173 protein-coding genes (2 of these 173 only partly in view) are annotated in these 230,686 nt (G+C 46.0%); 82 read left to right on the top strand and 91 right to left on the bottom strand.

From position 1 onward, the window contains the following. Positions 1-289, top strand: the 3' portion of a protein-coding gene (locus HHL16_RS10840; RefSeq protein WP_206022374.1) for a RidA family protein. It extends 176 nt beyond the left edge of the window; the window shows 289 of its 465 coding nt (coding positions 177-465); its start codon lies beyond the left edge, outside the window; its stop codon occupies positions 287-289. Between the two features lie 108 nt (positions 290-397). On the opposite strand, the gene HHL16_RS10835 is transcribed toward HHL16_RS10840, so the two are convergent. Beyond that, on the bottom strand, positions 398-2,416 hold the full coding sequence (locus HHL16_RS10835; RefSeq protein WP_169425226.1) for a M13 family metallopeptidase: 2,019 nt from the start codon (positions 2,414-2,416) through the stop codon (positions 398-400). 263 nt (positions 2,417-2,679) lie between these two features. Between HHL16_RS10835 and HHL16_RS10830 the strand changes: the two genes are divergently transcribed. Beyond that, positions 2,680-4,221, top strand: a complete 1,542-nt coding sequence (locus tag HHL16_RS10830) for a right-handed parallel beta-helix repeat-containing protein (protein WP_169425225.1) — start codon at positions 2,680-2,682, stop codon at positions 4,219-4,221. Positions 4,222-4,281: 60 nt separating this feature from the next. On the opposite strand, the gene HHL16_RS10825 is transcribed toward HHL16_RS10830, so the two are convergent. From HHL16_RS10825 to HHL16_RS10680, 30 genes are all read right to left on the bottom strand, one after another. After that, a complete protein-coding gene (locus HHL16_RS10825; RefSeq protein ID WP_169425224.1) occupies positions 4,282-4,884 on the bottom strand; it encodes a Crp/Fnr family transcriptional regulator in 603 nt (200 codons plus the stop codon). Positions 4,885-4,925: 41 nt separating this feature from the next. Beyond that, positions 4,926-5,180, bottom strand: a complete 255-nt coding sequence (locus tag HHL16_RS10820) for an ester cyclase (RefSeq protein ID WP_169425223.1) — start codon at positions 5,178-5,180, stop codon at positions 4,926-4,928. 8 nt (positions 5,181-5,188) lie between these two features. Continuing rightward, positions 5,189-5,434, bottom strand: a complete 246-nt coding sequence (locus tag HHL16_RS10815) for a hypothetical protein (protein ID WP_169425222.1) — start codon at positions 5,432-5,434, stop codon at positions 5,189-5,191. Between the two features lie 138 nt (positions 5,435-5,572). Continuing rightward, on the bottom strand, positions 5,573-6,727 hold the full coding sequence (locus tag HHL16_RS10810; protein ID WP_169425221.1) for a glycosyltransferase family 1 protein: 1,155 nt from the start codon (positions 6,725-6,727) through the stop codon (positions 5,573-5,575). Positions 6,728-6,795: 68 nt separating this feature from the next. Continuing rightward, complete coding sequence (locus tag HHL16_RS10805; protein WP_169425220.1) at positions 6,796-7,449, bottom strand: intradiol ring-cleavage dioxygenase; 654 nt, start codon at positions 7,447-7,449, stop codon at positions 6,796-6,798. 86 nt (positions 7,450-7,535) lie between these two features. Continuing rightward, positions 7,536-8,342, bottom strand: a complete 807-nt coding sequence (locus HHL16_RS10800) for a LytTR family DNA-binding domain-containing protein (RefSeq protein ID WP_169425219.1) — start codon at positions 8,340-8,342, stop codon at positions 7,536-7,538. Then, positions 8,339-8,713: a VOC family protein gene (locus HHL16_RS10795; RefSeq protein ID WP_169425218.1), complete on the bottom strand. Its 375-nt coding sequence runs from the start codon at positions 8,711-8,713 to the stop codon at positions 8,339-8,341. Before HHL16_RS10795 ends, HHL16_RS10800 begins: the two co-directional genes overlap by 4 nt. Positions 8,714-8,780: 67 nt before the next feature. Beyond that, positions 8,781-9,596 carry a helix-turn-helix domain-containing protein gene (locus HHL16_RS10790; RefSeq protein ID WP_346766836.1) on the bottom strand — a complete coding sequence of 272 codons (816 nt, stop codon included), beginning with the start codon at positions 9,594-9,596 and terminating at the stop codon, positions 8,781-8,783. Positions 9,597-9,620: 24 nt separating this feature from the next. Continuing rightward, a complete protein-coding gene (locus HHL16_RS10785; protein ID WP_169425217.1) occupies positions 9,621-9,995 on the bottom strand; it encodes a rhodanese-like domain-containing protein in 375 nt (124 codons plus the stop codon). 93 nt (positions 9,996-10,088) lie between these two features. Further along, on the bottom strand, positions 10,089-10,781 hold the full coding sequence (locus tag HHL16_RS10780) for a GNAT family N-acetyltransferase (protein ID WP_169425216.1): 693 nt from the start codon (positions 10,779-10,781) through the stop codon (positions 10,089-10,091). A gap of 38 nt (positions 10,782-10,819) precedes the next feature. Beyond that, positions 10,820-11,914 (bottom strand): serine hydrolase, encoded by a 1,095-nt coding sequence (locus tag HHL16_RS10775; RefSeq protein ID WP_169425215.1) that lies wholly within the window; start codon positions 11,912-11,914, stop codon positions 10,820-10,822. A gap of 66 nt (positions 11,915-11,980) precedes the next feature. After that, positions 11,981-12,898 carry a DinB family protein gene (locus HHL16_RS10770; protein ID WP_169425214.1) on the bottom strand — a complete coding sequence of 306 codons (918 nt, stop codon included), beginning with the start codon at positions 12,896-12,898 and terminating at the stop codon, positions 11,981-11,983. Positions 12,899-13,430: 532 nt separating this feature from the next. Then, positions 13,431-14,582: an MFS transporter gene (locus HHL16_RS10765; protein ID WP_169425213.1), complete on the bottom strand. Its 1,152-nt coding sequence runs from the start codon at positions 14,580-14,582 to the stop codon at positions 13,431-13,433. Positions 14,583-14,662: 80 nt separating this feature from the next. Further along, a complete protein-coding gene (locus tag HHL16_RS10760; RefSeq protein ID WP_169425212.1) occupies positions 14,663-15,238 on the bottom strand; it encodes a DUF2911 domain-containing protein in 576 nt (191 codons plus the stop codon). Between the two features lie 24 nt (positions 15,239-15,262). Beyond that, positions 15,263-15,844: a DUF3347 domain-containing protein gene (locus HHL16_RS10755; RefSeq protein WP_169425211.1), complete on the bottom strand. Its 582-nt coding sequence runs from the start codon at positions 15,842-15,844 to the stop codon at positions 15,263-15,265. Between the two features lie 48 nt (positions 15,845-15,892). Next, positions 15,893-17,113, bottom strand: a complete 1,221-nt coding sequence (locus HHL16_RS10750) for an efflux RND transporter periplasmic adaptor subunit (protein WP_169425210.1) — start codon at positions 17,111-17,113, stop codon at positions 15,893-15,895. Positions 17,114-17,120: 7 nt separating this feature from the next. Next, a complete protein-coding gene (locus HHL16_RS10745; RefSeq protein WP_169425209.1) occupies positions 17,121-18,332 on the bottom strand; it encodes an efflux RND transporter periplasmic adaptor subunit in 1,212 nt (403 codons plus the stop codon). Continuing rightward, on the bottom strand, positions 18,310-19,563 hold the full coding sequence (locus HHL16_RS10740) for a TolC family protein (protein WP_169425208.1): 1,254 nt from the start codon (positions 19,561-19,563) through the stop codon (positions 18,310-18,312). The genes HHL16_RS10745 and HHL16_RS10740 overlap by 23 nt, the downstream gene beginning before the upstream one ends. Next, entirely contained in the window at positions 19,547-21,478 is a 1,932-nt protein-coding gene (locus HHL16_RS25235) for an efflux RND transporter permease subunit (RefSeq protein ID WP_206022373.1), read from the bottom strand. Before HHL16_RS25235 ends, HHL16_RS10740 begins: the two co-directional genes overlap by 17 nt. Then, complete coding sequence (locus HHL16_RS25230) at positions 21,475-22,773, bottom strand: efflux RND transporter permease subunit (protein WP_169425207.1); 1,299 nt, start codon at positions 22,771-22,773, stop codon at positions 21,475-21,477. Before HHL16_RS25230 ends, HHL16_RS25235 begins: the two co-directional genes overlap by 4 nt. A 188-nt stretch (positions 22,774-22,961) precedes the next feature. After that, on the bottom strand, positions 22,962-23,363 hold the full coding sequence (locus HHL16_RS10725; RefSeq protein ID WP_169425206.1) for a hypothetical protein: 402 nt from the start codon (positions 23,361-23,363) through the stop codon (positions 22,962-22,964). 104 nt (positions 23,364-23,467) lie between these two features. Continuing rightward, positions 23,468-24,025, bottom strand: a complete 558-nt coding sequence (locus HHL16_RS10720; RefSeq protein ID WP_169425205.1) for a DUF305 domain-containing protein — start codon at positions 24,023-24,025, stop codon at positions 23,468-23,470. A gap of 113 nt (positions 24,026-24,138) precedes the next feature. Continuing rightward, a complete protein-coding gene (locus HHL16_RS10715) occupies positions 24,139-25,317 on the bottom strand; it encodes a TlpA disulfide reductase family protein (protein ID WP_169425204.1) in 1,179 nt (392 codons plus the stop codon). Positions 25,318-25,342: 25 nt separating this feature from the next. Next, positions 25,343-26,677, bottom strand: a complete 1,335-nt coding sequence (locus HHL16_RS10710; protein WP_169425203.1) for a RagB/SusD family nutrient uptake outer membrane protein — start codon at positions 26,675-26,677, stop codon at positions 25,343-25,345. A 10-nt stretch (positions 26,678-26,687) separates the two neighbouring features. Beyond that, positions 26,688-30,023: a TonB-dependent receptor gene (locus HHL16_RS10705; RefSeq protein WP_169425202.1), complete on the bottom strand. Its 3,336-nt coding sequence runs from the start codon at positions 30,021-30,023 to the stop codon at positions 26,688-26,690. A gap of 198 nt (positions 30,024-30,221) precedes the next feature. After that, complete coding sequence (locus HHL16_RS10700; RefSeq protein WP_169425201.1) at positions 30,222-31,421, bottom strand: FecR family protein; 1,200 nt, start codon at positions 31,419-31,421, stop codon at positions 30,222-30,224. Between the two features lie 134 nt (positions 31,422-31,555). After that, complete coding sequence (locus HHL16_RS10695; RefSeq protein ID WP_169425200.1) at positions 31,556-32,134, bottom strand: RNA polymerase sigma-70 factor; 579 nt, start codon at positions 32,132-32,134, stop codon at positions 31,556-31,558. A gap of 104 nt (positions 32,135-32,238) precedes the next feature. Further along, positions 32,239-33,501 (bottom strand): WG repeat-containing protein, encoded by a 1,263-nt coding sequence (locus HHL16_RS10690; RefSeq protein WP_169425199.1) that lies wholly within the window; start codon positions 33,499-33,501, stop codon positions 32,239-32,241. A 115-nt stretch (positions 33,502-33,616) separates the two neighbouring features. After that, positions 33,617-35,575, bottom strand: a complete 1,959-nt coding sequence (locus HHL16_RS10685) for a glycoside hydrolase family 97 protein (RefSeq protein ID WP_240966094.1) — start codon at positions 35,573-35,575, stop codon at positions 33,617-33,619. Between the two features lie 162 nt (positions 35,576-35,737). Continuing rightward, a complete protein-coding gene (locus HHL16_RS10680) occupies positions 35,738-36,766 on the bottom strand; it encodes an LLM class flavin-dependent oxidoreductase (protein ID WP_169425198.1) in 1,029 nt (342 codons plus the stop codon). Positions 36,767-36,919: 153 nt separating this feature from the next. Here HHL16_RS10680 and HHL16_RS10675 point away from each other — a divergent pair, with 153 nt between their 5' ends. The 3 genes from HHL16_RS10675 to HHL16_RS10665 all read left to right on the top strand — a co-directional run bounded on the left by HHL16_RS10675 (position 36,920) and on the right by HHL16_RS10665 (position 38,816). Continuing rightward, a complete protein-coding gene (locus tag HHL16_RS10675; RefSeq protein ID WP_169425197.1) occupies positions 36,920-37,402 on the top strand; it encodes a hypothetical protein in 483 nt (160 codons plus the stop codon). A gap of 216 nt (positions 37,403-37,618) precedes the next feature. Next, the gene (locus HHL16_RS10670; RefSeq protein ID WP_169425196.1) at positions 37,619-37,837 is read left to right on the top strand and encodes a hypothetical protein; all 219 of its coding nucleotides are present in this window, start codon (positions 37,619-37,621) and stop codon (positions 37,835-37,837) included. Between the two features lie 154 nt (positions 37,838-37,991). Next, positions 37,992-38,816, top strand: coding sequence for a hypothetical protein (locus HHL16_RS10665; protein WP_169425195.1), 825 nt, complete (start codon positions 37,992-37,994; stop codon positions 38,814-38,816). 401 nt (positions 38,817-39,217) lie between these two features. On the opposite strand, the gene HHL16_RS10660 is transcribed toward HHL16_RS10665, so the two are convergent. Then, positions 39,218-40,240, bottom strand: coding sequence for a tetratricopeptide repeat protein (locus HHL16_RS10660; protein WP_169425194.1), 1,023 nt, complete (start codon positions 40,238-40,240; stop codon positions 39,218-39,220). A gap of 173 nt (positions 40,241-40,413) precedes the next feature. Between HHL16_RS10660 and HHL16_RS10655 the strand changes: the two genes are divergently transcribed. Next, complete coding sequence (locus HHL16_RS10655) at positions 40,414-40,974, top strand: hypothetical protein (protein WP_169425193.1); 561 nt, start codon at positions 40,414-40,416, stop codon at positions 40,972-40,974. A gap of 84 nt (positions 40,975-41,058) precedes the next feature. Here the strand turns inward: HHL16_RS10655 and HHL16_RS10650 are convergent, their stop codons facing one another. The 3 genes from HHL16_RS10650 to HHL16_RS10640 form a co-directional block, all read right to left on the bottom strand. Continuing rightward, positions 41,059-42,396: a T9SS type A sorting domain-containing protein gene (locus tag HHL16_RS10650; RefSeq protein ID WP_169425192.1), complete on the bottom strand. Its 1,338-nt coding sequence runs from the start codon at positions 42,394-42,396 to the stop codon at positions 41,059-41,061. Between the two features lie 28 nt (positions 42,397-42,424). After that, a complete protein-coding gene (locus HHL16_RS10645; RefSeq protein WP_169425191.1) occupies positions 42,425-43,132 on the bottom strand; it encodes a hypothetical protein in 708 nt (235 codons plus the stop codon). A gap of 206 nt (positions 43,133-43,338) precedes the next feature. After that, positions 43,339-44,157: a hypothetical protein gene (locus HHL16_RS10640; RefSeq protein WP_169425190.1), complete on the bottom strand. Its 819-nt coding sequence runs from the start codon at positions 44,155-44,157 to the stop codon at positions 43,339-43,341. A gap of 194 nt (positions 44,158-44,351) precedes the next feature. Between HHL16_RS10640 and HHL16_RS10635 the strand changes: the two genes are divergently transcribed. After that, complete coding sequence (locus HHL16_RS10635) at positions 44,352-45,104, top strand: SDR family NAD(P)-dependent oxidoreductase (protein ID WP_169425189.1); 753 nt, start codon at positions 44,352-44,354, stop codon at positions 45,102-45,104. Positions 45,105-45,126: 22 nt separating this feature from the next. Here HHL16_RS10635 and HHL16_RS10630 read toward each other — a convergent pair whose 3' ends face one another. Then, positions 45,127-48,126 (bottom strand): glycosyl hydrolase family 28-related protein, encoded by a 3,000-nt coding sequence (locus HHL16_RS10630; RefSeq protein ID WP_240966092.1) that lies wholly within the window; start codon positions 48,124-48,126, stop codon positions 45,127-45,129. Positions 48,127-48,328: 202 nt separating this feature from the next. On the opposite strand from HHL16_RS10630, the gene HHL16_RS10625 reads away from it, so the two are divergent. Continuing rightward, positions 48,329-49,924: an FAD-dependent oxidoreductase gene (locus tag HHL16_RS10625; protein ID WP_206022372.1), complete on the top strand. Its 1,596-nt coding sequence runs from the start codon at positions 48,329-48,331 to the stop codon at positions 49,922-49,924. A gap of 88 nt (positions 49,925-50,012) precedes the next feature. Here HHL16_RS10625 and HHL16_RS10620 read toward each other — a convergent pair whose 3' ends face one another. Both HHL16_RS10620 and HHL16_RS10615 read right to left on the bottom strand, forming a co-directional pair. Then, a complete protein-coding gene (locus tag HHL16_RS10620; RefSeq protein ID WP_169425187.1) occupies positions 50,013-52,235 on the bottom strand; it encodes a DUF5723 family protein in 2,223 nt (740 codons plus the stop codon). Positions 52,236-52,417: 182 nt separating this feature from the next. Then, positions 52,418-53,290 carry a LytTR family DNA-binding domain-containing protein gene (locus tag HHL16_RS10615; RefSeq protein ID WP_169425186.1) on the bottom strand — a complete coding sequence of 291 codons (873 nt, stop codon included), beginning with the start codon at positions 53,288-53,290 and terminating at the stop codon, positions 52,418-52,420. Positions 53,291-53,652: 362 nt separating this feature from the next. On the opposite strand from HHL16_RS10615, the gene HHL16_RS10610 reads away from it, so the two are divergent. The 8 genes from HHL16_RS10610 (at position 53,653) to HHL16_RS10575 (ending at position 64,394) form a co-directional block, all read left to right on the top strand. After that, positions 53,653-56,796, top strand: a complete 3,144-nt coding sequence (locus HHL16_RS10610; protein WP_169425185.1) for a SusC/RagA family TonB-linked outer membrane protein — start codon at positions 53,653-53,655, stop codon at positions 56,794-56,796. Between the two features lie 23 nt (positions 56,797-56,819). Next, on the top strand, positions 56,820-58,304 hold the full coding sequence (locus HHL16_RS10605) for a SusD/RagB family nutrient-binding outer membrane lipoprotein (RefSeq protein WP_169425184.1): 1,485 nt from the start codon (positions 56,820-56,822) through the stop codon (positions 58,302-58,304). Positions 58,305-58,331: 27 nt separating this feature from the next. Beyond that, positions 58,332-58,832, top strand: a complete 501-nt coding sequence (locus HHL16_RS10600) for a hypothetical protein (protein ID WP_169425183.1) — start codon at positions 58,332-58,334, stop codon at positions 58,830-58,832. 114 nt (positions 58,833-58,946) lie between these two features. After that, positions 58,947-60,335: a Gfo/Idh/MocA family oxidoreductase gene (locus HHL16_RS10595; RefSeq protein ID WP_169425182.1), complete on the top strand. Its 1,389-nt coding sequence runs from the start codon at positions 58,947-58,949 to the stop codon at positions 60,333-60,335. 140 nt (positions 60,336-60,475) lie between these two features. Beyond that, positions 60,476-61,390, top strand: coding sequence for a J domain-containing protein (locus HHL16_RS25220; RefSeq protein WP_169425181.1), 915 nt, complete (start codon positions 60,476-60,478; stop codon positions 61,388-61,390). Between the two features lie 41 nt (positions 61,391-61,431). Then, positions 61,432-61,809, top strand: a complete 378-nt coding sequence (locus tag HHL16_RS10585; protein ID WP_169425180.1) for a hypothetical protein — start codon at positions 61,432-61,434, stop codon at positions 61,807-61,809. A 1-nt stretch (position 61,810) separates the two neighbouring features. Beyond that, the gene (gene trxA, locus HHL16_RS10580; RefSeq protein ID WP_169425179.1) at positions 61,811-62,110 is read left to right on the top strand and encodes a thioredoxin; all 300 of its coding nucleotides are present in this window, start codon (positions 61,811-61,813) and stop codon (positions 62,108-62,110) included. Positions 62,111-62,186: 76 nt separating this feature from the next. After that, positions 62,187-64,394: a copper-translocating P-type ATPase gene (locus HHL16_RS10575; RefSeq protein WP_169425178.1), complete on the top strand. Its 2,208-nt coding sequence runs from the start codon at positions 62,187-62,189 to the stop codon at positions 64,392-64,394. 27 nt (positions 64,395-64,421) lie between these two features. Here the strand turns inward: HHL16_RS10575 and HHL16_RS10570 are convergent, their stop codons facing one another. The 4 genes from HHL16_RS10570 to HHL16_RS10555 all read right to left on the bottom strand — a co-directional run bounded on the left by HHL16_RS10570 (position 64,422) and on the right by HHL16_RS10555 (position 66,440). Then, positions 64,422-64,535, bottom strand: a complete 114-nt coding sequence (locus tag HHL16_RS10570; RefSeq protein WP_169426433.1) for an AraC family transcriptional regulator — start codon at positions 64,533-64,535, stop codon at positions 64,422-64,424. Then, positions 64,513-64,701, bottom strand: a complete 189-nt coding sequence (locus tag HHL16_RS10565) for a hypothetical protein (RefSeq protein ID WP_169425025.1) — start codon at positions 64,699-64,701, stop codon at positions 64,513-64,515. Before HHL16_RS10565 ends, HHL16_RS10570 begins: the two co-directional genes overlap by 23 nt. 96 nt (positions 64,702-64,797) lie before the next feature. Continuing rightward, complete coding sequence (locus HHL16_RS10560; protein ID WP_169425177.1) at positions 64,798-65,493, bottom strand: polysaccharide deacetylase family protein; 696 nt, start codon at positions 65,491-65,493, stop codon at positions 64,798-64,800. A 95-nt stretch (positions 65,494-65,588) separates the two neighbouring features. Continuing rightward, positions 65,589-66,440, bottom strand: coding sequence for a glycosyltransferase family 2 protein (locus tag HHL16_RS10555; RefSeq protein WP_169425176.1), 852 nt, complete (start codon positions 66,438-66,440; stop codon positions 65,589-65,591). Between the two features lie 166 nt (positions 66,441-66,606). Here HHL16_RS10555 and lepA point away from each other — a divergent pair, with 166 nt between their 5' ends. Beyond that, entirely contained in the window at positions 66,607-68,400 is a 1,794-nt protein-coding gene (gene lepA, locus HHL16_RS10550) for a translation elongation factor 4 (protein ID WP_169425175.1), read from the top strand. A gap of 141 nt (positions 68,401-68,541) precedes the next feature. On the opposite strand, the gene HHL16_RS10545 is transcribed toward lepA, so the two are convergent. The 6 genes from HHL16_RS10545 to HHL16_RS10520 form a co-directional block, all read right to left on the bottom strand. Beyond that, positions 68,542-68,823 carry a hypothetical protein gene (locus HHL16_RS10545; protein WP_169425174.1) on the bottom strand — a complete coding sequence of 94 codons (282 nt, stop codon included), beginning with the start codon at positions 68,821-68,823 and terminating at the stop codon, positions 68,542-68,544. A gap of 7 nt (positions 68,824-68,830) precedes the next feature. Next, the gene (locus HHL16_RS10540) at positions 68,831-73,024 is read right to left on the bottom strand and encodes a DUF6443 domain-containing protein (protein ID WP_169425173.1); all 4,194 of its coding nucleotides are present in this window, start codon (positions 73,022-73,024) and stop codon (positions 68,831-68,833) included. Between the two features lie 45 nt (positions 73,025-73,069). Then, positions 73,070-77,488: a hypothetical protein gene (locus HHL16_RS10535; RefSeq protein ID WP_169425172.1), complete on the bottom strand. Its 4,419-nt coding sequence runs from the start codon at positions 77,486-77,488 to the stop codon at positions 73,070-73,072. A gap of 489 nt (positions 77,489-77,977) precedes the next feature. Further along, positions 77,978-79,327: a hypothetical protein gene (locus HHL16_RS10530; protein ID WP_240966090.1), complete on the bottom strand. Its 1,350-nt coding sequence runs from the start codon at positions 79,325-79,327 to the stop codon at positions 77,978-77,980. 46 nt (positions 79,328-79,373) lie between these two features. Further along, positions 79,374-80,630, bottom strand: a complete 1,257-nt coding sequence (locus HHL16_RS10525) for an MFS transporter (RefSeq protein ID WP_206022370.1) — start codon at positions 80,628-80,630, stop codon at positions 79,374-79,376. A 101-nt stretch (positions 80,631-80,731) separates the two neighbouring features. Then, on the bottom strand, positions 80,732-81,625 hold the full coding sequence (locus HHL16_RS10520; protein WP_240966089.1) for an AraC family transcriptional regulator: 894 nt from the start codon (positions 81,623-81,625) through the stop codon (positions 80,732-80,734). Between the two features lie 146 nt (positions 81,626-81,771). Here HHL16_RS10520 and HHL16_RS10515 point away from each other — a divergent pair, with 146 nt between their 5' ends. The 13 genes from HHL16_RS10515 to HHL16_RS10455 all read left to right on the top strand — a co-directional run bounded on the left by HHL16_RS10515 (position 81,772) and on the right by HHL16_RS10455 (position 100,163). Further along, positions 81,772-84,975: a TonB-dependent receptor gene (locus tag HHL16_RS10515; RefSeq protein WP_169425169.1), complete on the top strand. Its 3,204-nt coding sequence runs from the start codon at positions 81,772-81,774 to the stop codon at positions 84,973-84,975. 21 nt (positions 84,976-84,996) lie between these two features. Next, a complete protein-coding gene (locus tag HHL16_RS10510) occupies positions 84,997-86,643 on the top strand; it encodes a RagB/SusD family nutrient uptake outer membrane protein (RefSeq protein ID WP_169425168.1) in 1,647 nt (548 codons plus the stop codon). A gap of 35 nt (positions 86,644-86,678) precedes the next feature. Beyond that, positions 86,679-90,011, top strand: a complete 3,333-nt coding sequence (locus tag HHL16_RS10505; RefSeq protein WP_169425167.1) for a DUF5107 domain-containing protein — start codon at positions 86,679-86,681, stop codon at positions 90,009-90,011. Between the two features lie 6 nt (positions 90,012-90,017). Further along, positions 90,018-92,378, top strand: a complete 2,361-nt coding sequence (locus tag HHL16_RS10500; RefSeq protein ID WP_169425166.1) for a discoidin domain-containing protein — start codon at positions 90,018-90,020, stop codon at positions 92,376-92,378. An 83-nt stretch (positions 92,379-92,461) separates the two neighbouring features. Continuing rightward, on the top strand, positions 92,462-95,056 hold the full coding sequence (locus tag HHL16_RS10495) for a sigma 54-interacting transcriptional regulator (RefSeq protein WP_169425165.1): 2,595 nt from the start codon (positions 92,462-92,464) through the stop codon (positions 95,054-95,056). 165 nt (positions 95,057-95,221) lie between these two features. Further along, the gene (locus HHL16_RS10490) at positions 95,222-95,977 is read left to right on the top strand and encodes an SDR family oxidoreductase (RefSeq protein WP_169425164.1); all 756 of its coding nucleotides are present in this window, start codon (positions 95,222-95,224) and stop codon (positions 95,975-95,977) included. 213 nt (positions 95,978-96,190) lie between these two features. Then, complete coding sequence (locus HHL16_RS10485) at positions 96,191-96,388, top strand: hypothetical protein (RefSeq protein ID WP_169425163.1); 198 nt, start codon at positions 96,191-96,193, stop codon at positions 96,386-96,388. A gap of 43 nt (positions 96,389-96,431) precedes the next feature. Next, a complete protein-coding gene (locus tag HHL16_RS10480; RefSeq protein ID WP_169425162.1) occupies positions 96,432-96,743 on the top strand; it encodes a phosphoribosylpyrophosphate synthetase in 312 nt (103 codons plus the stop codon). Positions 96,744-96,766: 23 nt separating this feature from the next. Further along, positions 96,767-97,753, top strand: a complete 987-nt coding sequence (locus HHL16_RS10475; RefSeq protein ID WP_169425161.1) for an alpha/beta hydrolase — start codon at positions 96,767-96,769, stop codon at positions 97,751-97,753. 114 nt (positions 97,754-97,867) lie between these two features. Beyond that, a complete protein-coding gene (locus HHL16_RS10470; RefSeq protein ID WP_169425160.1) occupies positions 97,868-98,638 on the top strand; it encodes an alpha/beta hydrolase in 771 nt (256 codons plus the stop codon). A 66-nt stretch (positions 98,639-98,704) separates the two neighbouring features. Then, positions 98,705-99,052, top strand: coding sequence for a YciI family protein (locus tag HHL16_RS10465; RefSeq protein WP_169425159.1), 348 nt, complete (start codon positions 98,705-98,707; stop codon positions 99,050-99,052). Between the two features lie 92 nt (positions 99,053-99,144). Further along, entirely contained in the window at positions 99,145-99,621 is a 477-nt protein-coding gene (locus tag HHL16_RS10460; RefSeq protein ID WP_169425158.1) for a redoxin domain-containing protein, read from the top strand. Next, positions 99,618-100,163 (top strand): thioredoxin domain-containing protein, encoded by a 546-nt coding sequence (locus tag HHL16_RS10455; RefSeq protein WP_169425157.1) that lies wholly within the window; start codon positions 99,618-99,620, stop codon positions 100,161-100,163. Before HHL16_RS10460 ends, HHL16_RS10455 begins: the two co-directional genes overlap by 4 nt. A gap of 79 nt (positions 100,164-100,242) precedes the next feature. On the opposite strand, the gene HHL16_RS10450 is transcribed toward HHL16_RS10455, so the two are convergent. From HHL16_RS10450 to HHL16_RS10410, 9 genes are all read right to left on the bottom strand, one after another. Beyond that, positions 100,243-101,253, bottom strand: coding sequence for a hypothetical protein (locus HHL16_RS10450; protein WP_169425156.1), 1,011 nt, complete (start codon positions 101,251-101,253; stop codon positions 100,243-100,245). Positions 101,254-101,328: 75 nt separating this feature from the next. Next, positions 101,329-101,883 (bottom strand): HAD family hydrolase, encoded by a 555-nt coding sequence (locus HHL16_RS10445; RefSeq protein ID WP_169425155.1) that lies wholly within the window; start codon positions 101,881-101,883, stop codon positions 101,329-101,331. Between the two features lie 2 nt (positions 101,884-101,885). Beyond that, a complete protein-coding gene (locus HHL16_RS10440; RefSeq protein ID WP_206022369.1) occupies positions 101,886-102,590 on the bottom strand; it encodes a nucleotidyltransferase family protein in 705 nt (234 codons plus the stop codon). Then, on the bottom strand, positions 102,587-103,168 hold the full coding sequence (locus tag HHL16_RS10435; protein ID WP_169425154.1) for a D-sedoheptulose 7-phosphate isomerase: 582 nt from the start codon (positions 103,166-103,168) through the stop codon (positions 102,587-102,589). The genes HHL16_RS10440 and HHL16_RS10435 overlap by 4 nt, the downstream gene beginning before the upstream one ends. 21 nt (positions 103,169-103,189) lie before the next feature. Continuing rightward, on the bottom strand, positions 103,190-104,212 hold the full coding sequence (locus HHL16_RS10430; RefSeq protein ID WP_169425153.1) for a dehydrogenase: 1,023 nt from the start codon (positions 104,210-104,212) through the stop codon (positions 103,190-103,192). Continuing rightward, positions 104,209-105,357: a glycosyltransferase gene (locus HHL16_RS10425; protein ID WP_169425152.1), complete on the bottom strand. Its 1,149-nt coding sequence runs from the start codon at positions 105,355-105,357 to the stop codon at positions 104,209-104,211. The genes HHL16_RS10430 and HHL16_RS10425 overlap by 4 nt, the downstream gene beginning before the upstream one ends. Beyond that, positions 105,357-106,301, bottom strand: a complete 945-nt coding sequence (locus tag HHL16_RS10420) for a glycosyltransferase family 2 protein (RefSeq protein WP_169425151.1) — start codon at positions 106,299-106,301, stop codon at positions 105,357-105,359. The genes HHL16_RS10425 and HHL16_RS10420 overlap by 1 nt, the downstream gene beginning before the upstream one ends. Positions 106,302-106,333: 32 nt before the next feature. Beyond that, positions 106,334-106,921 (bottom strand): DUF4199 domain-containing protein, encoded by a 588-nt coding sequence (locus HHL16_RS10415; RefSeq protein WP_169425150.1) that lies wholly within the window; start codon positions 106,919-106,921, stop codon positions 106,334-106,336. Between the two features lie 11 nt (positions 106,922-106,932). Continuing rightward, entirely contained in the window at positions 106,933-108,204 is a 1,272-nt protein-coding gene (locus tag HHL16_RS10410; RefSeq protein WP_169425149.1) for a dihydroorotase, read from the bottom strand. A 967-nt stretch (positions 108,205-109,171) separates the two neighbouring features. Between HHL16_RS10410 and HHL16_RS10405 the strand changes: the two genes are divergently transcribed. Further along, positions 109,172-110,299: an acyltransferase gene (locus tag HHL16_RS10405; protein WP_277349370.1), complete on the top strand. Its 1,128-nt coding sequence runs from the start codon at positions 109,172-109,174 to the stop codon at positions 110,297-110,299. A gap of 120 nt (positions 110,300-110,419) precedes the next feature. Here the strand turns inward: HHL16_RS10405 and HHL16_RS10400 are convergent, their stop codons facing one another. Further along, positions 110,420-112,366 carry an ATP-binding protein gene (locus HHL16_RS10400; protein ID WP_169425147.1) on the bottom strand — a complete coding sequence of 649 codons (1,947 nt, stop codon included), beginning with the start codon at positions 112,364-112,366 and terminating at the stop codon, positions 110,420-110,422. A 163-nt stretch (positions 112,367-112,529) separates the two neighbouring features. Here HHL16_RS10400 and HHL16_RS10395 point away from each other — a divergent pair, with 163 nt between their 5' ends. The 5 genes from HHL16_RS10395 to HHL16_RS10375 all read left to right on the top strand — a co-directional run bounded on the left by HHL16_RS10395 (position 112,530) and on the right by HHL16_RS10375 (position 120,438). Continuing rightward, on the top strand, positions 112,530-114,374 hold the full coding sequence (locus HHL16_RS10395; RefSeq protein WP_169425146.1) for a von Willebrand factor type A domain-containing protein: 1,845 nt from the start codon (positions 112,530-112,532) through the stop codon (positions 114,372-114,374). 202 nt (positions 114,375-114,576) lie between these two features. Beyond that, positions 114,577-116,961, top strand: a complete 2,385-nt coding sequence (locus HHL16_RS10390) for an ABC transporter permease (protein ID WP_169425145.1) — start codon at positions 114,577-114,579, stop codon at positions 116,959-116,961. A gap of 170 nt (positions 116,962-117,131) precedes the next feature. Beyond that, complete coding sequence (locus HHL16_RS10385; RefSeq protein ID WP_169425144.1) at positions 117,132-117,491, top strand: hypothetical protein; 360 nt, start codon at positions 117,132-117,134, stop codon at positions 117,489-117,491. Between the two features lie 427 nt (positions 117,492-117,918). Beyond that, the gene (locus tag HHL16_RS10380) at positions 117,919-119,835 is read left to right on the top strand and encodes a 7TM diverse intracellular signaling domain-containing protein (RefSeq protein WP_169425143.1); all 1,917 of its coding nucleotides are present in this window, start codon (positions 117,919-117,921) and stop codon (positions 119,833-119,835) included. Positions 119,836-119,838: 3 nt separating this feature from the next. After that, positions 119,839-120,438, top strand: a complete 600-nt coding sequence (locus HHL16_RS10375; RefSeq protein WP_169425142.1) for a DNA-binding response regulator — start codon at positions 119,839-119,841, stop codon at positions 120,436-120,438. Positions 120,439-120,677: 239 nt separating this feature from the next. Here HHL16_RS10375 and HHL16_RS10370 read toward each other — a convergent pair whose 3' ends face one another. Continuing rightward, positions 120,678-121,787: an ionic transporter y4hA gene (locus tag HHL16_RS10370; RefSeq protein WP_169425141.1), complete on the bottom strand. Its 1,110-nt coding sequence runs from the start codon at positions 121,785-121,787 to the stop codon at positions 120,678-120,680. A 154-nt stretch (positions 121,788-121,941) separates the two neighbouring features. On the opposite strand from HHL16_RS10370, the gene HHL16_RS10365 reads away from it, so the two are divergent. Next, positions 121,942-122,328, top strand: coding sequence for a protease inhibitor I42 family protein (locus HHL16_RS10365; protein ID WP_169425140.1), 387 nt, complete (start codon positions 121,942-121,944; stop codon positions 122,326-122,328). 18 nt (positions 122,329-122,346) lie between these two features. On the opposite strand, the gene HHL16_RS10360 is transcribed toward HHL16_RS10365, so the two are convergent. Continuing rightward, a complete protein-coding gene (locus HHL16_RS10360; protein ID WP_169425139.1) occupies positions 122,347-123,201 on the bottom strand; it encodes an NmrA family NAD(P)-binding protein in 855 nt (284 codons plus the stop codon). Between the two features lie 151 nt (positions 123,202-123,352). Between HHL16_RS10360 and HHL16_RS10355 the strand changes: the two genes are divergently transcribed. The 9 genes from HHL16_RS10355 to HHL16_RS10315 all read left to right on the top strand — a co-directional run bounded on the left by HHL16_RS10355 (position 123,353) and on the right by HHL16_RS10315 (position 146,237). Then, the gene (locus HHL16_RS10355; RefSeq protein ID WP_169425138.1) at positions 123,353-124,459 is read left to right on the top strand and encodes a histidinol-phosphate transaminase; all 1,107 of its coding nucleotides are present in this window, start codon (positions 123,353-123,355) and stop codon (positions 124,457-124,459) included. Between the two features lie 342 nt (positions 124,460-124,801). Continuing rightward, the gene (locus tag HHL16_RS10350; protein ID WP_169425137.1) at positions 124,802-127,186 is read left to right on the top strand and encodes a hypothetical protein; all 2,385 of its coding nucleotides are present in this window, start codon (positions 124,802-124,804) and stop codon (positions 127,184-127,186) included. Positions 127,187-127,200: 14 nt separating this feature from the next. Beyond that, on the top strand, positions 127,201-128,292 hold the full coding sequence (locus HHL16_RS10345; RefSeq protein ID WP_169425136.1) for a hypothetical protein: 1,092 nt from the start codon (positions 127,201-127,203) through the stop codon (positions 128,290-128,292). Further along, complete coding sequence (locus HHL16_RS10340) at positions 128,267-128,776, top strand: hypothetical protein (protein ID WP_169425135.1); 510 nt, start codon at positions 128,267-128,269, stop codon at positions 128,774-128,776. The genes HHL16_RS10345 and HHL16_RS10340 overlap by 26 nt, the downstream gene beginning before the upstream one ends. Positions 128,777-129,790: 1,014 nt before the next feature. Further along, the gene (locus tag HHL16_RS10335; RefSeq protein WP_169425134.1) at positions 129,791-135,505 is read left to right on the top strand and encodes a hypothetical protein; all 5,715 of its coding nucleotides are present in this window, start codon (positions 129,791-129,793) and stop codon (positions 135,503-135,505) included. Positions 135,506-135,537: 32 nt separating this feature from the next. Next, positions 135,538-136,317 carry a hypothetical protein gene (locus HHL16_RS10330; RefSeq protein WP_169425133.1) on the top strand — a complete coding sequence of 260 codons (780 nt, stop codon included), beginning with the start codon at positions 135,538-135,540 and terminating at the stop codon, positions 136,315-136,317. 55 nt (positions 136,318-136,372) lie between these two features. Then, positions 136,373-144,844 carry an RHS repeat-associated core domain-containing protein gene (locus HHL16_RS10325; RefSeq protein ID WP_169425132.1) on the top strand — a complete coding sequence of 2,824 codons (8,472 nt, stop codon included), beginning with the start codon at positions 136,373-136,375 and terminating at the stop codon, positions 144,842-144,844. A 4-nt stretch (positions 144,845-144,848) separates the two neighbouring features. Continuing rightward, entirely contained in the window at positions 144,849-145,109 is a 261-nt protein-coding gene (locus HHL16_RS10320) for a hypothetical protein (RefSeq protein ID WP_169425131.1), read from the top strand. 276 nt (positions 145,110-145,385) lie between these two features. Continuing rightward, positions 145,386-146,237 (top strand): prolyl oligopeptidase family serine peptidase, encoded by an 852-nt coding sequence (locus tag HHL16_RS10315; protein ID WP_169425130.1) that lies wholly within the window; start codon positions 145,386-145,388, stop codon positions 146,235-146,237. A 77-nt stretch (positions 146,238-146,314) separates the two neighbouring features. On the opposite strand, the gene HHL16_RS10310 is transcribed toward HHL16_RS10315, so the two are convergent. The 3 genes from HHL16_RS10310 to HHL16_RS10300 form a co-directional block, all read right to left on the bottom strand. Continuing rightward, positions 146,315-146,806: a hypothetical protein gene (locus tag HHL16_RS10310; protein WP_169425129.1), complete on the bottom strand. Its 492-nt coding sequence runs from the start codon at positions 146,804-146,806 to the stop codon at positions 146,315-146,317. A gap of 63 nt (positions 146,807-146,869) precedes the next feature. Beyond that, complete coding sequence (locus HHL16_RS10305) at positions 146,870-150,397, bottom strand: M1 family aminopeptidase (RefSeq protein WP_169425128.1); 3,528 nt, start codon at positions 150,395-150,397, stop codon at positions 146,870-146,872. Continuing rightward, positions 150,391-151,293, bottom strand: a complete 903-nt coding sequence (locus HHL16_RS10300) for an ABC transporter ATP-binding protein (protein ID WP_169425127.1) — start codon at positions 151,291-151,293, stop codon at positions 150,391-150,393. Before HHL16_RS10300 ends, HHL16_RS10305 begins: the two co-directional genes overlap by 7 nt. Positions 151,294-151,498: 205 nt before the next feature. On the opposite strand from HHL16_RS10300, the gene HHL16_RS10295 reads away from it, so the two are divergent. The 5 genes from HHL16_RS10295 to HHL16_RS10275 all read left to right on the top strand — a co-directional run bounded on the left by HHL16_RS10295 (position 151,499) and on the right by HHL16_RS10275 (position 156,991). Then, positions 151,499-152,995: a sensor histidine kinase gene (locus HHL16_RS10295; RefSeq protein WP_169425126.1), complete on the top strand. Its 1,497-nt coding sequence runs from the start codon at positions 151,499-151,501 to the stop codon at positions 152,993-152,995. Between the two features lie 2 nt (positions 152,996-152,997). Continuing rightward, positions 152,998-153,711, top strand: a complete 714-nt coding sequence (locus HHL16_RS10290; protein ID WP_240966086.1) for a LytTR family DNA-binding domain-containing protein — start codon at positions 152,998-153,000, stop codon at positions 153,709-153,711. Between the two features lie 21 nt (positions 153,712-153,732). Continuing rightward, positions 153,733-154,584 carry a hypothetical protein gene (locus HHL16_RS10285; RefSeq protein WP_169425124.1) on the top strand — a complete coding sequence of 284 codons (852 nt, stop codon included), beginning with the start codon at positions 153,733-153,735 and terminating at the stop codon, positions 154,582-154,584. 143 nt (positions 154,585-154,727) lie between these two features. After that, positions 154,728-155,090 carry a cupin domain-containing protein gene (locus HHL16_RS10280; protein WP_169425123.1) on the top strand — a complete coding sequence of 121 codons (363 nt, stop codon included), beginning with the start codon at positions 154,728-154,730 and terminating at the stop codon, positions 155,088-155,090. Positions 155,091-155,410: 320 nt separating this feature from the next. After that, positions 155,411-156,991 carry an ABC-F family ATP-binding cassette domain-containing protein gene (locus tag HHL16_RS10275; protein WP_169425122.1) on the top strand — a complete coding sequence of 527 codons (1,581 nt, stop codon included), beginning with the start codon at positions 155,411-155,413 and terminating at the stop codon, positions 156,989-156,991. A 123-nt stretch (positions 156,992-157,114) separates the two neighbouring features. Here the strand turns inward: HHL16_RS10275 and HHL16_RS10270 are convergent, their stop codons facing one another. Next, the gene (locus HHL16_RS10270; protein ID WP_169425121.1) at positions 157,115-157,810 is read right to left on the bottom strand and encodes an HAD family hydrolase; all 696 of its coding nucleotides are present in this window, start codon (positions 157,808-157,810) and stop codon (positions 157,115-157,117) included. 77 nt (positions 157,811-157,887) lie between these two features. Between HHL16_RS10270 and HHL16_RS10265 the strand changes: the two genes are divergently transcribed. Next, positions 157,888-158,463: a Crp/Fnr family transcriptional regulator gene (locus tag HHL16_RS10265; RefSeq protein ID WP_169425120.1), complete on the top strand. Its 576-nt coding sequence runs from the start codon at positions 157,888-157,890 to the stop codon at positions 158,461-158,463. On the opposite strand, the gene HHL16_RS10260 is transcribed toward HHL16_RS10265, so the two are convergent. Continuing rightward, positions 158,464-160,833, bottom strand: a complete 2,370-nt coding sequence (locus HHL16_RS10260; RefSeq protein ID WP_169425119.1) for an ABC transporter permease — start codon at positions 160,831-160,833, stop codon at positions 158,464-158,466. Positions 160,834-161,047: 214 nt separating this feature from the next. Here HHL16_RS10260 and HHL16_RS10255 point away from each other — a divergent pair, with 214 nt between their 5' ends. From HHL16_RS10255 to HHL16_RS10230, 6 genes are all read left to right on the top strand, one after another. Then, positions 161,048-161,512, top strand: a complete 465-nt coding sequence (locus HHL16_RS10255; protein WP_169425118.1) for a carboxymuconolactone decarboxylase family protein — start codon at positions 161,048-161,050, stop codon at positions 161,510-161,512. A 50-nt stretch (positions 161,513-161,562) separates the two neighbouring features. Then, a complete protein-coding gene (locus HHL16_RS10250; RefSeq protein WP_169425117.1) occupies positions 161,563-161,904 on the top strand; it encodes a YciI family protein in 342 nt (113 codons plus the stop codon). Between the two features lie 3 nt (positions 161,905-161,907). Continuing rightward, positions 161,908-163,146 (top strand): DUF6596 domain-containing protein, encoded by a 1,239-nt coding sequence (locus HHL16_RS10245; protein WP_169425116.1) that lies wholly within the window; start codon positions 161,908-161,910, stop codon positions 163,144-163,146. Positions 163,147-163,399: 253 nt separating this feature from the next. Then, positions 163,400-164,560: an AraC family transcriptional regulator gene (locus tag HHL16_RS10240; RefSeq protein ID WP_169425115.1), complete on the top strand. Its 1,161-nt coding sequence runs from the start codon at positions 163,400-163,402 to the stop codon at positions 164,558-164,560. Between the two features lie 121 nt (positions 164,561-164,681). After that, positions 164,682-165,263, top strand: a complete 582-nt coding sequence (locus tag HHL16_RS10235; RefSeq protein WP_169425114.1) for an autotransporter outer membrane beta-barrel domain-containing protein — start codon at positions 164,682-164,684, stop codon at positions 165,261-165,263. Between the two features lie 65 nt (positions 165,264-165,328). After that, positions 165,329-166,021, top strand: a complete 693-nt coding sequence (locus tag HHL16_RS10230; protein WP_169425113.1) for a hypothetical protein — start codon at positions 165,329-165,331, stop codon at positions 166,019-166,021. Between the two features lie 67 nt (positions 166,022-166,088). Here HHL16_RS10230 and HHL16_RS10225 read toward each other — a convergent pair whose 3' ends face one another. Then, positions 166,089-167,822 (bottom strand): tetratricopeptide repeat protein, encoded by a 1,734-nt coding sequence (locus HHL16_RS10225; protein ID WP_169425112.1) that lies wholly within the window; start codon positions 167,820-167,822, stop codon positions 166,089-166,091. A gap of 287 nt (positions 167,823-168,109) precedes the next feature. Here HHL16_RS10225 and HHL16_RS10220 point away from each other — a divergent pair, with 287 nt between their 5' ends. Then, positions 168,110-168,493, top strand: a complete 384-nt coding sequence (locus HHL16_RS10220) for a hypothetical protein (protein ID WP_169425111.1) — start codon at positions 168,110-168,112, stop codon at positions 168,491-168,493. 18 nt (positions 168,494-168,511) lie between these two features. On the opposite strand, the gene HHL16_RS10215 is transcribed toward HHL16_RS10220, so the two are convergent. Next, a complete protein-coding gene (locus HHL16_RS10215; RefSeq protein ID WP_169425110.1) occupies positions 168,512-169,465 on the bottom strand; it encodes a nitrilase family protein in 954 nt (317 codons plus the stop codon). A gap of 66 nt (positions 169,466-169,531) precedes the next feature. Then, positions 169,532-170,329 carry a helix-turn-helix domain-containing protein gene (locus HHL16_RS10210; protein WP_169425109.1) on the bottom strand — a complete coding sequence of 266 codons (798 nt, stop codon included), beginning with the start codon at positions 170,327-170,329 and terminating at the stop codon, positions 169,532-169,534. A 380-nt stretch (positions 170,330-170,709) separates the two neighbouring features. Between HHL16_RS10210 and HHL16_RS10205 the strand changes: the two genes are divergently transcribed. Both HHL16_RS10205 and HHL16_RS10200 read left to right on the top strand, forming a co-directional pair. Further along, complete coding sequence (locus tag HHL16_RS10205; protein WP_169425108.1) at positions 170,710-171,075, top strand: DUF4180 domain-containing protein; 366 nt, start codon at positions 170,710-170,712, stop codon at positions 171,073-171,075. A 102-nt stretch (positions 171,076-171,177) separates the two neighbouring features. After that, the gene (locus HHL16_RS10200) at positions 171,178-171,675 is read left to right on the top strand and encodes a hypothetical protein (protein WP_169425107.1); all 498 of its coding nucleotides are present in this window, start codon (positions 171,178-171,180) and stop codon (positions 171,673-171,675) included. Between the two features lie 94 nt (positions 171,676-171,769). Here HHL16_RS10200 and HHL16_RS10195 read toward each other — a convergent pair whose 3' ends face one another. The 12 genes from HHL16_RS10195 to HHL16_RS10140 all read right to left on the bottom strand — a co-directional run bounded on the left by HHL16_RS10195 (position 171,770) and on the right by HHL16_RS10140 (position 194,341). Beyond that, positions 171,770-172,495, bottom strand: coding sequence for a LytTR family DNA-binding domain-containing protein (locus HHL16_RS10195; RefSeq protein WP_169425106.1), 726 nt, complete (start codon positions 172,493-172,495; stop codon positions 171,770-171,772). 1 nt (position 172,496) lies between these two features. Next, complete coding sequence (locus HHL16_RS10190; RefSeq protein ID WP_169425105.1) at positions 172,497-173,495, bottom strand: histidine kinase; 999 nt, start codon at positions 173,493-173,495, stop codon at positions 172,497-172,499. Between the two features lie 89 nt (positions 173,496-173,584). Further along, positions 173,585-174,541, bottom strand: a complete 957-nt coding sequence (locus HHL16_RS10185) for a DUF6268 family outer membrane beta-barrel protein (protein WP_169425104.1) — start codon at positions 174,539-174,541, stop codon at positions 173,585-173,587. Positions 174,542-174,747: 206 nt separating this feature from the next. Continuing rightward, the gene (locus HHL16_RS10180) at positions 174,748-176,430 is read right to left on the bottom strand and encodes a sodium:solute symporter family protein (RefSeq protein ID WP_169425103.1); all 1,683 of its coding nucleotides are present in this window, start codon (positions 176,428-176,430) and stop codon (positions 174,748-174,750) included. Positions 176,431-176,455: 25 nt separating this feature from the next. Next, positions 176,456-178,735 (bottom strand): FAD-dependent oxidoreductase, encoded by a 2,280-nt coding sequence (locus HHL16_RS10175; protein WP_169425102.1) that lies wholly within the window; start codon positions 178,733-178,735, stop codon positions 176,456-176,458. Positions 178,736-178,776: 41 nt separating this feature from the next. Further along, a complete protein-coding gene (locus HHL16_RS10170) occupies positions 178,777-181,266 on the bottom strand; it encodes a glycoside hydrolase family 3 C-terminal domain-containing protein (RefSeq protein ID WP_206022365.1) in 2,490 nt (829 codons plus the stop codon). A 7-nt stretch (positions 181,267-181,273) separates the two neighbouring features. Next, entirely contained in the window at positions 181,274-182,701 is a 1,428-nt protein-coding gene (locus tag HHL16_RS10165; RefSeq protein ID WP_169425101.1) for an SGNH/GDSL hydrolase family protein, read from the bottom strand. 5 nt (positions 182,702-182,706) lie between these two features. Further along, complete coding sequence (locus HHL16_RS10160; RefSeq protein ID WP_169425100.1) at positions 182,707-186,078, bottom strand: hypothetical protein; 3,372 nt, start codon at positions 186,076-186,078, stop codon at positions 182,707-182,709. Beyond that, positions 186,078-188,672, bottom strand: a complete 2,595-nt coding sequence (locus HHL16_RS10155) for a glycerophosphoryl diester phosphodiesterase (RefSeq protein WP_240966085.1) — start codon at positions 188,670-188,672, stop codon at positions 186,078-186,080. The genes HHL16_RS10160 and HHL16_RS10155 overlap by 1 nt, the downstream gene beginning before the upstream one ends. Before the next feature lie 3 nt (positions 188,673-188,675). Continuing rightward, the gene (locus HHL16_RS10150; RefSeq protein ID WP_169425099.1) at positions 188,676-189,569 is read right to left on the bottom strand and encodes a DUF5017 domain-containing protein; all 894 of its coding nucleotides are present in this window, start codon (positions 189,567-189,569) and stop codon (positions 188,676-188,678) included. 23 nt (positions 189,570-189,592) lie between these two features. Then, complete coding sequence (locus tag HHL16_RS10145) at positions 189,593-191,161, bottom strand: RagB/SusD family nutrient uptake outer membrane protein (protein ID WP_169425098.1); 1,569 nt, start codon at positions 191,159-191,161, stop codon at positions 189,593-189,595. Positions 191,162-191,182: 21 nt separating this feature from the next. Beyond that, on the bottom strand, positions 191,183-194,341 hold the full coding sequence (locus tag HHL16_RS10140) for a TonB-dependent receptor (RefSeq protein WP_169425097.1): 3,159 nt from the start codon (positions 194,339-194,341) through the stop codon (positions 191,183-191,185). Between the two features lie 264 nt (positions 194,342-194,605). On the opposite strand from HHL16_RS10140, the gene HHL16_RS10135 reads away from it, so the two are divergent. Then, positions 194,606-195,619, top strand: a complete 1,014-nt coding sequence (locus tag HHL16_RS10135; protein ID WP_169425096.1) for a LacI family DNA-binding transcriptional regulator — start codon at positions 194,606-194,608, stop codon at positions 195,617-195,619. 3 nt (positions 195,620-195,622) lie between these two features. On the opposite strand, the gene HHL16_RS10130 is transcribed toward HHL16_RS10135, so the two are convergent. Continuing rightward, positions 195,623-196,330: a Crp/Fnr family transcriptional regulator gene (locus HHL16_RS10130; RefSeq protein ID WP_169425095.1), complete on the bottom strand. Its 708-nt coding sequence runs from the start codon at positions 196,328-196,330 to the stop codon at positions 195,623-195,625. Between the two features lie 94 nt (positions 196,331-196,424). Here HHL16_RS10130 and HHL16_RS10125 point away from each other — a divergent pair, with 94 nt between their 5' ends. After that, entirely contained in the window at positions 196,425-197,036 is a 612-nt protein-coding gene (locus HHL16_RS10125; protein ID WP_169425094.1) for a class I SAM-dependent methyltransferase, read from the top strand. 149 nt (positions 197,037-197,185) lie between these two features. Continuing rightward, positions 197,186-198,820 (top strand): SulP family inorganic anion transporter, encoded by a 1,635-nt coding sequence (locus HHL16_RS10120; RefSeq protein WP_169425093.1) that lies wholly within the window; start codon positions 197,186-197,188, stop codon positions 198,818-198,820. A gap of 28 nt (positions 198,821-198,848) precedes the next feature. On the opposite strand, the gene HHL16_RS10115 is transcribed toward HHL16_RS10120, so the two are convergent. After that, entirely contained in the window at positions 198,849-199,259 is a 411-nt protein-coding gene (locus HHL16_RS10115; RefSeq protein WP_169425092.1) for a helix-turn-helix domain-containing protein, read from the bottom strand. A 69-nt stretch (positions 199,260-199,328) separates the two neighbouring features. Here HHL16_RS10115 and HHL16_RS10110 point away from each other — a divergent pair, with 69 nt between their 5' ends. Next, on the top strand, positions 199,329-200,558 hold the full coding sequence (locus HHL16_RS10110; protein ID WP_169425091.1) for an MFS transporter: 1,230 nt from the start codon (positions 199,329-199,331) through the stop codon (positions 200,556-200,558). Positions 200,559-200,621: 63 nt separating this feature from the next. Here HHL16_RS10110 and HHL16_RS10105 read toward each other — a convergent pair whose 3' ends face one another. Further along, positions 200,622-202,724 (bottom strand): S41 family peptidase, encoded by a 2,103-nt coding sequence (locus tag HHL16_RS10105; protein ID WP_169425090.1) that lies wholly within the window; start codon positions 202,722-202,724, stop codon positions 200,622-200,624. A gap of 84 nt (positions 202,725-202,808) precedes the next feature. Then, entirely contained in the window at positions 202,809-203,210 is a 402-nt protein-coding gene (locus HHL16_RS10100; RefSeq protein ID WP_206022363.1) for a helix-turn-helix domain-containing protein, read from the bottom strand. Between the two features lie 116 nt (positions 203,211-203,326). Here HHL16_RS10100 and HHL16_RS10095 point away from each other — a divergent pair, with 116 nt between their 5' ends. From HHL16_RS10095 to HHL16_RS10075, 5 genes are all read left to right on the top strand, one after another. Next, positions 203,327-203,950 carry a cupin domain-containing protein gene (locus HHL16_RS10095; protein WP_169425089.1) on the top strand — a complete coding sequence of 208 codons (624 nt, stop codon included), beginning with the start codon at positions 203,327-203,329 and terminating at the stop codon, positions 203,948-203,950. 50 nt (positions 203,951-204,000) lie between these two features. Next, positions 204,001-204,399, top strand: coding sequence for an NUDIX domain-containing protein (locus HHL16_RS10090; RefSeq protein WP_169425088.1), 399 nt, complete (start codon positions 204,001-204,003; stop codon positions 204,397-204,399). Between the two features lie 89 nt (positions 204,400-204,488). Beyond that, the gene (locus HHL16_RS10085; RefSeq protein WP_169425087.1) at positions 204,489-205,484 is read left to right on the top strand and encodes an SDR family NAD(P)-dependent oxidoreductase; all 996 of its coding nucleotides are present in this window, start codon (positions 204,489-204,491) and stop codon (positions 205,482-205,484) included. A 25-nt stretch (positions 205,485-205,509) separates the two neighbouring features. Beyond that, positions 205,510-206,235, top strand: a complete 726-nt coding sequence (locus HHL16_RS10080) for an SDR family oxidoreductase (RefSeq protein WP_169425086.1) — start codon at positions 205,510-205,512, stop codon at positions 206,233-206,235. 49 nt (positions 206,236-206,284) lie between these two features. Next, positions 206,285-207,118: an AraC family transcriptional regulator gene (locus HHL16_RS10075; protein ID WP_240966084.1), complete on the top strand. Its 834-nt coding sequence runs from the start codon at positions 206,285-206,287 to the stop codon at positions 207,116-207,118. A gap of 21 nt (positions 207,119-207,139) precedes the next feature. Here HHL16_RS10075 and HHL16_RS10070 read toward each other — a convergent pair whose 3' ends face one another. Further along, on the bottom strand, positions 207,140-208,072 hold the full coding sequence (locus tag HHL16_RS10070) for a hypothetical protein (RefSeq protein WP_169425085.1): 933 nt from the start codon (positions 208,070-208,072) through the stop codon (positions 207,140-207,142). Positions 208,073-208,381: 309 nt separating this feature from the next. Here HHL16_RS10070 and HHL16_RS10065 point away from each other — a divergent pair, with 309 nt between their 5' ends. Beyond that, the gene (locus tag HHL16_RS10065) at positions 208,382-208,945 is read left to right on the top strand and encodes a Crp/Fnr family transcriptional regulator (protein WP_169425084.1); all 564 of its coding nucleotides are present in this window, start codon (positions 208,382-208,384) and stop codon (positions 208,943-208,945) included. Between the two features lie 194 nt (positions 208,946-209,139). Further along, on the top strand, positions 209,140-209,811 hold the full coding sequence (locus HHL16_RS10060; protein ID WP_169425083.1) for a type 1 glutamine amidotransferase domain-containing protein: 672 nt from the start codon (positions 209,140-209,142) through the stop codon (positions 209,809-209,811). A 93-nt stretch (positions 209,812-209,904) separates the two neighbouring features. On the opposite strand, the gene HHL16_RS10055 is transcribed toward HHL16_RS10060, so the two are convergent. Next, positions 209,905-212,298: an ABC transporter permease gene (locus HHL16_RS10055; protein WP_169425082.1), complete on the bottom strand. Its 2,394-nt coding sequence runs from the start codon at positions 212,296-212,298 to the stop codon at positions 209,905-209,907. 257 nt (positions 212,299-212,555) lie between these two features. Here HHL16_RS10055 and HHL16_RS10050 point away from each other — a divergent pair, with 257 nt between their 5' ends. Further along, complete coding sequence (locus HHL16_RS10050) at positions 212,556-213,440, top strand: NAD(P)-binding domain-containing protein (protein WP_169425081.1); 885 nt, start codon at positions 212,556-212,558, stop codon at positions 213,438-213,440. 3 nt (positions 213,441-213,443) lie between these two features. Here the strand turns inward: HHL16_RS10050 and HHL16_RS10045 are convergent, their stop codons facing one another. The 3 genes from HHL16_RS10045 to HHL16_RS10035 all read right to left on the bottom strand — a co-directional run bounded on the left by HHL16_RS10045 (position 213,444) and on the right by HHL16_RS10035 (position 217,143). Next, a complete protein-coding gene (locus HHL16_RS10045) occupies positions 213,444-213,845 on the bottom strand; it encodes a helix-turn-helix domain-containing protein (protein WP_169425080.1) in 402 nt (133 codons plus the stop codon). A gap of 96 nt (positions 213,846-213,941) precedes the next feature. After that, positions 213,942-215,624 carry a tetratricopeptide repeat protein gene (locus HHL16_RS10040; protein WP_169425079.1) on the bottom strand — a complete coding sequence of 561 codons (1,683 nt, stop codon included), beginning with the start codon at positions 215,622-215,624 and terminating at the stop codon, positions 213,942-213,944. 130 nt (positions 215,625-215,754) lie between these two features. Then, positions 215,755-217,143: a hypothetical protein gene (locus HHL16_RS10035; RefSeq protein ID WP_169425078.1), complete on the bottom strand. Its 1,389-nt coding sequence runs from the start codon at positions 217,141-217,143 to the stop codon at positions 215,755-215,757. 168 nt (positions 217,144-217,311) lie between these two features. Here HHL16_RS10035 and HHL16_RS10030 point away from each other — a divergent pair, with 168 nt between their 5' ends. The 8 genes from HHL16_RS10030 to HHL16_RS09995 all read left to right on the top strand — a co-directional run bounded on the left by HHL16_RS10030 (position 217,312) and on the right by HHL16_RS09995 (position 229,047). Beyond that, the gene (locus HHL16_RS10030) at positions 217,312-217,902 is read left to right on the top strand and encodes an RNA polymerase sigma-70 factor (RefSeq protein WP_169425077.1); all 591 of its coding nucleotides are present in this window, start codon (positions 217,312-217,314) and stop codon (positions 217,900-217,902) included. 53 nt (positions 217,903-217,955) lie between these two features. Then, positions 217,956-219,152: a FecR domain-containing protein gene (locus tag HHL16_RS10025; RefSeq protein ID WP_169425076.1), complete on the top strand. Its 1,197-nt coding sequence runs from the start codon at positions 217,956-217,958 to the stop codon at positions 219,150-219,152. 198 nt (positions 219,153-219,350) lie between these two features. Next, a complete protein-coding gene (locus HHL16_RS10020; protein WP_169425075.1) occupies positions 219,351-222,683 on the top strand; it encodes a SusC/RagA family TonB-linked outer membrane protein in 3,333 nt (1,110 codons plus the stop codon). A 3-nt stretch (positions 222,684-222,686) separates the two neighbouring features. Then, entirely contained in the window at positions 222,687-224,150 is a 1,464-nt protein-coding gene (locus tag HHL16_RS10015; RefSeq protein ID WP_169425074.1) for a RagB/SusD family nutrient uptake outer membrane protein, read from the top strand. Between the two features lie 11 nt (positions 224,151-224,161). After that, the gene (locus tag HHL16_RS10010; RefSeq protein ID WP_169425073.1) at positions 224,162-224,935 is read left to right on the top strand and encodes a DUF4843 domain-containing protein; all 774 of its coding nucleotides are present in this window, start codon (positions 224,162-224,164) and stop codon (positions 224,933-224,935) included. A gap of 11 nt (positions 224,936-224,946) precedes the next feature. Next, positions 224,947-226,479: a PKD-like family lipoprotein gene (locus HHL16_RS10005; protein ID WP_169425072.1), complete on the top strand. Its 1,533-nt coding sequence runs from the start codon at positions 224,947-224,949 to the stop codon at positions 226,477-226,479. A gap of 13 nt (positions 226,480-226,492) precedes the next feature. Beyond that, positions 226,493-227,884 carry a TlpA disulfide reductase family protein gene (locus tag HHL16_RS10000; protein ID WP_169425071.1) on the top strand — a complete coding sequence of 464 codons (1,392 nt, stop codon included), beginning with the start codon at positions 226,493-226,495 and terminating at the stop codon, positions 227,882-227,884. Between the two features lie 11 nt (positions 227,885-227,895). Then, positions 227,896-229,047 carry a TlpA disulfide reductase family protein gene (locus HHL16_RS09995; protein ID WP_169425070.1) on the top strand — a complete coding sequence of 384 codons (1,152 nt, stop codon included), beginning with the start codon at positions 227,896-227,898 and terminating at the stop codon, positions 229,045-229,047. A gap of 84 nt (positions 229,048-229,131) precedes the next feature. Here the strand turns inward: HHL16_RS09995 and HHL16_RS09990 are convergent, their stop codons facing one another. Then, positions 229,132-229,671, bottom strand: coding sequence for a hypothetical protein (locus tag HHL16_RS09990; protein ID WP_169425069.1), 540 nt, complete (start codon positions 229,669-229,671; stop codon positions 229,132-229,134). Between the two features lie 289 nt (positions 229,672-229,960). Between HHL16_RS09990 and HHL16_RS09985 the strand changes: the two genes are divergently transcribed. Then, positions 229,961-230,569, top strand: a complete 609-nt coding sequence (locus tag HHL16_RS09985) for a hypothetical protein (protein WP_169425068.1) — start codon at positions 229,961-229,963, stop codon at positions 230,567-230,569. Positions 230,570-230,630: 61 nt separating this feature from the next. Here the strand turns inward: HHL16_RS09985 and HHL16_RS09980 are convergent, their stop codons facing one another. After that, on the bottom strand, positions 230,631-230,686 hold the final stretch of the coding sequence (locus HHL16_RS09980) for a PD40 domain-containing protein (RefSeq protein ID WP_169425067.1). 835 nt of this gene lie beyond the right edge of the window; the window shows 56 of its 891 coding nt (coding positions 836-891); its start codon lies off the right edge, out of view; the stop codon is at positions 230,631-230,633.

The raw sequence follows: 230,686 nt of genomic DNA, 5'->3' as shown, positions 1-230,686 counted from the left end.
CATACTCTATATATCCGGAGCCGTAAGCACAGAGATCACTCCGGAAGGAATTACGCAGGTGTATAAGGCGCTGGAACGTTCGTTGAAGAGCTTTGGAGCCAGCTTCCAGCATGTGGTAAAAGAAAATCTTTATACTACCGACATCGATGCCATGAAGAAATACAACAGTTCCAGAAAAGCATTCTACAACAATGATTTTCCTGCCGCTACCTGGGTGCAGGTTTCGAGATTATATATGCCCGATGCTAAGCTGGAAGTTGAGCTGGTGGCACATCTTCCCAAAAACTGATGAGGACGCAGCTGCACAGCGGTGCATCATTCCATCGATAATAAAAGCGAAGCGGTTCATTTATCAGTGTGTTTCCGATAAATGAACCGCTTTCGATTTGAGAAGCAATTACCAGATCTTTATTCTTTCTGCTTCTGATTTATAGTTTTTCTCTCCGGGCTGTACATTGAACGCTTTATAGAAAGGCGTTGAATTCATCAATGGACCATTCACGCGCCATGTGGCCGGTGAATGCGGATCGGTGTTCACATAATTGCGCAGGAAGGCATCACGCGTTTTCACACGCCATATTCTGCCGACAGACAGGAAGAAGCGCTGATCGGGCGTGAAGCCGTCGATCTTAACCGTGTCTTTTCCCTGCTGTGTCATTTTGAATGCATCGTAAGCAATTGCAATGGCACCATTGTCCGCGGTGTTTTCTCCTACGGTAAGCGCTCCGTTGATGTGAACGGAATCGAGTACGGTAAAGGAACTGTATAAATCAATTACACTTTTTGTTTTTGCTCTGAACCGCTCGTAATCTTCTTTTGTCCACCAGTTTTTTACGTTACCGTCTTTATCGAACTGTGCACCCTGATCGTCGAAAGCATGCGTCATTTCGTGACCGATCACCATACCGATCCCTCCGTAATTGATAGCATCATCCGCTGAATGATCAAAATAGGGGTATTGCAGAATGCCCGCAGGGAATACTATCTCATTGAAATATGGATTGTAGTAAGCGGTAACAGTACCAGGCGTTACTTCCCATTCCGTTTTGTCGACGGGCTTGTTCAGTTTTGATAAGTAATGATGAAACGCATTCTGGTTGAGCGAAAGCAGGTTCTCGAAGTATTGCGATTTGTTGATCTGCACTTTGTCGTAGTCGCGCCATTTGTCGGGATACCCAATTTTTTTAGTGATGGCGTACAGTTTTTCTTTCGCTTTTTGTTTGGTGCTGTCGCTCATCCAGTCGAGCTGAGTGATCCTGTTCTCGAAAGATTTCTGCAGATTGTTTACAAGATCCAGCACTTGTTTCTTCGATTCCTCGTTGAAATATTTCTTCACATAGATCTGTCCCAATGCCTGTCCCAGCAGGTTATCTACTTTTTCGGTGATGATCTGATTGCGCGATTTCTGTGTTGCTTGTCCGGTTATTACTTTGGTGAATCCGAAGGATGCATCCATGAACGGTTGGCTCAGGTCTTCAGCATAGTTTTTAAGAGTAGATGCTTTCAGATAGGTTTTCCAGGTATGCAAAGGAACAGACTTCAGCAAGGCATTCAGCTTAACGAAGTAGGGGACCTGACTCATATCAACAGAATCAGTTTTTGCTTCCAGGTCCGCCAGCACTGATTCCCAGCCGATATTGGGCTGCGACTTACTGAGAGATGCAATAGAAACTTTGTTGTAATTGGCATTGATATCCCTGAGTTCCGTATTGGTTTTGTGAGAAGCGGCAATTTGTTTTTCGAGATCGTAAACAGTTCCCGCAGCGGCAGTAGCAGCAGCCGGATCACTGCCGGTAAGCTGAAACAATTGAGCGATGTATTTTTTATACACCTGCTGAATTTCAACGCTCGACGAATCTGTTTTGAAATAATAATCGCGATCGGGCAATCCGATGCCGGATTGAACCACATGCGCAATAACAAGGCTGCTGTTCTTGTTATCCGGATAGATTCCAAAATTGATCAGGGATGGGTTACCGGATTTCAGTTCAACAGTTGCGAATTTAACGAGTGCAGCTATGTCTTTGATGGCATCGATGCGTGCGAGTATCGGTTGAATGGGTTCGTAGCCGCGGCGATTGATGGTTGTTGTATCCATGCCCGAAGCATAGAAGTCACCGACCTTCTGCTCGATGCTTCCTGCAGGGTGTTGCCCTTTTGAAACACTATCCAGAATATGCTGCAGCAGTTTCTTTTGAGGAATATTCAGGAATGAGTAGGAGCCCACACCAGATTGATCGTCGGCAATCTTCACAGTATCGTACCATCGTCCGTTTACGTAGCGGAAGAAGTTGTCGCCGGGTTTAATGGCAGCGTCGATTCCGCTGACGTCAACAAAGGTTTTGGCGGGTGGATTGCTGTTGGTACATGCTCCCAGTAATCCTATCATCACACTTGAATAAATATATTTTTTCATGTATGGTATTTGTGTCAATTTAATCAATCTGTTTGAGAAGCAAGGGTTAGTGAGAGGTTAATACATGAGCGGGAACAGGGGCATTTCAGTAGAAAATTAAACATCAACATAAAATTCGTTGCCAGGGTGAATTTCCCACTGTTATCATTTTGTTTCGCAATGCTGAATTGTTAAAACCGCTGCGAACCATATTATCATTTGCATGTTGACATAGGGTATCTCACCATTTGGGTGTATTATCTATACAATCAAACCTTATGTCAATGCGCAACATCCTAATTCTATCCATTATGTTTTGCAGCATCGCCTGTAAACGAGAAGGATCTTTAATTTCCAATGACGACAATTCAGCCGAAGTGCCCACGGGCGTTTCATTTTATGTTGATGGAGCAAGAGGGAACGACAAGAACAGTGGTCGAACGCCGGACTCAGCCTGGAAAACCATCCAAAAATCGTTCAATGCCGCTCTGGCAGGCAGTACTGTGAATATCAAAGGAGGGATTTACTATGAAGAACTCTCCGTGAATGTCAGTGGTACTGCATCGAACCCAATTACTTTTACCAACTACAACAATGAGCAGGTGGTGATCGATGGTTCGAAAATTTCAGGCACCAATATTCTTACCGTCGAAGACAAAAGCAATCTTATTTTCAGCAACATCACTGTTCAGAACATTACGAAGAACAATGCGATGGGTGTGCTTGTCACTGCCACTAAGAATGGAAAAGCAGGCAACATCACATTCCGTAACATGAAGTTCCAGAAGATCAACTGGACAAGCAACCCGGCCACCCTTCCTAAAGACAGCGACAACGCACAACCCTTCGTAGCATATGGTTATGGAACCACTCAGGCAAATGCCATCACCAATCTGGTAATAGATGGCTGCGAATTCAGCAACAATATTCCGGGCTTCAGCGAAACCGTATCCATCGATGGAAATGTAGATGGGTTCACCGTTACCAACAACAAAGTACACGACAATTCCAACATCGGTATTGCGGCGCTGGGACATTATAAAGTAAGCAGCAATACAGCATTGGATCAGGCGCGCAATGGTGTGATCAGAGGAAACACCTGCTACAAAAACCTTGGCAGGTATGCTACCAGTGGTGGTATTTATGTAGATGGCGGACTCAATATCGTAGTAGACCGGAATATCACCTATCAAAACGGATATGGCATTGAGATAGGACATGAAGAATACGGCACTGCCAGCAATATTCTTGTTACCAATAACCTGATCTATCAGAACCAGGTTGCCGGTGTGGCTATTGGCGGATATGATACTGCCAAGAACAAAATCGGACAGGTAGTGAACAGCACAATCAGAAACAACAGCTTCATAAAGAACAGTACCGACAGCAAGAATGGAGCCGGGGAAATTTATATCACAAGGGCCAGCAATTGCAAAATTGTAAACAACGTGTTTTACACCAATGAACAGAATACGTTGCTCACATTGGAAGCAATATTTCCACAGACCGGAAATACCATCGATTACAACAACTGGTTTACCACCAGCAAGGATGCTGATGATATCAATATCAACTGGCATGAAAAGAGCTACGAATCCTTTGCTGCTTACAGAACTGAGACAAAGCAGGATGCACATTCTTTCTTCAAAGACCCTTTGTACACCAGCATTTCAACTACTGCACCCGATTTTCACCTGAAAACAGGCAGCGCTGCTTTGCGTACAGGCAATGCAGCACTGATCACCGATCCATCAGAAAAAGATTACGACGGCAAACCACGCGTAACAGGTGGGAAAGTGGACATGGGAGCTTATCAGAAACAATAATCGAAGAGGATTATCTCAAACTGCAAGAGCCTTCGGATCTCCGGATCCTGAAGGCTCTTGTTATTTAACGGTATCATCATTTCCTTCTTTACTTTTCAATGCTGCATTGCGAACCCTGCTCAGCGATTCTCTTGTAATGCCCAGATAAGAGGCAATCTGGTGCTGGGGAATATGTTGCTCAAAATAGGCGTAGCGTTGCAGGAATTCCTGATAACGCAGTTCAACCGGTTTCTGAAGCAGGATAATCCTGCGCTGCAATGCAATAAATGCATTTTCCATAATCACACGCCAGTAAATGTTCAGAGCTGGTATTTCCTGAAAGAGTTTCTCCCGATGTTGCAGATCGAGCAGCAAAACATTGGAGTCTTCCAATGCATCGATACTGTACACGGCGGGAGTTTTGGTAAGCATGCTGTACAGATCACTGATCCACCAACCGGCCAAGGCAAATTGCACTACGTGTTCTTTGCCTGCTTTGTCCGTTTCGTATTGGCGGAGGCAGCCATCGAGTACAAAATAATCGGCTTTGCATATGTCGCCTTCTTCGAGCAGCAACTGTTTTTTGCGAATTTTCTTATGCTGGAAGTAATCGGGAATCCGGGCTGCCTCTGCATCGGAGAGCGACACATGCCTGTTGAAATTCCGGATAAGCAACTCATGCATACATACAATATTTACTATGCATAGTTACAAAATTCCCGGTGTTATTGTGCGAAGCCCAGCTGCTTCATCATGGTGAGTTCATCTGTAACGCGCCAATGTTCTACGATCTTTCCATTGACAATTTTCTCGATATTCATCTGGTTGACCGTAAACTTCTTACCGGTTGGCGGGAGATTGAACAGACTGTCCTGCTGTGTGCCGGTTACTACCAGCCTTGCCACAGCCATGCTATCGTTGGCAATGAGTTCTTTGATCTCGTAATGCAGATCCGGAAAGGCTTTGCGGATGGCCGCCACAATGGGTTTCAGTCCTTCGGAACACGGGGAGGATTAGGAGTGCTGGGTGTGTGATTGATGTATTCTTTATCGAGCAGTTCGTTCAAAGCATCGAGCTTGCCATTGTTCCAAACCTCAGTAAAATACCTTTGAACAATTTGTTTGTTCAATGCAGAAGCAGATTGCAAATCATTATGAGAAGCAGCCTGATTGCAGGCGAACAACAGGGGTATGAATAATGCTGACAGAATTTTTGGGGCGTTTGTAATTGACATAGAATTGATTTAGTCCGCAAAGTTCTGAACACCCGCCAGTACCTTCCAATGATCTGGGATAAGGAATTTCTGTGATCTGGATCAATAAAAGCACCACATAATTACTATCACACGACAGTGGTAAAACTAATGAAATAATCAGGCGAGCTCCTGATACACATCCATCACTTTGGCTGCGCAGTTCGCCATACTGAATTGGGCGGACTGCAGCAGTCCCATCATTCTGCAATTAACGCGCAGTTCCTGATCCTGACTCAATCGTAAAATCTGATTGGCCAGTTGCTCTACATTGCCGGGTTGAAAGTACAGCGCAGCATCGCCACCTACTTCCGGGAGACTGCTTGCATTGGCTGCAATCACGGGCACTCCGCCTGATATGGCTTCGAGTATCGGAATGCCGAAACCTTCGTATACACTCGGATAAATAAAGCCGAGCGCATTCTGATAGATCGCCGGAAAGTGAGCGCCAGTCTGGTATTCAGGAGTTGAGTTGGCCACCGCTGTATCCGAGAGGAATATCACGCGGTCGGTCATATTATTTTCAGCCAGCCACTGCTGTACTGTTTTCTTGTATTCTTTTCCTTTGCCTACCACTACAAGCGGAATATCAACTTTATCTCCCAACTGATGCAGGGCTTTGCAAATCGATAACAGATCTTTCCGCTCGATGATCGATCCCAGATAGAGGAAATATTGTTCAGGCAATCCGTACAGCTTGCGGATCTGTGTTTTGGTTTCAGCATCTACCAATATTCTGAATATTGGGTCGCAGCTCTGGTAGCAAACGCGCACTTTGTTTTTATCCACTCCGTACAACGCCACAATATCATTCTTTGTTTGCTCACTCATAGCCATGATGATGTCAGCATTCTTACAGGCGCTTCTGAATTTCTTCCGGTAGATCACCACTTCCGATTTATGGTAATACTCAGGATACTTCTCGAATATTACATCATGGATGGATACGATAGAAGAGATCCGGGTATTCTGAATGCCCGACGGCAATTCGTTGCTCAATCCATGGTAGAGGTTGATGCCTGCACGTTTCAGGTCTTTGGTCATCCACATGCTGCGCCATACTGAGGGCAATAGTTTCGCTGGCTGCCAGGTGGGCGTAACAACGGAGAATCCTTCGGCCTCACTCAGTGGGAACATGGATGTACGCTTCGGTGCGAACAGAACATATTTGTTGTCCCTGTAATTATCGTAGAGGGACTGCAGCAGGGTTCTGCTGTAATTGCCAAGACCTGTTCTGTTTTGAAATGCACGCTTTGCGTCAAATCCAATTATCATAGTGCTGGTGATTTTATAGCCAGCCCCAAAAATATAACTTCCTGATTATCTTGAAACTTTCCGTCGTTTTATTTATCGGGATAACCGGGAATATTCAAACCGAGCGTCATTTTGTAGTCGGCCCATAACATTCCATCGCGCACAATTGGTTTCAGAATGCCCGATCCGCCGCGGTTTTCGAGTTGGGAACGTTTGTAGGGAGTGAGAAAACCATCATCATCGAATACCAGCTCATCTACATAATATTCGTTGTAGCCAGGTTCTTTGACAGATAAATGGATATGGGCAGGCATAGTTTCGCGGGGGTATGGGGCCGGACGAATGGTACAGATCCTGAACCTGCCATTGTTATCGGTTTTAACCCAGCTTCTGATATGTCCGTGGCGTTTGGTTCTTTCGTCCATACCGGGCACGGGGGAGTAAAGTCCGGTATTATCGGTTTGCCAGTAATAGATGATCACATCGGGTGCGGGTGTTTGTCCGTCCCGTTTCAGGACTGTTCCATCGATCACCAGGCGGGTGCCGGCTTCATTCCACCCAATGCTGGTATCGATGGATGAGATCTGAACGGGCATGCCGATATACATCAGATCGCAGCCATCACAGCCACCGCCTACGATAACTTTCTGTGGAGGGATGGTCGTTTTTATCTGCTGTCCGCTGCATGCACTAAGCGAAAAGAGAATGGAAAGATGAAGGATAACCAGTGGAAGATTCCGCATAAAATGTTTTCTGCAAAGCTCCACGCAATTGGGTGAGTCTCAAAGCAAAATGGGTCGAAACGATGAGTGGATACCTCCAGCCGTGGTCATTTGCTGAACCGTGTTTTGAATGCCGGCCAGTAATTTCTGCTCAGCCGGATGATGTCTCCGTTCTGCATTTCGAGATCATAATCGCCATTCAGTCTCGACCGGCAGCTCTGCACTTTTTTGATGTTCACAATGGAGGATCGATGCACGCGTAAAAAGAGGGCAGGGTCGAGCTGCTCCATCATGGCCGACATGGTTTGGTGATGCAGCAGTTTTTTCCCTTCGAGATGAATGGCCACATAAGGAGTAGCGGCCTGAATGCTGCAAATCTCCTCAACCGCTACCGGCAAACTGGTTCTGCCGCTTTGCAGCAACAGCTGTTGGGCATACAGTTTCCCGGCCTCCTGTGTCTCCCCCTTATTGTTGATAGCGGCATGCAAGCCCCAACCGGCGAGACCATACACGAACAACAACAGGTAAAGATCTTCTGCAATCGTATATTCAAGTACTTCGACAAATGAAAATGTGTGTTCAAAAAATGCAGCAGACAACTGATGAATGGCAATGGGAACCAACAACAGATGCAAGACTGCGCCAGCCAATGCAGCTCCGGCGCAATACCAAACAGATTGTTTCAGTCTGGTGTTAGCAATAGTCACATACATCAATAACAACACCGGAAAAAAGAACACCCAAAAACTGCCGTACAGCAATGATTCGCTGAGATAAAAAGCAGAGTTGTTGAGTTTCGCCCGCAACAGATCCTGCCCAGAGGTGAACACTACTGCTACGGCAATCATCAACAGCAAGCCGGTGCCTCCAATCTGTTGATGTCTGTTCCGGTGAAAGAATGAAGTGATTGTCATTGTGCTGAATATTTTACAAGATCGATGCCCACTCCGTTGGGATCCTGAATGGCAAAGTGCCTGTCACCCCATGGCTCATCACGAAGTTCGATCATTATTTCGATGTTTTTTCTCTTTATCTCTTCATACAAACCATCTACATCATCCACCTCGATGGTAAGATAAACACCTTTGCCACCAAATGCAGGCTGGAAAAGGGCTTGCTGGGATGGATGGTCCGGCAGCAGAAAACTCAGTTCCGCTGTATTGCCGGGTGTATGCAGCAACAGATAGAATGCGTTTTCAAAAGTTACTCCAAATCCCAATACCTCAGTGTAAAACGTTTTGGTAGCTGCGAGTTTGTCTGTGATAATGCCTGCGTTGAGTTTCATATTTCGTTTGTTTTATTGCACAAAGATGCGAAGCAGCAGTCTGCAATCATTGTAAAAAACGGACATACTACCTGCCGAATGCACGGGAAGGTGTTACACCATAAAAGTTCCTGAATTCTTTGATGAAATGCGCCTGATCGTAATAACCTACATCAAAGAAAAGTTTGTTGTTGCGGAGGCTTTGTGTAGATGGTTTTGCACGAAGAATATGCTGAAACCGAACCACCTTGCTGAAAGTTTTGGGAGTATCGCCGATATAGAATTCGAAGAGTCTGCGGAGTTGACGGGGACTGATGCCGGTATTAAGATCTTCCGCAACATTCAGCACACCACACTGCTGCAGAATAATTCCGATGGCTTCGTACAGCCGGTTATCTTCATCGAAACTGGCAGCAGCTGCAACATCGAGAAAATATTCATCGAACAATGCAGCGATGGTCTTCGCATCCAGCCCTGCATGAAAATGATTTGCAATGAAGTTTGCAGCAGCGGGAACAATGGCGTTCAGCTGTTCGTATCTGTTGCTGATCTCCATGGCATTTACACCGAACAATTGCGGGAACATGGTGGGAAGAAATCGTACACCCACATAATTGAATTGGTTCTCCAGCAGAAATGCAGTGTACTGCTTGCAGAATCCCATCACCCAGTTTTCTGAAGGAGCATTGAGGTCGAAATAAATATCGATACATCCATCAGCTACAACCCTGTACAGAAAGGGAGTTTCGAGTGGTTCTGCAGTACGCAGCTGCCAGTAGCAATAGATGTAAGGTTGCAGGCGAAGATCCGGCAGAAATTCTGCGTAGGTTACCTGTGCAGCAGATTGCTTCACCGTTGGCTGAACGGGCATGTAGAGATTGCGGATGTTGGCAAATGCATTCACATCCGCAATATACTGTATCAGAGATTATTCAGTGGGGTAGCCAGCTTCTTTCCAGGCTTTGATGCCACCATCGAGATGTGCTACATTTTCGTACCCCATTTCTTTGAGCGTTTTCACAGCCAACGCAGAACGTCCGCCTGATGCGCAATGCAGAATAATTCGTTTTGTTTTATCGAACTCAGGTTTGTGATAAGGCATCGATTCGTCGGCATAGAATTCGAGCAGTCCGCGTGGCGCATGAACAGATCCGGCAATTCTGCCGCTGCTGCCCAATTCTTCGGATTCGCGGATATCGATGAGCGTAGCGCCATTGCTTACTTGCTCTTTCACCTGATCTGGAGTAAGGTTCTCTACCTGCTGTTTGGCCTCCTTTACGAGGTCCGTTGCTGATTTAGCCATAAAGATGTTTTAATGATTGAGGAAAATCGGGGCAGGAAAATGAAAGGAACAGGGATCAGCAAGGTACAGAATCTATGCCAGAATAACCGGATTTCAGGGTTTCAGAAACTTTCTGAAATGAATGGTTTTACGTGTTTGAAAACCAAGGAATTCGTATAACCGAACCGCCCGCTCATTGGTATCCAGCACATGCAGCATGGGGGTAATTCCCATTGCCCTGCGCGAGTTGCAGAGATGATGTATCAGGTGCTGCGCATATTTTTTGCCGGTATGTGCAGGATCGGTACAGATAGCGCTGAGCTCCGATAATCCATTCAAACGCATGCGCTCACCTGCAATCGCAATAAGATTTTCATCATCCCATATGCCGAAATAATCTCCCAACTGATGCGTATCGGGCATGTAGTAACCAGGCTGCACTTTTTGTATCAGCTGATACATGGCATCGCGATCAGCGGCTGTCAGCGGAGCGATTTCTACTTGTGCATTTTCAATCGGAGGTACCGGAGTGGTGCTCACCATTTGAAGGCAGGGGAGATCGTTGAGCAGCGTCCAGTGTGGAAGGACTTCCGGCAGTTCGCCAATCAGAAAGAATGTTTCGCCTGATTGGAAATACTGATCCAGTTCCTGCAATCTTTCAGGTTGTGCATGGTCATAAGCAGCAAAAGGAAGTATGTTTTTTTTATATCTTTTTACAGCATCGTTACCAATAGCAAATGATTGTTGAGCAGATTGCAATGCATGCCATGCGGGATTGTTCAATTGATTGAGCAGCGCAGATTCCATACGTGTGTTGTTGATATAACACAATAAATATACGCATCTCAGTAGCGCAGTATCGTTTTCAGTTTGCCCCAGAGTTCATTATCAAAACTGGATGCAGCCAGCTTGGACTCACCGGCTGCTTCTCCCATACGGATAACCACTAACTGCAATCCGGGTACCACGTAGATCTTCTGATCATTCTTGCCAAGCGCTGCATACATATCAGCTGGAGCATTGGGAACGAGGCTTCCTGCAAATTGGAATTGCAGGGTCGGCAGCATGTACTGCGATTTTCCATTGAGCCAGGTGAGGTATCCGTAAGACGGATTCATATTCTGTGAAGAACTAATCTGTGTGTTGAAGTAATTCTTATCCTTCAATATATCGGTGTTGTTCCAACTGCCTTTGTTCAGCAGCAGCAGTCCGAACCTCGCCATGCTTCTGGCATCACTTCCGTAAATATTATTGTAGCCGGTTTGCACCCAGAGTCCGCGCATGCCGATCTTATCTCTGATGGCCTGCTGGAAATAATTCTGATAGGTTTTTCCGGAGGCTTTTTCAATTACTTTTCCCAGCAGGGTGTAAGGTGCATTGTGGTAAGCCCATCGGGCGCCGGCGTCTGATTTGTAAACGAGACAGGCGGGTGTGGTGCAGTCGTTATCGGGTTTTACATCGTCGTCGAGCCCTGTGGTCATGGTCAATTGATGGCGGATAGTGATGAGGTCTTCTTTTGCAGCCGGTAAAGAAGTCCAGCCCTTTCCGAGGTATTTGGATGTTTGATCGGATAACTTCAGCAGCGCTTCTTCCTGAGCGATGCCTACCAGTAAACCGGTGATGGTCTTGCCGGCTGAAGCCCAGTACCAATCGGAGTTTACAGTAAAATCGCCGAAGTATTTTTCAGCAGCAATTCTTCCGTTCTTGAGAACAATGAAAGCCTTGGTGCCTTTCGATTCTAGATAGGAGTAGAGTGCGGAAAAACCTGCCTGATCCCAGTTCAGCGCAGCGGGCGATACGGTGTGCCAGTCGCTGCTGCCAGCGGGAGGAAAATACATGGTATCATTTACCGGATCAGGATTCTTGTTGTCACTGCCTTCCTTCTTGCAGGAAAAAAATAATGCAAGGGTTAAAATAGATAATTGCCAGCCTTTTCTCATAATAGCATTTAAGGTGATCATTCAGACGAACAATCACCCGGTTCGTTTAAAATGCTATAACGAAATTCAGCGCATTACATTGTGAATATTCTGCAATTGATGGAGATGACGCTCCGTATGGTAGCTGATGAACTTCCACCATTCATAACGGGTGAGGGATCCCCATGCGGGCAGTTCAAAATCGAGACAAAGCGCAAAGAGGTCTTTTGATGCAATGCCCGACAAATGGCTGTCCCGAACACCTTCGAGGATACTGATCTGCTGTTGCTGATCATAGTCTTTTTTATCCGGACGAATGAATTCTGGCGCTTCCATTTTGTGCAGGTAATCGGTGAACACCGATCTGGTGGTCTCATCTTTCTCATTGAAAATACGACCGGCATCGGATGTATTTTCGTCTGGAATGCCTCCGGTAGCAAGGATGATGTGTTCGGTTACCTGTCCGGGTGTCCATCCTCCGATGGAAGGAACGGTATTGAATTGTTGCGGAGTAAAAGAGCGGATGGTGCGAAATAGATTTTCATACATCCTCCCATATTCTTCTGTGAGTTCTTTTCTGAGTTGAGCCTGCACACGTTCTTCGCTGAGGCGAACCATGCAGATGATGCTGTTGTATTCGGGGTATTCTTCGAGACAATATCCATCAGGATCTACGCGCGGATCTTTAACCAATTGCTGAAAGGTTGATCCAACCACGGAAGTATCGCTCATGAAATCCTTGATGAGTGTTCCGAGAAACAATCCCTTATTGATCACAAACGTTTCGAATTTATCGGTAACGGGCGATTCGCCGGGAGCGAGCGCCACGGCTGCTTTGTAGCTGATGCCTCCATTTTCAAAACGGGAGATGCCGAAATATTCCCTGCCTTCGGCAGAAGGATAGATCTGATGCAGCAGCTGATGTGCTTTCAGAATGCCGTCAGGAAAAGAGGCTGCGGTATTGCACCAGACAGTAGTATTTTGATTTCTGGAATAGAGTTGCATGGTCATTCAATTTATGAGTCAAAGTTGAATGATTGCAACAACATACATGGGGTATGAATACGACGTATGTTAGTCATTTTGCGACAAGTTATTTGCGAAATGGATATACGATGTCGCAACCGTATAGATCGAAACCGATCATCATTCGGCAGAATCAGAGAAGGGGGAGATAAGCTGGAGAGCAGGTTGCTGCGATTGCCGGTGTGCCCGTCTGGGTGGCTGCCCAGGTGAACTAGAAATGCGGGAAAATCGTCCACACCACCGGTGCGCATAATCCGCATTGACTGCAACCATACTTTTTTGCCCAGCACTACTAATGGAGCAAAGCATTGTCAGGCAAATCATGGTGAGTGTATAGCTGTACGTAGATCTTCCTTCGGAGTACAGTATTTTCTCACAAGTGGGGTAAGCTGAATGTAATCTGAAAAACAATGAACCGGTGAAAGTTGCTACATCAAATATACGAAATAATCTATGTATAAGATTGTTGTGGATAAACAATTCATGTGCGTAACCGCAGTCCGGTTACAGGTTACTGCTCTTTCATTTTTCCAACCATCCAAAGGATCAGCATCCCCATCAGGCTCATCAGTGCAAAGGACCATTGCAGACCTGCATATTCGGCAACAAAACCAACTACAGGAGGAACCATCAGAAAGCCGAAATATCCTACAGTAGATACCGATGCAATTGCCGGACCGCCGCTCATGCCTTTCACTTTTCCTGCCATGCTGAATACCATCGGAACCACGCAACTCACGCCAAACCCAACCATTACAAAACCGATACCGGCTGTGATGGGATATGGAAGAGCAGCAGCGAGCATCAAACCGCCAAACAGCAGTAAGCCGCTGTAACGCAGCATGGCTTTCACGCCGATGGCATTGGCGATTTTATCACCGAGAAAACGCCCGGTGGTCATTGCCACCATGTAGATGGCATATCCGGCAGTGGCCAGTTCTTTTGTGGTGCCTACTGCTTTTTTGAGATAGATGGCGCTCCAGTCGTACATGGCTCCTTCACAGGCCATCGCACCAAAACAAATGAGACCATAGGAGATCATTGATTTCTGAGGAAGTGCAAAACTTTGTTTCCGTTCGTGCGCTGCTGGCATCTGATGAACAGTGTCCTTGAAAAATGTAAGCGCCAGTGCACACAGCGCAATACCTACTACCAGAAAATGCCATCCGGGCAATACGCCCCATTTCACCATCAGTGCTCCAACAGCTGCGGCAGTGAATCCGGCAACACTCCAGATGCCATGAAAAGTGGCGATGATAGATTTGGAATACAATGCCTGAACGGCTATGGATTGTCCGTTGAGGGAGACATTCATCAGATTGCGGGAAGATCCGAAACAGAATAACAACACTGCAAATTGCCAGGTTTCGGTTACCATTCCTATGGTGCCCATCATCCCATTGAAAAGAATAGCGCCGATCAGCATGATATTGCGGCTGCTGAATCTGCGCAATAAAAATCCGGTGAGCGGGAGCGTGGCCATCAGTCCTACAGGCATGGCAAACAATACAGCGCCGAGCTGCGCTTCGTTGAGATGCAATTGTTGCTGCAGACCTGGTATGCGGGATGCCCAGGTGGCAAAACCAAACCCTGACAGGAAATAAAAAACAGCTATTGCAATGCGGGCCTTCCTGGCGGTACGAACATCCGGAGCTTCAACCATACGAAAAGTCTATTGAAGCTGCGAAGGTACTGCCAATTCAGTTAGCCTGCATTGCAATGTTGCTGCTGTTGAAGACAAGATTACTTTATGCTGAAGGGCACCGTCAGTTCCAGCTTTTCCCATGCGATCACAATAGCGGACTGTCCTGCTTTTGGCGCAACGATGCTGTATTGCAGCCGTTCGGTATGTGCATGTTTTTTCGGTTTCACCTGAATGCGCACGATATCATCTTTCTGATCGTACTCGGATGCGAGGTGCTGCTGCCAGTGTTTGTTGAGAATAAAGGTCCACTCAGTTTTTCCGGGAATGGTGAAGATCGCATACTTGCCTGCCGGAATGGTTTTGCCTCCCATCACGAATTGTGCAGGCAGCTCCAGCGTAGTGGCATCATGCGCACCTGTTACCCACACATCTCCGAAAGGCACGAGTCCACCCCAGATAATTCTGTTGCGGACGCCCGGAGAATGATAGGCAATCTTGATGCTGTCTCCGTGATGCTTCGCAAATGCCATCGATTTGATGCTGCGTTTGCTGGTATCTTTTACGAGATTGGGATTATAGCATACTTCCCCGGATTGAGCAACTGCGAACTGGTGCATGCCTGCAAACAGCACCAACAGCAATGCCAGTTTCAATGTGTGTTGTTTTGTAAACATTGTATGGTATTTGAGTTGAAGGGGTTATTGCAAAGTTTCTTTCACATCGCCACAGGTGAGCATGCTTGCTCCAAAATAAGGATTTTTGATGGCCTTGTCGTTGCTGATCCAGTACCCGCCTTTATCATTCATAGCCATGGGACAAAACTCCACATACAGCTCACCGCTGTTGATGCCTGATTTCTTTACCAGTGTGATGAGGTTATTGCTGAGGTCGGAATAGGCGATTCTCTGTGCATCGATATCCTTTGCTGTGGTGATTTTCGCAGCAGCAGCTGCAATGGCTTCTGCGCCCTTCAATTCTTTAGCACCAGCTTCGATGGCATTGGCGGCAACTTTTGCTTTTGCAGCATCGCTTTCAACCAAAGCTGCAGTGAGTGCAGCATATTGCTGATACACGGCATTCAGCATATCGTCTTTGATCTGCACACCGGCAGTTTTGGTTTGCTCAGCCGGTTTTTCTGCTGCATGATTATGTCCTGTGTGATCTGTATGCTCCGTGCTGTCTGTTTTTGCAGGCGCATCTGCATTGTTGTTTCCGTTGCCGCAGGCTGCAAATGCAAGCACTGCAATGGCAACCAGTGATGTTCCGATAATTGATTTCATGAACATGATTTTAAGAATTGTGTTATGAGAATATGGTGATGAAATTGTTTAGTGTTTATGTCCGGCCATGGGATCAGCTCCTTTTTTGAGGATGTATTCGCTGTAGAGCAGGTAAGCGCCTGTAACAACAACGGTATCACCGGCGGCGAGGCCTGAATTGATCTCAACGAGATTGGCATTCTCCATTCCGAGTTTCACCATGCGCGGTTCGAATTTGCCGCGTTCAGTTTGCAGCCACACATGCGTGCCTTTGCCATCGCGGATCACTGCATCCACCGGAAGGGTAAGTGCATCGCTGCTGCTTTTGATGGGTAGCTGAACTATCGCCTGCAAGCCCGGCTGCCATTGTTGATTGGGGTTGGCAATTGTTCCGCGGACCTGCATCAGTTGTGTACCACTTTGCAATGCAGGGTTGATGAATTGCACCGTCATCTGCTGTGGCTGCTGTTCCCATCCGGATACGATCACGGTTACTTTTTGTCCTACGCGCACGTAAGGCAGCTCCGAAGCATACACATCGGCCTCCACCCAAAGTGCACCGTATCCTTCCAACTTCATTACAGATCCTCCTTCTGTTACATATTGCCCTTCGGTAATATTCAGTTCTGCTACGATGCCAGTGGCAGTTGCAGCATATGTAACATAAGGTGATACTTTATTTGCCTGCAACAGTTGCTGCAATTGCGCATCCGACTGATCGAAGAGCTTCAGTTTTTGCCGCGCTGCACGTTCTATTTCTCTGAATCGTGCATCTTCAGGAAACTGCTTCAGTTGCGCATTTGCCAGCAGAAACTCCTGCTGCAATGCAGCCAGCTGCTCCGAATAGATGCGATAGAGTGGTTGCCCCTTCTGCACTTTTATGCCGGTTTCTTTTACGTACAATGTTTCTACACGTCCTGCAACGCGGCTGCTCACATACACTGTCTGATCAGGATTTGTTGCCAGCCTGCCATTGAGTTGTTTTGTATTGTTCATTGCAGCATTGCCCACCACCATGGTAGTGATATTGGCAAGCGCCATCTGACTTTCGCCGAGCGTGAGCGATGCATCTTTATTATTCTTGTCGAACGGAACGAGATCCATGGCGCAGATAGGGCAGGTGCCTGGCTTATCCTGCACAATCTGCGGGTGCATCGGACAAGTGTACGTTTGCTTCGGAGCTGCTGCACTCACTTTTGTTTTACTTTTGTCTTCCGAGCAGGCGGCAAAAAATGTTGCAGGCAGCAAGCTGGCCAGGGCTATCCATTTTACAAATTGTTTTCTTTCCATATTCTGCTTATTGAATACTGTCATTTACTTTGATGAAGCTTTCACTGTCTACCATGTAGAATGCATTGGAAGCGATTTCTTTTCCGGTGAGATCAGACAATACCTGCACGGCATCATTACCGATAATGCCGGTGCGTATCTGTACCGGTCTGAAAACTGACTGCTCTTTGATGAAGATGATGGCCTGTGCACCCTGCATCCATACAGCCTGCTTCGGCAACCACCAGCTGTTGCAGTACACTACCGGCACATTCGCAGTAAGCAGTTGTCCGGGTTGAAAATCGGCATTGCCGAGATACACGCGTGCGAGCGTGAAATTCTCTCCGTTCCTGAAAACAGGTTCTATCAATCCGATCTTTCCGGATTGCATCTGCTGGCTGTTTTCATTCGGATAGAAAAGCAGGTTTTGTCCGGTTTTCATCTTCGATGCCAGCGCCGGAGAGAATGCAAACTCAGCTACCAGGTTGGTGGATTGATAGATAGTGAAGAGGCTTTGTCCTGCAGCAACATACTGGCCTTCGCGCAGCATCACGGGCGATGCCACAGGAGCCGCAGCAGAAGCGGATGCCGGCGTTGCGCCTGCTCCACCCATACCCGCCATTCCATCGCCGCCCGACGCTGGTGCGGCTGATGTTATGCCCGGAGTTGGTGCAATAGCCGCTGCTGTTTTTTCAAGAATGTATCCATCGCTGTTGCTGTAAACAGGAATGCGATAAAGAATCTTGCCTGTGCGAAGCAGTTCACTGATCTGCGCAGGTTGCATGCCTGCCAGCAGCAGTTTCTCTTTTGCCCGGTCGAGCATCGAAACATCATTTGCTGCAACGAACAGCAACTCACGCTGCGCGGCTGCGAGATCAGGAGAATACAGTTCCATGATCAGCTGACCACGTTTCACCGGCTGATAATTGTATTTGATATGGAGGCGTTCGATACGCCCTGCAACACGGCTGGCAATGCTGGTCTGATTGCGTGTGTCGTAACTGATCACACCATTCACTTCAGCAGAAAATATGCGTGCACCCTGCGCAGCGGTGATCACGGGAATACCTGCCACCACCTGCTGATTGGCAGGTTGCGTAAGGCTCCGTACCGAACTGTCTATCAAAGCTTCCTTATGACCGCCTTTCGCATCTTGTGCTGCATTCTCTTTACAGGCGGCCAACAGGAAAGCTGTTGCAGAGGCGAGTATGATTGATTTAACGATATAACTGTTTTTCATAATCAACGATCATTTCGTACAACTTTAATTTTTCGTCGAGCACATTCATTTGCATCATGGTGAGCGCTTCCCATGAATCGATCACATTGCTGAGATTCATCTTGTTTTCCTGATAGGCGAGGAAGTTCGCATCCATAGTGCGTTTCAGCGCCGGGATAATGCTGTGTTCCATACCGTCGATACGTTTCTGCATCGTTTGAATTTCATATTGCATTCCGTACAGCATGCCTTGTGTTTCCTGCAGCATGGCAGCGCGCTCTTTCTCCATGGACTGAATATTGTACTGCATGGCTTTGATCTCCGACTTGTACATTTTGCTGCTCCAGGGTGCAATGGGGATGCTGATCATACCCATCACACTAAATGCCTGCGGCATCATTTTTCCAAGTGGACTCATATGATCGAAGCGGATGCGGAAATCGGGTTTTCTCTCCAGCTTCATGCTTTCGATTTCGAGCTGCATGCTGCGAATACCGGCATTCATTTTGAAAACATCTTTGCGCAGCGCGGCCAATGAAGCTGTGTCGTAAGTGGCAGCCTGATTGAATACAGGCTGATATGTACTGTCTATTTCAAATGGAGTGTTGCCTGGTGCATTCATCAGGCTATTGAGCCAGGATCTCGCTTTCGCGATGGTACCGGTTTGCATCCGCGCCATATTTCTGTTCTCTTCGATCTTCGCATCTGCTTTGTACACGTTACCGAGTAACGACTGATTATAAGGATACCTGACTTCTTCGATCTTCTTCATGGTGATCATGATCTTTTCCGTCTCCTGCAACACAGCAATTCTATCCTGTGCCACCAGCCAGTTGAAGTAGAGCCGCTTTGCCTGGCTCTTCATTTCATTGAGCGAAATATCTCTGTTGGCGCGTTCCACATTGGATTGCGAAGCGATGTAATTCTTCTTTGCTTTCAGTTTGAGCGGATTGGGAATATCCTGTTCTATCTGCAGCATCAGGCTTCCTTTATCCCGATCGTCCATGAGTTTCTGACGGGGGTAGGGCGTCATGAATGTACCTGCACCTACCATGGGCGCCATCCACGCAGTGGCTGCATCTGCGCTGTACTCGTAGCTTTTGGCCTTGAGTTCATACGATTGCAGTTGCAGGTTGTTACGGTCGATCCGTTGCAGAATGCTGTCGAGACTCAGCACTGGCGTGTCCTGTGCAGAAAGCGCTGTAGGCAGCATCAGCAGCATCGCTGCATATATTTTAGTGAGTGGTTTCATGTATCTGAAGTTTACCATACTTGCGTAATTCATATTCTTTCGTCATTAAGAAGATCAATGGCGTTACCAGCAGAATATGCGTGGATGAAGTGAGCACGCCGCCGATCATCGGTAATACTATCGGTTTCATCACATCTGTTCCTACACCGGTTGCCCAGAGTACGGGGATCAATCCGAAGAGGGATACGCAGACTGTCATCAGTTTTGGGCGAAGCCTTTTGGCTGCTCCGTAGATCACATACTTCAGCAGGTCTTGTCTGGTGATAGTCTCAGATGAATTGCCTTTTTCCTTTACCAGTTGCTGCATGGCATCGTTGAGGTAGATCACCATTACGATACCAGTTTCCACTGCAATGCCGAAGAGCGCTATAAAGCCCACTGCCACTGCAACAGAGAGGTTTACATCCCAGTACCAGATCATATAGGCACCTCCGATGAGTGCGAAGGGAACGGTGATGAGACTGAGAAATGCTTCGCGCATGGAATGGAATGCGAAATAGAGCGAGAAGAAAATGATCAGCAAAACAATTGGTGCAATCCATAGCAGGGTTTGCTGTCCGCGGATGAGGTTTTCGTATTGTCCGCTCCATTCGAGAAAGTAGCCCTGCGGCAGTACGCCTTTGGCATTGTTCATTTTATCGATGGCTTCTTTTACGGTACTGCCGAGATCACGGTCGCGCACATTGAAGAGCACAGCGCCGCGCAGCATGGCATTGTCTGAGGTGATCATCGGCGGGCCATCTTCAAATACTACATCTGCTACGGCGGATAATGGAATTTCGCCCATTGCCGGAGACATCATCGGAATGCGTTTGATGCGTTCCGGACTATTGCGATATTCCTGTGCGAGACGAACATTGATGCTGAATCGCTGACGCCCTTCCACCGTGTTTCCGATAGGAGCGCCGCCCAGCGCGGTTTCTACGGTCTGATTCACATCATCTACTGATAAACCGTATCTCGCCAGCTGATCGCGTTTTACATTGATGCTGAGATATTTTCCACCGGTAACAGGCTCTACATAAAGATCTGCGATGCCCTGCGTTCCTTCGAGCGCTTTACGTACACGCTCAGACACTGCTGCGATGGTGTCGAGATTTTGTCCGTATACCTTCACGCCAACATCGGTTCTGATTCCGGTGGCCAGCATGTTGATGCGATTGATGATCGGTTGCGTCCAGCCATTTACCACACCAGGTATTTGCAGTTTGGCATCGAGTTCATTGATGATGTCTTTTTTGGTAATGCCTGCCCTCCATTTATCTTTTGGTTTCAGCATAATGATGGTCTCGATCATGCTGATAGGAGAGTTATCCGTTGCAGTGCTTGCCCGGCCTGCTTTTCCGAGTACCTTGTCTACTTCGGGCACGGTGCGGATGAGTTTATCCTGCACCTGCAGAATGCGTTTGGCTTCTCCGTTGCTCACATCGGGCAGCGTTACCGGCATAAATAAAATGCTTTGCTCATCGAGTGGCGGCATGAATTCGCTGCCGAGACTGCGCAGCAAGGGAATGGTGAGTATCAGCGCTGCGAGGTTGATGGCCAGCGTTGTCTTTCTCCATTTCAATACCCATTTGATGATGGGCGTGTAGATCTTTTCGAGAATTCTGGTAACGGGGTTGGCATTGTCTGGTCTGAATTTCCCTTTCATGAAGAACGAGATGAGCACGGGTGCGAGTGTGATCACCAGCAGCGCATCTACGATCATGATAAAGGTTTTGGTCCAGGCAAGCGGATGGAAAAGTTTGCCTTCCTGCCCCGTGAGCATGAACACCGGCAGAAAAGAAGTGATGATGATCACCGTTGCGAAGAACACTCCGCGCGACACCTGCTTGCTGGCCTTCTCCACCACTTTCAGCCTTTCTTCTTCGGAGATCCAGGGCTGCTGTTTTATTTTTTTTCTGAACAAGTTCATAATGATGTCTGATTTTTTTGGTTTTCCTGCCAGCTGGCATATCGTTCGGAGAGGTGCTTGTAGGCGTTCTCACTCATGATAATGCCATTGTCTACAATCACGCCGATAGCAAGGGCGATACCGGTAAGGCTCATGATATTGCTGGTGATGCCGAAGGCATTCAGCAGAATAAAACTCGTGGCCAGTGTGATGGGGATCTGAATGATGATGCTCAGTGCACTTCGCCAGTGGAAGAGGAAGATGATCACTACAATCGACACCACTATCATTTCTTCGATCAGTGTTCGTTTGATGGAGTCCACCGATTCGGAGATCAGTTCTCCGCGATCGTACACGATGTCGAACTTCACTTTCTCCGGAAAACCCTTCGCCACTTCTTTCATTTTCTCTTTCACACGATCGATAACAGCCGCCGCGTTTTCGCCGTAGCGCATCACTACAATGCCGCCTACGCGCTCGCCTTCGCCATTCTGATCGAAGATGCCGAGACGTGTTTCGCCGGTCATCTGTACAGTGCCGAGATCGCTCACGCGTATGGGTATGCTGTTCTGATTTTTTACGGGGATATTCCCGATCTCTTCCATCGATTTCAGATAGCCGGAGGTTTTGATGATGTAACCGATATCGCTGAGCTCGAATTTTCTTCCTCCCGATTCATTGTTATTGGTTCGGATGGCGTTGATCACTTCATTTACTGAGAGGCGATAGTAGAGCAGTTTATTCGGATCGAGCGTTACCTGATATTGTTTCTGAAAACCGCCGAAGCTGGCGATCTCGCTCACACCCTCTACGTTCTGAAGGGCGAACTTCACATACCAGTCCTGCAGAGCGCGTTGTTCGCCAAGATCCATATTGGGCGCATCGAGCGTGTACCAGAGTATATGGCCAACGCCGGTCCCATCAGGACCCAACTGTGGTGAAACGCCTGTGGGCAGTGAGCGGGTAACTGTGCTGAGCCTTTCGAGCACGCGTTCGCGGGCCCAGTAAATATCTACATCGTCCTGAAAGATCACGTAGATGAAACTCATGCCGAACATGGATGAACCGCGCACATATTTGATTTTGGGCAGCCCTTGTAAATTTGTTACGAGGGGATAGGTGATCTGGTCTTCGATCAGTTGCGGTCCACGTCCCATCCATTCCGTAAAAACGATCACCTGATTTTCTGAGAGATCGGGAATGGCATCTACAGGGTTCTTTTTCATGGCGAAAAATCCCCACACAAAAAGGCCTGCAGATAACATGAGCACAATGAAACGGTTCCTGAGACTCCATTCGATAATGCGATGTACCATATGGTAAATTTCGTTGCAGCGTACTGATGCAACCGGCCACAACCGGCCATGCAACAGCGTTTGATGGCTGCCTGAATAATTAAGATGTACTATGAAACTGATTGCAGCGAAGCGGTATGCAGGAGTAAATCGCTAGTGAAAGCTGCTAAAAGAGAAATATGCGTCCTGCCACGGGGAGTGGACAGTTATCAGATGCGGAAATTGCAATTGAGCAGATGAAGCTGAACTTTATCTGTGCCGGGAGGAGCATGACTGATGGGATGCTCTTCCGCAAGTGCAGTGAGATACAACAATGGAAGTTCGATAAAGGAAGCAGGCGTTACATACGCGATGCTTTGCAGAAACTGAAAGCTGGCTTCTGCTGTTTTCTGGTGATCTTTTTCGAGTTTCACCATCTTGTGTTCGTCCTTGCAGCAGGCCATTTTACAGCCTTTCGCTTTTTTGGAAGCGCAGCCGCTGCATTTTTCCTTATTGCCATCTCCGAGCTGGATATCCACCAGTTTGCCCTGGCAATAATGCAGGCGTACTGTGGCTCCGGCCGAACTGCCGAGGTAGAGAAGGGACAATATGAAAACAAGGAATTTCTTCATCCGGAACAAATATAGGCGGGTTTGTACCGGTGTTGTTACATAATTATGGAGAAGTTTATCATTTTATGATTTGCTAAACGAATCTGGTTCAAGGTACAGAACGGCTAAGACGGAAATTCTGCCTGCCTTCGTTCATTCAGCCATTTGAGCAGCGCTTCCACTTCAGCTTCCTGATCGATGCGGATCTCACCGGCCATCTTTTTGATACCCGCATCAGAGCCGTACTGAATAATGAGGTCTGCCATTTCTATCGCAGCCTGATGATGATGCACCATCAGCACAGCAAAATCGTGATCGATGTCGCCGGTCAGTTCTTCACTGGCGGCCTGTTGTTCCATTTTGTCCATCACAGTGCGCATGGCACTGTTGAAGGCAGCATGTTCGCTGTGCGGCATGCTGTGGTGGCTGTTGAGGTAGACCTGCATCGCTGCGATCTCGTCTTTTTGTTTTTGGATGATAGCGCCAGCCAGTTCGGCAATGGTTTGATTGTTGCCTTCTTCAATTACCAGGTTGCCCATATTGATGGCGCCTGCGTGGTGCAATTGCATCATTCTGCAAAAATGATGATCGGGATCGCCATGCATGCTGGCATGATGCATTTCTTCGGCCATGGAATGCATGGCCTGCATCATGGGATTATCGTGATAGGTTTCTGTGTTCATCAGCATCGGTATTTCAAAAGGCTGCTATAAATATCATACCAGCTGATCATTAACACAATACAGGTGCCCCGTTTCCGGAACACCTGCCTTATACTTCTGAAAAAAGAGATGAATTATTCTCCGAAGATCTCTTTCAGTTTTGCATCGAGTTCCTTGCTTTCGAGACCGAGCCATTTGGCTATGATCTTTCCATCTTTATCGAGCAGCAGTTTTGTGGGAAAGCCTTCGATACCATAGAGCTGTGTTACATCCTGCTCTTTGATGCCAACATCGTTGATCACCTGCATCCAGTCTATTCTGTCTTCGTCCATCGCCTGTTTCCACGCTGCAATAGCCTCATCAGGTGATTTTCTTTCACATGCAATGCCAAGTATCTCAAAACCTTTGCTTTTGTATTTGGCATATGCTTCTTTCAGGTGAGGATGACTTCTTCTGCATGGTCCGCACCAGCTTCCCCAAAAATCGACCAGCACATATTTACCTTTGAGTGAAGACAGCGATACAGGTTTGCCATTTACATCCGGCTTGGTAAAATCAGGTGCGAACTTACCGAGAGCAGTTGCATTGCCTGCTTCGATCTTAGCCGCTACCATCTTACCGTACATGGTTTTCCTGTAATCGTCTGTGAGGTTTTTGAAAGCCTGGGCAAGCTCATTATTTTTATAATCCGTACTCATGGTTGCCAGCAGATACACACTGATAAACGACCCCGGATTATCTTTTACAAATTGCTTTCTGATAGCAGTTCTCTCTGCCCGTGCAGCAGTCATTTCCTGCCCCAGCTTTGCATCAGATTCCTTCGTATTTGTTTTCTCCCGGCGTGCTTTAGCAGATGCTTTCTGCAATTCCCAGAGTTTTGTGAAAACCGCTTTTTCTGCCTCATGCAATCTGTTGAGATCGTTGTTCATCGGATCACCTTTAATGGTAGCAAGATGGATCTCGGCAGCAGTACCGGTTACTTTGATATTGGTTTGGCTTGAAAGTACTACCTCAAGCGAAGGGGCCGGAGAATAGGGGGCATTGGGATTATCTGAAAAACGCAGATTGCGATCGATCTTTGTATTCAGGAATCCTACAACAGGTTCCATGGCAACATCAGATTTCATTACAAAACTGTTTCGCTTCGCTATTGCAGAATCATATTTAGTGCGTTCAGATTCGGTGCGGTACAACAGCGTCATTTTTTCGTTGCCCTGTCCCTTCAGTTTGCCTTTGATCTGATAGCCGTTCTGAGCTAATCCCTGCATGGCAGACAATAGAGTAGCTGCAACCAGCATGGTTGTTTGTTTCATTTTTATTTTGTTATGGATTTACAGATTAATTATAGTCCGGATTGGGCGCAGTGTTAGGGTTGAGGAATATCTCCTGAAAAGGTATCGGAAGCAATTGAAAACCCTTTGGCTTCAACTTCGAATCGAGCCATGGGATAGCTTTATTGAGACGTCGCATATCGTACCAGCGTAATCCTTCGCCTACGAATTCTTTTCTGCGTTCCAGCTCAACAGCATCTATCATTTCCTGCGGAGAGGTAATGCTGGCTGCATCGGCCGGCACAGCCCCGCGCTGCAATCTTACTGTATTGAGATAAGTGAGGTTAACGATATTGTTTCGTGCATCCGCTTCAGCAACTATCAGGTGCATTTCACTGAGACGAAGAATAGGATAGTTGGGGTTCAGGCGTGGCGACACTTTGAACTTCGTAAGAAAGAACACTTTCTTTCCAACAGAAGCAGCGGTAGAATCGTAGAAATATAGCTTTCGTTTATCGGCAGCGTCGAACTTCTTTACAAGATTGCTGTCGATCCAGATATTGTTGCTTCCTGGCTTCCCCTGTGCAACTGGGCCGGGACCATACACAACAGCAAGGCCGTTAGCAACTGCATTATCCGATGTTTCGGTTTGTCTCCAGATCAGTTCTTTGCTGGTGGTATTGTCGTTGAACATGCTGCCGAAATCTGCATCGAGCTGGTTCTTTCCGGCATCGATCACATCCATCGCCAGTTTGCGGGCTTCGGCATATTTTCCCTGCCACAGATACACGCGTGCCAGCAATGCCTGTGCGGCCTGCTTCGAGGGCAGCAATGAATTGCCGTTATAATCGCCGAGATTTCCGATAGCTGTGTTAAGATCTTTGACGATCTCGTTGTACACTTCTTCTTCTGTATTGCGGAACGGTTTTGCATTCATAGGCTCTCTCCCGTTTACAATGGCTACACCGCCGAAATGCTGTACCAGCCTGTAATAATTGTAGGCACGCATAAACTTTGCTTCACCCAGTGCGGTACCCAGCGTACCCTCTTTTTTATTGTCTTCTATATATCGGATTACCTGATTGGCAGATAATATGCCTTTGAATGGATTTACATATGCGCTGGATGCATTCGAACTGGTATTGGGAATATTATTGTTTTCAAAGTCTATATAACCGGTGCCCTGAACATCATCAGCCATAATATCCTGCAATACATAAAACAGATAAAAGGCATTGGCAGTACTTTGCTGATAGATGCCGCGGATCAGCAACGGAATTTCCGCGTCGGTGATCTGTGCCACGGAAACCTTGTCGTTTGGAAGCGGATTGTCGAGCAGTTTGCCACAGGCTGCCATACAGCAAACCAGCAACAGGAGTAGAATATTTTTGATTTGGGACATGGCGCTGTTTTTAAAGATTAACATTAAAGCCAACAACAAAAGAGCGTGGGTTAGGCGTATTGCTACTCATCACACCGGTGTTGGAGACCGCTTCGGGATCAAAACCTTCTGCTTTGCTGATGGTGAACAGGTTTTGGAAACTGGCATATACCCTCAGTTTTCTGATACCTGCAGATTTCATCCAAACAGCAGGCAGAGAGTAACCCAATGTAATGTTACGCAGTCTCGCATAGGATGCATCTCTGATGAATGCAGTGGATGGTTTGAAATTCCAGTCCACCTGATCCTGCGGCCCATGAGCTCCGGCAACGAGTCGGGGAACGGAAGTCGGGTCGCCTTTTTGTTTCCAGCGGTCGAGTACCGAAGTGAATTTATTGGGCATTACGCCGAATGCATCGAGCCTTGTATCACGCAGTGTTTGCTCATAGAAGTCGTACACTTTATTGCCATAGGAGAATGTCCAGAAAAGGCTCAGATCAAAATCACGGTATCCTGATTCAATATTGAGTCCACCACTGAATTTTGGCAGTGCGATCGGCACATAGATATTGTCGAGATTGTTGATGATCTTATTGCCATCCTGATCGGCATAGATCATATCGCCGGTTTCGGGATCCACACCACGTGCTTCGAGCACCTGTACCATTCCAATCGGAAACCCAACCCTGTTACGGGATGCAGGCCCTCCAAAAACAGTGGCGCCATATGCTGCGGTGCTATCGCGCATTGAAATCAATTTGTTGCGGTTGATGCTCAGATTGCCGTTAACAGACCACCTGAATTTTCCGGCTTCATCACGATAGCCTGCTTCCAGTTCGATGCCCTGATTCCGGATGCTTCCCAGATTGTAACGGTATGAATTGCCACCCAGTGAATAAGGTTGCTGCAAGGAAGTGAGCAATCCTTCCGTAAGCTTTCTGTATACACTTCCGTTGAAAGTGAACATACCATTCCACAATTCGAGATCGATGCCTATATCGGTTTGTTTGGTTGCTTCCCAGGACAGTGCAGGGTTGCCCAATGTATTGAACGCACCACCAATGTGCAGCGAAGGCTGTCCGAGATAATTGCCGATGGTGTAATTCACAAATCTGTCGAGCCACCCGATCGATTTGATATTGCCGGTTTTCCCCCAGCTCGCACGGAGTTTAAGAAAAGAGATCATTTTGTTTCCACGCAGGAACGATTCTTCGGACAGTACCCATCCTGTACCTATTGCCGGCAATGTGTTGTAACGATAGCCAGGTGAAAGTTTGGAACTTCCATCATTGCGTACACTCAGGTTGAGCAAATATCTGCCGTTGTAACTGAGATTGGCCCTGGCGAAGGTTCCCAGTGCATTTTCAAGATATGCATTGTTATAAGTAGCGATGGTCGATGGCGGCGCGTATGTTCCACCGGCTGCAGGGCCGGAAACACTTCCGATCATCGGGAACTTGCGGAGTTCATAACCATTTCCATTATTCTCTGCGTGATAGAATACGTAACCGACCGTTGCAGTACCGGTAAGTTTCCCCGCACGAATATTATAATTGAGCGTATTGTCCCAATTGTAATTGAGTGAATTATTGAATGTAGCCACATACTTTCCCGTATCGAATTTCCCTGTATAGGTTAGGGGAGAGTTGTAGGTAGTATTGTTGATGGAACCTGAGCTGAGGCCAAACAGTGATTTGAAACTCAGGTTCCTGACGATATCTATTTCGGCACTGATATTTGCAAGCACTATATTGGTGAGCAACTTATTGTTGTTATCGCGCAAAACACCACGTGGGTGCTGTTGCTGCCCAACATAGAAACCGAATGATCCATCTGCATTCAGCACCGGTTCTTCCGGTGAATCGGGTCTTATCTGAGTGGCGGCAATATAGGGAAACGACATTTCTTTTGTAACGCTCCGGCTGTAATCCACACCGGCAGACAGTTTCAGCCATCTGGTAAGTTTGTGGCTGCCATCGAGCTTCACAGAATAGCGCTCTCTGTTGCCGCTTCCGATGGAATTCTCTTCGGAATAATGCCCCAGCGATACATTGTAATTGGTGAGATCAGAACCTCCGTTTACAGAGAGCTGCTGATTCATTACCAGTCCATTGTTGATGATATCCTTTACAAAATCGCGGCTGCGGTTTTCGAGTTTAAGTGCATCAATCTGTTGTTTGAGGTTTGTTTTTTCAGTATTGAGTTGTGCAATCTGAACAGGGGTGAGGTTCCCTCCGGCGATTTTTGCATCGATAAGGCCGATGCGGTTATTCCGTGATTCGGTGAATAAAGTTCCATACTGTTCCGTATTCAATACATCGCGGTAAAACGAAGGTCTGTTCACCCCCACATAATTGGAAAAGGCTACAGATGGCTTAGCGCTTTTTTTCCCTTTTTTGGTGGTGATGATGATCACGCCATTCGATCCCCGCGATCCATAGATCGCTGCAGAAGCTGCATCTTTCAATACATCAACAGATTCAATGTCCTGAGGATTCAACGACATGATGATATTGTTGAATACAGTGCTGTTATACTGATCAACAATCACTCCGTCGATCACAAAGAGAGGAGGATTCTGGCCGATATCCGCCGACTGTACACCGCGGATCAGAATATTTGGAGCCTGGCCTACAGTGCCTGAAGCGCTGCTCACATAAACCCCGGAAGCCTTTCCCTGCAATGCCTTTGTAACATCGCCCACCACATTCTTCTCTGCATCGAAGCCGGTGACTTTTGAAATGGCCCCTGTATTCTTTCTCCGTTCCTGTGAACCATAACCAATTACTACCACCTGTAGCCTGGTATCTGTAAGCGACAATGTGATTTGAATCATTTTCACAGTTCCCACCGGTTGTTCTTTTTCTACATAACCTGTATAGGAAACCAGCAGCACTTCACCGGGATTGACATCGATAGTGAACTTCCCATCCTGATCAGTAGTGGTACCGCGATCGGTCCCTTTTACTTTAACGGATGCGCCTGCAAGTGGTTCTCCATCCTGATTCTTCACCATACCGGCCAACGGTGATCTGTCGATGATCACCAATGCCGGATCCATTTTAACTGCAGTGATCTTCTTCGATAACAGAATGGTACTGCTCTCGATGTTAAAGGTCAATGGCTGATCTTTAAGAATGAGATGAAGGAAATCTTTCAGTGGCATTTCATTCACCGAAACAGTAACAGGATGGCTGTCTGCCAGCAGGTCTTTGCTGGTGAAAGTAACATAATTGGTTTGCTTTTTGATCTCGGCAAACACTTGTTTCAACGGCATTTGCCGGGCAGACAATGTGATAGTTTGTGCTATGCCTGCAGCGTGGGCAGACATCAGAGTAGCAATAAGCAGAACAAGCGTCAGTTTCATGACAAGCAACAATTTGGTGGAGCTTCGCATGCGATCACGGGGCGGCGGGTGCCCTTGCACCGCCTCGAAGCCATAAACAGTTTTTTGCATAAATTGCAATGAGTTTGGTTGATAAAAATGGTTCTGATACTCGTTTTATTCAACTGAATGCAGCCGGTGGTGCGGTCCAGGCACTGCCGGCTTTGTTTGAATACATTGTTATTGCAGTACTATCAGCTTTCGCCCTTCAAGCCTGAATCTGATGCCAGTTCCCGATAGTCCTTTCAGCACTCCCGAAAGCGGCAGCTGCCTGTTCATTTCTCCTACGAATTCTTTTTGCGGAACAGCGCCTTCATAGATTACATCTACATTGTACCATCTTTCAATCTGATTCATCACTTCTGCCACACCTGCTCCCTCGAAGTTGAAGAGTCCGTTCTTCCATGCCATGATCTTACTCAGATCTGGTTTGGCAGCAAGTGTTACCAATTCAGATCCATCCGCAATAACAGCCTGTTGCCCTGGCTTCAATACAAGGCTTTTGTCGGATGCGTTGCTCACTTTCACCACTCCCCCCAACAAGGTGGTTCTTATAGCAGTTTCATTTTCGTAAGCACTTACATTGAAACTGGTTCCGAGCACCTGCACCAGAGAACGGTTCTGCATTTCAACAAAAAAGGGTTTCTGTTTATCTGTTACCACTTCAAAATAGGCTTCACCGGAGAGACGGATCCTTCTTGCATTCCCATTGAATGCAACAGGGTAAGTGATGGAGCTCGCTGCATTGAGCCATACTTTAGATCCATCGGGGAGAGTAAGCTGGTATTGCCGACCCTTCGGTGTTTGCATGGTGTTGAACAGCTCTTTTCCATTTTCGCTTGCTGTGGTGTTATACACAATGGTTCCATCTGCATTCCTGATCACTTTTGCACTGCCTTCGGTAGCAATAAGACCACTGGAAACACTGTCCAGCACAATAGTTCTGCCATCCGATAAAGTGAGTACGGCGCCTTGTTTGCCGGGCAGAATTTCCTGTTGCACTGCTATCTGATCTGGTTTGAGGGAAGTGGATTGCTGCCTTTGAGCAATCATCCACCAGGCTGCACCCGCAATAATCAGCAGCACGGCTGCCACCGCCCATTTGCGTGTCCGGAACAACTGAACAACGCTTCCACCTTGCTTTTGGGGCAACGGAGATGCTGTGGCACAGGCAAACATGGTTTCCCAGTCGATCTCCTTTGGAGCCGCAACATCATCGGCTGACTGGTCTGCTGCATACAAGGCGGTGATAGAGTTTTTCAGATACTCCTGATCACCTGACTTACCGATCAGCGCAAACAATTCAGCTGTTTCTGCAGCACTGGCCTGTTCCGCCAGATGTTTCTGAAACAACGATGCTATCCTTTCTTTATCTGTCATAGATTGCTTGTTGAATAAGGTTGGTTATTGCCGGAGCTGGTTTGATTTCGCCAGCCCCTGTACAGAATGAGTATTCCCAACAGGCAGTGGGAGTAATGCCGGTTAAAATATTTTTTTGCAATAAATTTTACCTGCTAAAAAAGGAATAGGGCAATCAGCGGCGAATGCTTTGAAACAATGCTGCGGAGGTTCTGCAAGGCAAGCGCCATCTGCTTTTTAACGGTGAGTTTGGAGAGATGAAGCCGTTCGGCGATCTGCTCATAACTCAATCCTTCTTCACGGCTGAGGCGGTAAATGAGTTGGCGTTTTGTGGGCAATTGCCGGATGGCAAATTCAAGTATCTGCTGGCTTTCCCGAACATCGATCCATTCTTCGGTATGATTATCCCGGTCTTCGGCACGTTTCATCAAGGCCTGCAGCCTGGCATTATCGCCCGCTGTTTTTTTGAGAAAGCGAAAGGTTTTGTTGTATGCAACAGTAAAAATATAGGCCGGAGGGTTCTCTACATTTTCCAGATTGGAACGGCTTTCCCAAAGTGCTGTGAAGATCTCCTGCACAATTTCTTCGGCAGCATACCCGGATTTTGTAATCTTCAGTGCCGCTGCAAATAACCTCAACCTGTAAAGGTCAAACAACTGTCTGAATGCAGCAATATCGCCGGCCGCAATCTTTTTGAACAGTTCCTGTTGCTCGTATATGGAAAGAGTTGACAAGTGATCCGCTACATTTTATGGAAGCCCTAAATGTAGCAATTAATTCACTAAACCGAAGAAACCGCTTCCTTGCAGAGATGGCAAATCAGTTGACAATTTCATTCTTAATCTTCGAAATACCTTTTGCCTTCAGAAGAGATCAGGCCCGATTTATTGTTTTTAGCACTGAACACAACTACCAGATACCGATGCTTGTTCTTCTCGCCGGGCATAGGAATCCTTACTTTTTCAAGGCTCCTGAATTCCGGTTTGATCACTACATTTTTCTTCCTGCCATTTATGAAAAACAAGCCGTACAGTTCATCCTGTTTGAGCACGAAGAAATCACCATTTCCTCCTCTGATAAAATCGTAACCTGCAATTAATACTTTTCCGGAACTATCTACCACAGCCATTTTACCGTCGATTTTTACCACGTATCGTTTTTCTAAAATCTGGCACCCTTCATAGAAAACACTTTCATAGAGGCATGGAAGAAGTGTTTGATTCTTTGAATTGATGATACCCCATTTATGATCCTTTTTTACTACAAGCCGTCCTTCTGCTTCCCCATATCTGTCAATCTCATCGTAAACAGGAGGGATCTCATCTCCTTTGAATTCCTTTCCGAAATGAAATCCGTATTTGCCATTTTGTTTATACAGGCGCGCATCGTAGGCTTCCTGTGAGTATACATACTTGTCGTTGTCATCATCATCACTCCCGATCTTTACATTTTCAACGTACTCTTCACTTTCTTTCTTCTCTGCAGGTACATTGATCTTTTCTTTTGGAGTTCCCGGAACGCCTGAAGGCAGCATCGGAATGATGAGTTGTTTATCATTCCCTGATACAAGCACTTCGTTATTTTCGAAGCTGGCGGAATTATAAATGGGTTCTGCAAGCAGGTTGCCTGTAGCTGCATCGAAGACGCCAAGTTCTCCCATTCTTATAAAAACCGTAAACAGACTGTTAGTCAGATACTGTATTAACCTGTATTTGGCAGGAGGAAGCAACTCTTTCCCTGAAGGCAATGCATACAATCCATAATAGTTATCATTGGTTACCACGATGGCCGTTGCAGACCTTGGCGGTTGTTTGGCATCCGGCCTGTCTACCAGTACAGATATGCGTTTATATGATGGAGGCAATATTTCCTGACCTGATTTGTCGATCAAAGCATATCCACCTCCTTCAACATAGTTGACTACACTATAATCATCATAAAATAGAAATGCGCTGTTGAACCGGGGTTCTATTTTGATCTTGCCGGAAATATCCGAATAACCATATTTATCTTTTACACGATAGGGGATCAGTTCATTTTCCTGCGCAGTCAACTGAACTGAACAGGAGAGGATAAGCAGAAAAATCAGGGTAGTTTTCATAGAGAGTAATGATAATAAAAATAGTTGCAGAAACAAAGCAAGCAAGCAATCGTACTTAAAACAGAAAGGGTTGACTCAATGGTCAACCCTTTAATTTTTAGTATCAACATTAATTTTATTCAGCAGTGAGTCTTGCTACAAAACCGCCGCCGGGGGCGAGTTTCAGCATCAGCCTGGACTGCTTTGTTACAGAGATGGTTTCCATTTTGAAATCCTGTGCATTGCGGTCTGCATTGATGCCATCTTTCCAGATCTGCATTTTGTATTTTCCTTCAGGCAGGAAAGAAAGGTCGAGTGGCAGTTCGCGGGCAGTCCAGTTACTCATTGCACCGATATACCAATCTCCATTAAGCGCTTTTCTTGCAGTGAGAATATGTTCGCCTACTTTTCCACTTACAGCAATGGTAGAATCCCACACAGCAGGCACCGATTTCAGAAACTCCATGCATTCAGGTTCTTTGTAATAATGTGTTGGGTTATCTGCCAGCATTTGCAGGGGGCTTTCGAACACCACATACATGGCTAACTGATGGCAGCGGGTACCGAGGCTCATGGGATTGCTCCAGATGGGCGCCCAGTCGTCGCGTTGCGCATTGAGCATCGCACCGGGGGTGTAGTCCGCCGGACCAGCGGCCATGCGAATGAAAGGGAAGGTTACGTTATGATCCGGGCCGATCAATTTTTGGGGATCCCATTTGCTTTGCTCCATTCCGTATACGCCTTCAAAACTCATTACGTTCGGATACGTGCGGTAGATGCCGGTCGGTTTATAGGCTCCGTGAAAATCAACCATCATATGATGCGCGGCAGCTGCTTTGGCAGTGCGTTCGTAGAAGTTCACCATTGGCTGATCGTCGCGTTGCATGAAATCTACTTTGATGCCACGCACTTTCCATTTGGCGAAGAGCGCGAGCGCTTCATCCATCTGTTTGTCGAGTGCATACCAGTTAACCCAGAGTATCAGTCCTACGTTTTTGGATGCCGCATAGCTGCTCAGTTCATCCATATCCATTTCGGGTTTGGGATGAAGCAAGTCGCGTGTAGGGCACCATCCTTCATCGAACACCACATATTCGACTCCGTTCTTAGCTGCGAAATCGATGTAGTATTTGTAAGTAGCAGTATTGATGCCTGCGCGGAAATCCACGCCGTAAATATTGTTATCGTTCCACCAGTCCCAGATGGCTTTGCCGGGTTTCACCCAACTGAAATCACCGGTGGATGGAGTGGCGAGCTGATATACGAGTTGATTGGTGAGCAGGTCTTTGTCGTTCTCCGCAATCATAATCAAACGCCAGGGCAGGGTAGCAGGGGCAGTTTTCTTTGCGAGGAAAGATGCCCGCTCTCTCACCGGCTCATCTCTGTCTGACGTAAGTTCTACGCGTGTGGGATAATGCGGGAAAGTTCCCTGCAAAACACCGTTGCCACTGCTTTGCAGCCACATGCCGGCATAGTCGAGCAGATCGGATTCAGTTACCATCAGCTTTACCCCATTGGTTTCAAAAAGAGCGGGAAGACTGGCCAGGCTGTGCTTTCCACTGATGCTGTCGACAGGCAATTGCTGATAGAGCCTTTCGTTGTGCGACATGAAACCCTCTTCCACAGGATACCAGCTCTTGCTGCCTGAGCTGAGACTGATAGTGACTTTTTCTTCATTCACCGTATAAGGATTCTGAATAGCAGTTACCCATCTCCATGCAATACCATTATCGTATGCACGCCATTGCAACTCCAGTTTATTTTTGAATGCCAGCGACATTGCATTGAACTGATCTCTGATGCGGCTGTTCTTTTGTTGCACTACCGGTTGCAGCCACTGATCTGTTTTACTGCTCACAGCTTTCTTAACCTTGAAACCACCGGCGTTATCTGCCGATGTAACCAGATGTACCACAGAACTGTTCACCAGTTGCGTACCATTGCGGAACACACTGTAACGGATGCTGTCCGTTACCGAAATGCGCAGTTCAGTTTTCTTATCGGGAGAGCTCAACCTGTATTCCTGTGCTGCCAGTGGCTGCATACAACAGAAGCATGCGGCAACGGGTAGCATTTTTGAAATGATCCTGATCATCGATATATAATTTTTGGAGGGGAACATTGTATCGGGCAACAAGTTACTTTGCACAGCTGATAAATGGAGCAATACTTTCAGGATTGTTTCCACAGTCCGGTGCACAGCATCACCATCTCCACAGAATACCCGCGGAGCGTGCGATTGAAGCCAATAAAATACTTATGAATGTTTGTTTACAGCAGGAGCTACTTCTGTACCAAGCAGCTCTATGGCATGCAGTACTTTCTTATGTGGCAACGTGCCTACACTGATATGAAGGAGAAAGCGTGTAAGTCCAAAGAGTTCTTTGTAATAAAGGATTTTATCGGTTACCTCGTTGGCGCTGCCTACGAGCAGTGATCCTTTTTTAGATCGCATTGCCTGAAACTGATGCGGGTTCATGGCAGGCCATCCGCGTTCGCGGCCCAGCTGCGTCATCACATGCTGGTAACTCGGATAAAATTCAAGCGCAGCCTGATCAGATTCATCAGCGATATAGCCATGTGAATGCACAGCTATCTCCATTTTGGCGGCATCATGCCCGGCACTGAGATAGGTCTCTTTGTACAGATTCACCAGCGGTACAAATTGTTCGGGACTTCCGCCGATAATGGCCAACGCCAGTGGCAATCCCAGTTTTGCCGCACGGATCACGGATTGTGGTGTGCCGCCAACGGCCACCCATACCGGCAGTTCTTTCTGGAACGGGCGCGGATATACGCCGAGGTTTTTGATAGAAGGACGGTGTTTGCCAACCCAGTTTACTTTCTCCGATTTATTGAGCTGTACCAGTAGCTCAAGCTTTTCTGCAAACAGCTCATCATAATCTTCGAGGTTGTAACCAAAGAGCGGGAACGATTCGATGAAAGATCCTCTTCCTGCCATTATCTCTGCTCTGCCATCGGAAAGCAGATCGAGGGTGGAGAAATCCTGAAACACACGAACAGGATCATCGGAACTAAGTACGGTAACAGCACTGCTGAGTTTGATGCGTTTTGTTTTTGCAGCGATGGCTGCAAGAATAACAGCAGGAGAACTTGCAACAAAATCCGGACGATGATGTTCGCCAATTGCAAACACATCGAGGCCAACTTCTTCGAGCAACACTGCCTCTTCGAGCAGATGATGCAAACGTTGATGGGGAGAAACTGTTAAACCTGTTTCCGGATCGGGAGTACGTTCTACAAAAGTGCTGATACCTAGTTCCATATTGTGGGATTATTGCCGTTTATGTATAGTAATTTATGCAAATATCATCAAATATGATGTGATGCAACGATTAAACATTCGTTATGGTCAAGTGAGCATATACAGTAACACGGGCCGGCCCTGCTTTGTTTAATTATTAAATCGTCACTAAAAATGTTCACTTCCAAACTAACTCGTTTTGCGCTATTGATTCTGGTAGCCGCATCAGGCATGGCCTGTAAAAAAAGTAAGGATAAATCCACGCTCGAACAATTACAGGAATCAACATGGAATGTAACAGAAGTTACATTTCCTGGTAATGATCCCAAACCGGCGCTTTTTTCTACAGAGATCAAATACGACTTCGCCATTGATAGCATGGTTGCTACATTGCAGACCCGCGAAACGGAATATCGCCCTATATTTATAGACATCCCGCTTTATGGTAAATTCGGCTATGAGGTAACTTCAGATAAGTATCTGAATATAGATCCTGCCTATGGCCCACCCGCAAAAGCAACCTGGGAAATTCTTTCCCTTACTAAAGATAAATTGAGGATAAAATTTCTGGGAAAAGAAAAGACGGTTGATCCTGGAACCAGTTCTTATATTTTGCTTACTCCTGATGTAGTAACACTTCAGGCAACGCCACGATAAGAAACAGAACTTTACATGATAAAAATATTATTGCAGGCGGTGATACAATAAAAGTCCCCCTGCAAGGATTATACGCCACCCCAGCTTCTCACATCAAACACCTGGTTATACTACAAGGCGTATGGCGAATTTGAAAACAATTCCACAAGTTCTTATTTTATCCTGCCCGATTCCGGCATCTACAAGTTTGATCAGAACAAGGTCTATCTAAGACAGGTGAGAAAAGACAAAAGCGTAATGCTTTACACGTATCCATTCAGCACGGTATCTGATACTGAAATGGAATTCAGCAGTTCGGAAGAGCCATTCGGACTGGGTAAAAAATGGAAAATCATTGTACTTACAAATGACACACTGAAACTGGAGCGCCGGCCTGAAAACCCTGGTTGGGGCGAAGCCTTGTATCTTCAGAAAACATTTGTAGCAATGCATTAAAGTGAGAGACAAGGGGCCGATGGCCCCTTTTTTGGCGGTTGGCAGCAACCGCAAACCCATGCCTGTTCTGTATTTTAACAGATTCATGCAATTACTTGCTTCTGGTTTTCAGTAGATTCATATACCATTACATTAACCTATTAAACTTTGGCATATGGCAATCCTGACAGGTAAGCTCAAATTCACTGGCAGATGCGGAGATCTCATCGGCTACTATCGAAATGGAAAGCATTGTTTACGCAGCATGCCGATGCATGTAAAGCAAACACACGATACACGCAAAGCAGCTAAGCGTTTTGGCGAAGCCAGTCATACCGGCAAGCTGATCAGGAATGCATTGGCTCCTTATCTGTATGGAAAAAAAGACAGAGAACACGTAAATCGTCTCAATAAAAATCTTATTCAATCAGGAGTAGGGGGTCTCAGCGGTTATCGCTTCAATCAGCAGACGTCTGTCTCACATTTCATGCAATCGCCAATGCTCGGCGAAGACAATAGACTCCGCATCACCAAAATCATAATGCCGCGGCACATTAAGGTTACGCATATGGAATACAGGCTCATTGCTTTGCGATTGGATTTAACTACAGGAGAAGTTCTTCAATCAATCGAACGCTCTTATATGCATAAGTTTGTGGCCTGGTCGGAGCAATTTACTCCAGTTGAACTCGATGCCAATCTTCCCGGAAAAGGCACACTGATTGTAGTGTTGCAGGTCAATCCATTTCAGGGAAAATATCCTTTGTATGATAAGCGATACCTGGCTACAGACATCATTAAAATTGAAATGCCTGCTGCAAATACAGTTTCTAAAAAGCAGCGAAGAAGGCAACAAAAAAACGAGCATTTAAAGCTACAACCGGCACAGTATTCGCGGCATACAGGCGACAAGCAAGAACTTCAATCTGCATCAGATTTAATACCGGCAACAGGCAACGCAACAACTCAAAATAATCGTCTGAAAGAACAAAGGGAATAGTAATTGATCCTCCCACTCCCGCATTGAAAAATATCAGGGAAGATTTTATGGATGAACTATTTCAAAGTCAAATTCCGAAGCAAGGCTTCGCGGATATGTATTTTCTCAACTATCGCTTTTCTTCAATTTTCACACATACTGAGTCCTCCATGTTACCTCCATCACCATCAATTCTACCTCAAATGCTGTTGCCCACCCTCCGCAACTGCAAAATCATCTCCTCATTCCACAATAACATCATGTACTACTCACCTGCAGACCGCTTCCGCATCAAGTCCACATCAACAGCATTAAATTCTTCAGTCTGCCCGGTAATTACTGCCATCTTACCCGCTTAATACCTGCTCTTGTATCCTCCACAGGTCCGAGGTGATCATACGTAAAGCAAGAGTAAGGAAGCGTTACCACTTATAATTCCTCAGCCACCGGCTGAAAGCCTGCATCTGACCTGCATTTGCAGCAACCCATTCCTGTGCTGTTGAATCGCGGCCTGCAGCACAAATAATTTCCGCAGCTGTTTCAGCATATCCAGCCCGCTGCAACGCACTAAAGAATGGACAATAAAAATCTAAGAAGAAATTGTGTTGATCACCCGTATCGATCAATGCCAGTATTTCAATCCTGCGCCGCACTCTTATGTCAATACTGTTGGTACTATCAGAGTCCAGAGCTCCTTCGGCTGCAGAGAGCACCTGCATTGCCTGCAAGGTTTTGCTGAAAGCAATATCGAGTGCAGAATCAGGTCGCAGGACATTTACATTATTCCGTAACCTGTAATTATTGCTGTTCACCGGAATTCCAACCGCAGCACAAAATGCTGCATATGCCATTGAAGTCTTTCCTGCATTGGGTTCCAGCAGGAGGTAAGTGCTTAACGACAATGCTGCTGCAATGCGGTTACTGTTTCGCATAATGGTTCCCAGTAACAAATGCGAAGCAGCATGCGATGGCTGAATGCGCAATGCCTGCTGCACATCATTAATTGCCAGCATCTGCATTTGTTGCCTGTCGTAAGCAATGGCCCGGTTAAAATACAACAGATGATTATCAGGAAATTTGCTGATGCCCTCATTATAGATCTTAATCGCATCATCGGTCTGTTTCAGTGCATCCAGCGAAACACCATAATTAACGTAGATGTTATCCAGCTCATCGCCCTTGCTGAACCGCTTCAGCACTGCACTGCAGAGCGCTGCGCAAGCGAGGTATTTCCGGGAGGCATAGAGGGAAAACGACTTTTCGTACCATGCCAGCAGATTGGCCGAATCCAAACGGATCACTTCATCATAAATACTGATGGCGGCATCATACTCACCCGCGTCGTGCAACTTCACGGCACGCTGCAACCGGGTAAGGGTAGAATCTGGTTGTGATTGAACATCACCCCCATACATAACAACAACCAATAATATGAGTAACCGCATCTGGTAATATTTACACATTGGATGAACACAATAAAATAATTACATATCGTTAATAATGCAACTTTCACATACAATAATTAACGCTTCACATACATTTGCAGCAATAGCGGGGAGTGAATACTGATATTCGCCCGCAATTAATCAACTATACCCTTTTATACTAAATCAAATTCATGAAAATCGCAAAGCTTTCATCCGTTACCCTGGCCGCCGTACTCGCATTTGGTGCATTCACTACAAGTTGCAACAAAGTAAAAGATGCCATCAAAGTAAATGTGCCTCTGCAGCAGGCTGAGTACACTTTCGATCTTACCCCAGTTGAAGCAGGTACACATACGCTTGCTGAATACTCCATCAGATTCAACGTTGATAGCGCTATCAAAGCGAATGCTTCTCAGTTCGATATCAACAATATCAAGTCTGTGAAAATTTCACAGGTAAAAATCGCTGCATCAAATACAGATGGTGAAAATCACTTTGGCCTGTTATCTGCCTGTAAGGCTCAGATGAAATCCGATACCAAATCGGAATTCGTTACAATCGGGGAACTGAATAACAATCCCGAAACCGCAGCGTCGAGCCTTGACCTTCCTGTTAAGAGTGATCTGGAACTGAAAGATTATTTCAAGGGAACTCAATTCTCTTATGTTCTTTCTGCCACTGTACGCAAGGCCACTACCAAAAAGCTGACCTGCAAGGCTACCGTTAAATTCGATGTTACCGTAGGTTTATAATAACTGTCCAATAGTGTGTAATCAAAGAGAGTGTCTCCTGTTTTTGTGAGACACTCTCTTTGTTTGCTTTACTGATCCTGCTTTCTATCTTCTTATGATAATGGTCTTCTTTGTTGTTTTTCCATCCGCAGTGATCTGCACATAATAAAAACCTGGCGCAAGAGTGCTGGTATTGAATGTAACTATTCCCAGGCCGTTTTTGTTCTCTATTGTTTTAAGCAATGTACCCCGGTTGTTATACAGTTTTGCTATGTATGCTCCACCTGTGTTTTTTGCATTGCCCGCCACCGCCTGTTCCGGCTCTACAGAAACCGTACTGCTGGCAGGGTTAGGGAATACTTTGAATGCACGCCCTTCCGGCAGGCATTCCTGAGTATAGAAAGTATAATCATAAGTATTGATGCCACAGGCGCTGGACACTGTTACCCTGATCTTGATCCAGGCATACTGACAGCACAGCCCATCAAAACCAAACTGGTTGCCGGAATTCCACCAGGGCATAAGTGCAGGCGAGTAATCAATAGGAACAATACTGGTTACAGTTGCACCGGGCGTAACATTAACGGTTAATTCTGAATACTTATCATATCCGCAGATAACGTTGATACCATCCCGCAGGTCTCCATATGTAGCGAAAGGATTGGTGTAGGAACCGCCCGTTACTTCCGGAGGCGGAGCGATAGTGATATTCTTCCTGGTAGTAGCAGTTCCACAACCGGTAGAGATATACACTTCTACCCAGGCTGCACCGGTTGCAAAAGCCGCCGGAGTTACGGTGATGGCATTACCCGATCCCGAAATGGTGAGGTTGCTGCTGCTTGTCCAGGTATAACTGGCCCCGGGGATCGACTGCACGGAATACGCAACGTTGGAGCTGCCGGTACAGAAGGATTCATTACCGTTGATCTTAGTTGAAACATAATACCGGTAATCTGTAGTTCCAAAAGGGGTATCATCTTTATGGTGATTCATCAATGGGAACCTGTTCCATTTGGAGATCCATCGGCCGGGAGTACTGGTAGTAATGGCGGAGTGATCACCACTGCCCCAGGATACTTTTGCGGGATAGGTTTCGCTGCATACCTGTACATAACTGCCATCAGTCATGTAAATATCCTCCTCTGTTGTTACATAATAACCAATCCAGCGGGCTGGTCCTCCCTCGGCAATACTCCACGCATAACCATGACAGTTGAACCTGCGCGACGAACTGTATCCATCACCAAAATAGGATAGTTGTGTTCTGTTGGGAGAAGAATAATAACTATCATAAAAAGCCCTGTCTGCCGTGCTCATTTCCGGCACAATCCAGGCAGTAACTGAACTGCCTTTGGGAGTAGAGAGATTGCTTTGTGTTTGTGAAAAACTCAGGCTGCTGATGCACAGCAATAGTATGCAGAAAAGGAAATAATTCTTTTTCATAACAATGAATTGAAGTGAATGGATAGGGTTATCTGCTGATGGCACGTGCATTGGTGATCACGGATTTCCAGCTGGCCTGGTCTGCGATAATGCCTTCATCCAATCCGGCACCCGCCTGTTTTTTGTTGTTCCCTGAGATCCGCCGGGAGAGATGATAAGCCGGCCAGGCAGTCACGGAGAGTGCAACACCTCCATACACTTCAGGGTCTTTCTCTTTTGCATCATAATTGCTGATCAGTTGCTGCAGTAATTTTTTCTGATCGCTGACAACAAGTTTGCTCTGCAGCTCTGGCTGAGCCAAAAGCATCTCCATAAAATTTAGCCTGAACGAATAACCACCCTTTTCAATCAGGGGAGTAATAAATTTCACGGAATCCACCGGCATTTTTCTGTACCGGGCGATGCAGACTGCAGGGAGATCACTGCGTTGAAGCAGTGCATTGAATGCTGTAAAATATGTCTTCAGTTTATCCATGCCTTCCTGCAGGCTGTTGAAAACCATTACGTCAGTGAGCAAGGGATAATTGAGAACGCTTTCCAGCAGTGCGCTGGTGGTAAGATCCTGCACCACCTGTTGCGGGATCTGGCTGGCATCCCTTTTTTCTTTGTAGGTTTTCAGATTGTCCCAGGCTGCGGAGCCTTTTGCCATGGGATACTGATAAGGCTGATCGTTTTTCTGTGCGAAGAGAAACAGTGGTACCAGAAATACCACCAGCGTGATAAGGTGTTTTTTCATAAACAAGGTTTAAGTGAAGAGATGGGATAAGAAATGTTCTGTACAATATAGACTGATTGCAGATAGGCTGCAAGCCGCAAAAACCTGCAAATTCATCCGCCCCTGATTCTATGTATGTTAACATTTTTGGTCAGCTATAATGAATGAAAAGAGCCGTCTCATATGCTGAGACGGCCCCTTGTTTATTCCTGAATATACATGGCGGCTTATCCCGCAGCATTCATATATTGAATATGTTTTGCTTTCAGTTTTTTAATGAGCGCTTCGTCCCTGGTGAATACACTCATGTACAAAGCAGGATCTGATACTTGTACGCCAGGTATTGTGATCTTGCGCGAATGGAATACAGCCACCAGTTCATTCCCTTTAAACACAGGCCAGAAGCGGGGGCTGGGCGATGGACTAAGATACATCGCATCGTAATACATATAACCCTGCAACTCATCGAGCAGGCCGGTGAATGTTTCAAACTGATATGATTTCAGAAATGGCTGCATGCGTTCGAGCGTGAGCGGCTTACTGCTGTCTGCTGCCAGTTGCATGAACACATTTTCCATCAGCGTTTCTTTACGGATATTATTATCTGTACTGAATCCGCCGATCACCAGACTTTTTTCGTTGTTGTATTCTGCTGTTTCCCAGGCTTCGAAATCTTCGAGCGCTTTTCCAACCGGTTTTCCTCTCCAGGTAAGTACAGCTCCTTTGCTGATCTTAAGGCCGTCTGCTACTGTAGGATCGATGAGAAGTCCCAGTTCAGTCCATCCGTTTTCCGGTTCTCTGGCAGTGACTACAGTCTGATCGTTGAGGGAGAAGATAGCTTTGCCTTTCACTTTATCCCGCACATTGGCAGGCCCATCGATATGTTCGCCCAACAGATTTTCAGGCACGGAATACGCAACAGGTTTTGGAGCTTCAGTCACCTTTTTTGCGCTGTCTGCCGAAGATTTAGTGTCGCCGGATTTTGCATCGGGCTGCTGACAGGCAGCCATTACCAGCACACTTAAGGCTATTGCAGTCTTTTTCATAGTGTACATTCCAGGTGTTACCAATTTTTATCAAGATAGCAAGGTATTCCCAATTGATCAAATTCAGTGCAAAAGCTGCTGCCATACTGTAACACGGCAACGAAATATTCATTATCTTCACAGTCCTTTTCTTTCCCTTAAGTCCAGTTATAACTCCCACCCGGACCAATTTTACAACACTCAAAATTGTAACCATGCACAGACTGGACAAAAAAGTTGTATTCATTACCGGAGGTAATTCAGGCATCGGCAAATCATCTGCCATAGAAGCAGCCAAAGAAGGCGCCACTGTTGTGATAGCCGATCTGGCTTCCGTGAATCATGAAGCCACTATCAGAGAGCTCAATGATGCAGGCGATAAGAATGCCCTCTTTGTACCCATCGATATTACAGATGTGGAGAGCGTAAAAGCTGCCATTGCTGCTACCGTTCAAAAATTCGGCCGCCTTGATGTGGCCCTCAACAATGCCGGTGTAGGTGCTCCGTATTCAGGCATCCACAATATGGATGAAAAAATCTGGAACAAGATCATTGCTATCAATCTCACCGGTCAGTTCTATTGTGTGAAGTATGAATTGCAACAATTTCTCAAACAGGGCGGGGGAGTGATTGTGAATGTAGCAAGTCTTGCAGGCCTTGTTGCTGAACCTGGATTAGCGCCTTACACTGCTTCCAAACACGGCGTGCTCGGCCTCACCAAGAACATAGCTGTGCAGTATGGAGGACAAAACATAAGAGCCAATGCTATTTGTCCATATTACATTGAAACGCCTTTACTGAAAGATCTCAATGCAAATGCCCGCGAAGCATGGATACAACGCACTCCCATGAAGCGGCTTGGCCAACCCGAAGAGATCGCGAAAGCATTTATCTACTTTGCTTCCGATGAATCATCTTATTGCAATGGTACTATCATGGCTATCGATGGAGGTGTACTTGCAGGATGAGTCTGCAAACATCTTCCTGGTGTTATTGTCCGGTTTGCAATGGAAACCCTGTTACGGCAGGTTGCGCTTGCTGAATGCCGGATAATGACAATGGCTTGTTGTTCCATTGCGTATCGAAATAAATATTCTGATCGATGGTAACCGATGATGCAAGCTTCAATTTGATCACTGAAGCATTGCCAGCCGCTTTCACCATTTTGTTTCCGGTGATTGTTGCGCCCTTTACATCATCCAGAAAAATTGCGTAACGGCCATCTGCCTGTTCTACATTGAACCCGCAGTTGTTGATGGTAAGATCTGCTGCATGCCTTGCCCAGAGACCATAGGCAGGCTGCGTTTTCAGATTGGATGCATTGTATTGTCCAACCCCAAGTTCAGGGCACAGCGCAGCAGTATCGGAAAGAGAATTGCTTCCCTTCACCAGCACCTGCACATCATTGAACTGAATATTGGAGATATAACCGGTATGTTTTCCGTTGGGGAGTGTAAAATCAAGCCCACCCTGCACTACAGCGCTTTCCGGAAGACTGTAGCCTGCAACAATCGGAGTGGCTCTGCGTTGTTTGCCGTCATAAGCTTTCCATCGGTTGTCAGGAGCACTGAAAGAACTTCCTGCATATACCTCAGTGATATCGATACCATTCAGAATGATGTTATCCACCTGTCCGATGTTCACATTTTTTACCAGCAATTCATTATGCTGTTCGCCATTCTCAGTAAAACTGTACCTGCCCACTTCAGCACCCAAGATACGTGCACGATTGGAAATGGAAATGAAGAAAGGCGTAAAAGTGCGCCGCATTTTTGAACGGGAATGAATTGCACCTGTGTGTCCGCAGTTAAGATGGATATTGCTGATATGTGCCCCATCATTGGTAGAGATGGAGAAACCAGCCTTGTTGGCGCCGAGCACGAAAATATTATCTACACAGATGTCTTTGATATCGTCAGCAGTTTCGGAACCGACCTGAAAGAGATTGCAATTGGTATCTCCGATCACATTCCTCACTTTGTATTTCGAAGCAGGACGTGTAAAGCCCAGTGAACAATCCGAACCAGGTTTTACAATATCATCGGAGCTCACTTTAGAGTAAATATTTTTTACATCTACATTGTTGCATGCCATGAAATCGTAGATGTCACGGGCATTGCGGGGATTGGCTTTACCGAAGTAAGTATCATGAACAGTAATGCCGTCGGTACCTGTAGCCAGCAATACAAAATGCCCGCCCTGATCGATGTGCAGCATATTGTCTACGGCATAATCGCGTTGATTGTTGGGAAGAATATAATAAGGAGCGTCTTTGTTTTCATCGTACCAGAGGTCTTCGTTGCGGGCGAGACCGCCAATCCGGATATTGGTGCAGAGTTTAAAAGTGAACATCTTATCGCTCCGGTTGCCGGGTGCATTGTTCATCACTTTATCACCGGTAACCAGATTGCCGTTTCCGGTTATGCGTCCGTTGCCGGTGATGGCAATATTGTTTTCGCGTTCTGCGAAGAACATGGCATTGCGGAAATAATGGTGACCAACATCCTGCTTGGTGAGATAGTTCTCAGGATCTTCATACGGGCCAGCATCGGTGGGAGAGAGTCCCGAACGATATTTCCGGTCGCTGAACCAGGTAAGCTCAGGCGCGTTGCCTCCTTTCAAAGCCGCGATGGTGGCCTCTTTGCTTACATAGAGATGTACGTTGCTTTTCAGCAACACGGTTCTTACCCGATACATGCCTTTGCCGAAATACAAAGTTCCACCACCCATGCGATGAATGGAATCGATAGCTGCATTGATACGCGCAGTGTAGTCCTGCGTTGAATCACCGGTTATGCCAAATGCAGTGGCAGGGATCGGACCGTGATAATATCTGAAAATATTGGAGTAGCTTATTTTATTTCTGATCGATGCTGATATCCTGAATTGATAGTATTGCCCGATCTGAAGGCCATCGATCTTTCCTGAACCTTGTTTTGCATCGATAACAGCCTTACTGTCCTTCCATGTTCTTCCCTGATCTGTGGACTGTTGTATTTTCAATTTATCTGCCAATACAGAAGGAGAAAACGTTACAGCCAAAATTTCATCCTTACCAGGCAGACTGGCTTCCGGAGCTTCACCGGTCTTATGCGGAGCTTTGCCGAAGTCTTCGATATTAAGCGTTACTGTCTGCGTTACTCTTTCGGTACTTCCACCAAAACTATTGAGTATGGCCGGAGCACTGGTAGAGTAGCTGCAGGAAAATTCGTATTGTCCGATTTTTGCCGGTGAACTTCTTTTGATAGTCAATACAACATCTTCACCGTTGGAAGGGCGAAGATCCAACCCGCGCAAAGTAAGCAGTGTTCCGTTATGTACCGCTTCCAGTTCAGCCGTACCGACTTTTGAATATCCGTATTTGCTTCCTGTACGGCCGATGCTTTGTGTTGCGAGATCGCGCAGCAATACTTCTCCACGACCAATCACATTTACTTTGATATTATCCATACCTGCTTCCAAACCTGGAGGTATCAGAAAGCGAACAGTGGCATTTGGAGATCGTTGTCCTGCAGTAAAGCCGAGTCTGATATCGGTGGAAGTTCCAGCCATGATGCGTGGCTGAAGTATGGTGAGCTTTCCATTCTTTGCCAGGGGCTTCAGGCTGAGATAATATTTTTTGGTGATTTTTCCTGATTCGAGGACGAGCCGGTCGCCATCTGTGATTGCACCGGATGTTTTAGGATCACCATTCGCAGATTCGAAACTGATGATGGATCTCTCCGGAAATTTCAATTGATCGGTAACACCGTTGAGATCGGGCACAGTGCTGATGAGTCCTTCACCTTCTTTGGTATCCACAGAAAATTCATACGTGCTTCCGGATGTAAGAATGATGGTATCGCGGAAGATAGCCGCCACCTGCATTGCAGCCGGTTTGATCTGAATAGCAGGAGCAGGCGTATTGCTGCTTTTTTGAGCAGCAGCATCGAGACAACAAATTACAGGCAGCAACTGCAATAACCGCAGATATGGGAAAATGGAACGCATCGTTAGCATTTGTGTAAGGGTCTTTGAATGAACCACTAAATGTAGCTGCTTTGTGTACACCGAAAATAACATGGATTGGCATACCATACAAATCAGTTAACTGGCATCTGGCTGTAGAGAATCAGCAACAAACCCACTGCATGCCGAATGGTACATGCTTTGTGATCAGCAATGATGGGATCGGACAGTAAAACATAAAGCTATGACTATGAAAACGCCTATCGCTGAAGAAGCGCCCGGAATGATCACTTCAGGAGAAAATATTTCGTATTGGGTAGCATCCGTTCAACCACTGGGAACAGCGCCATTGATGCAGGATGAGACTACCGATATCCTCGTAATCGGTGGAGGAATTGCAGGACTGAGCACTGCTTACCTGCTGGCAAAAGAAGGCAAACAGGTGATGCTGGTAGAAGATGGGATGATTGCATCCGGAGAAAGCGGCAGAACTACTGCACATCTTACAGCTGCATTGGACGATCACTATCAGGCGATCGATCGTGCATTTGGAGAAGCAGGCAGCAAACTCGCTGCGGAAAGCCATACTGCTGCCATCAGCATGATCGAAAAGATTGTGAATGCAGAACATATCGCCTGCAATTTTGAACGTGTGAATGGCTACCTGTTCCTTCATGCCGGCACGAAGAAAGAATATCTGCAGCAGGAATATCAATCGGTGCTCCGCACAGGGCTCGAAGCCCGATGGCTGAATGATACACCCGGTATGCCTGCTGCGGCAGGGCCTTGCATCGAGTACCGCAACCAGGCGCAGTTTCATATCATTCGTTACCTGCATGAACTCTGCAATGCCATCCTTCGCTACGGTGGTAAGATCTATACCAAAACACGCGCTACGGACATCGATTCATCGGGTGCGGTTTGCAACGGATACAAAGTAAGCGCCAATCATATTGTGGTGGCCACCAATTCGCCGATCAACAATATGGTTACCATGCATACCAAACAGTTTCCTTACCGTACTTATGTGATAGCTGCACTGATCGGTAAGAACAGCATGCCGCATGCGCTCTGGTGGGATACCGGCAATGAAGATACAAGATGGATTTCCGCTCCTTATCACTACATCAGAACTGCTCCATACGATCAGCAGCACGATCTGTTGATACTGGGCGGAGAAGATCACAAAACAGGTCAGGCAGAAGATGAAGATGTGCCGGAAGAATTGCGCTACAGTGCATTGATCAACTGGATGAGAATTTATTTTCCTGCCGCCGGAGATATTGTGTACAAATGGAGCGGGCAGATCATGGAACCGATCGATTACCTCGCTTATATCGGACGCAATCCCGGTGATAAGAATATCTACATCATCACTGGCGACTCGGGCAATGGGGTTACGCATGGCACCTTGGGAGCAATGATCATTTCCGATCTCATACAGAACATCCCCAATCCGTGGACTGAATTGTATGATCCTAAAAGAAAGCCCACCAAAGAGTTCGGCAAATACATCAGTGAAATATTGAAGATGGCTGGCCAGTATGCAGATTACATTACGCCTGCCGACATAAAGAATATTGAACAGTTAACAGCAGGTGAGGGAGCCATACTCGGTAAAGGTTTCAAACGCATTGCGGTATATAAAGATGATCAGCAGCAGGTACATGCATTCAGTGCCGTTTGTCCGCATCTGGGATGTGTGGTGCAATGGAATGCAGACGAAAAATCATTCGATTGTCCATGCCACGGATCGCGGTTCACCAAAGAAGGGGAGCTGATCAATGGCCCTGCCATTGCGCCTTTAACACGCATCGATATACAGGATCTGCACAGATAACATCCTCCCATATTTCCTTTCCTGCACAAACAAAAAAAAGCCGCACCAATTAAGGTGCGGCTTCTATGGCCTGATTATTCAGACAATCCTATGGATTGACTTTCTTTGTTTTCAGTTGATCAACATTGCGGATCACTACTTCCACACGTCTGTTGCAGGCTTGACCTTCTTTGGTTTTGTTGCTGCACTTCGGATTGTCTTTACCGAAGCCGCGTGCAATAAGTCTGCTCTTCTCAACACCGTTTGCAGTAAGTGCATCGGCTACAGCCTGCGCACGTTTCTGACTGAGTTTCTTGTTCACCGCTACACTACCTACGTTATCGGTATAACCATCGATGTAGAAATTGGAGTTCGGAATTACATCATTCATGGTTTTTGCAGCATGCTCAAGAATCGGCATCGATTCTGGTTTGATAGTGGCTTTGTTGAAGTCGAACAGGATGTTCTTGAAGTCTGCTGTGATCTGCATCACCACATCTTCAACAGGGCAACCCTTATTGGATGCTGGTCCTGGCTTATCAGGGCAGAGATCTTCTTCATCGTTCACACCATCACCGTCGCGGTCTGGGATCGGACAGCCATTGTATTTCGGAACACCTGGCACAGTAGGACATTTATCGTCTTTATCAGGGATACCGTCGCCATCTGTATCAGGACAGCCTTTGAACTGACCTGAACCAGGTTGATCAGGACATTCGTCGATCTCATCGTTGAGACCATCGCCGTCGCGGTCTGGGATCGGACAACCATTGTATTTAGCCAGACCCGGAACTGTTTTACAGCTATCCATTTCATCATTCACACCGTCACCATCGGTATCAGGAACAGGACATCCCTGGTAGCGCGCAACGCCTGGAATGGTTGGGCATTTGTCTTCATCATCATAGATGCCATCGCCATCAGTATCCTTACGCATTTTCTTTTTGTTCTGGAGGCCGAAGCGGATACCGATATGGAGATCGGCTTGTTTGGTTTTGTCGAAGATGGCAGTGAACAGGCTTCCTGATCCGAGGAATACGGGACCTGCGCGAAGCGAGATACCTGCATTCCATTGTGTGAGTTCACTGTAGTTGATGGGCACAGCCACACCGAATTTAGCGACTTCCCAACGAGGAGTCAGCGTGTAAGAGTTCCATGCAAACAGGTTGAGGTTACCGGTTTTGCTGGTTGCGAACTGGCCGCCAAGGTTTGCATAGAATCCTTTGTGGATATGATAGTCGATGTTTGCCTGAATGGTGGTAGGCAGAGAGATCTTGTACTTTCTGTCTACAGTGGCATCGGGAGTGAAGTGTGGATCTCCATCGAGAAGGGCTTTGTAATCCTTCATGGATTTATCCTTGAATTTATTCATGAGGAACTGATCGCCGGGAGCTACATTCATGGTGTAAGCACCTGCCATATTGCTGTTCTCATTGAATTTGATTTCACCTACGTCCAGTACAGCAACGCCCACTTTGAGTTTGTATTTATTGGCAAAGCGGTCGTCTTCGAACTTGGAGTAGTCGAGATTTGGACGCCATTCGTATACTATTCCGATATCACCACCAAAACCATGACCATTGAACTTGAAGAAGTCACCGAAATCATAGTCTTTGAAGTTGGCATCGGTAGTATTGAGAATTACACGACCCGAAGCGTTGGTCATGTATGGACCATTGGGGCCGCTGTTGATAGTACCGTTGAAGTTTTCGCGGCGGAGATAAGAATCGGCTACGCCTGCGAGGTATTTCAGCGTAAGGCCCACTTTCACGAAGTGATGGCTTTTGGAAGGAGTGATGATCTGGCCTACAGAAGCGCCGATCTCCGTCCAGCCAGCAGCATGAACAGTGGATTTCTTTTCAGAATAGTTGAATGGATACGTGTCTTTCGCATCACCTGCATCGATAACGGCGCGGGCCACGCGACCATTGATATCACGGGCATTACCGAATATGCGTGCACGGGTGGTGAGCGCAACACCGGTTCTGGCGCCGGCATTGAACAGAACGGAAGGTCCGAAGATATCTACGCGGCTCATGGCGTTGAGGTTATCTCCGTTGCCTTTCAGCATAATTGATTTGAGAGAATCTGCATTGAATGAAGACTTTGTGATGTCTTTGAAGCTAAGGCTGTTTTGATTATTGCCCACATAGCCATCGATGGAGAACAGGTTGATGTCCCAACGTGAACGGCTGTCTGCGGCATTGGCTGGATTAAAAAACACCCCATTCACACCGGTGTAGTTACTCGTTCGATAGCCGGGGTAGCTTTGCGCATAGGCCCCGGTGGTAAGGGAAGCCATCAATAAGGCGCACAGGTATACTTTTCTCATACTTGATAGATTTAATGAGTGCATAGCGTGAAAAATAAAATCAGTTTCTACGCCTGAAGTAAGGGGGAGATAGAAATTGGAAAGGAAAGGGTAATCTATACAGTAGGAGATAGGGGGCGGATCATATTATTATACAAATATATGCAAAAACGTGTCCAATAAATAAGAAATGTTTAACACTGTTACGCTTCATTCACCCATTTTCTAAACGCGGGAGCGGTTTCCTGGCTGATTATCACCAGATGCGGGGTGTCGGGAACGGTTAGGTCTACCTGCAATTTCACTTTTTCATAGGGTTTGAATCCCTTTATATAATTAAGTGCGATTATGTATTGACGGTTGGCCCTGAAAAACATATCCGCATCCAGCTCGGTTTCCAGCTCAGTAAGCTTTTTATCCGATACAAACTTCTTTCCGTTGCCATCCAGTGCATACACCACTTTGTTTTCGGTATAGAATATGGCGATCTCTTCGAGCCTTACGGGAATGTTTTCCAGCCCTTTTCTTAACAGTAACCTGCTCTTGCGGCGCTGTGCAATGGTTTCTTGCTTATCGGATTGGTGCAGATGCTCCTCCAGAACCACCCCAACAGGAGGCAGAATTTCCACAGGTAGCGATTTGCCGGGTTTCAGAAAACCGTGAACCTGTTGCTGATTCATCCAGAGCATTTCATTGATCAGGGTAACGATGGTTACGGCAAGCGCGGTATTGGCCAGAAAAATACGGATAGAAAAGTTGTTTACCCAAACGCGGGTAAGGTTCTCCCATACGAATACCATTATACCGGCAATCAGTACACTGAATAATATGGTAACAGAGCAGATAACGAGGAGCCTTTTACTAAGTTGATGGTGTACCCATGGTTGTTGCCGCATTCTCAGGTGAAGGGTTTTGGTACCTGTACGTATAACTAAGGCAAGTAATACAAAGAATGCCAGGGTTGCAAAAAGGGAAGCAGGAGAGAATTGTCCGGGGATGATCAGTCCGGATAATAAAGGAATAAGCACCCCTGCCAGGATTGTTGCGCCGAGGCGCAGGTAATGACTAAGGTTCATAATAATAAGGTTGAATTAACGATGCACATTAAGCATCGGAATCCATCCCATGTGACTATACTTTTCGATCTTAGGCTATCAATGATGCAGGCACTAACCTTCCCGCATGTACATGATAACTTTATTATGCGTTCTTAATTGGCTGTCAAATACTGATCAGGGGTTATTGCAAGTCAGCCGTCTACGGTTAATAGCTGTTTATTGGGGGTTAAGATCCGTAAATATAAGAGTTCCAACAGAGAAAAAATGCTGCTTCGATCATCAAAATTCATGTTTGGGGAATAAATCCTGACAGTATAGAAGCTTGTAGGGGATATTTGTTGCCTTAGTGTTAATTATTCCCAAACAAAAACTGCAGGCACATGAAACGCTTATTACTTGTTTTTACATGCCTACTGTCTGTTTTGTTAGCTACTGCTCAAACAAGAACGATCACCGGAATCGTGAAAGACGAGAAAGGTGACCCGATCGCAGCAGCTTCAGTACGGGCAAAAGGCGCCAGATCAGGAACAACTACAAAAAGTGATGGTAGTTTTTCTCTCACACTTGCTCAATCTGCCACCACAATTGTAATTTCTTCAGTTGGTTACAGCGAGCAGGAAATTCAACTTACTCCCGCTATATCCTATGACATTACCCTTCAGAAGGGCAAGGGTCAGGAATTAAGTGAAGTAGTAGTAACCGCACAAGGCATTAGCAGAGACCGCAGATCTCTGGGTTATGCCACTACCAACCTTAAAACAGATCAGATCGCCAACAAAGGCGAGGTCAACCTCGTTAATGCACTTCAGGGTAAAGTAGCTGGTGTAAATATCACCAGTGCTTCCGGTAGTCCAGGAGCTTCGTCTAATATCAATATCCGCGGTATTACATCATTCCTCGGAAATAACCAGCCTCTTTTCGTAGTGGATGGAATTCCTATCAGTAATGATGTGGATCGTTCAGGAAGTGCTACCGGTTCTTTAGGTGATGCACAACCAGGTAACCGTATTTCCGATCTTAACTTAAGCAATATTGAGTCTGTGAATATCCTGAAGGGACCTGCAGCTGCTGCCCTTTATGGTTCACGCGCATCCAATGGTGCGATCATGATTACCACCAAAAAAGGTGCTGGTGGCAAAGGACGTCTGGATGTTTCGCTCAGCAGCTCTTACGGTATTCAAAAAGTAAGTGGTCTGCCAGATTTTCAGAATTCATATGGCCAGGGCACACAAGGAGTTCATAACCCTCTTAATGCAAACTCATGGGGTCCGAAATTTGGAACTACGCCAACACAGGCGAATGGCCTGATTGACCCAAAGACCAATGAGGTTCGTGCTTACGAATTACACAAAGATAATATCAGGGACTTCTTCCAAACTGGCAACCTTAATGAGAACAACCTTACTATCAATACCGGAGACGCTACACAAAACGCTACGCTAAACCTGGGGCACCTTATTCAGCATGGTATTGTTCCAAATACTAAACTTAAAAGAACCAATATCCAGTTTGGCGGAAATACAACAATAGGTAAATTCAAACTTGGTGCTACAGTTACTTATGTGAACTCTTCTACAACTGGCGCACTCGGTGGAAACCAGGCCAGTGGAGGTACTGGTTGGGGACTGCTTGTGAATGTGCCGAGAAGTCTTGATCTTCAGGCATACAAAGACAATTACAAAAATGCAGACTGGACACAAAACTATAGCAGGCTGCTTGAGAATAAAAACGAAAACCCATATTACACCGCATATGAAAATCCGATGACAAGCAATTTGTCTAGGTTTATCGGTTCTGCTACCATTAGTTATGATATCCTTCCCTGGTTGAATGCCTCCTATCGTTTTGGAGCAGACAGCTATACCGACAGAAGGAAAGTGATCTACGCTACGGGTTCAATTATAAGAAAAGGTGGTTCGATTCTGGAGGATAACTTCTTCCGTCAGGAACTGAACAGCGATCTGATGGTAACTGCCAAGAAAAAAGATATCTTCACTCAAGGCCTCAATGCCAGCGCTATGTTGGGATGGGGTGTAAACCAGCGCAAATTCCAGAATGTTTCGGCACAAGGCCGTAACCTGGTTATCCCTGGATTCTATAATCTCAAAAATGCCACATCGTTCTTAGGAACTGGTGAAACTTCCACCCTTCGAAGACTTGTAGGGTTCTATGGCCAATTGAACCTTGATTGGAACAATTATCTCTTCCTTGATTTAACTGCACGTGTTGACCAAAGCTCAACCCTGCCAAAGAACAAGAACACTTACGTATATCCGTCAGTTGCAGCCAGCTTTGTATTCACTGATGCCTTCGATATCAGCTCAAACATCTTATCTTATGGTAAGCTCCGTGCAAGCGCTGCCCAGGTAGGCCGTGATGCAGAGCCTTACCAACTGAATAATGTGTTTACCAATGCTTCGCTTGGAAACAACGTTGCGCAAATAGACTTCCCGGTTATTGTAGGTGGAGGATCCTTCGCGGGCTTTACCCGTAATAATGTTTTTGCAAGCAATACTATCAAACCAGAGTTCACCACTTCATATGAGATCGGTGCCAACCTCGGATTCCTCAAAAACAGGTTGACGCTCGATGTAGCAGTATTCAATACGGTTAGTAAGAACCAGATCGTTACAGCTGCGGTGCCTGGATCCAGTGGTTACCTGCGCAGATTGATCAACGTAGGAAAGATGACCAATAAAGGTATTGAGATCGCATTAAGTGGCTCTCCTGTAATTTCCAAAGAATTCACATGGGACGTAGCTGCGAACTTCACTTCACTCAAGAACAAAGTTGTAGAAATTGGGGAAGGCATCGAAAGCTTTTCTATCAATGATGGCGAAAGCTTCAGCGGTACTGTGCCTTCAATTGCTAAAGGTTACGCATATGGTGTGATCATAGGCATCAAAAATACAAAAACTGCCGATGGCCAGTACCTTATCAATCCAACCACAGGTCTTTGGGACCCTGCAGACTATGGAATAGTAGCAGATCCTAACCCTGAATGGACTGCCGGTATCACCAATACCCTGCGCTACAAAGGAATTTCTTTAGGATTCCTGTTCGACTTTACAAAGGGAGGAGACATCTATTCGTTTACTGCAGGTTTTCTCCGCACCAGAGGTATGTTGAAAGAAACCGAGGCAAACAGAGACAAACCATTCATTGTACCAGGTGTGCTTGAAACTTCACCAGGCAAATTTGTTCCCAACAATATCCAGGTAACTGCGCAACAATACTGGCAAGGTATGGGCATACAGTCTGAATTGTCTGTATTTGACGCTACTGTGCTAAGGCTGAGAGAACTTTCACTGGGTTATGACCTGCCTTCACATGTACTGGCCAAAACACCATTGAGTCTGGCAAGGTTAACGTTGTTTGCACGTAACCTCTGGTTCTATGCTCCGAATTATCCGTTAGACCCAGAAGTAAATACACAGGGTGCCGGTAATCTTCGTGGCCTGGACCTTCAAGGTGCGCCCAATGCGAAAACGATGGGTGTGAGCCTCAAAGTGTCATTCAAATAATTGTAAAGACTAATTCTATTGTTATGATTAATAAATTATTTCTGTGGTTGCTATGTGCACTTACGGTTGCTTCAGCAGGCTGCAGTAAAAGTTCATTCCTCGACATCAACACGGATCCTAATAATCCTACTGACCCTCCACCATCAGTACTGCTAACTTATTCAACATTGTCTTTAGGCTTTACCAGCGGCAATGAACTGGGCAGAGTTGCAAGTGTGCTAATTCAGCATAACGCCGGTGTAGGCAGCCAGATGGCAGGGTTTGAGTCTTATAACTTAAATGGTAACTTCGATGGATCATGGGATTTTGAAATCTATGCAGGAGCATTACCTGCAATTGATGCCCTGATCGCTAAAACTCAGGGAGTAAGTCCCCACTACTCTGGTATTGCTAAAATTCAGAAAGCATATGTCTTCTCTATTGCCACAGACCTTTGGGGCGATGTCCCTTATTCTCAGGCAGGACAACTTGAACAATTTAAAACTCCTCGTTACGACAAGCAAGAGGATATTTATCAAGGTAATTCTGCAGCGGGTATCCGGAGTCTGTTTGATCTCGTAAAAGAAGGTATCGCTGACCTGAAACAAGCCACACCTGCCGGAGGATTCGAAGTTGGTGCTGAGAATATGGTATTTATGAACACAAATACAGCCGGGATTGTAAACGGTTGGATCAGAATCGGCAATACACTTTTACTGAAACTGGCAAATACCATTTCTAACGTAAATCCAACACTGGCAAGAACAATCATCAGTGAGGTACTGGCTGACGGCAACTATATCAAAAACAATTCAGAGGATATGGATATCCGTTTTGGTACAGATGTTAACAACCAAAGCCCTGTCTACAGCTTCAACCAGGTAAACAGAGATACAGATATGTTGCTTAGCCAACGTTTTCTCAATCTGATCGTAAGTTTGAAAGCAGAAGCTTACCTCGCTAAGATGTATACAAAACCTTCCGGTGCTTTTATTGGATTCGACAACGGTTCTAATAACCCACTTCCTCCACTTGACGATCGTTCACGTTATGCTCCCTTCGTTGGTGGAATTGAGAATGGAGTAACCTTTGTGAGAATGTTGAGCAATGCACAACGTGCATTTATCCTCGCAGAATCAGCCCTGATGCTAGGTACAACAGGTGATGCCAATGCGCTTTTTCAGGAAGGTATCAAAGCAGGCATGGCGAAATCCGGTCTGAGCAATGCTGACATCAATAATTACTTTACTGCTAATCCAACACTGGTTACACTTACAGGTAGTAATGAGGATAAACTGAAACAGATCATTACATGGAAATACATTGCAAATGTTCCCAATCCGCTCGAAGCATACAATGACTTCCGCAGAACAGGTTACCCAGTATTGACCGTTTCACAGAATGCAGGAGGTGATAATGCAAGTGTAATTCCCAAGCGGTATACCTATTCTCCGAACGAAACAGCCGCAAATCCCAATCAACCTAAACCACGTCCGAAAACTGACGTGAAAGTTTGGTGGGCGAAATAATCATCGATCAAAATAAAATGTATTAATATGAAAATATTAAAATATAGCGTGATTTGCCTGATGCTCCTTGCAGGTTTCAGCTCCTGCAAAAAAGATGGCTTTCAGCCATTGGATGCAAGCGCCCCGCCAATTCAGGTAACTGTTGCCAACAAAAGCTCCCAACGTAATGGTCCATCTATAACAGTTTCTGAAGCTAGTCCAAACTTTAGCATCATTCTGGAGATTCCCGAATCAAGCGGAAGAAAAATCAAAGAGATACAAAAAGTTAGCTTCAGTTCTGGTCCGCAGGATTTGTTCGATCCGGAGGTTGAAAACTATGCATCTGGCCCCATTGCGGGAAGTAACAACAAAGTGACTTTCAACTCTTCTCTGGATGAAATCCTGAGCAATGCAGGAGTACCTAAGCCTAGTTATCCATCTAGCGGTGTAAAAGCGGTAGATTATCCTGGCAACTTTTACTTCCTTATCGTCCTCGACGACAATTCAACTCTAATCAGTACGCAAGTGCGTATATTGATGGTTCCATAGATTTATAAGCGTTTCTCTGCCATGCCGGTTCGTCCGGCATGGCAGCGGAAATGCCCGTCTTCTCACATATTATGGTATCATTGTTGTATCCCATTCCACATTACAACAGACACCATGAACAGAAGAAACCTCATCAAGTCTCTGGGTCTCGGCGTTGGAGCCATCATGCTTAACCGCGACACTTTCGCAGACCTCGGCAACAACTCCTACGCATATCCTCTCCCGTCTAATCCACTCCACAAACCGCTTGCAAAGCCTGTTACAGCCATCACACTCGGTGCAGGAAGCCGCGGAAATGTATACGGAAACTTCGCCGCAAAATTCCCCGATCAACTCGATATCGTCGGCGTTGCAGAACCCATTCCATTGCGCAACCAACGCTACGCCACCAAACACAATATCGCCGACAACAACCGATTCGATACATGGGAACGCGTGTTCGAACGACCCAAATTCGCAGATGCCATCATCATCACCACACCAGATAATCTGCATTATGGTCCATGCATGAAAGCCCTCAGCATGGGCTACGATATTCTGCTCGAAAAACCTATCGCACCCACCGAAAGAGAATGCCGCGACATTCTCGCGCTCGCCAAAAAATCAGGTCGCATTGTTGCTGTTTGTCATGTGCTTCGCTACGCGCCTTATTTTGTAAAGATGAAAGAACTGCTGTCGCAGGGCGCTATCGGAGAGATCATCAGCATTCAGCATTTTGAGCCTATCGAACACACGCATATGGCGCACTCATATGTGCGCGGCAACTGGCATAATTCAAAAGTCACTACACCGATCATACTGGCAAAGAGCTGCCACGATCTCGATATCATCAAATGGGTGATCAGTAAACCCGCCAGACAGATCTCCGCAATGGGCGATCTCAAATGGTTCCGTAAAGAAAATGCACCGCAGGGCAGCACAGCAAGATGCACCGACGGTTGCACCATTGAAAGAGATTGTCCGTACTCAGCCATCAGAAACTATTACGAGAAGAAGCAAAGACTCTATGTATTCGATCTGCCCGAAGACAAATCGAAGCAGCCGGACTTCATCATGGAGCAGCTGAAGACCACTAACTACGGGCGTTGCGTGTATCGGATGGACAACGATCAACCCGATCACTACATCACCAATATACGCTTTGGCGACAATGTAACGGCCAGCTTCAGCATGGAAGCCTTTACTTCTTATGCGGGAAGAAGAACGCGCATCATGGGCTCCATGGGCGATATGGTGGGAGACATGGAAGAACTGGTAGTAACCGATTTTCGCACAGGCAAATCTGTGAAGCTGGTACCGAAAGCCGAAGATGTAGACGATTACAAGAACAGCGGCCATGGCGGCGGCGACTGGGGGCTGGCCCGCGATTTTGTCCAGGCCGTTTCCCAGCAGAATCCCAACGTACTCACCAGCACCATCGATGAAAGCATCGAAAGCCATATCATGGCCTTCATGGCCGAAGCCAGCCGCAAATCTGACAAAGTGATGCCTATTAAAATGTAATAAAATCATCATAGCGCATACCGGCCGGTTCATTGCAATCTGCCGGTATTTTTGTATATTGTATTGAGTAATACTTCCCCGGTACAATCCTTTCCGTAAACCATTTCCTGTGGTTAATCTTCACTAAAATATCATGAAAAGTGCCGAAAGACTTTTATGCCATATTAGGGGTAAGCAGGGATGCTGCCGAAGCCGATATTAAGAAAGCCTATCGCAAGCTGGCTGTGAAATATCATCCTGACAAAAACCCCGACAATAAAGAAGCAGAGAACAAATTCAAAGAGATCAACGAAGCCTACGAAGTACTGAGCGATCCGGAAAAAAGAAAGAAATACGATCAGTTCGGTGAGAACTGGAACCGTGTGAATGAACAGGGTCCACCTCCCGGCGGAGGTTCACAATATCAGTATTACAATAATGGTGGTGACGGAGGTGGATTCCAGTTCGAAGGTGATCCGAACGATATCTTCGAATCGTTCTTCAGGGGCGGAGGATTCGGACAGGGACAAAGAAGCAAGGCTGCTTTCAAAGGCAGTGATTTCCAATCTGAAACCACTATCACGCTCGAAGAAGCCTATCACGGAACTGCAAGATTATTGCAACTTGAAAACAACAAGCTCCGCATCAAACTCAAGCCCGGCACCTATGATGGCCTCGTGATCAAACTCGCAGGCAAAGGAGGCCCTGGAAGAAACGGAGGACCGGCAGGTGATTTGTATATCACTATTCATGTAACGCCTCACGCGCAGTTCAAAAGGGAAGGAGACAACCTGCACCAGACCATTCATACCAATCTCTTCAATGCAGTATTGGGAGGAAAACAGGAAATAGATACCCTCACTGGAAAACTCAACATCAGCATTCCCGCAGGTACACAGAACGGTAAACTCCTTCGGATAAAAGGGAAAGGAATGCCGCATTATGATCATCCGGAACAACATGGCGACCTGTTGCTCGAAATCAACGTACAGATCCCAGAAAACCTTACTCCACAACAGAAAGAACTGTTCAGACAATTGCAGCAAAGCTTTGATACCAGTAATGCATTCGTGTAATTCAGCATCATCAGATTCCCCCAAACACAAAATTCAGTCAGATGGAAACAGTAAGCATTTCACAAGGCATCATCCCCTGGCTTTTTATGCAGAACGCCCATGCATCTTTATTGGATGATGTGGCTGACAGAATCATAGCGAGCCATCTGGTTCATTACACCAGTACCCTGATCGGCGATGATCTGTTCGAAGAGGATGAACTGGAACTCGCACTGCATAAAGCCATGGAAACCTGCAATGCGGCAGGTATGCCGCTGGCCAATCATTTCAGAATGATCTTCATCAGCACAGGCGGAAACCTGCGCCGCGACTGGCTTGTGTCTGATCTCGGCTTTCATCTGGTGATACTGAACAAAGAGATCACCAGCGCCCGTGCAGCGAGATTGAAGATCCAGGTACTCACGCGCAATATTCATTAACATGGAAACATTCAATCAACTGATACAATCCGCGCAACCTGTACTCGTAGACTTCTATGCAGACTGGTGCGGCCCCTGCAAAGCCATGGACCCCGTAATAAAAGCTGTAGCCGGCGTGCTCTCCGGAAAAGCCCGCGTGGTGCGTGTGAACATCGATACCAACCAAACAGCCAGCCGCAATTACCAGATAACAGCGGTGCCTACTCTTATGCTGTTCCGCAACGGAAAAGTGTTGTGGCGCCATCCCGGATTGCTCGATAAAGTGAGTATTCTGAAAGTAGTGGAACAGCATCTTGTCTGATGCGTTAAGTTTTATCCATAATTATGAAAACCTGCGGGTGAGGCAGCTGGTATTTTTACATCCTCAAACAGATTCTATGGAACAGCACCAACACCCGAACAACAACGCACATCAGCATCATCAACCGAACGACCAAAAATCTGCGCCACCTCCGCAGGAGAATGAAAGCCATGAAGGGCATGAACATCAGGAGCACAACCATCAATCATCCACAGAGCAGCAGCCTTCACATCAACATACAGAAAAAAAATCCGGCGCATCACAGGGCCATGATCATGCAGCTATGAATCACGGCAAACATGATCACCACAAACACGGTGCATCTGATGAAGGTGGATATGATGAACATGCTGGTCACCATACAGCCAATTTCCTCCAGCGTTTCTGGATCTGTCTGATACTCACCGTACCCGTTCTTGCGCTCTCACACATGATACAAAGCTGGCTGGGCGTTAACTGGAGCTTTCCCGGCGATCAGTATATTTTGTTTGCACTCGGTAGCATCATCTTTGTTTACGGTGGCTGGCCCTTCCTTACCGGAATGATCCAGGAACTGAAACACCGCAATCCGGGTATGATGACGCTCGTTGCCGTAGCCATCTCCACTGCCTACTTCTACAGCACTGCAGTGGTATTCGGATTACAGGGCATGGACTTCTTCTGGGAACTCGCTACCCTCATCGTTATCATGCTGCTCGGCCACTGGCTCGAAATGAAATCGCAGATGGCTGCCAGCAATGCACTCGAATCTCTCGTAAAACTCCTGCCCAGCACGGTTCACCTCAAAACCGATGCAGGCGAAAAAGATATACCGCTCGATCAGCTGAAACAGGAAGACACCATCATTGTAAAGCCCGGTGAAAAGATCCCCGCCGACGGACTCGTCATTGCCGGATCATCCTACGTAAACGAAAGCATGCTCACCGGCGAAAGTGTTCCCGTTAAAAAAGAGAACAACGCTAAAGTGATCGGCGGCTCCATCAACGGCGACGGCGTACTCACCATTCGCGTAACCGGAACCGGTAGCAGCAGCTATCTCAATAAAGTGATCACGATGGTCCGCTCTGCGCAGAGCGCCAAATCCCGCACACAAAACCTCGCAGGCAAAGTGGCCAAATGGCTTACCATCATCTCTATCAGTGTTGGTGTGATCACATTTATCGTATGGCTGTTTGCAGGCAAGGAATTGTCGTTCGCATTGGAAAGAATGGTAACAGTGATGGTAACCAGCTGTCCGCATGCACTCGGTGTTGCCATTCCATTGGTGGTAGCTATTTCAACTACTTTATCTGCAACACATGGGCTGCTGATCCGCAACCGGACTGCATTTGAGAATGCGAGACTGCTCAACCTGATCATCTTCGATAAGACCGGAACACTCACCAAAGGTTCTCACGAATTGCAGCAAATCATTCCTCTCAACAATACGTTTAGTGCAGACGAACTGCTTCAGTACACAGCAGCCGTGCAGCAGAATTCGGAGCATCATATTGCACGCGGCATCATCCGCAAACAACAGGAGAAAAAACTTCCACTCTGGACGAGCACCAATTTCGAATACATGCAGGGCATGGGCGTTAGCGGAACTGTAAATGGAAAGAAAGTGATCGCTGCTGGTCCCAATTATTTCAGTGCGCATAATGCACAGATGCCAGCCATTCCGGACAGCATCGACCAATCTACCGAAACCATTACGTATGTACTGATCGATGGACAACCGGCAGGCATCATCACCCTTGCAGACAGCATCCGCGAAACAGCGCCTGAAGCCATCAAAGCCTTGCAGCACATGGGTATCAAAACATACCTGCTCACCGGCGACAACGAAAAAGTAGCAGCTTCCGTAGCCAAAAAACTGAATATGGATGGCTTTATCGCCAACGTACTTCCTCACGAGAAACAGGAGAAAGTAAAAGAGTTCCAGCAACAGGGATACGTGGTAGCAATGACCGGTGATGGAGTGAACGATGCACCTGCACTCGCACAAGCTGATGTTGGCATCGCTGTAGGATCAGGCACCGACGTAGCCGCAGAAACTGCCGACATCATTTTGGTTGACAGCGATCCGAAAGACGTAGTTCAACTGATCAGCTTCGGTAAGGCCACTTACAGAAAAATGGTACAGAACCTCATCTGGGCGGCAGGCTACAACGTAATTGCGATTCCATTGGCTGCAGGTATTCTCTATCCTGGCTTTATGCTGAGTCCAGCCATGGGAGCCATTTTGATGAGCGTGAGCACCATTGTGGTAGCCATCAATGCAAAGTTGCTGCGCGTAAAATAATCAGTTGAAAACAGCTAATTGAAAAGGTCAGGTAAACTGGCCTTTTCTGTTTTCATTCCGGAACTCCAGCGGGGTTTGTCCGGTAGATCTTCGGAAGAACCGGGAGAAGTAGGAGGTATCAGAAAAACCAAGCAGTAACATCCTTGCCAACAGAATCACGCACTACAGTGGTTGCCCAACGGGTAGAACTGAGGATAACATTGCCATTTTCAGGGGCTGTCGGCATAACAGCATCATCTTTGCTGCAGGCGGCCAGAAAAACAATGGCTAACAGGGGCAGGGCGAGTTTTCTCCAGGTAATTGTCATTGCTCAGATTTTTGATTTGTATACCTCAAAGCTAAATATGACAATTTTTTACCAAGGGAACTTTTGGCGCCAATAATGGTACTTTTCGAAACTATGTTATACGAGGGCTTTCCCTTTCTTTACCAGTCTTACAAAATCTTCGAAGCTGGCATCTCCTCTGATATCGAGCCGTTGCACCAGCAGCGGCTTTTTCAGCGGCAGCGCATTCAGGCGATTGCCGATCCTGAAACCCAACGCTATACCACTGATAGCAAGCGTATCGGTAAACGCTTTTCTTTTGAAAGGATTCTTTTTAGGATATGCACCATATGGAAATGCCACACAGGGCTGGAAAGAAATGCCCTGCGCTTTCAGCCAGTCCCTGGTCTGAACAATATCATTGCTCAGCTCTTTCAGAGTGAGTTTTTTGTAACTCTGGTGAGAATAGGAGTGAAGACCATATTCAACTCTTGCGGGGTTCATCGATCTCAGATCCTGCAGATCGAGATAGAGACCATCGCTTTCATTGATCTGCTGCTGCAAAAATGCAGGCACCAGAAAGATGCCGGCTTTCATATTCAGCTGTTCGAGCAGCGGATACATCCGGGTAAAATTATCCTTGTACCCATCATCGAAAGTTAGCAGAACGGGGCGGGGAGGAAGCGCTTTACCTGCGCTGACAGCACGAACGAGATCGCTGAACAGGATCGGCGTGAAACCCTCCTGCTGAAGGTACCGCCATTGTTCGGCCAGCTGATCGGTGGTTACCGTGAGGTAATCGCGGGTTCCATCTTCAGAAACCTTATGATACATCAAAACCCGCAGGCAGGGGCCCGCAGGTCGGCTTATTGCAACAAAAATGAAAGTGATTAGCGCTAAAACTGCTACAATCAGCAGATACCAATACATCATGATGCTTTAGAAAAAGAATTCGCTGAAATAGTGATGCTGCCCTGCTGATGCCTGCTTTTTTTGCCAGCCTGCCGGTGCAACTCATTCAGTTTTACGTATTTGAAAAAGTGGTAGAAACTCAGGAGCGTGCTCCAGTAGAACCCTTTCAGGCCGTTGAGCAGATTACGTTCGAGCAGATAATATTTAAAGAAGTTGAATGGAAGCGCAAAAAGTATCGCCAGCACATGCTTCTTTTTCCCCTTGCTGAACGCCATTTCAGCTGAAATGGTGGAGTAGCGGTTGTTCTTTTCCAGACACTGATGGAAACTGTGATAACTATAATGGAGCAGAATATGGTTCAGTTTCTTTACTGGTCCATTTACCCGGATGGCTTCATGCACTTTATCTTCCGTAAAACCGCCTTGTTCTTTGTTGAACAGACGGAGAAAATGACGGCCGCTTTCCTTTCCGTGTTTGAACTCTTTTCCAAGGAATACCAGATTCATTTTGAAAGCGAAACCGCTGTTTGCCTGTGCTTCTTCGGGGGTTATCTGCAATATTTCATCAACCAGTTCATCGGAGAGCACTTCATCGGCATCGATGCAGAGCACCCATGGGTTGCTGGCCATGGAAACGGCGAAGCGTTTCTGGGGACCATACCCGTCGAAATCGCGGTAGTACACCGTAGCATTGAACTCACGGCAGATGGCCACGGTACTGTCTGTGCTATGGCTGTCTACCACAATGATTTCGTCGCACCAATGCAACTGGCGGAGGGTCCTCCGTATATTGCTTTCCTCGTTGAAAGTGATGATTACGGCACTGACTTTGCCGAAAGAATGTTTACCCTGATCCTTTGTTCTGTTCATATTATCTAGAAAACAGCCTTTTGCATAGATACCCCTACGTCACTTATGGCTTTTTCCTCATATCCGTCTTCCTGAAATACGGGCAAAATGAGTTACCTTTGCGTCCGCCCTCGCCAAGGTGAACCGCAGCTACGGCTGCACCTGAAAATGAAGGCATAAGGAACCAATGAAGAATATCCGGAATTTTTGCATCATCGCGCATATCGACCACGGTAAAAGTACCCTGGCTGACCGTTTATTGCAGAGCACCAATACCATCTCCGAACGTGAAATGATGGACCAGGTACTGGACGATATGGATCTCGAAAGAGAAAAGGGCATCACTATTAAAAGTAAGGCCATCCAGATCAGTTACAAACACACTGACGGACAGGAATACACACTCAATCTGATCGATACACCGGGTCACGTTGACTTCTCTTACGAAGTGAGCCGTGCACTCGCAGCCTGCGAAGGCGCGCTGCTGCTGGTAGACGCCACTCAGGGTATTCAGGCGCAAACCATCAGCAATCTTTATCTGGCCATCGACAACGACCTTGAGATCATTCCGGTGATCAACAAGATCGATATGGATGGCGCCATGATCGAAGAGGTGCAGGATCAGATCATCGATCTGATCGGTTGCAAAAAAGAAGAAATTCTGCTGGCATCCGGCCGTGCAGGTATCGGCATCGATGCCATTCTTCAGGCAATCGTTGAAAAGATCCCCGCTCCTGAGGGAAGCACCGAAGCCCCGCTTCAGGCCCTGATCTTCGACAGCGTTTACAACAGCTTCCGCGGCATCATTGTATACTACCGCATTCTCAACGGCGTACTCAAAAAAGGAGATAAGGTTAAATTCATCGCCACAGAAACTGAATATGAAGCCGATGAAGTAGGCGTACTGAAATTAACGCTCAGCCCCAGGAAAGAAGTTCGTGCAGGCGACGTAGGTTATATCATCACCGGTATCAAAAATGCCAAAGAGGTGAAAGTGGGTGATACCCTTACGCTTTCCAACAATCCGCATCCCAATGCCATCCAGGGTTTCGAGGAAGTGAAGCCAATGGTATTTGCCGGTATCTATCCCGTAGAAACAGAAGATTTTGAAGAGCTCCGCGACTGTATGGACAAACTGCAGCTCAACGATGCCTCACTCACATACGAACTCGAAACATCACAGGCCCTCGGATTCGGTTTCCGATGCGGATTCCTCGGAATGCTGCACATGGAGATCATTCAGGAAAGACTTGAGCGCGAGTTCAATCAAACCGTGATCACCACCGTTCCAAACGTAGGCTTTATCGGTTACACCACGCGCGGGGAGAAGGTTACCATCAACAACCCAACCGAGATGCCGGAGCCTACACAGATCGACCGTGTGGAGGAGCCATTCATCAAAGCACAGATCATCACCAAACCCGATTACATCGGTAATATCATGACGCTCTGTCTCAGCAAGCGCGGTATTCTCATCAATCAGAGCTACCTCACGCAAACGCGTGTGGAACTGATCTTTGAAATGCCGATGACGGAGATCGTATTCGATTTCTATGATAAGCTGAAGAGCCAGACCCGCGGATATGCATCGTTCGATTATTCACCGATCGGGTATCGTGAGAGCGATATCGTGAAGATGGATATTCTGCTGAATGGAGATAAGGTGGATGCATTGAGTGCGTTGATCCACCGTCAGCGTGCAGAAGACTTCGGACGTAAATTGTGTGAGAAGCTGAAAGAGTTGCTGACGCGTCACCAGTTCCAGATTGCGATTCAGGCGGCAATTGGCGCAAAGATTGTTGCTCGTGAGACGATCTCTGCGTTACGTAAAGATGTAACAGCGAAGTGTTATGGTGGTGATATCAGCCGTAAGCGTAAGCTGTTGGAGAAGCAGAAGGAGGGTAAGAAGAGAATGAGACAGATTGGTAATGTGGAAGTGCCGCAGGAAGCGTTTTTGGCGGTGTTGAAGTTGAATGATTAATTGAAAAAGACTAAATAAAGAAGAAGGCCTGCAGGAATTTGCAGGCCTTCTTCTTTTATTTCACTCATGAATATTTATTAGTCATTATTGATGTGACGGAAACGAAATTTGATCGATCGATTTATACAGAAATTGATATTATTAGGAGTATAGCTTTGCCATTGATTTAAACAAAGACGCCAACCGCTCAAATTCTAAAAATCCAGAAAGATCATTTTCTTCTAGAGAATTTAGAAATTCAATATCATCATTAATTGAACCAACTGTCAAGGAAGGTTCATCAGGAATATCATTTAGCTTATCTAATGGAACATTCCAATACCAATCATCTTCGATGGCAATCGCTTCAATTCCCTTCTTCCTTAATTTTTCGATCGATGCTTTGACAACCAATTCTAATGTTTGTACTGTTATTATGTTCATTATTAATCTATTTAATTTCCAGTATTTTATTTTTCTCCACTTGAAGTTGCACCACTTTATCTTTATTTTTCTGAATATTGTTCCTAAATGTCCTAATCTCTTTCTTAAGATGCTCAATTCTTTTTTGAATGATAGTGTTTCTTGCTCCCGGAGGAGCATTTTTCAAAAAGTCTTTGTTGTCAAATTTATCTGGATCGTTTTGAAATTCGTTCAGCTTATCTTCATGATCTTTTGCTTTCTTTTCTAATGTTCTATTGGACTTTTCTAACTGCCTAACCTCTTCGTCAATCTCAGCAACTTTCTCATCTTTTTCATGCTGTTGCATCATTGCTTGTGTCTTTTCACGCCCAGCAACGTATAGCAAATGCTGACTTTCCTTGACTGCAGTAATTTCCCCCATAACGTCAGTAGTAATAACCATTTGTACTACTGGTGGTTGTACAGGTACTTTGGGGATTACTGCAGCTACAGTTCTAGCAGCACGATACAACCTATATAAGCGATACAATCCTGCTACAATTGGAACAACTGGGTTTTTACCATCTGGGTCATTAAACACTATAGGATTATTGAAAGAAAAATGAAAGGGTGTCAAGCCCTCCTGACCTACCTCAGTTTCAGGATCTATTTGATTAAATCTTCCAAGCTGAGGATCATATGACCGAGCATTAAAATCATATAGTTCAATTCCAACACCATCAGTAAACTCTTTATTTTGTAGTTCATTACCATTAAAACCTCTCTTATTTTCGATAGTGTGTTTCAGTGCCTTACTACTTATCCCTGCCATCGTCAACCCAAACGGATAATAATGCGTTTCCTCCTGCAAAGGCCCTATAAAATGTCTTACACTCAGGTTATCAAAGAACACATCCCAATTCTGCGTTTCATTGCTCACATAAATATACAAAAATCCATTCTTTGCAATATTGAGTGTTGCTGGAGCAAGTGAAGTTAACACATCTGCATTACCTACTGGTTGAGCACCACTTCCTGTGCTCACATACTTCATTTGCTCATCCAATAGAATCCAGTTCAGGTAAGCCTTTGGCTTGGATGGCGGTGTTGAATTATTGGCTGTGCGGAAACTGTTCAATACTCCCAACAGCGGACTGTTACTAGGATTATTAAGTTGCGAGAGTGTTCCTTTTGATTCACCAGCTACTCCAACAATACCTCCGGCCAATACACTGAGGATATCAACCATTGGGTCACTGGGAGCGCCAGTTGTTCCACTTGGTTTGTAAAATGATTTCACTGCAAGATCCACTTTATCACCACTCATCACTTTCAACACCAGTGATGGTCCCACCTTTCTGCCGCTGCCATTTAATCGGGCGAGGGAGTCATTGGGATTGGTTGTATTATCAGCAGGATAGCCGCCGGGCACTAATGATTTGGGATAAGCGGTTTCTGAAATATTGCTGAACAAAGCAGTCTCTTTCGCTCTGTAAGCAGCTTCCATCGTAGCCATGTACGCAGCAGTGTCTTTTTGTTCAGACAATACCGCTCTTACATTCCCCAGGTGATCTTTCAGGAAATAATCGTTCACGTATTTGTATTCACTACTGCCATTCTGATAATACAGTTTCGAGTAGCGCAAACGTCCCTCTTCGTTTCCGATGAATTGCAATGAGTCATTCTCGTAGACTAACCCGCCAAGGTAGAGTGTGTTCTTATCAGGCTGGCCAGTTTCCTTAACTGTTTTCTGCAACTTATTTCCCGCTGCATCATAAGTATAGGTGATGGTTCCTTTTACTGCTCCTCCCGTTGTGCGGACCGTAATCACAGATGGCAGGTTCAGGTGATTGTACACAATGCCATTGTTGCCCGCATCACCAATATCCTTGTTACGATCTTTGAGAAGGTTACCATTACCATCATACGTGTAATCAATCGCAGCAGTGGTTTTGTTATTTCCCAAAGCAGTCATGTATATCTGCGAGCTTCTGAAGTCGCCCAGTTTAGTTTGTACATCATTGCTTCGATCGATAACGTTTTGTAATTTATTGCTGCTGTTGTAGGTGTACAGGAGGCTATCGATAATTGAGCTTCCGCCCAGCTTCCAGCCGCGCTGGGTCATGGAGAGGATATTGCCATTGGCATCATAGCTCATATTACTAAGGGAGAAATCGAGTCCTGCACTGGTGTTGAAAACATTACTCGTATATTGTGTAAAGGCAGCTTTGGTTATTCTGTTTACAGCATCATAACTAAAATCATACTTTCTTTTTTCTCCATCACCACGGCTTTTCCAGACTGTACCGGCAATGTTACCGTTGAACTGAGCAGCTGAGTAAGATTGATTACCAATCAGGTCATTACTGGTTTTATCGTAGCCCAGATCAAATCCAAAGTAGTTGTTTTGATGAGCGTCTTTTGCATAGGCACGGTTAGCACCCAACAGCCAGCCACGGATATTATAGTCGTAACGCAAAGAATCTATTACTGCCGCACCTAATGATTTCTTTGAAAGCTGACCCAATGCATCATATTCATTACTCACCAGCAGTTGCTCAGGTTGAGTAGCAGTTTTTGATCCAATAGTACTGTACACCGCTTTTTTGATGGTAAGCACACGGCCCAGATCATCATAATTGATCTTTGTGACAATCACATGGGTTTGTGGGTTGGGTGCCGGCTTTTGTTGCTGTTGTACAATTACCAATGGCTGTCCACTCCAGTTATATTGAGTGGTAACTACGTTCAGAGCACCAGTAATCGTTTGTGAACGGGTTTGGATCAATCTGCCATCTTCATCATAAAAGTTTACTGTCCCTGGCATGTAGACGGGTGTCGATCCTAATACGCGGGTAAGATTTCCGGTTGCCAAACCTCTTGTGTTGTCTGATTTTTGAACGGCCTGTGCAAATGGATAGGCACTGTTTGAAGCTGTCAGCAAATACGGAGTAGCATAGCTGATATCAAAATCCTTAACTGTAGCTGGCAAAGTTGACAATTGAGCGTAATTGTCGAAATAAGCATGCGTCAGCTCTTCATAATTCTGCGCATTCACTACAGGGTAGGAGGTACTATTGTATGCCTGATCTTTATGGTAAAGTCTGTTCTGATTATTGGCCCATAAACCCGTGCTGTAGGGTCTATTGAAATTGTCGTAACAGATACAGAACCATTGGGCCTGACTGCGCATCGATGAATCCTGAGTAAGCACTAATCTGTCTCTTACATCGTACACCATCCATACTTCTCCGGCTCCTGGTACTTTCTTAACCACCATGCGCTGACGCTCATCATATTCGTATCGAAAAGAGAACTCATTTAGAATAGGAGTTGTCAGTAACCAGTTTCCACTCAGTAATAGTTCAACTCCGCGCGGTTGAATCACCAGCCTGAGATTACTTTTATTGTCGTAAACGTAATATGTGCAGAGCCATCCAAAATGCCCGGTGGAAGGAGAGGAAGACAACTGTATTTTCTTGAGAATAACCCGGCCTTCCTTGTCTTTGTATTCAACTGTTTGCTGCTTGTGCTCATCGGTTGTTACATTCTTATACAACGCTCCGGCTGTGTACATCGAAGTAGTAGCAATAGCACCTGTAGTTGGGTCTACTGACCAGAAACGTACAGAATCAGCAACATCATTGATCTTATTCTGGATGCTGATATTTCTGCGTGTATTCGGATCAGGGTTGCTTTCACTTCCTGCCCAGCTGTTACCCGGAGCATAAGTATCGGTAACCCTGTTCAGCGGCGATGCCTCGAAGTTTGTTTTATTGTAGTAATATGTTTCTCCGGGGAATTGCACTTTATTGAAGGCAGAATCCTGCTGAAATGGATTGAGTTTGAAAAGCCCATTATTGATAAATGTGTTACCACCTGTATTATTAGCAACGAAGGGCAAATATTTCAAAGCTTCTCTGCCATAGCCATCATATACAATCGGGCTAACCAGATCAGCAGCAGCGCCACCAGTAATCAGGGAGCCTTGCTTTGCAACTATCTGCAAAGGTCTGCCCAGACCATCGAAGTACTGAGTACTTTGTTTTACTTCCTGCAGAGGTTTTGTGATCAGTACTGCAGGATCATTCACTGGCGCTGTTGCAGACCAGGTTCGTATATAATTAATCTTTGCATTTGAACTATAAGCAGCTGGTGCTGTTTGCTGAGCATGTCCAAATAAACCTGTCAATAGTAAACAGGCAAGTCCGTAAAACGCTTTTGATCTATTTATAAAGTGCATAATAATAAGAATTAAAGGATAAAGAATACAGCTGTATCGGAATGATTACTCCATAGCCAGATAACAATCAGGAGTTACATTCAGCCAACTAAACGTAACGTTGCTCTTGTTCGACTGGGACCAACCATATACTTTAAACAGGAAATTATAAGTACCCGATGGAGGCATTGCAAACATCTCAAGATGATATGAGCCTACTGGTATCACACCAAAATTAGTCCCACCTGAGTTGGTGGTTCTCGCCGGTATATGGTATTCATAAATCAATGCTTCATTATCCGTACTCTTAAATCGAACATACAGGCCTGTTGTAGTTTGATTCCATGCAATGACGTTTGCCGTGGCAGCAGCAGCAACTTTCACTTCACTGTTGCTATTGATCCCGATGCTACCATAATAAACTGCATTAAAATAGGTCTGCGCCAACCCCGCAACTTCAAATCGCAATGGAGAATTGATAGAACCATTGACTGGAGTTAGATCAACACGGTAATTGCCGAAGGGAATTCTTCCCAATACAGTATTGCCGACTCCAGGATTCAGCTGGAATGTATATACGGTGTTTGTGCTTAGATTCTTATACGTAACAGTAACTTGCTTAGCACTAGAGTTTGAACCGGTGATTTTTGCATCTACTGGTACACAAGCAGGATTAGTACCTGTAACCACCCAACGAAGTTGATTGAATGTCGTGCTGCACGGATTCAAATCCTTTTGTTCCTGCTCTTGTTCTCCCGTAATATCTCCGTCAGCAGTCTTCCTACAACGCGAAGGAGTAGCCGTATTCTGCCAAACAGCATTATTGACGCAACTTGCGTTGCCCGCATCATCTACCCAACGAGTTTGGTTATAAGTAGCGCTTTCCGGATTATTGTCCTTTTCCTCCTGCTGGCTGGTTGTACTGTTATAAGATGGATCCTGTGCACAAGGCTTGCACCGGGTTAGACCAGTTGGAATCCAGTTTGCAACAGCAAGGGCAGTTGTGTTATATACATATTTAAAGAGCTTTACGATACTTCTGTTTTTGTCTCTTATCAACTTCAAACGATTAGTCGCATCATACTCGTAATACAATACATTATTACGGGCATCACATTGAGTAGTGATACCAATTAATGGTGCATAGGTAAATGTTGCCATCTGAGCACCGGAAGGGTAGAGACGCAACTCATCAATAATACCGCTGCCCGTAAGAATGAGGGATCCTGCACTGGTAGTAATCAGATGTTCAAAGTACGTCCATCCATTAATGGTAGAACCAGTTTGCAGCGGCCCCGTTCCACCTGCTATATTTTTGGAGCCTGATCTGCTCCAATAACTCACAATATATTGTTTGCCACTGGTAAGATTAGATCTGCTCAGTGTTCCGTCACCAAGGTCAAAAGATCGGCGGCCGGTGAGAAAGTAAGTTGAATCAAGGGTGCCTCCGGTACGCGTCCAGTTACCATTATTGGAAGTTTCAAAACTGGTGAAAGCGATTTCACTTTGTGCAGCCCCCGTTGCTTCACATACAAGATAAAGCTGATTATGATCCCAGAGATAGGCTTTATTGAACCCTCCGCGCGACTGCGTTTGCAGCATATTATGTTTATCATCATAGAGCACAAATCTTGCTGATTCCTCGTACCGGCTGTCTTTAGCAAGATTACCGCCGCTGATGGAGCTATTGGCAAATCCATTATATAACACGGGTGTTAATACGGAATATTCAAAAACCCTGTCTACGGCAGCGGTATCGGATTTATAAGTAGTCAATACTGCGTACGTAATAAATTCGCTGCCTCCACTTTTCCTAACAGAGATTTTTTCAATAGGAACCAGAATATTCTTTCTCTGCAAGTGACGGATAGCCATAGCTTCTTTTCCCGTTACTAGGGTTGTGTCGTAATCGAAAGAGTATCTGACAATTTCTTTCATAGTATCACCATTGCTGCTTACTGTATGTGTTTCAGTGGCTAGTCTATGTTTAGAAGATCCATAGATATTTACTACTCCCGACAATAGTTGCCCACCATCAGAATAGTAAGCCTTCGACTGACTCTTTGAATGAAATATTTCAGTGAAAAGCACTGGCTCCTGGTAGGAGAAAGAAGTAAGATCACCGATTCCCTTATATGAACAATACGAACTGTACTCTGCTTTTACTCCTTTGGATTTCCCTTCAACTACTCCGACTGTTTCGTATTCCGTAGAATCCAATTGAACAAGATCATAATTTGTACCAGTCCATCGATATTGTTTTTTGTTCTTGAGCAATCCCGCTTTCCAGCTAAGTTTGAATGGACTTAACCAGGGGGCTCTTCCTGAATGCCAATTAATAGTTGGCGTAAAGGTGTAATCAATCTTGCCCTTTTCGCCACTTATATCATCATACTCCGTTACATAAATGTACTCAACAGGATTACCGGTCATCGGCGCCACACTTTCTTCTGTAATGGTTGCTTTGTTTCCACAAATATCACAGCCAGCTCCCTTAAGTGGTCTAAAATAATAACGCAGGGATGAAATATAATGAGGCACATTAACATTCCCTACACTATCTATATGATCAACATAAGAGTAGCTCTTAAATGTACTGTTGCCTACACTATCGTTATTCCTTACAGATTTAATACGATATCCTCCGACCTCATAGGAAAACTTTGGCTGATAGACTACTTTCGAAATTTTCAACGAAGCACTGCCATCTCTGAAGGTTTCATCCTGCTGCCGCCTCAGTTCATAATAATAGGTACCTGCTAAAAGCGTTGTTCTGGTAGTGAGTTGACAGGATAAAGGACCACATGGAATCGCTAATGGACCTGAGGCCAGCAAATTCGGACCGTCTGACTTATTTAAGCTGATGAAAGACTTGATGAAATTGCGGGGATCTTGCTCCATGAAAGCGGCAATATCCACCTCTGTGTTTTCTGCAAGTGTAAAGGAGCCCGTGATTATGTCATGAACATCGCTGGTACCTTCATGAACCAGCGTTATATTCTGAGTAGGGAAAGGACGTGTGAAAAAGGGTTTATTAACCAACTGTATCGGATCAGTGAAAGTAATAGCATTGCTTTCATATTCGAATACAGAGCTCCCACCAGTAGGATAGGTAACTTTTCTGATAAGACCTCCCTGGCTATTATCATTGCTTTCTTTGGATGGCCCTACCCAGGTACCCAATCCAGGCATCCAATCATCTCTTAACAGCCTGCTATAATTTGCATAAGGAATTCCATTGCCTGAACCTGCATATCCCCAATGGTCTTTAGCCTTAGAAAACAAGTCGGGCAATGACTCTTTCATATATTCAAATTTCCAGACAGCAGGATTTCCTGAGGAATCCTTTTTTTCTACCTGATCTAAACGCAACCTGTTCCCATTGGTGTATTTAAAACTGTACTCGGTAATTAATTTATTACTGATGTCATACACTTTCATTTTACTCAGATAGGATGGGCCATAGGACCCTGCTGTAAGCTTCCTGATATCCTGTCTGCTATCTTCGCTCAATTCAAATTCGATTCGGCCACCATCCCATTCAATAGAAGTCAGCATGTGGTTATAGAGCATGGTATTGTTACGGCTGATATGATAATCATTCGTAGGACATTCCGGTGTATTACGACGCGTAACTACAGTGAGAGAGCCAGTAAGGGTTTTATAAAGGATTGTAGAGTAGCTGTAATTAAACCTGATTTCTCTGTTATCGGATGAAACTACTTTATCCAGATATACGCTGGCACTACCGGTAAAGTCAGGTCTTAATGTAGCGAGAGAATCATACTCTTCGAGGCTTTGGTTCAAGTCAGCTGGTCCAAATTCCCATTTGGTACCCTTCTGATCGGTTATCCTGAAGGTAAGTTCACCTCTCAATTTCTCAAGTTTTATGTCCGATTTGGGAGTTATTATCCAATTACGGTTTGTATCAGAGTAGAAACCTCCTGAGCCGCCAGGAAAGGAATAGGAGTAATAGTCGAACTCGCCATCCACCATCATTCTGGTAACACTATCAAGGTAACCCTTCTTGTCTTCTGCACTCATTTCCCTTCGAAGAAATCTCTTCAAAGAATCCAATGCATTATATCTTGAATTTCTATACAATAATCCCACCTTAAGACCTGGTCCTTCTCCATCATAATCATTCAAACCACGTTGCTGATAGTTGATCACTCCACCAGCCTGAATGCTCCATCCCATTCCTACATAACTGGGGATTTCGTCATTCTTAACTCCATTACTATTGAATGAAAGTGTAACAGGAATTTCAAGTGAACCCGATCTGATAGTGTATAAAGGGATGCTGAGATTAACAGTACCGTTGGATAGCGAAACCGGCATCTCTGTATATTTCTCAAAAGCTGCGGCCTCTGGCGATCTTGGCGTTACCTGTGGCAATATATAATTGTTCTGGGCCTGCGTAAAATCACAAATCTGCATAAACAACAAAACAATCACACAAAGTCTGATGTAGAATTTCTTCATAGAAGTAAAACTTAATTTAATAAACAACTTTCCGGGACACCCGTAAATAACTCAGGATATCCAGAAGTAATAGAAATCTGTTTTAATACCGATAACTGTATAGCGCTAATTCCTGTTTATTGAAAAAGGAAGTCACACCATCAGCAATGGAAGTTGTTTTTTGATATGGCCAGTAAATAGTAGAGGGAATGCTGAGTGTAGTTTCAATGCAGGAGAAATCTCCTGTACAGCAGTTGTAGCACAGACTGCCGTTGGGGTTAGGCTTAAAGTGTTATTCACAACGAATCAGATTAGGTTCAATGGTAATGTTCCAGAACGCTAATTTAGGCAAATTAACAATTATGCTGATTTAAAATAAATATTAATTATTTAACTGCGTTATCTCGCTGGTAACTGTGAAGACTAGTTGTCATTCAAAACATCCTGAATACAAAATGGGCCCGATAATCCGGGCCCATTCCTCTAACAATGCTTGCTTATCAATAAATACTACTTCTTTATTTTCTTTTCCATTTCTCTGATCACCGTCCACAAAACACCCGCTTCACCTCTGAAGCTCGATGACCCCTTGGGCTCATTTGCCGGAGTATACCACTCATAAAACCCATTGTTCTTTATCACACGATCCAACATCGGCTGCAACGCATCCAACGCATAATTCAGCATATCGTTCCGGAGCAGCTGCTGCACCATTCGACCACCAAACCATGTCCAGTCGCCACCATTCTGGTAACTCCATGGTCCCATACCTTTATTTTTGAAATACCCCTCGGGATATACCGGGTAAATAGTCAGTCCGATTGTTGCTGCGTTTGCAGCTTTTACATTCTCCTGCATTTTCAGGTAAGATGTTTTTATTTCCTGCTTGCTCAGCAATCCTGCTTCGATGGCGATCGCAGTTCCGCCATGATAGTAAATTGCATTCTCATCAAATGAAGCAGGGAAGGGCGATCCATTCAAATAAATATGCGGAACAAATTTCTGATTCTTACTGTCCCAGAGATGTTGCCTGATATTGGTGCTCAGTTTCTCTTTGATGTTTTTCCAGTAACCGCGCTGTTTTCCAGAGAGCTTGCCGATCTCCAGCAAATCATTGATCGCAATCACAAACATCGCATTATCGTAGATATCGATGGTGAGATGTGAGCTGCTGTCGAGTTCCACTCCCCAGTCGTGTTCGGGCTGAACATCGCCCCAGTCAACGGTGGTGGCTCCCCAGATCAGGCCGTATTTTTCAGTCCATCTTTTTTGAATGAGGAAGTTCAGGGCATCTTCCAATCCCTGCTGAACTGTTTTTCCATTTACAGTATCAGTGAGTATCGATTTATCTTTTGTGTTGCGGATGTACTTTGCGATCGCCTGCACCAGCGATGTTTCCTGATCTGTTTCTACTGTGTTCTTATGTCCTGCATATTCAGGCGCAAGCCCAGAGTGATAATATTTGTAGCCGCCTCCTGCTTTTGCAATGGGTATGTATCCATCGAGAATACCACCATCGGCTTGCTGAAACTTCAGAAAGGTGAGCAGATGTTTTTTGATGATTTGCCGGTCGTTCACTTCACAGGCCACATCGATGAAAGTATTGAGATCCCTGATCCACACTTCACCATATCCATCACCTGCTGTAAAACCGCTGCTGATCAGCTTTTCAGCCATTTGTTTTACAGGACCAGACGCTAACAAATAAGAAATTACTTTTTTCCGGGCTTCAACCAGTGAAGGTTCATTTAAAGGGTCGTTGATTGTTCTTTGGGTAACCACTTTATCGTTTTGTTGCTGAGCAATTGCATTGCCAGCAAAACTTATGGCCGCAAAAAAGAACAAGGCAGGTTTTAACATTGCAGAAAGAATTATTGATGATGAATGAAGTTGATAGTCCATCTACCTATGCTAACAATTTCGCTTCAATTTCTTCAAGCGTCTTGCCCTTGGTTTCAGGTACATACTTCAATATGAACAGAAAATATACTAAACAAATGAATGCGAATACAAGGAAATTATAATAGGCTTTATCCCCGAAATAACTGGTGAGCACCGGAAACAGATACACCACTCCAAAACACGCCACCCACAAGGCTGTTGTTGCCACAGACACTGCCACACCACGGATAGCATTTGGAAATATTTCTGCAATCAACACCCAGGTCACCGGTGCTAGGGTAGTGGCATAAATCGCAATCAATATCAACACCAGAATAGTCACCAGCGGGCCCTGCAGCAGATTGAAGTAGAAGGCACCTGCAATGGCTGCCAGCATAATACTCATGCCGATGCTTCCGATCAGCAGCAGACTGCGTCTTCCGATCTTATCTACCAATCGCATCGAAAGCAGTGTGAATACCAGATTCACCAACCCGATCAGTACCTGCTGAAACAACTGATTGCTCACATCCATTCCTGCCTTTGCAAAAATGATCGGTGCATATACGAACACCACATTGGCTCCGGAGATCTGTTGAAACACCGCCACTGTTACACCAACTCCAACTATCAGCAGCATACCCGGTTTTACGAGCGCAGCAAGAGAAGATTTTTCTGTATTTGATTTTGTCTGCCCACGTTGCTGCAACCATCGCGGACTCTCCGGAAGAAACAATGCAGATACAAAGAATATCGTTGCAGGCAATGCTGCCGAAGCAAACATCCACCTCCAGTTATTTGTCTGATCAGCCAGCAGGTAACTGCTCACATATGCCAGCAATATGCCTACCACAATCGCCAGTTGATTTACCGACACCATTCTTCCGCGTATATGGGCCGGACATATCTCCGCAATGTACAGTGGAGACAACATAGAAGCCGCTCCCACAGCCGCCCCTGCAACAACACGTGCAATAATGAGATTTGCATTCGTACTTGCCAGTCCCATTGCAACAGCCGAGATGGCGAAGATCACTGCTGATGCGATCAACGGCATCTTTCTGCCGAATCTGTCTGCCAGATACCCTGTACTCAAACTACCTGCAATACATCCGATATAGATCGAGCTGCTGGTAAATCCCAGCTCTGCATCCGATAATCCAAAATGTGGTTGTAAGAAAGGAATAGTTCCTGAGAAGATAGCAAAATCAAAACCGAAGAGCAGTCCACCGAGGGCAGCCACGATACTGATCAACATGGGGTAGGCGGGTTGGCGATTCATATAGCTGTTAGTTTGTGAGGCCTGAAATCGTTGTTGCTGCACAAAGTTATTTTCTTCCATCAGGCAAAAAATGCAATATCCGATGGAAGGGATGGACTATTTTACATTTTATAGTTAAACCTCGCCCTGTATTCTTTGGGTGATATGCTCATCACTTTGGTAAATAACCGGGAGAAATAATAAGGATCTTCCACGCCGATATTTCCCGCTATCTCCTTTATCCGAAGATCCGTGAACTGCAGGTACTGACAGGCTTTCTGAATTTTCAGATGATTAAAATATTCAATAGGAGAGAAGCCCGATTTCTTTCTGAACAGATTTGAATAATGTGATACCGATACATTCACCTGCGCCGCCAGATTCTCGAGACTCAGCGTTTCCCGGATATTTTCCTGCATGTAAAGAATGGAACGATTAACGATATCCTGCGAGCCATCTTCTTCATCTGTATCATTGAACACATCAAAGAAGAAAGATGAAAGAAAATGCGGGAGCATCATGTTCACAAAAGTGAGATTGTCCTGCCCGTATCCACGCTCGAGATGTTTGTACATATTGTCGAAGAGTGCAATGCGCTGCTGATTGAAACGCACACTGCCTTTCCATGATCCTGTTTTTGTCCAGAAAGATTTCACTGCTGCATCTGCCACAGCCCCTTTGAAATGTATCCAGTAGATTGTCCATGGTTTCTTTTCATCGGCCGCATAACAATTGTTCCTGCCGGCAGGAACAATGAAGAAATCTCCCGGATGGATCTCATATTTTTCATCGCCGATCTCCACCCATCCTTCGCCTTCTGTATTGTACACCAGTATATGCTGATCGATCCCCTTTTGCCTTACTCTGTAGTGGAACCGGGCCTTGGGATAGTATCCGATATCAGTGATATAAGCTCCTGCTATCACCGGATTCTTATGACAATACTGCAATGTGATGCTGGCAGGAAGCACTATCGCTTTCTGTCCCTGGAATCCATCTTTTTTCTTTTCCATCATAGCAGGCATCGTTTTCGTGTACAATAATAAGTGAAAGCATTAGAATATAGTCCATCATTTTAGAATTACTGTCCATTTTTAAAATTGAGTGTCCGGTTAATTTTGTTCCAAACGATTTGCTGATTCAAACCGAAACATTCACGCTTATGAACCAACAACTGCCAGAAAGCGGAAAAGGATGCATCATCGGAACTGCTGCCGGTATGTTCTTTTCTCTGCTGCTTGCATCTGCCTCATTACAGGCAGCCCCTTCAACTCCTCCCGAACACAACAATTTTTTCAGGCAAGATTCGCTCCGTGTAACGGGCACCGTGTACGACAATGCAGGTGCTCCGCTGTCCGGCGTGAGCATTCAACTGAAAGGATCGGGTACAGGCACTACTTCCAAAGAAGATGGAACATTCTCCATTCCCGTTGCTGCAAGGCAGGGTGTGCTTGTATTCAATTACGTAGGCCTCGCTGCAAAAGAAGAGATCATTGCGGGCCGCAGCACCATCAATGTGTATCTCAAAGACAAGAACGCTTCTCTCAAAGAGATCGTTGTTGTTGGATACGCCAACAAAACCAAATCCTCTGTTACAGGAGCTATCTCACAGATAGACAATAAAGCTTTCGAATCACGTCCTATCGTGAACACCGCTACTGCTTTGCAGGGAGCCATACCCGGACTCACCGTAATGCGCGGAAGTGGCGCTCCCGGCAGTCAGGGTTACGATCTGCAGATCCGCGGCTACTCATCCGTGAACGGAAACAAGCCGCTCATCCTCATCGATGGAGTAGCGGGCGATCTCAATTCCATTAATCCGGACGACATCGCAAATCTTACTGTTCTCAAAGATGCCGCCGCTTCCATCTACGGAGCACGCGCTGCCGATGGCGTTATTCTCGTTACCACCAAAAGAGGCAAGAGCGGTGCACCCACTGTAAACTATTCCGGCAACGTTGGCCGTAAAACACCTTCTTATCTCAAGAAGGTAACCACCACCCAACAATTCGCTGAAATGACGCATGAGTCGCTCACCAATGTAGGACTGCCCGGTGTGTCTGATGAAGTATTCAAAAAGATCAAAGACAAAGCAGCACCCGATCCCGATAAAGGATGGGTTACCTACCTGCACGATTACCCCGGTTTTTATACAGACAATAACTGGAACGATATCCTCTACGGCAATGCCATGCAGCAATCGCATAACATTAGCGTAACCGGTGGCGGAGAGAACAGCGCGTATCTTTTCTCCGGTGGATACCTTAAAGACAATGGCGTTTTCAAATACGGCAGCAATCATGCAGATCGCTACAACCTGCGCATGAACTACGATTTCAAGATCCTGAACAAGATCAATGTGCAGACCCGCAACAGCTACGTGTACGAAGAAGTAACGGAACCAACGCTGTGGAAAGACATGATGTCGAACCTGCCACGCACTTTCAACTTCATTCCGCTGCATAACCCGCTGGGACAGTATTACACATATCAGGGATACGTAAACCCGGCACAGCAGCTCGATGAAGGCGGCACAAGAAAATACGGCAGCAATAATTTTTCGTTCAACGTAAAAATGGATGCCGAGATCGTCAAAGGACTGAAAGTAACGGGCCTCGCCGGCATCAATATCAACAACTACAACGACAAAGCCATTACCCGTACTTTCGATCTCTATAATTACGAAGGTGGACTGCAGGGACAAAGAAACCCGCTGAACTCCGCCTACTACCTGAGTCAGAAAGACATCTACCATACGTATTCGGGCTTTATCGAATATGGAAGAACCATTGCCAATGTTCACCAGCTGAGTCTGATGGCAGGTACTTCACTCGAAAAATTCCAGAAAGAGAATATCGAAGTAACCGGCTCCAATTTCGTGGGTAATGAGATCTTCACCCTCAATCTCGCCGATAAAACCAAGGCAGACTACATGGGTATCGGTGGCGGAAACACAGACTGGGCGCTGGCTTCCTACTTCAGCAGGTTCACTTATGCATACGACAACAAACTGTTCCTCGATGCAACCATCCGTGTAGACGGCAGCTCCAAGTTCTCACCAGACAAACGCTGGAGCGCGGCATTCCCCGCTGTGATGGCTGCATACACCATCACGCAGGAAAAATTCATGGAGCGTCTCAAATGGCTGAGCCACCTGAAGCTGCGTGCATCGTGGGGACAATCGGGCAATCAGGAGATCGGAGCATTCAGCAACTACGGCTACATTCCGCTGATCTCAGTAGGTGGCAGTTATCCACTCGGCAGTCCCAACACCAAAACACCGGGTGCAGTTTCGGAAATCGCTTCCACCACCAGAACATGGGAAACACTGGAGACCACCAACCTCGGCATCGATTTCGGATTCCTCGACAACCGCCTCACCGGTAGCCTCGACATCTACGAAAAAAAGAACAAGAACATGCTGGTGAATGTGCAGGTGCCTGCTACACTCGGTGGCAGTGCACCCACACAAAACCTTGGAGTGCTTTCCACCAAAGGATTTGAGTTCACACTCGGCTGGAAAGATCAGATCGGCAAATTCCGCTACAGCGTTACCGCTATGCTCAGCGATATCAATAACAAACTGATTGAACTGAAAGGCAACGACGTACTGAGCATGGGACTCAACTACACGCACAAAGGTTATCCCATCAACAGCTATTTCGGATACGAAGCAAACGGCATCATCCAGAATGCAGAGCAGCTGGCTGCTTACAAACAACTCGGCAATGTGCCTTCCAATATCGGAGTAGGAGATATGATGTTCAAAGACATCGACGGAGATGGAAAACTCACGCCCTACGGCGATCCCACTAAAGGATCGAAAGGTGATCTGAAATATCTCGGAACCGTGTTGCCACGATACACTTATTCGTCCAATATCAGTCTCGCTTACGGCGCATTCGACCTGAATGTACTGATACAAGGCGTAGGCAAACAGGTGAACATGCGTACCGGATCATTCGCTACACCCATGAGCGCCATTTACTTTCAGCCGCTCGATTATTTCTATGGCAAATCCTGGACGCCGGAAAATACCGGAGCACAGTATCCTCGCCTGATTCCCGGTGCAGTGGGCTTCGACAATATTTACAACTACAACTGGCAGTCGAGCAGCATGCGGATCAACAACCTCGCTTATCTGCGTTTCAAAGTGATCACAGTAGGATACAATTTACCTGGTGAACTCTGCAAAAAACTCCGTCTCAGCAGCGCCAGAGTGTATCTGAGCGGACAGGATCTCTTCACCATTTCAAAAGGAACATGGAACAATTCCTTCGATCCTGAAGAAGGATGGCAGAGACAGGATGAACAAACTTACCCGTTCACCAAAGTAACCTCCATCGGCGTAAACATCAAGTTCTAATCAACACTCAACCGCATTGCAATGAAAAGGATCATCCATCTCTCCATATTCGCCCTGGCTTTGGGAAGCTGCAACAAAGCGCTTGATCTCAAACCCAAGGATACGCTCTCCGATGCTACATTCTACAGAAATGCAGCAGACTTCAAACTGGGAGCGAACGCATTGTATCCTTCTCTGGAAGGACTCAATTTCAACGATACCCAATCGGATATTGCATTCAATACCGCCAACTCCATCAGCGATGGCACTTACCTGCCTCCTGAAACCTCTGGGGACTGGAACAACGCTTACTACTATATCCGCATCGCCAATAATCTTGTTGCCAAGAGCGAAGGCAAAACAGACCCCGGCATCAAACGGTTTGTAGCGGAAGCAAAATTCTTCCGTGCCTACAATTACTGGAGCCTGCTGGAACTGTTCGGCGGAGTGCCCCTCATCACTACCGTGCCCACTGTTGAAGATCCTGTACTGTATCAGGCGAGAGCATCGAGAAAGGAAACAGCGGACCTCATCATCAAAGATCTCACAGAAGCCGCACAGGATCTGCCTTCCAGAGATGCACTCATCAACGACGATCAGGGAAGGATCACTAAAGGAACTGCAGATGCATTGCGTGCGCGCGTAGCGCTCTTCGAAGGCACCTGGAGCAAATTCCATTCCGATGGCGATGCAAACAAGTACCTCGATATCGCTATCAGTGCAGCCAATGATGTGATGAGTGGAAATCAGTACAGCCTGTTCACCGGCAAAGGCGCACAGAGCTATCGTTATCTCTTCATCGAAGAAGGTGATAACTCCAGCGAATGCATCCTCGACAGAAGATATGAAGTGAATGTAGACGGACAAGGCTTTCCTTATTCCATCGATGCAACCTGCTATCTGCCTACACGCAAACTCGCGGATATGTATCTCTGCAAAGACGGGCTGCCCATTACTGCGTCTCCATACTTCAAGGGATATGGAACCATTTCATCGGAGTACATCGATCGTGATCCGCGCATGACCATGACGATGGTAATTCCGGGTACTTCCATTCTTCGTCCGTTCAACCCCATTACGCCGATAGTGAACTGGCCTAACTCGCCACAACGCAATGGCAATACGGGTTACATCACGTACAAATACATTTCTGAGAACGTATACGGCAATACCAACAATGGCGTCAATTTCGGGTATGACAATCATATCATCCGCTACGCGGAAGTGCTGCTGATCTATGCAGAAGCAACCTTCGAAAGAACCGGAGCACTCAGTGATGCAGACATGAACAAAAGCATCAACCTCATCCGTTCACGCGTCAACATGCCTGCGATGACCAATGCATTCATCACCCGCAACGGTCTCGATCTGCGTACCGAGATCCGCCGCGAACGCAATATCGAGCTGGCACTCGAAGGTTTCCGCTACAATGATATCCGTCGCTGGAAAACTGCCGAAACAGAAATGACGCAGGCTATCAGAGGCATCAAAATAAAAGGAAACGACTGGCAAACCATCGCTCCATACAACGGCGCAAGCTATCAGAGCAGAACCGATGCAGATGGTTTTCTCATTGCACAACCTGCTTCTGCCAGAAGCTTCGATCCTAAGAAACATTATCTCCGTCCCTTACCAACCAGAGAGATCGCGCTGTATCAGGGAAAGCTTGCACAGAATCCATTCTGGTAAAGATTTGATCATTCAGGAAAACTATTGAACATACTATGAACGTCAGAGCCTGGGAAGAAAAAGTGGTGATACCTACCTATCCTGTGGGAGAGCCCGTGAAGCATCCAATGTTTTTTGAGAAACGCATTTATCAGGGAAGCAGCGGATCTGTGTATCCTTATCCCGTGATCGAAAAGATCGGTGATACCAAGGAAGATAAAGAATACACAGCCATCTATCTCGAAAACAAATATTTGAAGATCATGATCTTGCCGGAGCTGGGTGGGAGAGTGCAGATGGCTTACGACAAGATCCGCCAGCGGCATTTCATCTATTACAATCAGGTGATAAAACCCGCACTGGTAGGGCTTTGCGGGCCATGGATCTCTGGCGGCATCGAGTTCAACTGGCCACAGCATCATCGCCCCGGTACATTTTCTCCTACCAACTACACCATCGAAAACAATGCTGATGGAAGCAGTACGGTTTGGGTGAATGAGATTGAAAGGATGAGTCATACCAAAGGAATGGCAGGGTTTGTTTTGCATCCGGACAAAGCCTATCTCGAAATACGTGCAAAGATCCATAATCGCAGCAGCCTGCCACAGACTTTTCTGTGGTGGGCCAATCCTGCGGTGAAAGTGAATGATCATTATCAGAGTGTATTTCCTCCGGATGTAAATGCAGTGTTCGATCATGGCAAACGGGACGTAAGCGAATTTCCGATAGCTAAGGGAGTATATTACAAAGTGGATTACGCACCGGGTACAGATATTTCCCGTTATAAAAATATCCCGGTGCCCACTTCGTATATGGCGGTGCAATCGAAATTCGATTTCATCGGTTGTTACGAGCACGATACAAAAGCCGGCATGCTGCACGTAGCTGATCATCATATTTCGCCCGGAAAAAAACAATGGACCTGGGGCAACAGCGATTTTGGTTTATCATGGGATAGAAACCTTACGGATGAAGATGGACCGTACATCGAACTGATGACGGGCGTGTTCACCGAAAACCAACCAGACTTTGCCTGGCTGCAGCCCAATGAAGAAAAAACATTCGAGCAGTATTTCATGCCTTATGCCGGTATCGGTGCAGTAAAGAATGCAGCGAAAGAAGCGATGGTGAATCTCGAACTCGAAGGCAACAAAGCCACCATTGGAGTGTATGCCACGGCTGAATATGCGAATGCATCGGTTCGTTTGCTTGCCGGTAAAGAAATCATTGCAGCAATCGATACAGATCTTAGTCCTGAAACATACTTCACTACGGAATTGCTTCTTCCATCGGGTATTGCAGCCACTGATCTGCTGCTCGAAGTAAGAAGCCATACAGGGATACTGCTCATCAGTTATCAGGCGGAAGACTTCAGTGCACGTCCGGTTCCCGCAGCTGCCACTGCAGCCCCTGATCCTGTTGAAGTAAGCACAGTGGAAGAACTTTACCTGCACGGCCTTCATCTCGAACAATATCGCCATGCCACATTCGATCCGATGGATTATTACAGAGAAGCATTGCGCCGCGAACCCGGCGACAGCCGCACCAACAATGCGGTTGGATTGCTGTTGCTTCGCCGTGGTCAATTTGAGCAGGCGTTACCTTATTTTCAAAGAGCCATAAAGACCCTAACCAATCGCAACAACAATCCGTACAGTGGTGAATCGCATTACAATCTCGGTCTATGCTATCGCATGATGGGCCGGTATGATGATGCATATGATGCGTTCTACAAATCCATCTGGAACGATGCATTCCAGCACAGCGGTTATCTCGAACTCGCCCGCCTTGCAGCACGTAAAAAAGAGTACACGCTTGCATTGCAGCATATTGGTCGTTCACTGGTGCGCAATTCCGAGAGCCACACTGCACGCCATCTGAAAGCAGTATTGCTGCGCAAAACAGGCAAGATGGATGAAGCCAAAAACTGCATCAAAGAAGCATTGCAACAGGATACATTCAGTTTCGGATGTATGTTCGAACAAGCACAGCTTACCAACGATGTGAGTTCTACTGAACAGCTGCAACACCTGATACAATCAATGCCGCAGCAATACCTCGAATTCGCACTCGACTATGCGCATGCGGGTTTCTATGAAGAGGCGGCGACACTTTTGCAACTGCATACCAGAGCAGAGAAAGAAATCTACCCAATGGTGCTTTACTGCCTCGGCTGGCTGCATCAGCAAATGAATGATCCGGAACGTGCTGTACAATATTTCAAACAGGCGAGTCAGCAAAAACCAGATTACTGTTTCCCTAACAAATCTGAAGAACAGATCATTCTGCAATCTGCGCTGCAACTGAATAGTAGCGATGCAAAAGCATGGTATTATTTCGGCAATCTATGGTATGCACGCAGGCAATATGCAGAAGCCATTCAGTGCTGGGAACATTCTATCGAACTTGATGATCAGTTCCCCACCGTACTACGCAACCTTGCGCTGGCCTGCTTCAACAAACTCGAAAATCCGAAACGTTGTCTGCAATTGCTGGAACGCGCATTCGGATTGCAGGAGAACGATGCACGCCTGTTGATGGAACTCGATCAGCTCTACAAAATTCTTAACTACCCGGCAGCAGACAGGCTTGCCACACTGAAAAAATATCTCAGCATCACCGAAGAACGCGATGATCTCTATCTCGAAATGATCACGCTGTACAACTCCCTCGGCGAATATTCCACTGCGAGAAAACTCATTCTCAGCCGCAACTTTCATCCATGGGAAGGAGGAGAGGGTCGCGTGATTTCACAATACCTCAGTTGTCATATCGAGCTTGCCAAGCGAAGCATCCTTGCAAAACGATATAAAGAAGCGATGGTACTGCTGGAAGCTGCAGACCAATACCCGCCCAATCTCGGAGAAGGCAAACTGCCCAATGCACAGATTAATGCCATCAGCTATCTGAAAGGCATCATTTATCAGGCAACAGGAGAGGAGGACAAAGCTAAATTATGCTTTGCTGCAGCAACTACCGGAGCCGGGGAACCCGCGCTGGCTATGTATTACAACGATGCAAGCGCCGATCAGTTATTCTATCAGGCACTCGCATATTTTGAAACAGGCAACAACGAAAAGGCAAAGACCATCTGCCATCAACTGATTCAATTCGGACTGCAACACTGGAATGATACCGTTTCAATTGAATACTTTGCAGTATCCTTGCCCGACCTGGCGGTATTTGAACAGGATCTGAACCAGAAGAACAGGCTGCATTGCAACTACCTCACAGGGCTCGGAGAACTTGGACTGAACAATATGGACCGTGCATCGGAATATTTCAGCGATGTACTGAAACGCGATGCACATCATCAGGGAGCCATGATCCACCGGAACATGATTCCATTTTTACAAAACCGATTTCAACATTTCAGCATAGAAAAGTAATTGCCAATGTTAAGAACCACCTCACTATTCATCGGACTGCTGGGCACTTTCACTGCATCGGCTAATCTGGCGCAGCAAAAGCCCAAAGACACCACCATTCGTATCGATGGCCGATCCAACGGAAGAATATTCGAAGGCATCGGTGCTGTAAGTGCCGGAGCATCCTCCCGATTGCTGATCGATTATCCCGAACCATATCGCAGCCATGTACTCGACTATCTCTTCAAACCCGGATTCGGTGCGGGTTTCGTGTATCTCAAAACTGAGATCGGCGGAGATGGCAATTCCACCTGCGGCTCCGAACCCAGCTTCGCGAGAACGAAAGAGGAAATGAAAAATCCCAATTTCAACAGAGGTTACGAATACTGGCTCATGCGCATGGCCGCGGATCGCAATCCCAATATCGAACTCGATGCACTGGAATGGACCATGCCGGGATGGTTCAAACAAATATGGGGACAGGATAATGCAGACTACATCTCCACTTTCATCGATGGTGCCAAACACTGGGGCCTCAACATGAAATACATTGGAGGTTGCTGGAACGAACGCACTTACGACCGCAACTGGATTGTTGATACACTTCGTCCAACTCTCAACAAAAGAGGATACTCACACGTAAAGATCGGCGCTCCCGAAGGAGCGGGCAGGGCATGGGCTATTTGCGAAGAACTGGTAAAAGATCCAGTTTTCAGAAACTCCATCACCAGTGTAAGCTACCACTATCCTGATTCGTATATGTGGAGACCAGGCACGGAACTCGCCGGCAAAACAGCTTTCGAGACAGAGCTTCCGCTCTGGTCGGGAGAAGATTTTTCTCTTCCCGGCGCTCCATGGAAGAATACCACTTATCTCGCAAAGAATATACTGCGTTGTTATATCAGGCAGCAGATCACCAAAGTAAATCTCTGGTGTCCCATTGCATCGATGCCCGATAATAGTTGCTTCTCTAATGTGGGCATCATGAAAGGCGTTAGTCCATGGTCTGGTTATTACGAAGTATGGCCAACCATCTGGGCTGTGGCACACTTCAATCAGTTTGCAAAACCCGGCTGGCAATATCTCAACAGCGGATGCGGACTGCTCGCCAATGATGGTGCTATCTGTACTTACAAAAGCAACGATGGCAATAACGACTACAGCATAGTTGTGGTTACAGGCAGCGAAGCGCAGAAACTGAATTTCGATGTAAGCAATCTCAATGGAAAACAATTGCAGGTGTGGAAATCGAACAGCAAGGCACAGTTCATTCAACAGGCTGCACTCAAACCGGTGAACGGAAAATTCAGCATCACGCTGGAGGCGAATGCCATCTACACCATCACTACCACAAAAGGACAACAGAAAGGATCGCACAAGATCCCCGCCCAGACTGTATTTCCGACTAGCTATGCAGATGATTTCAATAGTTATGCCATGGACAGAGCACCCTTGTCTCCGAAATATTTCTACGACAATTCCGGTGCTTTTGAACTAATGCAGGATGCCAGTGGCAACAAGTATCTCCAGCAATCGCTGATCAATGATATCACACACTGGATACCGGATTCCTGTGCATTCACCTACGTATCGCAGGGAACAGATTGGGAAGACGGAAGCATTTCATCGGATGTATTCGTGAATGAGGATGCATTCAATGGTCCCGGTTATGCCGGACTGATCATGCGCGCCGCATACGACAAAGGCGGACAATCACTGATTCCATTCGGATACCGTTTCATGCTCTTCAAAGACGGCAGCTGGCAACTGAAAAATAAAACAAGCGTACTGGCATCAGGCAAAACAACAGCCGGTGTCTGGCACAACCTCAAACTCAGTTGCAAAAAAGATCTTATCGAAGGATACATCGATCAGCAGCGTGTAGTGAGCATCCGCGATAACAGTTGTCTGCTTGGCGCTTCGGGATATGTATCTGGCTTCAACATCGCTAAATTCGATAACCTGAAACTGAATTACACGCCTAACGAAGGAAAGATCGTTTCTGACTGGGCAGCCACCACAGCGTCTTCCGACAGACAGGCGCAGGAGGCATGGTTTGCTACGGACATCAACAGTCTCTCCAAATGGCATGCAGCAAAACATGATGTGGCGCAATGGCTTAAGATCGATCTCGGATCTGTAAAGAATATCACGCGTGTTGAAAGCTGGATGGAATACTTCAGTAAGCCAACGCAGTATCTCATCGAATATTCAACCGATAACAAGAACTGGAAAACATTTGCAGACAAACAAAAGAATACAGTGGCCCATAACCCATGTTATGTAGACAAGGGCAGTGCAAAAGCACGCTGGGTGCGCATTACAGTGCTGCCGCATGCGGAGCGCAATTACATAGCTATTCACGAGTTTAAGGTATACAGCAATTAAGGATCAGTACCCATGAATCGCAAAGCAGGAAGCTGCCCCCGCAAGGAGGCAGCTTCTTTGCTTTTTTTACATAAATTGCCCCAATGAAAAGAGAAGAAGCATTGGAACAGGAAAGGAGAATCCTGCTTGAACTGGGAAACGACATTACCAGAGTCCGGGAAAAAAATGACCTGCTCACACTTTTCAAACTTCGCATAAAGGGGCTTTTCCATATCACCCATACAATTGTAACGCTCATCGATCATAAGGAAGGCACTTATACTCCCTTTCTGCTCGACAACGATGGGTCACCCATCAGATCACATAACAGATACGATGAAATGGTGCAATCGCACTTTTCACTGAATGAGCCATTCATTCAGGCAGTACTTCAGTCAGAAGATCCCACCTCCTTTTTACTGAAGGAGATCATGGATAAACCGCAGAGTCCGCCTTTCCTCAGGGTGAATTATGAGAAAGGCGTTCGCGAGATCATGATGACCAAACTCATGAAAGAAGGAAGGCCGATGGGCTTCATCCATACTTATACAGACAAACCCGAAGGGTTCAGTACCGGATTCAGAAACCTGATGAAAGGCATTGCGCCACAGTTGTCGAGCGCAGTATCCAATATCATCAAGAACGAAGAGATACTCAAGAAAGAAAAAGAGAAATCGTTCCTGCTCGATTTCAGCAGCAATATTGCAGCAGTAAGAACCAGGCAGGATCTGCAGCAGGCTGTTCGTACTGTTATCAACAAAATGGATCAGAAAAGCGGTTATGTGATCCGCAGGATCAATGACGACGGTGTAACCATGAGTGCATATATCTTCGACTATGGCAATAAGCAGCACGATCCCAAAATCATCAAAGCGCTGGAGCAGGACCATTATTCCATCAACGATGGATTGCAGAACCGCATCATGAACAGTCCAATCCCGTTAATGCTGAATGTAGAACGTGAAATACAACGTGGCATCAGAGCAGATTACCTGCATTACTGGAAGCAAATGGGATTCAAAAACTTTGTTGGTATCAGATTGCGCAACGGCGAAACCAATATAGGTATGCTGTTGCTCAATATAGAAGAGATCAATGTGCAGTTATTGCAGGGCATCTGTGCACAAATATCTATCGCCCTCGCCAATATCATGGCTAATGAACAGGTGAGCAAAACGCAGGAAGAACAGTCGTTTCTGCTTGCCTTTAGCAATGATATTACACAGATGCGAACTAAGGAGGATCTGCAGACTGCCATCCTTACTGTGCTCGACAAAGCGCTGGGTACAAGGCTTGCCATGATCCGGGTGATCGCGGATGATGGTCTTCATATGCCCATTTTCATGTACGATGCCACAATATTCGACAATGCCAAAGCGCTGTTCGGGAAATTGGCTGCTGTACAGATAACGGTAAAGGAAAGTTACACTTCCAAAGTTCTTGCCAGCAGAGATGGGCTCATATTCAATGTAGAAGAAGAACTGAAAAGCGGCAATGAATATGCAAAACTCTGGAAGGCCACCGGACATAGAAATATGTATGCTCTGCCGTTGCGGGTGGGAGATAAAAATATCGGCACCATCTGGCTGCTTGCAGACCGTCTCAGCCAGTTATTGTTGCGGGGCATCTGTGCTCAGATATCGGTTGCCATCGCCAATATACAGGCCAACGAAAAGCTGCTGGCCTATAAAAAACAACTGGAAGTTGAGAACGATTACCTCAAAGAGCAGATCAAAACCATCTACAACTTTTCGGAGATCATCGGCAGTGGCGATCAGATGCAGAAAGTGTACAGACTCATTTCATTGGTGGCCGATTCCAATACCACAGTACTGGTAACAGGAGAAACGGGTACCGGAAAAGAACTGATAGCGCGTGCCATTCACAATGCTTCGCCACGGAAAGACAAACTAATGGTGAAGATCAATTGCGCAGCCTTGCCTGCCAACCTCATAGAAAGTGAATTGTTTGGTCACGAACGCGGCGCATTTACCGGAGCAATCGACAAACGCATCGGCAAATTTGAACTGGCCAATAACAGCACATTGTTTCTCGATGAAATAGGAGAGCTGCCTCTGGAAGCGCAGGCGAAATTATTACGTGTGATACAGGAACGCGAATTCGAAAGAGTAGGAGGCCAGCAAACCATCCGGATAGATGTCCGGCTGATTGCTGCTACCAACCGCAACCTCGAAGAAGAAGTGAAGGCAGGAAGGTTCCGGGCTGATCTGTATTTCCGCCTGAATGTATTTCCGGTTCATCTGCCGCCTTTGCGCGATCGTTCTGAAGACATCGAAGCGCTCACACATTTCTTCATTGAGAAGTACAGCAGAAATTCAGGAAGAAAAATCAAAAAGATAGCGCCAAAAGTGATGCAGCAATTACGCAGCTATACATGGCCGGGAAATGTAAGAGAACTGGAGCACCTTATTGAACGCAGCATACTGCTCACAACAGACGGAGTGCTGGATGAAGTATACATACCCCAACATACAGGAACCGATAAACAGGAGCAGGCATTTCTGCTGAACCGTTCACTTGAAGAAGTGGAACGTGCATACATCATCGAAACACTGAAACGCTGCAGCGGCAAAATCTCCGGAGCCGGCAGCGCAGCTGAAATTCTCAAAATGCCAGGAAATACACTTCATTCCAAGATGAAAAAACTGGGCATTACCAAGGCCGATTATTTTGGCTGATCGCCTCCATCTTTCACTGTATTTAGTGAAACTCTAAGTGATTTCACGAAATACAGTGAAAAACAATGCAGCAACATTGTTTTATTTATCTGATTATCAATACTTTGATTTTTTGGCATCGGGTTAGCCTATATGCTGGCATCAAACCGTTTAAAAAATCAAATTATGAAAATCGTAGTAATCGGAGGCACTGGCCTTATCGGAAGCAAGGTGGTTGATCAACTTCGCCAGCAAGGGCATCAGGTAATTGCCGCTTCTCCCAACACGGGTATCAATACCATTACGGGCGAAGGACTAGCCGAAGCCATGCAGGGCACCAATATTGTAATCGACCTTGCCAATTCTCCTTCTTTTGAAGACAATGCAGTGATGGAGTTTTTCCAGACGGCCGGCCGCAATCTGCTCGCAGCAGAGATCAACGCAGGAGTAAAACATCACGTTGCACTTAGCATTGTTGGAGTAGACGATATGCAGAACATCGGTTACATGCGCGCCAAACAGGCACAGGAAAACCTCATCAAAGCATCAGGAGTACCGTTCACCATTGTACGCAGCACCCAATTTTTCGAGTTCATTGCAGGCATCGCCAATCAGGCAGCAGATGGCAATGAAGTACATCTCTCCGATGTAGAGTTTCAGCCGATTGCAGCGGATGATGTAGCAGGCTATGTAGCCCGCTTTGCATTGAACGCACCCCTCAACGGTCGTGTTGAAATAGCAGGACCAGAGCGTTTCAAAATGTATGAAATCGTAGACCGTTATCTGCAACATGCAAAAGATCCACGGAAAGTAATTCCCAACGGAAAGCCAGTATACTTCGGTGGAGAAGTTAGCCACTCGGCGCTGGTACCTGCGGGTAAAGCAGAGCTGGGCGCTATCGACTTTGAAAAGTGGTGGAGCAATCAACCGCAGAAAGCCTGATAACATCGATCTGCCACCTGTTGAAACGAAGATGACGGGTGTCAGCTTGCCGGGGCGGTTGTAATGGGAGTGCACTTTCCACCCGTTCGTGCACAGGGATACCCCTACGCCGGCGTAATGATCCTTACGAAAACCGGTCAACAACACGGCAAGTCAACAGGAAGCAGATCGATCTTTTTTCCAACATCATTTTCAACTATTCAATTAAACACCATGCATCTTCCATTCTTCCATTTGCATAACGATCAGCTGGAAAGCAGTCCTGATCAGCATCCTGTGGTTCACACAGAACCGGCACACAATACCTCCGAAGGCAGCGAATTTCTCGACGACGCTATCCGCATGCACGAACAGCCACTCATGTATACCGAAGTAAGTGTGTCGGCCGGCGGTCCGGTTGACCTGTTGTAATCATCAATAAAAAACCATTCCTCACCTGATCAAATCAAACAAAATGAGAAACTACGAATCACTTGTCGATGCCTTGGACGACCTCAGAAAAAGGGGCTACGATGCCGACTTCGAACCACAGTCGAATTGCCTTTACTGCAACAACCTCGATCTCCGCCTGTACGAAGAAGAGTTCCAGGTAGATGAAGTGTATCGCTTCGAAGGCGATTCCAGTGCAGACGACAGCTCGGTTGTATATGCACTTACATCTACCACAGGCGTAAGAGGCACCATCGTGGATGGATTCGGAGCATCCGCCGGCAATATCGATTTCGATATGGCAAGAAAACTCCACGGCCATTCCATTCCCAACTGATCCATCATTCAACCAACCATACCATGCTACAATCAAACAAAAACATCAAAGCTGCGGAAGATCCGCACATATTCAAAGAGGTAAGGGAGTTCCTGAAACTGCTGAATGCAGGAAACGGAAAACCCATCGAACAACTGAGTGTCGCAGAAGCACGCAAAGTGCTGGTGGATGCACAAAACTCCGCAGACGTAGATTACTCAGGCATTGAAGAAACGCAGCGGTCCATTATGCAGAATGGAGAAACGGTGAACATCCATATCATAAAACCCATTGGTTCGAAACCCGGAGCGCCTGTATTTGTGTATGTTCACGGAGGAGGATGGGTGCTGGGAGATTATCCAACACACAGACGCCTGGTGCGCGATCTGGTAATCGGAAGCGGCGCAGTTGCAGTGTTCCCCGATTATACACCATCGCCTGAAGCCCGCTTTCCTGTTGCTATCGATCAGATCTACGCTACTGTAAAATGGGTTGCTGAACATGGTGATGAAATAGGAGTAGACGGCAGCAACCTCGCCGTAGCAGGCAATAGCGTAGGAGGGAATATGACAGCAGCGGTTGCACTGATGGCCAAAGAAAAAAAGGGACCGGCCATTAAATTGCAGGTGCTTCTCTGGCCTGTTACCGATGCGAACTTTGAGACCGGCTCCTACATTGATTTTGCAGAAGAGAGATTTCTTACAAAAAACATGATGCGATGGTTCTGGGATAATTACTTGCCCGATACCAATGCACGCAATAATATGTACGCATCGCCCTTGCAGGCAACTGCAGCACAATTGCAGGGACTTCCTCCTGCACTTATTCAGACAGCAGAAAACGATGTGCTGCGCGATGAAGGAGAAGCCTATGCACGCAAACTGAACGAAGCAGGCGTGGAAGTAACACTTACCAGACATGCAGGACTTATCCATGATTATGGTTTGCTGAATCCTCTGGCTCATATTCCTTCTGTACAAACAGCGCTGCTGCATGCTGCAGCCAGCATCCGCAAAGCGCTCGGCCAATAGAGCTTCCGGTCTTTACAACATCATCATAATTAATCAGGGGGTTTACAGCTATCCACTTCCTTCTCAGGAAATGGAAACGGCTACCCATTTCCATAACCGGTAAAACATACCATCATGACACTCAAACAAATTATCACAACAGTAATTTTTATGTCAACCACTTTACTTTCTCAGGCACAAAAAACACCTTCCATCACCACTCCCAAAGGAGTGAAGAATGTGGTGCTGGTTCACGGAGCATTTGCAGACGGCAGCAGCTGGTCGAAGGTAATTCCTTTGTTGCAGGCAAAAGGCCTTCATGTAATAGCAGTGCAGAATCCGCTGATCTCTTTCGATGAAGATGTAGCAGCAACAAAACGCGCCATTGCGCAGATGGATGGTCCGGTTTTGCTTGCAGGGCATTCATATGGCGGCATGGTGATCTCCGAAGCAGGTAAAGATCCCAAAGTTGCAGGCCTGCTCTATGTTGCAGCCCTTGTTCCGGAAGAGGGTCAGAATGTAAATGATGTAAACGCAGCTATGCCACCTACGGCTGTGGGTCCTGAAATCTTACTCAGCAATGGATTCTTATCACTCTCTCCAAAAGCAGTGAATGAATTCTTTGCACAGGACGCCACACCGGCAGAAAGAAAAATCATTTACGTAGTGCAAACGCCCTGGGCTGTTTCTGCAACACAGCAGAAAGTGTACAGTCCAGCATGGCAAACCAAACCTTCCTGGTCTGTGATTGCAGCCAGGGATGGAATGATCAATCCGGATCTGCAACGCTTCAAGGCAAAACTCATCAAAGCCAATTCCATCGAACTCAGTTCGGGTCATGTTCCGATGGTGACCATGCCGCAAAAAGTTGCTGCCTTCATACTCGATGCAGCCGCCCAATTATAAGCCGCTGATTCCATCAGCACATATCAACTGACATTCTGATTATAAAAACCATAAAATCAAATTCAAATGCAGGAATTCTTAATCGCTATCCACAGAGACCTCACCAGCAAACATCCAAGCCCATCTCCCGATCAAATGAAACTGGCTATGAAGCCTTATCAGGACTGGATTGCAGGCATTGCAGCACAAGACAAACTGGTAGCGCCTCCCAAAAGATGGGACCTCGATGGCAGAGTGGTGAGCACAGCCAAAAAGATCCACGAAGGGCCGTATGCAGAAGGCACCATTTCAATTGGCGGCCTCTTTCTCATCAGAGCCAAAGACTATGATGAAGCAGTAGAGATTGCGAAGGGATGCCCCATTATTCAATATGGAGCCATTGTTGAAGTTCGCATGGCAATCCCCGCAGCATAATCGGTCGGGCTGGCTGAATGCCTCTGATGCAGATCAAAGGCATTCGGCTCAGCAACCGACATCCTCCTTTCAAAAAAATTAAAGCAATTGCCATGTTACCAACAGGAAGTACCGCTCCCGACTTTGAATTATTCTCCACACCAGACCAGTTGTTGAAATTATCCGAGCTGAAGGGCCGCAAAGTAATACTTGCATTTTATCCCGCAGACTGGAGCCCTGTGTGCGACGATCAGATGAATCTGTACAACGAAATGGGGAAGTTCTTTTCCCGACACAACGCCCAGCTGATCGGCATTTCGGTAGACAGCAAATGGTGCCATCTCGCATTCGGAGAGAACAACAAATTCAGTTTTCCGCTGCTGTCAGATTTTGAGCCTAAAGGTGAAGTAGCCAGATCATACGAAGTGTACGACGAGAAAAACGGCCAATGCCAGCGCGCGCTGTATGTGATCGACGAAGCCGGCATCATTCGCTGGAGCTATCTTTCGCCTGTTGGTATCAATCCCGGCGCAGATGGCATACTCAATGCTCTCGAAGAATTAGATAACGTTAAATCAATACAATTATGACACAGTTATTATATCCTGTAAACAGCGCCGACAATATCGAAGGCAATGCCAGTGCTCCGATAGAGCTGGTGGAGTATGGCGATTATGAATGTCCTTACTGCGGACGTGCTTATCCGATCGTAAAAGAGATTCAGAAGCAGCTGGGGGCAGATCTGAAATTTGTGTTCAGGAATTTTCCGCTGAAGAGGATCCATCCGCACGCATTTGCAGCGGCGCTGGCAACAGAGGCAGCTGCGCAACAGGACAAATTCTGGCAAATGCACGATATCATTTTCGAGAATCAAAAGTCGCTGGAGTCAGAAGATATTTTCTTTTTCGCCAAAGAGCTTGGCCTCGATATTCAAAGCTTCGAGAACGATATGCAAGATCCTTCACTGATACGCAAAGTGGAGCACGACTTTGAAACCGGCATCAGAAGCGGCGTTAACAGAACTCCTACATTTTTCATCAACGGAGAGAAATATGAAGGCGAATGGGGCAATCATGAACTGCTGCAATTTCTGCTGAACAAATTGTCAGCAATTGGCCCCAAAGTTTATTAGCAGTGCCGTAAGCATGGCCATAAAAAAAGTGTCTCCAGGTTCTTTGCAAACACAGGAGACACATTTTTATGAGGAATACTTATGGTTTCTTTTTCTTCTCTGCATCTTTCTTCGCTTTCTGAGCGCGCTCGTAGTTGCGGCGACTGGCTTCTTCCAAAGCCTTCTCGTCTGCTTTTCCATCTTCGCCGAGAATCATGGCCGGTCTTGGGAATTCGCCGTTCTTCAGTTTTTGCGTGAACTGTTTTGTTTCATGGATCCAACGTCCTTTCTCCCATTTGAAGGCTTCGTAATCGCCATCAGGAACGTAGGTTGATTTTCTGGCTGGCTCATCCGATTCCGAGATCAGGTGATCAACAATGATGAGATCGAGGTCTGCATCGTAATTGAGATATGCTTTCGCTTCTTTCTTGTACTCAATGCTGAAACGGTTTACAGCAGCGCGTTTGGCAGTATCGCGTTCGAAGCTGAATTTGGTGGCGCCGAATACAGGTTCGCCTGCTGCATCGAAAGAAAGTACATCGATCCATTTCTTGTTGCTGGCAACACTGAAATCGTCGAAGCCAAGCAGCGTGTAATATTTCTTGCCCTGATTTTCTTTCTGAATGATCTTATAGTAAATGGCACCGATCCAGTTGAATCGGTTCCTTACAGAGTCGTTGGGATTTTTGGTGAACATGCTCGCATCGAAAAGCGGATAGAGCTTCAGCTTTCCGTTGGTAGTGCGCATCTGAATGGCGCCTTTCTGCATGATCACGTATTCATCTTTTTTCAGCTGCCAGGTGAAAATGCGGAAGCTGCTGTCCGGTGAATAAAGCTTTGAGATATTCAGTGAATCGAAAGGGTAGTAGAATGAGTTCGGACTCTGCAATGCGCGCACGAATGTGCGCGTAAAGAGGCTGTCGCTGCGGAAGCGGTCTGCAGCTTCGGGAGCGAGTACCATGTTCACGGAAAATTTCTGCATGCTGTCCTCCTTCAGTTTGAGAGCGGCTTTTTCTGAAGCCGGAATCTTCTGAGCTGAAACAGTCACTGGCAGTAATGCTGCTGTGAGAATAATAACAAGAGAGAAAATGATACTGCGCTGTTGGTTCATAATGATGCTTTTCCGTTGCGGCAAAGGTACGATCCTTCGTCCGATGAATGCAAACGATAAAGCATATGGAAAATTTTATGCCAACTGCAAAGATTTTGCAAAATCGGGGAGGCCGTCGAAAGCCAGGTCGATGCTGGGATCGGGGCCCTGTTCCGGATGGGTATTGCGCACAAAAACGGTGTGCATGCCTGCATTGCGGCCGAAGCCCATATCACTGAGGCGGTTACCTACGATGATGCTGCGGTGGAGGTCGATCTCCGGAAAGTCTTTTTGTGCGCTGAAAGCCATACCGGGATTGGGTTTCCGGCTGGGGTCGGACTTGTCCACGGCAGGGCAGTAGTAGATCTTGTCGATCCGGCCACCGGCCTGCTGAATGGCAGACATCATTTTAGAATGGATATCGTGAAGATCTGCGTCGGTCATCAGTCCACGGCCAATGCCACGCTGATTGGTTACCATGATGATCTTTCCGAACAACGGATTGAGTATGCGCATGGCTTCGAGCACGCCATCATAAAATACAAACTCGTCGAAGTTGTAGATATAGTCTTCTTCCTTTTCGTGATTGATCACTCCGTCTCGGTCGAGGAAAAGTGTCCAGCTTGTATCGATGCGTTGCAGATCGAGCATAACTAAAAAACCTTGTTTTGGAACTCCTGGATGGCGCGTTCAAAGTCGGCAGGGATGCCGATATCGATGAAATAACCATCCTGTACCTGACCATACATCGGTAAGGTGCTGTAATATTTTTCGAGGTAATCTTTTTCGAATGAAAACTTTTCCGGCAGATCCAAAGCCAGAAAGCTCGGTACATGCAAGGCATATACACCACCATTGATCAGTCCGCTTTCATAGAATTGTTTCTCGCGGAAACTTTCGATGCGTTGATCGGCCCGAAGCCCCACTACTCCATACCGGTCGAATTGCTCCATGGGCTTGAGTGTAAGCGTGCAAACACTTTCCTCCATTTCGTGAAACACAGACAGTTTGGAAACATCCACTGTAAAAATGGTATCGCCATTCAATACGAGCACATCTTCACAGACAGTTTGTTCGCAGGCTTTGAGAATGGCTCCTCCTGTTCCCAACGGTTCGTCTTCAATGGAAATGGCTGTTTCGAGGTCTGGATATTCAATGGCCATAAACTGTTCGATCTCTTCGTGCATGTAGCCGAGGGCCAGCACAAATCGTTCGACGCCTTGTTTTTGGTAGTAATCGATTACCCATGCCAGAAATGGACGGCCCGCAACAGGAGCCATGCATTTGGGAAGATCGGGCACCGCGCTGCGAAGCCTGGTGCCTAATCCGCCTGCGAGGATGATGCATTCTTTTATCATGCTTCGCTGAAATATTTTTCTTCTACCAGCTGGCAGTAAATATGTCCAAGAAGGATATGGCTTTCCTGAATACGTGGTGTGTCTGTTGAAGGAACATTGAGCAGGTAATCGCTCAGGTCTTTCATCTTGCCACCTGTTTCGCCGGTGAAGCCGATAGTGGTTACGCCTTTCTCACGCGCCACTTCAAATGCTTTAACGATGTTGGCGGAATTGCCGGAAGTAGACAATCCGATCAGCACATCTCCTTTGTTGCAGATGCCGCGTACCAGACGCGCATACACTACATCGTAGCTGTAATCGTTGGCTACTGCGGTGAGGTAAGATGTGTTCACGTGCAGGGCTTCTGCAGGCAGTGCTTCGCGGTCTGTGTAGAAGCGGCCGGAGAATTCTGCTGCGAGGTGCTGAGCATCTGCTGCGCTGCCGCCATTGCCACAGAAATACACGCGGTTGCCGTTCTTCAGGGCCTGTACGGTGAGATTGGTGATGTCTTCCACTGCTTTCAGCAATGCTGTATTCTGCAGCACTTTGTTCTTTACTGCTACAGATTCTGAAATGATATTCCTGATCTTATTCTGCATACAATATTTTTTCTGTTGATACTAGATGGTCCAGGTAGTGAGACCGTGTTTTACAAACTGATATTGTTTAACATAACCGCCGAATCCGCTGAGCGCTTCAGCTACGGCGTATTTGGTGGTACCCGGACAGTAAAAAGTCATGAATCCGCCGCCGCCTGCTCCGGAGATCTTGCCACCGGTAGCGCCTGCTTTGCGGGCGGTGTTGTAAATATCGTCCATCAGGCTGTTGGAAATGCCTTCAGCCATCTGCTTTTTCTGCTGGAATCCAAAATCGAGGATTTGTCCAACTTCGTGCACACGACCTTTCAGCAGCGCTTCTTTCATCATCTGCGCCTGTGCTTTCAGTTGGTGCATCGCTTCGATGCTGGCGCCTTTTTTATCGGTTACGTTCTTGCTTTGTTTCTCGATGATCTTTGCACTTTCGCGGCTGGTGCTGGTGTAGTACAGCAGCAGGTTGTTTTCCAGCTCGAACAGGTATTGCTGTTTGATGCGGAGCGGATTTACGATCACTTTTTCATCGGCATAGAATTCCATGAAGTTCACGCCTCCGAAAGTAGCAGCATACTGATCCTGACGGCCACCTGCCATCTTGAGATCCTGACGCTCGATCTCATAAGCGAGATGTGCAATATCGTATTCACCCAATGGCAGTCGAAGCATTTCGGCAAATGCGCCGATGATGGCCACCACAAGGGTAGAGGAAGTGCCTAAGCCGGAACCGGCGGGTGCATCAACATAGGTGCTGAGGCGGAATCCGGTTTCGGGCATGCCGTAATCCCGCTGGATGCGATTGTACACACCTGCGAGCAGATCGAGTTTGCCCTGCAGCACTAACTGTTTGTCGTAGTCGAAAACAACTTCTTCTTTTCTGTCGAGCGCCTCGAAGATGATCTTTTTCTCCTGAAGCGGTTCAATATTGGCATAGGCGTACAGCGATACAGTGGCATTGAGAATGGCGCCATTGTACAGATCGCAGTATGGACTAACATCAGTTCCGCCGCCGGCCAGGCCAATACGCAACGGAGCTTTGCTTCTGTAGATCATGATTTATTATTGGTTGGTAGAGCTGCAATGTCTGTGATATTATTCACCAGCACCTGCCAGCTGTATTTTTGTTTTTCAGTACGCAAATGAGGCAGAAAATATTGTTCTCCCTTATCGAAATATTCGCTGATGGCCGCTGCGATGGAAGCAGGATTGGGTTCGCACACCAGTCCGACCTTATCGTGGGGAACCAGGTCGGGCAATCCTCCTACATTGGTTACGATCATGGGCGCTTCAAAATGATAGGCCAATGGCGTAACGCCGCTCTGCGTGGCATTTCTGTAAGGTTGTACCACCACATCTGCCGCGCAAAGGTAATACTTCACTTCGCTGTCGGGAATGAATTGTGTGCGCATGATCAGCACATCGGCAATGCCGAGCTGGCTGATCAGTTTATTGTATTCGGCTTCATCTTCGTAATATTCTCCTGCTACGAGCAGGCGGATGGGGCGGGGATCTTTTTTCACCAGCTGCATGGCTTCGAGCAGTATGTCGAGCCCCTTGTATTTTCTGATGAATCCGAAGAAGAGTACGATCAGTTCGTTATCCTTCAGCCTGAGATGCGCTCTGGCAGCGGATTTGGGGATGGGATCGCCAAACGTATCGTACAGCGGATGTTTCGCCTGAATGGCTGGTTTGTCTGTTACGAATTTGCGGAGATCGGTCATCACTTTATCGCTCATGGTCACAAAAGCATCACATGCTTTGAGAAAGTAGCGCGTGAAAGGTGTATCGCCGGGGCGTTTTTCGTGCGGGATCACATTGTCGGTGATGGCCACCACTTTGGTATGTCCGTTTTTCTTAGCTCTTCTGAGAATGGTGCCGAGAGCAGGACCGATCAGCGGAAGCCAGAATCTAACAACAATGAGATCTGGTTTGAGACGATTCAGTTCGTTACCCACCTGAAGCCAGTTGAGCGGATGAATTGAATTGATCACAGAATAGATCTCGATGCCTTCAGGAGCGGGCTCCGTGGTATATTGAGAAGTTCCGGGAAATAAGAAAGATGGATAGAGCAGCGAGAAGGAATAGATACAGCAATCATAACCTTCTTCTTTGAACTGTTTGCACAAACGATGATCAAAAGTGCTGAGTCCGCCACGAAGCGGGTGGGCGGGACCTATGATAACAACTTGCTTTGCCATTATTCAATTCCCAGTTTCTGTTCAATCAGGTAATGGTTTCTGCCAGGAGCGTTCCGGGAGATGAGCTCGCCGAGAAATCCTGCCAGGAAGAGTTGGGTACCAATCACCATGCTGGTGAGCGCTACGTAGAAAGAAGGCCTGTTGGTGAGGCTGTTGTTCATGTCGTAGATCTTGATGCCTAACAGGTACAGCACAATCAGAAAACCTACCATGAAAAACAGGCTGCCCAGCAGTCCGAAGAAGTGCATGGGGCGTTTGCCGTACTTGCTTACGAACATGATGCTCGCGAGATCGAGAAAACCGTTCACGAACCTTTCCCATCCGAATTTGGTGGTGCCGTATTTGCGGGCACGGTGTTCCACTACTTTCTCGCCGATCTTGCGGAAGCCGGCCCATTTGGCCAGCACGGGAATGTAGCGGTGCATCTCTCCATATACTTCAATGCTCTTGACTACTTTGCCACGGTAAGATTTGAGGCCGCAGTTGAAATCGTGCAGCTGAATCTTTGAAGCGCGGCGGGTGGCCCAGTTGAAGAATTTGGAAGGGATGTTTTTGGTGAGGGTGTTGTCGAAACGTTTTTTCTTCCATCCGCTGATCATATCGAAACCGTCTTCGATGATCATTCGGCGGAGTTCGGGGATTTCGTCGGGACTATCCTGCAGATCGGCATCCATGGTGATCACCACATCGCCCTGAGCGGCTTTGAAGCCTTCGTTGAGGGCGGCAGATTTGCCATAGTTGCGCTGAAAGCGGATTCCTTTGATATGAGGATTGGCAGCACGGAGCTCTTCCACTACTTTCCAGGAATTGTCTGTGCTGCCATCGTCGATCAGGATTATCTCGTAGGTAAACCCGTTCGCATCAACCACGCGTTTGATCCAGGCACAGAGTTCTGGCAGGGACTCATCTTCATTAAAAAGGGGCACTACGAGCGAAAGATCCATATAAGATATCGTCTTTGTTTATCGTAAAGGTTTTAGATGCGCTGTCTGGGTGCATCACCTTCGTTGTTGAATAATTTTGATTCATCGAAAGCCGGTTTGTTCTTTTTTACAATAGCGGCAACGATGAGGGCAATAAGAAAAGACACAATGCACATCATACCAAATCCGAGGAAAAGGTTTTTGATGGAGTAGCTGTCTGTGCTGCTCATGCTTTGCAGGGTTTTCTCGATCTCAGATTCAGGAGCACCGAATTTGCGAAGCAGGGCTTCTGTTTTTTCGATGGTCAGCTGTGTGAGGGAGTCCCTGAAAGAGGTGTCAATATAGTTTAATAATACGTAATTGAAAATCGTCTGAAGCAGGAAGGCCAGCACAAATACCGTGAACACTGTTTTGAGCGCAGCGCCAAAAGGGAGGTATCCGCCATTGAGTTGCTTTTGTTTGGTAGCGGCCAGTACAGCAACAGTGATGATAATGGCGTAGCCAAGCAGGCCGAGCATCATATTGCCGAATGCCTTAACACCAGCGAGGTACAGGCAAAGGGTGAAAACAATCATGGCCAGGCCACCGATGGTGCCATACAGAAGGCCTGTGTTGGAAGTCTTTACGGTTTGTGAAGTCATCACTGAAGGTTTTAAAGTGAAGTTATAAATGCCTGTTGTCCGTTTATCATTCCCAGCACTTTACCTGGTAAAGTCATGCCGATATAGGCTGAGTTTTTAGATCGTGACCGGAAGAAGGCTTCGTTTACAATAGTTTGTGCCGCCGGATCGAAAATTGTTACATGGGCGGGCGCATCTTTTTGTATAACGGCTTCGGGTAAACCAAACAGTTTCCGGGGGTTGGTGCTGAGGAGCTCCACCCAACGGGTTTCGGATACTTCGGGCATGGCCAGTTTCAGGGCTGCGTAGCAGGTTTCGAGACCGGTCATGCCGTATTTGGCGTATTCAAATTCCAGCACTTTGCTGTCGTATTCATGGGGGCGGTGGTGCGATGTGATGCAGTCGATAGTTCCATCGATGACGGCACTGCGGAGGATATCGCGCTCGGTCTTAGGACGCAGGTGCGGATAAACTTTCAGGTTGCTGTCGTATCCTTTCATCAGGTCTTCGTCGGTGAAGAGCAGGTGGTAAGGCGTTACGGAACAGGTAACCGGCAGACCGGCTTCTTTGGCTCTGCGGATATATTCCAGCGAGCGGGGAGAAGTTACACCGGTAAAATGGAGTCTCGACTCTGCATAACGTGCCAGCTTGATATCGCGGGCTACGAGCAGTTCCTCGGCCATCATGGGTTTGCCGGGCAAACCGAGACGGGTAGAAACGATGCCTTCGTGCACGAGGCCGTTAGGTCCAACACTGGTGTCGTCGGGGATCTGAATCACAATGCCATCGAAGGCTTTCACGTACTGCAGCGCTTTGAGCATAACGCCTGAGCTCTGCACAGGGTGAATGCCATCGCTGAAAGCGAGGGCGCCTGCATGGCGCATATCGTACATCTCGGCGAGTTCCTTTCCTTCAGCGCCTTTTGAAATGGCGCCGATGGGATGCACGTTTACGGGCAGTGAGGAGCTTTTGCCTTTGATGTAAGTAACCTGAGTTTTATTGTCGATCACCGGTTTTGTATTGGGGATTACCAATACATCGGTGAATCCACCTGCAGCAGCGGCTGCAGCACCGGTTTCCAGGGTTTCTTTGAACTCGTAGCCGGGATCTCCGAAATGGGCGAAAATATCCACCCAGCCCGATGATACGTGGAGATTGGTACCGGAAATGGTACGGTCAGCCTGCGCATCGATGCGTGGTTGAATATCCTTAATAATGCCTGATTCGATTAAAATATCCTGCCTTGTGCCCTGGTGAGGTGATAGTGGATCAGTAACGGTAGCTTGTTGTATGAGAAACTTCATTGAAGAAAAAGTTGAGCGAAGATAAGGTTTTAGGAGATAATTGGGGATGGATGGGAAAAAAATCGTTGATATACAGGTTTTTGACAGCTACTTCCGTCGCTGTATGGTCGGTGTATTGAGCCTGAATAGAAGCTGTATCGGCGCTGCATCCATATGGAGAAGTCGGGGATAAGCGCGGGAGAACAGGCGGTAACTACGGTGAAAGGTCGGATAGATTACTATATCCGGACAAAAGAAAACGGTGAGGCAGGGGCAAAAAAATGGCCGGTAGTATAAACTACTGGCCTGTTTTAGCTCTGAAACCTTAACGAAACTAGTTTAAGATGTGTGGAGAATTTCTCCGGCATCCTTTCGCTGTGAACTTTGCGTGGTTTTAAGAAAGACCGGTAGTAAAAACTACCGGCCCGATTTAGCCCTGAAGTCCTAGCGAAAAATATCTTTATGATGAAGAACAGGTGCATAGATTAACTACACAACGTTCTTTAAGAACTTGCAATAATTGAATTCGGAATGATCTGTGATTAGTGGACTACGGAGACCACTATGATACCCAAAAACAGAAAGGTTGAATAATCAAAAATTAACCAAGAGTGCTAAAATCAGTAACCTGCCAAGAGACTGCGATTTGTACGAATCGCACGATAAGGGCTTAATTAGAAGGTTGGAATAATGTTGCGTTGTATGCTTATTCAAATATACGTATAGTTTGATATGTGATCCAAAAAAAAGTTAAAAAAAGAGGTTGATTTTCAAAAGATTTTTCCGGCTGTGGAAGTTTATGTAAAGGGGCAGGCGGGAAGGTTTAACACAACGGCCACCACCTTGCGCATGCGAATTGTTGCATGCAGTTTTTAGCAACGACATCTGTATAAGTCAGCACCCACTTTATCAGGTTCCGGTATCACTTAATTTATATAGTTTTACTTTTCATCATCACTGATTAATCTATCAATACACCAGCAAGCAAATGGTTGAAATAGTCCGGGAGATTACCTTTAATAAAAACAGCACTGAAGCTTCTCACAGGAACTATGGTTTGGATATTGCACGATGCTGCGCCGTATTGATTGTATTTTTGGCACATACCCTCACTAACCTGTACTCCGCTTCCATTCCTTATTTATGGTATGCCACTTTCCTGGGCGTAGAGTTGTTTTTTTCGCTCAGTGGCTTTCTGATCGGAGGAATGCTGATAGATCTGTTTAACCGGTTTCCGGATAACTTATCATTGAAACATATCGGTAACTTCTGGGCTCGCCGCTGGTTCAGAACCTTACCTCTTTACTTTATTCTTTATTTTATTTATCTCATCGTTTATAACTGCTGGATCAGTCCGGTTGCTATCGACTGGAAGTATCTTTTCTTTCTTCAAAACCTCAGCAGTCCGCCACCCGCATTCTTCGGCGAGTCGTGGAGTCTGGGTATCGAAGAATGGTCTTATCTGTCGATTCCCTTATTGTTGTTTGCTGCTTATCTGTGCAGAAAAACATTCGGGCTCTCAACGAGGATGGGTTTCTATTATGTTCAGGTAGCATTACTGATAATTATCATACAGATAATTATCAGGCTGTACAATCCTGATTGTACTTCATGGGGATGCATAGCAGTGTTCCGCAGGTTCGATGCTGTTGCTTATGGATTAATCGCTGCGTATGTGCATAAAATGAAATTCCTCCAGGCGAAGTTTGCATCGAAAATCAGTCTTGCAGCAGGCATTATTTTGTGCTTCGCAGCCGGAGTGATCAAAGTAAAGATCCCTAACAGCACGTATTGGTCTCAATTGTATTTTCCGGTGAATGGCAGCGGCACTGCGTTGATCATAATCGGACTTTATTACACCCGGTTTACAAAGCGATATGCAGTGATAACATTTATCAGCATGATCTCCTATTCTATTTATCTGATACATCTGAGCGGAGTAATCATTCCGTTGAAAAAAATTACGGCAGGAACTTTTATGGAAGGAACATTCATGCTTTGTGTGATTTCAGTGGTTCTGTCCATCGCTCTTGCTGCACTTTCTTATAAAATAATTGAGCAGCCGTTTCTGAGGATGAGAGACAGGTGGATTCCCGCGTATAATGGTAAAAAATAATAATTACCAATCTGATATTGACTACATGCAAAACTTCAGATTTGAAAAGTAAAATCAGAAGACTTTGAATTCGCATGCGAAAATTTTATTGACTTTGTTAATTTGTAATACCCTTCTAACTCACACATTCACTTCCTTACTCACCGGCACCATCAATTCCACCCAATATCCATCCGGATAAAAATTATTGATCACAAACACGCCCTTCAACAACTCCGTTCTTTCCTTGATATTCTGCAAGCCAATACCCGCAGAGGTATAAGCATCCTGCCCAACATCCATTGTATCCTCTTCCTCAAATGATGTCAATGTCTGATTAACATCGAAACCCGGCGGCAATCCACCGCCATCATCTGCATATGTGATCTTTAATTTGTTTTCCGTTACACTGATCTTCACCGTTATCAGTTCACATTCCGAATGTTTGATGGAGTTGGTGATCAGCTCGCTCAGTATCTTCTTCAGATTGTTGTATTGCAGATCTGTCAATATCTGAGCGGTACCTGCAAACTCTGTTTTATGATCGATGCCTGTAGAGCTTTTGATTTTCTGAAGCAGGGCGGCAATATCATCACAAAACTGTGAGATTGTTTTGAACTGTACTGTTTTCAGATCCTTTGAAATGCTCCTGATCGATTCCATGATCTGCTTTATCTGCGCTCTCGCCTCCGATATGCGTTGAGAAGAATTGCTTTCCGATTCTTTTTTCAGCAGTAGATTCGCATACAACACCATCGGACCGAGTTCATCATGAAAATTGCGGGCCAGACTCAATTGCAGGCTGTTCAATCTTTGCCGCTGTTTCGACTGATACACGAGAAAAGCAACAATGCCGCCGGAAATCAGTACGCCCAGTATGGTGAACAGTATCAGGTTAGATTTTTCTGCCTTGTTCTTTTCTTCTACAGCCAGCAACAATTCCTTATGTGTATTCTCTGCCTTTGCCATGGCATAGAGGTTATTGTCTTTATCGGTGTTCACTGTGTTGTAGGCCTTGTTCATCATATCGAATGCACGGCGGATGGATCGGTACGCTGCTTCATATTTGCCAAAGCTCGCCTGCAGTCTGCTGTCTGCTTCGAGCCAGAACGACATTCGCTCATTCTCAAATTCTTTATCGATCTCTACCACACTGCGAACAAGGTTGAGGTATTTCTGTGCACTGTCCAGCTGCCTGCGATCGTAATAATAATCGAATGCTTCCATGTATTTATCGCAGGCATACTCCGTTGGGGAATTGATCTCGCCAAACGCGTCGAGCTTAACCTCCGACAAACAGATGGCGAGTGCATTTTCTACTTCTTTATGATCGTTGGTGAGTATGGCTTTGTAGAAATCGAGGCAATGACTGATATACCTGCAATACACTATGAACTCACTGTATTTTACCGGCTGCAGATTTATTTCAGAGAGCATCCGGCGGGCTTCGACGATCATTTCGTCGAGCAGGGCTGTGTTGCCGGTTTTCCAGGCGGCGGTTGCTGCCACATCGAGAATGGCAAATGCGAGTGAAACACTTTCCGGATGTGCGGCTTTGTCTTCCGCAGCAATATGAGCAGTCATGCCCAGTATCAGTGGTTTCACCTGATTGTAACTGGCAAACACTTTTGCATAATCTTTATTGGTTACATGCACGGCCATGGCATAGAGATCGCCGTTGGTGATTTCGCCATCCACCACCAGATTCTGACGTATTCTTTCTTCATTTCTTTTTTCCGAATAGTAAATGGCGCTGCCGTATCTGTTTTTGTTATCGGAGAGTTTGCGCAGGTGTCTGTAATAATTGATGCGATATAGTGCGTACTTATTATCGGAGAAAGCGAGTTGCTGATAGGGGAGCAGCCATTGTTCCAGGCTGTCTTCATTATAAGACAAGTCTGCCAGTGAATCGGCAAGTTTCAGATAACTGGTATCATCGATTTGCTGTTGCCTGTACATAGTCAGGAGCTCAGCAAATTTCTTGCTGGTTCCGGTGTTATCCTGAGCATGCAGTGTGGCGTTGCAGATCGATAGCAGTACAAACAATAAAAGCGGAAGAGCTATACCCGTTGATGCTTTTGCGGCCATAGGACAATTATTGCCCGGACAAATTAAGGTAAATCGATCATAATCCATCTGGTACAAGCAGAATACAGTACTTGTTCAATAAAGCAGTTCAGCCTGTTATGCAATTCTGCCCGTAGCTGCATCTCAGACCCGGGCCCGCTATTCCGAACCAAAAATCATAGTCATGAAATGGAAACTTTTTGTGTTGGTGGCACTTATCATTACAGTGCTGTCCGCATTCATCCGCCATCAAATTCCCCAAACGGTCAGTGGTACTGTTCAGGAGAACGGCAAGCCGGTCAGTAATGCTACAGTTATGGAGAAGGGCACTACAAACAGTGTTCAAACCAATAGCAAGGGCTTCTACAAATTAAAACTTACTGGGAAGAAAGCGCCTACGCTGGTGATCAGTGCCTCCGGATATCAAACGCGGGAGATCAAAGTGAAAAACAGCAGCACTATCAATATTACACTCACCTGGATTGCGCCAGAGCTGGAAAAAATAGTGGACATATCTTATACGCCCGAACCCCACAGAATGATGGTAATGAACTATACCACTAACGGGGATGCTGTCAAAGGCAAAGGCTATATTGATAAATCGCCAACTGCAACGCCCGAATTCAATACAGAAGAATACGACGGCATCACAGAAACCGGTTTCCGGAACACGCTCCGCAATCCGCTCTCAACTTTTTCTATCGATGTGGATGCTGCGAGCTACAGCAATCTCCGCAGATTCATCAACGACGGCACTCCGCCTCCAACCAATGCCATCCGCATCGAAGAAATGATCAACTATTTCGATTACGATTATCCTCAGCCAGCCAATAATCTGCCGCTTTCGGTGATCACAGAAATGGCGCCTGCTCCCTGGAATCCCAGTCATCAGTTGTTGCATATCGGTTTGCAGGGCAAAACAATCTCTAATGAATTGCTTCCTCCTTCCAATCTCGTTTTCCTCATCGATGTTTCAGGGTCGATGGATGAAGAAAACAAACTCCCGCTGCTGAAATCATCTTTGTCGCTGCTCATAGAACAGCTTCGTCCGCAGGATCATGTGTCCATTGTGGTTTATGCAGGCGCAGCCGGACTGGTGCTCAAACCTACATCCGGCAACGACAAACGCACTATCCGCGAAGCGCTTGATAAATTGGAGGCTGGCGGTTCAACTGCAGGGGGCGAAGGCATTCAGCTGGCTTATGCAACTTGCAAAGAGCATTTTCTCAAATCAGGCAACAACCGCGTGATACTCGCCACTGACGGAGATTTCAATGTAGGCATGTCGAGCAATGCCGATATGGAAAAGCTCATAGAGCAAAAGAGAAAAGACGGCATCTACCTCACTGTTCTTGGTTTCGGAACCGGCAATTACAAAGACTCTAAGATGGAAACGCTGGCCGATAAAGGCAACGGCAATTATGCGTACATCGACAATATCACCGAAGCCAGAAAGGTGCTGGTGAAAGAATTTGGCGGAACTCTCTTCACTATAGCCAAAGACGTTAAGCTGCAACTCGAATTCAATCCCACCAAAGTGCAGGCATACCGGCTGATCGGTTACGAGAACCGCGCACTGAATGCCGAAGATTTCAAAAACGACCAGAAGGATGCAGGTGAACTCGGCTCAGGCCATACTGTTACTGCATTGTACGAAATAATTCCTGTTGGTGTAAAAAGCGATTTGCCGGAAGATGATTCACTCAAATATCAACGCACCCGGCTCACCAGTGCGAGCAATTCAACAGAGCTTGCAACGGTTAAACTGAGGTACAAAAATCCAAACGAGGATAATAGCCGGGAGATATCATTTGCAGTGCAGCAGCAGACAAACAATGCATTCCAAGCATCGGAGAATTTCCGCTGGTCGGCAGCTGTTGCTGAATTTGGCATGTTGCTGAGAAAAAGTGAATTTGCTGCCAACTCCAGTTACAATCAGGTACTCAAACTCGCCACCAGCGCCATAGGTAAAGACAAAGAAGGTTACCGGAAAGAGTTCATCGGGCTGGTAGAAAAGATCAACGACTAAATCCGCGCCCTTGCCATTAATCCCACACTGTACAGCAACCTTCGGGTTGCTGTACCTTTTTATGGGGTTAAACCGGTCACCAGTTGTTGCAAAAGCGGACAGCATTGAATAATAGCTTAACTTCAGAATGCTGATTATTAGCCAGTTGTAAAACTGGCATTCTCTTGGTTTCAAACCCGTGAACCATCAAACAACCGAACCCATGTTCAGGAGTTACCTTATTACTGCTATCAGAACTTTGAGAAGAAATAAATTCATTTCATTTATCCATATATTCGGATTGGGGCTGAGCATGACCGTTGCCATGATGATCATGATCCGCATGCAGGACGATTTCTCTTATGATGATTTCCATCCGCTGCAGCAACGTATCTGGCGCATCACTTCCGATTACAAGACCCAGCAGGCGCCAAACTGGAAAATGGCCAGCACACCGCTGCCACTGTTTTCTGCACTTCAACAGGATGCTTCCAATATCGAAGATATCGTGAGCATCTATCCCTCATTCAAAGGAACCGTAACAGCAGACGGAAAAGAATTCAATCTGAACGGCGCCTATACCAATCCTTCGTTCTTCAGGATGTTCGGGTTTGTACCCGAATCAGGAAATGCAGGTACAGCCTTATCTTCCCCCAATTCCGTTGTGCTCACCAAAGCAGTTGCTGAAAAATATTTCGGGTATTCCAATGCCATCGGCAAACTGATTACACTGGCAGGAAAAGATTACACTGTTACTGCCGTTCTCAGGCAGCCGCCAGGCAAAACAAATTTCTTATTCGAAGCTTATGCCAGCATAAGCAGCCTTAATGCAAATACGGTGAGGGAATTCTCAGACTGGTTTGCACTCAACGCAGGGTACACTTTTGTTCTGATGAAAAAAGGAAGCAACACTGCCGCCCTGCAAAACCAGCTGAACAGTTTCAGCGACGAAATGAACAGAAAGCAGCCGGGTTCTTCCACTGCTTTTGCACTTCAGCAGTTCAGTAGTATCAGTCCTGCCAAAGAAGAATTGATGAACGAAATGGGGAATGCCTCTTCATGGGGCAAGATCCTTACTGAATGCGGCGTTGCACTGCTGATACTGCTCGCCGCCTGCTTCAATTACACCAATCTCACCATATCGAGATCGTTGAAACGCGCAAAGGAAATAGGCGTGAGGAAGATCATCGGCGCCAAACGAAAACATATTTTCAGTCAGTGCATCACAGAGGCAGTATTGCTGAGTATGTGCAGTCTGGTTTTCGCATGGGTGATCTTAAGCTTCGTTATTCGCTTTGCACCTTTCAACGATGGATATGAGTTTATCCCATCTTCTTTCCATTACAACTGGAGCATCATCGGATGGTCTGTTGCCTTTGCATTGTTCACTGGTTTGCTGGCAGGTACTTCTCCTGCATGGATCATGAGTGCTTTTGCACCATTGCAGGTACTGAAAAAACTCAGCAGCATGCGCATCATGGGCCGCATAAGTCTGCAGAAAACACTGATTGTTTTTCAATACAGCCTGTCGCTGGTGCTGATTATTTTTCTTGCTACATTTTATCGTCAGTTCACCTATATGTCTTCGCTCGATCCGGGTTACCGCACCGAAAATGTGGCGCGCATTTCCCTTACCGGCACCAATGCTATTGTGATGAAGAAAGAAGTTGCTGCTCTCAGTGGCGTAAGCAACGTGAGTGCAGGCACGGCAGATTTCGGCAGCCAGTTCGGTGGCATGCGTACAAAAGCCTGGATGCATGATGCGTCTGAAGCCATCAACCTGAACTATTATTTTACCGATGCAGATTTTATTGCTGCTATGCAGATCCCTTTTGTGGCAGGAAGGAATTTTTCGGAAAACATTTCCGATTCTTCGGAGCAGTACATCATTCTGAACCAGCAGGCCGTTACTGCACTTGGCATAAAGAATATGGCAGATGCACCCGGGCAGCAACTGCGGATCAATGATTCCACCCGTCTCGAAATAGCCGGTGTAGTGAAAGACTGCAATTATGAGAGTCCGGCCAAAGCTGTACAGCCACTGGCTTTCAGGTATAACCCGCGTGCAGGCACCTACATTTATGCAACCGTTGAAGCAGGACAAAACAGGGCCAATTTCGAAAAGCAGATCGCCGCCATCTGGAAGAAATCGGCCGATGCCGGAACAGCACCAGGCATCAGCTGGCTCGATACCGAGATGAAAACACGATTTAGTCAGAGCGCCACTGTCTCATTGCTGGCCTATCTTGCCTTTATTGCCATTGTGGTTGCATCACTGGGATTGCTCGGCATTGTGATACATACCGTAGAAACCAGAAGAAAGGAAATCAGCATCCGTAAAGTGATCGGAGCCGACAGAGCCATACTGGTTCGTATGTTGTCCGGAGGGTTTATCAAATTACTGCTGATTGCCGGGCTCATTGCCATGCCTGTAGGATACATCCTCGGATTTATGTTCCTCTACAATTTTCCGCAAAGGGTAGATTTTGGATTGCTCAATGTGGTAATCTGCTTTGCATTTCTGATGGGAGTGGGACTGTTGACCATCATTCCGCAAACCTATGGCGCAGCTTCCAACGACCCGGTAGATGGATTGAGAATGGAGTGATACCCTATCAAAATGATATACTCCCTTCCATTTTGATAGTACGATCATCTATCACTATAAATCCTATTAACCCATACAAATCTTACACACACTGCATTTCAACGCATTTAACATATCGTCCCAACCTCCGGGCCTGCTTTTTGGCATATGCTGCCATATAATTTACAGCTATGATCACCCGTTACGAAGTACCGGTTATCTTAAAAGAAACCATTCCCGGATTAAGCAATAACTGCCTCTCCACTAAACCCTCTCTCGAAATCTATGTGAGCATGAATTCTTTCACCGACTTCACCCGTGCAGCCGTGGAAGAACGCAATATGAACCTCGCCAAACGATGTTTTACTGTTGCTGAAAAACTCTACAAAGAAGGCGATAGTCTGGTGCGTCTGCTTATCGAGAACTGTTTTGTGCATTCGTTCAGTCTGTTTATGCCAAGGCAAAAGAATGAGCTGGTATTGGTTGAATCCATCATACCCGCTTCGTTGTTCAATCTCTATGTAAAGCAGGTAAATGCTGCGGGCTGCTAAAATCATACGCATACAATAAACGTATCCTGCTGCAAAGATCTTCAGCATCACCACCGGATTGGCCATCATGAAAATGAATGCCAGACTGGGTTTTGAGCCGGTAACTTTTAGCGAACTCACGCAGGAAAATGATTTCTGGAACGGATGCAGCAGTTGCGTTAACTATTCCATTCTGCAATCCAAAGGAAGAAAGAATTGTCTTTGTACAGCCATGTTGTATGTACCCGGTATAAAAAGGGAAAGTCCCCATGAATGAGGACTACTAACCATACCTGATCGTGTGGCTCCTATGTAGATCTTGAAACGATAATCAATTTGATAGAGCAAAAATAACCGCTTCCATGTTGTGAAAAATAGACCCCGGGGTCTCATTTTTTAGACCCTGCATTGCTATGGTTATGGCTGTAAAAAATGCATCTTTGCAGCCATGACCCCGATCGGCATCCCCTTTAAAAAAGCGATGGTAACCTGTTGCTGTCTGCTGCTGTTTTTAAGTATGCGGGCAGACACGCTGCATATCCGGACTTACACGCCGGATGGCGAACCAATTGCGCTGCTGCCATATTTCAGGGGTTGGGAAGATGTGTCGAAACAGACAGACACCATGCAGCTCTATGCCAGATCGGGCAACTTCGCACAACTGGCCTCACTCGAAAAGCAAAGCAGAACCAGCAACTACTGGCTGAGTACCGATCTCGTAAATGAAACCGGAACCACCGCCAATATGGTGCTGGCTTTCACCAGCCTCACCTATGTAGATGTGTATCTCTACGAGAACGGGCAAAACGTATTGCACAAACTAACCGGCCATTTCAGAAACAGCGAATATATTGCCCCGGGAGATGGAAGGCTGTTCGTTCAACTCCACTTCAAACCCGGCGTCCATTACCGGCTTATACTCAAAGTGTATCACTCCAAACATTATGAGCCTGTATTCAATTTCGTTTTACAACCCAAAGACGCATACATAACGCAGCAACATCGCCGCGAACTGGTGGATGCCTGGTGTCAGGGCGGCGTGCTGTTATTCTTTATCTACGCCATCAGCAGCTGGCTTGTAAGCCGCTTCAGGCCTTATCTCTGGCTCGCCTGTTTTATTGCCGGCATCGGTCTTTATGGTATGGCTTCCGGAGGTTATCTTATCGAATGGTTCTTTCCTCACAATGCACCAACAGGGTGGCTTTTCAATATTGTGTTTGCTCATCTTGGCAGCTTCGGCATTTATATGCTGATGATCGATTTCTGGAAGCTGAAACGCTTCAATCCCATGTTGTATAAACTGGGAGTGGTACTGATCATAGAACTGATACTCATTACCTCGGTTGGATTTGTGATCAATCTGAGAACAGGCAATTTCAATCTCACCAATAGCATTAACCTGTCATCTTTTCCATTACCGTTAGGGTTTATGTGTGCATCAATCTGGGTCTGCTGGAAACGCCTAACGCCGCCTCAACGATACCTCGGATACGGGTTGCTGCTCTTCTTTGTGGCGGCTGCATTCACTGTGCTCAATTCTGCACTGATCCATGAAAAATCTTTGCAGACTACTTCGTTTCTTTCCAATTTCACTACGCTCGCCGTGTTTCTGCTGTTTGCAACCGGGCTCAAGGAAGAGCTGCGTCAGCACGAGATAGGGAAGAATGCAGCGCTGGAAGAACTCAACCAGTTGCAGCAACATCAGAATGCGCTGCTGGAGAAGAAAGTGGAGGATCGCACATCCGAACTGGCAGATCGCAATACCAAGATCGAAACGCTTATCAACGAACTGAACCATCGCGTAAAGAATAACCTGCAACTGCTCTATAGTTTTATCAGCCTGCAATTGCCGAGCATCAGCGATGGCCACGCAAGAGAAATGCTGCGCGGCAATTTAGGAAAGATCAAAGCCATGATGCTGGTGAATCAGAAGCTCTTCCGGTTCGACGAAGGATCGGCTGTGCTGGTGAGCGATTTCACTACAGAGCTCAGCACACACCTGCAAAGCATTTACGACAGCCGGGGCAGGATCCGTTTTGTATTCGAACTCGATGAGCATATACAATTGCAGGGCAAGAGTGCGTTATCATTCGGATTGATATTGTCCGAGTTGCTCACCAATTCATTCAAATACGCATTTGCAGATCATCCCGATCCGGAGATCCGCATTGCCGTTTCATACGCAGATGCACAATCTATCCGTTTTGAATATGCCGATAACGGCGCTGGCATGGATATTGACGAACCAGGGCAACGGATCACCATGGGTGTTTCACTGGTGCAGGATCTTACGCGCCAGATAAACGGAAAACTCAGCGTCAGCAGCCATCAAGGCCTCCAATACCAAATTCTGATACCAGTTTAAGATATGATAAGAGTACTGATTATAGAAGACGAGATCATCATAGCAAGGTTTATTGAGTTGCAGCTGCGAAAAGCATTTCAATGCAATACACGCATTGCCATTTCTGTAAATGAAGCGAGGGAAGCAATGGCCGAAATGCAGCCCCATCTTGTATTGTGCGATATCAATCTCTGCGATGAGGTGAGCGGCATAGAGCTGGTTACAGAGTTCAAGAGCAATTACGTTTTTGAACTGATCTACATCACCTCGTATCAGAACCGTAGCATCATCGAGCAGGCATCGGCTACCAACCCCGCCAACTACATCATCAAACCGGTGGACGAAGCACAGTTGTTTGCAGGCGTTCAGCTGGTGATCACCAAAATGGAACAAACGAAAGCAGGAGAGAGGGTTTCACTAGCGGAGCAGTTCAACAATACTGAACTGATGATATTGCAATTGATAAGGGATCAGAAAACTACCAAGGAGATTGCTCAGGAATTGCATCTGAGCCCGTACACCATCAAAAATCACAGACATAATATCTGCAGAAAACTCGATCTGGAAGAAGGGAATAATGCGTTATTGAAATGGGTAATGCAACACCAGCAACAGCTGGGATAATTACAGCCCGTCCGCATACAGCGGCGAATAATTTCATTTATCCCGGAACATCCATCCGTACATGATCTGATCCGGAACAAAACGTCGAAGACTGCCATCCGCAACGAAACCATTGCAGGCTTCAGGGCTGTAATTTCACCGGATCAAAAATAGCAGCAATAATATTTTCTGCCATAGACCCCAGGGTTCAAAATTACAGGCCGCATCAGCCCTGATGCAGAGCAGCTACACATTTTACGCTAAGGAACAATAGTGGTAAACAGGTAGGTTGCCAGTATCACCAGCAATACGATCCCCTGCAGAATATTGGTTCTTCCGGCTCCGAATGAAATGCTGATGGTGAACAGTGAAAGTATCAGCAGCAAAGTAGATTTTGTATCGATGCCCAGTGTGATGGTAAATCCGGTGAAATATCCCACGATGGCCACAGCCGGAATGGTTAGTCCGATACTGGCCAGTGCCGATCCCAATGCGAGATTGAGACTTGTCTGCAATCTGTTTCGTTTTGCAGCTCTGAGCGCCGCCAATCCTTCGGGCAACAATATCACCGATGCAATGATGATACCTACCAGGCTCTTCGGCGCACCCATTGTTACCACCATGCTTTCAATGGCAGGCGATAATTTTTTGGAGAGGATCACCACCACCGCCAATGCAATCACCAGCAACAGCAAACTCACTACTGCCGTGAGATTGGAAGGAGGAGCCGCATGCGCATCTTCCTCTTCGGCGCTTTTATCTTCGGGCAAAAAATAATCACGATGCCGCTTGGTCTGCACCAGCACAAATGCCAGGTACAACACCAGCGATACGATGGCAACGAAGATCAGCTGACTGGTAGAGTACACCGGTCCGGTTGCACTGGTGGTATAATTTGGTAAAACCAGTGTAAGTATGGTGATGGCTGAAAGTGCCACCAGCGAAGCGCTCACGCCCTGCTTCACAAACAACTGCTCTTTGTATCGCACACCTCCCACAAGCAGGCAAAGCCCAATGATGCCGGTTAATATCAGCATGATGGCCGCAAACACCGTATCGCGCGCGAGAGTAGAATTCTGTGATCCTTCGGATAACATGATCGTTACGATCAGTGAAACCTCTATCACCGTAATGGCCAGCGCCAGAATGAGGGTACCGAATGGTTCTCCTACTTTATGCGCCACTACTTCCGCATGGTGTACCGCAGACAGCACCACCGTGATCAGCGAAACACCCATCACCAGATCCATAATGCCTGAATGCTCTTTCGGGGTGATCAGAAGAATCACCAGTCCGATAATTGGACAAATAACCGTCCAGAATGGCAATGCAAGTTTAAAACGTCTGTAGAGGAAGTTGTTTTGCGGCATAGCATCGGAATTTTAGAGAGTGAAGGAGAGGGTTACTGCAATAATAAAGAAAAAAAATTACCTTTATTCAACTCATCCCTAAGCAGTTCCCCCTCCGAACCTCCATTTCCCGGCCGCAGAAATACCCTCAGACATTCAATAAAAAACAATCATCATGAAAAACATTCTTTTCATTCTGCTGGCAATTACCTGCATGCACTGTGCAACTTCGCGCAAAGGCACTCCCAGCATCACCCTGCAGAATAACGAAGAAACGATCTCCGTAAAACCCAATGCCTCCTATATTGTGGAAATACCCTTGCAGTCCGGTACCGGCTACACATGGGAGTTTGACGCACTCTCTGTTAAGAGCAAACTGCTCAACCGCGGCACCGCCACTCCCGGCGACTCTACACTTCCCGGCGGGACCATCCACGATGTTTTCACTTTCAAAGCGCCCGCAAGCTTCACGGAAGAAACACTCAGTTTCACATTGCGCAGGCCATGGGAAAAAAATGGCGCACCTGCTCAGGTACGCGCATTACGTGTGAAAAAATTGTAGTGGATATTTAATCAACATTTAACTCCATACACCGCTCGGCAATGTGCGGTGGATGAATGCTGAAATGTCGGCAGGCTTTCTGTCGAGCGCTTCTTCCACACCATGTGCGAGTGATTCGTTGCGTCCATCCAGCACTTCGGTGAACAGGTAAGTAATCAGCTGCACATAATCTGCCGGAACACCAAATTCGGTAAGCATGCCAGTATATTCTTCGATGGTGAGATCCTGAAAGCGTATGTCCCTTCCTGTTGCTATCCCGATTTCTTTAGCAACGTCTTTGAAGGTGAGGAGACGTGGACCGGTAATATCATACAATTTATTGGAGTGGCGTGATGCAGTGAAAGCAGCCACAGCGATATCTGCAATATCATCTGCATCTACAAACGGCTCTTGGATGTTTCCTGCGGGAAGCGCCAGCAGTCCGGCTTTCAGCGGTTCCTGAAAGAAACTCTCATTGAAATTCTGAAAGAACCAGCTGCAACGGAGAATGGTGTAATCGATGCCGCTGTTGATAACGATGTTTTCGCATATCTGTGCTTCGGTTTCGCCTCTACCGCTGAGCAGTACCAGTTTCTGAATGTTCAGGCGCTGTGCAATCTGTACCAGAGTATCGATATCATCCGGAGCGCCGGGCACAGACAGATCGGGCTGATACGCAATGTACACGGCCTTCATTCCCTGCATGGCAGCTTCCCAGGTGGAGCGATCGTTCCAGTCGAAAGCAGGCTCTCCAGATCTTGATCCCACTCTTACAGGTATGCTGAGTTCGTTCAATTTCTGTACAATCCTTTTTCCGGTTTTTCCGTTTCCTCCCAATACAAGTACTGGAGCGAATAATGCGTTTGCTGTGGTGGTATGATTGTGATTGTTCATGGTGATTTATTTATGTCAAAATTAGACCAGGGGCCGGGGGAGGGATAGAACAAAACCGACAAAAGCAACCGCTCATATAATCCGGACATCAGATCCGGATGCTTACCGGTATATTCACTGAGCATATAATTCACCCATAATGATACCCCATATGTCTGCAAACAGAAGAACATGGCTGAAGTACGTTGGAGCGGGAATGGCTGGTATCAGCCTGTTACCACTGCAATCATTTACCGATACTTTTCACGAACAGCACGAAGCATTGGATACCGCTGACGCTGTGCTGAGGCTGAGTTCAAATGAAAATCCATATGGGCCTTCACCGGCCGCTATTGCAGCGATGACGGCAGTACTGAAACTTAGCAACCGGTATAATTTCGATGTAAGCAGCGATCTTATTGCAGCGATTGCAGCAAAACATGAGCTGGGTGCAGACAATGTGCTGGTAACAGCCGGTTCTACCGAGCTACTCGATCTGATGCCAAGATATAACGGCACTTCCAGAGGGAGTTTCGTGGTAAGCGAACCAACCTTCGCCTATTGGGGTAAGCTGGCGGAAAAGAACGGCTTCCAAAAAATATCAGTTCCGTTGACGGCAGATAAGAAAGAAGATCTTAGCGCAATGTTATCCGCCATGCGTGCAGACACAACAATGGTTTATCTATGCAATCCCAATAATCCTACAGGCAGTATCTGTACAACAGCTGAGCTGAAAGCATTCATTGCAGAAGCATCGAAGCGCGTAACAGTAGTGGTGGATGAAGCATATATCGAATACACTTCCGAGCCATCCATGAGCTCACTTGTGAACACCAATAAGAATCTGGTGGTGATCAAAACCTTCTCGAAAATATATGGCCTTGCAGGCGCGAGGATCGGGTATGCGCTGGCGCATCCTGATACAATTGAGGCCCTGAGCCAGTTGCAGACCTGGAGCAATGGAGACATCAGCCTCGCGAGCCGCGTAGCGGCGATGGCTTCTTTGAAAGATGTTGAGTTCACGAAACATTGCAGGCAGCAGAACGATACAGTAAAAGCCTATACCGTTGAGCAGCTGAACAGACTGAAACTGAAAAGCATTCCGTCTCATACCAACTTCGTATACTTTTCACTGGAAGGATATCAGAAGGATTACTTTGAATTGCTGAAGCAACATAATGTGCAGGGAACTTATATGTATGAACCAATGGGTAAGTGGACCAGAATTACTGTAGGCACGATGGAAGAGATGCGGCGGTTCACTAAGGTGATTGGGTAATTTTCTATTGGTTACACAACATTGATCTGCATAAGAATAGGTCCTTCCTGCATCGGCATGAACAACTTCAACTGCAATGAAGGAGTTTTCTACTATGTGAATTTCTTTTTTTTTCCGGATTCACAAAAGGGGGCACCTTTGTCTCGGCCAGCCCCCAAACCTCAATTATCTTTTATGAGATCATTTAATACCTCCTATCCTCGATTTGCCAGTATGGCCAGTCAACTTACTTCCACAATTCCCCCATCATTACATACGCTAACCTGATTGCCAAAGTCAGTTTTGTTGTGATCATTACGGAAATTTTCTACTGATTATTGTTTCCCGATAATACCCCTTTGGATGCAATTTATAAGATATGCAGTTGTTCTGCTTATAGGAACCCTGCCTGCCCAGTGTATATATGCCCAGTCAAAAGACAGTTCGCTTGTTAAGAGAAAACTGGATTCAGCCGGCATTCAGATCAAAGCCAAAGCCAGTGAGCTTAAAGATGGTGTAAAGCAGGAGGCAAAAAATTTGCTTTCCATGCCAGGCAATGAATTGAAGTCCGGATTGAAAGACCTGAAATCCGCAGCGGCTATTCCCGGATTGAACAATCTCAAGCCTTCTCTTTTTTCCGGCACTCCAAAAGTATCCGCCAAACTGCCTGCAGTGAAAGCCGGGTATGCTTACATGAAAGATGCCACTGGCGCGGATTCCGGAACATTCCATGGATTGAACAGCGTATTCAGCTATGAAGCGAGTGCAGGGGTATCACTCCTGAATATGCCATTCAATTTCTCTTTCAATGGATACAACGACGTGTATTCGTTCAACAATCCGAATCCGGAAAAACTACTGCGTTTCAATTTCGACCAAAAGGCATATCTGGAGAAACTCAGAAAACAGGTTACAGAAAAAATCAGTCCGGATGCAGTGCTGGCAGCTACCACACAACGCATAACAGCCATCCGTCAGAAATACGAACAGCAACTGAAACAGGAACTGCAGCAATTGCAGCAGACTTATCAGAAAGAATACAACAATGCCCTTGCGATACCTTCTGAAATAGGCGACCTGTCCAAAACCGACCTGTCCAGAACGCAGACCCTGCTGTTCTCAGAATCAGACCGGTTGAAATACGAAGAAAGCCTTATCAGGCTTCAGCAACCGGACCAAACCGATTCGAGCCGAAAAACCGACAAAGCAGTGGTAGAAAAAATGGAGACACTGAAAAAGATGTATGCTAAAGTGCTCCATTGGAAAGAAAAATTCACCGGCAACAAAACCGTTCAGCAGCTGCAGAGCCATCTGCCCTTTACACCAGACAAATTCAACAGCTTTCTGAAAGATCCTGCCAATCTCGAAAAAGTGATTGGAGATCATGCAGAGCTCAGTACCCTGCAAAAGGTATTCATGAGCATGAAGAAATTCGACATAGGCCAGAACTCAGTAGAATCGGGCGATTTCGGCATGCAACAACTGGTCAACTCCGGCATCAATGCAGAATACAAAAGCAAGAAAGCCAATGTTGGATTCATCTACGGGAAGAACAATACACCCAATAACTGGTTACAGGGCGGACTGATGAACAATATCGGTTCTGAATATTCTTCAGTAACCGGATTCAAATTCGGCACCGGATCCGGCAGCCCGATTGAACAAACCGTGTCGGTAAACTTCTATGATTATAAAAATACAAACGGACAGGAAATAGCCGATGTTGCTATGAGACCGGGTTACACATCTGCACTGGCGAGAAGAGATGCAGTGATCACATTGCATACAGGCTATTCTGCAGGCCAGCATCAGTTTGGCTTAGACCTCTCCAAATCATTCGGATCGATGGGGCAGGGCAATGGCGCTAAATCCAACGCACATAGCAAAGTGTTTTCCAACGAAGGTCAATCCAACTACGCCGGCATGCTGAGTTACGACGGACAGATAAAAGAAAGCGACGTAAAAGTATTCTTCAAGAAAGTAGGGCTGGGCTACAACAACCCCGGCAATTACCTGTTGCGCCGCGGTGAAACACAGGTAGGTTTCGGATTCGGAAGACAGTTTCTCCAACGGAAACTCTCGGTGAAATATGCAACGGATTTCAAGAGTCAGGTATTCGATCCGGCCAAAAGATATACGCATCAGGCATTCAGCAATAAGTTTCAGTTCGGATACAAATTCACGCGCAACAACCGCGTAAACCTTACTTACCAACGCAGTGATTTCCATTCGAAATTATTCGGCAATGGAAACACCTCCGGAGCAAATACCAGATGGCAGGCAGACGGAAACTATACAGTGAGAATCGGTTCAAGGAAACTGATCAACAATGTGCTAATCAGCCGCATGCATTTCAACATGCCGATGTTGCAGGATAGCAGTTACAAGAGCAATAACACACTCATCAGCTACACAGCCACCACGCTGATAAAACAAGCTCCGTTATCACTCACCATATTGGTAAACAGATCTGACAATAAAGACTATCTCTTCAATACATCGATGTTCTCAGCAGAGACGAACTACGCCTACAATGCATCTTCAAAAATCAGAATGAGCAGCGGACTGGGCTACTATGCCAATACCGGCTGGAACAAACAGATCGGAGGAAGGCAGCAGTTCTCCACATCCATCATGGAGCGGATAGACCTCGATCTGGAGGTCTCTTACAAGAAAGCTGTGAAGATCATCAGGCAGGAAATGGCTGATCAATTTTTCGTAACCGCAGCCATGCGCATGAACTTATAAATTCCGGAAGAAGCATGAAAAAACTATTGACCATATGTGTTGCATCATTGCTCGTTGCAATACAAGCGAAAGCCCAGCTGAACTTTCTGTTCATACCGGAAGTAGCTGGCAGATCAGTGGACGGGCTGGGATCTTTCCGCATTCAGAATCTCTCCGGAGCGCCGTCTTTCGGATCTGTGGAGATCATTGTTACGGAAACAACCACGCGTCAGCGCATACTGAACATCACTACTCCTGAGTTCTCTGTAGCAACAGGCAGCAGCCAGTTTCCGCTTACAGCATTCAAGGGAAGCAAATTCGTATTTGCGAATAATGCGTTCGCCAGTGTACTGAGTCAAACAAGAAATTTCCCACCCGGAAATTATTCCTATTGTTTTCAGTTCAAAACACAGCACAACAGTGTTGAATCTGAAGACTGCTTCGATGCAGAGATACTGCCACTGGTGCCTATTTCGCTGATCAGTCCGGCTGATAAGGACAGAATCTGTCAGAAGCGACCGGTGCTCAGCTGGCAACCTCCGCTGCCGTTTCATCCTTCGATGAAATTCAGATTGCTGCTCACAGAAAAAACAAACGGAAGCTCCGTGGAAAGCCTGCTGATGAATGCACCATTGCTGTTGCTGGATAATATCAGCGGAACAACCATCAACTATCCCTCCAACAGACCAGAACTGCAGGAAGGCAAAACATATTGCTGGCAGGTGATAGCGATGCAGCAGGGAATGCTGATATCGAAATCGGAGATATGGGAGTTTACGGTGGAGTGTAAAGAGCCTGCCAAATCAAAACCCTTCGACAGTTATCGTGAACTGAAGAGTATGGTGAACAGCAACTACTACATTGCCAACAGGATCTTCAAATTCTCGCTGTACAATGCGTACAACATTAAGAAGCTCAACTATACGGTACTCGACATGGCAGATGGTTCAAAACCAATGAAAGACCTGCCGGAAGTGCCGCTGATAATAGGTTTGAACAAGATCGACATAGACCTTACAGAAGCAGGTCTTGAGCCGGGAAAACAATACCTGCTCAAAGTGTACCCTCATAATGAAACAGCAGTTATCATACGATTTGTTTATGAAGATAAAGATGAAACCGAGTAAGGTTCCGGTTGTGGCAATAGCTATTGCAGTGATGATGCTGCATGCCTGCAAATCTGAACCGGAGAGAAAAAAACATACTATCGAGGTTTTTAGTCCGGGTAGTTTCTTCTATCTGGATCCCGTGAAGAACAAACAGGTGATGCAGATCACCAGTGACGAGGAAGACAAACAGTTTGCTTCCTATCTGGTTGGGTTCTTCGACAGTACCTATACAAAGAATGTACAGCAACCGAAGATAGATGAAGACCGATCTGTGTACTATCAGTTTCATATGGGAGAAAACTGGAGGGCTGTTATAAACGGAGACTCTGTGGAGCCGGTGTTCTATCATCCGGTGCAGAATGCTGATACCAGATTGGGTTCGGGAGTACTTGTTTTTCCTGTAACAGAAGGCAAAGTCCCGGATACACTTGTTTACAGAAGTGCCGCCGATGGCTGGAGCAATATGATCATTTCGTTGAAACAAAAAAGACTCATCCAATAAGATCAAAGGATCATGAACAAAAGAAGCAGAAAAATAACCGCCTGGTTTTTCCTGATTATCCTATCAGTGCAAACATGCTGGCCTACTGTGGCATTGGCAGTTACCAACGGCCCCGCACAACCGGAAATGCAAAAGTTCGAACCAGCCTCGTCCGGTGATATGGTGGATCTTTTTTCAGGGGATATGAAATACAATATTCCGTTATTGGATGTGGGAGGATATCCGATCAATCTGGCGTATAGTTCCGGAGAAGGAGTAGATGATGAAGCCAGCTGGGTAGGAGCGGGCTGGAATCTGAATGTGGGTTCTATTACGAGGAATCTGCGTGGTTTGCCGGATGATTTCAATGGGAGTGCACTTACAAAAGATGAAGTAAAAAAAGAATATACACGTAAAGATTTCATCAAATATGGTGGAAGAGTAATTGTTAAACCAACACTATTTGGTTGGGAATTAGGAAGAGTGGGAGCCGCAATCAAACTGGGCGTATATAGAGACAACTATTACGGCATTGGAGCAGAAATAGGCGCCAGCCTCAATTTTGTGCAGGAAATGGGCAAACGCTCTGCACTCAACGCAGGACTGGATTTTACAGGAGATAGCAGAGCTGGATTTTCCGTAGCTCCATCCTTTTCGTTTAGTGTAAAGCGCGATGGCGACGATAACTCAACAATCGGCAGCTTATCCGGATCACTTCACTATAATACAAGAAGTGGGTTGAAACAAACTTCATTGGGAGCGTCTTTTTCACCCATCAGATACAGAGGAACTACTTATTCAGTTGATCTTTCTGCCACCAATTATTTCGGAAATACTTATACACCAAGCTTTACAAGCAATACTTTCAACTATTCCCAGAGTTTCAGTTTTGATCTGGGCCCTGTTTTTTTTGGTGGATATATAGGCGTTGGTGGAGAAGGATATGTGGTAACAGAACGAATTGCAGAAAGAGAAATGTCATCACCGGCATATGGCTATCTGAATTATGTGAATGGCAGAAAAAATACTGGTGCATTGCTCGATTTCAATCGTGAAAAAGACGGCACTTTCGTGCCCGGAGCTCCTGCTATTGGCATCCCTGTTCCCACACAAGACTTTTTTCTGGCTACCAGTCAGGCCGGATCAAAACAATTCCGTCCATTCTTTGGAGGAAACTATGTTGTATTTGATAAACGATTCACTAATCAAACAACCAACCAAAGCTTTGGATTGACAATAGGTGGTGGCTGGGCTGCACAATTCGGGGCCAGACTGAACTTTACGGAGGGTGGATCAGTGACTGAAAAATGGACAAACAACAATCGTTATCTCGCAAATGCTGAAATTGATTATAACCAAATCGATATTGATCAGGAAGTAAACTGGTTCAAAGGCAGTGGTGATTTAACTGCTGTTGACAAAGAATACTGGCAACGAAACTTTGAAGAGAATACACTTAAAGTAGGGCTGCAACGGGAAGGGAAAAAACTATATGCCCAACCTATAGTTAAGTACCGGGATAACAATGACCCTACAAGGGAAGCTCAGTCAAACTCGGTCGATTTCAGAAAATCGATTAGAGAAAAAAGAACCAATATTCTCAGTTATCTCAATGCCAGTGAAGCAACTACATTTGGTTTGGAAAAAAAGATCAATGGCCAGTCCAGAGTCGATGATTCATTTCGCAAGTCGCATCATATATCGGAAATGACAGTTACCGACACCGAAGGTAAAAGAATGGTCTATGGTATTCCTGTATACAACACCACTCAACGCGAAGCAACTTTTTCCGTGGCATCTCCCTCAGCATCCGTGGCAGAAAAAGCAAGAAGAACAGGGATGATCAATTATGGTGCAACTGATAACACTCTTTCGAATTCACAAGGCCGCGACAATATGTTTTCGCGGGAGACCATTCCTCCATATGCAACCTCGTGGTTACTAACAGGTATTCTTTCGCCGGACTATATCGACCGCACAAATAATGGTATAACAGATGATGATTTCGGCACTGCTATAAAATTCGATTATAAGCAAACTGCAACAAAAGATAACCCATATCAATGGAGGGCTCCCTACGCTGCCAACTCAGCTCATTACAATGAAGGATTTCAGAGTGATCCGAAAGATGACAAAGCCAGCTATACGTATGGAAAGAAAGAGCTGTGGTATCTCGACTCCATCACCAGCACCAAAATGGTAGCATTCTTCTATACATCTGAGCGAAAAGATGGGATGGGGGTAAAAGATGAAAATGGAGGCATGAGTACAACCGTAAGGCCACATAAACTGGACAGCATTTGTGTGTTCACAAAAGCTGAGATGGAAAAGGACAAGCCAAACAGAGTACCGGTAAAATCCGTCTACTTCGAGTACGACTACTCTACCAGCCCCAACATGCCAAACAACTCCGGGGAATGTGTTGGTAAAAACGGAAATCCGGCAGCTGACTGCAATGTTAATGATGCAGAAGGCAAGGGAAATATCAATCTGCTTAAAGGAAAACTTACCCTGCGTAAGGTATATTTCACCTTTGGCAAAAATAAACGCGGAAAATCTAACCCGTATGTATTCCATTATGATAATCGCCCTTTATCAGCAATGAACATATCGGGACTTCCTGCAATTCCACAGAACGATGATGATGCAAAAGATGAATATGGCGAAAGGCAGGCAGACCGATGGGGTACGCTAAAGAAAAGTTTTTACAATCGTCAGAGATCCAACGGAACAACCAGAATACTCAATAACGCAGAATTTCCATATACACTCCAACCCGATGAACAGGCCGGATATGATGTAAAACAATTGAACGACTGGTTTGCGTCTCATTGGCAACTCAACAAAATAGAAACGCCTACCGGCAGCATCATCGACATCGAATACGAAGCAGACGATTATTCGCATGTACAGAACAGAAGAGCCATGAATTTGTTTTCCATTGTTGGAATCAAGCAAGGCAATGGTACAATTGTTAGTGGGGTAGATGTAGCAAGCGGACTCGTGCATGCCAAAGGAGTAATAGTTGAACTCCCTAAGGCTGTGGCAACAATAGAAGAATTCAGAGACAACTACCTTACAGGTGCAGACGGGCAGGTACTCGATAAGATCTATTACAAAGTTCATACAGATCTCAACAACAGATCGAAGTTTGAAAACGTACAGGGGCATGCTTCTATCGAAACAGATCTTAATAAATTCGAAAAGATCTCAGGCACCCGTATAATGATTCCATTAACTGAGGTTAAGGGATATAATCCTATCGCATATGCTTCATGGCAGATGCTCAAAACAGATCTTCCGCAATTTGCTTACGATGGATATGATAATTCTGATGCAGATGGATTTGGTAAGTCAGTGGAAGCACTCGTAAGATCCATCGTGGCTGCTGTTGGCTCGGCACGGGAGCTGGTTCAATCGTTCGAAAAAAAGGCAGCTAATAAAGGTTTTGCAGATAAGATCAAGCTGTCTAAAAGTTTTATCCGGTTGTACTGCCATCCTTTACTGGCTAAAACCGGCGGTGGTGCACGTGTGAGGCTCATAAAGATGAGCGATGAATGGGATAAAATGGCCGGAGGAGAGAAACTTGTAACGGGGCTCTTGTACGACTACACAGTAAAACAGGGAGATAAACAGGTTTCTTCAGGAGTAGCATCGTATGAGCCACAGATTGGCAATGATGAGAATCCATTCAGAGAACCTGTGCCTTATGTTGAAAAAGTACATTGGGGAACCGACAAATACCATTTTATCGAAAAACCATTTGGTGAATCTTTTTTCCCTGCCCCCCAGGTGGGATATAGCCAGGTAACGGTAATGACTGTTGACCATTACTGGCTTCAGAGTGGAGGCGAAAATAAAAAGCATACCGGTTCTGTGGTAAATGAATTCTATACAGCCCGTGATTTTCCCACAATCGTAGACAATCTTCCGCTGGATAATCAGAATTATGAGAACAGCATGATCCTTCGCCTTTTCACCTGTACCGCAATCAACAGAGTAGCCAACTCACAGGGTTTCAAAGTTGAGTTGAATGATATGCATGGCAAGCCAAAATCAGTAAGCGTTCTCAATCAAGGAGGTGATAAAATATCTTCTACAGAGTATTTCTACAAAGTCAAAGATCAGAATGCGGCAACCAAGGAATTGGATAATAATGTACAGGTGTTGCAGCCTGATGGCACGATAGAAAATCTGAACATAGGAATGGATATGGACCATGCTACTGATTTGAGAGCAAGCAGCAGTGAATCTATTGGAATCGGGATAGGCACTTACGGAGGATTCTTTCCTGCATGGCTTATCCCGGTGTGGTTTCAAGGACTCAGTATTACTCCAAGCATTTCCATTGATAGCTACAATGCAGTTTCAACTGTAAAAGTGATTCACAAGTATGGAATTGTTGAGAAGGTACGTACTATGAAGAACGGATCAGTGATAGAAGCGAAGAATCTGGTTTGGGATGGAGAATCCGGAAATGTGGTAATGACAAGCAGCCAGAATGAATTCAATGATAACATTTATACATTCAGCTATCCGGCACATATGGTTGATGGAAATGAGGGAATGGGAGGAGCTTACCGGACTATTGGTGCTCGTAAAAGAATAATGGATCCTTCTAATCCTGGCACTAAAATTACTCATACTGGTCTGCAAACTGGCGACGAAGTAGCAAATGAACAGCTCTCTACAAAAGGTTGGGTAGTTAAAGCAGACAAGGAACTTTGGCTAAAGGATGAACAGGGTAATCAACCGGCCACTACACCATTCAATACAATAAAAGTGATCAGATCTGGCTTCCGGAATCTGACAGGAGCTGTAGCAGGTACAGTTGTAATGTTGAAAGATCCGAGAGTAACAATCAATGGAGTTACAAGAATTGAGATCAACGCTTCCAATAAAGTGCTGGATGCAAGCACAACAAAATATAAGGATGTTTGGCAGATGCCCTTACCATATCGGCCAGACACGAAAAAAGAATTCAATCCAGATTTTTATGAAGTGTGTTTGCCGCAGTTGATTTATGGTTTGATTATTACTTGCCCAAATCCGCAGGCACCGGTTGTTAAGCGTGCTATCAGTTATTCTTCCTCTCAGGCTTATGATGCTAATACACTCCTTTCTGAAGGAAATGATGATACAGACACGAAACCTGAATGTAATACTAATGTACCTGCCAAATTTGGTGAATCCGGAACAAGTCCCAAATACTATATGAATAACCCCAGACAAATCGGGTCGGGATATGAAATCTATGCAAATGATTTTGCCATGGTTGGGAAATTCAAAATTGTCTTCGATTATGTTTCCGGTGAATTCAACAACCTGATTAAAAGTCCCTTGTCGTCAGCAGCGATGGAAAGCAAACTGTTTAACAGAACAGCAAATGAAGGCAGGTATTTTGTTGTACCACATCATAACTGGATGGCGAGGGTAAACTTCGACATTCATCCAGACGATTATTCAAACACTATCGATTTCATTTATGTCCCAAACAAACCCAATCCTACCGTAAGCGAAATGCGTTTGTTAATGTCTTTTCACATCGAAGGCGATGAGATCATCCGCACTGTACCTATTTGTCGCAGTGGTAATGAGTACCCAATGAACCCATATTACGAAGGCATTTTCGGTAACTGGAGACAGGATACAGCATTTCATTATGCGATCGACAGATCACAGGAAAAAGGTTTGGCTGATCAGAATGGAGGTACAGACATCCGTAAATCAGGAAGTTTTAAGGATTTCACGCCATTCTGGACTTTCAATCAAATAAATAAGATTGTGCCTAATCCCAATGTAAAAATAGCAGGCACAACATCATCTACAGGGTGGCTGTGGGATAGCCGAAACATTTTCTTTGATCGTAGGGGGAATCAAATTGAAACTGCAATTCCACGTGTTGTAAAAAATCAAAGCTGGGGAACGCAAATCCCAGATATGATTTTCAGTTCCGCATTGTATGGGTTCAATGATTCATACCCGGTAGCCATTGCAGCCAATGCGCGCAGAAATGAAATTGCGTTTGATAGTTTTGAAGATTACCAGCAATATAAACAGGAAGGATCGACAGCATGCCCTGTATATCGCCATCTAGACTTTGGCTACACAAAAAACGCAGACAACAGTATTTGCCTGGGATCATCCTGCATCACAAATGCCGTAGCACACAGTGGAAAATATTCAGTCCTATTGAATGAGTTGAAAATACAACAAAAAGACCCCGGTCTGATTGTTCCCAAAGAACCATACGTCCAAAGCATTAATTCAAATTGGTTTGCGACCGACAATGAACTAGCGCTAGGATTCAGACCAGTTTACGGTAAAGAATACGTCCTGAGTTTCTGGGTTTATGACGGCGATCCAAACCCAAAGATTAGTAGCATGACTGTCCGTACAGAAACCGGTTTAAAATCGTTTGAGGGTCAAATTTTCCCGATGGTTGAAGGTTGGAAAAGAGTAGAGATTCCTCTGTATGGTAGTTATAAAATTAATCTGTCGATTAATAAAACTGAGTGGTCGACAGTATATATAGATGATCTCCGCATTATGCCCAAAGAGGCTAAGATGAACACCTATGTATATGACAACAATAACTACAGATTGATGGCACAGCTTGATGAAAACAACTTCGCCACATTCTTCGAATATGATGCAGAAGGAACGCCAATAAGAGTTAAGAAAGAAACCGAAAGAGGAATAATGCTCATCAAGGAAACCAGGCAGTTCATGAAAAAAAGAACACCCTAACAATTCCCTTTACCAGCAAACAGAATAATATCATGAAATCAAAATACAAGTTTATTCTTCTTTCACTCGGATTGGGAATTGCAACAACAGCATCCGTTGCACTTGCCAAAGGGTGGTTCATTCCAAAAACTGAATCAACAGAAGAACTACCGGATGCCAACAGTGAGTGGCAGAAAATAGCTGAACGATACCAGCAATTTAAAGAAGGCCTTTACATCAAAGGAACTATTCGTCTCTTCGATAGCAAGCATCCGGGGATACAGAAAGAACAAAATGAAATGGTGCTCCTCAGCAAGGGAACACATTTTTTTTATTCCATTGGTGGCAATAAGACCTTCAGTGATGGCAACAGGCTTCTTCAGATCGATCCGATCAATCAAATAGTTGTATTATCGAAGGTAGACTCAGCTGCAGCCTCTCAGCAACAGCAAAAATTATTACCGCATATGCTCAACAGTTTCTCCGATGCAGGCACAACCAACACCTTTAATGCAAATGGAACAGTTGAAGGTAATAGCAAGGAAAGGAAGCTGACTATTCAAAACGACATGATGCCCGACATAAAAAAATATTCCTTTTCTTATGCTCCGGCAAACTACCTGATCAAAGAAGCTGAAATCGAATGGTGGAAAGGAAATCCGGCTATGGGCAAAAGCAATGAAGAAACATGGATCACAAAGATTCTATATACTCATCCGCCATTTCCGGGCCTGGATATTCAGGCTATGATCAGCAGCATTCTTATTGAAACCGGTGGAAAAACAACACTCACCGGCGAAGTAAAGGATTATGAACTCAAAGTGCTTTACTGATCAGATAACAATAACGGCATTTCATTAATATTATTCCGGAGTAAGCGATCATCATATGTTACGAGTTACCAGATATCATTTCATACTTATCCTTCTTTATTGTTTACCTGTACTGACTCTTGCCCAGGCACCAGGTGAGACGTATATCAATGCACTTACAGGTACTATCAAAAAAGATGATCTCTGTGAGGTACAGGACGACAAATTCGCAAACCTGACTCCTAATGAGTGGAACAGGATTTACAACTCTTCTGTAAACAACCTGATCAGCTTCGAACTGAGAAATGACGTTCCGATTTACTATTACAACAAACTATTTACCTGCAGCCTGAACGTATCCATAAAATATTATACTACTAAAGGGCAGACCACACCTCAGGAAATCAACAATATTGACCTGGTAGTGAAATACGATCCTGCAGCCGGCGCTGTCAACCCTACCATAGCACAGTATTGGTTCAAAAATGCTTTCAGGGTTATTGTGAAAATCAACTCTATTACTTCTCCCGAATTAGGTACAAATATCCCTGCGATCTTTCGCCTGAAGAATCAGATCAATATCGACAGAGCATATTCTTTCACTAAAGATATCACAGCAGATATCCAGTTAACACCTGTAATCGGAAATCCAGCTGATCAGAAACTAATGATCAACTGGAATACAAGCAACTTTCCAGGCTCTGCAGACTTTGATGTTGACTGGACCTTCATCGATATCGAAAGTCAGCAGGCAAAAGAGATACAAACAACTTATACCAGCAACGGGATTGTGAATATTCCATATCAGGTGGTACAGAACTGGATGCAAAACGATTACAGCAGAGTAACCGTAACGGCTCCGCCGTATCAGATCAATCTGCCATATGGCGAAGGGTATATTCTTGCCAGAGTGCGAGGTGCAACATACTATCGCAACCCTTCATTCAGATATGTTTCCAACTGGGCATACCATGGAGGTCAGGGCAGAACTGCTTATTATCTTATCCCTAATGCACATGCGCCAAATCTTCATTATCAATATACTGCTGCTTTTGCAGAAGAAGGAAAGAGAAAGGAAGTTGTATCATATTTCGATGCTGGCCTGAAAGAAAGACAGCTGGTAACACTCAACAACAATTACGAGTCCGCTAATCAGGTTGGCAATACAGCGATAGTTCAGGAAACTATTTATGATATTTTAGGAAGACCTGCAGTTCAGGTAATGCCAGCACCTGTAAAAAGCAACAGCCTTAACTTTTTGCCTTCGGTCAATAAAAGCAATACAGGGCAGGCATTCAGCTTCAGAAACATCGATTTGCTCTCATCTTCAAGCGCAATTTGTGGACCCGGCGCCGGAGAAATGAGTACGGTAAGTGGAGCATCCAATTACTATTCTCCTCAAAATGCTTTTCTTAACCCAACTGACCTTGCGATATATCCTTCTACAGCATATGTACCTGATGCCGACAAACGACCTTATTCATTGACGCAATACACTGCCGATAATACAGGCCGCGTCAAAAGAACATGGGCAGCAGGTGGTACATTTCAACCTACTGGCAATTCAGCAGGTCATAGTACCGATTACTTTTATGGAAAACCCGCACAGAAAGAACTTGACCGGCTCTTTGGGTCAGAGGTAGGCTTCGCTTCTCATTATCTCAAGAATATGGTAGTGGATCCGAACGGACAGGTAAGTGTGACTTATCTGAATGCAGCAGGAAAAACCATTGCATCTGCATTGGCGGGTGCTGCACCAAAGAATCTCGAAGCATTGCCATCTTTATCGAACCCAGAATCTGCCACGCTCTTAAAACGAAGGGTTATCAACAGCCAGGATTTCAGAAGCAATACTTCAACTCTGATTACACAAGCCTCTGCAGTATTTCTCGCTTCACAGACTGGTAAGTTTAAAGTATTTTATGATGTTAATCCGCTTTCGGTAATTACTCAACATGGCAGCCCCCGTCAGCCACTCTGCAACAACTGTTATTACAATGTGGTGGTTGAAGTAAAAAATGATTGTGGTGTTTCGGTTGCATCTGATATCAGCGTGCCTTTTACAGGCAATGATGCGGTATGTAATCCTTCAGCACCGATTTTCACAAGATCATTTGAGGCAGATGTGGCAGCCATTGGAGAATACACCATCACATATAGCCTGCAGCTGAGTGAAGCACAGATTAAATACCAGACTGATTACTATATCCAAAACAACACCGATCTAAAGAAGCTTCAGTATTTTTTCCAAAAGGAGCTGGACAAACTCGATCTGGTTGGATGTTATCAAACCTGTGAAGCATGCACCACACTTGGCACAAAGGAAACCTTCCGTTCCAAAGTGCTGGACATTTTGAATAAAGGCAGCTTTGCCGGCATCACTTTAACAGGAACAGAGGGTGATGCACTTGCGGCAAGGATCGATGCTATATGGAATACCCTCAAAAGCAATTGCGATCAGCAACCTTGCGGAGTAACAAATTCCTGTGAAATGTATCTGGAACAGATGAAGCAGCAGGTGAGGCCCGGAGGTCAGTATGCCAGAGTTGATTTTGAGAAAATATCTCAGACATGGTATCTCAGCGAATCAGGCGAAACAAACCTCATCCCGCTGTTCCTAAATTCCGATATCCCTGATCTTACATTCACTGCCATCGATGGAAGTACTGTAAATAGAAAAAGCCTGTCCATTCATAATTTGATCAGAGAATATCAGGTGCATCCCGAATGGGCCGACGAATTGGTTAAGAAACACGTCGAATATTGCGGCTATGAGTTTTGCAAATACAAAGGAACCGCGCCGAATGCCGTAAGCATCGAAGCCAGTTATGATTGGGATCAGACGCTCAGAGAAAAGATTTTGTCTGGGCAGGATGCCATCAATAAACAATACTTCGATCGCAGTACGATCCTTGCTCTGTTGAATAAAGATCCTTTCTTTGGTCCGGGAGGCGAGGGGGCTTCACTAAAATCAGACATGACACTGGCACTTACCAATTACGCCAGTACCATGTCTCTGCAACCCAAAAATGACGCTGGCTACCCACTCGCTGACAAAAATATTCTTCAATATATCGATTGGTTGCTTTACTGCAAGCCAGCCAATCCGATGGCTACTAATGCAGAAATAGCGACATCCTGGAATTGTAGCATGTCGGCCGCCGTTTGCAGATCTGCCACAATGGAATGGGAGATGTATCGCAATTTCTATCTACAACTGAAATCGAAGTTTTTTACACAGGTAAAAAAAGCAATACGCCCCGATTGCCTTAACTGTTTTATTGGCAATGGTAGTATGACTGGAAATAAAGAGTGTTCTCTTCCAATATATCCATGTCCTACTAAGTTTGACTTTGAACTACCGGTTAGAAATGAAAGGACATTACAAGAAGGCTGCGATTATGATGTCTGGGATCAATATGTGGCCTATAAACATCCAAGTGGATTAAAAAGAACAGCAAAAGTTAAGATCCGTCGTACAACAAGGCGTACTAATGGGGTCGTACAAACCAATGATTTTACGTATACGCTGACGCCGATTGTATCTGAAACAATGATTGCAGAGGATGCAACCCGTGTTACTTCAATCCATCGCCCCCAAGACCCAGTATGCGTTTTTGGATCAGAGTCTTTCCAGATATTAGATGTTACCTGTCCGCCCGAACCACCTGCAGGTTGCCCAGTAGACATTGAAAGAGCAAAGTTGTATGCGCAAAAAGCAAGAGTGTTTCTGGATTACCAGGATATTGAGAATTATAAGGCATGTAAAGCAAACCCTAATCCCACCATGCCAACTGAAGCGGAAGTAACCACTCAGACAAGAGACGGACTCACTCAGGAACTGACTCAAAGGAAAGCAAACTGGCAGGAACGCCTCAAACAAATTCGTGATGATTATTCGGAATTCAGCGCTATAACAGATGTTCAAATCACCAATCTTACAGATCGCCTGGAGGCTGTATCGTTGAAATGGCTGGCGATTTCACCACGCAGCACGATGTCCATTGCCAATTCATTACCCGCAGGGCAGGTAAGCGCAAATGGAGACAACAATTTTGCGCAGGCATTCAGTGCAGTGATCGGCAGTACCCTTGTTAAAAAAGGGTTCAGTCATTATATTCTCGAAAACGTTTATCCCTATGATAAACAACCTGTAAAATACAATGCCAATACAGCAGATCTTAATTCGGATATCTGTACCAATATCGCAACTTTAAGATCAAGATATGCTGCCTCTGGTTTCGGCAGAACATTCCACGAATACCTGAAACATGAATTGGAAGATGATTACATTCTTACTGAGCAGGAGCTGGCCGATATCGAATCACGATGCCAGGCAAATCCGCAATGTACATTCACTGATGACTATATTGTAAAACCGGTTGTATTTACTAAAAAAGCAGTGACAACAGACGATCTGTTTATCAATAATACCCAATTAACTACACTTGAAAACAGCTTCCAGTCTGCATTTCCAGATATGACGGTGGCAACGTATTTGTATAATAACACCTATGCAGCCTTCATGAATCAGGCTTTGGGGTATCCGCTTGGATTTACAGAATATCAAACCTACAAAACCAGGCAGACATCTAACCCTACTGCTGTTCTATATAACAAACCTGAAAATCCATTGATCATAAATGATGAAATGGCCTGCACAAGAGAGCAACTCACAAGAGCTTATGAAAGGGCAGGGCAGGAGTATGATTATTATATCACACTTGAGAGAAAGAAATTCCGCAACAGATATATTTCAACCTGTCTGTCGGTAACAGCTTCTTCAAATGTGGAAGACATACTTCGTGAATATCATTATACACTTTACTACTATGATCAGAGTGGTAATCTGGTTAAAACAATTCCACCTGAAGGAGTACGTTTCCTCAGCAACGAAGAAATGGATGAAGTGGATAAATACAGAAACTTTGATCCGGCGAGCTGTAATGGCGCAGGCATCCCTACATCTACCGATAAAACGGCTACCTTAAACAGCATCAGCACTCTTTGGAAAGCAAAGACCAGCAAGTCTCTCGAACTGTGGTTATACAATAATCAATCGGGAACCGACAGGCATGTGAGATGGGTTACACCCGACGCCAGTTTTATTTTCCAGACGGCTATCCACAATAAGAAGCTTTGGGTAGAATTGTATTCGATTGAAAAAGATGCGAATGGTGTGAACATCATTCTCTCCAATCAACTAGTTGCAGATATCAGTGGGTTTACCCTTCAAAGCTGGAGTCATCTGGTGGCTCAATCACCTCAGTTTGACACAGATACCTGGACACTCTATCTGGATGGCAAGAAACTGACCACAACTCCTGCAGACCAAACGCTTCCATATCCTGTTGATATGGAGTTAGATCCGAATGGCGGGCTACCTCCTGAAGATCTCACAGCACTAAAGCATGTAAGATTGTACAACAGGCTTCTAACTGATAATGAAGTTGCAGGCAATTATGCAAACTCATGCCTTAATGTAATTCCGGCATTGGCAACTGTTAATGCACCGTTGAATCACTGGGGCAGATTCAATATTCCAACTGCTGGTGGGGAAACAACTACCGGTCCGGGAAGTACTAACGAGTATGTGTACAGATTCTTTGCTCCCAAACATGGTTTGCCGACAAATTATGCATACAACAGTACCAACAATATTATCAGACAGGAATCACCGGATGGAGGAGCTTCCCAATTCTGGTATGATCGTTTATCGAGAGTAACAGCCTCTCAGAATGCAGAGCAGAAAACTCCTTCGATTGTAGGAGATCCTGCGAACAGATTCAGTTATGTTAAGTATGATGCACTTGGCAGAACTTATGAAGCAGGTGAGAAAGTAGGAGGAGATGATGTTTCGAGCGTCAACCTGTTCAATAAGGCTGCATTGGAAAGCTGGTATGCATCCGGAACTGATCGTGAAATTATAGAAACCATATATGATGTTGCACCTGATTTCAAGGCGGAATCAATGACATTGGAAAATCTGCGTCAGCGGGTTAGTGCCAGTGTTTATCGCCCATCGAAAGGTGTTTCTGATTACAACGTTACTTACTATTCTTATGATATTTCCGGAAATGCCAAAAGAATATATCAGGAGATTGCTGGGTTGAAAGCAATTGACCCAACTTCAGGCATCAAGCAAATAGATTATGAGTACGATCTGATAAGTGGAAAGGTAAATCAGGTAAGCTACCAAAAGGGTATGCCAGATCAATTCTTCTACAAATATTCATATGATTCAGAGAACAGATTGTTAGGGGCATTTTCAAGCAGAGACAATAATCGCTGGGAGAAGGATGCCAGTTATGCGTATTACCTCCATGGTCCGTTGGCGAGAGTTGAGCTAGGAAACGCTAAAGTGCAAGGCATAGATTACGCCTATACATTATCAGGATGGTTGAAAGGTATCAATGGCAATCACCTTAACAATAATCAGGATATTGGGAATGATGGTATAGCCATTCCAAACAATGTAAACAGTGAAACTGCACGTGATGAACTGGCTTATACATTAGGTTATTTCGATGGAGACTTCAAACCTGTAAAATCAGATGCGCTTGCGCTGTCCAGAGAATTTAGTCCCAACGTAACCCAATCTGGTAATCCTTATGTTGGAACAGGAGCTTCACTCTACAATGGCAATATCAGCAATGCTACCATCCATATTGCCCCCTCTATACTGGGAGCCGCAAAAGGATATACCTACCGATATGATCAGTTGAATCGTATTGTTTCAATGCGAATGCATAATCAGATTCCATTGACAAACAGCTCAAAATGGGATAAAAACAGCATTACTGAAGATTATCTGGAAGATATCAGTTATGATGCCAACGGCAATATCCTTAAATACAAGAGAAACGGGTTTGGTGATGATAATGCAAGGAAGATGGATGATCTTACTTATCATTATGAAACTTATGATGGTCAGCTGAAGAATAATAAATTAAACTATATAACAGATGCCGTTCCGAATTCTGCTTATACAGAAGATCTGGAAACACAGAATGCGGACAACTATAAGTATGACAAAATCGGGAATCTGATTTACGAGCATAACGGTGGTACTAATTTGTCTCCCATAAGGTGGACATCCTTTGGAAAGATTGCAAGTATTAAGAAAGGGAGTAACGATCCGATAGTCTATGCATACAATGCTGCTGGGCAAAGAGTTTCTAAATCATCAAAAACTACATCAGAAAAAAGAACTTATTATGTAAGAGATGCTCAAGGGAATGTATTAGCTGTATATGATTATGACGCACCTGTAAATAACAATGGGCTGGATGGCACACTTAAATGGGAAGAGCAGCATTTATTTGGAAGCAGCCGATTGGGAATGTGGAAGCCGGGAATAATAAAAGGCACGGCTGCCTGGAAAGTACCTGCACCGGAACCAACGGCCAGTCAATTCTTTGAAGGAAATAAAAGTTATGAGCTAAGTAATCATCTGGGGAATGTACTTGCAGTAATACTCGACAAGAAAAAAGGCGTTGATGCAGATGCAAACGGAACAAATGATTATTATGCGGCTGAGTTGGTTAGCGCAACAGATTATTATCCATTTGGGATGCAAATGCCGGGGAGGAAATGGAGGTTAGGTGGATATAGATATGGGTTTAATGGCAAGGAGAATGATGATGATGTGAAGGGAGAAGGTGTGCAGCAGGATTATGGAATGAGGATATATGATGTCCGGGTTGGTAAATTCTTAAGTGTGGACCCGATTACGAAAAGTTATCCGGAATTAACTCCATATCAGTTTGCAAGTAATACACCCATACAAGCTACAGATCTTGATGGACTTGAAGCCGCCACACATATAGCAATGGCAAAAGCGGGTCTTTTCGGTTCAACTACTGCTAAGATTGTAAATGGAACTTCAGATGGAATTGAAGAATCTGCAACTGCAACTTGGAAATTTATCACACGAGATGCATGGAAGGCTGATACTTGGAAGAAAGCAGGAAGTGCTCTAGGAACTTTCGCCGATATTACATTTGGTAATCTGGATGGCAGGAATGATCAAATGGCATATGATGTAATTCAGCCGAAAATAGATAACTTCAAAAAAGAAGTAGTTAATGGAGATGCGTATTCAAGATCAAAATACTTTGCTAAGACAGGAACTGATGTATTAACTGCTTGGGCTGGTGATAAAGGATTAGGCCTACTTGGAAAACTTAGTTGGGTTGCTCCAGTTCGGGAAGGCACACAAATAGCAGGATTTTCATTGTTTAAGATGGGCTCAAATCTTACGAAAAAGGTAAATGAGTTTAAACTTACACATTCTATTGAAACAATTACTAAATCAGCTGATTACAAAGCTATTTCAGCCCTTTCAAATGATGAGCTAATTAATAGCGTACTTAGGCCTAAAGATTATAAAAAAGTCACATTAAATACACAAACTGGGACCTTATTTGATGGGAATACTCGAATTTATGAACTTCAAAAAAGAAACATTAACATTGATGTACCTTATCAAGAATATACACCAGATAATACGATGTTTCCAGAATTGAAAGAACCTCCTAAAAAATAAAGGTATGTTTGAAAGAGATTTTCTTGCTTATGTCTTATATACTACACTGCTTGAGTTCAGAGAAAATGCATATGCTGAAGGCAACTCAAGATTATTCCATTTAGCTGATATTCTACATAACGCACCTCTAAGCTTACATAGCGAACATTCTGCAAAAATGGAGTATGAGAGATTGTTGGAGAATGTAGAAGTTTTGGGAGTCAAGGAGTGGTTAGAAAAAAGAATGCAGGAGTTTACTGAACGATATACTAAGTCAGAGGAGTAGGGTGCATCTAATAACGTGATTACACAAAAAGAACTTCGTATCATCCATGGAAAATCAGAATCAGAACTGAGGTTAAAAGCAATAAGAATATTCAACAGAGTAAATGAAAACGGTCCTGTTTCATATAGCGAGCTATTTAAGAGATATTAGACAGGTGAGCTTTTGCAAAGCGTTCAACGGCAGGTTACTTTCTGATGAAAGGGGCCATGAATTTAACGCTAGCGTTAGAAAAGGATATCGATTTGATCATGCCGTAATCTTTCATAGTATTGCAGAATGATCAAACCCGCGCTCCTCAACACCATTCTTTCATCCATCATAGCCACCACCGGGTTAGCCCAATCCGATACCGGCTACTTCAAAACATCTGTAACCATCAGCAGAGACAGCATCACTGCCATCCGGAAAACCATTCTCGATCTGCCCAACGAAACCTTTAATCCGCATAGCTTTACCGGGAAAAACAACATTACTACTCAGTACCGCCAGCTCGATCCTGTTCAGCAAAGGAAGAGCAGCAAATACCCACTGGTAGTGGTTCTACATGGCTCCAACGCAGTTGGCACCAACAATACCGAACAACTGGGTATTCTGGTGAAGTTCTGGGCCCAGCAATCGATAAGGGAAAAGTATCCCGCATATGTGATTGCCCCGCAATTTCCTGTACGATCATCTAATTATATTCATGATGCGATATTAAACACAGAAACATCCATTCCTGATCCTTGTCTCAGCACTGCATTACAGCTGATCGATTCACTGAAACGCACACTCAATATCGACCCGCATCGGATCTATATCATGGGCATGTCCATGGGCGGATCAGGCGTTATCAACAGCATAGAACTCAGGCCAGATTTGTTTGCTGCCGGTATCAATATCTCCGGCGTAGCAGCTTTCAACAATCTGAATAAACTAAAACAGGTTCCGCTTTGGATCACTCACGGAAATGCAGACGAAGAAAACCCATACCAAAGCGATTGGATCTTATATCAAAAGCTGAAAGCGATAAAGGCACCCGGACTCAGGTTTTGGGAAGTAGATGGACTAAAACACGAAACCTTCTACCTGCTTTACGCCACCGAAGAAATCCCGAAATGGCTCTTCAAACACAGAAAAAGAAAATAATGTAAGCATAGAAAAAGCCCAGCACTTCAACTGAGTGCGGGCTTATCATTTATGTGACCAACTATAGGCCTGTATGCTTATTTGAACGTTGATGCTACAACTCCTGCATATTTATCAAACACTGCTTTTTCGGCATCACTGTATTCGAGTAAAGCAAAACAGAACGCATCATTTTTCAAAATCATCTTATGATAAAATGTTTTGCCTTTACGTTTGCCTGAGATCACGTAGAAATCTTTGCCGAGACTTTTATAGGTTATTGTTGCTTCCTTTTGAAGCCTTGCCAGATCATCTTTGTACTGCTTTGCCAGTGTAATGGGATCTCCGTTTTCATCCTGATTGAAACGACCGAAAACTGCGAGCACAGTTTCATCTTTTTTGTTGAAGAATACCCTGCCATCGCTATTGGCAGATTCTTCCTGCGGAAACAAAACTGCTTCAGGATATTTTATGCAATACCCAAATCGCACATTACAATAACTGGCATCAGCTTTCAATCCGTTGCCGGAAGTTTGCCCCGCAGCAGCAAACCCTATCAGAATCAGAAGGGACGTGATCAGATTTTTCATATCCAAATATACAATGAACCCATAGAAAGAAATCATAAATAAAATTAGCTGAAGCAGCAAGGATTACTGCAAAACCAGTACATTATTATCCCTGTTTTCATCGATCATACAATTCATCGGATCGATTGCTACTGCTGCAGGGTTCTTATCCAGCACAATTTTCACCTGGTTCTGAGAAGCAGAGAAATGGAAACGTTGCGTATGCACAGGTTTCGTTTGATTGTTCCATGCGCTTTCAGGTTGATCAAAAACGGCAATCGAAACATCATCATTCACTAAAGCAGATTCCGGTTTTCCGGAGGTATAATCTTTTTTGAGCAACGTAGCATCCAGCTTCAATTCATATTGTCCGTTCGGGAGTTTGTTGCAGCTAACCAGCTTCAGCGCTGCATCGTAGACGATTACTCTTGTAAGCAGATCATCGATGAAAGCATGTTTTGAAGAATCAGCAACAGATTTAAGTTCACGAATAAAATCCTGCGGGATGGCGGCTCTGCCGGGAGGCGTGTATTTGCTGATCATTGTCGCCAGCACTTTGTTCATTTGCTCTTCACCGATCGCTTCTTTGATGGCAAACAAGGTCAGTCCGCCTTTCTGGTAGTAAACAACTCCCTGATCTGAAGTGCTCAACGGCAATTCTTTTTCATTGCCTTCATTGCGCATTTTGAAATATAGTTCCTGATCGGTATCCAGATAATTGCGTACCTGCATTCTCCCATAACGTTTTTCCAAAGCGACGATCTCCGTATATTTTGCAAGAGACTCGGTGAGCATCTGGCAACCCGGACCTAAATAGGGTAACATAATATCTGCCCACCACTGATGTGCAGTTTCATGAGCCGTGATCATATACACCTGATTTGCTTTGGTGCTATCCCTGAAATCACTGGCGAAATTGAATTTGTCTTTACTGAACACCACACCGGGATAGGCAGTTGCTGCACCCGGATAATGCGGGAGCTCCACAAGTGAAAGCACATTGTGAGGGTAGGGCGCGAAATTCATACTCCCATAATTACCTGCATCCTTCAGGGCCTGCATCAGTACCGGAAGGTTTTCTTCCATTCCGGCGTGATAATAAACAGCGTAAGCAATGCCATTCTCTTTGGACAACATCATCGAATATTTTGCAGAGCTAAACGCAAACATGAATGGAATGGACCTTTCTGTTTTGTAATGGAAATAACTTCTCTGGCCTTCCTGCCACTGCTTTACAAGACTACCCACTGTTATGGCAGTTTGACCAGCTTCCGTTGACAGAATGCTTTCATAATCTACAAAATGATAGTTGCTGTCTGCAGGCGTTTCGTTTTGTGTGGGGCCCAGTCCGGCTTTTGCTCTTACGTCATAGGCAAAGACCTCCAGTCTGTTGTTGTATCCGAAGTAAGGAAGATATTTTTCCAGCTCCACATATGATCCATTGTTCACTACTGCATGTTCGGTGTTGAAGGGAAGAAAGCCGGAGCGGTCTACCTGCATAGTGAATAACACACGACAGGTATCGCCAGGCTTCAGCGGCGAAGCCAGTTTGAAACGATATTGCCTGAATTGTTCGTCCGGCTGAACCGGTGATGCGCCGGGCACTTTGATGCTGGCGCTTGTCACTTCCGGAGAAATGCCAAGCCAGAGCAGGGATATAGTCGAAGCAGATTCATTCCTGATCACATACTCACCATCCACAGCATACGTGCCCAGCTCAGGATACAGATCCACTTTGGTTTTTACAGCGATCACGTATGGCTGTTGCATCTTTCTTTCTGCACCATATTTTTTCTCATATAGAATCTTCCAGTTGTTGTAAGCTTTTCTGTCGGCTGCAATTCCGCCCCGGTTTGTACGCATCTGAATATAACTTCCTGTAGCGATCCATCCGGCAAGCGCCAACACTATCACTACCAGGCCTTTTCTTCCCAATATTTTCGGAACAGTTTGCAGGCGTTTACGGAAAGGTACCGATCCGGTTCCACGCCATATAGCCGCAGTAAGCAATGCCAGAATGATCGCCGGAAAACTTCCCAACAACAAATACCAGTTGATGACATGCGTATAATGCCCCCAGCCATTCATCGGAGAATATTTCATCTCGGGCAGGAGTGCATAACCTGTCAGTTGATTATCGATGCCCAGATTTCTTGCAAACACGATAATCCCAATCACTACACCACTCACCAGTAACCCCGCAAACTTGTTCCCGGTGAGTGTTTGCACAAATACAATGAGAATAGTGAAGAAGAATAACGGCAAAGCACTGTAGTAATATAAAATTGCATACAAACTCCATTCGATCGGTTCACCGAGTACCAGCTGCACGCATATACCCATCAGGATGTTCACAGAAGTAAGCAACAGCACCAGCATCAGCAGGGTAGCGGTCTTGGCACCCCAGAGCAGCAGCGAAGGAACCGGTGTGCTGAACACAAGTCCTTCAACTTTTACAGCCCGTTCGCGATAAATGATCTCTGCGCCATAAAAGAGCAACAACAGCAATCCTGGTCGAACAGAAATAAGATTCTCCACAATGTATCCGGTGATGGCATGGAATTTCATACCATACGGACCTTCCAGCGCTCCTTCTTTCAGGTCGATCAGATACATGAAAACCCATAGCACCATCATAAACAGAAAGCCCAGATGCCTGAACACCGATGCGAGTTCCAGCCGGCACTGCGCACCAAATGCCTGCCTTAAGTATTGTGAAGAGTTGGCCTGAACAGTAACGGGATGATAAGCAACAACCGCTACCTCTTCATGGCGAAGTTGTTTCGGTTTCTTTGCTCTAACTTCTGCAATGCTGAATCTGAACCGACGATAACTCAGCAGCAGCAACAATATTGAAACGCCGATCCACAGGATCCTGTTCAGTGCAAATACACCACTCACCGGAAACAATCGCTGGTTGCGGTCGATCACAGTCCAGTTCCTTGTTTCGAGAAAGAATGCATTGATACCGAATGGATCGAGCAGGTAAGGCAATAAGGATCCGTCGTTTGTTTTCATGGCAGAGCCGGCAAGCATTGGCGAGTTGCCCAGTATCGATCCCGTTAAGTAGAGTATGAAAAGCAGTACGCCTGCCGCATACACCATCTTCGCACTCCTGCTCAGCAGGGCTGTGGCAAAAACGATGCTGCAACAAAAGATTACATTGGGTAATCCGAATGCAAGCAATGGTTGCAGATAGGCCAGCATACTTGCAGTTCCCAGCCGGGCAGGGTCTACGCCCGCAAAGCAAACCATCATGCCTGGTACGGCCATTGTAAAGATCAGAAAAACAGCCAGGATAAATCCGACCAGTCGCACAGCAAACCAACCAATCTTTTTAAGTGGCGTTGCGAAGAGGAGAGATTCCATTCCCGAAGCCTGATCGCGCAGGAGCACATTTGCACCCACCACCATGCTCACGAAAATAACGAACAGGCTGAGCAGGCAAATGATATAATTGATCACATAAGGTGCATTCTTATGGAGCTCTTCGCTTCCGAAATTTCCCTTGCTCATGATCCATCCCAGCACAATAAAGATCAGCACAGACGCAATGAAAGTAAGTTGCCTGAAATGATATTTCAGTTCGAATTTCAATAATTGGTTCAGCATGCTGCCACCTCCTTTCCGGAACGGATGAGTCCAGCTATGGATGAAAAATAAACATCCTCTATATCTGCTTCGAACGGCTCAAACCCGCTATCAGGGCAGGTATCAGACAGCACATGCACTTCGAACCGGCCACCGGAAATTCGGGTGGAGATCAGCTGAAGGTTCTGCTGGTATTGTTCCAGTGCAGCTTTCGAAACGCTTTTCTTCCACACCCGGCCCTGCAGCAACTCTGTGAGCTGATCTGGTTTTCCTTGCAACACTACCTGTCCGTTTGCCATCACTGCCATTTCCGGACAGAGATCGTGCACATCTTCCACGATATGCGTGCTAAGGATCACCACTACCTGTTCTCCGATCTCTGTGAGCAGGTGATGGAACCTGTTCCTTTCGAGTGGATCGAGGCCTGCGGTTGGTTCATCTACGATCAGCAGTTGCGGATTGCCCAGCAATGCCTGAGCAATGCCGAAGCGTTGTCGCATACCTCCGGAGAAAGAGCTTACCGCGTGCTTTCTCACTTCGTAAAGATTGGTCTGCTGCAGCAGGCTCTGTACTTGTTCTTTTCGTTCGGTTTTGTTGAGGAGGCCTTTCAGAATGGCCATATGGTTGAGCAGTTCCAACGCACTTAATTTGGGATAAACGCCGAAATCCTGCGGCAGGTAGCCAAGCTGTTTTTTCAGTTGTTGCGGGTCGGCGAAAATATCCTTTCCGTCGAAGAGGACCTGTCCGCTGTCAGGATATTGCAGGGTGGCCAGAGTCCGCATCAGGCTTGACTTTCCGGCACCGTTGGGTCCGAGCAGTCCGAACATCCCGTTACTTACATTGAGGGAGATATTGTTCAGCGCTTTAACCCCGTTGGAGTAGGTCTTGGTGATAGAGTTGATCTGTAGTCGTTGCATGGCAAATGGTTTATTGCAACAGCAAAGTAGTTACGTCTAATGCGCTGTTCAACAATTAATGAGCAAAGGAGCCGGCAGGATGATCAACTGATGCAGGATGCTGTTTTCAGGGCGAAACGACTGTCATCATCAAATCAGGGTAGTTCATCATTAAAATTTGTGGAAGAAGAAAATGGGGTGTTCTTTTATCCATTGAATCATCCGTATGAATCTATGGTACCGCATTCGTGAGACAATGGCAACGCAGTTTGAAACGATCCTTTACATCGGAGCTTACTGCTGGATGGCTATACTTAATCTGCCACTTGCAAAAGGAATGTACTGGCATTACTTTGGCACACAGTTGCTGCAGGAGATGCTGGCGATGGCCCCGGTACTGTACTTTTCTCTGAACAGGGCAAGATGGAAACAGCGGCTCACTCCGAAAAAGTACCGGCTCTGCTGGATCATCTTTTTTCCCGTGTATCTCTCATTGCTGATGGCGATCGTACCATTTTTGCTTCGTGACCATAATCAGATTGCTCAGTTGATTGTTCAGGCAGCGCTGTTCAGTATCATTCTTGAACTTGCGCTCAGTCTGAATACCTACCTGATGCAGCGCAAAACCAAACTGCGATGGTACAGAACGCTCAGCCTGGAGAAAGCCCTGCTGCTCAGCATCGCCTGCATCTCCGTGATACTGGCTGTAATGGCAGTGAACAGTGAAGGCAATCCTGAGTACGACAAACATGGCATACTCTTACTGGGATTCGAGTTCAACCTCCTGAAAGTGTTTACTCACTTCGGCACATTCTTTTCTTTTCTGTTGCAGCTGTTCTTCATGTACTGCTGCGGATATTTTTACTTTCTGCTCAACAATCGGATACTGGTACCGAAAGTGCTCAAAACAAAAGGCACAGTGATGTATGTACTGGCAGCGTTCGCTGTGGTAGGCATCAGTTATCCGTTGATTACGCAGTTGCTCAACTGGCTTCCCATCAATCAGCGATTCGGGTATATTTTCCCTCCCAATCCCTTCCAACTCGAAAATGCTTCAGGGGCACTGGCTATACTCTTTATCAGTCTGCCAATTGTGATGGCCATTCACTGGAACAAGCAGAGCACACGCATCACCACACTTGAAAAAGAAAAAGCAGAAACAGAGCTGGACCTTTTGAAGCAGCAGCTGAATCCGCATTTCTTCTTCAATACACTCAATAACCTGTACGCTCTGAGCCTCACGGGATCTTCCCAAACGCCGGAAAGCATTTTACGTCTGAGTGATCTCATGCGTTACGTGATCTACAAAGCAAAAGATCCGTTGGTGCCGGTGCAAAGCGAGCTTACCTATATCGAAGACTATATTCAATTGCAGCAGATAAGACTGAAACGAAAACCCGATATCAGATTCGAACAGCATATCGAGCCGGATGCTGCAAGCATTGCGCCTTTGCTGTTGATTGTACTGGTGGAGAATGCCTTCAAACATGGCATCGAACCGGCTGAAGATGCAGCCTGGCTTGAGATGAAGCTCACAGCAACTGCCAGTCGCCTGCATTTCACCTGCAGCAATTCGTTTGAAGAAGCAGGGGAGAGCAGCCACGGTATTGGTTTGGAGAACCTTCGCAGAAGACTGCAACTGCTTTACCCGGAAAAGCATAAATTGAGCATACAAAACAATGATCATATTTTTAAAGCTGAACTGGAATTGCAATTGATATGACAATGAGATGCCTGATAGTGGATGATGAGCCGCTGGCACATGAAGTGATCCTGAAATATATGGAAGACATTCCGTTTCTGGAGCTTGCCGGACAATGTTACCTCGCAACGGAAGCGCTGGCATTTCTCAACCGGCAGCAGGTAGACCTGATCTTTCTCGATATCCGTATGCCCAAATTAACCGGACTGGAATTGTTGCGTACACTTCCTCAAAAGCCACTGGTGATCATCACTTCGGCTTATGAAGAGCATGCACTGGAAAGCTTTGAACTGGAGGTTTGTGATTACCTGCTGAAACCATTTCGATTCGATCGTTTTCTCAAAGCAGCTAACCGTGCTTTATCGCTGCATACACTGAAGCATTCATCCACACTCCCTGCGGCTCCTGCATCAGCGCCGGCAGCCGATGCTGCGCAGATCTACATCAAATCGGACAAGAAGCTGGTGCAGCTTGCGCTCAACGAAATCTACTACCTCGAAAGTCTGGGCAATTATGTAAAAGTCTGGAACGAACAGAAGTTCCTGCTCACTCCCAGAACATTGACCAGTTTTGAAGAACAGCTTCCGGCTGAAATATTTCTCAGGATCCACAAATCATTTATCATCAATAAGCGATTTGTGAACTATATTGATGGAAATATGATCCGGCTGAAAAACGGAAAAGAACTGCCACTGGGAAAAAGTTACCGGCATGTAGTGAAACTGTTTCAGCAATAGCGGATCGTAAAAACGATCAGCATGAAATACACCCTTCTACTCACTATATTTTTTTCATTCGTTTCACTGGCACAGGCACAAAAAAGAGTGAACGTTATTCTGTCTGCCGAAAAAGGAGTGAAGCAAACCGAGTATGTGCATTTTTATCTGGCCCGAAACAATTACACGTACGTGAATTTTATTTACGATGAGTTTCCGGGTATCATTCAATATCAGTACAACAGACTCTATCAGTATGGAGATGAAGTAACAGACGGCACCTACAAGCTGAATGTAAAACTGAAATCAGCCGATATCCGCCTGGTTACCGATGAACTCATTATCGATAGCAAAACTGAGTGGGTGGATGTATTCGTTCTTCTTGCCACTGGCAAACAAACCGGCGACTACATCAAGGAGATAAAGATCATGCGTTATCAGCAGCCTGATAAAATGCTGCAATTCTTACCAGACGGACCTTTCACAAAAGGAGAGAAAGCACAGTTCACCATAAAGAACAATCACACGAAACCTTTGTACGGTTTTCCCAATAACCGCCAGTTCCTGGGATGGTTGTCGGAAGAAAGCGATCCGGACACCTGGAGCACTTATGCACCCGAATCGGATGATTTCAAATTCTGCGATACCACGGGCAAACCAAAGGCCCTGAAGCACGATGAAAAAGCCATTGCCATTGCACCGAATCCGCGGGATTGCAAGCCATTTGTTTTCAGAGGAAAAGGCAATTACCATTTTGAACTGCTGGTTACCGAAACACCTTCGCCCAGGCTGTCAGAGCATGGATTTACCACCCTCAGCAGGATCGATCTTTACCGCATGGTGTACGACTTCAGCATAGCAGAAACACAGCTGGCGATGCTGATCCGGAATTAATGACTTTACTCAATGCCGCGGGCTGCTGAAGCTCCAAAATTGCTGTACCTTTGCAGCATTAGTTCTTGTTATACCTGTCCTTGCTCCGAAGCCTTTGCTATCCGTACACTCATGCAAGTTTTCTTCACTTAAAACAAAAAAGTATGAGACAGGTAAAGGTTTTCTGCATACTCGCTGCCTTGCTGCTGATAGCAGCCGGCGCCCACTCACAGGATTATATGTCGTCCAATCCAAAAATGTGCAAACTGCTGGGTGATACACTCAACTCAAAATTGATGCTGGTAACATTTCAGCCGGGTGAAAAAACCACGGCACATACGCATCCCGTGCATGTGATCTATGCGCTCAATTCGGGAACATTACGCGTAGCGCATGTAAACGGAAAAACAGAAACATTGCATATCAAAGCCGGCCAGTCGGCAACGTTTGCTCCGGAACCAGCCCATGTAACAACCAATGTAGGCAAGACGCCTTTGAAACTGATCCTGCTCGAAATATCGCAGTAGGTGTGATTGACAATAAGATCCGGTCGGCACAAGCAGTTGAACACTGCTAGCCCGCCGGATTTTTTCATTCCATCTTTTAACATTCCTGTTTCCAAAGAAATTATTTACCTTTGCTCTTCATTAAAAACCTACTACGGTGAAACTGACTAAGTAAACTATTCATCATCTAATTGAATAACGGGCTATCCCAAACAGCCCAGCCGGCAATCAGAAGTGCCGGTCAAACTTAGTTTCATGTAAAATCTGTCTCATTTTTTTCCAGTTCAGACATATGCCGGATAACACAACCGGTAAATACTTCATCATACAATCTATTTTGCATGAGCATCATCCTGCACGATATTTCATATCACCATAGTAACAGAACATTAGTATTCGATCAGATCAATTGCAGCATCGGCACAGGCGAGCATGTAAACCTGATCGGCAATAACGGATCAGGCAAATCAACCTTGCTGAAGATCATGGCGAAACAACTGCCCCCCTCCGCAGGAACACTAACAGTAAGCGTTGCGCCTTATTATGTGCCGCAACAATCGAGCTGGCAACAAAACCAAACAGTAGCTGATGCATTGAATGTAACCCAGTCTCTGCGTGCATTGCAGGCCATTCTGCAAGGCGATGCAAGTGCTGAAAATTTCGACCTGCTCGCCGACCGGTGGGATATCGAAACGCAGATTCAGGAAGCGCTGAACAACTGGCAACTCGATCACGTGCATCATCAAACGCCCATTCAACAGTTAAGCGGCGGAGAGCAGACCCGTGTGCTGCTTGCCGGAATGGAATTACATCAGCCAGGTATCATTCTGCTCGATGAACCCACCAATCACCTCGATGCCCGTGGGCGTGAACAGCTGCATCGTTTTCTGCAGCAATTCAAAGGCGACCTCGTAGTGGTGAGCCACGACAGATCCCTGCTGCAACTCAATCAGATTACGCTTGAATTACAAAATGGTAAGCTCGTTACTTACGGAGGCGACTACGAGCATTTCAAACAAATGAAGGAGGCTCAGCTGCTCGCGATGGAAGCTGCCGTGATCCATCAGGAGAAAGAACTTCGCTCAGCTCAAAAGCAGGCCCGGCAATCAAAGGAGCGGAGGCAACGGCTCGAAAGCAGGAATGAGAAAATAACCGGTCTTCCCAAAGGAGCTATCAATGGATTTCGAAACATGGCAGAGAAGACGTCAGGCAAACTGAAAGGTCTACATGAAGATAAAGTGGAGCAAGCCGCTTCGGCCTTGCGGGAGAAACGTGAATTGCTCGGCAGGGAGCATCTGCTGAAAATAGTGATACCGGGGTCTCTGCTGCACAAAGGAAAGATTTTGGCGAAGGCCGGCAATGTAAATCATCAGTACGCTCAGCAGCTGCTGTGGCCACAGGGATTGAGTTTTCAGATCAACAGCGGCGATAGGATTGCCATCAGAGGCAATAATGGTTCCGGCAAAACAACGCTGCTGAAAATGATCACCGGAGAATTAATTCCCACACAAGGGCTACTCGAAAGAGCTGATTTCAAGATCATCTATCTCGATCAGGATTACAGTTTGCTCGATCCGAACAACACGGTGGTAGAGCAGTTGCAGCAATACGATCACCTGCATCTTGAACCACATCAGCTGAAGATATTGCTGCACCGGCATCAGCTGGGCCCGGAACACTGGGATAAAAAATGCAGTCAGCTCAGCGGTGGTGAACGGATGAAACTTTGTCTTTGCTGTCTATCTGTATCCGATCAGCATCCTGATATGCTGATACTCGATGAGCCGGCCAATAATCTCGATATCCAGAGCCTTGAAATCCTGACAGCCAGCATTCAATCGTACGAAGGCACGCTGCTGCTGGTTTCTCACGATGCTGTATTGATAGACGAACTGGGCATCGATCAATACATCGATCTCTGAATTTGAAACGCGGGACCACTACACCACAGGATCCCGATCAATCAAAAAATCCCGGCCACTTCATATCACATGAAAATGGCCAGGATTTTTGTTTACTGAAAATACTCAAAGCAATAATAGTTCTTATGCCTTGATATGTTGAAGTATATCACTGATGGTATTCAGCTGCAGAAATTTCGGATGATCGATGCTATGCTCATATTTCTCATGCTCCCATTCAACATGATACGGAATATGCGCAGCATGCGCGCCCACTTCCAATACCGGCAGAATATCGGCCTTGAGCGAATTGCCGAGCATCATAAAATTCTCAGGAGCACAGTCGAGATGTTTCAGCAGCTTGCGGTAGCCGGCTTCTTTCTTGTCGCTCATGATCTCGATATGATGGAAATATTCTTCGAGGCCTGAGCGTTTCAGTTTTCTTTCCTGATCGAGCAGATCGCCTTTGGTGGCCAGTACCAGGCGGTATTTGCCTTTGAGTGCAGCGAGCACTTCCTCAACTCCGTCGAGCAGTTCGATGGGCTTCTGCAACATTTCCTTTCCGAGATCGATCACAGCCTGAATCAGTTCCAGACTGGCTTTGCCTTCGCTCACGCGATGCACCGTTTCGATCATGCAAAGCATGAAGCCTTTGATGCCATATCCGTACAGGGGGAGATTTTCCATTTCAACTTTGAAAAGCTCCTGCGAAGTGGTATGACGCGGGAGATAGTCTTCGAGCAACGCGCAGAATTTCTGTTCCGTCTCCTGAAAATACGGTTCGTTTATCCATAACGTATCATCCGCATCAAAAGCAATCACTGTAATTTTATCGTACATCGTTATTTTTGTTTTGGAGCAGCAAATTTCGGAAGCAATTCATCAAATAAAAGGACATTTGTCCCGAACCGGCGATTATGTTAAGAACCAATCCATCCTTCCTCCAGTTTATGGAAAAGCTGTACAGTGAGCAAACGCAGCCGCATATTGCCCTGAAGCAGTTTGCCGCAGGCAGGCACCTGGTTCAGCAGGGAGGAACCGCTACCAAAGTTTACATCATCAAAGAAGGGATCACCAAGTGTTATATCACTGAAGAGAACGGCAAAGATTTCATCATTGAATTTCTCAGTGCCGGAGAAAGTATCGGAGATATCGAAGCCATCAAACACATCAAATATCTCTGCAATATCAGAGCCATCACCGAGGTATCGGCATGGGTGCTGGATATAGCTCATTTCAGGCATCTGCTGGAAAAAGACAGGGAGCTCAACCGGCTGCTGATGCAGGAACTGGCGGAAAGGCTCATCAATACAAGCATCCGCACATCCTCCCAGCAATCCTATACCATCGAACATGGATTAAAGAAACTGCTCGACTTCCAAAGCCGGCAAGGATTCATATTTGCCAAGGAAGACCTTGCAGCCTACCTTGGCATTACCATCCGCAGCCTCAACCGCGCCCTCAAAAACCTGGACAGCGGTATGGAAGGATAGTTATTCCGACTTCAAAGATTTTACCGGGTTGAGCAATGCAGCTTTCACTGCCTGGAAGCTGATCACGATCACTGCAATAGCTAATGCCAGCCCAGCAGCGAGGAAGAATACGCCATATCCGATGTTTACGCGGTAAGTGTATTTATCCAGCCAGTTTTGCAGGAAGTACAACGCAATAGGAGAGGCAATCACACAGCTGATCATTACCAGCATGATGAAATCTTTGCAAAGCAGCAACCAGAGCTGCGCTACAGAAGCGCCCAGTACTTTTCTGATGCCGATCTCTTTGGTACGTTGTTCTGCGATGTAGGCAGCCAAACCAAACAGTCCGAGACAGCTGATGAAAATGGCGAGTCCGGCAAAGAGTGCGGAGAGTTTTCCGATCAGTAATTCGAGATTGAATTTATCTGCATAATTAGCATCGGCAAAAGTATAATCGAAGGGGTAAGCAGGACTGTATTTATTGAACACCGCACCGAGTTGTTCGATCGCTTCCTGCATATTCTTTTCAGGAGCGATGCGGCATATCACGTTATCATGCATTTCAGGAACGCAGATAAACATCATGGGTTCGGGGGCGGCAAAAGGAGAGATCATCAACGCGTCATTTACCACACCTGCGATATGCAGTTTATTTTCCTGCCATTCAATCATCTGACCGATCGGGTCTTTCAGCCGCATCTGAGCAATGGCAGTCTGATTGAAAACTACACTGGTGGTATCGTAATCGCCGGTGAAATTTCTACCGTCGACAATGCGCATGCCCATTGTTTTGAAATAACCGGCATTCACCAGTACGGTACCCATCTCGATGGTTTCACCGGCACGTTTGCCGGGCCACTGATCTACATCTGAATGCCACCACAAATTGGTTGCCGGGCTGCTGGCAGTGGTGATATCTGAAACAATTCGTTTTTGCAGCAGTTCGTCGCGCATGGCTACATAGTTCTTCACGAGGTCGTCATTCTTATCGGCTTCCACCAAACGACTGGTTTCATATCCACTGGGTCTGTCTTTCGCATGTTGAATCTGACGATAGATAACGATGGTGGCAATGATCAGTGCAATAGAGCAACTGAACTGAGTAACCACCATTGCACGACGGAAAATGGAATGCCGCTTTCCTGTGCTGATAGAGCCTTTCAACACTTTCACCGGTTGGAAGGAAGAGAGATAAAACGCAGGACGGCTGCCTGCAATCAGCGTGGTGAAAATAATAAGCCCTGCCATGATGAGCCAGAAGATGGGATTGCTGAGCGGAAGCGACAACTTCCCTTCGATCATTGTATTGAAAGCCGGCAGAGACATCTGCACAATCACAAAGGCAAACGCAAATCCAATAATAGTGAGCACCAGCGATTCGGCCATGAATTGAATGATCAATTGTTTTCTTTCAGATCCGATGGCTTTTCTTACACCTACTTCGCGCGCTCTTTTTTCTGAGCGGGCAGTGGTAAGGTTCACAAAATTGATACAGGCGATCAGCAGAATCAATACACCGATCAGTGACATTATCTGAACATAGGTAAGAAAACCTGCAGTGTCTTTTCCATTTACATAATTGGAATACAAATGCCAGCGTGATATCGGTTGAAACAGCACGTAGGAATTCATCGCATTTGTATTGTTGGTTTGCGTGTGCTCGATATTCCTGATCTTACCTGCCACCTGCTCCAGTGTAACGCCGGGCTTGAGTTTCACAAAAGCCTGGCTGTTGTTATTTCCAAAACTTTGCCTGCGCTCCGCTGCATTCGGAACTGTTCTGTTGATGTAATCGTAGGGAACCAGGTAGCTGAACTGAAGGGTAGAATTGGCAGGAAGATCTTTCAGAATGCCCGTTACTTTCAGATCATTCTGATTATCGAAGCGAACCACCTTATTGATAGGATCCTCATTTCCGAAGAGCGCTTTCGCCAACGACTCGGTGAGTACAATGGAAAAAGGATCGTTCAACACCGAATTGGCATTACCCTGCAAAAGAGGATAGCTGAATATTTTGAGGAAGTCGGAACCGGTATGGCCTCCGCGTTTGTAGAGTTTTTTATCTCCGACCATCAGTCCGTGAGATCCCATCCAATCGCTTTCAGCAATGTATTCGATCTCCGGGATCTCCGCCTTCAGCACATCGGTGAGCTTAAGAGAAACTGTTTTGAAAGTAAGCGTATCGCCATTGGCATAGAAGTTTCGCTGAATGCGGTAGATGCGGTCGTTATCTTTAAAGAACTTATCGTAGCTGTATTGTTCATATACCCAGAGGCCGATCAAAAGCGCTACGGCCATACCCGCAGCAAGCCCCATTACATTGATGGTACTGTATGCTTTATTTCTGATGATATTTCTCCAGGCAGTCTTTAGGAAGTTTCTGAACATGAGCTAAAGTTTGATGCGTACGAAGTCCAATCCCTGTGCCAGATAGCTAATCTGCTGAAAACAAGTTATTTGCAAGCAAATCAAGTTCGATCTTCTGTCCGTTTTCGGACAGTATTTGCCCGCAGCTGAACATTTTTTAAAAATATTTTGTCCGGACTGTCCAATTCTTTTCCATCCGGTCATTACTACTGTATAAACACAAAAATATACAACTATGGAAAGAATGAACTTCTTCGTAAAAGGACAAAAAGCAGCAAAAGCATTGGGTGGATTTCCTGGATACCTTTCAAAATCGTCCATCGACAAGAACCTGCAAAACCTGATCTATATCCGCGTTTCTCAGATCAATGGTTGCGCATATTGTCTCGATATGCATACAAAAGATCTGCGTTTACTGGGCGAAACCGAACAACGCATGATCATGCTCGGCGCCTGGAATGAAGCACACAAACTGTATACAGCCCGTGAGCGTGCAGCGCTGGCATTTGCAGAATCGCTCACAAAAATCTCCAATGGCGGCGGTGTTCCTGATGATGTTTATGCAGAAGCAGCAGCCCATTTTTCTGATGAAGAACTGGCCGATCTCACCATCGTGATCATTGCCATCAACAGCTACAACCGCATCAATGTAGCATTCCGCACACCAGCAGGAGATTATGTACCTGGCCAATGGGGCTAAGCTTCTCCGTAATTAAAATAAAAACTAATTTCACCGATTAATCTGAAAACATGAAAGAGTTTGCATTATTATTCAGACAACCAGACTACGACTACCGCAGCCTGTCGCCCAAAGACATGGAAGCGCTTACCAATAAATGGAAAAGCTGGACGGGAAATATCACAGAACAGGGCAGGATGGCCGGCGGAGCGATCCGCCTCGCACTCGAAGGCAAGGTGCTGAAAGCAGGAGGACTGGTTACCGATGGTCCATTTGTAGAGATCAGAGAAATGCTTGGCAGCCTCATCATCATTAAAGCAACAGACCTTGAAGAAGCAACCACTTTTGCGCATGGATGTCCTGCGCTCGACTTTGGTGGCAGCGTAGAGATCCGTCCAATATTTCAATACTAGCACATGATTCCGGAAAACGAGCGGCTGAAGCAACTCTTTCAGCATGAGTTTGCGAAAATGGTAGCAGTGATCAGCAAACTCTATGGCCTGGAGCATATCGAAACAGCAGAAGATATCGTGAGCGAAACATTTCTCACGGCATCGGAAAGCTGGGGCATGAAGGGAGTTCCGGAGAATCCCACAGCCTGGCTGTATGCTGTGGCCAAACAGAAAACACTGTATCATTTCAGAAGGCAGAAGATCTACGACTCGAAAGTGTTGCCAGCCATCAAATCCGGAGAAACAGAAGCAATAATGGAAGAACCCGATTTCTCACCGCAACATATTCGCGACAGCCAGTTGCAGATGCTATTTGCCATCTGCAATCCGGCTATCGCAGGCGAAGCTCAGGTTGGACTGGCGCTTCGCATCCTTTGCGGATTCGGTATCGATGAAATTGCGGAGGCTTTCATGAGCAATAAAGAAACCATCAACAAACGACTATTCAGAGCAAAGGAAAAACTGAGGGAAGAAAAAATAAGTCTTGAATTTCCGCCCGAAGCAGTTCTGCCCGAAAGACTCCGCAACGTACTCCATATCATCTACCTGCTTTTCAATGAAGGGTACTACTCCAAAACACAGGATGTAATTCTGCAGAAAGAACTCTGTGTGGAAGCCCTGAAACTTGGACTGCTGCTCACTGAATACGACAAGACCAATCTGCCGGAAACAAACGCACTGATTGCCCTGATGTGTTTCCATGCATCGCGGTTCGATGCCAGGCAGAATGAGAATGAAAACCTGGTCCTTTACGATCAGCAGGATGAGTCGCTCTGGGATGCCAACCTCATACATCAGGGCATCCATTATCTTCAAATAGCCGCCACCGGGCAATACCTCAGCTCGTATCATATCGAAGCGCGCATAGCTTCGCTCCACTGCATCAAATCCGACACAAAAGAAAAATGGCAGGAGATACTGCAACTCTACGATCAGTTGCTATCTATCAACTTCTCTTCATCCGTTGCACTGAACAGGCTCTATGCCCTGTACAAAGTAAGCGGTGCATCTGCTGCGCTGCAACCTGCGCTGGAACTTAATCTCAGCCGCAATCACTTCTACTGGATATTGCTGGGTGAGTTGTACACTCAACTCGATGCAACCAGGGCCGCTGAAAGTTTTGAGAATGCATTGGCGCTTGCCAAAACAGTTACGGAGCAGCAGGGCATCAGAGAAAAGATCCGCAGGCTTGAAAAAAAATAACCCCATTCATCGTTGCAACGCAGAATCAGTATTTGTGCAAACGCCCGTCTGCACAGAACTTTAGCGTAAGAAAAACCTGCATAAAATACATGCTGAAATTTGCGCATCTGATGTTGTGAGTATACTTTTGCGCAAGATCACTCCTCCTGCCATCAACGCTCCGCACCTGATTTTCTGAGACTATGTCTGTAACGATTTGCCGGACTGATCTGTCATTGTAATAACCGTTCCGTGCGGAAGCAAAACCAAAACTATGCATTCATTCTTCTTTTGGGCAGGCATGATCAATCTGCTGGGATCTGTGCAGGCACTGATGTTGTTTTTAGTGTTGTTCAATTCAAAAAACGGTAACAAGACCGCTTCGCGACTGCTGGCTTTTATTTGCCTGGCATTAGGTTGTGTAATTGCAGGCGCATCGCTTGGTGCACTGGGATATTACAAATTTGCACCACACCTCATTCGTATCGGGGATCCGCTGATACTGGCCATTCCTCCGCTGATCTATCTCTTCACCAGAGCGTTGCTGCAGCAGCAATTAACCCGTGCAGACCTGATACATTTTGTTCCGTTTATATTGTACGTTGCGATGCTAACGCCATTCTATCTTTCATCTGGCCAGGAAAAGATCAGCATGGTGGAAGCCATTTTTCACAGTGAGAAAGCCAGCCCGCAACTGGTAGTTGTTACAGTACTGCGGCTCATCATCAGCGGCACCTACCTTGTAATGAGTATCCTGATGATACCGGTAAACAGTGAAGCAAATGCAAATCAGCAATGGTGGAGGCAGGTACTCTTTCTATGTGTTGCGCTCACGGGCATTTCATTGATGCTCTTCCTGCTTTTCTATACGCACCTGATCAGTTTTCTGGAGATGAATGTCTGGAGTGGATTGGTATCGAGTATCATGCTTTATGTGATCGCGGCAAGAAAACTCAGTTGCCGGCGCACCATGCCAGCCAATGATGCAACAGCAAGCGAAGCTACTCTGCATATCGATGATGCACTGGAAGATGCAGGCGCACAACTCAACACATCAGAAAAATACAGGTCTTCGGCATTGAGTGCCGAAGAAACCACTCAATATGGCCTTGCCATTCAAACCTATCTCGAAGAGAAACGTCCTTATCTCGAACCCGAACTGAGTCTTGCCGAGCTGGCCACGGCCGTACGATTGCCAGACTATCTGTTGTCGCAGGTGATCAACCGGCATTTCGGACAGAGCTTCTACGATCTCGTGAACGGGTACCGGGTGCAGGAGATGATCCGGCTGATGAATGATCCCGGCAAACAATCCTATACATTGCTTGCATTGGCCTATGAGGCTGGATTTAATTCCAAATCCACCTTCAATCAGGTATTCAAAAAGCATACGGGCAAAACTCCTTCGGCTTTCAAAACCAGCTCTGGTGGCTAACTACAGCAGATCTGTACGTCCGGATTAATCAGTTCGCACCTCTTCGGCCCTTATTCAGACGCCCTTGCCCATATCATCGGATAGTTTTGTTTCATCAAAAAACACCAGAAAAAACAAACCGATGAAGCAGCTATTATTACTGATGACTGTATTGTGCGTGTCTGCAAGTATCTATGCGCAACAAGCAACCGAAAAGAAAAAAGGACATATTGAACTGGAAGTGGACCCGATCGCTTACTTCCTCAAGGGATACTCCTTCCATGCCGGATACCAGCTCAACCGCATCCGTTACGATGTGGGCGTTTTCGGTCTTGAAACCCCTGAAGCATTTACCAGCAATGACGATTATCTGGAGAAGTCGAACGGCGTAGGTATAAAGGCAGACTACCTCTTAGGCAAAAAGGCCGGCGGTTTTTTCGTTGGGCTGGAAGCGGATTATACCTGGACCAAAGTCAGTATCAAAAAAAGTACCGTACCCAGCCAGACAGGCGAGGCCTTCGCAGCAGGTATCAGAGGCGGATATCGGATCATGTTCGGAAGGTCCGCGAACGCACAAAAAGGATTTTACCTCACTCCATGGATAGGCATCGACCGCATCTTCCATACCAAAAACGTTCATTTTCCGGCGCAGGGCACGCGCGCGAAATACAAACAGGAAGACTGGCGATTTTTTCCCACTATACACTTAGGATGGAGGTTTTAAGTTAGGGATGGGTTAATCAGGTAAGTTTGATATTTTTACGCTTGATCAAACGATATATCACCCGTATGCGAAAACTGTTTCTGTTATTACTGGCCTTCCATTCCATCACTGCCTCCGCACAGAAAAAAGACACGAGCTTCATACTAAGTAAAACTCAGATCGAGTCTGCATTTCCTCAGGAGCAGCGTACCAGGCTGGGCATCACGTTTCCAATCTATCGCGTGTACAGGTACACCGACCAATCCGGACAATATTACCTTACACTCACCGAAAGCCGTGATCTGATAGGCAACGACGACACTATAAGCTATAAGATCAGGGCATTTATTCATAAGATCGAAAAAGACAGCCTCCGGCAGATGCTTACACTCAATGATCAGATCAGAAAGGAGGAACCTTCCGAAGGGGCTATCTGGTTTATGACCCGCTGGTGTCTTGTACAGGATATCGATAAAGACGGACTTACAGATATCATACTTCCATACTGCACCGTTGCGATGAATGGGGTGGATGATGGAAGAATCAAAATATTTGTGATCAACAAGGGAAAGAAGATTGCCATCAGACATCAGAACGGAGTGCTCGATGATGAGCGGGAAACAGTGATCGATAAAGCGTACTACGACTTACCTGCATCGATCCGAACCACAGTAACACAATTCATGGAATCGATGGTAGAAAAGAACAAAGCCATCTTCCCTTACAAATGGCAGGCAGCCATGAAGAACAAAAAGACTGTGATCAACGAAAGACATTAGAAAGTTTCAATACAAAATAAAACCCGCAGCGAGAGCGGGTTTTATTGTTCGTACAGGTACGGATCAACTATAATATTCCGCTGCAGCTCTTGATAAGTGAATTGGACAGCGTGATTCTTTTGGTATCTCCATCTTCTTTGATCTCTACGAACTTCTCCAGTCTTGCAGATCGCGCAATGGTATAATTGTATTCGCTGTAATAATCTGTTCTGCCGGAAGAACCAACATATCTGGTGCCCGTTTTTTGCTGATTGAAGTTGTGCATTATCTGAATGAAGTACCTGCCTGGTTTCAATCCTTCAAAAGCAAAACGGCCATCCCTGTCGCACTGCGCAGTTACACAGAATTTCACTGCTTCCTTGCTCATGTACACTCTTGTTTTTTTGCCTTCTTTCTTTTCGCGCAATTCATACCATTCTTCGAGATAGGGAGTAGCCGGATATAGTACAACGGTGATGCCGCTGGCATCGAATTTAAGGCCATCGGCCTTGGTGCAGGCACGTCCTTTGATTACAGACGACCCTCGCTGCAATGCAGCTCTGGTGAGGTTTGCATCGAAGTTGGTACTGGGGTAGATGTCTTTGATGGTTTTGGCGCCGGCAGGAGCGAGCTGGCCACCCAGTTCAACATATTTTTTCTTATCGGCATTGGCTTCTTTGGTTTTGCCCAAAGCATCGTATGTATCTGCCCGGTTGATGTAAGCCAATGCGTAGTTCGGATTCAGTTCAATGGCCCTGTTGAAGTAAGTGAGCGCTTCGTTGAAAAACTCGAGCTGGTATTTTACGCAGCCGATATTCAGTTGAGCACTGGCTAAATTGGGATTGAGTTTGGCCGCTTCCTGATAATCGAGAACCGCATCATCCCACATCTGTGCTTCAAAGAATAAGTTTCCGCGTTCCAGCCAGGTATCAGCGTTTTTGGAATCGAGTTTGAAAGCCAACGTGAGCTCTCCCAACGCCTCTTCCAGTTTGCCCTGTGCCTTATAGATCTTCGCTTTCTGAATATAAGACAGCGCCGATTTAGGAGCTTTGTTCTGATACTGGTTGTAGTAGCTCAATGCATCGTCCAGTTTTCCCAGATCGAAATAGATGTTTCCGCGCTGATAGTTCAACCAGGCATTATTGGGATTGATTGCTTCGGCTTTGTTAAGGCATTCCAGCGCTTTATCGTATTGCCTCATGGAACAGAATGCGTAGTTGGTATTGATCCAGGCATCGTCGTTGAGCGGATCCACCTGTACTGCTTTCATAAAATCGGCAATGGCCAGTTCATTGTTTCCTCTGTTCATATAGATCTTTCCTCTGTGAACATAAGGAATGGCATAACCGGGATTGGTTTGAATGCAACGGGTATAGTCGTTGAATGCGAGATCGGTTTGATTTTTTGCTTTGTAAAGGCTGGCCCGGAATGCCAATGCACGGAGATAACGCGGATTCAACTGGAAAGACTTTGTGAAATCTTCTATCGCCTGATCATCGCGGAGAACCGCAAAATTGGCATATCCGCGTGCATAATATTCGATGGCGGTATTGGGAGATCCAAGTAATGTGAGTGCTTTTTCTGCTGCCTTTTTAGACAGTGCTTCATTGCCCAGGTTCGAATGGATATTCGACAGAAACCCTTGCACCACGCCACTTTCAGGCTGCAATTTTGCGGCCTTTTCGATATCCGCCTGTGCGGCTGTTAATTTGTATTCGTATACATTTCCCGAAGCTCTTACAACATATGCGAGTACATTGTTGCCATCTGTCTGCAGTACATCGTTGGCTGTTCGTTTCGCCTCGATAAAATTTCCTTCCATCAGTTGAGCCAGGGCAGCATCGGCTTTAGAGCCGGTCTGTGCAATTGAGGGGGTTATTGCACTTAATAAACAAACTGCTAAGAAAATTAAGATCCGGTTTATCATGCGCACCATTTATTTGGAGGCAAAACTAATAATATATCGGAACCGGTTATAATTTTATGAGGCCATTGAAAACGCAGGTTTGCAGGATCAGGCATTAAATACCGGTTTACCGGAAATGACAATACCGGTAAACCAGTAACTTTACTTGTGCGGAAATGCTCAATTTTTCAAACCCGGTTCTGATGAAAATGATTTTATTCTTTTGCGGACTGTATTCGCTGGCATTTGCCATTTTTCATATGGGTTTCTGGAAACTGTTTGGCTGGAAGAAAGACCTGACCAAATTGCAGTTCTACAACCGGGGAATAATGCAAATACTCAATTGCAGACTGATCTATATCTTTCTGCTGCTGGCATTCCTCTATTTATATTTTGGAGAAGCACTGATGGCAAACGCTCCAGGCAGGGTACTCACAGGAGGCATCTCCATTTTCTGGCTGGGCCGCACCATCGAGCAATTTGTTTTTCTCCGCGTCAACAACCGCGTTATTCATTTGCTTACTGTGATCTTCTTTTTAGGCGCCTTATTGTTTGCATGGCCATTGCTGATATGGGTTCGGCAGTAGTGTATCATTCCGGCACTATCATTTACTCTCTTTCAGCCAGGCTACTTTCTGAACAGACTGATGCGGAGCCGCAATGATGTTGCCGTACAATTCAGGTCTTCTTGCATTCCGGTATCTGTGTCCACCCGCTAATTGCAGTTTTTCTGCAGTGAGGGTAGCGATGGCAATTTCATCTCCGAGCGTGCGGCATTCTGCGATGATATCTCCGAAGGGATCGAGTATCATGGAGCAGCCGTTCTTCAGCTGATCGTCGTCCATACCGATGGGGTTGGAGAATATTGCATAAATGGCATTGTCGTAGGCACGTGCTGGAAGCCATTTCATCAGCCAGCTGCGGCCTTTCAATCCGTCGAATTCAGCACGAAGCAGTGTGGCATTCCTGACCTTATCTTTCCATAATTCTGCATCAACGAAACCCGCGCCAGGCCTGGGTGATGGCGTACACATGGTAACATGCGGCATAAAGATGATATCTGCACCGAGCAGGGCAGTGGCACGCACATTCTCGATTATATTGTTGTCGTAGCAAATGAGTATACCGCACTTCCAACCCAGCAGATCGAATACCACATATTCATCACCCGGTGTTAGATATGGGTTGATGAATGGATGAAGTTTTCTGTACTTCGCCACCAATCCATTTCCATCAACACATACATAGGCTTTATAGAGATGATCATCGGCTGTTTTTTCAAATAGTCCGGCAAGAATTACAATGCCGATTTCCTTTGCAATGGCAATGAGCTGTTGCACACTCTCACCGTCAGGAATGGATTCTGCAACATCCGTGAGCGCTTCCTTGCTTAAATGCCGCGCAAAAGTGTAACCGGTTACAGAGCATTCATGAAAAGCGATCACCTGTGCTCCCTGTTGTTTTGCTTCAGTGGCAAGTGTGCGGATCTTTTGCAGATTGTACTGTTTATCGTTGCTTCGGTTTTCGAATTGCGCTGTGGCTATTCTGATTGGTTCCATATTGCTGATTTATGGATGCAAGTTACACCCACACCAAAACCCAGCATTGTAAAAAACCGACACCTGCTAAATACGGAAGAAGTTCAATGCCAGCGCCTCTGCCGACTGCTGGTACTGTTGTGGTGTAATACCTGTAAACTTTTTGAAGTCGCGGATAAAATGCGCCTGATCGCAGTAATTAGACTCGTAAGCGAGTTGGGTGAGATTTCCTGCTCTTTGTTTTCGCTGAAGTTTTTTGGCGCTTGCATTAACGCGCACAATGCCGGAATAGTGTTTAGGACTGATACCCGTCTGGTTTTTGAATCTGCGTTCCAGTGTACGTTCATTCACTTTTAATTGCTGTTGCAATGTATGAACGGAGATGGTTCCTTCGGATAAACTGATCTGATGGATCGCTTCCTTCACCAATTGATCAGGCTGGAACTGATTGCCGGATTGCCGCAGGAAGAATTGATCGAGCAAATCGATTCTTTGCTGCACCGTTTTCTGCTGAAGCAATGTCTCTGCAATTATACCTGCGGATTTGCCCAGCACCAGTTCCGCCGGAACAAATTGATCTTTCAATTCTGAAGCGGGCAGGTTCCACAAGTGATGCGCACCGTAGGGCTGCAGCACTGCGATCAGCCAGTTGATTTGCCCGTTCAGTTGCAGATCGTGCCAGCTCCCTACCTGTCCGTACAACCAGCAGAGCTCATTACCTGCATTGCCTGATGCCGTGGAAAAAAGCGAAGAGGAAAGATTGAAAACAAGCCCTGTATTGCCATCTGCAAAGAGCCTGTAGATGCGGGTTTGCGCAAATGATCCATCCAGCACCAGATAGTGCTTCACAATATGTGCGAGAGCGGGATGTGGAGCTATTTGCATAAAACATTCATTCCGATGCAAGTTACGGCTTCCTGCCAATACCACTGGTTAAGAAAAAACGAAAACCCGGCTATGTTAAAGGAGAAAAGATTTATGATCAGATTCTCTACTACAACCGTTTCCGTGATATTACATTCAAAAACTCAGGCATTTTCGATTTCTACGAAACTGTATTCGATAAACTGGATGATTATGAAGCCCGCATCAAAAAACATTACAAGGATAAACCGATCACCAGCAAAAACTTTGGAGATTTCCGTACTTATCAGATGAGCGATCACCTGCCGTTATGGGTGGAAATGGATACAGATCATACGGAAAGTTATCTCAATGGTATCAAGAAACGGGTACAGTAAATATTTTGGTATCTTGAGTGCGTTATGAACGATACCCAAATTCTAACGCATCAGATACAGCATTTAAAATACGGAGAGGTAATTGCAGACACTATACTTATCAAAAATGTGGATGATGGCCTCAATCTGATGGGCGACCTGTATTATCAGGGTTTCGACGGCATTATTCTTCACGAAAAAAATATCACACCGGCATTCTTTGATCTCAAAACAAAACTGGCGGGAGAGATTCTGCAGAAATTCACCAACTACCGGATGAAGCTGATCGTTCTGGGAGATTTTTCAAAGTATGCATCAAAGAGTCTCCGTGATTTTATTTTCGAGACCAATAAAGCAAAACAGATCCTGTTCCTTTCATCACTGGAAGAGGCAGTTCAAAGCACACAATAAACGCCTGATCGTATTTCTCTGATTCTTTTCACGGTAGTTTTCCCATTGCACGAAAAAAACCTTTTCTCTATTTTTCGCGCATTAACCCAATCCGTGAAACCCATGAAAACCCTCAGTGTATTATGCCTGTTGCTCTTCAGCATAGCCGCAACAGCGCAAACCAGCGTGAAAGCACTCACCGTAATCGACTCCAGCTGCATTACCGAATGCCGTGGCAAAGCCCAGGCTTTCAGCAAAAACAAGAATGCTACCCGCTATCAGCTGGACAAAGAATTCTTTTGCCATCTCAGCCCTTACAATGCTCAGACTTCTGCCGCAAAGCTGCAGATTGTGAATCTTGGAGATGATAAGATCCTCTCCATCACCATCCAGCAAATGCAGGTAACAGGTACCAACCTCAAAGGAGAACATGGTATTCTTACTGCCGACGAGCCGGTGGATCTGATGAAAGACGCCGCCTTCCCGCGATGCAAAATGCTCAACCTCGATCTCGGAAAAGGGAATTTCCCGCATGTGCACCTGCATGAGATCGAATCCATCCGCATTAAGATCACTTATGAAGGAAAGGAAAAGATCTACGTGATCGGTAAAGAGAAATAATTCAAACGAAAAAATCCTGACCGGCAGCAATAATGCGCTGGTCAGGATTTTTTATTAAGCATGTTCTAAGCATTTTGCTCACAATCGCAGGCAACTACTTTTTATTATCCTTCGACAGTAATGCCCTGTTTACCACCTGTTGCATCAGTTCTTCGCGCTGACTGCGGCTGACAGGTATCTGCTTGTGATGCAGATGCACCGTATTGCCCTCGATGGCTTTGATATGCGCAATATTGATGAGGAATGATTTATGAACACGGAAGAATTCCGTTGCAGGCAGGCTTTCCGTTACTGCCTTGAATGTGAGATGTACTATGATTTTCTTCGACACAGTATGTATCACCACATAATTCTGCATGGCTTCCACATACACAATCTCGGCCAGCATCACTTTCTCATAGAGATTGCTGTGTTTCAGAAAAATGTAATCGAGCGGCTGCTGTACTGGCTCCGCAGATTTTTGGAGCAACCGATAATAATCGTACGCTTTGTTCACTGATTTTGCAAAACGCTCCAGCGAAATCGGCTTCAGCAGGTAATCGAGCACATGAAGCCGGAAACCTTCCAATGCATAATCCGGATAGGCGGTAGTGATGATGGTGATCGGAGGCTTGCTCAGCGTTTCGAGAAAGGAGAGCCCCGTCATCCTCGGCATATTGATGTCGAGGAACATCAGGTCTACATTGTTCTCCTGCAAAGCAGCCTGCGCTGCCATGGCATTTTTGTAGCCGCCCACCACTTCGAGAAAACCGATCTCACGGGCATACTGCTCTATGCCTTCGCGCGCGAGCGCTTCATCATCTACTATGATACATTTCATTTTATCCATATTCCTGAACCTGCAATGATATGTATAAGTTTACCAGAAAAATTTTTTCCTTTCGGCCTGTTTCCAGACGGTACTTTCCGTCGTAGAGCAGGCCCAGTCTTTTTTGCACATTCTCCAGTCCAATGCCACCGGCCTTGGGGCCTGTATGGACGAAAGCCGACTGCGGATCGCAGGTATTTTCGACGCTGAACCAGAGTTCGGTATGCGACAGCGTCATATTGATCTTTACATAGTTGCCACCGGGATGCTCCTGCGATACATGCTTGAAAGCGTTTTCTACAAAGGGCGACAATATGAAAGGCGCTATGAGAATATAATCAGGTGGTTCTATCCAGTTGCACTCAACCTGCACATCATTGCCCCACCTGATCATTTCTACATTCACATAGTTTTGCAGATAATTGATTTCTTCTTTCAGCGAAATATATTCTTTGGAGCTGTCGTACAGATGATGCCGCAGCATATCTGAGAACTTCAGCAAAACGGAAGAGGCCTGGTTCACATCTTTCCGCATCAGTACATTGATGCTGTTGATCACATTGAAAAGAAAGTGCGGGTTCACCTGATCGCGCAGCAGTTTCAGTTCTGCTTCGAGGTGCGCAGTCTGCAGTTCCCGGTGTTTCTTCTCCATTTCGGCATGTTCTCTGTAAAACCGGAGTCCGCATACATTGGTGGTGATGAGTACCGAGCTGAGCATCATGTTCGACCATTTCTGGAAGAAAGTGGTATCCTGCGGAGCAAAATACAGATCGATGTAAGCAAACACTACAGCCATCAACGCACTTATCACAAATGCAATCAGAATAAACACCCAGAGTTTTCTTTTTCGCATATACCTGGGCAGGAGATAGTCACTCATAAAATGCGTGCAGACGATCATGAATGAAATCACTACCACAATGTATCTGAAGGCATTCATCACGGTAAGATTCATCTGCGTAACTATCTGATAGAAGATACCGTAGGACAGCAGCGCCCAGAAAATCGTCATCAAAATCCGCCACCTTGTAAACCGAACTAACCTCATCTGTTTGAAATAAAGAATATTACAAATATCAGCAAATATCATCATTCATTGCCCTATTGATTGAAATGCATGCGCAAACCTGCGCTGGCAAACAATCCTGTGGCAAGCCTGTGTTCGGGTTGTGTCTTGAACATCTCGGAAAGGCTTTTCCTGCGGAAGTCTACGCTGCGGAGCAGGGCGCCGCCGGCAGCAACATTTATGCTGAATCTTTTGGATACGTGGAAACTGTTTTCCCATCCTGCAGTCAGTTCTTTGTAGCCCATCAGTCGCCGGTTGTCTTTACGTTTCTCCACATCGTATGCGCCGCCATTCATGCGCACGGCGATGGCTGTTTCAATAAAATCGTTCAGATTGTAGCTCACTTTGAATTGTTCGGGGAAACTGATATTTACGCGTAATTTTTTGCCGCTGTTCCAGCTTGCGAGCAGTCCCGGCAGCACCATCGGTGTTCCGAATGAGTTGGTGAGTACGGCCCCAAATCCGTAACTGAAGCGGGGATTCACCTGTTTCACAAACAACACACCGCCATTTATGAAGATGTCTTTATTGTCGATCTCTTCGAGATCGGTGTACAGGCCCACGGAGGCCATCATCATGATCGACCATTTGTTGCGGAGACTGCGCACGTGCATCAATGCCAGATCTGCACCCAGCAATTTTTCCGGCATGATCACATTTTCGTATTTCTCATTGCGGAGATCCATATAGCTGCCACGAAGTCCAAGGGTCCATTGCCTGAATTTCCCGGTGCTGGTGTCTTTGACGGTAGCAAGATTGAAAGCTGCACCCATCGACAATCGTTTGATTGTTGTGGTGGATCTGGTTTTCACACTATCCTCTGGTCTGATATAACGTGATGCAGGCATATAGTCTGCGTTGATAGCAATGCCCGGCCCCTGCAGGGTATTCGGCCCTAACTGCGCCTCCGATTGAAACGCATTGAACAAGAACATTCCCATCATCAAAATTGCCGGAATCAGTTTCTCCGGTCTTCCAACCTTCTGTTTCATTGATCATATTTGTTTTGTGGGCACAAAAATGAAGCAGGGCGGGGGATTCATAAAAAGCCTTTGATGAACCGCAGTCGTTTGTTGACGATCTGCAGAAACCGGGAAGAAATAGGCTAAACAGGAGCCGGGAATTGCATACGCATAAAAAAACAGCCCGCTTTTGGCTACGGACTGTTCAGGAGCAAAACACAGAAACACTTGTCAGATCAGCATTTGATCTTTGCGGCGCTTCTAAATGGAATCAAAGCCAACACCAATATGATCGAAGCGATCAACACTACCATCGAAGATCCTTTATCGGTGATTGCACTCAACACAAACAGCAGCACCGATGTAAAGGCGAGTGAGAAAGCTATGATCTTCAGTCCGAATTTATTCTGCCTTTTAATTTGTTGTTTTTCTTCTTCGCTTACTGTAATCCCTTCCTGTTTTCTTTTCGCTCTGCGTTGCTGCATATCGATATACTCCATACTAATCGACCCTTTCGAAGCTGCGTACAATTCATAGATCACCAGCAGAATGGCCGGTAAGGCAACACCCAGCAGCATTTCGCTTCCGCGCGACAATTTGAAGTGCAGGGTAAAGGGAAGGATCATTTTGAACAGCAGGTTCACGGCAAGGCTCACCACGGTAATAACGATAGTTGCCTTACCCGTAAGCCGTTTCGAAAACAGCGCCCAGATAGGAGGGGCCAGCAATGGGCCGCCGGTGATGGCTCCGATGCTCAATGTAAATTCAACGATGCCGCCGATATAGGGCACAATCAATGCAATGGCAATCATGCCGAATCCGAAGAGCCAGCTCGATGTACGTGCTACCTGCATCAGTTTCTTATCCGATGCAGCAGGGTTGATGCTGCCTTTGTAAATATCATTGGTGAATACTGCCGACACCACATTCAAGGCAGTGTTGGCAGATGCCGAAGTAGAGAAGTACATGCCTGTAAGAATCAGTCCCATCAGGCCGGCCGGCAATACCTGTTTGCAAACCATCAGATATGCATTTTCTGTATCCAGTCCCACCAGCGATGGGTTGATGGTTTTGTACACCATCGGTGGCAGCATCCATAAGATCGGACTGATCACATACAATGCTGCAAACAGGAAAGCTACTTTGGATGCGGATTTCGGCGTATCAACGCTTGTGTATCGCTGAACGAAAGTCCAGTTGCCACCGATATAGAAAATATGGTAGATGGCGAAAGCCGCGATAAATCCCCAGGTGTAATCTCCATTAACCGGCTCGAAGAAACCTTCGGGTTTGGCTGCCAGAAACTGGCTGAGCCCACCTGCTTCTTTAAACACAAGTGGAATGATCAGCAGCACAGCAGCAGTGAGAATTACAAACTGAAGAATATCCGTTACCATCACTGCCCACAAACCACCAACGGCCGTGTAGGCAATCATCAGAATACCCAGCACAACAGTAACCGGCACAAGCGGCAGGTTCAGCGAAGAACCTACCAGCTTGGCCACTGAGTACAATACTGAACCCTTGATGAATAACGATACCAGCATGAATATGTAGATGAAGGATTTCTGCACCTTCACACCCAATCTTTCTTTGATGAATTCAGCAGCAGTGAGATTGCCGGTTGCCTTCCATTTTGGAGCGAGGTATAGGCCGGTGATCAATCCACCGATACACATGGTCCATTGAATGGTGATGGCCACCCATCCATGCTGATAGGCGATCGAACCCCATGCCACAAAAGTGCCGGCAGAGAAAAAACTCATGAAGAGTGATAATCCTCCAATGCTCCAGGGCACTGCTTCACCGCCTGCGAAGAACGATTTCAGGTTACGTCCCGTGCGCGAGAAGGAGAACCCCACCAGCATGATAAATACCGAGAACACCGCAATTACACTAGCATCGATAGCTGAATTCATATTGCTAAATTATACCTGTTGTGACTTACTGATAACATCTTACAGAAAATATTGCTGCAGGTACATCCGCAGATGGATGTTCCACTTCAATAACGAGACTGCTTGCCGTAACTGGTTTTTCGAACCGGATGCTGTTCAGCGTCTGGTAATTGCCAATCTTTTCAAACAGCAGATTTCCTTTCTCATCTTTGATTGAATAGTGGCGGATACAGAAAGGCATTACATCTTCAGGATGCCCCATCAGCACAGATTCCATCGGATGATCATAATCCGTATCGAACAATATATCGATCGCAGAAATCGTCTGTGGTGCATTCCATGCGATAGTCAACGCAGGTTGTTTATCTTCAAAAGATGCCACCCATGCATTGGGTGCAAATACCGGCCTGTCGATGCCATTGGCAATATTGGCCGCGCCGAAAGCAGCAATACCTGCAGGATATTTGAATGCGATGTTCTCTCCATCCGGTCTTCTTTTGGGACACCAGAATTCAAACGCATCTACACCGAGATCATCCGGAGGCGTTTGTTTGCCATAATTCGATACAGCTTTGTTGATGCTGTTGAATACCGACAATACCCCGGAAATGCGTTGCGGAGAGAAATGCAATTGCACATCCGCATTTTTCAGGAAGGTAACGAATGCATAGGCATCATGTGGCATCAGTGCGTCAAACGCAATCCTGATGCAGTTTCTGCCCGGATTGATCTGCACAGTTTGTTTCGAAATAGTTAAGTCGGGAGTATGGTTCGATTGCTTGCTGCTGATACGGAGTTCAACTTCAAGCGTTGTTTCTTTATCGGATTGTGCATGGAAAATGAAATCTTCCACCTTGCCTTCGCGAAGCGGCACCATCTGCGCCACAGCTGTTTCAAGCGATTTCAGCAGATTGCTTTCGGGCAGTTCCGTAAGCACCAGTTCGCTGCTGGCAGTAATCGAAGCTTGCTTCACCAGATCCTGCTGATCGTTCAGAACAATGCCGGGAATATGATGCCCCGATTGCAGCAAGGCAGTCTGCAATTCAGCAACAAAACCTTTATGATACAAATCGGCAGGTTGAATTTTCTTCTGAAGGCAAAGCACTGCTGCCATCGCAACAGCCTGCGCAGCATGCGCTGCAGTGGCCATTACGCGCGATGATCCGAATGCAACATGGCTTGCGCTGATGATCCTTCCAGCAAGAAAAAGATTTTTGATATTGCGGCTGTACATGGTACGATAGGGAATCTGATAGATGCCCTTGCTATGCCACTGGTTGCAACCCGGCTTTTCACTGAACACGCCATCCGCAGGATGAAGATCGATGCTCCATCCGCCGAATGCCACCGCATCTTCGTGCGTTCTCTGTTCTACAACATCCTGTTGCTTCAGCATATATTCTCCTTCGAACCGGCGACTTTCTCTTTTACCGGGAATAGTGCCTACCCATTCCAATGTGAGATTTTCTGCTTCAGGAAAATTGCCGGAATTCTTGATGTAATTCCATGCACCGTAGGCAACTTTCCAGAGTTCCCATTTGATGGTTTCTGTATCGTGCACTGTATCGAGACGGCCACCATATTCGAGCCACCAGAGCTTGCAGCCATACTCGCGCGTATTGAAATTCTTAAAACGCGGAATAGTGGTGATATCCTGCAAAACATAGGAGGGAGCAACAAATTTCACCGGCCTTCCGGTATCCTTGCTGTAGAAATAAAGGCTATGCCCCAACAACTCTCCATATTCTTTTGATGGCGCGAATAACTCTCCGAATTCTTCCTTGCTTTCTGCACCCATTCGGAATGCAGCACCTGCAAGAAAACCAACAATACCGTCTCCGGATGCATCACAGAACAGTGGTGCTTTCACCAGATACTCCGTGGAATTCTGACTGCAAAAGGCTTTCACAGCGCTGATCTCATCAGCGGTTGACTTCTCTACATCATACACTGCAGTATTCAGCAGCAGCGTGATATTCGATTCGGAACGTACTTTATCGAGCAATACCGTATCGAAGATGAGTGGATTGCCCTCTTTGTTGCGGTACATATTTTCCACCATCAGTTCATCCACTACACCGCCTTCTCTTGCCCAACGATTGTTGTTGCCCATATGCGAAGTAGCGCCCAGCATCCATAATCTCACTTCAGAGCTGGCATTGCCGCCGAGCACCGGCCTGTCCTGAATCAAAACTACTTTCACGCCTTTTCTGGCCGCTGTGATGGCCGCACATGCGCCGGATACACCGCCGCCAACGATCACGAGATCCGTCTCAACAGTTTTCAGGGTGAGCGCACGTTTTTCTCCTCCTTCACTAAATATCATAGGATTGTTTTTTCAGTTTATTCTTTCGTAATGATGAATTTCTATTTGATTGTGATCTTCTTGCTCAGTTTGATGGACTCCGCCGATGACGCTACCATTATTTCGAACTCGCCTGCATCATGTGCGAAATCGTGTTTCGCAACACGATAGTATTCGAATGCAGACTTGTCCAGCGAAACCTTCACTGTTTTTGTTTCTCCCGGTTGGAGGAACACTTTGGCAAATCCTTTCAATTCTTTGTAGGGCCGTTTTTCTTTGGCATTCACTTCGCGTACGTACACCTGCGCTACTTCCGCTCCGGCTGTTTTTCCGGTATTGGTTAATTTGAACTGCACTATTACTTTGGGTTCTTTTGCAGCAACATTTTTCAGTGTAAGACCGCTGTAGCTGAAACTGGTGTAGCTCAGTCCAAAACCGAATGGGAATAAGGGTTTCACCGTACTCCGATCGTAGTGGCGATACCCCATGAACAGTCCTTCTTTGTATGTCACGCGTTTGCTGTTGGCAGAATCGTAGTAGTAATTGTAAGCAGGATTATCCGCCCATTGTTTTTCAAAACTCACCGGCAGTTTTCCGGAAGGGTTCAGTTTTCCGAACAATGCTTCAGCTATTGCAGTTCCTCCTTCCTGGCCTGCATACCAGATATGCAGCAATGCAGGCACTTTATTTATCCAGCGGCTCATGTCTGCGTTACCGCCAGCATTGAGCAATACGATGGTATTGGGATTGGCAGCCACGATGCTTTGTACCAGGCTATCCTGATACTGTGGCAATGCAAATGTTCTGTCGTTGCTTTCGCGCTCGCTGCTTTCGTTGAAACCGATGCACACGATGGCCGCATCGGATGTAGCAGCAGCAGTCACAGCTTCGTCGAATAAAATTTTGTCTTCGCGCCATGCGAAGCTGATGTCTACAGGATGCACGTTGGCAAAGTATTCCAGCCTTACGGTATATTCTTTTCCGGCTTCGAACTGTACTACCGCTTCGCGGGTGGTGATGCCCTGATCGCGCCATTCGTTTATCACGAGCGCCGTATCTACGTAGAGCCTGAAGCCATCGAACCCGCGAACAGTGAAACGATATCCCGCAGACTTTGATGGACGCACAACACCGGTCCAGCGCATAGAGCAATGATCGAAGGGAATGCCCTGATTCTCCGCCGCAATATGCCATCCATTGTTGATGCTGATGGTGGTATCGATCACGGTTTTCGCCGGAGCGCCTTCCAGTTTGATATTGCTGAAATACTCAGCTTTCAATCCTTTTACAGAACTTCCTTTCTCTGTGTAAAAAACCGATTGCGATACCAGATCGGGAAGGGTAGGAAGACCTGGAGCATAAACAGTTTTTACCTGCGGCACCACATTGTTGATTCCCTGCAATGTAGAAACAGAATGGAAAGGGAAAGTATAAGAACTTCCACCTCCGGAAATATAGGCATTGGCATTCGGACCAATAACAGCCAGCGTTTTTGTTTTGGAAGCGTCTAAAGGAAGCAGGCTGCCTTTGTTCTTCAGCAATACCATTCCGCTGCGTGCCAGTTCCAGCGCCACTTTTGCGGCATCCGGATTATCCATGGGTATGCTGGTATCCAGTTGTTTGTTGTCGAAGAATCCGAAACGGAAGATGATGCGAAGCATCCGTTTCACTTTATCATCGATGGTTGATTCTTTTACCAATCCTTTCTGAATGGCAGGGATCAATATCTCTTTGGTCATGGACCTGGCGCGGGGCATTTCGAGATCGAGCCCTCCGTTTGCAGCAGCAACGCCATCGTAGGTGGAGCTCCAGTCGCTCATCACGAAGCCGTCGAAGCCCCATTTTTGTTTCAGAATCTTATTGTTGAGTACGTCATTTTGTGAAGCATGTACGCCGTTAACAGGGTTGTAGCTGGTCATGATGCTGCCCGCTTTTGCTTCCTGCACGGTGGCTTTGTACACGGGAAGATAGATCTCGTGTAAGGTGCGTTCGTCTATATCGCTGCTGGTGTTATGTCTGTCCCATTCCTGATTGTTGGCAGCATAATGTTTTACAGTGGCAACCACTTTTTCGTCCTGCAGTCCTTTCACGTACGCAACTGCGACACGCGAGTTGAGGTAAGGATCTTCACTGAAGTATTCAAAGTTTCTGCCACCCATCGGAGCACGGAGAATATTCACGCCCGGTGCGAGCAATACGTGCACACCTCTTGCTTTGGAATCTCTTCCCAATTGTTTGCCTAACTGGTACACCAGAGCCGTATCCCATGTTGCAGCCGACAGAATGCTGGCAGGATAGGCGGTTGATTTTCCATCTTTGTGCGTTCCCACAGGACCGTCGGTGAGTTTGATCTCCGGAAGTCCCAGCCGTTCGATTCCTCTGATGTAAAATCCTTTGTATCCTCCTATGTAGTCGATCTTTTCTTCCAGCGTCATGCGGGAAAGCAGGTCGTTCACACGCGCTTCAACAGCTGCGTTTTTGTCTTTGTACACCTGCGCATGCGCGGTGAGAGCGCTTGTCAGCAATATTGCAATGGCTATTCGCTTCATCATTGTTAGTCTACTTTTCTTTTTTGATCAGTTCCCCTCTGAGCAGGATCTTTCCGAGATACATTACGGTTCTGTCGTACTTTTCAGGGTGTTCGGTTATGTCCTGCAGTTGTTTTTCTCCGAGTATTTTTGCCTTGTCTGCTTTTTCTCCTGACAGTGTGATGGTCACCATGTGTTCACCATCTGTAGTTTCGATGAACTCATATTGTCCGCGATAGCGGTTATTGCAGAAGTTGTTGAAGCGATTCACCAGTTCATTGCCCGTGCTATCGATATTGAGGAGACGGAAACCTTTACCGGAAGCTTCTTTCATCTTCACCACTTTTCCATCGATGGTTACCGTAACCTGACCCATTTCCGGTCCGCCAATATCGAAGAATCCGAACATGGAACCTTTGAACCGGAAAGTGAAACCGGCACCTGGTTTTTCGCATTTCATCACGTAGGGAAACCAGCTGTTGAACTGTCTGAGTTTTGCATTTTCTTTTGTGTCTATGCGGGTCCATCCTTTGCTGAATTGTGCGGACTCCAACGGGTCGAGCATCTTCGCATCTTCCCAGTTGGAAGCAATGATGGCTGTAGGAAGAACATGCTGCTTTTGTGCAGCTACTGTTTTTTCCATCAGCTTGTCAAATCCTCTGGCAATGGCGTTTGCATACAGGTTTCCACCTTCGCGAAGCGGGTGAATGCCATCCGCAGAAAAAACAATCTTGTCTTTGATAGCAGCAGTATCACCTTTCCAGATCAGCTTATTGTTTGCTTCCAGAGTGGCGGCTTCGATACCCATATGAATGCCAGGCAGGTCGTAGTAAGCAGCCATCTTTTCAAGACTTTGGATCGGCTCCGGAATGGTTTGTTCCATGTATTTTTTTGCCTGCGGATTGAGCACAGTATAGATCAGGCAGATATCTGTAGAAGGATTGTTGCGGATGATCTGACGAATCATTCCTTCCATGCCCGGCTGAAATCCTCCATTCACAGCAAACTCGATGAAAACGAGATCAGGATTATGTTTCAGGATCTGTTCGCCAATACGGCAGGAGGCGAGATCGGTGCCCGTTCCGGAAACGCCGGCATTCAGCCAGTTGAATTTCACATCTGGCAAACGCTTCTGTATGTATTGAGTAGCCTGCGTGCGATAACAATACATCCCCTGCGTAATGCTTCCTCCGATAAGCCCGACAGTAACGGGTTTGCCGGCTTTGATCTTCGCAAAGAAATTCGGCAGGCCTCCACGGACAACGGTTTCGCGTGCATCGGAAAAATTACCCGGATCGATAGCCGGAATCTTTTCAGTTGCCGGATCAAAGAACAGGGGCGAAGCGCCAGCCTGAGAGGCAGACATTCTTTTGAGTTCTGCATCTGTCTGTGCTGATGCCCGGAAACCTCCGAGTGCAAGGAGCATGGAAAGCGCTAAAGCAGGTACGTTTTTTTTCATGATTATTAATTTCCTTCCAGAACAATTGTTTCTTCTTTCACCTGATCACCTGATGTAAACCGGAGTTTCACTTCCGCTTTTTCCTCTGGTTTCAGTTTATAAAAACTCCATTCAAATGGATATTCATTTTTTGTTTGTGTCTGCTGGTTGCAGCTGATAGTCACCGATGCATTGGCGAGCGGCGCTGTTTCTGCAAATCCGTACACAGAATCCCAACCGAAAGGCGATCTGATCCTGAAAAGGAAAACCTTGCCCCATGGTGCTCCGGCATCAATCACTTTCATTCCATCTTTCACAGGAGTGATAGCGGTGAATGCATTTTTCTTTTCCAAGGGAATGGCAATCATTGAAATGCCTTTACCAGAAAGGGATACAGACAATTCATGATTGTTCAGCGCAGACTTCACCGTTTTTGATTTTCCTCCTGCATTTATTTGAACCGGTGCATTTACGGCTACGCCGGTTTCTTTACTCAGTTTCACAGTTACCGGCAATGCAGTGTTAGATTCGCTCAACAGTATCACATAGAATTTATCGTCCGAAATGGCAGTTATGTAATTCACTTCGGGGGTATTCAATTCGATCAATCCACGTTTCATCCAAAGCCGTGCATTCTTATCCTCATTAATAGTTCCTTTGCCTGCTCCGTACATGCGGTTGGTGAACCATACAAATCCATCCTGTTTGCTGTAAGGAAAGCTGATGGCCTTTCCTGAACGCTGAATAGCTTCGGTGATCAGGTAATCCCAGCTGAAGGCAAGGTGTGCAGGAATATGATGGTAGTAGATCGAACTTACATCAGGCCCTTTGTACGGAAAATCGGGCTGCATAGTGATGTCTGTGTAGCCGGTGGCATAGTAGCCGGGATAGTTGGTAAATCTTCCGATCACTGCATTACGCGCGTATGTCTGAAAGATTTCCCGATTGGTGAATTGGTAGAGTCGCAACAGGTGAGGGGCCCAGCTGCTCATGAAAACCGGACGCACCGTCTTATCCGGTTCAAAGTAAGTGAAAGGCTGCTCAAACCCCAGCCCAACAGGGCTTACAAGTTGCGCTGCAACATGCTTCTCCGGCGCATCACCGGACTTACGTGGGAAGCCCAGTCTGAATTTCTCTTTATTCTTCCACCACAAACTATTGTTTCCTTCGTATTTGTTTCCAGGATGGATTTTCTGCAAACTGTCCTGCACCTGCGGAACTGAACGTATGCCAGCTATCGTCTGAAACGCACTGTACTCCGCTGCCCGCAGGTATTTGCTGTCGTTGGTTGCCTCATAGAGATCAGGCAGATCCCACCAGTACGCATAGAAGTTGGCATTGTAGAATGCACCCTTGCCCATGGGCGTGATGGTATTGCTGTTCACTTGAGTAGTGATGAACCGATCTGCATTTGCAATGGCGCTGTTCAGCCAGCTGCTGTTGTTCGTGAGTTTGTATGCAGCCAGTTCCTGCACCCATGCCGGGATATTCACCGAATAGCCCAATGCAGTTCTGATCTTGTTATCGGGCAATGCAATTTTACTGATCCATGGATTGGCGCCTTCAGTGAAACGATTCAATCCTTCGTAATAAGCAGTGGTGAACTGCGAATTGAAAGGATTCAGCAGCAATGTCTTTTCAGAATTATTGTACGCAGATGGAACGATGGCTTTAGCCCAACGATAACCACTTCTTGAAAGCGTGTACTCGATGGTAGGCAAACTACGTTTGAGGTAGAAATCTTCATCGCGTGTAATGGCAGCAGTCGACAGCATCGCCAGCGGAGCTGCATGCGCAACAGTGGGAGAACTGCCGGGGTCTGCTTCGATATCGTAGAAGCCTTTCATGCTGTTGTCCCAGCCTGCGGCATCATCATTCTTCACTAGGTCGATCATATTGAAGAGGCCATCGGTGAGACTGCCCTGCGATTGTTTTCTGTAATCGCGTACTTTGTATACCTGTTCTGAAATATACTCCAATGCATTTTCCCATCCTGCGGGTATAACGCCGATGGCAAATGTCTGGGAAAATGATTGTCCTGCTGATTTCTTCGAGTTCTTCAAACCCAGTACAGGAGCGAATGCTACGGGTTGCACCTTGTTCGATTCATTTTTGATGGCAAAGCCCATCGGCGATGATTCTGACATTCCCCAATCAGCCGAAAAGCTGTTTGCTTCACCACTAATGAAAGTAGAAAGCAGCCCGCTGCCAACCTTTGTTTCAGTAATGGCAACAGGCTGCTGCATCATCGATGATGCGAGCATCACGGGGTACGGGGAAATTCGTTTGTACTGAAACATCGGCGGCAGCTGCACATTGGTTACGCGCGCTGCATCCATTGCCTGGAATGCCGCCAATGCCATGCTGTAATAACCTGATTTTGCAGGCATACATTGCAGCTGCACTGTTACATGCCCGGCATTTTTTCCGAGAGACCAGATGCCGGTGATCACGGAATGATCACTGGTGATATATTTTACTTCAATCGAACTATCATTCAGTTTGATGGCTTCTACGGGAATCGCTTCACTCAAATCTCCCGATAGAAAAGGATTCAGCAGGGCTTCGGGTTCCTGCATTTCAATCTTCTTTCCATCGTGCATAATGTAACTCTTACCCTTCGATCCATTCCACGATGGAAAGAAATTGCCGAATGTAATTGCAGGGTCCTGGGCACTCAGCAGGTATACTTTATGATCTTCGTAGAAGCTGTTCACGCTGCGCCATTCACCGTCGGCATAGTATTCGGTTTTCGCCACAATGGCGGTTTTGTTTGCACCGCCTTTCACGAAACGCATGCGGAGCTTTTCATTTTTTATCTCGGCAATAACAGGAGCACCAGAAGGGATAACCAGATAAGGCGAAACAGCCGGTGTTACTGCATTTGCCGCCTGCATCTTTACAGGTGCAGTGCGGAATTTTGCCAGTTCTGCAAATGTTTGATTATTGGGATCGATGGCCGTATCTGCAGTGAGCAGCACTGCATCGCAGCGTGCAAAATTCTTTCTGGAATCGCGCAGGCGAAGTAGTACCTGTTTGCGCTCCAGCATAACAGTGCCGACTTTTTCCCAGGCAAATCCTTCCACACCATGCCTGCCGGCTTCTTCCATTGGTTGTTCATCAACCGACAATCTGAGCAAACGTGTGCCTTGTTTTTCTTTGAAGTCAGCAGATCTTACCCATACTGCGTAGCGGCCTCCGGCCACTTCTATCACAGTTAATGCATCGGCAGCGCCTTTACCGCCCTGCACCCGCAACATGGTATTGCCGAGGCAGCTGGCAGATTTTTCCGTGAACCATCCTCCCTGGAACTGGAATGTTTCTGCTTCTACCAGATAGCGCTGGGCAAATGCATTGCAGCTGATAATCATCAACAGTATCGTCAACCATCTTGTCATTACCTGTAATTTATTTCTATCACCTGCAATCCGTAAGCAGGGATGTTCAGTGACCAGCTGCCGAAATTATTCATTGGTGTTGTATGCCGGGAATCCTTTCTGGATAATACTTTCAGCAGTTGAATACTCTTATTGTTGAGCACATGAGCAGGATCGAGTTGTACTGAAATGCTGCGCTTTTCATCATCATTGTTCAGCAGCATCAGAAAGAGTTTCCGGTTTTTTGTATCGATCGCTGCAAAATGATCGATATACGGATCATTAATATGCAGCATGTTTTCTTTCAGCAACAGCGACGCCTTCGTGCCATAGACAGTTCCTTCTTTGAATCCATAGCTTTGATGCGGACCTACTTTGGGCGTGATGAATCCACGCGGAAATTCAATGCCATTTCCAGATCGCAGGCTTATTTCAGCCAACAGATAATCTGTGATCCAGCCTACCTGCCACCAGGCATGATGCGGATACGGACCAGCACCTTTATTCATCGCATCCCAGTAATAGCTTGCAACAGAAGTAGCGGAATCAACGAATGCATCTCTGCCCAAAGCCGCTGCCCGCGCCATATTCAGGAAGATGGAGTCTTTAGTTATTGCAAACATTCTGATGAACATGCCTGCATGGCTCGCAAGTAAGATTGGGCCACGATGATTGGCCGATCCAAGTGTGCCGCCATGTTCGAAACTCAATCCAGCCTGCGCGATCTCCCAGTCTTCACGCGCAATGCCGTTCACCATTTTTTTTGTTCTGTCCGGTATCGGATGCGTGTACACAGAAGTGGTGTAGATCTTAGCCGTAGCGATAGCTGCGTTTTTATATCTCGCATCTTTTGTGGCTGCATAGAGATCCATCAAAGCCTGCACACTCTGGCCTGTAGCGAAATCAGGAACAAACCTTGCATCTCCGCAAGTGCCGAGAAAACGGCCGCGCTCCACTGCATTTTTGATGAACCAGTCTGCGCCTTTGCATGCAGCGGCTTTGTATTTCACATCACCCAGAATATTGTATGCTACCAGCATGCCGTAGAATGTGGGACGCAGGTCCTGCACTTCAGTGAACATGGGTTTTGCAGTATGATTGTCGTAAGCTACCTGCCATTGTCCGTTGGGTTGCATCCAATGAAGCAGTCGATCTGCCGCTTCGCGGAAGGCTGATTTCAGCGCGGTATCATTCGGCTGAAAGAGCAGTATATTGCCCATATCGGCAATCATATAGTAGGTGAGGGCAATAGGTTCGGAATAATCTCCCCATTCTTCTGTGAAGCGTTTGCTGCGGAAGAGATAGTATTGCCCGGCAGCGGCCCCATGAAAGAAACCCTTGCCAGTGTTCTGCTGCATCAGTTTGAAATTGCGCGCATAAGGCAGCCTTGTGGATTGCAGTACCGTATCTTCAGTGATCTTGCTCAGCATCCACATGGCGCCATAGTCGGCATTTTTCATCGCATCTTTATCTGAGTTGTAAACACCTCCGAGATAATCCTGCGCACCGATGGTAATGCCTTTGTATGCTTCGGTTCTCCATTTTGATAAGCTGTCGTCGATCACATACCGGTGCATGCCCAGCAATCTGCTGGTGAGCGATTGTTTCGTTTGTTTCAATGCCAGTGCATCAGCAAATCGATACACATCATTCACGGCATGTTTGAATACCGGAAACCAGCTGCCATTGCGGATTGTATAGCGAAATGAAAAAACGATGCTGTCGCCGGCTTTCAGGAAAGATTTCTTTTCACCCAATACCGGATGATAAATGGTGGGCATCAGTTCTGCATTCCTGTTCATCAATGAAAGCCCTAAAAACCAGTCACCGATAGACTTTTCATTGCTGGCCCATGGATCGCGCGCGATACCCGGATCAGGAATTACAGCAAGAGTGATATTCTCTTTTGTTGTTACGAGCGGACTCAATGTAGAGGCTGTTCTTTCGCGTAAAACCACCGGTTTATCGGGAATGCCTTGTCCATATGCAAACGCATTGATGAACGATGGCTCAATGGCATTTCCCTGCAACACGCCCGGCACTGAAGCCCAGTTGAAATTATTTTTATTCAGCACTGCAAGGGTAGGACTGCTCATGGAAAAATATCCATCCCGCTTCGCTCTTACCGTAATGTTTACTTTGATATCGTTGGCATACACTTTATCGAACTCCCATTGCGAGCGAATGCTGGCCAGCTTTTCTTCCTGTGCAAAGATCAGGCGGCCGGGAGCTTCTTCCACCGATGAAGGAAAAAACCGGATGGCCTCGCCGGCAATATTCATTTCAACAGGGGACGTAGCCTGTTTCCAGATGGGAGTGAGGTAGCGGTAATGCTGTTCAGGAAAATCTACTGCTGCGCCTTTTGCATCCAATACAGGAACGGCATCAGTAGCAGGTTTTTCTTTCGAGTACAGCAAAGTGTAGGCTCCGGAAGGAGCAGCCAGCTGCTGCCAGCCCTGCGCTCCGGAAACCGCAATACTGCTGAGTTTCAGGCCATCAGTTGCGCGCTTCCACTGCAAATCGAGTGCATTGTTTTTCAAACGCAGTTGTGCATTTGCAATGCAGGGCATTCCACAGATCAGTGCTAAACCAGCGATATGTAACAATCGGTTCATGAATCAGGGCGTAATAGTGAAAGTGAGTTCCTGTGTTTGACTGTTTTCTCCGTTGTATCGAATGGCAGATGATACAAATACAGCTTTGTATGTGCCAGGTGTTTTGTAAACGTGCTGGTAGCTGCTCATTGTCTTGCTGATATTTTTCAGTGCAAGGCCGGCATCGGGCTGAATGCTTTTGCTTACCACAAGCGGTTTGGAGATCACCCAGTCTTCGTTCTCCGCAACATTTCCTGCCCCGCCATACATCAGCAACTGCGCGCTGGTGATGGTCCATACCGCAGCAGGATTCTTGAAGTCCACAGACTTCCATCCACCTGTTGCCATCTGTGCGAGATTGGTCAGTTGCCCTTCGGGTGTAACCAGGTCTGCATTGAAACTGCGGATCACCCAACGGTTCTGGCCAGTTGTCCGCGCCGGCTCGGTGTACCTGAAAGCAACATACACATTCGGCGTTTCTGCATTGCCGAGATATGGCCGGAGATCTATTACTCCGGATGCAACATTGTCGGCACCGGCAGAGAAAGTAGCGAGCTGGCTGATATCCGTCCAGGTAGCTGCACTCACATTGGCCGCATCCACTGTTCCATTGAAATTGTTGGATACCATCAGTTGCAGATTCTGATAAATGGGGCTGAACGATACGAAACTTTTGAAATCTATCTGGAGACTGTTATCTGCTTTGGTGCGCGTTCTGTAATCATAATTGCGTCCGACTTCTCCTGAATAGAAAGTGATGTTATCCGGATTGCCGGCAAATTGAAACGTAACAGTATCTCCTGCTTTGTAAGTAAGCGAAGAAGTAGTTACAGTGAGATCGGCTTTCGGCACTTTCACTTTAGCACATGAAACAGCGAGCAGTGCCAGCATCGGAATATATAAGGAATATCTTTTCATGAATGATAATTTGAGGTGCACAATCAATACCCTGGGTTTTGTTTGATATGTTTATTGATGGTGATCTCATTCACCGGAATAGGGAAGAGCACATGCCTTGCAGTAGTGTTGTTGCCGGTTGTGGCTGCATATTTGTAAGCTGCAGGTGCAGTTGCCGTAATGTCATTTGCGAGGTTATTCATGGTGGTAACGTAAATACCCCAGCGGATCAGATCGTGCTTGCGGAGGCCTTCGAAGCAAAGCTCGCGCAGGCGCTCGTTCTGAATCTCCGTGAGGAAAGCCACTTTATCGGTGATCGCCGGAAGGTCCGCATCTGCATTGGGAACATCTACCGGTTTGCCGAATGCACGTCTTCTCACTTTGTTGATGGCATCCATGGCTTCTGCATTGGGCGCCTGGTTCACTTCATTCTCTGCTTCTGCTTTCATCAGCAATACATCCGAATAACGGATAACAGGGAAGTTTGTGGAGTTGTACTGTCTTGCCTTCGCTTCTGTTTCGTATTCCCTGCGCCATTTGCCGGGATTGCGATCGTAGATCTGTGCAGCCGTCCAGTTGGTTTTTACAGTATTGGTGCCTGAGGTAACATAACGATAGGTAGCGATGCTCCAATCTCGGCGGGCAGTGTCTTTGGTGCCGAAGAGATTGTACAGTTTTGCTGTGATCTTCATACCGCCGCTCGACCATCCGATTGCTTCACTTGGGCACTCGATGCCATTCTCCACACCTACAGAACCTGCCAGATCGAAATTGCCGATCTTGTTTCCGAACATGCCTATTTCCCAGATGCACTCTTTGCTCTCGTTGATATTTTTAGAGTGATTGATGAAGATCTGTTTGAAATCGGGGTTGAGGGAATGTTTACCTGAAGCGATCACTTTGTTGCAGTATTCCAATGCATCTTTGTATCTGTCGATATCGCGCATCGGTTCACCCGCCATTTTCAGGTATACTCTTGCCAGTATCGCCTGTACAGCGGTTTTGGATATTCTTTCGTTGTGTGAAAAATAGCTGATCTCATTTACGAGCGTTTCTGCTTCTTTCATATCCTTTACAATCTGAGCAAAAATCTCGGTGAGTGGCGCTGCTGGCAGGTTTTCGTCGGTAGGAGATTTGGTTGAATAGAGTTTCAACGGAACCGATCCATACATATCGGCCAGCAGGTAATAGAAGTATGCACGCAGAAAGAGAGCTTCGCCTTTGATGGCGTTGCGTTGCACTTCATCCATCTTTGCCTTGTGTACATTTTCGAGCAGCATGTTGGCGCGGTTGATGCCTTCGTAGAGCACTTCCCAGAGTCTGCCGATATCGAGGTGACCCGCATCGAATACCATTACGCGAACATCGTTGCCGGTAAGGCCTCTGTAAAAAGATTCATCGTTCATCACCAGCGTGCTGAAGAGTCCGCGGCCATAGGCACGGCCAAAATTATCTATCAGACGGTTGTACACGCCGTTCAGCGCTTTCATGAGGTCAGCCTCATTATTGTAATAGTTTTCAGGAGAAACAAAGTCGGGGTCTTTATTCAATACTTTACTGCAGGATGTACCAAGAGCAGCAGTAATTGTCAACAGCAAAAGAAATCGTTTCATGTTAATGTAGTTAATCATGATTTAAAAAGCAGCATTCAGGCCGAAGGTCAATGTGCGTGTTCTTGGATAAGGTGAGAAGTCGAATCCGGGAGTGAGCGCTCCGGGTCTGGTATTCACTTCAGGGTCGATGCCTGAGTAGTTGGTCCAGGTGATCAGATTCTGCGCAGCGAAATAGAGTCGCAGCGATTTCATCTTCCAGCGTTTCATGGTTTTGTCCGGGAGATTGTATCCCAACGAAACTGTTTTCAGTCGCAGGTAAGAGCCATCTTCGATAGTGCGTGATGAATAATAAGCGGGGCCCTGTCCACCAACCCTGTACAGGTCGTTGGTTTGATTTTCGGGAGTCCATCTTTGCTCAAACGATTTGAACATATTGAGCAGGTTCCTCGTGGTGGGATCACCGCCTTCAAATTCAATCCGGTTGGCATTCAGCAGATCGTTTCCATAACTCCACTGGAAGAATACATTGAGGTCGAAATTCTTCCAGGCGAAATTGTTGGTGAAGCCTCCGAAGTGAATAGGGTTGGGGTTGCCGATAATGGTAAGGTCTTTATCATCGATGTGGTTATCGCCGTTGAGGTCTCTGAATTTGATGGAACCAGGCTGCACTTTATCGCGTGCAAGTCCATTGTCTGTGATGCCTGCTTTCAGCACATATGTGCCGGCAGATGTTTTGTCGAAATCGCTGTACTGATACACGCCGTCGAAGAGCATGCCATAGAAAAGTGCGATCGGATTTCCGGGTACTGCGATATAGGGAAACGCAGAATTGAAATTACCCCAGGTTACTCTTGTTGCAAGGCTCGATTCGCCATCGTTCAGTGCAAGTACTTTGTTGCGGTTGAAAGCTATGTTGAAACCGGAGCTCCAGCTGAAATTCTTAGTCTGAATATTCTTTGTATTGAGTGTAAACTCTATGCCTTCGTTCGACACCTTTCCTACATTTTTATAACCGGTGAGAAACCCTTGTGACGGAGCAAGCGTTGCATTCAGCAGCAGGTCGCTGGTTTTCTTGTAATAGTAGTCGGTGGTGAGCATTATTCTGTTGTTGAAGAAACCGAGATCCAGTCCGATATTGGATTGCGTAGTGGTTTCCCATTTCAGTTTGTCGTTGCCGAGATTCACCGGCACCATACCCTGACCAGGCGCATTGCCATAGCTGTAACCCGAAGTGGGATTGATCTCCAGCGAAGACCATGCAGAGAAGTCATTCACGCGGTTATTGCCGGTGGTACCATAGCCTACACGAACTTTTGCATCGGAGAGCCAATCGAACTGCTTCATGAATTTCTCATCCACCAGTCTCCATGCAAATGCACCGGAGGGGAAATATGCCCAGCGATTGTCCCTTGGGAATTTTGAAGATCCGTCTGCACGGAAACTCAGCGTGAGCAGGTATTTCGATTTAAAACCGTAATTGATCCTTCCCAGATAGCTCAGCAATCCACTGGCAGGTGCGTAGGTAGGAGATACGGTTACGATTCCCTGTCCCAAACCTTTAATGCCGAGCGCTTCGGTAGGCACCTGCATGGCAGTGAATCCATTGATATTTCCGGTGATGTCCTGCACGGTAAATCCAGCCAGTACATTCAGGTTATGATCTTTATTGAATCTTCGGTTATACGTAAGTGTGTTTTCGTTCAGCAGATTGGTAAGATCTGTATTGGTGATGGTTCCATTCACTCCCTGATTATTGCGCGGATGCCCGCCGCGTGTGGATGAATTATTGAAGATCTCGCGGCGGATCTGCGTTTTGGTAACACCACCGGTTGCACGGAAACTCAGGTATTTGCTGAGTTTGTAATCAACATAGGCATTTATGATCAGCGTATTGTTGAATAGCGGATTGTATTCGTTTTTGGTACTCAGCACCGGATTGATCCTGAAATCTGTATTCGGATCTACACTGGGATCGAAGAGCAGGTCTTCGAGACTGCTTTCCGAATCGCCGGTTACCGGTCTGTATCCCCACACGCTGTACATCATAGTGGCAGTAGGACTGCCCTGAGATTCAGCAGCGATGGTTCCATATCTTTTGTAAGCAGTGTAGTTGATATTCACACCTGCTTTGAGTTTGGTATTGATGGTCTGATCGATGGAGAACCTGCCCTGGTAACGCCTGAACCCGCTGTTGATGATCATTCCTTCCTGATCGAGCAGTGATCCTGAAAGCGAGTAACGCGTTTTGTCGGTTCCGCCACGTACAGCCAGACTATGACTGTGAACGAGACCATTGCGGAAGATCAGGTCCTGCCAGTCGGCGCCTTTCACATCTTTGTAGGAGTCGAGTGTTTTCCCATTGTTCAGAAAGATGGGCGTGTTCAGTACGGGACTCATTTCGAGCTGCATCTTCACATATTCGTAAGGGCTCATCAGCTCCTGCTTTTTGATGTTCTGATGCATGCCCACCCAGCCATCGTAAGTAATCACGGGAGCGCCGATCTTTCCTTTTTTAGTGGTGATGATGATAACACCATTGGCGCCACGCGCACCGTAGATGGCGGTGGCAGACGCATCTTTCAAAGTTTCGATCGACTCGATCTCTTCAGGATTTATCAGATTGGCCGAAGCGGTCTCTACCGGAAAACCATCGATCACGTACAGCGGAGAGTTATCCTGCGTTACAGAGTTGTTGCCACGGATGATGATCTGCAGTTCACTGCCCGGTTGTCCGTCGGAAGAACTCACCTGCACGCCTGAAATGCGGCCTGCAAGGGCTTCCGCGAAATTGTTCACGGGCGCTTTCTTCAGATCAGCCATGTTCGCCGTTGCAACTGCACCGGTAACATCTTTCTTCTTCACGGTGCCGTAGCCGATCACTACCACATCTTCGAGGGATTGTGCAGTTTCTTCGAGCTTTGCATTCATCACCGATTGCTGAGCAGGTAAACGGATCTCTTTGCTGAGGTAATTGGTGGCTGAGAAAATCAGCATCACATTGATGGAGTCGGGGATCACCAGATTGTACACGCCATTGGTATTGGCGATGGCTCCCCATTTTTTTCCTTTCACCTGAACGGAAGCACCATCGATGGGCTCGCCTTTCGCATTGGTGATAAGGCCTGTAACTGTTTTTGAATAACGCGGAGCATTTTCCTGTGCCCTCACACCCGCGGCAGTCACCAGCAGGCAGACGAGCAGAAATAGACCGGAAGCAGGGGCCGCAAATCGTTTTTTCATATGGGGTCAACTTTAATAAACAACGATGTGATTCAGTTTTGGATAAAAGCACATCGGCAATCGTAGACTTTTGGTTGAAAAGTTTTCAGACTATGAATAAAATGCCTGTTACAGGAAAAGATTTAAGGTTTGCAGATCCAAATCTTTTGAAGTTTACGCTCTCCAGCAAGAAAAAAGCATTAAAATTTCCGTGGGAACATTCCCATTTTACGGGAATGTTCCCACGAATGCGCATTAATTCGTTACTTGTGCCAAATCTGAAAATTGAAAAGGCGTCAGGTTACCATCATCGATATTGCGAAGGCTCTCAATCTGTCGAAGTCCACAGTGTCCAGGGCATTGACCGGACATAAGAGCGTTAGCGAACAGACCCGCGAAGCGGTGCTGGAATATGCAGCACAGTCCGACTACCAACGGAACATGCATGCCATCAGTCTCATTACACACAAAACAAATACCATCGGCATCATTGTTCCCGAATTCATGAGCTCTTTCTTTCCGCAGATAATCATGGAAGTGCAGGAAGTGGCTACCAGAGCGGGATACAACACTGTGATCTGTCAGAGTAACGAAACCTACGAAACAGAAGTAGCCAATACAAAAGTGATGCTCGCCAATCAGGTAGATGGTGTGCTGATCTCCATCACCCGCGAAACAAAGAACTTCGACCATCTCAAAGTATTTCAGCGTAAAGGAATTCCCATCGTTTTCTTCAACAGGGTTTGCGACGAAATGAATGTTCCCAAAGTGATAGTAGACGATTATGATGGCGCCTTCCATGCAGTGGAACACCTGATTCTCCGCGGGCATAAACGCATCGCACATATTGCAGGCCCGCCTTCACTGGTGATCTCCGCACGCCGTCTCAATGGCTACAAGGCTGCATTGAAAAAGCACGATATCCCAATCGATGAAGAACTGATCATTCACTACGACCTGAATGTAGAGAAAGTGAAGATCTATGTGAACCACTTGTTGAGTCTTCCAAACAGACCCGATGCCATCTTCGCAGTGAACGATCCTACCGCTATCGAAACCATTCTCGCCATCAAAAAAGCAGGACTGCGCATCCCCGGAGATGTAGCAGTGGTGGGCTTCAGCAATGATTTTGTATCGGGATTGATTGAACCGGCGCTCACCACCGTTGCCCAACCGGTGAAAGAAATAGGCAAGGTAGCCACGCAAATGCTGATCGATCAGATGAAGCGCGACGTGAACGAATGGAAAAGCATGATCAAGGTGCTGAAAACGCAACTGATAGTCCGCAGTTCAAGCTGAACCTTATTTGTAATTCGCCAGCTCGATCAGTTTCTTAATATCGTAGATGATGATTTTGCTTCCTTTGGTAGCCAGCATGCCGGCTGACTTGAATTCAGACAGGGTTCGGATGATATTCTCTCTGGCAGTTCCCACCAGATTGGCCAGGTCTTCTCTCGACATATCTATTTCTACCTGCATGCCCGGTTGAAAATCCTGCTTATATTTTTCTCTCAGCACTATCAGTTGCAAAGCCAGTCGCTCCCGCACTGTTCTTTGAGCAAAAAGCGCCATGCCGTTGGCCAGTACTGCAAATTCGTGGCTGAGTGTTTTCAGTAATCGTCCCTTGAGAATATTGGATTGCTGAATGGCTGCGAGAAAATCTTCCTTCGGAATGAAGCTGATAACACAGGCTTCCAGCGCAGAGGCCGAATCCGGATACCTTTCTTCGGAAAGTATGGCATGATAGCCTACCAGTTCACCGGCATTGGCCACGTAGATGATCTGCTCACCACGCGAATCGAGCCGTTTGAATTTCTTCACTTTTCCCGCACGGATGTAGAAGATGCCGGTAGGGTAGAAGTTCTCTCTGAAAATGATCTCACCTTTTGCGTAAGAATTTACCACCTCATGCGCAGTGAGCAATGCAAAATCTTCCTCGGGCAGATTTGCGAGAATGGATTCACTTTTGAAATCCCATTTATCGATAGGAAAGATTTCTCTGATACTCATATGCAATAAATAAATAGGAAAAGGTGAAATAAATCACTTTTCCCGGTGATAAATATGCGTTTCAGGTAAGCGCTATCGCCAATAGCTTTGCAGCATGAAACTCGCCAAAAATACTAAATCCGGCAGTGGCGATGGGTGTTTTAGCTCTGAAACCAAATTTTGCAGCCTGGTTCCCGATCTTTCGTCAGAACTGAACGAAGTGCATTGGGCCCCGCTTCGCATTATCAGAAAATCAGTTGAGTTTCTGGCGCATCGCGAAAATCTGAAGATACTCGATATCGGAAGCGGGATAGGAAAATTCTGTCTTGCAGCCGCCTCTTACAAATCCGATGCTCATTTCTACGGCGTAGAACAAAGGGCCAGTCTCATCGAAAGGGCAGAAGCGCTGAAACATGATCTGGGATTGCCCAACATCACTTTCCTGCATAAGAATTTCACACAGCTCGATCTCGGCAGTTTTGATGGCTTCTTCTTCTACAATGCTTTCTTTGAAAATATTCCCGGTGCATACCGGATCGATGAGAGCATAGAGTTTTCAAAAGAGCTCTATGATTACTACACACACTATCTCTACAACGAGCTGAGTGTGTTGCAACCCGGTGTAAGAATTGCCACGTACTGCAGTTGGGACGATGAAATTCCTCCCACATTCAAATTGCAGGAATGGCACGAACAGGGATTGCTGAAATTCTGGATCAGACAATAAGAAGCCCCTATACTCTATAGCCACTCCCGTGTATTTAGAACCGTCCATAACCTGAGTCCGGACAGTCTGCAGACGTATTCGCTCCCTTGAAAACAGTGCAGTGCTGTCCGGCTGGGTTAATTGTTTACTAACTATGCATCACCCCCTTTATGCGAAAAGAAAAGTATTTCTATCCGGCGCTACCAGATGCATTGAAAAATTACAGTTTGCCGGTTTTCTATAAAGATCTGCAGGCAGGGTTGATAGTAGGCATTGTAGCATTGCCACTCGCCATTGCGTTTGGAATTGCATCCGGTGTATCGCCTCAAACCGGCATCATTACAGCTATCATAGCAGGTTTCATAATTTCAGCAATGGGAGGAAGCACGGTGCAGATAGGCGGACCAACCGGTGCATTTGTAGTAATAGTTGCAGGCATTGTTCAGCAATATGGTTTGAGTGGCCTGATTACGGCAACATTCATTGCGGGCATTTTGCTGATATTGATGGGGATGGCAAAACTGGGCACCGTAATCCGTTTCATTCCATATCCGCTAATCGTAGGATTTACCAGCGGCATTGCACTTATTATTGCACTCACTCAGGTAAATGATGTGCTGGGATTGAAAATTGAAAGAATCCCTGGCGACCTCACCGGCAGATTGCATGCATACATTTCACATATAGCAACCATAAACGGGTATAGCGTTGCACTTGCACTGTTCACCATATTACTGCTGATCTTCTGGCCGCGCATTACACATAAAATTCCCGGTTCACTGATAGCACTGCTGATTACAACCATGCTTGTGCATTGGCTGCATCTTCCCGTAGAAACCATTGCAGACAGATTTGGACAGATCAGTTCAGCTTTTCCTGCTCCCCATTTTTCTATTCCTGATCTGGACACCATCAGAAAACTCTTTCAGCCGGCTATTGCCATTGCACTGCTGGGAGCAATAGAATCATTACTGTCAGCAGTAGTTGCCGATGGCATGACGGGCAAGAGGCATCATTCCAACACAGAACTTATAGCACAGGGCGCCGCCAATATTTTTTCATCGCTGTTTGGTGGAATACCGGCCACAGGAGCAATTGCGAGAACTGCCACCAATATTAAAAATGGAGCCCAGACACCCGTTGCAGGTATAATACATGCCATCACACTGCTGTTGATACTGCTGTTCCTGGGCAAATGGGCCGCGCTGGTACCAATGGCAACACTCGCAGGCATTCTAATAATAGTAGCATACAATATGAGTGAATGGCAACACTTCAGATCCATCCTCAAAGGATCTGCGGGTGATGTAACGGTATTACTCGCTTCATTTGGTTTAACTGTTCTTATCGATCTTACAGTGGCTATCGAAACAGGAATGATACTTGCGCTGATTTTTTTTGTGAAGAACCTTGTAAAACAAACCGAAGTATTGAGTGTAAAGCAAACCGGTCAATCAACGGAGAGTCGCAACTTGCCTATGGATGTAGAAGTTTTTGAGATCGAGGGTCCACTGTTTTTTGGAGCAGTGTACAAATTCACGGAGGCGCTCCGGCAGATCGAAAAACCGCCCAGAGTGCTTATTCTTCGCATGAAACAGGTGCCGCTCATCGATGCCTCCGGCATCAAGGCGTTAAAAGATGCACTGAAAGATTGTAAAAAGAGAAAAACGAAATTGATACTCTCAGAAATTACCAATCAGCATGTAATGGATGAACTCCGAAGATCAAGATTGCTCTTTGCCATTGGCAAAGCAAACGTTACCGGCAGTTTCGATGCCGCTCTGAAAAGAAGTAGCAATCTGTAATGCATTTCCGATATCATTCACAGCACATTCACTTCCTGAATTTAGCGGCGTACTCCTTCAGCGTGCCTTCTTTATCGCGTTTCAATTTCTTCAGCAGATCTGTTGGGATAGTAATGGTCTTGTCGAAATATTTGCTTCCCCAGATCATCATTTCGGCGAGTATCGGCAAAAGATCCACTGCTTTGGCAGTAGGGATGTATTCGTTGTGCGATTTGTTCTCTGCACAGACCTTTGTTTTTACCAATCCATGTTCTTCCATTAATTCCAGTCTGTCCGCCAGAATATTGGTGGCGATCTTCTCATCGGAAGTAAGAAACTGTCCATACCGGCTTTTATCCTGAAAGAACATATCCCGCAGCAGGAGGAATGTCCATTTATCACCCAGCAGATCGAGGGTATTGCTGGTGGGGCAATCGGAACGGCGTTTCAGTTTCTTCATTATGATTTCTTTAACTTGCAATTTGCAAGTATCACTATAGTTTTACTTGCAAATCACAAGTACGAATATATGAAAATAAATACAAATACAGGAGGGAATATAGCTGAAACATCTGTCGCAGCCCCATTTCAGGGCCTTAGTACAGGCCTGGTGCTGTTGCTTGCTATTTGTTGCGGACTCTCGGTAGCCAATGTATACTTCGCTCAACCTTTGCTGGATGCCATTGGCCGCGACATGAATATTCCATCTTCCCGCACCGGCATGGTGATCAGTTTTACGCAGATCGGTTACGGCATCGGACTGCTGCTGCTGGTTCCGCTCGGTGATCTCTGGGACAGCCGCAAACTGATCTCAACACAACTTGCACTGCTTGCCTTATTCTTGCTGATCGTTGGCTTTACACATTCTACCATAATTCTGCTGGCCGCAATGATGGGTATGGGATTGATGGCAGTAGTGGCTCAATCGATGGTAGCGCTGGCCGCCAATCGCTCTACGGATCGGGACAGAGGCACTGTTGTAGGAACCGTTACCAGCGGCATCGTTATCGGCATTCTGCTCGCAAGAACCATTTCCGGTACCTTGTCCGACTGGTCGGGATGGAGAACCGTATACCTGTTCTCTGCTTCCGCAACACTATTGTTCTCCTTTCTGTTGTACCGTCAATTGCCTTCCACTCCACCAGCAAAAGCAACAGGCAGTTATCCTCAGTTATTGAAATCTGTATTCACTTTATTTTTCAACACACCGGTATTGCTCGTAAGAGGTTTGCTCGCTATGTTCATTTTCGGAGCAGCAACTGTTTTGTGGACACCCATGGTATTTCCACTCAGTGATGCGCCGTTTTACATGAGCCATTCTGAAGTGGGATTGTTTGGCCTCGCAGGCGTAACAGGTGCTCTCGGCGCAGTGAGGGCCGGCAAACTCGCCGACAAAGGATGGGCACAATGGACCAGCGGCATCGGACTGGCAGTAATGCTGCTCTCCTGGATCTTCATCTATGGAGGCATTCCGCATCTCTGGATGCTGGTGGCAGGCATCATTGTATTCGACTTTGGATTGCAGGCCGTACACGTAACCAATCAAAGCATCATTCTGAAAATTAAACCGGAGGCCAGAGGCCGCATCACCGGAGGTTACATGATATTTTACTCCATCGGCAGTGCCGCCGGATCTCTGAGCACTACCAATATGTACGCAGCTTATGGATGGACCGGCGTATCACTGCTCGGAGCCAGCATCTGTACAATGGCACTGATCTGCTGGGCAATTGCCAGAAAGTTGAATATTGCAGGGTAGGTGTAAAGCACAGAACCCGCTACTGAAGCGGGTTCTGACACAAGGGGTATTTACGTAGGAGCTTTACATAGGGTTGGCAAGAATATCTTCAGAAACACTGATTGCTTCCTGCAGATAGATATCATATTTCAAACTGTTGAGCCATGCTTCGTACTCAAGCATCTCGAAAGGATGAATTGTATTGGGATTCACCCATTCCGGAATACCCGATTCTACCTGCAGCAACTGACCATCGCCGAGCTTTTTGTTTTTGCTGATGCTGGCCTTGAGCTGTGCAAGTTCTTTTGAACGTGTTACATAACTTTTCCAGTTCAGGTTAACCGGACCGGAAAGCAGCTGCTGTTCTTTTTTCATTTCGATGCCGATCAGCTGCATGGCTTTGTTGAGCTTTATTCTTTGCTGCGCATTCTTTACTACCAACCCGTAATTGAAATTTCTTTTGCCGGGTTTGAAATCTTTTACTTCAATGGTTTCGATGGGCAATACATTCAGCAGATCTTTTTCACGGATGCTGGTATTGCTCATCCTATCCTGCATCACAATATCAGGTATAACGCCACCAATCTGTGTTGTACCGCCACTGATGCGGTAGAATTTCTTTTGGGTAAGCGTCATGCTTCCGAAGTCTGCGGATGGTGAGCCTTTTGTATGATTAGGATCGGGGATCGAAATCGAGTTCTGTGCTGTTCCTTTTCCGAATGTGCTGGATGTGCCGATCACAATTCCTCTGCCGCGATCCTGCACAGCCGCGCTGAACATTTCAGATGCCGAAGCGCTCGACTCATCTACCATTACTGTAAGCGGACCTTCAAACATCAGATGCTGCTTGCTGGCACTATGCGTTTCAGGAAGATATTTTGCTTTTGTTTTGGCTACTGGTCCTTCCCCGAAGAAGTAACCGCCGATGGAAGTTCCGTCGGTCAAAGATCCGCCGGGATTGTTGCGGAGATCGAAGATGATCATTTCCGCTTCCAGCGCTTTCAGATTCTTCAGTTCTTTTGCAACATCATTGGCTGCATTCACTGCAGAGAAAGGCCCTCCGTAGAAATTAGGCAGATTGATCAGTCCGATCTTCTTGCCGTTATGTGTAATCAGTGCAGATTTCGCTTTGTACGAAGTGTATTTCATTTCCTCTCTGGGAATGCTAATTGTCACTTCTTCGAGTGCTTCGTTTTCGATGATAAGCCTGGCTGCTGTTCCGCGTTTACCGGAAAGCAGGAATGTGGCATCCTGTGTGTTCAATCCGGATACAGGCGTCATTGTACCGGTGCTGTCTTCTATGGCTATGATTCTGTTACCCGCATTAATTTTTTTACCCGCTTCGGTTCCGGTACCTGGCACTACAGACTTCACGTATACTTCGTTATCCTCTGTTGTGAGCGTTACACCGATGCTGAAATATGGATTGCCGTCGGCTCCTGCAAATGTTTTGAACAATCCCGGTGCCATGTACTGAGAATGCGCATCCATTTGTTTGGAAACGCAATCCACATACTTGCAGAATTTGTCGTCGATTGCTCTATCGGTGAGTGCATTGCCGGCCCACGCGAGTGCCGTTTTCTTCACAACCTCTCTGGCTTTCGCTTCCAGTGCAGGATACAGCTTCTGCTGATCTTTCTGCTGTTGAAGCAGCAGCACATATTTTTTCAATACCTGCAGCTTCAGCAGTTTGGTCCAGGCTGCGTTTCTTCCGGTTATGCCGGAAGGATAAGGTTGGTTTTTGGTATCAGAGCTAAGAACTTCAGTAGTGGTAAGGTCCAGCGGCTTGCTGAGCAGCTGGGGGACCAGCAATTTGAAATCTGCCAGTCGCGATTTATAAATGGAGATAGCTGAATCGAAGAAAGCAGCAGATCCCTGCTTCAGCTGATCGTCGATGCCCGATTTGAGTTTCTGCAAACGATCGATATCCTGCTTCAGAAAAATCGTATGGGCAGGATCGAGCTGCTGCATGAAATTGCTGTAGATGCCGGCAGCATAATTATCATCAATTGGTTTGGGACTGTAATGGTCGATGGTTACGGCACGCACCACTTCATTCAGAATGGCGGCTCGGGCGCCCGGCTCACTCAGATTTGCCACAGCCTGAGACTGAGCGGCAACCGGCTGCATTGCCAGTAATATTCCGGAAAATAACAGACTGCCTGTTACCTTTTGACTTTTTCTCATAAGCGAAATATTGAATGCATCCTAAGATGCACCCTATAAAGCACTCAGGTGGTCAAAAAGGGTGAAGGCAAAACCATATTTTTTTTAGCGTGGCTTTTTCGTGCGCGTCAGGGCAGGTTGACTGAGGGCTTTGGCAGCAGCGGTTCTTTTGGCTGCTTCTTTCAGATTCTGGCGGTGTTGTTTGCCCCAGTCGATCATCGACTGAATTACGGGATCGAAAGAATTGCAGTAGATGGTGATATTGTAATCAGGCGTATTATCGTGGTTATTCATTTCACGGATAACGATGCCGTTCAGCTCAAGCGCTTTCAATTCGCGCGATAAAGTTCTTGCTGTGATGCCGGCGATGCTCCGCTTCAGATCTGAGAAGCGGTTATTGCCCTGTGCCAGTGAAAGCATGATAAGGAATCTCCATTTCCCACCGATCACATACAGCGTGTCCTGCAAATAGCGGACATCCTCTTTCGTAGGTTTTCTTTTTTTCATACAGATAAATAGCGGCGCATGATACATCTTTTCATCAGCAAAAAAGCAACAGGTATCATGCATGATACCACACGCTAATCTACTGAATCGCCCGTGTAATTTTGTAAAAAGAATACATGAAAGTTCTCGTTGCAGCATCATTCATCTTCTTATCCAGTCAGGCTATGAGCGAAACAATTACAGACACCATGCCCAGAATATCAAGCAAAAAAGTAGTGACCATTCTGCCAACGGGAGAAACCGTGCTGCTGATAAAATCAGGCAAAGAAACCAATGGCGAATATGCCGAATTCGAAGTAACCCTGCCTCCCGGCAAACCCGGACCACCATTGCATAAACACCCGCTTCAATCGGAGCATTTCATAGCTGTTGAAGGCACACTAACCTTAATGGCCGACGGAAAAAAAGTGCAGCTAAATCCCAATGAAACTTTCACCGTTAAGCCCGGCGTAACACATGCCTTCTCCAATGAAACCAACGACACGCTTCGATGGAGAGCCATCATTAAACCCGCCCTGAACTTCGAATATCTTTCCGAAGAAACAGTGGAAGCCGTCAATCGCGCATATCCTCAAATGCCTTCGTCTTATGAGCTGGTCTATATTCTTGCACAGGCAAAAGGAGAATATTATCTGGCAGACAAATCGATGTTCACACAAAAAGTACTCTGGCCTGTAAAAGCATTCTGGGGAAAGATCACCGGAAAAGTAAAACAGGTGAGAAGGAGAAGAGATGCCTAAAACACAGGCTGGTACTGTATATTTGCAGGATTATTTAATTTCGGCACCCCATGAAATATATCGATAAACTCGCCTGGATACATATTCAGAACAACAGCATTCTGTCCACCAAAAGTTATGGGAAGGATAAATATTACATTCCCGGTGGCAAAAGAGAGGAAGGAGAAACGGATGAACAGGCATTGTGCAGAGAGATCAGAGAAGAGCTGCGTGTTGAACTGCAACCACACACACTTCAATATCTCGGAACATTCGAAGCGCAGGCCCATGGACATGCAGAAGGAGTTATCGTAAAGATGACCTGCTATATGGCCGATTATTCCGGAGAACTTTCTCCCGATGCAGAAATAGAAGAAATGGTCTGGCTGCATTACGAAGACAAACCCAAAATTTCGGAGGTAGACAAACTGATATTCGACTATCTGAAAGAAAAAGAACTGATCCGATAGTGGTCTTTTAAACAAAGTATATTCGGACTTCTGAACAAAGTCTCGGCCGGCAACTCTCTCTACTTTTGTTCCAACAAAACAAACAAATTATGGAACAGAACAATTATCAGGGAGGGTTGCAAAACCCCATCAACACAGGCTTCAATGCACATTCTACAGCAACTGAAGTAATCGGCCAAATCAACCTCACGGGCAAAACAGCCATCGTAACAGGAGGCAATACCGGAATCGGACTAGAAACAACCAAAGTGCTTGCCGCTGCGGGCGCTACAGTGATTGTACCTGCGAGGAATATCACAAAAGCGCTCACCAATCTGCATGGCATTCCCAATGTGCAGATCGAAGAAATGGATCTGATGGATAACGCCAGCATCGATGCCTTTGCATCCAAATTCCTTGCTTCAGAAAAACCGCTTCACCTGCTGATCAACAATGCCGGCATCATGTGGGTACCACTTAGAAGGAACAGTGAGGGAGTTGAATCGCAACTCGCTACCAATTACCTCGCACAATTCCGCCTCACTGCCAGATTATGGCCTGCATTGAAAAAGGCCAATGGAGCCAGGGTAGTGAATGTATCTTCACAAGGCCACCAGTTTGCTCCGTTCAATTTTGAAGATCCCAATTTCTATCACAGGGAATATGAAACATTGCAGGGATATGGACAATCCAAAACCGCCAGCAACCTGTTTTCTCTGGAGCTCGACAATCGCGCTAAAGCGCATCAGGTAAGAGCTTACTCACTGCATCCCGGTTCCATTAAAGGCACTGAGCTCGGCAGGGAAGCCCCTCTGGAATTATTTCAGCAGCTGGGCTTCGTAGATGCCGAAGGCAAAATGCTGCCCGAAGTGGAAGCATCACTCAAAACCATTGAGCAGGGAGCAGCCACAACAGTATGGTGCGCCACCAGTCCCATGCTCAGTAATATCGGAGGTGTGTATTGCGAAGACGCAGACATAGCGCGGATTTCAGCAGATCTCTCCTCAACATCCGGTGTAAAGCTGTATTCACTCGACGAAGCCAATGCCCGTCAACTCTGGCAATGGACCGAAGAAACCACCGGCATCACTTTCAACATTCAATAATTCCTCAAAGCACAAACTCAACATCATGAAATCATCTGCCAGCAAACTGGCCGTTGTAACAGGCGGCAACAGTGGAATCGGCTATGCAGCAGCAAAAGCATTGCAGCAACAGCAAGCCAACGTAATCATCACAGGAAGAAGAAAGGAAGCTGTTGAAAAAGCAGCAGCCGAACTGAACGCAACTGGTCTCATCGCAGACCAGTCGAACCTCAACGACATCGACCAGTTAGCAACTGACATTGCCCGGATCGGCAAGATCGATATACTGCTCATCAATGCAGGCATCACAAACCTGTCGCCCATAGAACAGACCACCGAAACAATGTTCGACACTATCATGAACGTAAATTTCAAAGGGGCCTATTTCACACTCAGCAAACTCATTCCTTTGCTGAACGATAATGCCTCTGTGATATTTCTGAGTTCCACTTCAGCGACTATTTCGCCACAGCAGGCATCCGTGTATGCAGCCAGCAAAGCGGCCATCAATGCGGTGATGAAGATCGCGGCACTGGAACTGGCTCCCAGAAAGATCAGGGTGAACGCAGTGAGTCCAGGTCCGGTTGCAACTGAGATCATGAACAAACTGGGACTGAACGATGAACTGGAAAAGCAGATGACAAGCACCATTCCGTTATCCAGATTCGGAAATCCGGATGAAGTGGCCAACCTCATCACATTTCTTTCGGGAGATCAGGCCAGCTTTATCACCGGCGCCAATTTTCTGGTGGATGGCGGACAATCCATCTGAAAAAAATGATCCGTAACATTTTCTTTTTGTATTATTGAATTACATCAACATGCCAAATCAACCGGCGATGGAGTACAAGGCAAGGTATATCACAGAAGACATCAAGCTGAGCTGTTATGAAGACAAGTTCTTCAAATCAGACATCATGTTTGAGCATCATATGCTCATATGGTTCCTCTCCGGGGAAACCAAAATTGTGCAGGCAGATGCCACCTATGTTTTCAAAAAGGGAAATATATTTCTGATACCCCGCAATCAGCTTGCCACCATCATCAATTATCCAAAAGATGGAGCGCCACACAAGACAGTAGTGATGCACCTCACAGAAGAAAGGCTGAAAAAGTTTTACGCCAATCTCTCTGTAAAACCCAAACAGGCGCAGCATGGCATTCTATCTTTCAGCAATCATCCGTTGCTGGAAAGTTGCCTGGCTTCACTGCTGCCATATTTCGACATGAGCACATTACCAGGAGATATCGCTACGCTCAAAATAACGGAAGCCATCAGCATTCTCCGCGCCATCGATCAATCGATAGATGATGTGCTCACCAACTTTGAAGAACCCGGAAAAGTGGATCTCATCGGCTACATGGAGAAAAACTTCATGTTCAATTTAAGTCTGGATAAATTCGGGTACCTCACAGGCAGAAGTCTCACCACTTTCAAAAGGGATTTCAGGAAAGCATTTCACACAACGCCCCAGAAGTGGCTTACACAAAAAAGACTGGAACTGGCGCACTACCAGTTTGTAGAGAAAAAGAAGAAGCCCATCGATGTATGTTATGAAGTTGGCTTCGAGAACCTTTCGCATTTCTCCTTCGCTTTCAAAAAGAAGTATGGGTATGCACCAACGGAACTGCTGGAGAAGTCGGGCAGGAGCTAGTTTGCGGAATTCTGCTGCAACTCAGAATGCATCGGCAGTTTGTAATTCTTCCAACTGCAATACCAGTTTTGAACCGTCGACATTTTTGTAATCCATCAATACAAATCCATATTCGGGATGAAAGTAACTCTTCATCGAGGAGCTGAATTCCGGATGCGACACTGATCGCCCGGTTCCAATCACCACTTTGCACCGGAGATTGCCGAAAGGCGTTGTGATCACTTCATCCGACACTCTTTCATAAGCATACCGCACAATCAAATTGGTTTTGCTGTTTATCCATCGTGGATCGAGATAAGCTCCGCCAACTTCTACATTCCATGCCCAGTTTGTTATGGTGGTATCGAACAGATAAAAAGGGAAGGGGCTGAGTTGCAGAATCCTGAAAGTGAATTGCCTCGGAGGATGAAGCCAGATATTCTTTTTGTTGTCTACCACACCTGTGGCCCTTGCACCCTGCTGTGAATAGAGCTGCCCCGATCGTTTGCTTCGGAACAGTGAAGCAGCAGTGCTTCCGGCAGGTTGCCGCATCAGATAAGTATACAGAATGGTGGTCTGCGTGCAGGAGCTGTCCTGCATGCAGGCTGCATAAGTTTCTTTCTCATCCGTAACCTGCAATAAAACTTTATCGAGCAGGCTATCTGCCGGCCGATCATATTTTGCAAGTCTCAAAGGATTGCTGATCGAATCGCGTGAAGAAAGCAGGAACTTCTTTTTCTCCTTGCCATTGTGTTCGATGAAATAATAATTGTAAACGAATTGTTTTCCTTTTTTGAAAGTGATATTGTCGCGGGAGTATTGAGCATTGGATTGATCTGCGGGATTCACTTTTTCAACCCACATGCCATCGCCGGGCTGCCGGCTTTTGTGGAAGCTTGCATCATCCAGATAAAGTTCCTGTGCAGGCAATTGCAGCCCCGTAATGATCAGCAAAACAGGCATAAGGTATCGCATGGCGAATGTTTTTATGTTGACAGAACTCAGAACAGGTGGGGCAGTGCGGTTGTAAAATTAAGTCATGTTCTGTTTTGCCGGAATCGCCGATACGGAAACGTCCGTGTATTTCGACAGAAGAATCGTCCGGCCGGGATGCGTATTCAGCTACATATACATAAAACCAATGCCCAATAAGGGTTTCAGTATTTATTCATTCATCAGTTTCAGAATGGCATTTTCGACCAATCCCGCATAAACCCGTCTCTTGTCTTTTCGTACCTTAGCGGGCTGATAAATCAATCAGCAGGCAATCCGTAAAAAACTTGCATGAGCCATCCACTGAGACAACATATAGAGAAGATCACGCCGCTTTCCGATCAGGAATTCGAGTACATCCTTTCACATTTCACTTTGCGCAAACTCAGGAAACATCAGTTTCTTGTTCAGGAAGGCGATGCTGTTCTCACAGATAATTTTGTATTGCGCGGATTGCTCAAGGCAAGTTATACCAATGATGAAGGCAAGGAGCATATCTTGCAGTTTGCCATGGAAGACTGGTGGGTCAGCGACTATCAGGCTTATGCAAATCAAACGAAGGCAATGCTCAATATCGATTGTCTGGAAGATGTGGAGGTACTGGGCATCACACTCACCAATCGCGAAAAGCTCTGTGCCGATCTTCACAAGATTGAACACTTCTTCAGAATAAAACTGAACGGAGGCTTTCTTGCTTCGCAACGCCGCATCCTATCGCTGCTCAACAACAATGCAAGTGAACGGTACGATCTGCTGCTTCATCAATACCCCTCACTTTTTCAAAGGGTGAGCAAAACCCTGATCGCCAGTTATCTCGGCGTTTCGAGAGAAACACTCAGCCGCCTTTCAAAATAGTGTGACCTACATCACAATTAATCTGTGATATGGCTCCTGTGCCGGCAGTAATGCTTTTCCCAATTTTGTACTGCAAATCAACTAATACAAAAATGAGCAAACGCATTTCATCTGTTTCAAAGCTATTGATGGTACTTGCAATAGTAAGTTTTGCAATCAGTAACCATGCTCTGGCACAAACTAAAAAAAGCACTATGAAAAAGAAAGTTCTGTTTGTGGTTACAAGCCACGATAAAAAAGGAAGCACCAACGAACCAACCGGTTATTACCTTAGTGAAGTTTCACATCCCTGGGAAGTACTGCACAAGGCCGGTTATGAGATCGACTTCGTTAGTCCGAAAGGAGGCAAAGCACCTGTAGATGGTTTCAATCTCGACGATGCCACCAATAAAGAATTCTGGGAAAATAAAGAGTACCGCAACAAAGTAGAGCACACGCATACGCCATCGGAAATCAATCCGGATGAGTATGCAGCTATCTTCTACGCAGGCGGACATGGAGCCATGTGGGATTTTGCAGACAACACAGCACTGGCAGGTCTTGCTCAACGCATCTATGAGAACAACGGAGTCGTAGGCGCTGTTTGCCATGGCCCTGCAGGTTTGGTGAACATCAAACTGAACAACGGAAAATATCTCGTGGACGGCAAGAAAATAAATGCGTTCACCAATGAAGAAGAAGCGGCAGTGAAACTGGAAAACGTGGTTCCTTTTGCACTGGAATCAAAACTGATCGAACGCGGAGCGAAGTTTGAAAAATCAGGTTTGTGGCAGCCGCACGTAACAGTAGACAACAGGGTAGTGACCGGCCAGAACCCGCAATCAGCCAAGGCTGTGGGCGAGGCATTGCTCGGCTTGCTGAAATAATTCCGCTATCAATAAAATTAAGAACGGGCTAAGAAAACTTAGCCCGTTCAACGTTAATATTCCAATCGAACTATTTTAGAAAGCATCAATCACTTATTCTGACCTCAGGCTCTTAACCGGGTTCATCAGCGATGCTTTGATGCTTTGAAATCCTACCGTAATGGCTGTAACCGTTGCAATCAGCAGTATAGCCAATGCAAATTCAACTACTCCGATGTTGATATGATACTCAAAATCCTGCAGCCAGCTATGCATCAGCCACCATCCAAGCGGAGCGGCAATTAAGAATGCAATCACAATCAGCAGCGCAAATTCTTTTCCGAAGATCCAGAGGATCTCGCGCATGCTGCTTCCCAATACTTTTCTGATACCGATCTCTTTGGTCTTCTGGGTTACCATAAACGCTACCAGTCCATACAAGCCAAGGCATCCGATAAAGATGGCAATGAATGAGAACACACGGATCAGCTGCAGCATCGTTGCTTCCGTTTCGTAGAACGCTGCAATCTTAGCATCCAGAAACTGAGACTCATAGAGTTTTTCAGGATACATATTGCTCCACACTGCTTCCAGCTGTGGCAATACAGAACCGAGTTTATCGGGTCTTACTCTTACTGCATAATTACCGTAAAAGTCGGTATAACTTGTAATGCAAACGGGGTTGATGTCTTCGTGAAAAGATTTATCGTGAAAATCTTTTACTACCCCTACGATACTTGCAGGAGTTTTACCACCGTTCAGATTGATCTTGTGACCAATCGCTTCTTCAACACTTTTTATGCCCAGTTTGCGCACCAGCGTTTCGTTCACTACCGCCTCACGAACACTGTCTGATGGAAAGATATTTCTGCCGGCAACCAGTTTCAGGTCGAATGCAGACAGGTACTGATCATCACCTGCTTTGATGTTCACTCTGAAATCTTCAGGTTCCGGACGATTATCGAAGCTCACCATATTGAACCACGATTCTTCCGAACCGGGCGCCGCATAACAGGCAGTTACTTTCTCCACCCCCGGAATATCAGCCAGCTTGTGCTGCAATGTCTGCACGGCAACTCCCATAGAATCCGCTCCCAGCGGCAACATTACGATAGCATCTTTTCTGAATCCGAGTTCCGATTTTTTTGCGTACTCCATCTGTCGGGTGATCACAATCATGCTGATGATCAGCACCAGCGAAATGCTGAACTGTGCCACAATCAATCCACGTCTCACATTGAACCCTCCGATATGCTGCATGGACAGTTTGCCTTTCAATGCCGTAATAGGTCTGAAGCCGGATAACACCATGCCGGGATATACACCCGCTAAAAATGTTACCAGCAATATCAGCAGCGGAATAAACAGCAGCAGCTGCCAGTTCTGAAATATGTTGAGGTTAACCGATGCACTGAACAGATCGTTCACCGCGGGCAACAATATATAAGCCAAACCAAGAGCAAGCGCTGCTGCTGCAGTGGTGATCATCGCAGTCTCTGCAATGAACTGCCAGAACAATGTATTGCGGAGGCTTCCCAGCACTTTCTTGATGCCTACTTCTTTGGATCGCTTCAAAGCCTGTGCTGTAGCCAGATTCACGAAGTTAACGCAGGCAGTAATGATGAGGAACAGACCAATGAAACACAGTATCCAGATATTCTTTTTTTCCATCACACCACCGTATCGTGCATCGAAATGCCAGTCGGCAATCGGTTGAAGTTTGTACACGTGTACATTCTTATTCTTAGGGCGATACTTCTTTACATAAGCAGGCAACACTGCTTCCACAGATGCAGGTTGCACATTTTCGTTTAAACGAACAAAGCATTGCAGCTCGCTGGAGATACCGCCCCATGCATCGGGCTGAGAAAACCAATTGTCGTAACGGGCAATGGTTGGCCATGAGATGAACAATCCCGCTTCCTGATCGGAATTGGCAGGGAGGTCTTTCAGTACTCCCGTTATCTTCACTTCAATCTTATTGCCCACCTTCAGCACTTTACCCATTGCATCATCATTGCCAAAATATTTCTTCGCCAGCCTTTCTGTGATGATGGCAGAATTGGGTTCAGTTAAAGCTGTCTGCTGATTGCCTTTCAGCATCGGGAAATTGAAGATCTCGAAGTATTCTTTCTCTGCAAACACAGGCCCGGATGCTTCTTTGAATTTCTTTACGTCTTTCCCGCTTTCAATCGAAATCAGTTCTTTATCGAAACTCACTATGCGCGCTACTTTTTCACCAAAACTGTAATCGTTGCGGAACGTTGCTCCGAATGCTGGCGGCACACTCGATGAATAAGTTACTTCATCTCTGTGCTGCTCCGTTACGAAGCGATAGATGCGCGCAGAATCTTTATGAAAATTATCGAAGCTGAGATGATACTTCACCAGCACAAATACCAATATGCCGCAGGTGATGGATAATGCCAGTCCGGCTATATTGAGTATTCCATAAGTTTTATTACGGCTCAGATTCCGCCAGGCAATTTTGAGATAAGATTTCAGCATAGTGACAATATTAACGTATACCGGCTGATTTCCGGCTGATATGATCACTCAAGAGTGTGCCAGCCCATATCCAACTGAATAACAAACAATTACCATACTATTCCTGATATAGCCGTATCATTTCTGATACAGGGATTGTTCGCTTTTGATGCAGCCACAGGGCTAAATTTTTCCCCCACCTGAAACTTTTTTCCCTTATTGTTCAGGGTGGATGGCTGGTCTAAGTTTGCATCAACAATAAAACAAAAGACAAATTTATGACTACAGGAAAAGCAAACGAAGCAAGAGAAAAAGTAACGGTAATCGGACTTGGCTCCATGGGATCCGCCATTGCAGGAGCATTCGTTTCCGACGGATTTGACGTTACAGTCTGGAACAGAGATGCATCAAAAGCAGCGCCGCTTGTTGCAGCAGGAGCCACAGCAGCGCCGGATCTCGCAACTGCCATCCAGGCAAGTCCGTTGGTGGTAACTATCGTATCTGACTACAAAGTGTCTAAAAAGATATTCGACGGCGTGGATGCCAGTCTGCTTCACAATCGAACACTCGTGCAGCTCAGCACCGGCACACCGAAAGAAGCGCGTGAGTTCGATGCGTGGGTGCAACAGAACGGAGGCAGAGCATTGAATGGAGATATACTCGCCTGGCCAAGACAGGTAGGAACGCCGGAAGCGACCATCACTATGTCGGGCAATCAAAGTGCCATTACTGAGTTTGAAGAAACTTTGAAAGCATTGGGAACAATCAGTTATGTTGGCAATGAACCTGGGGCATCTGCAGTGATGTTCAACTCGGTGATGGCCTATCTCGCAGGCAGCTGGATTGGATTTGTGCATGGCGCACTCATCACCGAAAATGCAGGCTTGCCGGTTGATGCGTTCGGATCGCTGATCGCAAATATTTCACCCATGCTGGCAGAAGAATCGAAGCATATGGGCAATGTAATTCATCATGGAAAATTCACTGATCCAGAAAGCACCATCAATACAACAGCGCTCGATCTGCATATGCTGGTGCAGCATTCGAAAGAAGCAGGCATCGGCAGTGATCTTCCGGAGTTTGCCGCCAATCTCTTCCAACGTGCAGTGGATGCGGGTTTCGGAAAAGAGGAGCATGCTGCCATCATCAAAGTGATGCGTTAATGGCTACGAGGCTTTTGCCGCCTGCTGCTCCGGCAGAAATTGGCAGGAGCCCGGAGCATATTCTTCCACATTGCGGTTGATGTATTCTTTGTTGGCATTGCCCCAGTCTTCGAGCTGAGCGAGCAGGGGCAGCAGACTTTCACCAACAGCAGTGAACCTGTATTCAACGCGCGGAGGAACATCGGCAAAGATCACTTTGTAAATGATGCCATGCTCTTCCAGTTCTTTCAGATGAAGATTGATCACACGAGGTGCAATCACATCCATCTCACGATGAATGGCGCTCGGTCTTCTGATATCACGCCGGATACAGTCGATGATCCATGACTTCCATTTTCCGCCGATCACTTTGAGAGCTACGGCCAGGCCGCAATCCAGCAACTCCGGTATCTTCCTCTGGTACATACGCGAATGATTTTATCAAAATTAATATTTGCAAATGAAGAGGGGACAGGGAATAATTTTTCCCTGTCCCCTTTAGCAGTTTGATCCAATATTTTATCAGAATACACAACTCTTGATCAGACCATTCGCCAGCGTTACTTTTTTAGTATCGCCATCCTCTTTGATCTCTACCCATTTTTCCAGTCGTTTGGAGCGTGCCACCACATAGTTCTGATCGTAGTAGTAATTGGTGGTGGTCCTCACCGGGCCATTCCAGTAAGTATCAGAACCGGTATAGATTCTGGCAGTTTTCATCTGATTGAAATTATGAATGATCTGGATGAAATAACGCCCCGGTTTCAATCCCTCGAATGCAAAACGCCCATCGTAATCACAGGAGGTTTCGATGCGGTATTGATTGGCTTCGGTAGACATATACACATTCGTTTTCCGTCCTTCTTTTTTTCTTCTGAGATCGTACCATTCTTCGAGATAAGCTGTTACGGGGAAGAGTACCACTTTCACTCCCTGTGCATCGAAGATCCTTCCGTCTACTTTGGTGCAGGCTCTTCCGCGGATGGTGGATGATCCACGCTCTAATGCAGCCCTGGCCTCGGATGCATCGAATGTGCTTCCCGGAAAAATGGAACGTGTGGTGCTTTCTCCGGAGGCAGTGATTTCACCGCCGAGGTCAGCGTATATTTTTCTGTCCCTGTTCGCATTTTTCTTTTCTCCGATGGCATCCAGCGCATCGGCGCGGTTGGCATATGCGTAGAGATTCGCAGAATCGAGGTCGATCGCTTTTGTGTAGCTCGCTATCGCTTCGTTGTACTGTTGTTTTTCGTGTTGCACAATACCTACGTAGAGCCATCCATTGGCGAAATCAGGACTCATCTCTACAATTTTTTTGTAATCGCTCAGTGCATCGTCGTATTGTTTATTGTAGTAGTAAGCATTGGCACGTTCGATATAGGCATCCATATTGTCCGGACTCAATTCAATGGCTTTGGTAAGATCGGTGGCTGCCTGCTCGTATTGTTTTTGCTTCGCATAGATATTGCCTCTGTAAAGATATCCCGTTGGTGATTTGGGATCGAGCGCAATGGTTTTGCTGTAATCCTGCGCAGCAGCGTCGAACTGTTGTTGCGCAAAAAGAATATTGCCGCGCATCATGTAGGCTTCTTCAAAACCATCGTTGATCTCGATGGCTTTCGAGAGATCCGCAAATGCAGAATCGTTCTGATTTTGGCCATAGAACAGGGCCCCTTTTTTCAGATAGGCTCCTGCATAACGCGGGTTAAGTGCGATGGCATTTCTGTAATCGGCAATGGCTGCTTCCGGTTTCTCTGCAATGGTATGTGCAAGTCCCAGGGCGAAATGATCCATGGCTGTAGCAGGTGACTGCAAAAGGCTGATGGCTTTATCCGCAGACTGTTTCGCGGCTGTTGCATTGCTTTGTTTTCTGTAACATTCTGCGAGAAATGCATGACAGACACCGTTGTTGGGACTCAGCTGCACGGCTTTCTCCAGATCGGCCTGCGCCAGACTGAGATCTCCTTTTTCAAAAAGCAGGTTGCTGGCCCTGAGCAGGTAAGCGAGGCCATTGCTGCTGTCGGCATTGATCACACTTGCAGCCGTTTCCTGTGCTGCATCGAGATTGCCTTCCATGAGTTTCACAAAGGCGGTATCTGTAAGTTTCGCAATGGCTGCAGGCGATTTGGGATCGCTTTTGCAATTCGTCATCAATAAGGTCGCAACCAGGAGGGAGCAACCAGTCCATCTGAAATAATGCTGTTTCATAGTCCGGAACTATTGATTAAGTGGTGTTGTATCAACAAAAATAATGGTATATCAGAAAGGGGGATCACCGATTTATGAACAATGAAGCGTGTAGGAGAAAAATACTGGTTTACCGGTAGTGCAGGGCGGCCTACGGCTTCGCCCAGGCATTGGCGCCCAGTGATGGATTTATCTCAAAACTGCTGAACACATAAGTGAAGGTTTTATTATCCCTGATTTCCTTTACAGAGAAAGGCAGTACTATGTTCTGAACAGTTTTAAAACCTGAGAAGAAATGCGTGACTGGTTTCCCATCGATCTTGCTGGCTTTACCTGTGAGATGGTTATCCTTGTCGAACGCCCATCCCAGCACAGTTCCATCGGGTGTACCAACCACCAGCGTTGTTTCTTCGCCGGAAGCCTTTGGTGCAGACAGCAGTTTTAATGAGTTCAGCCGGGACGTTTGCAGATTGAATATGCCATGAAAGAAAACATCCTGCATTTCCCTGATCCTTTGTGGGGTGAGGGGAGTTGATTTGCCATTGGCATATTCCCATCCTGCATTGGCATCGGTCTGTTCGATGCCCATCAATTGTCCGTTCCTCCTGTATTCCATCCGTATTTTGGATTGCGGCAGATCGAGCAGGGTGATGATCTGAATAGCTCCGTTTCCCATCGAATAATCCAGTTTTGCAGTAACTACTTCATCCAATTGTTTACCGCCGTTTGCCTGATTCACTTTCTTCAGAAATGCTTTTGCGGATGCGGCATCGGCCACCGGTGCACTTTTGGGTGATGCAGCAGCAGATTCTTTCTTTGCATCTTTTTCTTCCGCATAGTACGTGGTGCCGTTCAGAACAATCGACGATACGGCATCGGAAGTGAAACAGCTGTTCACACTTTTTTCGCCATTGTTGAAGTGCAGTGTAAGCAATCCGTCTTTGATGGTATAAGTGCCGTCTTCATCTCTTTTTTTGTTTCCGTAACCGCTTACATTTTCACCCGAAATGTAAGTGGAGCTGGATGTGCCGGATGTGAAACTCCCATCGGCATTGAACTGAAATCCTTTATGGGAGCGGCCTCCCACGTATGGGGCATTGGTACCGGAACCAATGCCGCCGCTGCCGGAGCTGGTGCTGAAACTGTAATAGCCGGGTGGGATCTTATTGGAAGGTTCTTTTTTGTATACCGAAGTGCGATCGTACCAGAAGCTGCCATCGCCTTTGTAAGGGATGGTTTCCTTTTCTCCTTTATTATCCGTGAGTAGGATACTTCCGGGAACGATGGTGTAATGTCCGTCGATATCCTTTTGCCAGTTGTTGCCCAATGTATGCGTGTAAGTGCCATCCGGTCTGAAATAAATGATTACCTGTGTACTGGTCATTCCACCGCCCATCATGGTACTGGGTTCCCATCTGGTGCCCACAAATGCTGCATGCATGGTTTTCTTCTGGGCATTGACCGTTAATGAAAGCAAGACAGCAACGAAGAAAAGTAAGCAAACTTTTGTCTGTTCAACTAAACCGGATAATGTTTTCATGCTGAAAGGTTTTGATTTCGATCGTACTGCAACACAGCCAAAACTGTGCTTAAATTTCGGTTATTTTACAATTTCCCTATTTTTGCCGTCCCTCATGAAAATTTGTTCAATACCTTACCATTCCAGCCTTTCCTTGCATTTACAGAAAAAATACAGTTAATTACCTGATTGACGGCGCCAGATTTACATACAGAACAGGACCTGCTCATTCGTGTTTCGGAAGGAGATGAGAAAGCATTTTCCATACTTTTTTATACCTACCATAAACCACTGGCAACCTATATCTATAAGCTCACCTCCTCGAAGGAAGCGGCAGAAGAGATCACGCAGGATGCGTTTGTGAAAGCATGGCGACAACGCAGTCAGCTCGCTTCTATCAGCAGCTTCAGATCCTGGCTGTTCACCATCTGTCGCAATCAGGCCCTCAATGCCATGAGAGATCACGGGCGGAAACTGCTGAGGCACAACCAATTTCTTCAGCATCAGCATACCGTGGAAGAGATCAGCGATACCACCGATCTCAAATACCTCGATGCTATTGTAGCCAATGCCATCGAACAACTTCCTCCACAGCAACAGAAAGCCTATCTGCTGAGCCGCCAGCGCGGATTGAAACATGCAGAGATTGCACAGGAAATGCAGCTTTCTTCCGAAACGGTGAAGCGGCATATCAGTATGGCGCTGCAATCCATCCAAAAGCAACTGCGCGCTCATTACCCCGATCTGCCCGCCGTGCTCATCATTTTTCTCACCCGATAAAATATTTTGTGCGGCATTGACCCCTCCCTTTTCATTTGGTGTCTAGGTTAATAATGGATACAAGCAAATTATCTTTTCTTTACCATAAGCTGATCGATGGAACCGCCAGCAGCGCTGAAAAAGCAGAGCTGGCACGGCTTGCCGCAATTCCCGAAAATGAGCCCGCCTTGCTGGAGCTGATGAATGAGGCATGGGATACTTTCGATTCAGAAGAAAACATACTTACCGGATTGCAAAGCGAAACGATGCTCAGAAAGGCTTTGGAGGATGAATCATCCACGGCTGAAATTCCGCCTGCTCATCGTATAGGATTGCGCCGGGGCTGGATCAAATATGCAGCAGCAATCGTATTACTCGCCGGTACCGCTACCGTTTATTATTTCAATTCAAATAAACCGCCGGAACAACCTGTTATCGCAGGCAAGGAAGAGCAGGCTGCCGATGTGCTGCCCGGTGGAGAAAAAGCTGTGCTTACCCTGGCAGACGGAAGGCGCATTGTTCTCGACAGCGCTGCCAATGGCCAGCTCGCACAACAGGGAAACGTACAGGTAGAGAAACTCGCAAACGGACAGATCAGATACATACCAGCCAATGCCTCCGGCAATACTGTAATGTGGAACACCATGTCTACGCCTACAGGAGGACAATACCAGATCACACTTCCCGATGGAACCAGGGTATGGCTGAATGCCGCCAGCTCCATCACTTACCCTGCCAGTTTCGTTTCGAAACAAAGACTGGTAAAAATAAAAGGTGAAGTGTATTTCGATGTAGCGAAGAATAAAGAGCAGCCTTTTGTTGTGGAGATGCCCGATCAATCGAATATCGAAGTGCTGGGAACAGCATTCAACGTGAATGCTTATGCAGATGAAGCCAATATCAAAACCACACTGGCGGAAGGAAGCATAAAACTGATCAAAGCAGATCAGTCGGCCATCTTAAAACCGGGACAGCAGGGAACTGTATCTGCTCAGCAAAAAGATGGCATCAAAGTGATTTCAGGAGTTGACCTCGCACAGGCGTTTGCCTGGAAGAACGGACTCTTCAGTTTCAACGATGCTGATTTCCCTTCCATCATGCGGCAACTCGAAAGATGGTATAATATTCAGGTGAAATACCAGAACGCCATACCCGATATCACCCTCAAAGGGAAAATGTACCGGAACGTAAACCTGTCAGTAATTCTGGACTATCTGCAAAAGATGGGCGTGAAGCTGCGCAAAGAAGGAAATACCATTGTGATACTATAATCAAACAACATAAAAGGTTTTACTCAAAACAAAAACCAGAAATGCGGGAACATTTCTGGCGGATGTATGGGTAAACAAATACAATTTTTACTGAGACTGTTTTCATCACCCAAACAAAGCAAAAGTATGCTAAAAACTGCTATTTGTAGGCGGTCGGCCTGGTTGAAGCGCCCCTACATCACCAAAACCCTGTTAGTTATGAAGCTAACGACTGTGTTGTTAACAGCCTGCTTCTTACAAGTATCTGCAACCGGACTTTCCCAGAAAGTAAGTTTTTCTGCAAAGGAGACCACACTGGAAGCTGTATTTGCTTCAATAGAGAAGCAGACTGATTTTGTGTTTCTGTACAGCAAAGCTGCCATCAGAAATGCAAAGCCCGTTACACTCGAAGCCAATGATGTTGAGCTGAAACAATTTCTGGCTGCGCTGTTCAGATGGCAACCGCTGGAGTATTTCATTGAAGGAAAAAGCATTTTCATTTCGCCTAAAAGAACGGCAATAGTACAGCCTTCCAACGTATACCTGCCAGAGCTGGCAGATACGCTGATCACTGTAAGCGGAAGAATCAGAGATGCCGTCGGCAATCCCGTTGCCCGCGCTACCGTAAGAGTGAAAGGCGCTTCACAAAGCACGTACACTGCTGATAATGGTACTTTCTATCTCAGCAGGGTCAATGAGAATGCTACACTCATTATTTCAAACGTAGGATTCGAGACGCAGGAGATCAGACTCAAACCCGGACAAAGAGTAGTGGAAACCATCCTCAAGGTAAGTGTGAGAGACATGGATCAGGTGGTTGTATCCACCGGTATCTTCAAAAAAGAGGACAAAAGCTTTACCGGTGCATCGCGCACTGTTACCAATAAAGAGCTCAAGCAGTTCGGAAACCGCAACCTGATTGTATCCCTGCGCAATATCGATCCATCTTTCAATATCATCGAAAGCAATCTGTTCGGATCGGATCCCAACCGACTGCCGGAGATCCAGATCCGCGGCAACTCCAGCATTCCAAACGTAAACGAGATCCGCAACGAATCGAATGCACAGCTGAATACTCCGCTGATCATTCTCGACGGATTTCAATCAACCCTGCAGGCCCTGCTCAACATCAATGAAAACGATGTTGAAAGCATCACCATTCTCAAAGACGCTGCAGCCACTGCCATCTATGGTTCCAGAGGCGCCAACGGCGTTGTGGTGATCACCACCAGAATGCCCAAACCTGGCAAACTGAGAGTGAGTTTCGGCACCAATATCAATCTCGAAACTGCTGATCTCAGCGGCTACTCACTGCTTAAAGGCCGCGACAAACTCGAACTGGAAAGACTCGCAGGTTATTATGAATTCGTAAATACCTCAGACGATCTGCCACTCAAAAGATACTACAGTTACCTGCTCGATGAAGTGAACAGGGGAGTGGAAACAGACTGGATGGCCCTTCCTCTTCGCAATGCGTACGGCATGAGAAACAATATCCGCATCGAAGGAGGAGACAATCAGTTCCGTTACTCCGCCGCATTTCAAACCAACAATGTAGCTGGTGTTATGAAAGGTTCCGACAGAAAGACCACCAACGGAACCATCACACTTTCTTATACCTACCGCAAACTGTTGTTCAGAAACTACCTGAATATTTCTTCAGTGAAGAGCAGGCAAAGTCCATATGGAGCCTTCGGAGATTATGTGAAACAGAATCCTTACTGGGCGCCTTACGATGAAAACGGAAAGGTGAACAAATTTCTCGGAAATCCCGGAAACACAGACTGGATAGGCAGATGGAGAAACCTCCCCACCAATCCGCTGTACAACGCCACACTGCATACATTCGATAAAAGCAATCAGACAGCATACACCAATAACACCACCATCGAGTGGAGAATCAACAATGATCTGAGAGTGCGGGCACAGCTGGGCATCACCAAATCCCAGACACAGACAGACAAATTCCGTCCTGCTGATCATACTGCTTTCGCCAATTATTCTGGTCAGGATATTTTCCGAAAAGGAGATTATGCCTACAGTGTAAACAACGCCTTCTCCTACGATGGATCGCTGAACCTTACCTGGAGCACCATCATTGGCCAAAACCACAATCTCTTTGCCGGAGCGGATTTCAATATCCGTCAGAATGAGGCATCGAGCTACAGATTCCTCGCAGAGGGCTTCCCCAATGAGCGGCTCGACTTCATCACCATGGGTCAGCAATATGCGAAAGGAGGCAAACCTACCGGCGATGAAGCATTATCGAGAGCGCTCGGATTTGTAGGAAACGTGAATTACAATTACGCCAACCGCTATTTTGCTGACGTGGTGTTCAGAGTAGACGGATCATCACAATTCGGATCGCGCAAACGATTTGCTCCATTCTGGTCTGTAGGCCTCGGATGGAATATCCACGAAGAGAAATTCTTCAATGCCAACTCTGTAGTCAACCGACTGAAGCTCCGTGGATCTGTGGGTATCACGGGTTCTACCAACTTCAACGCTTATCAGGCAATGACCACCTACGCCTATTTCACAGACGATCGCTATTACAACTGGAACGGCACTTATCAGCTTGGATATGGTAATAAGGATCTTCAATGGCAGCAGGCCCTCAAATACAATGTGGGTACAGATATCGAGCTCTTCAACAGATACCTGATGCTGAATGGCGAGTATTATATCGAAACCACCAACGATCTTATCTCATCAGTAAACACACCGGCATCGAACGGTTTCAGTTACTACACGGCCAATATCGGCAAGCTCCGCAATCAGGGCTTCGAGCTGCGTGCAACGGGTTACCTGATGAAGAAACCAAAAGGACTCACCTGGTCCGTAACCGGAGCAGTGTTGCAGAACCGCAATAAAGTGATCAGCACATCAGCAGCATTGAAAGATGCGCAGAAAAGCATCCGCGATCTGCAAACCGATCCTGGTCAGCTTTTCATCGAAGGGTATTCGAGCAATACCATCTGGGTAGTGAGATCACTGGGCATCGACCCCAGCACCGGCAATGAACTGTTTCTGAGAGCAGATGGAACACCTACCTACACATGGTCTGGCAATGATGTGATGCCGGCAGGCACAACAGAACCCGATCTCTTCGGAAACTTCGGTACCATGCTGCGTTACAAAGGATTTACATTGAACACATCATTCCGTTTCCGTTTGGGTGGACAGATGTACAATCAAACCCTCGTAGAGCGTGTAGAGAGCAACAACTTCGATTACAATATGGATGAGCGTTCTTTCTTCGGAAGATGGCAGAAGCCGGGAGATCAGGCGCCATTCAAAGGCATCCGTAATACAAAGCCCACCTATAAGTCGTCGCGGTTTGTTCAGAACGAGAACACGCTGGTTATGCAGAACATCAACCTGCAATACGATTTCAGAAATGCAAAATGGCTGACACGCATGGGAATTGAAAACATCAATATCTCGGCAGACATGGCAGAACCGATGTACATCTCCACCGTAAGAAGGGAGAGAGGAACCACCTATCCGTTCTCAAGACAGTTTTCACTCAGCTTAAACGCAACTTTCTAAACAATGAAACAGATCAATAAATCCATTATAACTGCTGTTGTTCTGCTCATGGCAATGCTCACATCCTGCAACAAGTTTCTGGATGTTCAGCCCAAAACGCAGATCCCCGAAGAGCTGCTCTTCAACAGTGAAGCAGGTTTCAAAGATGCACTCACCGGTGTTTACATTCTGGCCAAACATGCGGATGCATATGGCAAAGCGCTTACGTTTGCAGATATCGAGAATATCATCTCCGGATGGGATATAACCACCAATTCATTCGAGCAGCAGATCGGCCTTTTCAATTATTCCGATGCCAGAGTTATTACGCGGATGAACGCCATCTTCAGTCAGCAATACAAAGTGATTGCGCATATCAATGCCATCCTGGGAAATATCGACAGCAAGAAAGAAGTGTTCCGCACAAAAGGAATGTACGAGCTCATCAAAGGAGAATGTCTTTCTTTCCGCGCATATCTTCACTTCGATCTGATGCGGCTCTATGGCCCGTCACCAGTGGATCCCGGCAAAGGCAATCAACTGGCATACGTAACGGAATATTCCAACCAGCTGAATGCACATATTGGTTTCAGCGAATACAAAGAAAAGATCTTCAAAGATCTGAGCGAAGGCAAACAGTTGCTGAAATCAGTGGATCCCATTCTCAACTTCTCCATGTCGGAGCTGCGCTATCCCGGACCAACGCGCAGATTCAACCCTGCAGATCTTTTCTTTGCATACCGCTACCTGCGTATGAACTATTATGCCAGTACAGCGCTTGAGGCAAGAGCACATCTGTGGTATGGAGATAAAGAGCTGGCGCTGACTGCAGCCAGAGAAGTGATCGAAGCAAAGAATGCGGATGGGACGGATAAATTCCCGCTTGCTACATCGGCAGTGTATGCATCAAAGAATTATCCGCTTACCACAGAACAGATCTTCGGCATGTATCATTACAACCTGAACGATATTTTCTCCAACAACTTCGGCAATGCCACTTACAGAAAAGGAACAACCGCCAATACCATCACCACCCGCCTGTATGGCAATACCGGTACGGATGTGCGCGAAAGTTCGCTCTGGAGTGTAATTACATTGGGCAACGGTTCCAATAACTATGTAATGAGAAAGTACCTGCCGCTGGCCGAGTCTTCTACCGATGCCGACACCGACTACAAACAGATCCCAATGTTACGCACCAGCGAAATGTATCTCATTGCTGCGGAAACAGCTCCGTTTGCAGACGGACTCACATACTTCAAACAATTCCGCACCATCAGAAATATCGGTCAGCTGGCTGCTCCTGCAGATCAGGCAGCATTGTACAGCGAGATCATCAAAGAATACAGAAAAGAATTCTATGGAGAAGGGCAGGCCTACTATGCCTACAAAAGGATCAATGCTCCTAAGAGCGTTATTCTGTTTTGTCCAACCAGCGCCACGGTGAATTACATCATGCCGATGCCTACTGTAGAAGTTATCAAATAAAACTGCTTAAAATGAAATCAGGAATATTTTCTATAACCATTTGCTGTCTCTTCGCAGCAGTTGCCATCAGCTGCAAGCAGGATCAGTACTATCTTTTCAATCACAAAGCCAGACTGCAGTTCGGGCCGCCGCTCAATCCGCCCGGCACTTCCTATCCAACATTCATGGATACGTTGAAGTCTGCCACTTTCTACTATTACGACAACAGTAAAATGGTGGATACCGTTTACTTCGATATTTACACCATCGGCAAACCAGCATCCAAAGACAGAAAATACACGTTGCAGGTATACGAACTGCCCGGAGTTGAAAATGCAATAGCTGGCCAGCATTACGTGGCATTCGACGATGCCTCGGTAAAGGATCTCTATGTAATAAAACCGGATTCTGTTCATGCACGCGTACCGGTGATCATCAAACGTACTCCCGAACTGAAGAACAAATCGCTTTCCCTCGGCATCAGAGTAAAGGAAGATGAAAACTTCGAACTGGGAGAGAGCAGCAAACTCTGGCGCAAGCTGCAGTTTACCGACCGGCTCAGCAGGCCCGATGCATGGGATGAATTTGCTTCTCAATATTACTGGGGACCATACAGTGTAGCGAAGCATCAGTACATGATCAATGTAACCGGATTCAGATGGGACAATCAGTACATGGATGAACTCTCCGACGAACAGGTAAGATACTATCGTTCCTTCTTTCAGACTTCGCTGATCGAATACAACAAGGCGCATCCCGATGCGCCACTGAAAGATGAATACGGTGAACCAATCAACTTCCTCTAAAACCAACAACCATGAAGCATCTTCATATACCTGCCATCAGCCTGCTCCTGCTGGTTTTGGCATGCACCAAAGACAAAAGCAATTACGATTATTCGGAAAAAGAAAATATAGAGATCAAAGGTGTGCTCGACAATTATTCGGTGATCACACTAAAAGATACACTCCGCATCAATCCTGAACTCACCTCCAACAAAGACACCGATATGGAATATCGCTGGGGACTTTACAAAGGACAGGTAGGAGTGATGGATACCATTTCTTACACCAAAAACCTGAGCCATCCTGTAAAAGAAAGCGCCGGAAACTACATACTGGTATTCTACACCAGAAATAAGAAAACCGGTGTTATCAAAACCAAACAGTCTGGTCTTTCAGTGAATACCCGCTTCACCAGAGGCTGGTATATCGCCAAGGATGATGGGGCCGACAGCGATCTCGATCTGTTTCTCACACCCAACAATATACTGGCAGAAGAAAAACTCGAAAACATTTACAGCACAGTGAACGGCAGCAAGCTCGCCGGAAACATCACCAACCTGAGTTTCCTTTCGGCCTATTACACATACGACAATGGGCCGCTCGAAAGAACGCGCACACTGATGGTATCAACCGATAAGGATATCAATGCCATCGGGATCGGGCGACTGAATCTGATCAGGAATAAGCAAACGCTCTTCCTGGGTGATATACCCGAAATGGGAGCGCCCAATGCAGTTATTTTAGGCAGCTCTGCATATTACGGTCTCGCAAAAGGGCAGCTCTATTCGATCTCCACCAATTCTCTGAACTCAGGTCTCTTCGGAAGCAAAACCAGAAGAAACAGCAGCAATGCGGATTACAGCCTGTCGCTGTTCAATTCTTCGAGTGATGCCACCAATCCTGTATTCTTCGATAATACCAGCAGCACTTTTGTTACACTGGTGAATGCCGGTTCTACACTCACCGAATTCAGCGATGCGGCAGGTACTAAAATGCCGGCCCGCAACAACAATAAGCAGGTGTTGTTCATGGCCCTGAAATACATCGAATATCAGCCGGCTCCCAAATACTCATTTATCTCGAAAGGGTATGGCGTGTTGCAGGATAAAACAAATCCTTCGTTGAAGATCTTATCTTATCTCGAACAGGATGAGTCGAGCCTGAAGATCACCAACGATACCATACAACCCAGCTCCAAACTGTTCAATGCCACACAATACGCATTGCTGTACGAAGATGAGAACATGCTGTACTTCTCAACAGACAATCAGATCTACAGCCGCAACCTCAACAACGGATTTGAGCAGCTTCAATATGCGGTGCCGGCAGGTGAAGAAGTAACCTTCATCAGGCATCACACCTACACATCCGAAGCAGCGTATGCTTTCAACTTCGTGATCGTTGGCACACGCAAGAACGATCAATACATTATCCGGATGTTCAAGAAAAGTTCGGGCAACCTGGAATCCACGCCGTATCAGGTACTGCAAGGAAAAGGCATTGCCCGCGGACTGCTGTACATCGCGCCCAGTGTAAGAGAAGACACGTATCCTAATTCATTCTAAGAAAACAAATCAAATGAAACGCACTTTTCTGAAATATACTTTCGCATGTCTGCTGATCACTTTCTACAGTGCCATCAGCTTCGCTCAGGCTCCGGTTTCCATTACAGGAACACTGAAAACAAACAAGGTTGCACCCGTAAAACTTTTCCGCGTATCGGAAGGATCGGTGTATGAAATGGCTGTTGCCATTCCCGGAAAAGACAGAAAGTTCGGCTTTCTGTTCTTTCCTCCCTACGAAGGTTTCTATGTGCTCGGAACAGGCAATGTTTACTCACCTAACGACAATTACAAGTTCTATTTCAAAAGCGGGGACAAGATGTCTCTGGAAATATCAGATACCAGTTATACTTTAACCGGGGCCAATACCAGAGAAAATCTGCAACTTGCCCAATGGCATCAGCTCACTAATCCGCTGGAGCAGAAAGCGATCAACTTCATGGGCAAGAACAGCATATGGGTTGATTTCTTTCCCGATCTGGAAGAGATCGCAGCAAAGGCTAAAAAGTTTCTGAATGGAAAAACAACAGGCAACAAAAAGTTCGATCAGCAGATGAAAGACAATATGGACTGGGATATGGCCGGATATGCCATCAACTTTTTGAATACGCCACGCGAATCGCATCCGAAAGTGGAACAATACAGCAAGTATTACGCTACACTCAAAGCGACTGCATTTGCCGCACAAACCAAAGGCACTTACAGGCAGCCATGGGGTAAACGGATTCTCGAAATGCTGGTAGGCCTCAACATGCGTCAGCAAAATATCCAGTCCGCCAACAGAATGGAAACACTGGCCAATACATTGAAACTGGTTCCCAATGATACGCTCAAAGGAGATTTTGTTTTGCAAACCGGCAGCAGAATGAAAACAATCACCGATTACCATGCAATGCTGTCCGAATTCGGAAAGTATATCCTCACCGACAGTCAGCAGCAGCGAAGCAAAGCCATCCAGGCGCCGATCGCTTCACTGAAAGCAGGTGAACCGGGACTAAACTTTTCGTATCCCGACAAAGACGGCAAAATGGTTTCCATGCAAAGCCTCAAAGGGAAAGTAGTGCTGATCGATGTTTGGGCTACCTGGTGCGGTCCCTGCAAGGCAGAAATTCCACATCTCAAAAAACTCGAAGAAGAAATGAAAGGAACCGATGTTCAGATAGTGAGCATTTCGGTAGATGAAGAAAAAGACAAAGAGAAATGGAAAGAGATGATCAAAAAGGAGAACCTTGGCGGCATGCAACTGTTCGCCACAGGCTGGAGCGATATCACCAAATATTATAAGATCAATGGCATTCCGCGATTCATGGTATTCGACCGCAAAGGCAATATCGTTACCATCGAAGCGCCGAGACCTTCGAGCCCTGAACTGAAACCACTGCTCGAAAAATTGCTTGCAGAAAAATAAACCCCGTTATTATGAAGATGAGACTCTCATTGATTACTGCGCTTTCATTGCTTACATCAGCAGGCTGGGCACAAACCGACAGCATCACCATCTCCGGCAATATAAAAGGATTGAACGGAAGGAAATTCTTTATTAACTGGACGGACAATGCCGCCAAAGAAGGAGGACAAACCGTGCAGCCGGAAGGGGATCGCTTCAATGTGAAAATTGCGGCTCAAACCTCACCGATACTCGCCAGACTGTCGATGCCACGACCATTTTCGGATGCCGCTAAAGATGTTGCTCCCGGTTTTTTCTTCATTTACAACAAGGATCTGAAAATAACCTTCGATCCTGCAAACGGCGAAGCCATGCAATTGAAGGGTGATGCAGAGAACAACAAATTCAGCGACCTGCTGAAACAACTGGCCCCGGCCAATGCAAAAGATGAAAGGGCCATGCAGAAATTGTATTACAGCAAAACGCCGCTGTCGAAAGAAGATTCGATAAAATACAGTAAGGAAGCTGATGAAGCTAACAAAACACAGTTCGGATTAAAAGATGCATTCGTAAGAAAAAACCCGGATGCTTTTGCTTCCATCTACATTTTGTATTCATCGGAATATTACTACAGTGCGGATGAGTACCTGTCGCTGTGGGAGGGTCTCACACCGGCCTTCAAAGAAACACAGCTTGCCAAAAGCGTTAAGGAGAACCTTACAAAACTGTATCATACAAAAGCAGGTACCAGCGCTTTTGAATTCGAAAGAACAAGTCTGGATGGGAAGAAAGTAAGCCCTTCGTCACTGAAAGGGAAAGTATACCTGCTCGATTTCTGGGGAAGCTGGTGCGGTCCATGCCGATACAGCCATAAACACCTCAAGGAAATGTATGCGAAGTACAAACCTGCGGGTTTTGAAATTGTAGCAGTGGCGCAGGAACGTGGCAAAACCATGGAAGCCTGCAAAGCAAGCTGGCAAAAGGCGATAGCCGAAGACGGCATCAACTGGGTGCATGTGCTGAATCAGGAAGGGATCGAACAACTCGATATCGTTAAATCATACATGGTAAAAGGATTTCCCACCAAAATTCTGATAGGCGCCGATGGGAAGATCATTACCCGCATCAGTGCCAGCGCATCAGATGCAATAGATAAGGCGCTTGAAAAGATCTACGGATTCTAAAAGGTACAGCCATTAATAATTGCAAAGGGCATCACCGGTAAATACCAGTGATGCCCTTTCTGCTGTATGTGTTAGTCTGTGCGTTTATTTTTTTGATCTGTCGATGGCATCCTGTTTTGCACGAAGGGTAGTGGAGCTGCTGATCAGAAGATCATCCAGATATCTGGCATCTTCTTTACTGAAGTTCTTCGAATTCTTTCCATCCCTCTGTTCAATTGCTTTGCTGATCAGGAAATCACCCACTTTTTCATCGCCCACAATACATCCGAACATGGTGGAAACATTAGCTGTATCATTTATGTGTTTTTCCAGTATGGGAAGCAATTTAACCCCAGGTTTAAGACTTAATGCCCAGAATGCATAAGAACGCACTACTGTATTGGGGTGATTGGTGAGTTCCAGCAATTCGGATTGCTTAGCTATTTTTTGCAACTCCGCAAAGTTATTGTACTGTGCAGGACGGGTACCCGCGAACCCAACAGCAGACCCCATGAGTTTATTCACTTTCGCGATTTTTGAAACCACTTTTGCTGTACGGTCCGAGATCTTTTGTTTATTGTAGTTGAATTGTCCAAAGCTGTTGATGCTAAGAATAACGAAGACGAGGCTGATGTACGTTTTCATGATATTTTCTTTTAAATGGTCAGATGTTTTACGGATGCAGGGCATAAACGGATTACACAAGGCAGCAGATAAAATAACAGTATCACCAATCGACAGTCTGTAATCAAGGGTTGCTGAATTTTGCAGAAGAATTATTCTTCATTTTCCTGAAATGCAATCAATGTTATAGCATAAAAGAAGTGCCAGCCTCCGGAGATAACAATATTGCAACATCAATTTTGTCGAATAGCATTTTGATCATCGGATATTTCTATTATTTTAGCCCGCTACAATATCACAGAAAGAATTTATGGGCTACACAATTGATCCGACCATTATCCGCGACAGATTCGCAAGATCCACCAACGAGCAACTTATCGACATTGCAGAAAATGAAATTCGCAGCCTTACCCCTGAGGCACTCGAATTTCTGCTCGATGAATTACGGAAACGCAATATCGAAACCAGCCAGATCGCAGAACTGGAGAAAAAAGTAACCAGACAACACAACAAAAACGTAAGCAGAGCGCATTCAGCTTTAGCCCAGGATCTGTCCAAAGAAGGGATGAAACTGGCCGTGAAGATGAAGCTTGAAAACGCATCCAATTCCGACATACAGGAAGCGCTTCAGAATACAGGAATAAGCAGTGAAGAAAGTCTCCGCATTATTGGTTCGCTGGGAGAAAAAGCAGCCGCAATGAACAAGACTGGCAATAAGAACCTTCGATACGGAGTGATTATGCTATTGTTAGGTTGCCTTCGCTTTTTTATTATCCAATCCAAAGATGATTTAAACGAAACAATTATTTTATTACTAGTACTTAGCGGAATACTTTTCTCAATAATCGGACTTAAGATCAAAAGTGATGCAAAAAAGATTTCAGAAATATTAGAGCAGGAGAGCCTTGAGGCTCAATAATAGTGTTGCTTTTCAGCTTGCTTCAATAACCCATCTCTGCTTCAGCGTTAGCGGAGATGGGTTATTGCTTATTGTATAGTTTTAGTACATCGGCATTGATCCACTTTACATTCCGCT

The sequence above is a fragment of the Pseudoflavitalea sp. G-6-1-2 genome (assembly GCF_012927185.1).
Lineage (GTDB): Bacteria > Bacteroidota > Bacteroidia > Chitinophagales > Chitinophagaceae > Pseudobacter.
Note: the sequence above shows the minus strand (reverse complement) of the source record. Positions and strands in the feature narration are given on the sequence as shown.

Excerpts from the sequence above, each read along its gene's own strand:
- HHL16_RS10100 (WP_206022363.1), bottom strand. The coding sequence starts at position 203,210 with ATGAAAAAAAGAAAACCTACGAAAGAGGATGTCCGCTATTTGCAGGAC.
- HHL16_RS10170 (WP_206022365.1), bottom strand. The coding sequence starts at position 181,266 with ATGATGAAGCGAATAGCCATTGCAATATTGCTGACAAGCGCTCTCACC.
- HHL16_RS25230 (WP_169425207.1), bottom strand. The coding sequence starts at position 22,773 with ATGGTACATCGCATTATCGAATGGAGTCTCAGGAACCGTTTCATTGTG.
- HHL16_RS10525 (WP_206022370.1), bottom strand. The coding sequence starts at position 80,630 with ATGAATCGCCAACCCGCCTACCCCATGTTGATCAGTATCGTGGCTGCC.
- HHL16_RS10685 (WP_240966094.1), bottom strand. The coding sequence starts at position 35,575 with ATGATCAGGATCATTTCAAAAATGCTACCCGTTGCCGCATGCTTCTGT.
- HHL16_RS10180 (WP_169425103.1), bottom strand. The coding sequence starts at position 176,430 with ATGAATTCAGCTATCGATGCTAGTGTAATTGCGGTGTTCTCGGTATTT.
- HHL16_RS10240 (WP_169425115.1), top strand. The coding sequence starts at position 163,400 with ATGCATTCATTCTTCTTTTGGGCAGGCATGATCAATCTGCTGGGATCT.
- HHL16_RS10010 (WP_169425073.1), top strand. The coding sequence starts at position 224,162 with ATGAAATCAGGAATATTTTCTATAACCATTTGCTGTCTCTTCGCAGCA.
- HHL16_RS10805 (WP_169425220.1), bottom strand. The coding sequence starts at position 7,449 with ATGCGGAATCTTCCACTGGTTATCCTTCATCTTTCCATTCTCTTTTCG.
- HHL16_RS10455 (WP_169425157.1), top strand. The coding sequence starts at position 99,618 with ATGACACAGTTATTATATCCTGTAAACAGCGCCGACAATATCGAAGGC.
- HHL16_RS10045 (WP_169425080.1), bottom strand. The coding sequence starts at position 213,845 with ATGTACCAGAGGAAGATACCGGAGTTGCTGGATTGCGGCCTGGCCGTA.
- HHL16_RS10035 (WP_169425078.1), bottom strand. The coding sequence starts at position 217,143 with ATGAAAACATTATCCGGTTTAGTTGAACAGACAAAAGTTTGCTTACTT.
- HHL16_RS10020 (WP_169425075.1), top strand. The coding sequence starts at position 219,351 with ATGAAGCTAACGACTGTGTTGTTAACAGCCTGCTTCTTACAAGTATCT.
- HHL16_RS10635 (WP_169425189.1), top strand. The coding sequence starts at position 44,352 with ATGCACAGACTGGACAAAAAAGTTGTATTCATTACCGGAGGTAATTCA.
- HHL16_RS10380 (WP_169425143.1), top strand. The coding sequence starts at position 117,919 with ATGACCCCGATCGGCATCCCCTTTAAAAAAGCGATGGTAACCTGTTGC.
- HHL16_RS10470 (WP_169425160.1), top strand. The coding sequence starts at position 97,868 with ATGACACTCAAACAAATTATCACAACAGTAATTTTTATGTCAACCACT.
- HHL16_RS10430 (WP_169425153.1), bottom strand. The coding sequence starts at position 104,212 with ATGATCTACAGAAGCAAAGCTCCGTTGCGTATTGGCCTGGCCGGCGGC.
- HHL16_RS10205 (WP_169425108.1), top strand. The coding sequence starts at position 170,710 with ATGAACGATACCCAAATTCTAACGCATCAGATACAGCATTTAAAATAC.
- HHL16_RS10195 (WP_169425106.1), bottom strand. The coding sequence starts at position 172,495 with ATGAAATGTATCATAGTAGATGATGAAGCGCTCGCGCGCGAAGGCATA.
- HHL16_RS10545 (WP_169425174.1), bottom strand. The coding sequence starts at position 68,823 with ATGAACATAATAACAGTACAAACATTAGAATTGGTTGTCAAAGCATCG.
- HHL16_RS10215 (WP_169425110.1), bottom strand. The coding sequence starts at position 169,465 with ATGGAACCAATCAGAATAGCCACAGCGCAATTCGAAAACCGAAGCAAC.
- HHL16_RS10090 (WP_169425088.1), top strand. The coding sequence starts at position 204,001 with ATGAAATATATCGATAAACTCGCCTGGATACATATTCAGAACAACAGC.
- HHL16_RS10585 (WP_169425180.1), top strand. The coding sequence starts at position 61,432 with ATGGAAACAGTAAGCATTTCACAAGGCATCATCCCCTGGCTTTTTATG.
- trxA (WP_169425179.1), top strand. The coding sequence starts at position 61,811 with ATGGAAACATTCAATCAACTGATACAATCCGCGCAACCTGTACTCGTA.
- HHL16_RS10760 (WP_169425212.1), bottom strand. The coding sequence starts at position 15,238 with ATGTTTACAAAACAACACACATTGAAACTGGCATTGCTGTTGGTGCTG.
- HHL16_RS10415 (WP_169425150.1), bottom strand. The coding sequence starts at position 106,921 with ATGACTTCACAAACCGTAAAGACTTCCAACACAGGCCTTCTGTATGGC.
- HHL16_RS09995 (WP_169425070.1), top strand. The coding sequence starts at position 227,896 with ATGAAGATGAGACTCTCATTGATTACTGCGCTTTCATTGCTTACATCA.
- HHL16_RS10070 (WP_169425085.1), bottom strand. The coding sequence starts at position 208,072 with ATGCGATACCTTATGCCTGTTTTGCTGATCATTACGGGGCTGCAATTG.
- HHL16_RS10835 (WP_169425226.1), bottom strand. The coding sequence starts at position 2,416 with ATGAAAAAATATATTTATTCAAGTGTGATGATAGGATTACTGGGAGCA.
- HHL16_RS10285 (WP_169425124.1), top strand. The coding sequence starts at position 153,733 with ATGAAATACACCCTTCTACTCACTATATTTTTTTCATTCGTTTCACTG.
- HHL16_RS10815 (WP_169425222.1), bottom strand. The coding sequence starts at position 5,434 with ATGTCAATTACAAACGCCCCAAAAATTCTGTCAGCATTATTCATACCC.
- HHL16_RS10175 (WP_169425102.1), bottom strand. The coding sequence starts at position 178,735 with ATGATATTTAGTGAAGGAGGAGAAAAACGTGCGCTCACCCTGAAAACT.
- HHL16_RS10605 (WP_169425184.1), top strand. The coding sequence starts at position 56,820 with ATGATTAATAAATTATTTCTGTGGTTGCTATGTGCACTTACGGTTGCT.
- HHL16_RS10395 (WP_169425146.1), top strand. The coding sequence starts at position 112,530 with ATGAAATGGAAACTTTTTGTGTTGGTGGCACTTATCATTACAGTGCTG.
- HHL16_RS10540 (WP_169425173.1), bottom strand. The coding sequence starts at position 73,024 with ATGCACTTTATAAATAGATCAAAAGCGTTTTACGGACTTGCCTGTTTA.
- HHL16_RS10255 (WP_169425118.1), top strand. The coding sequence starts at position 161,048 with ATGGAAAGAATGAACTTCTTCGTAAAAGGACAAAAAGCAGCAAAAGCA.
- HHL16_RS10715 (WP_169425204.1), bottom strand. The coding sequence starts at position 25,317 with ATGAAACAAACAACCATGCTGGTTGCAGCTACTCTATTGTCTGCCATG.
- HHL16_RS10665 (WP_169425195.1), top strand. The coding sequence starts at position 37,992 with ATGGCAATCCTGACAGGTAAGCTCAAATTCACTGGCAGATGCGGAGAT.
- HHL16_RS10355 (WP_169425138.1), top strand. The coding sequence starts at position 123,353 with ATGTCTGCAAACAGAAGAACATGGCTGAAGTACGTTGGAGCGGGAATG.
- HHL16_RS10005 (WP_169425072.1), top strand. The coding sequence starts at position 224,947 with ATGAAGCATCTTCATATACCTGCCATCAGCCTGCTCCTGCTGGTTTTG.
- HHL16_RS10130 (WP_169425095.1), bottom strand. The coding sequence starts at position 196,330 with ATGAGTATCAGAGAAATCTTTCCTATCGATAAATGGGATTTCAAAAGT.
- HHL16_RS10660 (WP_169425194.1), bottom strand. The coding sequence starts at position 40,240 with ATGCGGTTACTCATATTATTGGTTGTTGTTATGTATGGGGGTGATGTT.
- HHL16_RS10220 (WP_169425111.1), top strand. The coding sequence starts at position 168,110 with ATGAAAATGATTTTATTCTTTTGCGGACTGTATTCGCTGGCATTTGCC.
- HHL16_RS09985 (WP_169425068.1), top strand. The coding sequence starts at position 229,961 with ATGGGCTACACAATTGATCCGACCATTATCCGCGACAGATTCGCAAGA.
- HHL16_RS10155 (WP_240966085.1), bottom strand. The coding sequence starts at position 188,672 with ATGAACCGATTGTTACATATCGCTGGTTTAGCACTGATCTGTGGAATG.
- HHL16_RS10085 (WP_169425087.1), top strand. The coding sequence starts at position 204,489 with ATGGAACAGAACAATTATCAGGGAGGGTTGCAAAACCCCATCAACACA.
- HHL16_RS10450 (WP_169425156.1), bottom strand. The coding sequence starts at position 101,253 with ATGAACCAACAGCGCAGTATCATTTTCTCTCTTGTTATTATTCTCACA.
- HHL16_RS10690 (WP_169425199.1), bottom strand. The coding sequence starts at position 33,501 with ATGAAAACTACCCTGATTTTTCTGCTTATCCTCTCCTGTTCAGTTCAG.
- HHL16_RS10295 (WP_169425126.1), top strand. The coding sequence starts at position 151,499 with ATGAATCTATGGTACCGCATTCGTGAGACAATGGCAACGCAGTTTGAA.
- HHL16_RS10785 (WP_169425217.1), bottom strand. The coding sequence starts at position 9,995 with ATGGCTAAATCAGCAACGGACCTCGTAAAGGAGGCCAAACAGCAGGTA.
- HHL16_RS10460 (WP_169425158.1), top strand. The coding sequence starts at position 99,145 with ATGTTACCAACAGGAAGTACCGCTCCCGACTTTGAATTATTCTCCACA.
- HHL16_RS10650 (WP_169425192.1), bottom strand. The coding sequence starts at position 42,396 with ATGAAAAAGAATTATTTCCTTTTCTGCATACTATTGCTGTGCATCAGC.
- HHL16_RS10115 (WP_169425092.1), bottom strand. The coding sequence starts at position 199,259 with ATGAAGAAACTGAAACGCCGTTCCGATTGCCCCACCAGCAATACCCTC.
- HHL16_RS10410 (WP_169425149.1), bottom strand. The coding sequence starts at position 108,204 with ATGAAGTTTCTCATACAACAAGCTACCGTTACTGATCCACTATCACCT.
- HHL16_RS10040 (WP_169425079.1), bottom strand. The coding sequence starts at position 215,624 with ATGAAACAGCATTATTTCAGATGGACTGGTTGCTCCCTCCTGGTTGCG.
- HHL16_RS10065 (WP_169425084.1), top strand. The coding sequence starts at position 208,382 with ATGAGCCATCCACTGAGACAACATATAGAGAAGATCACGCCGCTTTCC.
- HHL16_RS10575 (WP_169425178.1), top strand. The coding sequence starts at position 62,187 with ATGGAACAGCACCAACACCCGAACAACAACGCACATCAGCATCATCAA.
- HHL16_RS10440 (WP_206022369.1), bottom strand. The coding sequence starts at position 102,590 with ATGATAAAAGAATGCATCATCCTCGCAGGCGGATTAGGCACCAGGCTT.
- HHL16_RS10780 (WP_169425216.1), bottom strand. The coding sequence starts at position 10,781 with ATGGAATCTGCGCTGCTCAATCAATTGAACAATCCCGCATGGCATGCA.
- HHL16_RS10535 (WP_169425172.1), bottom strand. The coding sequence starts at position 77,488 with ATGAAGAAATTCTACATCAGACTTTGTGTGATTGTTTTGTTGTTTATG.
- HHL16_RS10265 (WP_169425120.1), top strand. The coding sequence starts at position 157,888 with ATGTTAAGAACCAATCCATCCTTCCTCCAGTTTATGGAAAAGCTGTAC.
- HHL16_RS10250 (WP_169425117.1), top strand. The coding sequence starts at position 161,563 with ATGAAAGAGTTTGCATTATTATTCAGACAACCAGACTACGACTACCGC.
- HHL16_RS10765 (WP_169425213.1), bottom strand. The coding sequence starts at position 14,582 with ATGGTTGAAGCTCCGGATGTTCGTACCGCCAGGAAGGCCCGCATTGCA.
- HHL16_RS10645 (WP_169425191.1), bottom strand. The coding sequence starts at position 43,132 with ATGAAAAAACACCTTATCACGCTGGTGGTATTTCTGGTACCACTGTTT.
- HHL16_RS10675 (WP_169425197.1), top strand. The coding sequence starts at position 36,920 with ATGTTCACTTCCAAACTAACTCGTTTTGCGCTATTGATTCTGGTAGCC.
- HHL16_RS10775 (WP_169425215.1), bottom strand. The coding sequence starts at position 11,914 with ATGAGAAAAGGCTGGCAATTATCTATTTTAACCCTTGCATTATTTTTT.
- HHL16_RS10710 (WP_169425203.1), bottom strand. The coding sequence starts at position 26,677 with ATGTCCCAAATCAAAAATATTCTACTCCTGTTGCTGGTTTGCTGTATG.
- HHL16_RS10565 (WP_169425025.1), bottom strand. The coding sequence starts at position 64,701 with ATGACAATTACCTGGAGAAAACTCGCCCTGCCCCTGTTAGCCATTGTT.
- HHL16_RS10235 (WP_169425114.1), top strand. The coding sequence starts at position 164,682 with ATGAAGCAGCTATTATTACTGATGACTGTATTGTGCGTGTCTGCAAGT.
- HHL16_RS10750 (WP_169425210.1), bottom strand. The coding sequence starts at position 17,113 with ATGGAAAGAAAACAATTTGTAAAATGGATAGCCCTGGCCAGCTTGCTG.
- HHL16_RS10375 (WP_169425142.1), top strand. The coding sequence starts at position 119,839 with ATGATAAGAGTACTGATTATAGAAGACGAGATCATCATAGCAAGGTTT.
- HHL16_RS10770 (WP_169425214.1), bottom strand. The coding sequence starts at position 12,898 with ATGCAACTCTATTCCAGAAATCAAAATACTACTGTCTGGTGCAATACC.
- HHL16_RS10725 (WP_169425206.1), bottom strand. The coding sequence starts at position 23,363 with ATGAAGAAATTCCTTGTTTTCATATTGTCCCTTCTCTACCTCGGCAGT.
- HHL16_RS10055 (WP_169425082.1), bottom strand. The coding sequence starts at position 212,298 with ATGCTGAAATCTTATCTCAAAATTGCCTGGCGGAATCTGAGCCGTAAT.
- HHL16_RS10185 (WP_169425104.1), bottom strand. The coding sequence starts at position 174,541 with ATGAAACAGAAGGTTGGAAGACCGGAGAAACTGATTCCGGCAATTTTG.
- HHL16_RS10400 (WP_169425147.1), bottom strand. The coding sequence starts at position 112,366 with ATGGCCGCAAAAGCATCAACGGGTATAGCTCTTCCGCTTTTATTGTTT.
- HHL16_RS10325 (WP_169425132.1), top strand. The coding sequence starts at position 136,373 with ATGTTACGAGTTACCAGATATCATTTCATACTTATCCTTCTTTATTGT.
- HHL16_RS10275 (WP_169425122.1), top strand. The coding sequence starts at position 155,411 with ATGAGCATCATCCTGCACGATATTTCATATCACCATAGTAACAGAACA.
- HHL16_RS10190 (WP_169425105.1), bottom strand. The coding sequence starts at position 173,495 with ATGACGATTTTCTGGGCGCTGCTGTCCTACGGTATCTTCTATCAGATA.
- HHL16_RS10330 (WP_169425133.1), top strand. The coding sequence starts at position 135,538 with ATGAAATCAAAATACAAGTTTATTCTTCTTTCACTCGGATTGGGAATT.
- HHL16_RS10350 (WP_169425137.1), top strand. The coding sequence starts at position 124,802 with ATGCAATTTATAAGATATGCAGTTGTTCTGCTTATAGGAACCCTGCCT.
- HHL16_RS10015 (WP_169425074.1), top strand. The coding sequence starts at position 222,687 with ATGAAACAGATCAATAAATCCATTATAACTGCTGTTGTTCTGCTCATG.
- HHL16_RS10435 (WP_169425154.1), bottom strand. The coding sequence starts at position 103,168 with ATGCAGAATAAGATCAGGAATATCATTTCAGAATCTGTAGCAGTAAAG.
- HHL16_RS10505 (WP_169425167.1), top strand. The coding sequence starts at position 86,679 with ATGAACGTCAGAGCCTGGGAAGAAAAAGTGGTGATACCTACCTATCCT.
- HHL16_RS10570 (WP_169426433.1), bottom strand. The coding sequence starts at position 64,535 with ATGTTACTGCTTGGTTTTTCTGATACCTCCTACTTCTCCCGGTTCTTC.
- HHL16_RS10615 (WP_169425186.1), bottom strand. The coding sequence starts at position 53,290 with ATGAACCTTAGTCATTACCTGCGCCTCGGCGCAACAATCCTGGCAGGG.
- HHL16_RS10225 (WP_169425112.1), bottom strand. The coding sequence starts at position 167,822 with ATGGAAGGAAATTTTATCGAGGCGAAACGAACAGCCAACGATGTACTG.
- HHL16_RS10320 (WP_169425131.1), top strand. The coding sequence starts at position 144,849 with ATGTTTGAAAGAGATTTTCTTGCTTATGTCTTATATACTACACTGCTT.
- HHL16_RS25235 (WP_206022373.1), bottom strand. The coding sequence starts at position 21,478 with ATGAACTTGTTCAGAAAAAAAATAAAACAGCAGCCCTGGATCTCCGAA.
- HHL16_RS10140 (WP_169425097.1), bottom strand. The coding sequence starts at position 194,341 with ATGAAAAAACGATTTGCGGCCCCTGCTTCCGGTCTATTTCTGCTCGTC.
- HHL16_RS10530 (WP_240966090.1), bottom strand. The coding sequence starts at position 79,327 with ATGTTAAAACCTGCCTTGTTCTTTTTTGCGGCCATAAGTTTTGCTGGC.
- HHL16_RS10315 (WP_169425130.1), top strand. The coding sequence starts at position 145,386 with ATGATCAAACCCGCGCTCCTCAACACCATTCTTTCATCCATCATAGCC.
- HHL16_RS10825 (WP_169425224.1), bottom strand. The coding sequence starts at position 4,884 with ATGCATGAGTTGCTTATCCGGAATTTCAACAGGCATGTGTCGCTCTCC.
- HHL16_RS10245 (WP_169425116.1), top strand. The coding sequence starts at position 161,908 with ATGATTCCGGAAAACGAGCGGCTGAAGCAACTCTTTCAGCATGAGTTT.
- HHL16_RS10210 (WP_169425109.1), bottom strand. The coding sequence starts at position 170,329 with ATGCAAATAGCTCCACATCCCGCTCTCGCACATATTGTGAAGCACTAT.
- HHL16_RS10165 (WP_169425101.1), bottom strand. The coding sequence starts at position 182,701 with ATGAAAAAAAACGTACCTGCTTTAGCGCTTTCCATGCTCCTTGCACTC.
- HHL16_RS10610 (WP_169425185.1), top strand. The coding sequence starts at position 53,653 with ATGAAACGCTTATTACTTGTTTTTACATGCCTACTGTCTGTTTTGTTA.
- HHL16_RS10310 (WP_169425129.1), bottom strand. The coding sequence starts at position 146,806 with ATGAAAAATCTGATCACGTCCCTTCTGATTCTGATAGGGTTTGCTGCT.
- HHL16_RS10480 (WP_169425162.1), top strand. The coding sequence starts at position 96,432 with ATGAGAAACTACGAATCACTTGTCGATGCCTTGGACGACCTCAGAAAA.
- HHL16_RS10345 (WP_169425136.1), top strand. The coding sequence starts at position 127,201 with ATGAAAAAACTATTGACCATATGTGTTGCATCATTGCTCGTTGCAATA.
- HHL16_RS09990 (WP_169425069.1), bottom strand. The coding sequence starts at position 229,671 with ATGAAAACGTACATCAGCCTCGTCTTCGTTATTCTTAGCATCAACAGC.
- HHL16_RS10520 (WP_240966089.1), bottom strand. The coding sequence starts at position 81,625 with ATGATGGAAAAGAAAAAAGATGGATTCCAGGGACAGAAAGCGATAGTG.
- HHL16_RS10150 (WP_169425099.1), bottom strand. The coding sequence starts at position 189,569 with ATGAAAAGATATTCCTTATATATTCCGATGCTGGCACTGCTCGCTGTT.
- HHL16_RS10445 (WP_169425155.1), bottom strand. The coding sequence starts at position 101,883 with ATGCTCGATCTGCAACGCATCGATACAAGCTGGACACTTTTCCTCGAC.
- HHL16_RS10465 (WP_169425159.1), top strand. The coding sequence starts at position 98,705 with ATGCAGGAATTCTTAATCGCTATCCACAGAGACCTCACCAGCAAACAT.
- HHL16_RS10230 (WP_169425113.1), top strand. The coding sequence starts at position 165,329 with ATGCGAAAACTGTTTCTGTTATTACTGGCCTTCCATTCCATCACTGCC.
- HHL16_RS10755 (WP_169425211.1), bottom strand. The coding sequence starts at position 15,844 with ATGAAATCAATTATCGGAACATCACTGGTTGCCATTGCAGTGCTTGCA.
- HHL16_RS10495 (WP_169425165.1), top strand. The coding sequence starts at position 92,462 with ATGAAAAGAGAAGAAGCATTGGAACAGGAAAGGAGAATCCTGCTTGAA.
- HHL16_RS10700 (WP_169425201.1), bottom strand. The coding sequence starts at position 31,421 with ATGACAGATAAAGAAAGGATAGCATCGTTGTTTCAGAAACATCTGGCG.
- HHL16_RS10095 (WP_169425089.1), top strand. The coding sequence starts at position 203,327 with ATGAAAGTTCTCGTTGCAGCATCATTCATCTTCTTATCCAGTCAGGCT.
- HHL16_RS10025 (WP_169425076.1), top strand. The coding sequence starts at position 217,956 with ATGGATACAAGCAAATTATCTTTTCTTTACCATAAGCTGATCGATGGA.
- HHL16_RS10485 (WP_169425163.1), top strand. The coding sequence starts at position 96,191 with ATGCATCTTCCATTCTTCCATTTGCATAACGATCAGCTGGAAAGCAGT.
- HHL16_RS10640 (WP_169425190.1), bottom strand. The coding sequence starts at position 44,157 with ATGAAAAAGACTGCAATAGCCTTAAGTGTGCTGGTAATGGCTGCCTGT.
- HHL16_RS10365 (WP_169425140.1), top strand. The coding sequence starts at position 121,942 with ATGAAAAACATTCTTTTCATTCTGCTGGCAATTACCTGCATGCACTGT.
- HHL16_RS10620 (WP_169425187.1), bottom strand. The coding sequence starts at position 52,235 with ATGAGAAAAGTATACCTGTGCGCCTTATTGATGGCTTCCCTTACCACC.
- HHL16_RS10260 (WP_169425119.1), bottom strand. The coding sequence starts at position 160,833 with ATGTTCAGAAACTTCCTAAAGACTGCCTGGAGAAATATCATCAGAAAT.
- lepA (WP_169425175.1), top strand. The coding sequence starts at position 66,607 with ATGAAGAATATCCGGAATTTTTGCATCATCGCGCATATCGACCACGGT.
- HHL16_RS10625 (WP_206022372.1), top strand. The coding sequence starts at position 48,329 with ATGACTATGAAAACGCCTATCGCTGAAGAAGCGCCCGGAATGATCACT.
- HHL16_RS10270 (WP_169425121.1), bottom strand. The coding sequence starts at position 157,810 with ATGTACGATAAAATTACAGTGATTGCTTTTGATGCGGATGATACGTTA.
- HHL16_RS10360 (WP_169425139.1), bottom strand. The coding sequence starts at position 123,201 with ATGAACAATCACAATCATACCACCACAGCAAACGCATTATTCGCTCCA.
- HHL16_RS10555 (WP_169425176.1), bottom strand. The coding sequence starts at position 66,440 with ATGAACAGAACAAAGGATCAGGGTAAACATTCTTTCGGCAAAGTCAGT.
- HHL16_RS10290 (WP_240966086.1), top strand. The coding sequence starts at position 152,998 with ATGAGATGCCTGATAGTGGATGATGAGCCGCTGGCACATGAAGTGATC.
- HHL16_RS10145 (WP_169425098.1), bottom strand. The coding sequence starts at position 191,161 with ATGAAACGATTTCTTTTGCTGTTGACAATTACTGCTGCTCTTGGTACA.
- HHL16_RS10655 (WP_169425193.1), top strand. The coding sequence starts at position 40,414 with ATGAAAATCGCAAAGCTTTCATCCGTTACCCTGGCCGCCGTACTCGCA.
- HHL16_RS10280 (WP_169425123.1), top strand. The coding sequence starts at position 154,728 with ATGAGACAGGTAAAGGTTTTCTGCATACTCGCTGCCTTGCTGCTGATA.
- HHL16_RS10745 (WP_169425209.1), bottom strand. The coding sequence starts at position 18,332 with ATGAAAAACAGTTATATCGTTAAATCAATCATACTCGCCTCTGCAACA.
- HHL16_RS10830 (WP_169425225.1), top strand. The coding sequence starts at position 2,680 with ATGCGCAACATCCTAATTCTATCCATTATGTTTTGCAGCATCGCCTGT.
- HHL16_RS10340 (WP_169425135.1), top strand. The coding sequence starts at position 128,267 with ATGAAGATAAAGATGAAACCGAGTAAGGTTCCGGTTGTGGCAATAGCT.
- HHL16_RS10515 (WP_169425169.1), top strand. The coding sequence starts at position 81,772 with ATGAACCAACAACTGCCAGAAAGCGGAAAAGGATGCATCATCGGAACT.
- HHL16_RS10680 (WP_169425198.1), bottom strand. The coding sequence starts at position 36,766 with ATGGAACTAGGTATCAGCACTTTTGTAGAACGTACTCCCGATCCGGAA.
- HHL16_RS10300 (WP_169425127.1), bottom strand. The coding sequence starts at position 151,293 with ATGCAACGACTACAGATCAACTCTATCACCAAGACCTACTCCAACGGG.
- HHL16_RS10600 (WP_169425183.1), top strand. The coding sequence starts at position 58,332 with ATGAAAATATTAAAATATAGCGTGATTTGCCTGATGCTCCTTGCAGGT.
- HHL16_RS10630 (WP_240966092.1), bottom strand. The coding sequence starts at position 48,126 with ATGCGTTCCATTTTCCCATATCTGCGGTTATTGCAGTTGCTGCCTGTA.
- HHL16_RS10500 (WP_169425166.1), top strand. The coding sequence starts at position 90,018 with ATGTTAAGAACCACCTCACTATTCATCGGACTGCTGGGCACTTTCACT.
- HHL16_RS10120 (WP_169425093.1), top strand. The coding sequence starts at position 197,186 with ATGCGAAAAGAAAAGTATTTCTATCCGGCGCTACCAGATGCATTGAAA.
- HHL16_RS10390 (WP_169425145.1), top strand. The coding sequence starts at position 114,577 with ATGTTCAGGAGTTACCTTATTACTGCTATCAGAACTTTGAGAAGAAAT.
- HHL16_RS10060 (WP_169425083.1), top strand. The coding sequence starts at position 209,140 with ATGAAAAAGAAAGTTCTGTTTGTGGTTACAAGCCACGATAAAAAAGGA.
- HHL16_RS10740 (WP_169425208.1), bottom strand. The coding sequence starts at position 19,563 with ATGAAACCACTCACTAAAATATATGCAGCGATGCTGCTGATGCTGCCT.
- HHL16_RS10385 (WP_169425144.1), top strand. The coding sequence starts at position 117,132 with ATGATCACCCGTTACGAAGTACCGGTTATCTTAAAAGAAACCATTCCC.
- HHL16_RS10810 (WP_169425221.1), bottom strand. The coding sequence starts at position 6,727 with ATGATAATTGGATTTGACGCAAAGCGTGCATTTCAAAACAGAACAGGT.
- HHL16_RS10560 (WP_169425177.1), bottom strand. The coding sequence starts at position 65,493 with ATGTATCATAAGGTTTCTGAAGATGGAACCCGCGATTACCTCACGGTA.
- HHL16_RS10305 (WP_169425128.1), bottom strand. The coding sequence starts at position 150,397 with ATGCTGAACCAATTATTGAAATTCGAACTGAAATATCATTTCAGGCAA.
- HHL16_RS10125 (WP_169425094.1), top strand. The coding sequence starts at position 196,425 with ATGAAACTCGCCAAAAATACTAAATCCGGCAGTGGCGATGGGTGTTTT.
- HHL16_RS10105 (WP_169425090.1), bottom strand. The coding sequence starts at position 202,724 with ATGAGAAAAAGTCAAAAGGTAACAGGCAGTCTGTTATTTTCCGGAATA.
- HHL16_RS10705 (WP_169425202.1), bottom strand. The coding sequence starts at position 30,023 with ATGAAACTGACGCTTGTTCTGCTTATTGCTACTCTGATGTCTGCCCAC.
- HHL16_RS10110 (WP_169425091.1), top strand. The coding sequence starts at position 199,329 with ATGAAAATAAATACAAATACAGGAGGGAATATAGCTGAAACATCTGTC.
- HHL16_RS10595 (WP_169425182.1), top strand. The coding sequence starts at position 58,947 with ATGAACAGAAGAAACCTCATCAAGTCTCTGGGTCTCGGCGTTGGAGCC.
- HHL16_RS10200 (WP_169425107.1), top strand. The coding sequence starts at position 171,178 with ATGAAAACCCTCAGTGTATTATGCCTGTTGCTCTTCAGCATAGCCGCA.
- HHL16_RS10075 (WP_240966084.1), top strand. The coding sequence starts at position 206,285 with ATGCCAAATCAACCGGCGATGGAGTACAAGGCAAGGTATATCACAGAA.
- HHL16_RS10000 (WP_169425071.1), top strand. The coding sequence starts at position 226,493 with ATGAAACGCACTTTTCTGAAATATACTTTCGCATGTCTGCTGATCACT.
- HHL16_RS10160 (WP_169425100.1), bottom strand. The coding sequence starts at position 186,078 with ATGACAAGATGGTTGACGATACTGTTGATGATTATCAGCTGCAATGCA.
- HHL16_RS10425 (WP_169425152.1), bottom strand. The coding sequence starts at position 105,357 with ATGGCAAAGCAAGTTGTTATCATAGGTCCCGCCCACCCGCTTCGTGGC.
- HHL16_RS10795 (WP_169425218.1), bottom strand. The coding sequence starts at position 8,713 with ATGAAACTCAACGCAGGCATTATCACAGACAAACTCGCAGCTACCAAA.
- HHL16_RS10080 (WP_169425086.1), top strand. The coding sequence starts at position 205,510 with ATGAAATCATCTGCCAGCAAACTGGCCGTTGTAACAGGCGGCAACAGT.
- HHL16_RS10510 (WP_169425168.1), top strand. The coding sequence starts at position 84,997 with ATGAAAAGGATCATCCATCTCTCCATATTCGCCCTGGCTTTGGGAAGC.
- HHL16_RS10490 (WP_169425164.1), top strand. The coding sequence starts at position 95,222 with ATGAAAATCGTAGTAATCGGAGGCACTGGCCTTATCGGAAGCAAGGTG.
- HHL16_RS10405 (WP_277349370.1), top strand. The coding sequence starts at position 109,172 with ATGGTTGAAATAGTCCGGGAGATTACCTTTAATAAAAACAGCACTGAA.
- HHL16_RS10800 (WP_169425219.1), bottom strand. The coding sequence starts at position 8,342 with ATGACAATCACTTCATTCTTTCACCGGAACAGACATCAACAGATTGGA.
- HHL16_RS10050 (WP_169425081.1), top strand. The coding sequence starts at position 212,556 with ATGACTACAGGAAAAGCAAACGAAGCAAGAGAAAAAGTAACGGTAATC.
- HHL16_RS10370 (WP_169425141.1), bottom strand. The coding sequence starts at position 121,787 with ATGCCGCAAAACAACTTCCTCTACAGACGTTTTAAACTTGCATTGCCA.
- HHL16_RS10720 (WP_169425205.1), bottom strand. The coding sequence starts at position 24,025 with ATGAACACAGAAACCTATCACGATAATCCCATGATGCAGGCCATGCAT.
- HHL16_RS10420 (WP_169425151.1), bottom strand. The coding sequence starts at position 106,301 with ATGGATCTTTCGCTCGTAGTGCCCCTTTTTAATGAAGATGAGTCCCTG.
- HHL16_RS10475 (WP_169425161.1), top strand. The coding sequence starts at position 96,767 with ATGCTACAATCAAACAAAAACATCAAAGCTGCGGAAGATCCGCACATA.